Here is a 228,566-nt window from a genome sequence, read left to right as displayed (position 1 = left end):
CCCAACTCCGGGAAACGATAGGCGCTGTTTAAGCGCGTCTTGTCGGTAGTCGCCTGGCATGGAACCGCGTGACGACGGAGCGACCGAGCCGCCAACACACGCCCACCGGGTCGCACGCAGGTGGCCAGTCGTCGCCGTGACGCTGGCGTTAGTCCTCAGCGTCGCGGCCCCGATGGCGATAGGGGGAGCGGGGGCCGCGACGACGGAGAGCGGGGCGGACGCACCGCCGGCGAACGTCGAGCACGGCCCCCTCCAGCAGACCGACGCGCCGGCGGCGGACGAGCAGTGGACCACGCCACCGGCGCAGGTCGGCCAGACGGGTGCGAACGAGACCGACAACGACTCGGTCGACGGGGAGACGCGCGAGGCCGCCGAGGCCGGTGTCGACGAGGCCATCGCGGCGCTCCAGCGACAGGGCGTCTCGGTGAACCAGTCCCAGCGCGCCGCCGCGGTGAACGGAACCGTCGACGCGGTGGCCCAGTACCAGAACGCCTCCGTCGAGCAGGTCCAGAACGCCTCCTACGGCGCGGTCACCGGGACCTTCCTCCAGAGCCAGAACGTCAGTGTCGAGCAAGTCCAGAACGCGACGGCCGGCGGGGCGGGCGGCGCGCTCTCCCAGTCCCAGAACGCGAGCGCGACCCAGCTCCAGCACGCCGCGTTCGGGGCGACCCACGGCGCCGTCGCCCAGCAGCAGAACGCGACGGTCGAACAGGTCCAGATAGTCGCCCAGGGCGCGGCGGCGGGCGCGGCCCACGAAGCGGGCAAGCGCGACGAGAACGAGTCGCGGGAGAAAGCTCACCCCGGCGCCATCCGTGAAGCGGCCCAGGGCGCCGCGTTCGGCGCGCTGACCCAGACGCAGAACGTCTCCGTCGAGCAGCGCCAGTCCGCGGCGGTCGGCGCCGCGGAGGGAGCGCTCAGCCAGAACCAGTCCGTCGCGGTCGAGCAGCGTCAGACCGCGTCGGTCAAGCAGATACAGGTCGCCGCGATGGGGGCCGCCGAGGGTGCGCTGTCAGTCACCCAGGAACAGAATGTCAGCGTCGAGCAGGTGCAGGCCGCCGCACGAGGGGCCTGCAAGGGCGCGCTCGAACAGAGCCAGTCGGTGTCGGTCACCCAGATCCAGTCGGCCGCCTACGGCGCGGCGAAGGGAGCGATCAGCCAGTCCCAGACGGCGAGCGTCACCCAGATCCAGGCGGCTGCGACCGGCGCGGCGAAGGGCGTGCTCGTCCAGTCCCAGTCAGTCAGCATCACCCAGATACAGTACGCCGCAACCGGCGCGGCGAAGGGCGCCGCCGGCTCGGCCGCCCAGCGCCAGGTCGTGAACGTCGAACAGATCCAGGCCGCGGCGGCGGGCGCCGGCCAGGGCACAGTCATCCAGATACAGGAGATCAACGTCGTCCAGATCCAGATCATCAGCGAGAGCGCCGCCGGCGGAGCACTGTCACAACACCAGACGGCGAACGTCGTCCAGATCCAGTCGGCCGCACGCGGGGCCTCCGAGGGGTCGCTCGCGCTGACCCAGCGCCAGGAAGTCACCGTCGAGCAGACGCAGATCATCACCCGCGACGCCGCCGCCGACACCGCGGCGACCGCCGCGCAGCTGAACGTCGACGTGGACGTGACGATATACAACTACGCGAAAGGGTCGGCCCAGGACCCCGACGACGGTGACGGGGCCGACGGCGACGAGCAACTCCGGAGCCTCTTCGCCTCGGCGGAGGGCGAGACCATCTTCCTCGCGAACCCCAACGACGTCGCCGTGACGGTGACGATAACGAGCCAGGACGGCGACCTGGAGACGGTGACGCTGGCACCCGGCGAGTCGACGAACCTCCAGCGCGACCGGGGAACCTACACCCTCACCGCCGAGACCGCCGACGGCCAGGACGTGGAACTCGCGGGCCGGGCGGAACTGACCGTCTCGGTCGGGGACGCGCTGCAGTCCCTGACCGCGAGCGTCGAGAACGGGAGCCTTTCGGTCGCGAACCCGAACGACGAGCGCGTCACCGTCAAGGTCACCGGCGACGAGGAGACGTCGTTCCAGGTGCCCGCCGACTGGGACCTGACCCGAGCGTTCGGACCCGGGAATTACACGGCGACGGCCGAGATCACCGATGGCACGGCCGTCCAGATAAACGGACAGGACGCCTTCGAGTTCAGTATCGAGTCCGCGGAGCCCCCCGGCACCCCAGACACGCCCGATACGCCAGAACCGGACGAGCCCATCGATCTGACCGTCTCGGTGAGCGGGCAGAACGTCACTGTCGAGAATCCGAGCGAGACCAACGTCACGGTCACCGCGACGAACGAGTCGGAGGGCGAGCGAACCCTGAACGTCAGCGCCGGTGCGAACGTCACCGAGCAGTTCCAGCCCGGAAACTACACGCTGACGGGTGAGAGCGACGACGAGCGCGAAGTGCTCCTCGAGAACGAGTCGGCCCTGGACATTCAGGTCGCGGAACCCGACGAGGGCGTCGACAGCCTGAACGTCACCGTCGAAGGTGAGAACGTCACCGTCGACAACCCGAACGACGTGGCCGTGACGGTCACCGCGAACGCGACGGACGCGAACGCGAGCGACGCGGCGAACCAGACCGTCGACGTCGGTCCCGAGTCGAACGTCACGGCGGCGTTCGAGCCCGGAAACTACACGCTGACCGCGGTGGCCGACGACGGCACGACCGTCCCGGTGAACAGCGAGACGGAACACGTGATCACCGTCGAGGGTGCGGAACCACCCGAGGACGGCGAGCGAACCATCGACTCCTGCACCGTCGTCGACGAGGCCGGCCAGTACGAACTGGCGGGGGACGTCGAGGGCGACACCGACGGCGTCTGTCTCAGGATCGAAGCCAGCGACGTGGTGATAGATGGGAACGACAGCGCCCTCGTCGGCGCCGGCGGGGAGAACAGTACCGGAATCCAGACCTACGATCCCGACGGAAACGACGTCGAGAACGTCACGGTCCGGAACCTCGAGGTCCGGAACTGGAACGACGGCGTCGCAATCGGTAACTTCAGCGACGACGTGCCGGCACAGGCCCGGCTGGAGAACGTCACGATAACCGAGAACGACGGCAACGGTGCGTTCCTCGTCAGCGCCAGCGGATCCGCGTTCGAGAACCTCTCGGCCACCCGAAACGGCGCTGGTATCCGCCTCTGGGAGACGGAGAACGTGACGGCCGAGCGAATCAACGTCTCCGCGAACGACGGGTACGGGCTCCACCTCTGGGACCTGGTCCAGGATAGCGAGTTCAGCCAGGTGAACGCGAGCGGGAACGGACAGGAGGGCGTCTTCGTCGGCGTCGGCGCGTCGGGCAACACGCTCTCCGGACTCGTCGTCGCCGACAACGGCCAGAACGGGATCCACTTCTCGGACAGCGCCGAGAACGTCGTGCGCGACTCGCTGGTCGCGGACAACGACGGGGCCGGGATCAGCTCGAACTTCATCAGTACCCAGACGCTCGACAACGTCACCGTCCGGAATCACACCGACGCCGAACTCAACCCGCGTGACACCGGCTTCGCGCCCGGACCGTTCACGGCCACCGACCTGCGACTGGACCCCGTCGGCTCGCTGGCCTTCGACGAGGAGGCCGTGACGCTCGACGTCGTCGACGGCGACGAACTCCCGGCGCTCCCCGAGAACGCGACGGCGCTCCAGGACGGCCTGAACGTCACCGAACTCGAGAACAGCACCGACGCGACGCTCGCGTACCAGCGTGCAGACCCCGACGCCGAGGTCGAACTGTGGCGCCACGACGGGAGTGAGTGGACCCAGGTGGAGACGTTCGACGCCGGCGACGCCAACGGAAGCGTCGAGACCACCCTGACAGAGGACGGTGTGTACGTCCTGGCACAGTCCGAGGAGGCACCGGCCTCGTTCACTGTCTCTGACCTGGCCCCCGCCGAAGCGAACGTCAGCCAGGGCGAGTCGATCACCGTCTCCGCGACGGTCGCGAACGACGGCGGCGAGTCCGCCGTACAGACCGTGGAACTCCGAATCGACGGGACGACAGTGGCCGACCAGGAACTCGAACTCGACGCCGGTAACTCGTCGAACGTCACCTTCGCGGACGTCGATACGAGCGGCCTCGCACCCGGCGAGTACGAACACGGCGTGTTCACGCCAGCGGACAACGCGACGGGGACGCTCACGGTCGAAGCCGAGGCCGAACCGGGCGTGGAGTATCTCAACTGCACCACTGCACAGGTCGCCGGGAGCTACGACCGACTCGGCGTCACGCTCGGCTACTACGCCGAGGACGGGAACGCGACGAACGAGTACAGCTGGACGCCCATCGACGTCCCGACCGATCGACCGGTCGACGGCCAGACGCTCGTCACTATCGGCGAGCAGAACGAGACGGCGGTGACCGACGACGGAACGCTGGTGATCCAGGTCGCGGATCCCGGCGCGTTCGGTGAGCCAAACCGGAGTTTCGTCGCGAACGTGAACAGCGCTGCGAGTCCGACCGGCCAGGAGGACCTCTCGGCCGCACAGCCCAACGCCGAACAGTGCCGCGAGGACGTCAGGCCCGAACTGCCGACGCTCGCCAGCGAACCGGTCGAGGTCGTCGACAACGAGACGGCGGTGGTCAACTTCAGCTACGACAACCCCAACGACGCGCCGATGGAACCGGCCGAGAGCCAGTTCACCAGCGGTGACGTCGCCGGCGAACCGCCCGCGGTGCTCGAAACCGGCGAGAACTTCGTCGTCGTCGAGTGGACGCCCGAGTCCACCGACGAGTCGGTCACCTGGACGCTGAACCTCTCGAACTTCGACCTCTTGAACGTCTCGTCGGCCGGCCCGACCGCCGCCGACGTGCCGGGCCTGCTCGAACCGCGCGCGGAAACCGAGACGCCGACGGAGACCGAATCGCCGACGCCGACGGAGACACCCTCACCGACGGCGACGGACACACCTTCACCGACGCCGACGGACACGCCCACCCCGGAAGACACGCCGACGCCGGAAGCGACCGAGACGCCCACGGAGACCGACACGCCGACCGAGGAACCGGCGACCCCGGCGGACTCGCCCACGCCCGAGAACGAGACGGCGTAGGCACTCCGTCACCAGCGGGGCATCCCGCTGCAGCAACGACCCGCGGTGACGCGACCGCGCGCGTTACATGAAATCGGAGAGCCCGGACTGGCTCTCGTCCTCTTCGGCGTCCTGCGAATCGATCGAATCGTCGCTGTCTTCGTCTTCTGCCGTCTCGGCGTCCTCCGCACCGTCGTCGAGGGCCGCCTGTTCGACGTCTTCGTCGTCGGCGTCGCTCTCGTCCGCGTCGTCTCCGGCACCGTCGACGTCTGTCTGGCCGGCCATCGCCCCCTCGAAGGCGCCGTCGGAGTGTTCGACCGCCTGCGCTTCTTTCAGTTCTTCGGCGTCCTCGACGATGGACTGGACCTTGTTGGTGTCCTTCCCGCTGCCGGTGACGAAGGAGACGTGGGAGGCGTCCATGTCGTACTGGGCCGCCATCGCGACGGTGAGTTCCCGGTTCTTGCAGTGGTGGGTCATTGTCGCGAGGAACGGCATCACGTCGCGGCGGGCGGTGCGCATCGAGACGCCGTTGACCGCGGCGATCTGCTGGGCGATGTGGTCGCGTGTGTTGCGGGTGCCCTTCGAGCGACCGAGCTTGGACCAGTAGCTCGGCGGGCCGTAGCGCGTCCAGCCGCTCTTCTTCCCGTCGCGCGAGGCCGCGACGCCCGCGGTCATGTTGTCGCCCGCGTACTTCCAGAACGTGTAGTTCTGCGTGGCGCGGACGCGGCCGAGCCAGCGGTCTGCGTTGGCGAGGAAACCGTAGGCCTTCGCGAGTTCGGCGCCCTCGTAATCTTTGGGCATGTTGTCCTCGATCCAGTTGATGAGGTCGTCCGGCGTCTCGTCGACGTCGTAGGAGGACTTCAGCGCCTCCTCCGCGCCGGCGGTCTTGATGACCTCGTCGAGGTAGTCGAAGATGCCCTCGCTCTTGTCGCGCTCGCTGGTGACGACGTCGTCGGCCGCGAGGTGGTCCTTCCCGTCGGCCAGCGCCTGGAGGTCCTTGACGGCGCCCCGGAGGTCGCCGTCGTTCATCTCGGCGATCTGTGTCAGCGCGTCGTCGTCGAAGGTGACGTCCTCCTGGCGGAGGATGTCGCGGAGCACGGGGACGATGGAGCGTTTCCCCACGTCGCGGAACTCGATGTCCTCACAGGCGTTGCGGAGCCCGTTGCCCATGTCGTAGAACTCGTTGGCGATGAGGATCATCGGCTGGCCGGCCTCTTTCACGAGCGAGGTGACCGCCCGCGACCCGCCGCGGTCGGCGTTGCCGTGGATGTTGTCCGCCTCGTCCATAATGACGAGACGGCGACCTGCGCCGCCCTCGGTGAGCGTGCCGCTCTTTGCGGCCTCGCCGGCGACCCGCTCGATGACGTCCTTCGTCCGCGAGTCGCTGGCGTTGAGTTCGATGGTCGGCCACCCCATGTCGTTGGCCAGCGCGTGGGCGGCAGAGGTCTTCCCGATGCCCGGCGCGCCGTGGACGATGACGGCTTTGCGGTGGTTCTCCCACGAGTCGGCCCACTCCTTCAGTTTGTCCCGGGCCTTGTCGTTGCCGCGAACCTCGGCGAGGGTGCTCGGACGATACTTCTCCGTCCAGTCGGTCATTACAGGGAGCAGGCGGCAGGCGCGTTTATTGGTTGCGGAGCGCTTCGGCCCCGCGACGGCCCGACGGGACGTCCGTGTCGTGTGGACCGCGGCCACGGGCTCCCGGACCGGAACGCCCCACGTGTTTTTCCCGGTTCGGGGGGAACACTCGGACATGTACGACCGGATCCTGTTCCCGACCGACGGTAGCGACGCCGCGAACGCGGTGCGCGACTACGTGCTGGACCTCGCAGCGGCAGAGGACGCCACGCTTGAAGTGCTCTACGTCGCGAACTCGAACGAGAACAGCGTCACCCGGGTCGGTGGCGAAGTGGTCGACGCGCTGGAGCAACACGGGGAAGAGGTCGTGGCCGACGTCGAGGACCGGGCGGCCGACCGCGGCGTGGACGTCCGCTCCACGGTCGAACAGGGGGACCCTTCCGGGACGATACTTGCGTACGCGGACCACCGCGACGTCGACCTGATCGTGATGGCGACCCACGGCCGGCGAGGGCTGGACCGGATGCTCCTCGGGAGCGTCACCGAACGCGTCGCCCGGAAAGCGGCACGGCCGGTGCTCACCGTCAGGCCCGACGACGACGTCTCCCGGCGGTATCCACCGGAGTCGGTGCTCGTGCCGACCGACGGCAGCGCCGTCTCGAAGCGGGCTGTCGACGAAGGGGCCGCGCTCGCGGCCGAGCAGGACGCCACGCTCCACCTGCTCACGGTGATCGATCCCTCGGTGTTCGGTGGTGACGACTACGCGGTGATGCCGACCGACGTCTTCGAAGAACGGGCGGAGTCGATCCTGGACCGAGCGGTCGCGCGAGCGGAAGACGCCGGCGCCACGGACGTCGTGCGCGCGAGGGAATTCGGGAACCCCCGGCGGACGATCGGTCGGTACGCTGGCGAGGAGGCGGTCGACCTCGTCGCCATGGGGACCCACGGACGAAGCGGCGTCGACCGGTTTCTCATGGGAAGCGTCACCGAGGGCACCGTGCGGACCGCGCCAGTGCCGGTGCTGACCGTCCGGGGCACGGACGACTGACGCGGCGGCGACGACAGATCAGGTCGAGTGAGTCCGGCGTCCCGGAACCGCCTCGTAGTGTCGGTTGTACCGATTTTCAGCAGGGACACGACAGCGAAGATGAACTGGGACTGAACGAACTGGTGACCGGGGAACGCTGGAGACGAATTCCGACCGACACAGTCGGTCTTTCTGTTCACGCGGCAGGTTCCCCAAAACATATACCGACACCACGCGCCGTTCGACCCGATATGCCCACAAGTGAATCGCGAACCGGACTGATCGGCGGTATCGGCGGTGGCGTCGCCGCGTTCGGACTCGGCTACCTCCTCACGTACGCGCTGACCATCTCCACGGTCCGCGACTCTTCCATCGCGCAACTCGCCGAGGCGTTCGGCGACGGCGGCGCGGCCTGGAAGATGGTCGGCTGGGTGTTCTTCAACGCCCACGGCGCCACGACGACGCTGAACGTCAACGTCCCCATCTTCGGCGGCACGTCGGCCGTGAACTTCATCGCCGAGTCCGAGGCCTTCTCGACCGTCCTGTACGGGATTCCGCCGGCGTTGCTCCTGATCGCCGGGCTGGCCGCCGCGCGGATGGCCGGCGCCACCGAACTCGGCGACGCACTCCGCATCGGGCCGGCCGTCGTCGCGGGCTACCTCCCGCTCGCGCTGATCGGTGCCGTCCTCTTTACCATCAGCGTCGAAGGGTCGACGGGCCAGCCCACGCTCGTGACCACGATCGGTCTGGCCGGGGTCGTCTACCCCGCCGTCTTCGGAACTATCGGCGCAGCGGTCGGAACGGTCCTCGCATCCGGAGAGAGTCGACGCGAAGCGGCGGCGTGACCGACGTTCGATACCCTTTTTGCCGCGTCGGATAACTACACCAGTAGTTCAATGACGCGCGGCCCTCGCGAGGAACTGGCAGAGAAGATAGCCGGCGAGGTGGCTCTCTCGAACGATCCCGGCGAGACCATCCGCAAGTGGCGCACCGACTTCGAGGTGTCCCAGACCGAACTGGCGAGCAACCTCGACGTCTCCCCCTCGGTCGTCTCCGACTACGAGAGTGGACGCCGGGACAACCCCGGCATCGGCGTGGTCCGCCGGGTCGTCGACGCGCTGCTCGACATCGACGAGGACCGCGGCGGCGAGTTCATCCACCAGCACGCCCGCGTCCTCTCCTCGGGGTTCGACTCCGAAGTCGTCCAGGACCTCCGGGAGTACTCCGCGAACATCCCGCTCGAACGCTACTACGACGCCATCGGTGCGACCGAACTGGTCGCCGGCGACAGGGACACCGTCGCCGGCCACACCGTCATCAACTCCATCGAAGTGATCACGCGACTCTCGTCGGACGAGTTCTACCAGCTCTACGGCCAGTCGACCAACCGCGCGCTCGTGTTCACCAACGTCACCCGCGGGGAATCGCCACTCGTCGCCCTCCGGGTCGTGACGCCGACGCCCAACGCCGTCGTCCTCCACGGCCTCGACGAGGAAGACCTGTGGGACCACGCCGTCGACCTCGCCCGCATCGAGGGGTTCTCGCTGGCCATCGCCGACGGCGACATCGACGACATGCTCGCCGGGATGCGGGAGTTGCCCTGACCGGCGGCCAGTCGCGAATTGTCTCTTTAGCTGTTCAGTCCGGGCGGGTCGGCCAGTTCGAGGTCCCGTTCTGCGACGAAGTCGGTGAGGAACGCCGCCCGGGAACCGATCTCGTCGGGGTAGTGCGAGTCCGTCCCGAGCGTCACGCCCACGTCGTACTCCCGGAACGCGTCGAGGAGCCCCTCGCTCGGATGGACAAGGTCCAGGTCGGTCAGCGCCCGCCCGGCGTTGATCTCCGGCACGGTCCGCGACTCGGCGAAGGCCTCGGCGACCCTGTCGTACTGGGCCTCGGTGGCTCGTCCGCGTAGCGGTCCGGTCCGCTCGATCAGGTCCGGGTGGGCAGCGACGTCGAACAGTTCCGACTCGGCGAGCGAGACCAGCCGGTCGAAGTACTCGTCCACGAGCGCGTCCAGCGCGTCGTCGGACCGGTCGGCGAAGTACGACGGCACCTGCACGTTGACGCCGTCGAGTTCGTGGACGCTCCCGACGGCGTAGTCGAAGCCGGCCTCGTCGAGGAACGACCCGATGGCGCCTTCGTCCCGCGGGTCGTAGTCCATCTCGACGGCGTCGTAGACGGCCAGGTCGAACTCCTCGCGGAGCCGCCCGATCCCCCGCCGCCGGCGTTCGTAGGTCATGTCCAGGTTGAACGCGTACTCGGCCCGCTCGCCCCGGCGGTCCTCGCGCTCGGTGACGGTGCAGTGGTCGGCGAAGCCCACGCCGTCCAGTCCCGCCTCCTCGGCGGCCCTGGCCATCTGGAAGAGGAACCGTCCGTCCGAGTAGTTCGAGTGGACGTGGTAGTCTCTCACGGTGTGACAGGAGGACGCGGTGGGTAAAGTGGATTTCGTCGACAGGACGGGCAGGTGCCTGCCGTGGTCACTCCTCGTTGCGCTCCTCCGCTTCGTCGTCCTCGCGCATCTCCGTCTGCTCGACGGCGTCTTTGTCCTGGTCGCCCCCGCCGTACTGGTTCTCGTCCTGTGTCTCCCCCTCGTCGTTCTGATCGCTGTCGTCGGTCATGCACCGCTCAATTGGGTCGCTGACTGGTTGAGTGATCGACTTGCGACTGCAGGGAATCAGCTGGTACGGGACTGGGTGCTCAGTATAGTGAGTGTAGTGAGCGATCAGGGGGGTTCGAATTATCGACGTGACTAAGGACAATAACACCTCGAAAGCCCTCGGCACGCTCTCTGGAGTCGGAATCAGCACCCCCAACAACACTCAGAAAGCCCTCGGCGCGCTCGCCTCGCGCGCCACAGTCTGCGCTCCTCGCTTCGCTCCGGTGCTTGACGTGTCGTGCTTCGTCGACCCCGCCTCGCCCTTTCAGTCCACCAGGTTCCGCATCGCTCACGCGATGAAACGCGCTCGCGATTGAGTCCGCCAATCCTCCCCGGATTCGGCGCGTCCGCGCCGAATCACGCGTCCTCACCGCTCCGCAACCGTCCGGCCGGGAGCGAGTAGCCGAGCGAATGCGAGGCTCTCGTGACCAGGGGAAGGGCAGGGCTGCGGTGCTGTGCTGGTCCTGGTGGACTGAAAGGACGAGGTGCGGTCCGGGAACCCGGGCGAAGTAAGCACCTACTGGAGCGCAGCGAGCCCCGGGATTCTCGTGAGCGGAGCGAACGAGAGCTCGAAAGACGAGCGAAGCGAGTCTTTCGGTGCCGGAGCCCGTCGAGGGCTTTCTGGTTGTTGGTAATCTCATTGCTTCCAGCGCAATTCCGACGAACCATCCGCTCAGTACACACGCACGATCCAACACTCAAAAACTCCCAGAGACGTCCTACCCGAGCGTTCCGTTATCGTACGTACCGGTACTTCCGTTCGCCCATGCGGCCCCAGCCGTCGAAGACGAACTGCCTCGACCTTTTTCATCGTCGGGTTTCCTCGCTCACTCCGTTCGCTGCGGGAACCACTCCTCGAAAAACGTCGGCGAAAAAAGGCCGACCGCTCACTCCGTTCGCGGTCGGTGCAATACCTTACCGAACGTACCGGTACTTGCGCTCGCCCATGCGGCCCCAGCCGTCGAAGACGAACTCTTCGCTGGGCGTGGTGAGTTCCTCGACGTCGGTCTCGGAGTCGTGGTTGTGGGCGTCGTGGATGCGCTCGTACTCCTCGAAGGAGATTTCGTAGCGGTCGGCGAGCTGTTCGTCCACGTTGAGCTCGGCGATCTCGTCCTCCCAGCCCGGGACGACGGTCTCGTGGTGGATCTCCGCCTGGGCGCCGGAGCCGTAGGAGGCGAGCAGGAGTTTGGCGTCGTCGAGGTCGCGGTCGTTCCGGCGGGCGTGGCGGAGGCCGGCGGCGCGGGCGACGTGGACCGAGCCGGTGTACCAGTTGCCGACCTCGCGGGCGATCTCCAGGGTCGGTTCGATGGTGTCGGCGTACCAGGCCTGGTAGCGCTCGGTCTCGGTGAGCGCGTCGGTGTACTCCGTGACGGCGTCGAAGTACTGCTCCTGGGTCTTGAACTCCTCGGGGCGGGGCTGGCGGCCGATCTCCTCGGCGACGGTCAACTCGACGTCGGTGTCGCGGATGATGTGCCGGTAGCCCAGCGCCGCGGCCTTGCGGACCATGCCGGGGAACGGCGTGTGGAACGGGACGAGTTCGAAGTCCTCGGGGTGGACGCCGCCGACCTGGCTCTCGTAGTCTTCGAGGGCCTCGCGCAGGCGGGCGAGGTACACCTTCATCGAGCGCTTGCCGTCGACGGAGGGGAACTGCTGGTTGGGCTTGAGGAAGTCCGTCTCGTCGGCGCTGCCGAAACCCTGTTCGGTCGAGAGTTCGACCAGGCTGGGGTCCTCGTCGACGAGCATCGCGACGGCGCCGGCGCCCTGGGTCGCCTCGCCGGGGTCGTCGCGGGCGTACAGCGCCGTGTCGGTGGCGATGACGATGGCCTTCTTGCCGCGGTGGCGGCCCGCGCGGATCCAGTTGTAGGCGTCGTCGAGGCTCTGCGTACCGGCGATGCAGGCGAACTTCCGCTCGCCCTTGTTCGCGTGGTGGAAGTCCTCGTCGTACACCGATTCGAGGCACCCGGCGACGTAGGTGGAGACCGGCTTGGAGTTGTCGAAGGCCGACTCCGTGGCGACGTCGATGCGGCCGATGTCGTCGGGCGTGAGCCCCTTGCGCTCCATGAGCCGGTGGGCGGCGTTGGCCCCCATCGTCACGATGTCCTCGTAGACGTCGGGGAACGACGACGCGTTGAGGCCCAGGCCCTTCGTGTACTTGCCCGGGTCCTCGTCCTGTGCCGGGGCGAACGTCTCCGCGAGGTCGAGTCGCAGGTTGCCCGTCCAGATTTCGATGGCGTCGATACCGACTGCTGTCATACGAAGGCACTCACTGCGCCGCTATAAGTTACTGTCGACTGTGAGTTCGACGGGTGTCGAACCCGAGAGCGTCGTCAGCACGAATCGTACGCCGACGGCGGCGGGTCAGTGCCATCGGCGGTGTCCGTGACGGTGCGGCAGGCGCGATTCCCGGCAGCGTCGGTCGCGACGACCGTCATCGTGTGGTCGCGTCCTGAGCCCTGATACGCGCGAACGTTTTCGTACGTTTCGTCACCGGATGCGCCATCGTAGGACTGCTGAACCGTCCCGGAGCGATTGACCCACACCGTCGTCTCGACCAGTCGGTCGTCGGTCACGGTCCACTGGACTCGGAACGATTCGACGTACTCCCAGTAGATCCAGTAGAAGCCCCCCTCACTCTGGTCCGAGACGGCGAACGTCTCGATGCTCGGTGCTGTGGCGTCGACGGTCAGCGGATCTGTCGTCGCCGAGTCCGCGTTCCCGGCGTCGTCCGTCGCGGTGACGGCGACGGCTTGGTCGCCCTCCGCCGGCGAGTCGCCGACCGTGAACGACCCCTCGTAGGTGCCATCGTCGTCACCGTCGCTCAGGGGCACCGTTCCCGCGTCGAAGGCGCCGGCATCGGCCGTCACCGAATCGACGCCCGGACCGGCCTCGGCGACGTCGGCCGTAACGGTCACCTCGTCGCCCGGTGCGACGAGTCCATCGCCCTCGCCACCGTCGGAGAGCGCGACGTCGCCGAGTTCGACCGCGGCACCGACGGCCACGGTCCTGGTCACGCTGTCGGTCGCTCCCTCGGCGTCGACGACGGTCAGCGTGACCGCGTAGTCGTCTCGCCCCGGGAACGCGTGAGTCACCCTGGGATCCGTCGTCGTCTCGTCGACGGTGCCGTCGGCGTCCCAGTCCCACCGGTACTCGACGATGCCCTCGTCGTCGACGGACGCGCTCGCGTCGAAGACGGCGGAGGCGTCGGATTCCGGCGCCCCTGGTGCGACCGAGAGGCTGGCGAACGGGGCCCGGTTCGTCGACCCCCGCGGGACGGTCGCGTGCTCGCGTACCAGGACCGCGTTCGCAGAGCTATCGACGACGAGTACGACGACCTCGGTCCGTTCGACGAGTCCGTGGCCCGTGCGCCACACCTCGGCGGGTTCGAACCGGTCGTCGCCGTCGCCGTCCACTGCGGCAGGGTCGATCGAGTGCCGGTTCGAGGACCCGTCAGCGCGGACGACGACCGTCAGGTCGGGCATCGCCAGGGGGTCGCCGCCGGCGTGCGTGACGACGACGGCCGACGGCGTGAGTTCCACGTCGGCGTCGACAAGCGGCGACGCCGTCTCTGAGATACCCGAACTACCGAGGTAGAGGACGCTCCCGGCCCCGACGGAGACGACGACGACTGCCGTCAAGAGGACGATGCCGACGGTGCTCGACTGGGCGCGGCTTCCCGACTGTGATTCCCTTCCCGGAGATGAGGAGAGAGAAGTCATCAGTATCCCGGTGGGACGAACGAGAAGGTCGTCGACGAGCCGTCCTGGAAGAACAGGGTGACAGTAAGTTCGTCATCTGCGGCGCTGACGGTATTACCACCGTTGTTCCGGAAGTTCAGCATCGTCACTTGCGCCTGCTCCCCGGGAGCTAGCGTCGCTGAGGCAGTCAGGGAGGTCGTCGTCCCGATCGAGTAGCTGTTCACCTCCAATCGTCCAGGCGTGGAGGCGGCTATGTACACCTCGTGCTGGCCAGCACCGGATCCGCCGTTGTACTCGGCGATGGTAACGTGGTTCGACCCGGTCGATTCGACGCGGATTCCCGTTATGGTCGCGCTCTCGCTTCCCGTATTCTGCACGTCGAAGTCGACGCGGCTCTCGTCACCGACTCTCGCAGTCCCACTGCCATCCACGTAGCCGACCTGTTCAGAGGAGGACGCCTCTTCCACGTTCTCCACCGTGACTTCGATAACGGCGCTTCCCTCGCTGGTCGAGGCCAGCACGTCGACGGTGCCGTCCGACTGGGCGGTGAGGGTCGTCGTCGCGGCGCCGTCACTGCCAGTCGTCCCGTTGCCGGGCGAGACGGTGCCGACAGACGAGTCGGAGACGGCGAAGTCGACGTCGACGCCCTCGTAGGTCGGGTCGATGACCGACTCCAGCGCCAGCGTGTCGCCGTCGCTGGCACCGACGTCCCAGGTGCAGGCGGACTGGGAACAGTCCGAGAGGGCGTCGCCGCCGTTGCCGTCCGTGTCCTGGGGGTCCGTCCACGAGATGTCGTAGGCCCCGGCGCCGCCGCCACCACCGCCACCGCCACCCTGGACCCTGACGTCGACAGTGACGTTCTTTGGCAGACTCCCGTCGAAGGGACGCGCGTCGAGCGCTGCGGTGGCGTTCGTGGTCGCGTTGATCTGGTGGGTGTCGGCGCTCGTACTCCCGGTGGTCTCGTAGGTGAACGTCGCGTGGCCGTCTCCGTCCGTGTAGACCATCTCCTGGGCGAGTGAGCCCGTGTTATCGCCATCGACGCTGGCGTTGACCGACACGCCGGAGACGGGGTTGTTGTAGGCGTCGCGGACCTCCAGGGTGACGTCCCGCGACTGTCCCTTCGTCACCGGTTCGACGGGGCCGCCCTCGCGAGTCAGGTACTCCGGTGGTTCTTCCGTCACGCGCGTTCCCACGCCGACCTTGGTGAGCTGGAGCCGGTAGGTTACGCCCGGGTCGAGCGTGATCCGGACGGTCCGGAACTCGCCGGGAGCGTCCGAGGGCGGTTCAGTGACATCGCGGACGTGCTCCTCCCCGTCGAGGAGGGTCTGCCAGCGCGAGGCCGACAGTCGCGAGGTGAGGTTCACCGTCACCGGGGAGTCGCCGTCGGGCGCCTCGACGAGAATCGTCTCCTCGGCGCTACTGACCGGCCGGACGTCGACGCTGGTCGCTCCGGTCGAGGTCCGTTCCAGCGACCCGTTGACGGCCACGAGCGAGATGGTCCGCCCGTCGACGACGGTCTGGCCCGCCGTGACGATGGTCCCCGAACGGAACTCGTTGTAGAGGACCGAGTGTTCGTAGACGGAGAGCGGCGCACCGTCGTACACGTTGTATCGCGGGTCGTAGCTGACGACACCGGTGTCGTAGCTGCGCAGCGACCCGTTCCACACGTCGCCCGTCTCGCCAGTCGCCGTCGCGTTGCGGACGGAGAAGGCGACCCGCTCGTCGCCGGTTCCCTGCGTCCGCAGCGACCCACTGGGCGGGCCCGGATTCTGTGCCAGCGCGCGACTCGGATACGTGGTGCCGAGCGTCACCGACGTCGCCGTCGTGCTCCCGCCGCCCGGCATCGAGACGATGGCGTTGCGCAAGTCCTGCAGTTCCCCCTGGACCTGCTGGTTGTGACTGAACTCGACGGCCTGGTTCTGCTGTGGGACGACGAACGCCTGGTACGACGAGAAGGCGACGATGAGCGTCGCGAACAGCAAGACGGCGCCTATCTGCACCGACTGGCCGCGCTCGTCGTCCCGGAATCGCATCGCTGGAAGGTTTTCCGAAGGCGGATAAAAGTCTCCCTCCCCGGCTACAGCTTTTGATAGTGGCTCGCAACTGCTGTCGAGCGATCAACCGATCTGTGGGCTCGTGCTGGTAGTTCCCGTGACCAGCCTGTGATTCGTCTCCAGTGGTTGGTACAGTGTGTAGGGGTATCGTTTGGGTGGTTTCGAACGGGTGACGCGACTGGAAACGACAACACCTCGAAAGCCCTCGGCGCGCTCTCTGGAGTCGACAACGATACCGCAAACACTTCGAAAGCCCTCGGCGCGCTCGACGCGCCCTGTGCGGGATATCCTCGCTCCTCCGTCGCTCGGATAGGGCCACCGATAGACTCGCTTCGCTCGTCTATCGAGCCATTCGCTCGCTGCGCTCGCGAAGACCGCGCAGGCCACGCGACCGCACCTCGCCCTTTCAGTCCTCCAGGCACAGCCTCGCTCGCGCGATAAAACGCGCTCGCGGATGACATCCACCAAACCTCCCCGAATTCGCGCCGTCCGGCGCGAATCACGCTTCCTGACCGCTCCGCAACCGCCCGGCCGGGAGCGAGTGGCCGAGCGAAAGCGAGGCCCTCGCGACCAGGGGAAGGGCAGGGCTGCGGTACTGTGCGGGCCTCGGAGGACTGAAAGGGCGAGGCGGGCTCCGGGAACCCGGGCGACGCAAGCACCTACTGGAGCGCAGCGAGCCCCGGGGCCGGAGCACGCCGAGGGCTTTCGAGGACTTGTCTTTCTTGGTTCCGGCTTCAGAGAGCCCGCCGAGGGCTTTCTGGGTGTTAGCGGTCTCCTTTCTTCCAGCGCTATCCCATCAAAACATCCGAGCACTTCACACATCAACCCAACAGCAGAATCCGCACGGAAGACACCGAACGACGCGCACAGGGAGCACACGTCCCGGACACGCACGGCTACCCGGACACGCACGGCTCCCCGGACACGCAGGTCACCCTCGAAAAACTGCGTCTCGGTTCAGTCTTCGGCGTCTTCTTCGTCTTCTTCGACGAGTTCCGGGTCGCTCATGGCGGTCTGGAGGCTGTCGAGGCCGTTCACCCACTCGGAGACCAGCCCGTACTCCAGTTCGCCGATCGACTCCATGTCGAGTTCGGCGCCGTCGATGACGAGCGTGCCGGCCTGGACGCAGTAGCCCAGCGCGGCGTCGAGGTCCTCCTCGGCCTCCGAATCGGCGGCGGCCTGGACGTACTCGACGACGGTGCCCTCGGCGGCGGGGCCCTCGACGACGAACTCCTCGGCGGCGTAGAAGACGCAGACGAGCGAGGTCTGGACGCCGTCGATGAGCATCACCTTCTCCTCGTCGTCGATGTCGACCTCGTCGAGGACGATCTCGCGCACGCCCTCGATCTCCTCGAGCGCGGTCTCCTCGTCGACGACGTCGTCCTCGAAGTCGGTGATGATCTTCGCGATCGCGATCGCGGCGTCGTCCTGTAAATTCAGCAATAGGCGCGCCGAGTCTTCGTTTTCCGGATCCACCTCCTCCTCCTCGATGCGGTCGATCCAGTTTTGCCACCGTTCCTCTGTGTAATACTCCCCCGGCGGAGTGCTCATATCTCCCCGTACACAGCGCCGGGGATAGTACTTTCGACCCCCGATATCTCGTTATCGATTGACACACTGGAGCGGCCGGATCCCACCAGAGAAGCGTGTCGCGCGTTCGGAGTGGTGGGTGTGGCGAGAATCTGGCGGGTGTGACGAGAACTCCATCCCGAAAACCACGTCCCGATTCGACGTGAACCCCGACGTAATCCGAATGAGAGGTGTTGGTCCAGTGTTCGAGAGTTACGTCGACTACAGGTCCAGTCTGAGTTTCATCGGCACGATTCTGACGCGGCTGGCCCTCGCCCCCGCCACCGTCCTCCTCGTGGCGCTCTACTACGGGGAGCCCATCCGCCCGTTCGTCGTCACCTCACTGGTCATGGTCGTCCTCGGCTTCGGCCTCGAACGGCTTCGCGAGGACCGCGAACTGGGTCGGCGTGAGGCGCTCCTGATGGTCAGCCTCACGTGGCTCGCCGTCCCGCTCGTCGGGACCATCCCGTACCTCGTCGCCGGCCAGGGCACCCTCGCCGACCCCGTCAACGCCCTCTTCGAGAGCATGAGCGGGTTCACGACGACGGGGTCGACGGTCATGGGAACGATATCTGTCGACTACCACTCCCACTCGATCCTGCTGTGGCGACAGCTGACACAGTGGATCGGCGGGATGGGGATCATCGTCCTGATGGTCGCGATCCTGTCGGAGCTATCGGTCGGTGGCGCGCAGGTGATGAACGAGGAGGCGCCCGGTTTCAGCATCGAAAAGCTCACGCCCCGGATCCAGGAGACCGCACGTGCGCTGTGGAGCATCTACGCCGGGTTCACCGTCACGGCGGCGGTGGTGTTCTACGTCCTGGGGGCTACCGGCTACGCGCCGAACATGGACCTGTACAACGCCGTCGCCCACGCGCTGACGACGATGCCGACCGGCGGCTTCTCCCCCGAGGCCCGGAGCGTCGAGGCGTTCTCTCCGGTGATCCAGTGGGCCGTCATGCCGTTCATGCTGATCGCGGGGACCAACTTCGCGCTGTTCTGGTACGCCCTCAACGGCGAGCCACGGCGACTCACGGGGAACAGGGAGTTCCGGGCGTACGTCCTCGCCGTCGCCGCCGTCGGTGGACTCCTGGCGGTGTTGCTGTACACCGGACTGGGGCTCGCGGACGTGCCGACCAACATCGCCGTCCTGCCGGGGAACCTGGAGAACTCGCTGCGACAGGCGCTGTTCCAGTCGCTGGCCATCGTGACGACGACGGGCTACGCGAGCATGGACTTCAACACGTGGGGCGAGTCGGCCCAGCTCGTCCTCCTGTTCGCGATGTTCCTCGGCGGTTCTGCCGGGTCCGCGGCCGGGTCGATCAAGATCGTCCGCTGGTACGTGGTCCAGAAGACGATGACTCGGGAGCTGTTCACGACCGTCCACCCCGACGCCGTCCGCCCGATCCGGATGGCCGAGGGGCCGGTCGACGAGGAGACGATCCAGGGAATCTTCGTCTTCGTGATGGTGTTCATCACGCTCTTCGGCGTCTCGTCGGTCCTGCTCTTCCTCGACGGCCTTCGCACCGGGATGGATCTGTCCGCGATGGAGGCGACGAGCGCGGCCATCGCGACGCTCGGCAACATCGGTCCGGGCTTCGGCGTCGTCGGCCCGATGAACAGCTTCGAGCCGTTCTCGGACGCGGCCAAACTCTACATGGTCTTCCTGATGTGGATCGGCCGCCTGGAGATACTCTCCGTGCTCGTCATCTTCACACCGAACTTCTGGCAGCGGTAGGCCGGCCGAGAACGGGGACGGCCGCGAACGAGGACGGCCGCGAACGCCCCGCCGAAGCCGTACGTTTTACCGCCCTCGACCTGTAGGAAAGACAGACAACTCCTCCGGGAACCAGCAATGCACGTCATCATCGTCGGTGCCGGCCAGGTCGGATCGAGTATCGCAGCCAGCCTCGCGGCCGATCACGACGTGGTCGTGGTCGACCGGGACCCGTCCGTCGTCGAGAGCCTCACGTATTCGGTCGACGTGCTCGCGATACGGGGCGACGGCGCCTCGCTGGCGGCGCTGCAGGACGCCGGCATCGACGAGGCGGACATGCTGATCGCCTGTACCGACGACGACGAGACGAACCTCGTCACCTGCTCGACGGCGAAGACCGTCGACGACCCCTTCACCATCGCTCGCGTGCGCAACGTCGACTTCCTCGACACGTGGAACCACTCGAACGACGCCTTCGGCGTCGACTTCATGGTCTGTACGGATCTTCTGACCGCGGAGGACGTCGTCCGCGTCATCGGGCTCCCGGCCGCCCTCGACGTCGACCCCTTCGCGGGTGGCGCGGTCCAGATGGCGGAGTTCAGCATCGGCGAGGGGAGTCCAGTGGCCGCGCAGACGGTCGCCGAAGCCGACGAGTGGGAAGCGCTGACGATCGCCGCGTTGATCCGTGGCGGCGAGGTGATCGTTCCAGACGGAGATACCGTCATCCAGGCCGACGACAGGGCGATCGTCATCGGTCGACCCGACAGCGTCCACTCGTTCGCGGAGAGCGTCGCGCCCGCGGAGACGCCCGACCCAGACGACGTCGTTATCATCGGCGGGAGCGCCATCGCCTACCAGACGGCGAAGATCCTCGAAGACCGGGGTATGCGCCCCCGGCTCATCGAGCGCGATACGGCGCGAGCGCGGGAGCTGGCCGAAGCCCTCCCGAAGACGACCGTCATCGAACACGACGCGACGGACGCGGAGTTCCTGACCGCCGAACACGTCGACCGGTCCGACGTGGCGGTCGCCGCCCTCGACAGCGACGAGAAGAACCTGCTGGTCTCGCTGCTGGCGAAGACACTCGGCGTCGACCGGACTGTCGCTATCGTCGAGAACGGCGAGTACACCGACCTGTTCGAGACGGTCGGCGTCGACGTCGCCATCAACCCGCGCGAGGCGACCGCGGAGGAGATAATCCGCCACACGCAGGCGGGCCAGATCGAGAACCTCTCGCTCATCGAGGGGCGACAGGCGGAGGTGCTCGAAATCGAGGTGGACGAAGAGAGCGTCCTCGCGAACCGGCGGATCCAGGAGTCGGCCGCCGACCTCCCGGAGGGCGTCGTCATCGGTGCGATAACCCGTGACGGTGCGTACGTCGTCCCCCGTGGCGGGACGCGTATCGAAGCCGGCGACCACGTGGTGCTGTTCGTCGACACCGACGTGCTCGACGACGTCGCAGCGGCCGTCTGAAGATCCGCGTCGACTGACGACAGGGACTCAGCCCCGTCGGGACGGTGCTGAAGTGGCTCTGGGTTCCGCTCGCGCTACCGCAGGGAATCGCTATCTACGACGACACGCCGTCCGCCCCGTCAGACTGAGCGGGAGCGTCGTCGACGAAGAGACCGTCAGCGACGTGTGTGCGTCCACGGTCGTGAGTCTCGTCTACTTCATCCTCGGCGCCATCTTCGTCGTGGTCAACGAGTCCCGGACCGGCGCGACCGTCGGCGAGTTCGAGGCGACGAGCGCGACCGGGGCGACGTTCTTCGAGGTCGGCCCCGCGTTCGGCATCGCCGGCCCCTTCGTGAGCGACGCCCCGTTCTCGACGCCGACGAAACGGCTGCCGACCGGGCCGGTGTGGGTCGGACGCATCGAAATCGTCCCGGTCCGGGTCCCGCTCACGACCTGGTACTGGACGCGGTGAGAAATCGGAGAGATCAGTTCGATGGAGACCAGTTTCTGGCCTCAGGCGGCTGTCGTCAGCACTCGCCCCAGCAGCCGCTGGTAGCCGATCATGTAGACCCCGGCGTACAGCGCCACGGCGCCGACGCCGACGAGCCAGAGAGAGACGGGTTCGAAGCCGGAGGCGAGCGCGGCGAAGCCGGCCCGCTCGGCGAGGAGACCGAGGGTGCTCAGGAGCACCATCGCGACCAGTTCGACCGCGACCGTGAACAGTTCGACGAGCGATTCGGGTGAGAGTTCGGGCATACCTCCCGTTGGCTACCGGACGGTAATGACAGTTCCGCCCCGTCACCGCCCGACGACGGCGGCGGTCGAACAAACTTATAACAGATCGGGAATCACGTCGAACTAATGGGACGATACGGTAACATCGACTATCCGACAGTCACCAAACGCGCGTTTCTGTTCGGCGTCTCGCTGTTCCTGATCGGCGTCATCGGCGAAGTCGTCGGCCAGACGTTCTTCGCGCCGCTGCCGGCCTGGGAACAGACGCTGCTTGTCGGCGCCGAGGGCGTCGGCGTCCTCGTCGCGCTCGTCGCACCGATCGTGTTCGGTGTTGTGTTGCCGCTGACGGAGTAAGACCGGCGCCGACCGGAGGGAGGGGCCGGTTTATAGCGAGCGGGAGCGAACGCAGTGAGCGACACGCGAGCAGGTCGGGCCTGAGCGGAGCGAAGGGCCGACGTTATCAGCGAGCGGGAGCCGAGCGGTCACGGAGTGACCGCGCTTGCTCGAACGGTGAGTGGAACGAACTGTGAGAGCGAACGGCAGGCATCACGACCGCTACCCTGCGCGAGCTTCGACCCACAGCCAGCCGTTTTCGGACGATTCCACGGCAGTGACGTCGAAGCCAGCGCGCTCGACGTGGTCCTCGAACGCGTCGGCCTCGTAATACTCGAAGTGGCGTTCGCCGTCGTAGTCGTCGGTGCGGTCGTCGTACGCCTCGCTCTTGACCGTCGCCCCGAACAGACCGTCGGTGCGGAGGACCCGGGACAGTTCGGAGAGCGCACCGGGTAGCTGGTCGCGGGGGAGGTGGACGAGCGAGGCACAGGCCCAGGCGCCGTCGACGGTGCCGGATCGGAACGGTATCGAACGCGCGTCCGCGAGGGCAAGGTCGGCGCCGTCAGCCCGGTCGGTCGCCGTCGCGAGCAACGACGGCGAGATGTCGAGTCCGACGACGTCGACGTCGGCCGCGGCCAGCCGGGCCGTTTCCCAGCCGGGGCCACAGCCGACGTCGAGAACGCGGCGGCCGTCCAGAGCGTGGTCGCCGTCCAGAGCGTGGTCGCCGTCCAGAGCGTGGTCGCCGTCCAGCGCGTCGAGAAACCGGTCGAGGAGGGCGTCGACGCCCGACCGGTCCGCGTTCGTCGCCGCGTATCGCTCGGCGTTGTCCTCGTAGGTCCTGAGCGTGCGCGCGAGGCGCTCGTCCATGCGAGCGAGTCCGCAGCGCGGCCCAAAGGAAGTTGGCGACGTGGCAATTTGAACAACCCTTTTACGAACCCACCTGAACCGTCAGCTATGGCATCGCCACGAATCCTCATTCTGGGCCCGCCGGGAGCCGGCAAAGGCACCCAGTCGAGCAACATCGCCGAGGAGTACGACGTCGAGCACGTGACGACGGGAGACGCGCTACGGTCGAACAAGGGGATGGACATCTCCGACATGGACACCGAGTACGACACGCCGGGCGAGTACATGGACGCCGGCGACCTGGTGCCCGACGAGGTCGTCAACGCCATCGTCGACGAGGCCCTGTCGCAGGCCGACGGCTTCGTCCTCGACGGCTACCCGCGGAACCTGGAGCAGGCCGAAGAGCTGGAGGGGATGACCGACCTCGACGTCGTCCTCTCGCTGGACGTCGACCGCGACGTGCTCGTGGACCGACTCACCGGCCGCCGGGTCGACCCCGAGACGGGCGAGAACTACCACGTCGAGTTCAACATGCCCGACGACGAGGACGTCCGCGACCGCCTCGTCCAGCGTGAGGACGACAACGAGGAGTCCGTCCGGAACCGACTGGACGTGTTCGAGGAGAACACGGCGCCGGTCATCGACCACTACGAGGACCACGACGGGTTCGTCGCCATCGACGGCGAACAGACGCCCGACGACGTCTGGGCGGACATCCAGGCCGCCATCGACGAGCGCGTCTGAAGCGGGAGTTGGCACTGAGGGTCCCGCGGCTCGCTGACGGCCGCGGACTAAAACGTTGATAAAGGACCGTCGCTGAATACTCTAACAACAATGGCACGCACCGCGCAGAAGGTGGACTCGCTCGCCGCCGAGGGCGACAGTATGACCGACGCCCTCGCGGCGGTCCTCGACGTCGCCGAGGAGAACGGGACGGTGACCTGGGGCGACGTCAGCGACGACCTCACGAGCGGCCAGTGGGGCCGACTCATCGAGAAAGGGCTCCTGGTCGACGCCGACGGCGAGGGATTCGTCCTCGAAGACCCGGACGGCGTCCGCGACGCCCTCGAAGAGAGCGACCCGTCGGCCATCGGCGACGACGGCGACGACGCCGAGGTCGAGTGGACCCAGTGGGACAAGATCGCCGCCGTCGGCGCCATCGCGATGTTCGCCGGCTACTCGGTCCAGAGCGTCCGCGGCATCGTCGGGTCGACCATCGACATCTTCCTGGGCCCGCTCGAAGCGGCGCTGCCCTTCTACGTCGTCGTCCTCATCCTCGCCGTCCTGACGGGGCTGTACTCGACCATCCTGCAGGACAAGCTGATGGACTCCGAAGTGATGGGCCAGTACCAGGAGCGGATGTCCGACCTCCAGGAGCGGCGCAAGGACGCCAAGGAGCGCGGCGACGACGCCGAGCTCGAACGCATCCAGGAGGAGCAGATGGAGGCGATGGGTGACCAGCTCGGCATGTTCAAGGCCCAGTTCCGCCCGATGGTGTGGATCATGCTGCTGACCATCCCCGCCTTCCTCTGGATGTACTGGATGATCCGCGACGGCCACCTCGAGACGGCGAGGGACACGGTCATGGTCCTGCCCCTCTACGGCGAAGTCACGGACTGGCAGGAGGGCGTCGTCGGCCCGCTCCAGGCGTGGATCCTCTGGTACTTCCTCTGCTCGCTGGGCTTCACCCAGCTCATGCGGAAGGCCCTCAACGTCCAGACCACGCCGACCGGATCCTGAAACGCTCGGCGGTCGCAGTTCTCGATTTTCGCGGTTCGTGGCTCGCACTCAGTTCCGACACTCTGCTCGTCGATGGTTCCTCCAGTCGTCCGCTCTTTGCTCGCCGGGGCCGAGCCTCGCGAGGCTCGGCTCCTACCGGCTCGTGGGTCACTCCGTTCCCCGATCGCTCGTTCGTCCGCCCTTCACTGCTCACGGCTCCTTTCAGTCACCGCTCGCACGTACGGTGGCCCCTCTCTTCGGTCGGCGCCGCCCGCCGTTCAGCGCCGGCCAGCTCACGGCTCGCTTCGCTCGCCGTTCGCTCGTTCGTCGGCCCCTCGATTGCTCACGGCTTCGCCGTTCGCCCGTTCGGGGGCCCTCACTTCGTTCGCGCCCCCAGCGCTCGGCGCCGACCGGCTCACGAGTCACTCCGTTCCCCGTTCGCTCCTTCGTCGGCCCCTCCCTGCGGTCGGCGCCGACCGGCTCACGGCTCGCTTCGCTCGCCGTTCGCTCCTTCGTCGGCCCCTCCCTGCGGTCGGCGCCGACCGGAACAGACAACCTCTTTAGCAGGGCACCCCCGAATCGGTATATGTTGATAACCGTCTCCGGACCGGCCGGCGTCGGCAAGAGCACCCTCGCGGAGGGGCTCGCCGACGCGCTCGGCTACGACCACGTCAGCGGGGGTGACATCTTCCGGGAACTCGCGGACGAACGGGGCGTCTCGGTCGTCGAGTTCAATCGCCTCGCGGAGGAGGACGAACAGATCGACCTGGACCTCGACCGGCGCCTCCGCCAGATCGCCGAGGAGCGCGAGGATCTGGTGGTCGAATCGCGTCTCGCCGGGTGGATGGCCGGCGACCACGCCGACCTGAAGCTGTGGCTCGACGCGCCGCTTTCCGTCCGCGCGGCCCGCATCGCCGACCGCGAGGACAAGTCCGTCGCAGAGGCGAAAGAGGAGACCCAGGCCCGCGCCGCGAGCGAGGCCCTGCGCTACGAGGAGTACTACGGCATCGACATCGAGGACCTGGCAATCTACGACCTCACCGTCAACACCGCCCGCTGGAGTATCGACGGCGTACTGGACCTGGTCCGGGGCGCCGTCGAGGCCTACGACCCCGAGTCCGACGAGGGGAAAGCGCCCGTCGAAGGCGTCGAGTACGAGTTCTGAACCGTCCAAATTCTACCGAGGAACCCTTTCAATGACCACGCGCGGCCCGCCCGAGGACCGGACGCCCGCCGACCTCCTGACGTTCGGCGTCGTCAACCTCGACAAGCCGCCGGGGCCGTCGGCCCACCAGGTCGCCGGCTGGGTGCGCGACATGCTCGACGACGCGCTGGCGGGAACGGACCACGCCGTCGGCCGCGTCGCCCACGGCGGCACCCTCGACCCGAAAGTGACGGGCTGTCTGCCCATCCTGCTGGGCGACGCCGCCCGCGCCGCGCAGGTGTTCGACGACGCCGTCAAGGAGTACGTCACCATCCTCGAACTCCACGACCGCGCCCCCGCCGACTTCGACGACGTCCTCGCGGAGTTCGAGGGGCCCGTCTACCAGAAACCACCGCGCAAGAGCGCGGTGTCGCGCCGACTGCGCGCACGCGAGATATACGACCTCGACGTACTGGAGAAACAGGGCGAACGACGAGCGCTCCTGCGCGTTCGCTGTGAGTCCGGGACCTACATCCGAAAGCTCTGCCACGACGTCGGCCTGGCGCTTGGCACCGGCGCGAACATGGGCGAGTTGCGCCGCACGGCGACTGGCCCCTTCGACGACACCTCGCTCGTGACCCTACAAGACCTCGCCGACGGCGTCGGGTTCTGGCAGGAGGACGACGACGTGGACGCGCTTCGAGAAGTGATCTCGCCGGCCGAGCGAGCCTTCGAGCCGTTCCCGAAAGTCACTATCGCGCCCTCCGCCGCTGCCGAAGTGGCCGAAGGCGCCCAGGTGTACGCCCCCGGCGTCATCGACGTTCCGGAGGGCGTCGAGCGCGGCGAGTTCGTGGTGTGTTACACGCCCGACGGGGCCGCGGTCTGTCTCGGGAATCTCGTCGGCGACTGGGAGGCCGACTCCGGCGTGGCAGTAGAGCTGGAGCGAGTGCTGGTCTGAGGATGGGAGATTACGGTCGATTCTACAGGCGGAAAGCGACACCCTTAATTCGTGGACTGCCATTCCTCCATACGCGGGACCGTGGGGTAGTGGTATCCTATGCGGATGGGGTCCGTATGACCTGAGTTCGACTCTCAGCGGTCCCACTCAATTTTAAACTGGACAGCGTTTGGTCCGAGCGAGGGAGACCGTACGCGGTGTTCCCTGTGTTCGGCGATCTAGCGACACCACGCGTCGGAGTCGTCACCCGTCGAACCAGGGTGCATCGGGTGTTGGGGCGTCGTCGTCCTCCGCGCGGGCTTCCAGCGTCAGTTCAACCGCCTCGTCGAGGTTCGCGAGGGCTTCCGCCCGCGTCTCGCCCTGGCTGGCAACCCCCACGGCTTCGTCGATTGCCGACCACCCGCCGTCGTCCTCCTCGATGAGGCGGATTTCCCTACCGGTACTCATAGGATATAATAGGCCGAATCACCGGAAAAACCTTCAGGGGTCAACTGATCTGGGATCGTGACCGGCTGGAGGTGGACAATGCAGCATGAGAGTCAGCGATCAGGGGCGGCCCGGTCTACAACCAGTGCAATCGGCTCATCACGAGGAGTTCTGTCGCGACTCACAGCTCGTTTCTCTCGTCGGAAGATTCCGGCTCGTCTATCCGCTCATCGATTCGGGATTCGTTGTATTCCCGTCCAAAGAACCCACGCAGAGCCATCGTCGTGCCGATGTAGGCCCCAACTGCGACGACGGCGACGTCGATCAAGCTTATCACGATTCCCACGGACATATGCTGAGACCCATTGCCAGTTGTTTATCTCTAGTTATTTCGTCTCAGTGAGGACAAGTCGAGGTGGTAGGACAAGTCGAGGTGGTTCCAGTGAGTGAAAGATGCGCGTTCACTCGCGCGTCCTATCTCTACGACGCCGAAGCCGGCGAGTGTGTCCCATGGGACTGGCGGAAGATGCAACCCATCGCGGAGTCCCAGCGGGAAGTCGAGCGCGCTGTCGCTGACGTTGAGGGTGCGTGATGCTGGCCGGTGGCTCTCGCGACTGCGAGCGGTTCCCCGAACTGCGCGAACACCTCGGCGAGGACCCGGCGCGGTGGCTCGACTGGCCGATCCTCGTTGAGCGCGACCGTGAGCGACTGGTCCGGACCCGCATCGAGAGTATCGATCGCATCGAAGTGATCCGGGCGTGGAAAGCCGTGGAGCGGGCGCTTGGTCGCGGCGACGACGGCGGCCACGGCCCGGTATCGTCCAGGCGCTCGACGAGCGACGGGTGTCGCACTCGCGAATCCAACCCGGGGGGTTGAATTCTGCATTAGGGGTATGGCTAAGGCCACATCATCAAAATACACCGCCCAGCTTCCGCCCGACCCGATCCGCCAAGGGAAGGAAAGAACTCGTGGTGCTCGATATTGGTAAGGGATTTCTGGCAGCTTCAAGGATTAACTGAAAAAGAGCCAATATATGCTGACAGTATAGAAAGAAATTGTTAGCAGACTTCTCAAATTCGTTTGAATAAAATTGGGGTAGGAAAGTGTTCCAAATATCAAGGCAGGGACCTCTATATTATGCTTCGCGACCTTGATTGTGAATATGATTATAAGTACATCTATGAATGGGATAGTGACTATTGAAATCATATAGGCAATTATGGAAAAAACGGGGATGACAACGACCGCAGCGGCCAAGAATAACCGAAGGGCGCTGGTGTCAGCTTGTCCAGATTCAATGACACCATCTACTTCATCAACGAAATCGCGAAGATCTTGGAGTTCTTCCGTCTCTCTGTCTGGAATACTATCTTTCAAACAGACATATGCAAGCTGAGTGGCGAAATTATAGATTACAAAGTTCACTAACGCCCTCACCGGGTCATCCTGATTTTTGAGATTCTGATTAGCCGAAGAGGCATGTGTATACAATGCGGTTCCCCAGTAGAGACGGTATGCTTTGTAGACAGCTTCAATAAATAGAATAAAAATGAGAGTCAGAATTATAATGAAGATTAGAAAAGTAAGTGGACCACCTATGGGAAGAGGAATATGCGATTGAAGGGCGGAAATTGAAACATCTACAAGATGGAATAGGAGGACAATACTCAGAAATTCCACAATCCGATAAGTCCGTTTCATATACGATTCCGCGTCTGTGAATCTTGATTTGTGTATACTTAGATGAAAGATGGCGATTATTGGTAGTATCATTGCAGCCCCTTGGATAATACTACCTTTGACCCCAGAAGGTGCTAAAGCGAATGCAGCAGCAGAGACAATGGTCGATGAAGCAATTTCAAACTCTATCTGATCTTGACGTGAAAAGTCAAAGAGAATTGTTGAAATTGACTCGTTAGACACGATTCAGTACACTTTGAGTGTGAGATATAATATATTCAGGGGGTCAACAAGCCAGATTTTGAGGCATTATCTCTTGCTCAAATTCCTCTTGAAAAGGGAACCCACATCTCCAGTAAGGCAACTACCAAACTCGTTTTCTAAGGATTGGTGGTGGTTGTCCCAGATCATCAACTGAATATCTCTTTAATATCGATCTTCGCTTGCTGCGCGTCTCGGTGGCTCCCCCCTCCGTGCCACTCCAGCCGTGGAAGTCGCGACGAGTGACGCATCTCCATTGCGATAACTTGAATCCCACGTCCTCGCGGCCTGTAGGGAACGAATACGTACCACCCGTTTGCTCGCCGTAACTTCTGGTGGTACTTGTCGTAGATTTTGAAGTTCCCCGTCTGGCCGTCGGCGTGTTCGTACATGGCAGCCTTGATTTCGATCGGCGACCCATCCTCGCGCTTTGCATCGTGCCAGCTGCACCGCTCCAGCGTGAGCCGGTACCGCTCGGCCGCCTTTCGTTCGGCCAGCGTTCCGTAGTGGTTCGCGCGGTGACTCCGATTTTTCGAGACCATTATTCTGACCTTCTCGAAGCGACGTTTCGCGCACGTCGCGCGTCATATATATCTACTCCTCCGGGTGCTGTCCGGCGATTGCCCATGGCTGGCGCACGCTCGCCATCCGCGAGCGAGCCGTGGGGCTGTACTATCCAGTACGCCGGGGTGGTGCAACGTAGACTGAACGCGTCAGTAGTAGGCCGGGGCAGCGGGAGGTCGTCCGTCACCGACTTGCGCGCCAGCAGAGCCGAAGCCCGAATACGAACACGAGAGCGCCGAACAGCCAGAAGAAGAGCATCGCCGTCGGCGGAATCACGGCCGAACACTCTCCGGCTGCACCACCGATCGTGAATCCACACGCCTCGCGAGCGAGCGCGAGCAACAGGGAGAGCAGGCCCGCGACCGTCGCGGCGACGCCGAGCAGGAACTGGTTCGCGTCGCGACGCCGCGCTTCCAGGGCCTTCCACTGATCGCGGACGGCTTCGCGTTCCCAGGTCGCACCGCGCTCCATGCCTGTCGAAATGTACGATAGTCATTCACAAACAAGTTTCGCACACACCAGGGGTCCGTGACGGGCAGCCGTCGCGCCGATACGGTTATTGAGACCCATCCACAAAGATAGACTCGCATATCGTGAACACTCGGCTCCTCCTTCGGCTCGGATTTGCGGTCCTCGTCCTCGCCGCGATCGCAACTGTCGGGAACGCGATGCTCACCGCCGACGCGACGGCCTCGGACCCGGCGGCGGCCTTCGAGGAGGGCGAGCGGGCCGTCGACCCGCCCGGAGAGACGACGGTGATCACCACCAGCCAGCACGGGAACAACTTCCTCGTCGCGTTCGCGCCGGACGGGACCGTCGCCTACTACGACGACGAGTACGCCTTCTACAACGAGGTCGAGCGGGTGCCTGGCACGAACTCCGTCGTCTACGTGGCGACCGAGCACCTGAACCGCGAGCAGTGCCACGCGACGGAGCCGTGCAACCGGAACGTGATCGAGCGGGTGAACCTCACGACCGGCGAGCGCGAGGTGCTCCACGAGCGGACGAACCCGCGGGACCGGAACCAGTGGCACGCCATCGCGTTGCTGGACGACGACGGCGAGCGCATCGCCGTCGGGGACATCGCCTTCGACCGGGTGTTCGTCGTCGACACGGAGACGGGCGTCATCGACTGGGAGTGGGAGGCCCAGACCGACTATAACCTCTCTAGCGGCGGCGTCTACCCGGGCGACTGGACGCACCTCAACGACGTCGAGGCCCTGCCCGACGGCCGGCTCATGGTCAGCCTGCGCAACCACGACCAGGTGGTCTTCCTCGACCGAGAGGACGGCCTCCAGGAAAACTGGACGCTCGGAGCCGACGGCGACCACGCGACCCTGCACGAGCAGCACAACCCCGACTACATCCCGGCGTCGGGCGGTGGCCCGGCCGTGCTCGTCGCGGACTCGGAGAACAACCGCCTCGTCGAGTACGAACGGACCGACGGGGGTGACTGGAAGGAGACCTGGGAGTGGTCGGACCTGGACCTCCGGTGGCCCCGCGACGCCGACCGGCTCCCGAACGGGCACACGATGGTCGTCGACTCCAACGGCGGTCGCGTCTTCGAACTCGACACCGAGGGCGAGATCGTCTGGCAGGTCGAGATGAAGGGCGCCTACGACGTCGAGCGCTTCGGCGTCCCCGCGGACCGCGACGGCATCGAGACGGCGAGGGAACTCGGCCTCCCTGGCGAGACGGCCCAGGACACCTCGGCTCGGGAGTCGGTCCCGGAGCCGCGCGACGTCCCGGCGGGGTCGATCGGCGCGCTGGAGGGAGTCGTCCCGAGCATCCTCCTCAACGGGCTACTGTACGTGTTGCCGCCCTGGTTCGGAATCCGTGAACTCGCGGCGACGGGTGTCCTCCTGGTCGCAGGCATGGTCTGGGCCGGCGCCGAACTGCGGTGGCGAGGCTTCCGCCTCCGGTCCCCCATCGAGCGACGACGGGAGTAGGGTCAAGCGACGACGGGAGTAGGGTCGAGCGACGACTGGAGCAGGGATCCGCGGAGAGAGAAACGCAGTCAGAACCCGTAGTCGTCGTCCGGTTCGTCCTGGCGGGCGGCGGGGTCCTGTTGCTCGTTGACGCGCTGGTCGAACAGGTTCTCGCCGGGTTCCTCGCCGGGTTCCTCGGCGGGCCCGTACGCCGAGATTCCCATCTTCAGAAGCTCTTCGTAGGCCTGCTCGCGGTTGAGGAACTCGCCCTGCTCGACGAGTCGCGAGATGTCGCTGTCGATGCGGTCCGGCAGGTCGACTTCGGTCTTGGGCATACGTTCGGGTCGGTGAGTCTCCTATGTCAACGTTGTGCTCTGCCCATCAGTCACCGATTCGCCCGGAACGACGCGCTCGGTCGACGTACGTCCTTCGCCAGGGGGCTGATCATGCTGCGCACGGTGAAAAACTGGACGCCGTCTTCCTCGGTATAGATCCCCATCACCTCCACGACGGGGCTCGTCCGCCCCCACGTCATCGTATCGACGCGACTGAGTTCGCTCTCGTCCTTCGAGGGGTGGCTGTGGACCGTCCCGATCAGCCGCGGGTTCTCGCCGGCGAGCGCCTGGTCCGCGGTCTCGCCCACGCAGGTGAACTCGATTCGGTCGGCGCTCTTGGAGAGGGGATCCGCGTGGACCACGTCGTCGATACGGACGTGGGTCTCGTTGACTGCGCCGTAGAGACACCAGCCCACCTCGTGGTCGGGGCTGTACTCGCGTGCGAACGCGGCCTCGTCGTCGCCGTCGATGACGACCGTCCGGTCGTCGGCGTCGTACCCTATCTCGCGAAGTGACAGGCCGACGCTTCCGAAGTACCAGACGAACACCAGCTGCGTAGCCAGGAGCGCAACGGTGAGGACGACGACGGCGCGCGTCAGCGACCGCTTGCTGTAGCGCGCCTCGATCCAGTCGTACCATCGATTCAGCGGCCTCACCTGCGGACCACCTCCCTGGTGACTGAAACGGGCCGACCGGCGGCCCGTGCGGAGATGTCAGCGTGTCGTCTCCACGTTCGAGGCATCTACACACCGTCTCTACCAGTTTTACAAAACTGTACCGTCCACGTCAAGCCATCACAGTGCATACTGGAGATCAGATACGTACCAGGTACTCACTTCTGGCGAACGTGGTGGGGAGGCGAGGGTTCGGGAGGTGCTACTGCCGCGCCTGAACACGAACCTCGAGAGGGAGCTTCTGCTCGATTTTCGACCCTCGCAGAGACTACGTCTCTGCTCACTTCCGACAAACTCGCTCCGCTCGTCTACCGGCGTTCGAGACGTCTTCGACATCTCTCACTCCCGAAAATCGAGTGAAACGAGATTTTCGACCTTCGAAAATCCTGACGGATTTTCTCACTTCCGATAGACTCACTGCGTTCGTCTACCGGCTTTCGTACCGCCTTGCGGCGGTACTCAATCCCACTTCGCGCCGGGATTCGTCACCGCACCGTTCGACGCCGAACCGAAGTCGCGGTGGTACTTCGCCAGCACGCCGCTCTCGTAGTTCGGTTCGGGGTCGTGGTCCTCGAGGCGGTCCTCGATTTCCTCGTCGGTGAGGTCCACCGAGAGTTCCAGTTCGTCGATGTCGATGGTGATCACGTCGCCGTCTTCCAGCGCGGCGATGGGGCCGCCGGCGAATGCCTCGGGCGCGACGTGGCCGATGGAGAACCCGCGGGTCGCGCCGGAGAAGCGGCCGTCCGTGACCAGCGCGACGTCTTCGGCGTGGCCCTGGCCCGCCGCGGCGGAGGTGACGCCGAGCATCTCGCGCATCCCCGGGCCGCCCTGGGGCCCCTCGTTGCGGATGACGATGACGTCGCCGGCCTCGACGCCCTCTTCCTGGACGTACTGCATGGCGTTCTCCTCGCGTTCGAACACACGGACGGGACCCTCGTGATAGAGGTGGTCGTGGCCGGTGATCTTGATGACCGCGCCGTCGGGCGCGAGGTTACCGGAGAGGATGCGGATGGCCCCCTGCTCGTTCTTGGGCTCGTCGATCGTGTAGAGGAAGTCCGCGTCGAGGTCCGCGATGGCCGGCGGATCGGCCGCTTCGAGTTCCTCGGCGATGGTGTTGCCCGTGACGGTGAGCGCGTCACCGTGGAGCAGGCCCGCGTCGTGGAGCTCTTTGAGGACGACCGGAACGCCGCCGACCTCGTGGAGGTCGTTCATGACGCGCGTGCCGCCGGGCTGGAGATCGGCGATCTTCGGCGTCCGCTTGCTGATCTCGTTGAACTCCTCGATGTCGAGGTCGATACCGGCCTCGGCAGCGAGTGCGAGCAGGTGGAGCACGGCGTTGGTCGACCCACCGATGGCGACCTGCAGCGCGATGGCGTTCTCGAAGGACTCCTTCGAGAGGAAGTCCGAGGGTCGGCGGCGCTCGTTCACGACCTCGACGGCGAGGCGGCCGGCGCGCTCGGCCTCTTCGTAGCGCTCCTCGTGCTCGGCCGGTGGCGAGGCCGCACCGAGCGGTGAGAAGCCCAGCGCCTCCGCGATGGAGGACATGGTGTTGGCGGTGAACATCCCGCCGCACGAACCGGCGCCGGGGCAGGCGTTGCGCTCCATCTCGTCGAGTTCGTCCTCGCTCATGTCGCCCGTGGCGACCGAGCCGACGCCCTCGAAGACGTTCTGGACGGTGATCTCGCGACCGTCGTGCTCGCCGGGCATGATCGATCCGCCGTAGAGGAAGACGCTCGGGAGGTCCGTCCGGATGGCGGCCATCATCATCCCGGGCATGTTCTTGTCGCAACCGCCGATGGTGACCAGGCCGTCCATGCGCTCGCCGAAGGAGACGAGTTCGACGGAGTCGGCGATGATCTCGCGGGAGATGAGTGAGGCCTTCATCCCTTCGGTCCCCATGGAGATGGCGTCGGAGATAGTGATCGTCCCGAACTCGATGGGCATCCCGCCCGCGTCGTCGATGCCGTCGTAGGCAGATGCCGCCAGGTCGTCGAGGTGGACGTTACACGGTGTGATGTCCGCCGCCGGGTTCGCGACGCCGACCATCGGCGAAGACAGGTCCTCGTCGTCGTACCCCATCGCGCGGAACATCGCCCGGTGGGGCGCCCGCTCGGTCCCTTCGGTGACCTCTGAACTCGGGAGGTCCTCGTCCTTCTCGGGACGCCGTTTGCGTTCCTGCTGACTCATGCCCGGAAGTGTGTGACGCCGGGCCTTAAGCACACGGACTACCGTGTTCGTCGTCCCCACGTCGGGCGCGCGACGACGGACGACGCCGGAAACGGCCCGGCAGTGGCTCATTCGCCACTGACCGTCAGCGCCACGGCGATACACAGCGCAGCGATCACGAGGAGCATCGGGACGGCCACCGACGCTCGACCGAGGGCCGTCCGGTACAGCGCCAGGCTCCCGACGGCAGTCACGGCCCCGACGAGCGCCGTCGATCCGACGTGGACCAGTTCCAGCCTGGTCGTCCCGGCCCCCCGCCCGAGCTGGTTCCCGAGGTCGATCGCCGTTCCGCCGGCGTCCCAGGCCACCACGGCGGCGACTGCCCCGCCGAGGACGAACAGCGGCGGCGTGTTCGCCACCGCGGCCGCGAGGACGCCGACGATCAGTCCCGCGCTGCCGGCCGTCACCGGGGCGTGCCGCCCGGTGAGGACGCCGCCGGCGACGAGGGCGACGCCGAGGCCGCTCGCCGCGAGCGCGACCCAGTCGTACGGTCCGCTCATGAGGAAGGCGAGAATCGCGGCGGCGACGGCGACGACGCTACTCGGCAGCGTCGGACGTCGGTCGACGCCCGTCATCGCGACCACCGCCGGGTCGAACGAGCCAGCGCCACCGCGAGCGGGTCCTCCCAGTCCCAGTCGACGACCGGAACGCCGCCCGAGCGGAGGTCGGCCGTCCGGAACCGCCGGACGACCGCGGCGAGTCGGTTCCCCGTGGTCCGCCGACTGGTCGGGTCCGGGCTCACGACCGTCACCGGGTAACCGTGCGCTTCGAGTCGCGTCGCCGCGAGGACGGCGGCGTCCGAACAGAGCGGCGAGAACAGGACGACCTGCGCGTCGCCCGGCAGCCGGCTCCGCAGTCGCGAGAACCAGGCGTAGAACGACGGTGACGGCGGCCGTCCCCCTGGCGTGAACGCGGGATCGGTGGCCAGCAGTTCGCGCACGCGGGTTCGGTGGACCTCGCCGGCCCCCGGCGGGATCCAGCAGTCGTCGTCGGCGAGTGCCGCGACGCCGACGCGATTCCCGTCGTCGAGCAGCGCGCTGAACGCCCGTCGGGCCCCGTCGACGGACCGGTCGATCGCGGTCGATCCCCGCGGCTCCGGACCCACGGCGGCGCCGTCCGACGCGTCGACGACGAGGACGACGGTCACGGACCGCTCCTCGCGGAGTTCGAGCGTCGCGAGGTCGCCGCTCTTCGCCCGCCGGTTCCAGTCGATCCGGTGCAGCGGGTCGCCCGGGCGATAGGGCCGCGTCGCGAAGAACTCCGTCCCCTCGCCGCCGACGTCGGTCTTCGCCCGGCCAGTGAGCCCCGTCGGTTGCCTGCGGACGGGGACTGCCGTCTCGACCGGTTCGAGCGGCGGGACGCACCGGATAGTCGTCGTCCCGCCCGGCGAGACCGTCCGCTCGCGTTCGGCGGTCCCCGCGAGGTTGCGAGCGACCACGTGGACCGGTTCGAACGCGTGGTTCCCCCGGCTGGCCTCGACGGCGTACTCGTACGACGCCGTCTCGCCGGCCCGCAGGGCCGTCCCCAGCCTCGGTGAGCCGTCGACCACCGACAGCGCCGGCGGGACGCCGTCGACGAGCCGGAGGTCCGGGAGCGCCCGGTCGCCGTCGTTGGTCACCGAGACGGTCACCGTGACCGACTCGCCGGGCGACGGGGTCTCGACCGAGAGCGTTCGCTCGACCGAGAGCGTCGGCGAGGGCGCCGTGGTCGAACGCGCGTAGGCCGCGTAGCTGATCCCGACGACGCCGACGAGGAGGGCCGTCGCCTGTTCCGCCAGGACGCCGACGGCGATGCCGGCGAGCGCGACGGCACTGACCCCGCGCCAGTGCCCGGTCGACCGACGCCTGGACTCGCCGACGTCGCCCCACGCCGACGGCGGGTCTCCCGTCTCGACGTCGCCCGTCTCGACGTCATCCGTCCCCACGTCACCCGTGAGACGACGCCGCAGGCCCGCCAGACGCGACCGCGACTCGGCGGCGCTGTCCGTCGTCGCCGCTGGCCCGGACGAAATCCCTGCCACGGCCGCGATAGCGTCGATCGTCCGCCGAATCCGCCGCTGATAGGCAGACTCGGCGGTGAGTCGAGACCGCAGGTGGGACCTGAGACGGGACCCGAGCTGGGACAGGCGGGGAACGTCGTCTCCGTCGTCGTCGGCGAGGAAGGCGGCGGCGACCGGGTCGTCGGTCCAGGTCCCGGTCGCGATCCGTTCGCGGGCCTCGGCTTCCGAACAGTCGTCTGACCGCGTCAGCGCCTCGACCGCCACCCGCCGCAGCTGCGACCGACGGCGGCCGCCCTGGGCGTACCGGTAGCCGTCTGCGTCGAACGCGTCGAGCACCGCACCCAGGTCCGCGCCCGGGGACTCGACGTCCGCCGATAATTCGGGGTCGGCGGTTCCCGCTCGCCGGTTCTGTCCCCGATAGCGGGCTCGGGCGACGCGCACGAGCTGGACGAGCGCGAGCACTCCGACCACGACGAGGACGGCGCCTTCGGCCCCGAGTGCGACCAGTCCGGGGACCGCCAGCGTCGCGAGGCCGAGGCCGAACGCGAGGACGCCCGCGACGGCCAGCAGCCCGGACCGGTTCACGGCTCGACCTCCGCGTACTGGTCCTCGATGCGACGGAGCAGCGCCACCGCCCGCTCCTCGTCCGCCGGTTCGGGGTCGCGGCCCCCGTACCGGACTCCCTCGAAGAGGTCGGTCAGTTCGCGGACGTCGCCGGGGTCCATTCCGGCGTCGACGGCCGCCGCCTCGAACTCGCCCGCCGTAGTCGTCTCCGGGCGGGAGACGTCGAGGGGCGACGTCATCTCGCGCCAGGCCCGGTACACCTCGTTGTCGAGGTCGTCGCCGGTCTCGATGCGCTCGGCCGCCCGGCCAGCGGCCCGGCCCACTGCGGCGGCCGCCGTCGACTGGTCGTCGTCGTCGGACGGAGCCGTCGCCGTTCCGGTAGACCGCTGCCTGACCGTGACCACCGCGGCGAGACAGACCAGCGTCAGGGCGGCCACGACAACGAGCGACAGGAGCGACGGGTCGGCCACCGACTCGCCGGCGGCGCCCCCAGCGGTGGCGTTGTCGACCAGCGGCGCCACGGACGGAGACGGGACGCGCTCCGGGTTCGCCCGGAAGAACTGGGCCAGCAGGCCCCCGACGGCACCGAGCGCGAGCAGCCCGACCGCGATTCGGAACGCCCGTCGCCGGTTGACGAAGAGGTACCAGAGCGCGACGAGAACGACGACGGTGACGAACAGCGTCGCGATCTCGGTCAGGAACGTGATCTCGACGGTCTCGGTCGAGCCGACGGAAAACGGTGACGACGGCTGCCCGGCCCCCTCGCCCGTGCCGACACTGCCCGACCCGCCCGAACCGGACCGCTCGGGCTGGAACGCCGTCGGCAACGTCGCCGCGGTGAGCGTCACCGCGAGCACGCCGCAGACCGCGAGCGCGACGTTCCTGACGGTTTCTCTGGCCACAGTCCACTAGCCGGGACAGAGCGGCTTAAAATGACGGTGCCGGACGAATCGGCACGGGCGGTGGTCGCCGCCGGCGAGTGCCCTACCTTCATTTCATCCCCGTCCGAACCCGGGTCATGGTCACGGTCACGACGGCGGCGCGGTTGCACTTCGGGTTCCAGAACCTCGCGCTCGCTAACGAGCGCCTCTACGGCGGGGTCGGGGTCGCACTGGACGGTCCCGAACTGGCGGTGAGCGCCCGGCCCGCCGACGAGGTCCGCTGTGACGACCCGGCCGCGGAGTCGTACGTCCGGCGCGTCGTCGCGACGCTGGACGTGGAGGGGGCCGAGGTCACGGTCCCACAGCGGTTCCCCCGCCACGTCGGCTTCGGCAGCGGAACGCAACTGGCGCTCGCGTCCCTCGTGGCCGTCGCGCGGGCGTACGACGTCGACGTCGACCCGCGCGAGCTGGCACCGGACCTGGGCCGTGGCGGGCGCAGCGGCGTCGGCGTCGCCACCTTCGAGTCCGGCGGTTTCGTCGTTGACGGCGGTCACCCGACCGAGCGATTTACCTCCCGGCCACCGGAGAACGGTGCCTGGACCGTCCCACCGGTCGTCGCCCGCCACGACGTCCCCGGCGACTGGCGGTTCGTCCTGGTCGTCCCGGACGCCGCGTCGGGCGCGAGCGGGGCCGACGAGGACCGCCGGATGCGCCAGTCCGTCGAACGCGCGGACCCGGGCATCGCAGACGACGTCGCGGCGGTACTCACGCGAGAACTCCTGCCCGCCGCCGCGGAGGGGGACCACCGTCGGTTCGGTCGGGCGGCGGCCCGCCTCGGTCGACTCAACGGCGCCTGGTACGCGGACGAACAGGGCGGCGTCTACCGACCGCCGGCGGGCCGGATCGTCGAACGGCTGACCCAGAGCCCCGCCGTCGCCGGCGCTGGTCAGTCCTCCTGGGGACCGGCGGTCTGGGGCCTGACGACCAGGGGCGACGTCGACGCCGCCGAGACCGCCGCGGAGATGGCGCTCTCGGACCTGGGCGTCGACGGTGACGTGCTCACTGCGACGCCACGCAACGACGGCGCGACGGTGCGGGACGGCCCCACGCTGGGGTAGTCGCTGTTATCACAGACGATTGCTGCGGGCGAATCGTTAAGCGGAGCGAGCGGTCATCGGAGACCATGGAACGGATCCCCTTCGGCGTCCGCCAGCTCGACACCATCGTCAACGGCGGGGCACCGACGGGGAGCGTCGTCTTGCTCGCCGGCGAGGCGGGCGCCGGGTCCCGGGAGTTCGTCCACACGAGCGCGCTGCTCAACGGACTCGGCACCGTCGGCGACGACCTGTACGACCTCTACTACGGCGAACCGGGCGCAGAGGCGACCCAGGCCGATGCGGTCCACTACATCTCCTTCACCGACAGCGAGGCCGAACTCGCCGAAGAGATGCGACTCGCGATGGACGACGACGTCGTCGACCGCGGCCTCGACCTCGTCGAGTTTCACGACATGTCCGAGCGGTACTTCCACGTCAGCCCCGTCCCGCGTGAGTGGTACGCCGAGAAGACTCGGACGATAACCGACCTCCGCCAGCGGAGCGACCGGGAGGACCTGCTCGGTGCGCTCGGGTCCACACTCAGCGACGTCGCGCCGGGCAACCTCGTCGTCATCGACTCGCTGTCGGACCTCATCGCCACCCGCACCGAGGAAGTCGACTGGGCGGACATCAACTTCCTCGTCAAGGGCCTCCAGAAGGCCGCCCACGAGTGGGACGGGCTCATCCTCCTCCACCTCAACCACGAGACGCTGACGCCCACGGAGTTCGGCCAGCTATCCGAGGCCGTCGACGGGACGATGCACTTCGAGTGGGAGTCCGGTGGGTCGACGCGGGCGCGGACTCTCGTCGTCAAGCAGTTCCGCGGGGTGCTCTCCCAGATCGAGGACGAGGACATCGTCAGGTTCGAGACCGACATCGGCGACGCCGGCTTCGACATCAGCGACGTCCGGAAGATCAGGTGACGGGGAAGTCGGTCAGGTGACGAGGAAGTCGGTCAGGTGACGAGGCGGAAGATCAGGTGACGGGAGAGCAGATCGGACGACGGGGATATCGTGAGTTGAAATCGGCCGCAAACCCTTAACTAGTAGCTACCGAATCGAGATGGTAATGGCGAGCGAGTCGCGAGAGGACCCAGTCGTCGGCATCGACGTCCCCGAGGAGCTCGACGACTGGCTCGACGAGCAGGCCGCGACGCTCGGGCTGGACCGCGACCAGCTCGTGGCCCAGATCCTTTCGTCCTACCACGCCGCCGCGACGCTCGACGGCGAGCTCGACGCGACGGAGCTGCTGGAGCTGGACGCAGACGACTTCGTCGACGTGGAGAGCGCCGTCGCCGAGGCCGTCGAGGAGCAGGTCGAGTCCCGGCTCGACGACGTGGTCGAATCCCGCGTCGAGGCCGCACTCGACGACCGACTCGACGACCGACTCGACGACCTGGACGCGGAGTTCCAGGCGAAGATCGACGACGTGCGCGAGCGCGTCGTCCAGGTCAAACAGGAGACCGACGCGAAGGCGCCGAAGGCCCACACCCACGACGAACTCGCGGCCGTCGACGCCCTCGACGCCCGGGTGAACGAACTCGCGACCGACCTCGCGAGGCTCCGCGACGACGTCGCCGGCCGCCTCGACGACGTCGAGGACGGACTGGACGAACAAGCGGACGTCGCCGCGGAGCTGACCGAACGCGTCGACGACGCGGCGGAGAAGCTCAACCGCGTCGCCTGGGTCGTCAGCGACCTGAAAGAGGAGACCGCCGGCCGCGACGCCCACGAGAAGGCCGTCGACCGCATCCGACGCGCTGCGGCACAGGAGGGCGTCTCGACGGCGACCTGCGAGCGCTGCGGCGAGGCCGTCCACGTCGCCCTGCTCAACGAGCCGGAGTGCCCCCACTGCCAGGCGACCGTCTCGGACGTCCGCCCGGCCGGTGGCATCCTGCGCAAGAAGGCCCGACTGGTCCCGGCCGCACAGCTCGAAGCCGGCGAGGGCCACGACGGATGACCGACGACCCGTCCGAGGGGGAGGATTCTGCCGATGCCGGTGACCCGTTCGACCGACTGGGGTACGCCGCCGACCGTGACGGCGACCCCTTCGAGCGACTCGACGACGACGTCCCCGCGGACGACGGAACTCCGGACGCTCCCGTCGACGAACCCTGGGTGCCACCGGGCGAAGACCGCCGCGGCGAAGCGACGGGCAAGGACGGTTCCACGGCGGGCGACGACTCGTTCGAGGACACGGTGGACGCCTTCGAGGACACGGTGGACACCTTCGATGAGTCCAGCGACCCCTTCGCGAACGTCGAGACCCCCTCTGAGAGCGCGTTCGAGGGTGCCGGCAACGTGTTCGAGCGCGTCGACGCGGGCGCCGTCGACCCGGACCAGGTCTGGGAGTCGATCACCGGCGAGGACGAGGACGAAGCCAGCGACGGCGACGACGCCGAGCCAGGGGTACCCGACGAGGGGCGCTACAGCGACGTCTCGAAACACCGCTTTTGCGAGGGCTGCGAGCACTTCTCCCCGCCGCCGAACGTCTCCTGTAACCACCACACCGCCGAGATTATCGAGTTCCTCGACATGGAGACCGTCCGCCTGCTGGACTGCCCGGTCGTCGCCGAGCGCGAGGAACTCGAACGGAGTGGATGATCGAACGGAGTGGCTGAGGTTCTCGATCTGGTCCGGGTTGGCGTCGATCAATTCAGGTGAAAGACTGAGCGATCGGTGGATTTTGGTGTTTCAGCAGTGAGCATGAATTCAAACACCTCGAAAGCCCTCGGCACGCTCGCCTCGTGCGACTCGCTGCGCTCCTCACTTCGTTGTCGTTCGAAAGAGCGCGTACGCGCTCTTTCGTGATGACGAGAGAGCTTCGCTCTCTCGAACCACGGTGCTTACGTCGTCGGACGTCGGCGACCGCCCCTCGCCCTTTCAGTCCTCCAGGAACCGCGTAGCTCGCGCACAGAGGCGCTCGCGATTGGACCGCCACCCCTCCCCGAACCCGCCGCGTCCGCGGCGGGTCACGCTTCCTTCCGCAACCGCCCGGCCGGGAGCGAGGCTCTCGCGACCAGGGGAAAGGCAGGGCTGCGGTGCCGTACCTGGTGGAATGAAAGGGCGAGGCGGGGTCCGGGAACCCCGGGCCGACAAGCACCGGAGCGGAGCGAGGAGCGCAGTCGGTCCGCGGGACCGGAGCGCGCCGAGGGCTTTCTAAGTGTTGTTGGCGGTGTCGTTTCTTTCAGTGACGATCAGATGGACTAACTGTTCAACCCATAGCCCCCAGACACCGGAAGAATCACCCAGAGCGTCTCGCAAAAGAAGCGAGCGGGACGAGAAGAGAGTATAAAAGCGGGGGCGCACAAAGGGGGATCAACAATGCAGTTCTGCGACGACTGCGGATCGATGATGCACGCCGACGGCGACGTGATGGTCTGCAAGTCCTGCGGCGCGGAGGTCGCCAAGGACCAGGAGAAGGCCGACGCGTTCGTCAGCACCGAGGCCCAGTCCGGCGACGAACTCATCGAGACGGAGGAGGGCGCCAACTTCGAGGGAAAGCCGACCGCCAAGGACGTCACCTGCGACGACTGCGGCCACGGCGAGGCGTGGTACGAGATCAAACAGACGGGTTCGGCCGACGAACCGCCGACGCGGTTCTTCAAGTGCAAGGAGTGCGGTCATCGGTGGCGCGGATACAACTGAGAGATTTTCAGCGACCTGAAGACATTTACCCAAACGCCGGACAGATGAGCGTATGCGACGACGCGCCCTCCTCGCGAGCGTCGGCGGTTCGCTCGCGGCGCTCGCCGGCTGCATCGATTCCCTGAACGAGACGGGCGACCTCCCGACGGAGCAGTCGCCCCGCGACGACACGCCGACCGACACCCCGACTGAGACGGAGACCAAAGCCTCGGTGACGGTGTCGTCGGTCGTCCACCAGTGGGGGTACGTCGTCCCCAGTTCGCCCGATTCCATCGGGGTGATGAAGACGGACACCCGGTACGTCGTGGCGGACATCGCCGTCGAGGGTGGAACCCTCGACCGGGACGATTTCGCGTGGACCGACGGGGACAGCGAGGTGCGGCCGACGGTCCTCGAGGAGTTCTACCGGACGGACTGGGGCGACGACCAGTGGTACGACGGAGGAGACGGCCGGGGCTTGCTCCTGTTCGAGTTGCCCGACGACCCGGCGGCCGACGCGCCGCGGCTCGAGTGGCCCGGCGGCGGGTGGGACGCCGACGAGTCCCTGGTGGGACAGCTCTCGGCGCCGCGACCGACGCTGAACGCGTCGCTGTCCCTGCGGGACGCGTCCGCCGGCGCGACGGAGAGGACGGTCGAGGTCACGGTGACGAACGAGAGCGACCACGAGGGGCGCTACCTCGGCGCGCTCAATCGGGTCGGGCCGATGGTCGCCTACACGCCGGTCGCGCGTGTCAGTGCGATGGTCGGGGCCGGCGAGACGGAGACGCTGACGGTCGCCGACGACTGGATGGCGTACACGGTGAGCGAGGACGGCGACGGGACGGCGAGTGTCACCTACCACCTCGACGACGGCGACGGGGGCGACACACTCGAGGTGGAACTCGACGGGTGAACGAGCGGACCGGGCAGGTAACAGGCGGTGTCGTCTCCCCGTCCGGCCGGGATCAGTACAGCAGGAGCCACGCCCCGACGACGACGAGAGCGCCCAGCGCGGTCGAACCCACGGCGTGGGTCCGCAACTCGTCGAGGAGGTCGTGGGAGTGCTCGTGGAGCGAGCAGACCTCGTCGATTTCGCTGCCGGCCTCGCAGTTGGGGAGGAAGTCCATCGCGACGTGGAGGAAGATGCCGGCGGCGAAGCCGAAGACGACGGCGTTGATGGCCGGTGCCCCGGGGATGGGGAGGACGGCCGTCGGAATCGCCGTGATGCCGACGCCGGCGGCAGGCAACAGCAGCGCCGTCGTCGACTTGCCACGCCGGGAGAGTCTGCGGGCGGCAGCGTAGCCCGCGGGGCCCTTGTGCGAGACGATAGCGAGGCCGAGCAACAGGCCGAGCGTCGGCATCGAGCCGTACACCAGCCCGATGATGAGCCCCGCCGAGAGGGCGTGGGCGGCGATTTCCGCCGTCGAAACGTCGAAGGAGACGTCGACGTGGGTGAGCCGGTGGCCGATAGTGTGCGAACTGTAGCCGACGACGACGCCGACGGCGATGCCGATCCCGCCGAGCTGGGGGGCGCCCGCGGTCGTCCCGATGCCGATGGCCTGGGGGACGAGAAACATCGCCGCGCTGGTTATCATCGCACCGCTCGCGAGTCCGTAACCCCAGACGAGCCGGTGCGGATTGGTCTCGTTCGCGCGGCCGCCGAGCCACGCGCCCAGCGCCATGGCAACGAAGGCGACCCAGCCGATGACGAGGACCTTCTCGGCCCCGGCGGTGACCGCGAACGCCGAGAGCGCGACGAGCAGGACGGTGCCGGCGACACCGAGCGCCGAGACGCCGGTCGACGACTCCGTCGCAACGAATCGCTCCATTCTACCCATTCCTTATTAAGTCACTTCGTGCTTTTAATAAGAGTGTCGGTCGCCCGGCCGGTGGCGTCACCGGCGAATACCGTACACGCCGTCAGGGACTTCACCCGGTACCGCCAACGGCCACCGATGACGGCACTCTTCTCGCCGCTGGAACTGCGCGAGACGACGATTCCGAACCGCGTGATGGTCTCCCCGATGTGCCAGTACTCCTGCGAGGACCGGGACGGGCTGGCCACGGACTGGCACCACACCCACCTCGGGTCGCGGGCGGTCGGTGGCGCCGGCCTCGTGATGAGCGAGGCGACGGCAGTCGAACCACGGGGGCGCATCACCCCGGAGGACCTGGGTATCTGGAGCGACGACCACGCCGACGCGCTGGCGAAGACGACGGCGTTCGTTCGCGAACAGGGGAGTGTCCCTGCCATCCAGCTCGCCCACGCCGGCCGCAAGGCGTCGAAGACCCGGCCGTGGGAGGACAGCGAACCGGTCGCCCCCGACGAGGGCGGCTGGGACGTCCTGTCGCCGAGCGGGAACGCCTGGCCCTACGAGGACGAATCGCCCACCACGCGAGCGATGGACCAGAACGATATCGAATCGGTCGTCGACTCGTTCCGCGCCGCCGCAGAGCGCTCGCTCGACGCCGGCTTCGAAGTAGCCGAAGTGCACGCCGCCCACGGCTACCTCCTCCACGAGTTCCTCTCGCCCGTGACCAACCACCGGGAGGACGACTACGGCGGCGACTTCGAGGGACGCGCCCGCCTGACTCGCGAGGTCACCGCTGCCGTCCGCGATGTGTGGCCCGACGAGAAGCCCGTCTTCGTGCGCATCTCCGCGACCGACTGGCTCGACGACCGCGACTCCTGGACCGTCGACCAGTCCGTCCGCCTCGCCGACCGACTGCACGAGGCCGGCGCGGACCTGATCGACGTGAGCAGCGGCGGCATCGTCCCCGACTCCTTCCCCGAATACGCCGGGCCGAACTACCAGCTTCGACTCGCCGAACGGGTCCGGGAGGAGACGGAGTCCGACATCGCAGTCGGCGCCGTCGGCGGCATCACGACGCCGGAACAGGCCGAGGGAATCGTCGCCAACGGCCGCGCCGACCTGGCCGTCGTCGGCCGCGAACACCTGCGCGATCCCTACTTCGCGCTACACGCCGCCGAGAAGCTGGGGGCGACCGAGGAGGTCGAGGGACCGGTCCAGTACCGCCGCGCGTTCGGGTTCTGACGCACGGTCGCCGCCGTGGGATCCCGTACGACCGCGGTTACCGGCGTGGATCCGGGCCGACTCGGTACCGATCTGACCACCGCATAGTGGCGGTTGTAAGCCATTTCCGATGTTCGTCGTGACGGGGTCGACGAACACCGGGAAAAAGTCACAACCATCACTATCAGGCCGGTCCGAGGGAGCCCCAGGACTGGAGGCGGTCGCCGTCGCCCTCGATCCAGCGCTCGCCGACGTCGTCCCGGTAGTAGAGGTTGGGGATGACGACGTCCTCGACGCGCCCGTAACACTGCTCCCTGGCCGCCCGCATGGTCTCACCCTTGCCCGTGACGACGAGGGGCATCCCGTTCTCGCCGGCGACCCGCCACTGGCCGTCGACCTTCTTGGCGTCCTCGATGTGAATGCCCTCTCGGCTCTCGGTCTCGAAGACCACGGCGGCGTTGCGGGAGTTCTCGTCGTAGGTCTCCGGGTCGTCGAAGGGGAACGGCGGAAGGACGACGCGGACGCAGACCTGGAACCCCTCGTGGACCGCCAGGTCGGGGTCGTTCCCGTTGGCCAGGTCGTCGAGGAATTCCCCGGTCGAGGACTCGAAGGACTCCTGCTGGAGCGTGATCGTCGGGTAGCCGAATCGCGGCGTGAACTCCAGCGGGTAGATGCCGGTGTCGTTGACGATGCAGTTCAGGTCGATGCTGCCGACGTACCCCTCCTCGGCGAGCCACCCCTCTAGCTTCCCGAGCGTCTCCGCGAACAGCCTGTTCCGGTCCCCCCAGAACATCGACGTCCCCATCTCGCCGGTCTGGGGCCCGATGTTCCCGGGAAACAGCTTCTTGTGCTCGAAGTTGAAGTTGACCCGATCGACGAACCGGTCCCCGTCGAAGAAGCCGCAGACGGCCACCTCGACGCCCTCGACCTTGCGCTGCAGCTGGAACCCCTTCATCCGGTGGCCCCAGGCCTTCTCGTAGGCCGTCAGCACGTCGACGACGTCGCCCCCGTCGTCGTCCCGGCCGACGTACAGCAGGCGCTTGACGTTCTGCACCTCGCCGAGCGGCTTGATCACGTAGGGAGCCGGGTTCTCGCGGACGAACCGGATCCCCGCACCGAAGTCGTGGAAGACGTGGTGCTCCACGGTGTTGACGCCGTGGTCCTCCAGCACCGACATGGCGTAGTCCCGGTCCGCCTCCAGCCGGTCGGTGTTCGGCGTTCCGCCGACCACGGCCGTCCCGTCCGCCCGCAACTCGCGCGCCAGTTCGCCGGTTCCGACGTCCGAACCGACCCAGATGTCGTCGAAGACCACGACGTCGGCCCACTCGATCTCCGCTCGCCAGTCGTCGGTCTTCGGGACGAACCCGTCGCCGATCTCTCGGTCCTGCTCCGACTCGACGTAGTACTTGACGTCGTGGCCCTCTCGGTGAACCTGCCACGCCAGGTCCGTGATCAGCGCGGCGTCCGCCGAGACGAACAGGAACCGTTTCGAATCCATGTCCGGGTATTAGCCAGGAGTGACTTGAGTGTACGTGGCAGCCAGCCGGGACCCAGGCGAGCGGTCCGGTCGTCTCCGGCGCCACCACGCCCTCGCGCTCGATACCCGAACTGTTTTGCTGGCGATGTCTGTACTGGCGACTATGACGCGCGACGAACTCGCGACCGCGAGTGACCTGCTCGCATCGGCCGCCGACAGCACCGACGACGAGGACGACGCCGAGCGACTCGACGGCCTCTCTGGCCAGCTCTCAGACCTCGCCGAAGCCGAGCGCGGCCCGGACCACGGCCGGCTCGCCCGCATCGAGAACGCGCTCAACGACCTGGAGGCCAGCGCTGGCGACGACGCCGCCGGGACGATCGCCGACGCCCACGAGCACGTCACGGAGTACCGCTCCGGCGTCGAGGGCGTCTGAGCGGGACGGCGGAAAAAACGACGGTCGAGGTCGGGGATCGGTCGCCGGCTATCGCAGCCGTTTGACGATCCGGAACGCGATGGACGCCGCGACGCCGATACCGGGAATCTTCGACGAGAGCGCCGCCGCGGCGAGCAGGACAGCGCCGCCGAGGCGGTTGCCCCGGGCGAACGCCACCGCCGCGTCGACGAGCGTCGAGACGATGCCGAGCTTCGTGAACGTCCCCGCGTTTGCAGTTGCCATGTTGCAACCCGGGTAGGAGCCGGGCCGGCATACTCCACCTGCTTGCACATTCCGGCTCATCGATCGATCCGACCGCTGATCGCCGCTGCGCTGTCCGGCAGCGCGCCCTGCGGGCGCGCCGCCCTACGCCTCCTCCAGCAGACTCTCCGCCAGGATCGGGACGAACGTCCCGATGTCGGTGACCATCCCGACGGCCTGCGCGGAGCCGCGGTCCAGCAATTGCGTCACGGTCGCGGGGTTGATGTCGACGCACACCACCCTGGTCGTCGAGGGGAGGCAGTTCCCGACGGCGACGGAGTGCAGTAGCGTCGAGAGCATGAGCACCATGTCGGCCTCGTGGGCCTGCTCGCGGATGGCGTCCTGGGCCTCGACGGCGTCGGTGATGGTGTCAGGGAGCGGGCCGTCGTCGCGGATGGATCCGGCCAGCACGAAGGGGACGTCGTTGGTGACGCACTCGTACATCACGCCTGACTCGATGAGGCCGTCGTCGACGGCGGGTTCGATGCCGCCCGCGCGGATGATCTCCGAGATGGTATAGATGTGGTGCTTGTGGCCCTTCCGGGGGTGGTCGAGGCTCTCGGTGTCCATCCCGAGCGAGGTGCCGTAGAGGTCGCGTTCGAGGTCGTGGACGGCGAAGCCGTTGCCCGCCGAGAGCATGTCGACGAAGCCCTCGTCGACGAGGCGGGCCAGGTCCTCTCGCGCGCCGGAGTGGATGAGCGCCGGGCCGCAGACGGCCAGGACCTTCCCACCCTCCTGTTTGGTCTCCTCGATGGCGTCGGCGATCTGGTGGATGGTCGAGACCGACGGGCGCTCCGAGGAGACGCCGCCCTGCATGAAGCCGAAGGCGCCCTCCTTGTCGCGGGGGCGCTCGGGCGGCTCGACCTTGATGCCGGTCTCGCCGGTGACGATCAGGTCGCCCTCCTCGACGGCGTTGAGGACCTTCGTGTACGCTCTGGGATCGTCTCCATCTTCCACGACGACGGCGCAGTCCATCTCCACGTCCTCGACTGCCACCCATTCGCCCTCGTAGCGGATGAACGTCGGGTGGTTGGTCGTCGAGTAGAAGCCGGTCGGGACGACCTGGTCGCCCGGCGCGGGCGTCAGTTTGGCGTCCTTGGGGTCGGCCGGGTTCGCGCCGTTCTGGTGGAGTTCGTGGACGATGGACTGGAGCTGTTCCTCGTCGTCGGCCTCCACGAGGAGTCGTGCGTAGGAGGACTCGGTCTTGTGGCGGCCGATGTCGAACTCCTCGACGGAGAAGGAGCCGCCCATGTCCATGACGATCCCGAAGGCGGCCTGCATCATCCCCGAGTCGATGATGTGGCCCTCCAGTTCGATTTCGCGAGAGACGGTCATGGTGGGGGAATGGGGGAGCGGCGTCAAGACCGTTTTGGAGCGGGAAGCGCCGCCGGGTCGAGACGCTTTGTCTGGCTCGTCCGACAGGACGTCGGCGTCGTGCCGTCACATCTATCCGCGCGAGCGCCGACCGATCGGTATACGGCCCCAAACAGTTGGGACCAACAGCTTTCACGAATGGTCCAGACTTCGGACGCAATGGCCGACGGCGGCGACGGCGAGGATCCGGTGTACTACGTCATCAGCGACCTGCACATCGGCGGCGACGAGCAACTCGAACACGTCGAGTTCCTGGAGGAGTTGCTCGAGTTCCTGGAGCGACTCGAGACGACCGACGAGAACGCCGAACTGATAATCAACGGCGACGCGTTCGGGCTCTGGGAGTTCACCGCCATCGACGGGCCGGCGAAGTTCGACGTCCTCGTCGACCGGTACCCCCAGTTGTTCGACCAGCTCCGTGCCACCGGCGAGTCGATCCCGATTACGCTGCTCCCCGGCAACCACGACCACGAACTGGCCGCCTACGACCAGTACGTCGAGCGCTTCGCCGCGTACAACGTCAACCTCGTGCAGGCCCAGTCGATGACCAGGCCCGTCGGTGACCAGGTTATCCACTTCGAACACGGCCACCAGCAGGACCCCAACAACGAGATCGAAGACTGGGGCAGTCCCCACGCGACGCCGCTGGGGTACTACTACAACACGCTGGTGACGAGCAGGGCCGGTCAGCTCTCCGACCGCGGCCGGTACAACTGGCTGAAGGACGTCCAGGCCGTCACGCCGACCGAGCGGATGCCGGCCTGGCTGCTCTCGAAGTACTTCTACCGCGAGATGAACCCGGTCCTCCGGTACGCGCTGGTGCCGTTCCTGCTCCTGTTCAACGTCAGCGCGTTGCTGGCGGTGCTGGCGGGACTCGACCTGGCGGGCGTCTGGTCGATGCCGGTCGACCAGGCCGAGGCGTTCCTCGGCCAGTTCGGGATGGCCGGCACCGCGCTCTGGTTCCTGCTCTCGGTCAACGTCGCCGTCGCGGGGCTGCTGGTGCTCGTCGGCATCCCCCTGTATCTCATCCGGCGGGACGCCCGCAAGACCATCCAGCGCTTCGGCGTCTTCGAGACGGCGCTGACCGTCGACGCCGAGGCGCCCTACGCGGAGCGGGTCCGCGACATCGTCGACGAGCGCTCGGAGACCGCCGTCTACTGTTACGGGCACACCCACCGACCGAACGTCCAGACCGTCGACGGACGCTTACTGGTCAACACCGGGACGTGGCTGAAGCGGCTCCACCGCCGCGACGGCGTCATCGGCGTCCTCCCGCCGGTGTTCTACCCGTCCTACCAGCTCTGTGCCGTCCGTATCGCGGCCGAACCGGAGGGCGTGGCCGTCGAGTACGAGGAGATCGAGAAGCCGAACCCCGGCGACGAAGAGCTCACCCTCACCGAACGGCTGCTCACCCTCGGTCGCGAGCCCGACCCGGCCCTCCCGGACCGGCGTGTCGTCGGCGAGACGGCGGGTGAGCGCCCGGTCTCGACGCCGACGCCCGCGGCGGCGGACGGATCTGGAGATGACCCGATCGACTAGCGCCCAGCCGATTCGATAGCGAACAGGCGACGGACTGCATCCTGTGGAGTGAAACGACACAGGGCTCAGAAGACGAACGAAGTGAGTCTTCCGGCGAACGCGAAGCGGGTCGTCGCACACCCGCGGACCGCTCCGCGGCGACTTCTCAGGGCATAGGCGCTGCTGGCCCCGTCTTTACTGATAAACGTGCGGCCGAAGTGAGCGCGGCAGGGCCACTCCTCACGCCAGGTCAGTCCGACAGCGGACGCGCCAGTCGCAGCCGCTGCTGTCGACCAGTCGGTCGTAGAAGCGGCGCAGGCCGGCCGACTCCGTCGACGGGAGCACGTGCAACCGGACGGAGCCGTCGCGGATAGAGACGCGGAACACGTCGGCGGTGTCGTCGTCGCGGACGAGCCACAGCGCCAGCGGCAACTCCAGGAAGTCGCCCGCCCGGTAGGGCCCGTCGGCGAGGACCGTCTCGACGAGCGACTCCAGGTCGGGCCCGGTGAGGTCACTCTCCGGCGTCAGGCGGAAGACGGTCTCGCCCTCGTATTCGAGAGCCCCCCGCCTGGGAAAGTGGCGTTCCGGGTGGGCGGGAATTGTGAACGACGGCTCCGACGACATTGGCTACGAACGGATTCGTCGCCATCGGATTTAAACTCGTGGTCGGTCAGGACCGCCGGGCGGCGACCGCGTAGGCGACGAGGGCGACGACAAGGAATCCCAGCCCGAAGAGGAGAATCCAGTCGACCACGTGGAGCAGTGGCGCGAGGACGGCCGGGCCGGTTCCGAGAGCGCCGCGAATCGAGAGGGGGATGGCGACCGTGGCTGCGACGAGGGTCACCCCGCCGACGGCGTAGCAGGCCCGAAACGCCCGAAACGAGACGGCGGTCTTCCGGCCGTCGTACGCCCACTCGAGTAACCAGTATATCGCGACGACCGGTGCCGCGACGAGGAAGAGGCTGATGGCGCCCATCACCGCAATTTGCATGCGGGTTCGATGCTGTCGGGCGGACAAAAGTACCGGGGTCGCCGGTCCGACTGGACAGTCGGGTGACCCGCACGTCAGACCGCTTCTCGACTGTCAGCGACGGCTCGGCGTAGCGAAACGAGAACGGGAGCGGGACTCGCCGAAGGGCCAGGGCGACGACGTCACCGCGGAGCGGCGCTCACTCCGAGGGGTTGTTACCGCGCTGGAAGAGGTGGAGCATCTGCCACATCGCTTCCTCCGTGTCCTGGCCGTCGGTCGCGTCTTCGATCTGTCGGTACAGGCTGTCGGACACCGATATCTGCGGCATCATCGACACCTTGTCGCCCGGACCACATAAATCTCTGCGGACTCGGAATCGAGTTAATCGCAGACAGCAGGCGTCTACGTCCGGTTTTCGGGCGATGAGCGATGGAAGATTTCGGCCGGATCAGGGCCTGTCGCGGGCTGGGTTAGTTCGTCGTCGTGATCTCGACCACGTCGCGGTGGTCGAGCACCGCGTCGGCGGCTACCTGTCGTCGCGACCGGACGTCGTGCGCGTGGAGGAACCCGTCGCCGATGTCGGTGTGGAGGAAGTACGCGAAGTCCTCGGCCGTCGACCCGCCCTCGAGGACGAAGCAGTCCTGGAGGAAGGTGCCGTCGTCTTTCGGTTTGCGCGCGCCGGGGAAGACGGCGATGGCGTCGAGTTCGTCGAACAGCGCCGTCTCGACGACCTGCTGGACGCCCGTGCCGTCGAACTCGTCGACGAACTCGCGGACCTGTTCGAGGCCGGCGGCCTTCTCCTCGGGGATATCGGCCGTCACCTCGAAGTCGTCGTCGCCCGGCCGGTAGTCGAGGACGCCCTGCTCGTCGCCGTTCTTGAGCGCCTTCTCCGCGTGGGCGCTCACCGGGACGATGGAGAGGTGGTCGTACTCCGGGTCGCTGGTGATCTCCTCGTAGTTCGCCTTCGCTTCCGGGGTGTCCATCTTGTTGGCCGCGACGACCATCGGCTTGGTGCGCTTGCGGATCTCCCGGGCGAGCGCTTCCTTGTCCTCGTCGTCCCACTCGTCGGGGTCGAGTGCCAGGTCGAGCGAGAGGATGACCTGCTTGATCTCGTCCTCGTTCGTCCGGAAGGCGCTCATCTGGGTGGCGAGATCCTCCTCAATGGCCTTCTCCTCGCCCTCGTAGCCCGAGCGGTACCGCTCGATCCCCTTCTCCAGGACGTCGAGGTACCACATGTCGAGTTCGTTCTCCAGGAAGTCGACGTCCTCGCGGGGGTCGTGGCCCTCGGTGGCCTCGCCCTCGATGTCCGTCGTGCCAGAGAAGTCGACGACGTGGACCAGCACGTCGGCCTCGTTCAGGTCGGTGAGGAACTGGTTGCCCAGGCCGCGGCCCTCGTGGGCGCCGGGGACCAGGCCGGCGACGTCGACCAGGCGGACCGGGACGAACCGGACGCCATCGTCGCAGTAGCCCGTGTTGGGCGTGCACTCGTGGTCGAACTCCGGGGCGGCACACTCGACGCGGACGTACGCCTCGCCGACGCTCGGGTCGATGGTCGTGAAGGGATAGGCCCCCTCCGGGACGTCGTTCATCGTGGCGGCGTTGAACAGCGTGGACTTGCCGACGGAGGGCTTGCCGACGAGTCCGATGTCGAAACTCATTGGCACCTCTCGGGGGATCGCGGGCTTAAACGCTGTCAAAGCGACCGGGAGCGCCTGAGAGTGACACACGCACGCCAGACGCCCCACGCCGGCGGCGGTCCCTCGTCCGGCCCGCTGTTCTCTCTGCTGATAGTCGGGCGTCAAGGCTAAGGCGTCCGGTACGTGAGTGGTAGCAAATCCGTATGCCGTCTGTGACTTTCACCGTCTCACTGACCGACAGATCGCCCGTCCGACAGCCCCGGCCCGGCGAGGTGTCGTCGTGAGCCTGGCGCGGAGACTCGCCGTCGTCCTCGTCGCGCTCCTGCTCACGACCACGCTGGTGACGGCCAACGTCGTCGCCGCGGCCCACCTCACCGTGCTCGACCCGGAGTTCGTCACCACCAGCATGGAGGAGGAGGGCGGCTACGCCTTCGTCGAGACCGCCATCGAGGACGCGGCCGTGAGCGCCGCGCCGGCCGGCGCGACCGGGCCCGTCAACACGAGCGAACTCCTCGCCGACGCCGTCTCTGAGGAGTACGTCGCCGCCCAGACCAACGCCAACGTCGACCGGGCCTACGCCTATCTCCATGGGGACAGCGAGACGCTGAACCTCTCCGTCGCGACCGGACCGATCCGGGAGAACCTCTCGGCGGGCGTCGAGCGAGAACTCCGGAACGCCTCGCTCGCGGACCTTCTCCGCCAGAGCGACGCCGACCTCGACGGCCCGGTCAACGCCTCGACGCTGGCGCGCCTGACCGCCAACGAGAGCAGCTACGAGGCCACGAAGGCCGAGTTCCGGGAAACGGTGCGTGAGCGCGTCCTCGACGAGGCGGTCGACCGTGGTTTCGAGCGGGCGAGCAACGACGAACTGCTCGGGCTGGTCATCGAGGACTACGACCCCCGCGACTACACCGAGGCAGAGAAAGAACGGATGGTCGCCGAGCGGGAACCCGAGATCCGGGTCGCACTCCGCGAGTACATCGAGCACGAGCGCGGTGACGAGATCGACGACGCCGTCGAGGACCAGATCGATATCGTCCGCCAGCAGGGGACGACCGATCCGGCCACCGCGGAGACAGAGCTGGAAGCCGCCACCGCGTCGGTCCAGAACACCGTCGTCCACGGCCTCACGACGAACGAGTCCTACCAGTCCTTCCAGTCGAACCTCTCGGAAGACCGGGCCGAACTGGCCACCGTCGCGGCCGCGGAAGCCGACGCCCGGCTGGCCGCCGAGATGCCCGACCGCGTCGACCTGACAGAGAACGCGACTGGTGCCGACCAGCAGGGCTTCGAACAGGCCCGCACCGGCGCCCAGTGGCTCGACCGACTCGCGTTCGTTCTCCCCGTCGTCGCTCTCGCGCTCGTCGGGCTGCTCTACGCCATCCGGCGCTCGGTCGCCGCCGTCGCCTCGGACACCGGCTTCAGCCTGCTGGCTGCTGGCGTGCCGACGGTCGTCGCCGTCGAACTCGCCCGGTCCCGCCTCCAGTCGATGGCCGCCGAGGTCCCCGCCGAACAGCGACAGGCGATGGACGTGCTGGTCGGCATCGCCGGACGCGTGATCGGGACGGTCGGTGACGTCGCTATCGCACTCTCGATCGCCGGCGTCGTTCTGGTCGCGGGTTCGCTGGCCGTTCGCTACGGCGCGGTCGACGCGCTCCGGGCGAAACTGGGCGACGAGAATCAGGACCGCGGGATGCTCTGAGCGGGACCGCACTTAGCGGACCGTCGATTACGACTCGATCTTCTCTCTCGCTGCAGCGACGACAAGCGGTAGCGTGATGGTCGCGTCGGCGTAGACGGATGCGTTGCGGGCCGCCTTCTCCAGTTTGCCCCACGAACGGGCCTCTTCCAGCGTCGCGCCCGACAGGCCGCCGGTCTGGGGCGTGTCCATCGTCAACTGGACCGCGTAGTCGTAGGCGTCCGGCGAGACGAGCATCGTCTGGAGGACGTAGTTCTTCGGGACGCCGCCGCCGACGACGAACGCGCCCGTCTGCTCGGCCTCGGCCGCGATGTCGGACAGCGGCGTCATGTCGGCCAGCGCGTCGAGCGTGAAGTCGGTGACCTGGGACTGCATCCACGCCTGGATGCCCAGTACCGAGTCCTGGACCGCCGGGCAGTGGATCGGGACGTCGTGTTCGTACGCCGTCGCCGCCACGCCCTGGTGTTCGTCGACGTCTTCGGCCTCGTTGACCGCCGAGTTGGCCCGACCCAGTTCCTCGGTGAGGCGCTGGATGGAGACCGCGCCCTCTTCCTGTGACTCGGCCTCCAGGGCCGGAAAGACCTCGCTCCGGAGGTGGTTCTCGAACAGCGCGAAGTGCTCCTGGGGGAGGTAGACGTTGTAGATGCGGTCGACGCCCTCGTCCCGCAGGCGCTCGTCGTGTTCTCGCTCGGTTTTCCCTTCCTCGTGGACCGCGCCGTGGTGGTGCTTGCCGCCGATGGCCTCGATGGCGTCGTGGGTCAGGTTCGCCCCCGTGGTCACGAGCACGTCGACGTGCCCGTCGGCGATGAGGTCCGCGACGATCTGGCGCATCCCGGTGGGGACCATCGCCCCAGCGAGGCCCAGAAAGGTCGTGACGTCGTCGTCGAACATCTCGGCCGTGATGTCGACGGCCTCGTGCAGGTCTGCGGCGCCGATGCCCGCCTTCCCATACTCGTCGGCGAGTTCGCCCACGGTCATGCCGCCGCCGACCTGCGCGTGCCCGATTGGGTCGTGGTCGAACGTCTCCCGGGGCGTCTCCTCCTCGTGGTCGTCGGTCATACCCGTACTCCCGTCGGCAGCGATTTCAACGACGTGGTTCGCCGACGTCGGACAACGCAACGAGACCGCACCGTCGGAACACGCCGCACCGAAATCGAAGCTATTTCCGCCCGAGGCGGCCATCCCTGAACACGCACGTGAGTGAGTCGACCGCCGAGACGACGTCGAGCGTTGCCGAGCCACGGGTGCCAGTGGCGAAACCGGGGGAGCCATCCGAATGGTGAGTCGGCGACTCGGCGGGGTCGGTCGGTTCGAACCGCTGGTCCTGGCCGCGCTCGTCTGGTTCCTCGGGAAGTTCCTGCGCTACGCCTTTCCGCCGCTGTTCGGCACGCTCGGGGAGACATTCGGCGTCTCGCGGACGGTGCTCGGGACGGCGTTCACCGGGTTCATGCTCGTCTACGCGGCGGCCCAGTTCCCCACGGGAGTGCTGGCCGACCGGCGGGGGTCGGTACGGGTCCTGGTCGGGGGGTCGCTGGTCACCGCCGCGGGCGCGCTGGTGTTGGTCGTCGACTCGCCCTTCGCAGTGCTGGCGGCCGCGATGCTCCTGATCGGGGCGGGGACGGGCGCCTACAAGACCGTCGGCGTGCGCCTCCTGTCGCGGACGTATCCGGCCCAGACCGGGCGCGTCCTCGGCGTGTTCGACACGTTCGGGACGTTCGGCGGCGTCGCGGCGCCAGCGGCGGTGGTGGTCGTCGCCGCACTCCCGCCGGTCCTCGGGGCGCCCTGGCGGACGCTGTTCCTCGCGGGCGGGCTCGCGAGCGCGGGGCTGGCAGTCGCCGTCGCCGTTCGGGTCCCACGCTATCTCACCGGGGACGCGACCGGGGACGAGCGATACGCGGCCGGTTCGGAGGCGACAGCGGGGCGAGCGGACGACGACGGCTCCGAAACGACGTCATTCCGGACCTACGTCTCGCTGTTCCGGAAACCGCGGTTCACCGCCTTCGTCGTCGTGACGCTGCTGTTCTCGTTCGCCTACAACGGTGCGGTCGCCTTCCTGCCGCTGTACCTGGCCAGCGAGACGGCCCTCTCGGTGGCGCTCTCGAACCTGCTGTTCAGCGCGCTGTTCGTCGTCAGCCTGATCCAGCTGGTGACCGGCGAGGCCAGCGACCGGGTCGGTGCCTTGCCAGTCATCGTCCTCACCATCAGCGTCGCGACGGCGGGCATGGTCGCGATTCTGGCGCTCTCGGCGACCGGTGGCCCACTGGTTCTCGGCGCGGCCGTCGTCGCCCTCGGTCTGGGCGCCCACGGCTATCGGCCGGTCAGGGGCGCCTACCTGATGGCGGTCATCCCCGACGCCATCAGCGGTGGGAGCTTCGGCGTCGTCCGGACACTGCTGATGGGCGCTGGCGCCGTCTCCCCGGCCGTCGTCGGCTACCTCTCGGAGACGGTCGGGTTCCGGGCGGCGTTTAGTCTGCTGGCGGCGTCGCTGGGGGCCGCCGCCGCGCTGTCGGCGGTACTCTGGATCGTGGATCGGTAGTCCGCACGTCCAGGCGACGCAGAACGCGTCGCGCACCGACATCCCGCCCTGTGGCATCTGGACCATAGCGGCGATGCAGGCATCGCCCGGCGAGTGAACCGACCGCCGCCTGTCGACATCGACGTGCGAGAGACGGAGGAGCGACGCCGCACGGAACCTCGACCAGTTCCGCGGTCGAACCGGCGGATTAGCGCTCGGTGAATCAGCGGCGATAGCGTCCGCTCCACAACGAGTGACTTCGAGAAGCGCGAGCCGGACTGCGGAGCCTCGTCGAATCAGAGACGCCGGGTCGGGGATTCGTTCAGTTCCCGGTCGGTTACCGTATCGCGCTGGGCTCGCCGCCTCGGACAGGCCTACTGGATCATGTCGCGCGCCTCGTCGTCGCTCAGATCCATATCGTGTTTCTCTTTCGCGTGCGCTTTCACGTGTTCGACGACCTCTTGCTCGTCCTCGGACTTGATCATGAAACCGTCCCCTTCGCTACAGTCTACCTGGTACGCCATAGGGAGACACAGACGCCGTCACTATTTTGTTATCAGCCAGTTTTCCCGCGGTAAGCCCGATACCGGATGGAGTAACCCCCGCATCTCACCAGGATAGTAGACTCCGCCAGAAGCCGCCAAATCCGGCCTGCGAGGTCCAGAGGACGTTTTCAGTGCGAGTCTCTCACGTCGCGTTCCCGGTTTCGCCTCACCAGCGATCCGGGGGACGGAGAATTCACGCCCTTCCAGCAGATCGATCGCGAACCAGTCGGCTAAAGCGACCGCTAGTATTCCGTCAGGTGCGGTTTCGCGGTCAGGTTTCGATACGGGCTGCGTTCGCGTCGTACTCCACCACACCGAAACGGGCCAGCTTCGGAAGGTGAATGTGGTGGAGTGTAGATGCGACCTGCGTGACGACCGCGTCGGCGACGTCGTCCGCGTCGTTTTCCCGAGTGGCGACCGCCACCGCCAGGCCCTCCAGATCGACCGGGGTCGTCCGTTCGGCGAGCACTTCGAGCGTCGTTCGCCGCCGGTCTGAGGAAAGTACCTGGTGGTACTCGCTGTCACTCAAATGATCGACTCTCTCGCAAGCGCTCGTCCCTCGGTGTGTAGACTGTCTCATAGTTGCGCCCTCTCCAGCCGGCTTCGGCCGGTATACCTCCCATTCGGATCCCCTCACCCGTAACGCCAGAGTATAAGTGATTAGGTAGGTGCCGAGATTACCCCCGGCTCGGCCGCGTGCCACTTCGGCTTCTTTCCGGATCATTCGATACGAAAGACCTGGCACGTTCGGCCACGGTTACTTGGCACACACCCTCCATCGACGGAGGGTTGATGGGGACGAGCCACGAGAGCATACGGTAATGGCCAGTAGTGCGTTGACCCAAGCGCTTCGGGAAACTCTCGCGCTCTTCGAGGAAGGCGGAGCCCCACGGACGACGACCGAGGTAGCAGAACGCCTCGACCTGGGCCGACGGAGCACCTACGAACGTCTCGAGCGTCTCGTCGACGAAGACCGACTCGATACCAAGAAAGTCGGCGGGAACGGACGCGTCTGGTGGCGACCGCGCGAGGACCGCGACTCGGCCACGCCCGACTGGGAGGAGGCAGCCGAGTCCCTGATCGACGACGTCCTCGACGACGCCGAAGTCGGTGTGTTCGTCCTCGACTCGGAGTTCGAGGTTGCGTGGATCAACGAGGCCACCGAACGGTACTTCGGCTTCGAACGCGAGCGGGTGCTCGGCCGGGACAAACGGAGACTCGTCGACGAGTCCATCGCATCGGTCGTCGAGGATTCGTCGACGTTCGCCGACACCGTCCTGGCGACGTACGACGACAACACCGACACCGAGCGATTCGAGTGTCACGTGACTCCCGGGGACGGACGCGACGAGCGATGGCTCGAACACCGGAGCGAGCCAATCGACTCGGGCGCGTACGCCGGCGGCCGGGTCGAACTCTACTACGACGTCACCGACCGAAAACGGGAGGAGAACGCCCACCGGACCGACCGCAACCAGTTCGAGTCACTGGTCGACACGGTCGAGGAGTACGCCATCTTCCTGCTCGACCCCGACGGCCGCGTTCAGACGTGGAATCCCGGCGCGGCACGCATCGAGGGGTACGACGCCGACGAAATCGTCGGCGAGCACGTGGCGACGTTCTACACCGACGAGGACCGCGCCGCGGGCGTTCCGGCCGACAACATGGCGAAAGTGGCCAGCGAGGGGAGTATCGAAGTCGAAGGGTGGCGCGTTCGCGCCGACGGATCGCGGTTCTGGGCGAACGTCACTCTCACGGCGATCCGAGACGACGACGGGGCTCTCGACGGATACGCGAAGGTCACCCGCGACATGACGGACCGCCGGGAGCAGGAGCGACAGCTGCGACGCGAACGAGACCTCACGGACCGGATCCTCGACACGAGTCCGGTGGGTATCGTGGTCCTCGACAGCGACGGCGATCACGTCCGAATCAACGAACGTGCGAAGGACGTCCTCGACATCCCAGACGACGAGGCCGAGTCGTATTCACCCAGCCAGCGGACGGTCTACGACGCAGACGGGAACCTCGTTGCGCCCGAGGAGCATCCTGCCGCCCGGGTGTTAGAGAGTGGCGAACCCGTCTTCGACTGGGAAGCGAAGGTCGAACTCCCGGACGGTGGGTACCGGTGGCTGTCCGTGAACGCGGCGCCGGTGTTCGATGCCGACGGAGCGATCGAACGTGTCGTCACCACCGGTGAGGACGTCACGCGGCTCAAATCACAGGCCCAGCGACTCGAACGCCAGCGCGACGACCTCGAGAGCGAACTCGAAACCGTCTTCGAGCGCGTCGACGACGGGTTCTTCGCGCTCGACGACGACCTCCGGTTCACGTACGTCAACGAGCGGGCGGGCGAGTTCCTGGAGCGGACGCCCGCCGAACTCCGGGGGACGTACATCTGGGACGCGTTCGAACAGGGTCCGAAAGCGGCGGCCGCCTTCGAGACGGCCCTCGAGACACAGCAGTCCGCCACGTTCGAGGAGTTGTACGAGCCCGTCGACACGTGGTTCGAAAACCACGTGTACCCCTCCGATGAGGGACTGTCGGTCTACTTCCGCGACGTGAGCGAGCGGAAGAAGCGCGAACGTGAACTCCAGCGCTACGAGGCGATCGTCGAGACGATGCGGGACGGACTCTACGTCGTGGACGAGGACGGCTGCTTCACGCAGGTCAACGACGCGTACCTGTCGATGACCGGGTACGACCGGGCGGAACTCGTCGGCGAACACGTTTCGACCGTCGTCGACGAGGAGACGCTCGAGCGAGCGGCGGATTTCGAGTCGGAACTGGCGGACGGTGACCGGACGACCGCGTCGCTGGAGGCGGAGCTCACCAGACCGAACGGGGAGACGTGGACCGGCGAGGCGACGTTCTCGGTGATGGACTCCGACGGCGACTCGGAGCGAATCGGCGTCGTTCGCGACGTGACCGAGCGCGTGGAACGCGAACGCACGCTCGAGGAGTACCGACGATGGAACCAGACGTTAGTCGAGAACTTCCCGGCCGGCGCGATCGCGCTCGTCGACGACGACCTCCGCTACGTCACGTTCGGGGGAACACCGGCGGGCGAAGCCGACGTGTCGAGAGACGAGCTCGAGGGGAGTCCAGTCCGAGAGGGACTCCCACCCCAGGTCGCGTCGGTCGTCGTCCCGCGCTACGAGGCCGCCTTCGAGGGCGAAGCCAGCAAGTTCGAGGAGACTATCGACGGTAGGATCTACGAGTTCCACTTCGTCCCGGTCCGCGACGACGACGGCGAGGTCTTCGCCGTCACTGCGATGTCCCGGGACGTCACCGACCGCAAAGAACGGGAACGATACCTGGAAGACGCCAAGTCGCAACTGGAAGCCGCGACCGAGGCCGGCGCCGTCGGCACGTTCGAGTGGCACGTCCAGGACGACGAGATGGTCGCGGGCCCGTCGCTCGCCGACACCTTCGGCGTCGACCGGGACGCCGCCCGTGACGGCGTCTCTCTCGATCGGTTCGTCGAGGCGATCCACGAGGACGACCTCGAGCGGGTCGAACGGTCCATCGAGGCCGCCCTCGAATCCTGCGGGGAGTACGAGGAGGAGTATCGGGTCAGGAACGCCGACGGCGAACTCCGCTGGGTCGTCGCCCGGGGACGCGTCGAGTGTGACGACGGCGACCCCGTCACCTTCCCCGGCGCCATCACCGATATCACCGAGCGGAAAGCGGCCGAGATCGAACTGGTACAGCAACGGGAACGCCTCGCCGCCCTCGACGAACTCAACGCGGTCGCTCGCGAGATAACGGGGGCAGTCATCGACCAGTCCAGCCGCGAAGAGATCGAAGCGATCGTCTGTGAACGCCTCGCGGACTCGGATTCGTACCTGTTCGCCTGGATCGGCGAGCGAGACGTTACCACGGAGACGGTGGACCTGCGGGCGGAAGCCGGCGTCGAGGGGTATCTCGACGACATCACGATCGCGGTGGACCCGGACGACGAGCGGAGCGAGGGGCCGACGGGCCGAGCGCTCCGGATGGGGACGACCCAGACGACCCAGGACATCCGTGCCGACAGCCGATACGACCCCTGGCGCGGGACGGCCCAGGAGTACGGCTTCCGGTCGTCGGCGGCCATCCCGATCGTTCACGAGAACACGACGTACGGAGTCCTGAACGTCTACGCCGAGCGCCCGAACGCGTTCGAAGGGAAAGAACGCGACGTCGTGGACCAGCTCGGGAAGATCGTCGGCCACGCGATCGCCGCCGTCGACCGAAAACGGGCGCTGTTGACCGACGAGGTCGTCGAACTGCAGTTCCAGATCGAGAACGTCTTCGAGTCACTGGACGTCGACGCTCCGGAGACGGAACCTATTCGCCTCGAACAGACGGTTCCCATCTCCGACGACGACTACATTTTCTTCGGGCGGACGACGCCGGACGGTGTCGAAACCGTGGCGGCGATGGTCGAGGTGATCCCGTTTTACGAGAGCGTCACCTTCCGCGACGACGGTGTCGAGACCGTGTTCGAACTCCGGGCCACCGAACCGCCGCTCCTGTCCGTCATCGCCTCGCTCGGCGGCTCCGTTCCCGAAGCCGTCATCGAGGACGGCGACTATCGCCTGACGGCCCACCTGCCACCGAGCGGTGACGTTCGGGCGGTAATCGACAACATGCGGGAGGTGTATCCCGATGCGAACCTCCTGAAGCGCCGCCAGCTATCGATTCGTGACCACGGCGAACTCGCGGTTCCCGAATTGCTGTCTGACCTCACGCCGCGACAGCGGTCCGCGCTAGAAACCGCCTTCCACGCCGGCTTCTTCGAGTGGCCCCGCGAGACTTCGGGCGAAGAAGTCGCGTCGTTACTCGACGTTTCGCCGCCGACGTTCCACCAGCATCGCCGGAAAGCCGAACGGAAGGTGTTCGAGTCGCTGCTCGCGTCCGGGACTTCCGCCTGAACGGCTCGGAAGGGAGCGAAGCGAAGCCTACGCGCTTTCTTTCCCGGGACGTTGCGGCCACTATCTGCAACTGACAGGAACCAGCGCAGTCAGTCGCCGGGCGACGTCCGACGGAGCGGCGCCTCACAGCAGTTCGACCGGTAGCGGTCGTACTCGCGGACGAGCTTGCACTCGCGATAGCGGTGGGCCGTCACCTCGTCGCAGGACTCGCAGTAGAACGTCCACTCGGGCTCGGCGAAGGTGCGACAGTGGACCGCCGTCTCCATCTCCGCCGCCCGCCGCTTGAACCGCTTGCCGTGGCCGGTCGTGCCGAAGCGCTGGTACTGCTCGACGTGGACGAGTTCGTGGCGCAGCGTGGACTGCCACTCCTCGCGCGAGAACTCGTCGAAGGCGTCCCAGGTGAGCGAGACGGTACAGGGTAGCGGTCGGCCGTCCGAGCCCTCGACGTCCTCCCAGTCGTAGGGGTCGCCGACCGACGCGTCGTCGAGGCGCGGGCGCTTGACCGCAGCGGCGCGTCGCCGGGCCCGCGTCGACACCTCCCACTCGACGAGGTCCAGGCGAACGTCGAGTACCCACTCCCGCCGGGCCTCGCGCGCGTAGGCCCGCGACCAGTCGACGAGGGCGTCGTGACTGGCGATTTCGTCGAACTCCGGCACGCCGTCGGCGTCCATCACGCACGTCTCGACGCTCGACCGTATTGAGCGCGGTGGTCGGCGGCGCTCCGGCGCTGTTCCGGCGCCACTCCGGGACTCTTCCGGCGAGGTCGCCCGAATGAGCGCAAAACGTAGCGGTATAGTCCGCCCGGCCGACGACAGGTCGGACCGGCTCCTACAGCCCGGTCGGGAGGTCGACGTACGTCGTCTCCAGGCCCCACTCCTCGACGAGGGACTGGAGCGACCGGACGCCGAACGTCTCCGTCGCGTAGTGGCCGGCGAGGACGACGTTGATGCCCGCTTCGCGGGCCTCGTGGAAGGCCTTCTGTTTGCCCTCGCCGGTGACGAGCGCGTCGACGCCCGCGTCGGCGGCCTCGCCCAGCCAGTCGACGCCGCTGCCCGTGACGATGGCGACGTCCCTGATCTCGTCGGGCCCGAAGTCCAGCGCCCGGACCTCGCCGTCGCCGGTGTCGAGTTCGTCGGCCAGCAGGTTCCGGAGTTCGTCGACGGCGTACGGTTCGCTCGCGGTGCCGCGCTGGCCGATGACCTCGGGCCCGAGCGAACCGAACGGTTCCCGGTTGCCGAGGTTGAGCACGTCGGCCACGCCCGCAGCGTTGCCGAGTTCCTGGTGGCCGTCGAGCGGGAGGTGGGAGACGTACAGCGGCAGGTCGTGTTCGACCAGCGGCGCGATTCGGCGGTAGTTCGATCCGGTGACTCGCTCCATATCGCCCCAGATCAGCCCGTGGTGAGTGACGAGCAGGTCCGCGCCGGCGTCGGCCGCACGCTCGACGGTCTCGACGGCGGCGTCGACGGCGACGGCGACGTGCTCGACCGTTCCCGACTCCGGACCGACCTGGAGCCCGTTGGGGCTGGCGTCGAGGTCGGCGTACGCCGCAGTGTCGAGTCGCTCGTCGAGGCGTCCCGTCAGTTCCGAGAGTTCCATGGCCAGTGCTTCTGGGGCCTCGGTCGTATGCCTTCGGGAAGCAGGCGGCAGGGGAGGCGGGGGAGCCGGTTCGAGAGCGGGCGTGGGAGTGGGAGCGGGAGTGAGAGCGGGAGCGGAAGTGGGAGCGGGAGTGGGAGCGGGAACGGGAGCGGGAGCGGGAGCGGACCCCGCAGTCAGGAGAGCTGTGCGGTGACGTCGGTCGAGGAGATCATCCCGACGTAGCCGTCGTCGACGACCGGCAGGTGCTGGATCTCGTACATCGTCATCATCGCCGCCACCTCCTCCATGTAGAGGTCTGGCGTCACCGTCTCGACGGACTCCGTCATCACGTCACGGACCTCCGCCTCCGTCGGATCCCGTCCCTGGGCGACGCTGTCGAGGATATCCGTGCTGGTGATGATCGACCGCGGCCCCGTCGTCACGACGAGTGCGCTGATGTCCTTCTCGCGCATGCGCTGGGCGGCCTCCTTCACGCTCGCGGACGGCGCGATGGTCTCCAGTGGCGTCGACATTACCTCCTTCACGCGCGTCTTCTGCTGGGTGTCCATACGTATCGAACACGTCCAGAGTTTATGTGTCTTGTCACCGAGTGACACACAGTCCTGCCTGAGCAACACGTATGGTCGACCCGGCGGTCCCCCCGACATGGAACTCGTCGAGGCGACGGCCGAGGACGTCGACGTGCTCGCGGCGTACTGGTTCTCCCTCGCCAGCGAGATGGAGCAATACTCGACCCTGAACGAACTGGCCGTCGAGGGGCCGGCGGACGTGGAATCCGGCTTCGAGGAGCTGCTCGACGGCGACGACACCACCCCGTTCCTGCTCGACGTCGACGGGACGACCGTCGGCTATCTCCTGCTCCGTCGCGACGAACACCCGACGCGGGAGCTATCGGAGTACGCCACCATCGTCGACCTGTTCGTCGAGGAGTCGCACAGGGACCAGGGACTCGGGAGCGAAGCCATCGACGCGGCGAAACGAGTCGCGGCCGAGCGCGGCGCCGACTACCTCACGGTGTCCTGCGAGTGGGGCAACGACGGCGCCAGACGGTTCTACGAGACGAACGGCTTCACGGCAAAGCAGGTGACCTACGCCCAGGAACTGGAGACGACGGCCAGGGGCGACGACGGCTAGTTCCCGTCGACGATCTGGCCGTTCTGCTCGCCGATGAGCCCGCGGTCGACGGCGGCGTCGACCACCGTGTCGAACTGCGACTCGCTCATGTCGTAGGCGTTGACCGCGACGGCCTTGATCTCCGCGCGGTCGACCGGGAACTCCCGGTTCTGGAGCAGGCGCATGACCTTGGTGTTCTCCAGCGCGGTCATCGACGGCCGGCCGTCGCCTGCTTCGCCACCGTTGCCGCCGGTGTCGCCCGACGCCTCTGTGCCCTCGCTCGCGTCTGTGGATCCTCCGCCGTTACCGTCGCTCGGCCCGCTGTCGTCCCGGATAGACTCCGCGTTGCCCGAGACGCTCCGCCGACCGCCCGCTGCGGTGCTCGTGGTGTAGGTGACGTCGTCGGACCCGTCGTCGTCGACCTCCTCGGTCGACGCGTCCCCGGTTGCGTGTCCATCGGCAGCGGCGGCCGCGCCACCGGTGTCGGCACTACCGCTGGACGACAGTTCGCCAGCGTCGACCCACCCCTCGTCGGCGAGCGGGTCCTCCCCCGCCGACGAATCGGCAGAGTCGGGTGTGCGGTCGTCAGCAGGGTCGGCCGATTCGGGGCTCTCGACGACCGACACGATGGTCTCGACGACAGTGCCGAGTTTCTGGCGACAGCCCTGGCAGAGCACGACGGTCTTCTGGTCGTCCGTCGTCGGGTGAAGGTCCTTGGGCACGACGGGGTACTCGTCCAGCGAGGCGTCGAGGGCGGCGCCGCAGAAGTAACACGAGGACAGTTGTTCCATGTTGCGAGTGTGTGCGTGGTCCTGGGGCTTAAATCTCCCACCTCTGATTCGCGGTCCTGGTTGTCGTCGGTGAGAGTCGTAGTGGTGGAGACGAAAGGGAGACCGACGACAACGTTACCGACGACAGCCTGAAAGCCCTCGGCCCGCTCGCTAGCAGTCAACGACAGAACAGCAAACACCTCGAAAGCCCTCGACGCGCTCGACTCGCGCGAACCACGCTTCCTGACCGCTCCGCAGCCGTCGTCCGACAGCGTATTAGAACGTATTCGCGTCCGCGTGGGAGAAGACGAACTCGCGGAGGAGTTTGGCGCCGAGGACGGCGGCCTGGCCGTCGTCGCGGTCGTTGACTTCGACGACGTCGACGCCGACGGCGTGGGGAGCGACCGACCTGACGACGTCGCGCATCTCGCGCGGTTCCAGGCCGAAGGGCTCCTTGGTGCCGGTGCCGGGCGCGTATCCTGGGTCGGCGGCGTCGACGTCGACGGAGAGGTACGCTCGCTCGCCGCTTCCCAGGTCCGGCGTCCAGTCGGCGACGTCCTCGGGCGGGACGACGGTCACGTCCGACTCGGCGGCGCGGTCCCATTCGCCCTCGCTGCCGGTCCGGGCTCCGAGAATCACGGCCCGGTCGGCGACGTCGAGGGCGTGGCGGGTGACCGTCGCGTGGCTCAGCGGGTTGCCGGCGTAGGCCTCGTACAGGTCCAGGTGTGCGTCGAGGCAGACGAAGACGTCGGGGTCGAGCGCGCGGACGGCGGCGACGGTGACGGTGTGCTCGCCGCCGACCAGCAGTGGGACTGTCTCCTCGTCGGCGTAGTCCCCGACGGTGCCTTCGAGGAAGTGGAGGTACTCCGCGACGTCGTCCGTCGGGCCGACGTCGCCGTGGTCGGCGACCGAGCAGTCGGTGAACTGTCGGCCCGTCCGCTGGTCGTAGTCGTCGAACGGCGTCGCAAAGTGACGGACGCGACGCGGACCGAAGCGGGCGCCGGGTTCGAACGTCGTCGAGGCGTCCAGCGGTGCGCCGACGACGACGTAGTCGGCCCCTGCCGGGTCCGCGTTCGCGCCAGGAAACATCCTGCGAACCTCGCTTCAGACGATCTTCCGCTGCTCCTCGTACTCGAGGTACTCGATCTCGTCGTCGGGGTTGAGCTCCTCGTCCTCGGGGATGCGCATCGTGAACGTGTCGTAGGTCTCGAGGTCCATGACCTGCGCGTCGTCGCCGGTGACCGAGACGACCTGGCCCTGCTTTCGCTCGATGATGGGCACCCAGACCTTCTGGTCGACCGGCTGGGAGAAGGATCGCTTCTTCGCGTCGAAGACGCCCTTGCCCTCGACGCGGGCCTTCGCGCTGCCGTGTTTGCCCGGCTTGGCCGTGCTGTAGGCCGTAATCTTGCAGGGAGTGTCCTCCATCATCACGTAACTCCCCTCGTCGAGTTCGCGAACCTCGGTCTGCTGTCGTGGCATGTCACCCGGTTATCTATCTGCCAGTATAAACGATTTGCATTCCCTTCGGCACCGTCGCGACGCCCGCTGGCCGGCCGGGAGGACGGCCCTCGATTTACAGCTCGTGGCCACACAGCGGACAGAAGGCGTACGTCCCGTCCGACGGGACGTCGGCTTCGCACGCCGGACAGGTCTCGACGGCCGCGCCGTCCGACGACGCCGCGTCCCCGGACCCGGGCTCGGGAGTGTAGATTCTGGTCTGGGAGTCGTCGCCCTCGGCGGCGCCCGAAGACGCCGCTTCGTCCGACTCCGAATCGGCGTCTCCTTCGTCGCCGGAGGATTCGCCGGACGGTGCCTCCCCCTCGCTGGTCGACGTGGACGGCGCTTCTGTCGCGCTCGCCGGATCGGCGTCGGATTCAGTGGCCTCACTGTCAGCGGTTTCGTCGTCGTCCGGATCAGCGTTCGCTTCCTCGGCACCGACGGCCGCCTGCGCTCTGTCCGCGGATCCGGGGGTATCGCTCCCGGACGAGGAGGTATCAGCCGTGGAACTGGTCGACGCCGTCGATGCTGTCGTTGCCGCGTCCGACGTCGACGGATCTGATTTCGGGGACGATGGCGACGATGACGATGGCGACGATGACGATTGCGACGATGCCGATGGCGAGGCGTCCGACGAGGGAGTGGCGGGGGGCCGGGGCCCCAGGTCGACGCTCTCCCGCGGTGACCCGCTGGGAGCGTCCCGTCCCGCGCCGTCCGAACGGCTTCCCCGACTCCCGACCGGCGTCGGAACCGGCGGTGCGTCGGGGGGAACGCCGGTGTCGGTCCGCCGTCGTCGGTCCGCCACGTAGTCGCCCAGACGATCCGTCGTCGCCAGCGCCACGTCGGTGAGCGTCGGGACCGAAACCCGCCGCTCGACGGCGCGAACCCAGTCGTCCGGGACCGACACACCGACCCGGGGGAGATCGGGGTCGGGCACGTCGACGCGGTCCGTCCGCCAGAGATACCGATAGACGCGGAACGCTACGGCGATGACCAGCGGAAACGCCACCAGAAAGCGCCCGTCGCGGGGTAACAGACCCCACCCGGGCGTCGCCAGGAGGAGGCGTCCGGCGTCGTCGAGCGGCCCGAACAGAACGCCCTCCGTGAGGACCGTGACGAGCGTGACGACCGTCGGGACCCCCGCCACGACGCCCGTGAGTTCCCCCAGGCGCGCGAATCTGGCGGTACCGGACCACGCGGCAATAGTTCGATAGGCGAGTGCGTGTGCGGAGACGACGGCGATGCCGAGCAGCGGCCACGGGGATTGCAGGGATGCCTTCGCGTAGACGACGTATCCGAGCGGGACAGCGACGCCGACCAGCGGACCGACTGCGAGGAGGAACGGTCCGTCGGGCCCCGGCGCGCGGTCGAGAAACCGCCGGTACTCGACGACGACGAACCTCGCGGCGGCGAGCAACACCAGTAGCGCTGTGACTGCGACGAGGTGAGTTCCGACGGTGCCGAACGCGGGACCGATCCCAGCCCGGCTCGCGCCGGCGTCGAGCGCGTGGACGGCCACCGCAGCCACCAGAAGCACGGCAGCCGTCCCGAGAATCGCGGATAGCCCCACGAGGAACTCGAGGAAGGCGAGGGTGGCCTGTGCCGTCAGCGTTCGTTTCGCGGAGCGCACGTGAATCATTCGCGAGAGTGCGCCCGTAAATATTTTCCAACGTTCAGTCTCGCCTACAGGTGCCAGTCCGCTCGGGCGGCGTCACCCCAGGTATCGCCGCGAACCAGCCCGATCAGCGGCGCGTGGGTGACCGCATCCGCAACGAAAACGAGACAGTTAATTTAACAGTGCACCATATCTTTTTTACACCCCTCCGTCAACTGGTCAAAGAAACATGTCCGATCAATCCGAACTGGCGTGTGTTTCGTGCGAGACGGCGTTCGACCCAGCACCGACCGGCGGGTTCTGTCCCGACTGCGACACGCCTCACCCGGACTTCGAGCACGGCGAGGCCGACGACGCGGACGACGCCGAGGAAACAGGAGACGACGAGGTCAAGGCCGAGGAGGCGGAAACCGGGGCGACCGAACCGACCGACGAGGAGGCGACGACCTCCTCCGACGACGGAGCGGCACCGTCGTACTGCCGTGAGTGCGGCGCGGCGATCGGTGCGGAGAGCGCGTCGTCGGACACGACGGAGTGCTCGGACTGTGGGCGGACCGTCGCCGCCGACGCGTCGTACTGTCCCGATTGCGGCACGGCGATCGAGGCCGACGAGACGGCAGACGGGCCCGAGGACGAACCGACCGTGGTGGCCGACGCCGACAGTGACGAGGCCGCAGGCGATGACGCGGCGACGGACGACGACGCAGCGGCCGCCGAGGCAGAGACGCAGGACGCTGGAACCGAAGACGCACAGACGGACGTCGAGTCGCCGGACTCCGGGGACGCAGAATCGGTGCCCGAAGAGATTACGCTCGTCGTCAACGGCGAGTCCTACACCTTCGGGGACGGCGACACCTTCGGCAGGGAGGACGAGGAGTGGCTCGAGGATCTCGTCGTCGCGGGCGGCGGCGCGGACGCACTCTCCTACATCTCCAGCGAGCACGTCGAGTTTGCCATCGAGGACGACGGCGTCTACGTGACCGACGTGAGCCGGAACGGGACGCTGCTGAACTCCACGAAGATGGAGGGCGGGACCGAACAGGTTTCGGACGGGGACTTCCTCACGCTCGCCGGACGAGCCGAGGTCGAGGTCCAGTTCTGATAGCCGACCCGGTCACCCCCGAGCGGACGTGGCACACTCGTCCGGATCGCCGGACGGAACGTAGACGTGCGTCGAATATCTAAACCAAGTATCAGTATCCGTTAAATTTATCTCCGAAAGCGTTGCCAGATAGGAGCATGCCGACCGAGATTTCCGCGACTGTAAATCGACCGTACGTTCCGGAGTCGGGTGGGGGGATCACCTGTGAGCTGGACATCACGCCGCAGGCACAGGGGCAGGCCGCGGAGCGCCACATCGCGCTGTGTATCGACAGCAGCGGCTCGATGGCCTACGACGACAAGCTGGACCACGCCCGCGACGCGACGGAGCTCGTCTTCGGCATCCTGAACGACGACGACTACCTGAGCATCGTCACCTTCGACGAGGACATCGAAGTGGTCATGGACGCGACCCGGTGGGGCGACATCGAGCGCGAGGAGGCCGAGGAACGCCTCCAGGAGATCACGACGACCGGCGGGACGGACATCTATTCGGCGCTGGAGGAGGCCGAGGACATCCTCTCGGGGCTGGAGCGCGGCGAGTCCATCTCCAAGCGCGTCCTGTTGCTCTCGGACGGCCGGGACACCCGGGCGACGGCCGCCGACTTCGAGCCGCTGGCCCAGGACCTGACCGACGCGGGCATCTCCATCTACTCGGCGGGCCTGGGGACGAACTACGGCCAGGACACCATCCGGACGCTCGGCGAGTTCTCCCAGGGGCGATGGGCCCACGTCGAGAACCCGGCCGACATCCGCTCCTTTTTCGGCGACGTCGTCCAGGAGGCCTCGACCGTCCTCTCGAACAATCCAGAACTCGTCCTGGAGACCGTCGACGGCTGCGAGATCGGCCAGGCGTTCCGGCGGCTCCCACAGGTCCAGAAGATCCCGCTCGAACACGAGGAAGGGAAGACGATCATCGGGCTCCCGGACCTCCAGGACCGGGAGGAACAGCAGGTCGTCCTGGAGATGGACGCGCCGCCGAACGACGTCGGGACCGAGGAGACGCTCGTCGACGTGACCCTGGAGGCAGGGTCGAACTCGGCCGAGACCGCAATCGCCGTCACCTACTCGGACGACGAGTCCGAGCTGTCGGTCCACGACGAGGACGTCACCGTCGCCTACTACGACACCGACCTCCGGACGCGGATCGCCCACGCCGACTCCCAGGACGAACTGGAGGCGGTCAAGGCCAAGATCGACGAGACCGAGGTCATCACCGGCGAGACGGAGATCGCCGACGCCCTCCACGAGAACGTCACTCGCATCGAGGAGGGCGACGAGAGCCAGGCCCGGCAGGTCAAGGAGAACACCACCGGCGTCTACGACCCCGATGAGTACTAGCCGACCGGGCCGCGAGGATGTCTGAGGTATCACGTCCCATGTCCGAACCAACGCCGGGCGACGAACTCGCCGGCCGGTACGTCCTGCGCGAGGAGATCGGTCGCGGCGGGTTCGGCGTCGTGTGGAGCGCCGACGACCGCGAGAGCGGCGGCATGGTCGCGCTGAAACACCCCAACTACGAGGGGTCGACGCCGGACGAGCTCGTCGAGAAGTACTTCGAGCGGGAGACGGACATCTTAGAGGAGATCCGCGAGGCCGGCGAACACGACAACATCATGAGCTACTACGGCCGGGAGGAGGGCTTCGGGATGCCGTTCCTGGTCGTCGAACTCATCGAGGGCGCCGAACTCGGCGAGGTCGTCCGGGAGGACGGGCCGATCACCGACCCCGACGAGGTCCGCGAGATCGGGATCGGGATCTGTGACGCCCTCTCCTTCCTCCACGACCACGACATCATCTACCGCGACCTGAAGCCCGACAACATCATGCTGAACGGGGACAGGGACCCGAAGCTGCTGGACTTCACGACGGCGAAGGGTACCGTCACGAGCGACGACATCCCCTCATTCACGGGCAACGTCACGTCCCAGCCCGTCCAGGGCTCGACCGGCGACTCGACGGTGCCGGGGGAGTTCAAGCCGCCTGAGCTGAACCGCGACGCCGAGCAGCGACAGGGGCCCTGGAGCGACGTCTACTCCATCGGGAAGCTGCTGTGCTTTCTCCAGGTTGGATGGGTGCCGGACGACGACAGCGTCGCGCCCAGCCAGTTCGGCGTCGACGGCGCCGACTACCTCGACGAGATCGTCAGGAACGCGACCCAGCACGACCACGCCGACCGGTACTCCAACGCCTCGATGCTCAAGACCGCCCTCGAGGACCGGGACTCGACGATGCCCTCGCAGGCGACCCTCGAGTGGCTCGGTCGCGCCGAGAAGTGGCGGATCAGCCCGGGCGACACCATCGGCCGGAAGACGGCGGACGGACCGCGGCCCTCGATCATGCTCGCCGACGGTCGTCACACGGCGCTGTCGGCGGTCCACTGCCGGTTCGTCACCGACGAGGACGGCGGCTGGCGGGTCGTCGACACGAGCCTCAACGGGACCTACATCAGCAAACACGACGAACAGGAGTGGACGCTCTTGCTCTCCGAGACGGGGCGGGAGCGCCAGCGCCAGGCGGGCGAATCGATCCCCAGCGACCCGGACGCCAGCGCCGCTCTGGAGCCCGGCGACGTCGTCGCGCTGGTCAGCCCGAGCTATCCCGAGCGATTCTACTTCCGATTCAGCCAGTGACCATGGAACACGCCAGCAGCGTCGACGTCGGCGCACGAAAGCGAGGGAGCGGCGGGATCAACGAGGACAGCGTCGCCACGACGGTCCTGGAAAATCACCACCGCGAGACCGGCCGATCGGTCGGTGTCTTCGTGCTCGCGGACGGCGTGGGCGGGGAGGCCAGCGGCGACGTCGCGTCGTTCCTTGTCACCTCCATCGTTCGCAAGCGCCTGACCGAGCGCCTCCAGGGGTCGGCGACGGACGTCCTGGAACGGTTCGGCATCGACGCCTACCCGGCGGACCCGCCCACGGTCGACGAGGATCCACGGGCGGTCCTCTCCGAAGGTCGGATCCGGAGCGCGATCAAGGACGGCGTCGACGCCGCCCACCGGAAGATCCAGGAGTACGCCTCGGCCATCGGCGGCCAGCCGGCGACGACGGTCGTCGTGGCGGTGTACGCCGACGGGAAGCTCCACTACGGCTGGGTCGGCGACAGCCGCCTCTACGTCGTCAACACGAAACGTGGGACGATCAGGCAGCTGACAGAGGACCACGCCGTCACCAACGTCCGGCTGAAACGGGGTGAGATCGAGGACGAGGCCTACGCCCGCGTCCACGAGGACGCCACCGCCATCACCAACGCCGTCGGCGGGTCCAGCGCCGGGAAGCCGAGCGTCGACGTCGAGTTCGGGACGACGGACGTCTTCCGCGAGGACGTGATCATGCTCACCAGCGACGGCCTCGTCGACGCATATCCAGACGTCAGACCACTCCGCAGGGAGTACGAGCGGGCCGAGGATACCGATCCGGTCTGCGAGAAGATCCGTGACACCCTGGTCACGGAAGACGAGATCATGGAACTCGTTCTCGGCGCCGAGGACCTGCACGGCGCCGTCACGGACCTGGTCGCGTTCGCCAACGAGCGCGGCGGGAAGGACAACATCTCGATCACGCTCGCCAGGGATCCGAACGCCCGGCCGACGCCGGAGTCGATGGTCTCCCGGGCCGAGACGGTCATCGAACCGGCCGACGACGGGAGCGAGGGCTACGATGGAAGCGATGACAGTGACGGGAACGACTCGACGCAGGCAGACGCGAGTAGCGACGGGCCGGAACCGGGCGGCTCGGCCGGCGACGACTCCCCCGACCCACCGGCGTCGGCGTCGACTGGACAGGAAACGAATGCCACCGGCGCGACCGACGCCGAGCCCGACGGGACCGGGTCCACGGGCGAATCCGACGACCCGGAGAGCGCCGCTGACCCGGACGCGTCCGGGAGTCAGGCCCACGACGTCGACGTCGTCTCGCTCGGGAGCGGGTCGCCGTCGGCGGCGCTCGCCGTCCCGAGCGAGGGGACGGTGTACGAAATCGCCGCCGACACCACCGTCGGACGGGGCGGCGAGTCGGACCAGGACCCCGACCTCGCGCTCGACGTCGCGACCGACGCGCACGTCGAACCGGTCCACGCGAGGATCACGTTCGACGAGAGCGGCCAGGAGTGGCAGATAACAGACCGGAGTTCCTCGGGGACCCACGTCGAGGTCGGCGACGGCGAGTGGCTACTCTTGCTCTCAGAGGAGGGGCTCGAACGACACCGCGAGTCCGGCTTCGACCCCGACGCGGCGACGGAGCGGTCCATCGAACAGTCGACCGCGCTCGAAGAGGGCGCCGCCTTCGTCGTCGAGGACCCCCGTGAGGACGACGCGATCACCTGCCGATTCTTCACGTCCGTCGAACTGGCCCGAGAGCGCCTGGCCGACGGGTCGGTCCGGGAGGCCGGTTTCGAGCGGTTCGTGCTGTAGTCGTCACCGTATGCTGTGGTCGTCGAAGAAGCCGGCGGACGGGCGGCCGGTCGGCGGTCAGTTCTCTCCGTCGTCTTCGCCGAACGTCAGCTGCTGGTCGGCCGCGCTGGATCCGGACCCGGCCCCGGACCCAGCCCCGGACCGTTCACGCATGCTCTGTCTGGTGAACTGCGGTTTCGCGCGGATGCCGCGGCGGCGACGGAACGAGTACAGCAGCGAGAAGCCGACGACGACGGTGAAGACGGCGGCGACGATCGTCGACGCGATGTTGTCCGCGACGGCGTAGAGGAACGCCGTCGAGAACACGCCGCTGGCCATGACCATCCCGAGCACGAGGCGGCGGGCGAGGTTGCCGAACAGGCCGCCGGGGTCCTCGAGTTCGACGTTGACTCTGAGTTCGTCGCGCTGGATGCGGTCGAGGGTCCCCTCCAGTTTCGGCGGGATGCGGACCGTCGACCGGGCCGCGTCCCTGAACTCGGTCGCGCGCTCCTCGGCGAACTCCCGGGCGCCTGCTGCCATGTGACCCTCCTCGCGGAGGTAGCCCGTCGCGACAGCGATGAAGTCGAAGTCCGGGTCGAGCGTGACGCAGACCCCCTCGACCACCGTCGCGACGCGGAGGACGAGCGCCAGGTCGGCCGGGAGGCGGAGCGGGAACTCGTACATGGTGTCTTCGACCTGGGAGACGATCTGCTGGACGCGATACTGCTCGATGTCCTCGCCGCGGGCGTCGGCGATGGCCAGTTCCATCACCTCGCCCATCACCTGGCGGTCGGCCTCCGGCGAGAGCGTCCCCATCTCGACGAGGGCGTCGAGGATGGCGTGGATGTCCTGGCTGGCGACGGCGGTGTAGAAGTCGACGATCTTCCCCTGGACGAACGAGTCGACCCGCCCGGACATCCCGAAGTCGTAGAAGACGAGGGTGCCGTCGTCCTGGACCGCGAGGTTGCCGGGGTGGGGGTCGGCGTGGAACACGCCGTCGTCGATGATCATCTGGAGGTAGGTCCGCTGGAGCGTCTCGGCGAGGGCCGTCCGGTCGACGGCCAGGTCGTCGAGCGCGTCGACGTCGTTGATCTTCGTCCCCGGGACGTACTCCATCGTGAGGACGCGCTCGGTCGAGTGCGATTCGAGGACCTCGGGGATGCGGACGTCCGGGTCGTCGGCGAAGTTCCCGCGGATCTCGGTGAGCATCCGGGCCTCGCGGTGGTAGTCCATCTCCTCGCGGATCGTCCGGTCGAACTCGTCGGCCAGCGTCTCCAGCGAGAACGAGCGGGACTCGTCGACGAAGTACAGCAGCACCGGGAGCGTCCACCGCACCACCCGGAGGTCGGCCTCGACGAGCGCCTCGATACCGGGCCGGCGGATCTTCACCGCCACCGGGTCGCCGTCGACCTCCGCGCGGTACACCTGGCCGAGGCTCGCGCCGCTGATGGCGTCGACGTCGAACTCGTCGAAGCGCTCGCCGACCGGGCCGAGTTCTGCCTCCAGTACCTCCTTCGCGTCGGCCCACGGCGCTGGCGGCACCCTGTCCTGGAGTTTGGTGAACTCGTCGATGTACTCCGGCGGGAGCACGTCGGGCCGCGTCGACAGCAGCTGGCCGAGCTTGATGAACGTCGGGCCGAGGGTCAGCAGCGAGTCCAGCAGCGTGGCCGCCCGGTCGCGGCGCTGTTCGGCCGTGACGCGCCGGGACGACCCGAAGAAGAGGAACCGGTTGCGGTCCCGGGCGTAGGCGGCCATCAGCGGGAGGAAGTGGCGCACGACGACGAAGAAGCGCCAGTAGGCGCGGAGGTTCACCAGCGGGCCACCCCTAGCGAGCGTCCTCGATGGGGATGGACGTCTGTCGGCCCGTCGTGGCCTTGGGCAAGCGGAGTTCGAGTACGCCGTCGGAGATATCGCCCTCGGCCCCCGACTCGGTCACGTCCGGCGGGAGCGGCAGTTCGGCGTCGAGGAACAGCGACCGGTCCTCGTTCACGTACTCGAACTCCTCGGGAACGGCCTTGGCCCGCTCGGCTTCGACCACGAGTTTGCCGCCCTCGATACTGACGGTCAACCCGTCGGCGGTGACCCCCGGCAGGTCCAGCACCAGCAGGTACGCGTCGTCGGATTCCAGCACGTCGGCGAACACCGCCTCGGGCAGGTCTCGTAACGCGTCACGGAGCGCTGACATGATACACGATTGGGGAGCCGCGACGAAAAAGGCCGTGGTCCGCTGTCAGGTCCCGAGTTCGCGACCGGGACCGCTACAACATCCCGACGCCGAACAGGGCGACGAACCCGAGGAACAGCGCCCCGAACCCGACGGTGACGAGCGCCCCCTTGACGATTCGCCAGGCCGTCGCCCGCTCGGGCGCGTCCGAAATGACGAACACCGGCGTCTGCTCACCGTGCCGGACAATGGCATTCACGACGCCGGACCCCCAGCCGCCGACGGGTTCGTCGAACGCCTCGCCGTAGACGTAGGCCGTCTCGCCGACGTCGAGGCGGCGCTCGACGAACTTCTGCTGGTTGCCCAGATGCAGTTCCAGCGGGCCGAAGTCGAGCGCCCCGTCCTGGGCCTCGACGTCTTCGGTGGCCTCGACGTACTGCCGGATCCGTTCGGGGGGTTCGTCGCCAGGATCGACCTTCGTGGTGTGGTCTCCGAAGTGGAGCGACGCGCCAGCGGGTTCGACACGGACGCGAGCGTCGCCGTCGTCGAGGAAGAAGGGCACCGCTTGCCCGCCCTCGACGAGAGTCTCCCAGTTGCTGTGTTTCCCCGATGAACGGAGTTCCTGGACCTCGTACTCGTAGGCGAGACACGACTGGCCGGAGAACGGCGCGGTAACGGTGCCGTCGTCTCCTTCGCGAGCGGTCCCTTCGATTTCGACCGGACCGGGGCGATTCGGCAGAGTGTAGACCTCGACCGGGTCGTTGCGCAGGATATGGTAGACGATGCGCAGGTCGCGGGCGCCGTACCAGACGATGGCGAGGCCCACGAAGAGGAACACCGCGAAGAGGACCGTCGTCACGGGATTCAGGGGCATGCGACCACACCCGTCGCAGAGTGGCTTAAAACCCGCGCGTCTTGTCGGGGAAGAAACCGGCGGTGCGGGGTCCAGTGGACCGGGATCAGTCAGTGGAGTTCGGTGAAGCTTGTGACCCGGTGGTCACCCATCACGCACTGGCCTCGCTCGTGGGGGTCGTGACGCTCGACGTGGACCGCGTCGAGGCCGGCGTTCCAGGCCGCGCCGACGTCGTCGGCGTCGTCACCGGCCATGACACCGGCAGGCCTCCGGCCTCCCGAGCTCCCGCTCGCTCCGCTCGCGGGAATCCCCGCGTGACCGTTGTACCCCACGCCCATGTCGGTCATCACCTGCTCGACCGGGCCGGGATCGGGCTTCCAGCCGATCTCCTCGGTACAGCAGACGACCGAGTCGAACCAGTCGCCGATGTCGAGTTCGTCGAGCACCGGGTCGGTGAGGTACTCCTGGCAGTGGGTGACGAGGCCGACGGGGCCGTCGATGGCGCCGACGAAGCGCTCGACGTCGTCGTAGAGGAACGTCGCGGACGCGCGGGCGAGGGGGTCCTCGACCTCGTGGAACGTCTCCCAGAACGTCACCGGGTCGACGCCGTGGCGGCGCAGGCACTGCTCGCGCGTGCCGCCCATACCGTACCAGAGGACGGTCACGTCCCGGTCCGTGAAGGTGACGCCGAGTCGGTCGCCGACCTCGGTCAGGACCTCGCGGGGGTAGGAGGGCTCGATGTCGACCAGGGTGCCGTCCAGGTCGAACACCCAGAAGTCGTAGTCGTCTCGGGGCATGCGGATCGTGTGACTACGCGAGTGACGAGTAAGTAGTTTCCGCCGAAGCCGGGACGAGCAGTGTCAGAGCCCATTCCAGCGGGACAGCGGAAGATGTCAATCGAGCCAACTCTTTTGCACCACCTGTTCGAAAATCTGAATATGGACGCGTTCCCCGACACCGACGGCCCTCTCGAACGGCGTCGGCTCGGTCTGTTCGTGACGTTCGCCTTCGGCATCGCCTGGGCGACGGCGGGCTACATCTACGCAAGCGGCGGCCTCACGGACAGTCCGACCGTCGTCGAGGCCGGGCCGCTCTCGCTCACGCTGGCTGGGATACTGCTCCCGACCGCCTACATGTTCGCGCCCGGTATCGCCAACGTTCTCACGCGCGTACTCACCCGCGAGGGGTGGGACGACCTCGGGCTATCCGTCGGCTTCTTCGACCACTGGCGGGCGTACGTCGCCGCCTGGTTCGCGCCGGGCGTCCTCACCGCACTCGGCGCGGCGCTGTACTTCGCCGTCTTCCCGCAGTACTTCGACCCAGCGGCGGAGTCCTTCGCGTCGGCCGCGGCCGGCGGCGCCGACGTCGGGATGTCGCCGCTCGCCCTCGTCGCCCTCACCGTCGGCGCAGCGGTCGTGATCAACCCGCTGGTCAATGCCGTCTTCGGCTTCGGCGAGGAGTTCGGCTGGCGGGCCTATCTCCTCCCGAAACTCGCGCCGCTTGGCCTCCAAGGCGCCGTCGTCGTCCAGGGACTGATCTGGGGCGCGTGGCACTGGCCACTCATCGCGATGGGGTACGAGTACGGCTTCGACTACGGCGGCTTCCCCTGGGTCGGATTCGTCGTCTTCCTGGCGTTCGCCCTCGCGGCGGGCACGTTCCTCGCGTGGCTCACCCTGCGGACCGGCAGCGTCTGGCCCGCCTCGCTGGGTCACGGCGCCATCAACGCTACCGCCGTCGTCGCCGTCGTCTTCGCCCGCGGGGACCCCGACTACCTGCTGGGGCCGCTCCCGATGGGAGTCGTCTCCGTCCTCCCGTGGCTCGCGCTGGCGGGCTACCTGCTGTCCAGGATGGAGGACGGTGCGCCGGCGGCGCGTTCGACGAGCGGCGTCCCGCCCGCAAGTTCGGCCGACGAGTAGCTTACTCGACGCGGATCGAACTACCGAGATACTTCAACAGCACCTTCGAGACGCCGTCGGCGTTGAACAGGTCGAGGTCGGCGGCGATCGCCTCCTTCAGGTCCTCGAGATACGCCTCGTCGGTCTGGAGTTCCCGGAAGGAGACCGCTGTCACAGGGACGTCCAGGGCCTCCTCGGTCAGTTCGCGGAAGTGGGCCTGGTCGCCCAGGTCGCCACGCCAGAGGTTGTCTCGGAAGAAGAGCCAGCCGTCAGAGCCGGGCCGGTCGGCCTCGCGGTAGAGCACCGTCTCGAAGCTGTCCGGCTCGACCGAAACCTCGGGCGGCCCCGGTTCGAGCCGAAACCGGACGCGGAAGACGTAGCTGGCTTGTGCGCCGTCACCATGCTTGTCTGAAGCTGTCATTTTGTATCTGTTGTGTTTTAGAGAGGTTAGTTCTTCATGTCATTGCTCCTTTCAGAGGCTCGTTCACCCGCTTTAAACGAAAACGCGTCTATACTTCACGCTTCAAGTTCTAATCAGGACGTGTAACCTATAATTCCAAATATACCATTAATTATTTATTGTCATTCGGTTAAATTGTATATGTCTGGTAATCCAGACTAAATATCATGAATCGCCGAAAGCTCCTTGGAAAGTTTACAAAAGGTGCCGTTGTAACGACTGGACTTGTTACGACCAGTAGCGCCGCGTCGGCAGACGATCACTACGATCCGGGCGCAGAGTACTGGATAAAAGACTATGGTAGAGAGTCAGAGTGTAAGTTCTCCCAGTACGAGGATGTCGAGGTCGATACTGGTTACTTCGATGACAATGAAGTGTATCTCAACACCTTCGAAGGGTGTTGTAACAGCGGGAATGCTAGTACAGGGATGGCTTGTGAGTTAGCACTGTACGAGCAAGTAACCCCAGACTGTTACGGAATATTCATCGACCAGTGTAGGAACGGTGCCGCGCTTATACACTGGTACGACGAAAACGATTCAACTATGGGTTTCGGCCACACGCCAAAGCGATGGCTCCGAGAGGCCTGAACGAAGAAACCGAAACGTGAGTGATCACACGTCTGGAAGAACGACAAGTAAGTAGAGGATAGGCGTGGTGATCAGGTGACAGTGATCTGACGGAGTGATGTACTATCCGGAAGCGACGAACGCCGTTGTTCATCTTATTCCGGACTGTCACCCATCACTCGTAGATCTCGTCGAACCGTTCGGCCAGGTCGATGTCGTTGCCGGTGATGCCGCCCTCGTCGTGGGTCGTCAGGCGCACCTCGACCTCGCGCCAGCCGATAGTCATCTCGGGGTGGTGGAACGCTTCCTGAGCGAGGCCGCCGGCCGCGGCCGCGAAGCCGACGCCGTCGAGGTACGCGTCGAACTCGTACGTTCGGGTGATCTCGTCGCCGTCGCGTTCCCACTCGTCGGGTAGCTGTGCCGCTATCTCGTCGTCGGAGAGCAGGTCTGCCATACCGGTTGATTCGCCCGGCCGAGTGAAAACGATTGGCCCCGTCGGTGGTCTGCGGCCGGGATCTCGCCACGGTACCCAGCGTGTCGGCCTATCGACACGCCTCGTGGCGTTCCCCCGCATGATTTGAAGGGGGAACGCAAACCCCGTATCGATGAGTACAGCGTCCGACGGGAACGACGACGCGGGGGACGACGACGAGTCATTCGTGGCGTTCGGGATCGACGACCGACCATCGCTGCCGAAGTCGATGGTCCTCGGGATGCAACACTACCTGACGATGGTCGGTGCGAACGTCGCAGTGCCGCTCATCCTGGCGGGGGCGATGGAGATGCCGACCGGCGTGACCGCGCGGTTCGTCGGCACCTTCTTCGTCGTCTCCGGGATCGCGACGCTGGCACAGACCACGTTCGGGAACCGCTACCCGCTCGTCCAGGGGGCGCCGTTCTCGATGCTGGCGCCGGCGCTCGCCATCGTCGCGACCGTCACCGTCCTGCCGGGCGAGGTCGGCTGGCAGGTCAAGTTGCAGGCGCTCCAGGGCGCCATCATCGTCGCCGCGCTGACGGAAGTCGCCATCGGCTACTTCGGCATCGTCGGCAAGCTACGCAGATTCCTCTCGCCGGTCGTCATCGCTCCGACGATCACCCTGATCGGGCTGGCGCTGTTCAACGTCGGCCAGGTCACCAGTGCAGGGAACAACTGGTGGCTCCTCGGGCTGACGCTCCTGCTGATCGTCGGCTTCTCGCAGTATCTCGACAGCTACTCCCAGCTGTTTCGCCTCTTCCCCGTCATCCTCGGCGTCGTCATCGCCTGGCTCGTCGCAGCCGTCCTCTCCGTGACCGGGTTCTACACGCCCGATACGACGGGCTACGTCGCGCTCGGAGCGATCACCGACGCTCGACTGCTCCTTCCCATCTACCCGTTCCAGTGGGGGATGCCGACGTTCAACGCCGCCTTCGTCATCGGCATGTTCGCCGGCGTACTTGCCTCCATCGTCGAGAGCATCGGCGACTACCACGCCGTCGCGCGGCTCACCGGCAACGGGATGCCCAGCGAGCGCCGGCTGAACCACGGCATCGGGATGGAGGGGCTGATGAACGTCTTCTCGGGCATCATGGGGACGGGCGGGTCGACCTCCTACTCCGAGAACATCGGCGCCATCGGCCTGACCGGCGTCGCCTCGCGCTACGTCGTCCAGATCGGTGCGGTCATCATGCTCGTGTTCGGCTTCGTCGGCTACTTCGGCCAGCTGGTCGCGACCATCCCCGACCCCATCGTCGGCGGCCTCTTCGTCGCGATGTTCGCCCAGATCGTCGCCGTCGGGCTCTCGAACCTCCGGTACGTCGATCTCGACTCCTCGCGGAACGTCTTCGTCGTCGGCTTCGCACTGTTCGTCGGCCTCGCCGTCCCGGAGTACATGGCCAACGTCGGCTCGATCGGTGCGTTCCGGGAGGGCCTGGCGGCGGTTCCGGTCGCCGGCGCGGTCGTCGGCCAGCAGGTGGTCGCCGACACCGTCTACGTCATCGGGACCACCGGCATGGCCGTCGGCGGCCTCGCGGCGCTCGTGCTCGACAACACGATTCCGGGCACGCGCGAAGAGCGCGGCCTCGCCGAGTGGGACGACATCGCCGAGGACGAGGGCGCCTTCCAGCCCGTCTGGTACCAGTGGTTCGGCTTCGGCGACGACTCGGTCGCGAGCGACGACGCCGAGAGCGGTCGCGGCGGTCGGTGACCGTCCCTCAACCGGGCGTCTCGCGGACCTGCAAGGTCAGGTCCACGGGGTCCAGCAGGTAGTAACACTGCCAGGCCGGGGCGAGGCCGACGACGCGCGTGCCGTGCACCGTCGTCTCGTGGTGGCTGTGGTGGTGGCCGACGAGGACGAGGTCCGGGTCGACCGCGGCGACGAGGTCGTCGACGTGGTCACAGCCCGGGTCGTACCCGTAGGAGAGGAGGCCGTTCGGTGCCTCGTGGGTGAGCAGGAGGTCGATATCGTCGAGTTCGGCGAGTCGCTCGACGTCCTCGTGGGTGAAGTGGCGCCGTCGCTCGCCGACGAGGTCGCTCCGTGCCCTGTCGTAGCGCGTCGGTGCGAAGTTACCGGAGAGGCCCGCGATTCGCAGTCCCTCGATCTCGGTGGCGGTACTGGCCAGGAGGTGTGCGTTGGTGACCCCTGGCGGCGTCTCACCCGCTCGCATCGCCTCGACGACGTCGAAGTCCTCGTTGTTACCCGCGATGAACCACGTCGGTACCGGCAGGTCGTACCACTCCAGATCGCCGAGCTGGATGGCCACGTCCGCGTCGGCGTCGTCGTAGGCGGCCAGCAGCGCCGCGCGGTTCTCCGGGTCGGCGGCGTGTGCGTCGCCGAGCACGAGCATTGCTCGAAGGTTCGTCCCCGGGCGTGTAAGTGTCCTGACTTCCGCCGCCGGGCCTCACAGTGGTGGTTGTAAGCACTCCCGGACGTTCGTCGTGGCCGGTACCGGTGAAAAGTTACACCCACCACTATCAGCCGTCGACCTCGGGCGCGTACTGTTCGCGGTAGACGTCGAGGGTGGCCCGGAGCGCGCCGATGATGATCGGACCCACGAACAGGCCCATGAACCCGATGGCGTAGAGGCCGCCGACGACGCCGAGGATGATGACGCTCGGGTTGAGGCGGGCGTACCGGTCGACGACGACCGGGCGGAGGTAGTCGTCCGAGATCCCGACGATGATGGTTCCGTAGGCGAACAGCAACGCGGCCGGCACGGGTCGCCCGACGAGGACGAGGTACACCGACGAAGGCCCCCAGACGAGGAAGGATCCGACGATCGGGAGGAGCGCCAGGACGATCATCACCGACGTCCAGAACAGGGCGTTCGGAATACCGACGGCGAAGAGGCCGAGTCCCGCGATGGCGCCCTGCACGATGGCGATGAAGACGTGGCCGGCGAGGACGGCCCAGGTGATGTCGTCGATCGCGTCGAACAGCTCGTCGAGGACGTCGGCCGGGAGCGGCAGGACCCACCGGAGCCAGGCGACGAAGTCGTCGCCGTCCTTCAGGAAGTAGTACAGCAGGAAGATGGTGAGTCCGAGCCCGATGACGGCGTGGGTCACCGCACCGAAGACGCCGAGGATACTGCCGAACGCCTCGGACCCGCCGTTGCTCACGACCGACTGGAGCAGCTCGCTGAAGGAGATATCGGCGCCGACCAGCGCTTCGATGGCCGCCTCGAGTTCCGCGACGCTCTCACCGCCCTGCTGGACGCCCTCGACCAGGGCCGCCGCGTCCGCGGCGACGGCGCGCGTCACGACGACCAGCGGGAGGATGACCGCGACGCTCGCGAGGGCGACGACGGCCCCCGCGGCGATGCGCGGACTCGCCCACTGCTCGGCACGTGCCTGTACGGGTGCGAGCACGTACGCGAGGACGACGGCGAGCAGGAAGTACTGGAGGAACGGAAGGACGAACAGCGCGGAGAGCGCGAGGAGGGCGGTGACGACGAGGAGGAGAAATCCCCGGCTCGAATCCATACGATCACTGACGGGCCCTGCGGGGAAAAGTGTCGCTGGATGTATACTATTTGCACGTCGACCCCCGAGCGAGGCGCGCGGGGGATCGGCCCAGTTTTCCTCGGGGGTCGTGAACCCCCGGACGACCAGCTATGGCAGGACCAGACGACGAGGAACCATCGTTCCCGGTAGTCTGTCCGGAGTGCGACACGGAGACGCGCGTGGCGCTCTCGGACCTCGAAGACGCGATCGACCGACACAACGACCAGTTGCACGACGGCGACGACGTCGCACAGATAGACCCGGACGTCGCCGACGCCGTCCTCGACCTCGCCGCCGAGGACATGGGACTGTACGACGAGTAGGGGTGACTCGACGGCCGGAGATTGCTCGCGGAGAGCAACCGACTTGAGGGTCCGCCCGCTACCACTACCCGGCCGATGACGAACGTCGCCGGTGACGGTGACCGGTTCCGAGCGGGGATGACCACCTCGCCGTGACGAACCCTATGAGTGCCGAGGCCGACCTCTTACCGACTCGCAGTTTCGCTCGCTACCGACTCGCAGTTTCGCTCGCTCGTCGTAGAACAACAGGTCGGGGACCCCGGGCACAGACAGGACTGGGGAGGTGGAACTATCACTGACGATCCCGGGATGATTCTGGGTGGTCGGTTCGTTCGTCGGCTTCCGGTATCTGGCGCGGCAAGAACGTCGATGCGACAAGCAGGAGCAACACCAGCAGGACTAGTAGGAGCAGCGCCGCTCGTTGCGCGTCGAACATCGCGGCCTCGAAGATACCCGCTAACAACTGTCGTCGTTCGGGACTGAGTTGGCGCAGGAACTGCTGCTGTGTGGCTTCGGTCGCCGTCTCTGCTGCGTCTTCGAGCGCTAGTATCAGCTCAGTTCGTTGCGCTCCGGAAACGGACTCGTGTTCCGCTCGGAGGACGCCATCGACGACACTCCCGTAGAACCGTCCGAGGAAAAACGAGCCGATGACTGCGGTTCCCAGGGAGAATCCTATCGAGCTGCTGATGTTCAGGACGCCGGATGCCTCGGGGGAGTCCGCGGTGGGGACGGACGACATCGTCATGTTACCGATCTGTGCCACGATGAGACCGACACCGGCCCCGTAAAGCGCTACTGGGGGAAGCATCCTGCGTATCGTCTGACCGGGGCCCGTCTGTTCGTACAACAGCACCAGTCCAACGCCCATACAGACGATGCCGACCTGGATAAGCGTCTTCGGCGAGACGTACGTACGCCAGCCAGTCGTGAGCGTCGCAAAGAGGATCGACGCGATGGAATACGGTAACAACGCGAGCCCGGTTTCGAAGGCGGTGTAGCCGAGTACCGCCTGAAGATAGACCGGGAAGACGAACATGAAGCCGGCCGAGACTATCGAGCGGATGTTGTACGTGACGACACCGGATAGAAAGGAGCGGTTCGTCAGGACGTGCAGCGGAACGAGCGGCGACTTCCCGGCACGTTCCAGTCGGCGTTCGTACTGAACGAACGCGGCGAACGCGAGAAGTCCGACCCCGAGGAACCAGATCGCCGGTGACGTGCCGAGCGGATTGAGCTGTACGTCGCCGACGAAAAACGGTCGCTTCGCGAGCAACCAACCGTACTTCCCGCTGAGAAGGAATCCGACAACGAGTGACGTCGCACCGACGATGGACAGAACTGTCCCACCCCTGTCGAGCGAACTGCTTGTTTCCGATAGCGGTTTCGAACTCACGTACTGAACGAAGAAGAGGATAATCCCCACACCGACGAGCTGGAGCGTAAACCCCCATCGCCAGCTCGCGAACGTGGTTAGTGCGCCACCGATTATCGGTCCGAGCGTCGAGCCAACCCCGTGCACGCCGGCCAACAGTCCGAACGCCTTCGCCCGGTCCTCGTCTTCGTAGCTGACTGTCAGCACAGTGAACGTCAGAGGAAATAACACGGCGGCCGCGGACCCCTCGATGAACGACCAGCCGATGTAGAGAACCGTCGTATTCCAGCTAATGGCAGCCACCAGCGTCCCACCGGCGTAGACGATAAGCGCGACTGCCATTACACGCCGACTGCTGTGCCGAGACGGCAGCGTACCGGCCGGGAGAATCAGTGCGGCTATCACCAGCGAGTAGAGTGCGACCGCCCCCTGAATCGCGGTGACCGTGGTATCGTACTCAGCCACCATCGTGGGGATGGCCACGTTCATCAGGGAGGCGTTGACGACGATGATGAACGTTGTCAGACTCGCCGCAATTGCTGGGGCCCAGTATTGTACGCTGGCCTTCGAGCCCGTAGAGCGCTGAGAACGTTCGTTGGGAGCAGACCCATCCGGGGACATACATCAGTCTAATGCGTTGACATAAAAATAGCATGGGCACCAGTGCGGGAAGCCAGTGATACTGCCCGGCCCTTCAGAGCGGAGACAGTGTCAGTTCCGTTCGTCGGTGATAATTACTGGTTCGAGTGCCGAGGCCGACTTTCTATCCACAGCGCCGAACGGCGGATTCGGTGGGCGTGCGACGAGAGGGGGCCACCGCTCTGCCGTCAGACGCCTCTCATTCGCTCGGTGTAGTCCCAGCTGTAGATCTCACGCGGATCGATCCGGATCCTGACCTCGTCGCGGTCGTCACTGAGCAGGTACCTGGCCAGTGACGACTCGGTCCCGCCGAGGTAGCGCTGGACGAGTTCGCGCAGGACGTCACGGCCGCCGTCGCGCGAGACGGTGGCGACGCCACTCCCACGGATCCCGCGGTACGGAACGTCGTTCGTCGAGACGTCGAATCCGACGCCCGGGTCGTTTCGGAGGATGGCCACCAGGTCGGCCCTCGCCTGCGTCGCACACTCGAAGTACCCGTCGCGGTACCGGTACCACACGGTGACGGGCCACAGCGACCCATCCGACCGCCGAGTGGCGATCCGGATGGGGATCGTCGTCTCGTGCAGGAAGGACTCGATCTCCTCCTCGGACCAGGCGCCACGGAACTCGGTCATGTGTGAGAAGTACGCACGGATGGCGGAAAAATCCGTTCGACGATCGTTCCGTCCGATGGTCCGGTGGTCCAGTGGTCGAGTGGTCCAGCGCCCGTCGTTGAAGGTGCTCCCGGTGTCGCCGGCCGAACCAACCGCTCTAGTCGCTGGTTTCCGTCTCGGTGACGTCCTCGTACCGGACCTCGGTCCCGCTCGCGACCGGCTGGAAGAGGTACTTCCCGGTCCGACCTCGTTTGACTGGCGTGAAGTCGGCGACGAACGTCGTCCGCTGGCCCTCGCGGACCTCGAAGGCCTCCTTGAACTGGAGCGGGGCGTTCCCGGGCGTGTCCACCTCGGCCTCGCCACCGTCGGCGAGCGTCCCCTCGACGTTCGAGACGTCGAGCTGGAGGAACGCGTAGCTTCCCGTCTCGATCTCGCGGTCGTCGACGAGCTGCGAGTTGCCGTCCTGGAGCTTCACGAGGTCCGCTTCCACCGGCTCGTCGAACTCGTGGTACTCGCGGCCGTCGCTCTCGTCGACGTCGTCGGCGTCCTGGGTCGTCACGCCGTCCGCGTCGGTTTCGGTTGCCGCCTCGTCGTCGCTGTCCTCGCCGCTCCCTTCGCCGTCGTCGCCGCCATCACTCTCGTCGCCCTCGCCGGGCTTGAGCCAGATGCCCTCGATCGTAACGACACAGGATTCGAAGTCCGAGATGTCGCCCGGTGCGTCCTTCACCGTCGTCGCGAGCGTGCCCGTGGCCGATCCGGTCAGGCCCGAGCAGCCGGCCAGGCCGACCGTGCTTGCGAGCCCGACTGTGCCTGCCGCCTGGAGATACGCTCGTCGGCTCGTCGTCGCGTCGTCGTCTGTTTTTCGCATGGTACCTTCGCTACCGACCACGTCCAGATAAGATGACTACGTCGTCCATCCCAGTTCACGCCGAGTTCTGGCCAGTTCAGTCGAGTTTTGCTGGCTGAACCGTCTGAACAGATCTGGACGGTCACGACGCGGCCAGCGCCTGAGCGATGAACGATTCGACGAGGGTCACGGGACGCCGCGTCCGGTCCCGCGCCACCGGTCGGTAGTCGCGCCCGGGTCAGCGCTTTAGTCGCGCCCGGTCCAATCGTCACGTATGACCGCCGAGTCCCGCGACCGCCCAGCGAAGGAGCCCGAAGAGATCGAGGCGGTGTACGAGGACGTGGCGCCGAAGTTCGCCCGGTTCGAAGCGCTCGACCGGCTGTTCACCGGCCGGTATCGAGAACGGCTGTTCTCCCGCGCAGACGGGCGCGTGCTCGACGTGGCCTGTGGGACCGGGATCAACTTCCGGTACCTCCCGGACGGCGTCGAACTCGCAGGCGTCGATCTGAGCGAGGCGATGCTCTCGGCGGCGCGCGACCAGGCGACCGATCTCGGTCTCGACGTGGACCTCCGGCGGGCCGACGCGGCCGACCTCCCCTATCCCGACGACAGCTTCGACACCGTGATCTCGTCGCTGTCGACGTGTACGTTCCCGGAGCCGATAGCGGTGCTTCGGGAGATGGACCGCGTCTGCCGACCCGACGGCCGGATCCTCCTGCTGGAACACGGCCGCAGCAGCCTTGGCCCGGTCGCGCGATTCCAGGACTGGTGGGCGCCGCGGCACTTCGAGAAGATGGGCTGCCGGTGGAACCAGGAGCCCGCCGACCTGGTCGCCGAGGCCGGCTTCGACTCCTTCGAGGTCCGCAAACGGTTCCTCGGCATCATCACGATGCTGAAGGTCCGGCCGACGACCGGCCGCGACGACGGGTAGCGATCAGACCCCGAGTTCGTCGGCCAGCTCGGTGAACGTCGAGACGGTCAGGTCGGGTTCCGTCTCGTAGGGCCCCCATCGCGTCTCCTGGCGATTCACCCACACGCCCTGCATCCCGGCGGTGACCGCGCCGGGGACGTCCCACCAGCCCGCCGCGGCGAAGGCGACGTTCTCGACGGGCGCCCCGATCTCCGCAGCCGCGTGGCGGTAGATCGCCGGTTCGGGCTTGAACCGCTCGACGTCGTCCGCGCTGAACGTCCGCTCGATCCGGTCCCCCAGATCCGCGAAGTCGATGAGCGAGTCGAGCATCTCGCGATTTCCGTTCGAGACGACGTAACAGTCGTACCCGCCCGCTCGCAGCCGGTCGAGCCCTTCGTGGACGTCGTCGAAGACGTCCAGGTCGTGGTACGTCTGCAAGAGGTCCGCCTTCTCCTCCGCCGAGAGGTCGACGCCGCGGGCCGCCAGGGCGTACTCGAGGGCGTGTTCGATCAGGTCGAAGAAGGCGTGGTACTCGTCGATGGCGTTGCCGACCATCGCGTAGGTGAGCGAGCGCTCCCGCCAGAGACTCGCCAGGGCCGCCGGGTCGTCGACGTAGTCGGCAAGTGGCTCCTCCACCGTTGTGACGTCGACGATCGTGCCGTAGGAATCGAACGCGACCACGTCGACGGCGTCTGGGTCGAAGGTCATCTCGCCCGAACGTTCGTGCCGTGCTGGCAAGTGTCTACTCCCAGGGGCCAGCCATCGAGTGCGGTCGCAGACCTGTCATATCCAAATGTATTCCAAACGAACTTCATCGTGCGGGCCCAACTGTGCACGTGAACCGATTACTCGATCCACGGCGAGAGAACGAACCGACGAATCCACTCGAGGACGTGACGACGAGTAGCGACGAACGGTCGTCCGGCGGCGGGCTCAGAAAGGTCCTGATCGGCCTGGGCGCCGTCGGCCTCGCCTACCTGGCCGCCCGCCGCGCCCGGCGAAGCGAGCGCACGCCGTCGATGGGCGAGGTCAGGGAGACGGTCGGCGACGTCCGATCCGGCGACGGATTCGAGATCCCCATCGGCGAGACCAGCGAGGACCAGTCGGAGGGCGACGAGGGGGCCCGGGGCACGGGCACGACGAAAGGCACCATCGGAACCGAACCCATGCCCGGCGAGGACCTCTCCAGCGGGTCCCCCGCGGGCGAACGCGCATCGGAGAGCGAGGACCAGGACCCTGACCGCTCCGGCCAGGGCGCCGTCGAGCGGGACGAGACAGACGAGGATGCCGTCGGAGAGGACGAATCAGATCGAGACGTCGCGGAAGGGAACGAGTCGGACACGGAACTCTCCGAGGAAGCAATCGAGGAACGCACCGAGGAAGACCCACACGAGGAGCCGAAAGAACCGGGCGAGATGGCCGTCGACGAGGAGGTGGCCGACGACGTCCTCGGCGAGGAGGGCGAAGAGAGCGAGGACGCCGACGAGACCGGGGCGGAGAGCGACGACGACGCGGAGAACGAGGACGCCGGAGCGGAGACGGACGAGCCGACCGGTGACGAATCCGACGAGACCGACGGATCGACGGACGCGGCCGCTGACAGCGACGAAGACGTGGATTCTGACGACACCGACGACACCGACGACGGAGGGGGCGCGTAGGACTGCTCGCCGGCGGGGGTGGGTTCCCTGGTCGGCTTCCGTGGCGTTCCCTAGTCCGCGACCGTGGCGTTGCCGCCCGTCTCCTCGACGACGTAGCGCTGGCCGACCATCGGGTCGAGCAGGCTGTCGACTGGCGCGTGGTCGTCGCGGAGCAGCGGGACGTCGCCGGTCTCGGGCGGGTCCCGGTAGTTCGCTATCTCCTCGCTGAGATCGATGCCGATGTCGCGGCGCTCGTTGCGCGCCTGTAGCTGTGCCTCCGTGAGTCGGGTGTCGTTCTTCGTCGCGATCACCTCGATGTTCTGGACCGCGACCGTGTCGGTCGTGGGGAAGCTGTACACCTGCGGGTACACCCGGTCAATCGTCCGGTACTCCGCACGGTAGAACTCGGAGGCCGGCCCCGTGGGCGCCGAGATGAGGTTGGCGAAGAGGATGCCGTCCTCGGCGAGGCGGTCGTTCGCGAGGCGCATGAACTCCACTGTCGTCAGCTGGAACGGGACCTTGTCCTTCCGGTAGGCGTCGACGACGATGAGGTCGTACTCGTGGTCGGTCTCCCGGAGGAACTGGCGCCCGCCGGTGGTGTGGACGTTCAGGTTCTCGGACTCCTCGAGCCGGAAGTACTGCTCCGCGGCGTCGACGACCTGCGGGTCGACCTCCGCCACGTCGACCGTGACGTCGTAGTCCGCGGCGAACCGCTTGGGTCCGGTGAACCCACCGCCGCCGATGAACAGCACGCGGTCGACGTCGTCGGTCAGCAGGAGCGGCAGGTGGAAGTAGCGCGTGTACTCGAAGACGTGGCGATTCGGCTCCGATTTGTCCATGGCGCTGTGAGGCTGGCCGTCCAGGTACAGCGTCCGCGTCTCGCCGCGGTCGACGACTTCGAGTTCCTGGTAGGCGGTCTGGGTCTGATAGACGACCTGGCCCTCCGGGGCGATGCCCACGGCGCCGCTGCTCGCGGCGGCGACCAGCAGGACGGCGACGCCGACGCTCGCCAGCGCCTGGTCCCCGTCGACCCAGGGGCGGACGAGCGCGACGGCGGTCCCGACCGAGAGCAGGCCGAACACGAGCCCGATGACGTCGACGTCGAGGGCCGGGATGAGGAGGAACGTCGTGGCGAAGGCGCCGACGATGCTCCCGATGGTCCCGACGGCGTACACGTGCCCCGACGCCTCACCGAGGCCCTCCTTCGCCGAGAGTTCGGCCGCGTACGGGCTGATGTACCCCAGGAGGTACGTCGGCGGGCCGAACATGAGGACGATGGCCGGAAGTGAGGCGTATCGACTGGGGAGCGGGAACGCCGTCGTCGACCGGAGCAGGAGGTCGCCAGCGAATATCAGCACGGCGACGTACAGCGCCGTCAGGAGGAACAGCTGCGCCATGTGCCCGTTGGAGGCCCTGCTCGCGGCGTACTTCCCGCCGCGGTAGTAGCCGTAGCTGAGCGCCGCCAGGAACACGCCAATGATGCTGCCCCAGGTGTAGATGCTAGAGCCGAACTGCGGGGCGACCATCCGGCCCGCGAGGATCTCGAGGCCCATACTTGTCACGCCCGAGACGAAGACGGCGATCTCCGGGCGGGACGGGCGGTAGTCCAGGGGCCGGGACGATGCCATACCGCTACGTGGGGCAGCGACGCCAATAAACGTTGGACGAACCGGAGAGCGCCGAACGACGACTGACAACCGACGAACGACGACCGATAACCGACGAACGACGACCGATAACCGACGAACTACGCCGTCGTGGCGCGAAACGTCCGGACGGTGTCACGCCGGGTCTCGCCGACGTCGACCTGCTCGAAGCCGCGTTCGGTGAACACCCGCTCCCAGTCGCGGTAGTACAGCGGCAACTCGTCGTGGACGTAGTTCACGTCGGCGTCCCCGTGGCCGTCGTCAGTCGCGGAGTCGGCGTCAGCGACGGAGTCGGGGTCAGTGGGGGAGTCGGCGACGGTGCCGGGATCGGTGTCGTCGGCGGGTTCCGCGTCCTCGGCAGGCTCCTCGATCTCGGCGGTGACGAACACCTCGTCGGTGATACGGGCCAGTTCGTCGAACACCCACTCGTCGTCGGGGTGGATGTGCTGGAGCGTCTGGGCGGAGTACACCGCGTCGAAGCGGTCGTCGTCGAACTCGGCGACGACGTTCTCGATGGAGTCGACGTGGAACGTCCCCGCCTCGGCCAGGTCGGGGTAGGCATCCGCCATCACGTCGAAGGCCTCGTCGTTGATGTCGACGCCGGCGAGCGAGTCGAAGCCGTCCTCGTGGAGGTGCGCGAGGTGGCGACCCGAACTGCAACCCAGTTCGAGGATGGACGCCTCGCGGTCGAGTTCTCGCGCGAGCGACGCCCGGATCAGCTCGCTCGTCTCGTCCGGGCCGTAGTAGGCGTAATACGCCGGGGAGTACTCGCCGGACCGGTCGGCCCACTGCTGACGGACGTTGTTGGCATCCACGACCCGAAAGTTCGGGTCCGACGCTTAAGTCAGGTCGGACTGGCCGACCGCGACCGGATCCGCGGAACTTTCGATCCGTCAGGACTGGGCGTTCGATCCGTCGCCGTGGGCAGTTATCTCGTCGTTCGCACCCTGTTCCAGACATTTGCCCACCCAGTTCGATTCTCTTCGGACGTTCGTCCACGAAACGCGTGTCGTAGTACCACGACTCACGGAACCCTTATCCCTGCGACCCTGCTGTGTCTATTTGCAATGGCAAACGGTAAGGTTGACTTCTTCAACGACACAGGCGGTTACGGTTTCATCGAGACTGAGGACGAGGACGACGACGTGTTCTTCCACATGGAAGACGTTGGCGGCGAGGACCTCACGGAAGGGACCGAGATCGAATTCGACATAGAACAAGCCCCCAAGGGCCCGCGCGCGACCAACGTCGAACGCGTCTAACTACGGCTTCTACCCGTCGCCGCCTGGCGACGACGAAGTACAAGTTTTCTCGAAACGAACGACTCGCCGAGCGGTAGCGACGTCGTCTCACGGAGTACAGTGACTGCGCAGTGAGCGGCGTCACCGCGCGAAAAAAGTAGAACGGTCGCTATCGGTAGCGTGCCGTCCGGCTACGGTGCGAGCAACAGCGTGTCGTTGCCCGTCTCGTTCGCCTCCGTCTCGTTCTCGCCACCGATGGTCAGGTTACCGTCATCCGTTTCGGTCTCGGTCTCGTCGAGGCCAGTGTCAGTCTCGGTCTCCGTCTCGGTCTCGTTCAATCCGACGTCCGTCTCCGTCTCGGTTTCCGTCTCGGTCTCGTTCAGTCCGGTCTCCGTCTCGTTCGCCGTCACGTTCGTCTCAGTCTCCGTCTCAGTCTCGTTGAGACCGGCGTCGGTCTCGTTCGCCGTCTCGTTCATCGCCGTCTCGTTGTCCTCACCAGGCAGGTTCACCGTCGTCGTCGCGTCCTCGGCGGCCGTCAGGTTGAGGCTCCGCTGGGAGTCGGCCGGCGGCTGGTCGTAGCCCAGCGCGATGGCGGAGTAGGCCGTGCCGCCCTCGACGGTGACGTCGAAGGTCTCCAGGATGTTGGAGCCCTCCTCGTCACCCTCCATGCGGACCTCGACGGTGTAGTCGCCCTCGGGGACCGTCACGTAGTCCGAGGCGTTCTGGTAGGAGAGGTTGTCGGCGAGGACCACGTCGCTGCCCTCGACCGTGACGTCGACGTTACCCGCGTCGGGGGAGAGGTGGACGACGCTCACGGCCGCCTCACCGTCCGCTGGCTCGTACGCGTTGTCGTTGAACGTCGCGGCCTCGAGTTCGGGCGTCTCCTCCTCGTCCGCTTCTTCCTCGTCCGCTTCGTCTTCGTCGGTCATCTCACCGCTCGTGGCGGCGAAGGTCGTCACCGTCCGCGGGTCCAGCGTGACGTTCTCCGAGTAGACGACCTCGTCGTCTTCGCTCGTCGTGACCGTCACGTTGTACTCGCCCGCCTGGAGCGTCAGGTAGTCGCTCACGGCGCCGTAGGGAACCTCCTCGAGGACGGTCTCGTTGTCGATCGAGACGTCGACCGCGTCGACGTCGGGCGCCCCGTGGACGACGCGGAGGTAGGTGGTCTGCTGGGTGTCCATCTCGTCGGTCGTCTCGTTCGCTGCCGCGGGCTCGTCGCCGCGCGCGTCCGTCACGTTCTCGGTCTCGTTCTCGTCGTCGTCAGCGATGATGCCGACGTCGGACTCGGCTTCGGGTTCTTCCTCGTCCTCGTCGTCCGTCTCGTTCACGCCGGCCTCGGTTTCGGTCTCCGTCTCGTTGAGACCAGCGTCCGTTTCGTTCTCGGTTTCGTTCAGGCCGTCTTCGGTCTCGGTCTCCGTCTCGTTGAGACCGTCATCGGCCTCGGTCTCGGTATCAGTCTCGTTTAGGCCGTCGTCGGCCTCCGTCTCGGTCTCGTTTAGGCCGTCGTCGGCCTCCGTCTCGGTCTCGTTGCCGGTTTCGTTCCCGTCTGTCTGTGCAGCGACGATCGCACCGCCCGCGAAGACACTCGCGAGGAGTGTCACTGCGAGGGCGACCGCCACTACTTTCGTTCGTCTGTTGTCGGACATTCCGGGCGACCCTTGGGAGAGCGGACGCTTTGTTATCCAGCGGCATGTACGTCGGCCGACTCGCTAAGGTGAAAATACGTGGCCCGCCGCGGAACGGAACCCGAACCGGGCGTCTGTCCCAGTCGCCGGAGGGACGGAGCTGCCAGCGTCCAAAAACGCAAGACGGCGGTCGGAAACCACGCCGTATCTCGACGGCTGGGACGTACCGAGTAAGTAAGCCGACGTTTCCCGCTAACCCGGTGACGGCGGCCGTGCCAGGGTCTCACAGGAAAGCGGCGGGAAAGGTGTCGTCACTCGCAGGTCGGAAAGACTGGACACGATGGCACGCTCGCGTTCGCGGCGCGTCTCGCAGTCAGAAAATCAGTCGATGTGGCCTTCTTCGCGCAACTGCTCTGCGTCCTGGCCGGTGTAGCGCCACTCGATGTTGGCCTTCTCGTCCTGCCAGTCCCAGGGTTCGACGAGGACGACGTCGCCCTCGTTGATCCAGGTTCGGTACTTCATGCGGCCGGGGATCCGGCCCATTCGGTTCTCGCCGTCTTCGCAGCGGACGCGTACGTGGTTGCCGCCGTTGTGTTCCGTCACCACGGCGAACAGCTCGTCGTTGTTGGGCATCCGGAGATTGCGACGCCCTTGTTCTTCACTCACACCTGTACTAGTCCCGACGCACAGTTAAATGGTTTGAGATTGGTGGTACCGTGTGACACGGCCAGCGGCACTCACTCCGCGTGGGTCGGACTGTCGACGGTGTACTCGTCGATCCACGGCGGTTCCGTCCGGTCTTTCGACCAGGCGAAGAGGTGGCGTTTCTCGTTGGCGTAGTAGAACCGGTAGGCGTCGACGTAGTGGTCGGCCGTCCACTCGCCGGTGACCTGCGGCGGGTCCCGGGCCGCGTCGGTGGGCCATTCGAGGTCGCGAATAGCGCTCTCGTCGAGCGATCGCACCACCGCCCAGGACGCGTGGTCCTCGTCGTCCGTGTGGTCCCAGCGGTAGCGCCACTCGTCGTGGGCGGCCGCCGTGTACGCGCGAAGGCGTTCCCAGTTCGCGTGACTCTCGGTCGCCCAGCGCGTGAGCGGGTGGTCAGCGTGACTGAAGTACAGGTCCTCGGACTCGGGATGGCCGTTGAGCTGGGCGGCGGTGGTGAGCACCATCGCGTTCTCGAAGACGCTGCTGGTCACGTGTCTGTCTACCAGCCAGCGGGCCGCCTGGGCGACGTCCTCGTCGAGCCAGAAGGCGTTGACCATCGGCCAGGGCTAGTCCCTCCCCGCGGTTATCACCTCCGCTCGGTCCCAATTCACTTCACCGTCGGGCGCCAATCGTTGTCATGGAACAGTACGAGCGGGAGTTCCTGGAGGCCGTCGCCGCCAACCTCGCGGCGAGCATCGCCAGCGGGATGCGCTCGACGACCGACGAGGACCTGTTCGAGGACGAAACGACCCTCACGGCCGCCGGTCGGATGTGGGCCAGGGGCTATCTCACCGGCCGTCTCTCGATCGTGCGGAGCGGCACGACGGGGAACCCGAACCTCTCGGCCGACGACCTCGAAGCGGTCGCGGCCCTCATCGACCAGAACGAGTCCGACATCGCGGCGCAACTCTACGGCTAACAGTCACTATTCCAATGCCCCTCCCGGTCAGCGTCCTTTCGTACAACGTTCGCTACGACAACCCCGAAGAGAACACCCATCCCTGGCGGACGCGCCGCGACCGCGTCGCCAGCGTGATCCGGTTCCACGACCCCGACGTCGTGGGGCTCCAGGAGGCACTCCACGGACAGCTCGAGGACCTGCGCGACCGACTTCCCGAGTACGAGTGGCTCGCCACCGGGCGCGAAGAGCCCGAATGCGCCGGCGAGTACGTCGCCATCGGGTACAAACGCGACCGTTTCAACCTCGAAGCGGAGGGGACGGTGTGGCTCTCCGAGACGCCCGAGGTGGAAGCCAGCGTCGGCTGGGACGCCCAGCTCCCCCGACTCGTGCACTACGTGCGCCTGCGCGAGGAGGCGACGGACGTCGAGTTCTACCTGTTCGACACCCACTTCGACCACTACGGCGAGACCGCCCGTCTCGAGAGCGCGAAGCTGTTGCTCGACCTGATCGACGAACTGGCGGCGAACGAGCCGGTCGTCGTGACGGGCGACTTCAACTGCCTGGCGGGGTCACCGCCGTACGAACACCTGACGAGCCGGGAGAAGCGAAGCGCCGGGCGGACGCTCCGGGACACCCACCAGATCGCCCGCCGCGGGCACCACGGGCCGACGACGACGGTCACGGACTTTCAGAACCTCGTCCCCGAGCGAAAAATCGACCACGTCTTCGTCACCAGCGACGTCGAACCAGTCCAGCACGGGGTGTGCGCCGACTGCTTCGACAGCGGGGTGTACCCCTCCGACCACCTCCCGATTCTGGTGGACCTGATGTTACCGGAGAACGCACCGAATCCGGCCGAACAGAACGCCGTCGAGGGCGCTGGCGCGCACGAGTCTCCCTCGGAGTGAGCCCGCCCCGACTCACCGGCACCCACCCACGTCAGACCGGCTCGACACCACCGCGATGCCCGAACTCGCCTTCGACCTGGCGGAGAGCACTAATGTGTGCCCGTGCCAGCGAGATACCTGCCAGTCCCACGCGCCCCGCAACCCAGTAGGCGGCCACCTGCCGATCGAGAGCGATTCCGGCGCCCGCCAGCGCCGCTACCGGACGGGCGCCTCCGGTAGCGGACGGCAGTATGGGCAGCGAAACGCGGCTGCCCGTCTCGCGGGTGGCAGTATCCTCCCGTTATCGGTCGTGAACTAACTGTCCCGGTAAGACCGGTACGATCCTATGGCTATTGATGGGACAGTATCGCAATCAACCTCGACGTATCGTTCGTGAGTCCGCATGAGTACACTCCGTGCTCCCGACAGAGCCGTCGAAGTCCTCTACAGCTGCGAACGCCCCTTCATGCGCAAGACGTTCCAGGCGATCGACCGCCACCTCGACGCCGAATCGGCGTACGTGCCGCTCCGCGAGGAGGCGGTCGGGTGCTGGGACGAGGTGCCGATGGTCGACGTACCGCCCGGTGACGTCGACACTATCGACGAGGCGGTTCGGGCGCTCGATCCGGACGTCGTGGTCGAGAACCACCGGTTCCGCCCCGAGGAACGCCAGTACGTCCGCGAGTTCCCGGTCGTTCACGTCCGTCACGGCTGCTCGCTGGGCCGGGGCGAGGAGTGGAACACGACCCGGGATCTCGGGGACCTGGTCGACGTCGCGCTCGCACCCGGGTCGTTCTGGGCCGACCACTACCGCGAGCAGTTCCCCGACGGGGTCGAGACGCCCGTCGTCGGCGTCCCGGAGGCCGACGAACTCGTCGACGCCGACGCCCCCGGGAAACGACGAGTGCTCTACGCCCCGACGAACCACAACTACGGCGGCGGGTCCTACGTCAACACCGCGGAGGACGTCCTCGACGTCTTCGCGGACACCGACTACGAACTCCGCTTCCGGCCCCACCCGATGGACCGCATCGAGGAGCCCGGCGAGTCGGTGACCGAGCGGTGTCGCCAGCGCATCGCCGACCTCCCGAACGTCACGTTCGACGACGAGGCCACGCCCCGCGAGAGCCTGCTGTGGGCCGACCTCCTCGTGTCGGACTACTCCGGCATCGTGACGGAGTGGCTCCACACCGGCCGGCCGCTGGTCCAGCTGACCGATATCGCCGCCGACAGGGAGGTCCCGGAAGTCGGCCACGCGACCGACCGGCTCACGCTGGCACTCGTCGACGAACTGTACGAGGACGGCTACGCGGCCGAGGTCGAGCGACGACGGGACGAGACGCTGTCCGAACTGGGCATTCCGATGGACGGACGCGCCGGCGAGCGCGCCGCAGCGGAGGTGGCGACGTGCGCGCAGTGATTCTCGCCGCCGGCGAGGGCAGCCGGATGGGGGTCCACACCGAGGACCGGCCGAAGGCGTTCATGGATCTGGGCGGTCGAACGCTGTACGCCCGTCAGCGGGCCGTCCTCGACGAGTACGTCGACGACGTGACCGTCGTCCTCGGCTACGCCGCCGACAACGTCCGTGACGAAGTCGGCGGGGCCGACGTCGTCGTGGTCGAGGACTGGGACGACTACGACAACGCCGAGTCGCTCCGCCGGGCGCTCCAGGTCGTCGACGACGACGTGCTCGTGCTCAACGGCGACGTCATCGTCACCGAGCAGGCGCTCGAAGAACTGCTCGGCGCGTTCGCCCGTGCCCCCGACGGACGGAACGTCGTCGGGTGCATCCGTGGGGACCAGGAGGAGTCGACGGCGATCCGGTGTGACGAGGAGGGCGTCGTCACGGACTACGGGATGATACGGGGCCCCCAGCACGCCGGCGTGGGCGTCGTCGACCGGTCGACCGTCGGCCCGGCGGCGTCGTACCTGGCCGGCCACCGCGAGGAGTGGTACCCCGTGGTCTACCCGGCGTTCGCCACCGATGCCGTCGCCATTCCGCGGGCCCACCACGTCGAGATAAACCGACCCCGGGACAAGGTGCGCGCGATGCGGAAACTGCCCATGGTCGCGACCAGCGAGGCAGACGTCGAAATCTGAGCGACGTGCGCGGAACGGACACTCGCCTCGACGATAAGGATGGGTTAGCGCCGTCCGAAAATCGCCCGACGGCGAGGCGACAGCGTTAATTGGATCCTTCCCTTCGCCTCCGGCAATGCAGGTGATCGGCCACCGAGGCTGTGCCGACGTGTATCCCGAGAACACCGTGCGCGCCGTGACGCGCGCGGCGAACTTCCTCGACGCCGTCGAGGTCGACGTCCGCCGCTGTGGCTCCGGCGAACTGGTCGTCTTCCACGACGAGACCGTCGACCGCCTGACCGACGCGAGCGGCCGCCTCGCCGACATGGCGTGGGCGGAGCTACGGGAGCTCGACGTCCTCGGGTCGGGGGAATCGATCCCGCGCCTGGAGACGGTGCTCGCCGCGGTCCCCGACGGCGTCGAGTTGCAGATCGAACTGAAGGAGACCGGCCTCGCCGCCGACGTCCGCGAGGCCGTCCGCGCGACAGACTGCGAGGTGAGCGTCTCGTCGTTCGACGAGGCCGCGATCCGTGAGGTCGCCGACCTCGGCTGGGACGTCTCCACAGGCCTGCTCTTCGAGTCCGACCCGCTGGAGAAGCTCCAGACCGCCATCGAACTGGGGTGTGACGCCGTCCACCCCTACTACGACACGTGCCTGGAGACGGACGTCGTCGAGGCGGCCCACGAGGCCGGCCTGGCCGTCGTCGCCTGGAAGGCCGCGCGCCGCCGGACCGAGATTCACGTCCTCCGGTCGCTCGGCGTCGACGGTGTCACCGCCGACCGCTGGGAGATAGCCAGCGGGCTCGCGTAGGCCGTCAGTTCCGGCGTCCGCTCCGTCTCTGGCTCGTTCTCGATTACCAGCCGGGTCGCCGCCGGAGCGCGACGGGTGACGCCAGTACGTAAGCAACCGGAGAATGGGTCGAACAGGGCTCGAAGCCCTGGTTATCGCTGCATGACGCGCTCGAGTGACTGGACGACACCGCCGCTGCTCCCGCCAGTCGCCTGGTCGACCATCTCGCTCATGCGCGTCTGTTCGAAGTAGCTCGCGAACGCCAGGAACGTCGGTGGCCACAGCCCGACGAACAGGCCGGTGAGTTTGTCGCCCTTGACGAAGTAGAAATACCAGGACAGCGCGACCGACGCCGCCGACGCCACGATGGCGGGGTCCATCCCGGTCTTTTGTGCCGCACGCATCGCCTCTTGCTGTTGACCTCTGTTTGCCATGCTCGTGGGCCTTGGAGCCAGGCATCCTTTGTTAGAACCTGAGTAGCGCCGACAACCCGACGTTAGCGCTGGATCGGCGAGCATTCCCGGCCCGGACCGGAAATCGCGCCGCCAGTGACACAGCGCCTCACAGGCGTCTCCAGTGGGTGAAACCCGACGTTTCCCCGGCCGGAACGAGCGAACGGTCGGCCTAGAGCGGTGGGGATCGCTCACGCTCCGTCGGCGAGCCACGGTCGACGGGCGTCACTCGTGGACGTCCTGGAGGTAGGTCGAGAGCGCCGCGACCCGGTCTTCGTCGTACGTCCAGAACCCGTAGTAGGTCCCGAGGGCACGCTCCTCGGCGAGGAGGGCACAGGCGTTCAGCGGGTCCCCGGCGGCGTCGTAGACGAGAAACCAGAAGTCGCCGATCTCCGTCCCTTCACTCCGGAACAGTTCGACTCCGTCGGGCACGGGGAACGCCTCGTCGCCGGCCTCGACGAAGACGTGAATAGACAGGTCGGTCTGCTCGACGAGGCGGCGATAGACGTCCATCTGGGCCGCCAGGGCGTCGGGCGACTGGAAGCCGACCCGGAGCGTGCCGGCACCGACGCGCCAGGCCCGGTTCTCTATCTCGCGCGCGGCCCCGAGCAACTGCCGGCGGCCGAAGGAGGCGAACAGCGTGTTGTCGAGAATCTCGTACAGCGAGCGCCAGGGTTCCGAGACCTCCGTCCGGTACGTCGGCCGGAACAGCGGCGGGTCCAGCAGTTCGGCGAACTTGTCGATGCCGAAGGCGCCGACGAAGCCGTCCTCGTCCCGCAACACGACGAAGCCGTCCGGCCCGCCCGGCGCGATCGACTTGCGCTCGACGGTGACGTTGCGCGACTCGAAGTGGTCCGCGACGTCGGGCGCGCCGTCGCTCGCGTACACGACCATCGTCTTTCGTCGCTTCGCCACGTCCGCGACGAAGTCCGCGAGCGTCATCTCCCCGATGGCGTCGGACTTGGACCGGGTCCCGGAAGTGGTCGGGTCATGGGGTGACGGGCTCGCCGGTCCAGTGTTCCGAGAGGTAGGCCGCCTCGACGATCTCGCGCTCCTCGGCCGACAGCGACGACCGGTCGACGACCAGTTCCGTCGCGTCGAAGTCGACGAGTCCCGCGCTCGCCAGCTGCGGGAGGTGATTGTGGTACAGGGCGATACGGAGCGACGACCGGTCGGCGCCGGTGGTGACCCGGGACTCCGTGGTCGCCAGCCAGCCGGCGAGGACGTCGGCGAGCTCGGACAGCGTGACGCGGTCGTGGTCGAGGAGGTAATAGAGCGTGTAGCGCTGCTCACGCGTCCCCAGCGCGCGGAGGAGGTCCTCGTCGACGTCCGCGTCGAGGACACGGCCGAGAAGGTCCGGCGGGTCGTCACTCATTAGCGTGTATATAGTGGCCCTCCCCATTTGTGTCTTCTGCTAACAATACACACGGTTGTGTGACACAGTGTGCACGTATCCGCCGTCGAGGGGAGGAGTGATAGCACGATGTACGGAACGCATTTACGTCCTTGCCACCTCGATTCGATATGAACTACGACTCAGCGCTCGACCGCGCGTTCGACGAACTCCCGGACCAGCCCCGGGAGGCCGGTGAACGCCTCTCCGTCCCCGACCCCGTCGGCCAGACCGACGGCGCCTTCACCCGCCTGACGAACCTGGACGACATCGCCGACGCGCTCGCTCGCGACTCCAAGCACGTCCACCGAACCATCCAGCGCGAACTCGGGACCAACGGCCAGTTCGACGGGAGCCAGGCCCGCTACAACGGCTCCTTCGACGCCGACGACTTCTCGGCCGCCATCGACGCCTACGTCGCCGAGTACGTCACCTGCTCGGAGTGTGGCCTCCCGGACACCAAACTCACCAAGGAGGACGGCGTCGACATGCTCCGCTGTGAGGCCTGTGGTGCCTTCCGCCCCGTCGCCAAGCGCAGCAACTCCTCGAGCCAGCAGAACACCGCGACCCTCGAGGAGGGCAAGACCTACGAAGTGAAGATCACCGGCACCGGCCGCGAAGGTGACGGCGTCGCCGAGAAGGGCAAGTACACCATCTTCGTCCCCGGCGCCAGCGAGGGCCAGGTCGTCACCGCCTACATCGAGAACATCTCGGGCACGCTCGCCTTCGCCAAGCTCGCCTGATCCGAGAGCGCCTCCTCGTCCGATTCTCCCGTTTCGAGCCCGTTGACGGCGACCCAGAGCAACAGTAGCCCTTCCAGTCGCATCGCCGGCACGACCCACCGGCGGACGGTGAACGCCTCGGGCCCCTCGAAGGCCAGCCGCGTGTACATCCTGACGACCTTCTCGGGCGCGACGAGCTGGATCAGCCCGACAACTGCGATGAGGAATCGAAGCATGGCGTGGTGTTGGCGCCCCGCAGAGAAAAGTGCGGTGGGGGCCGAGGGCAACCGCCGCCGGACCCGCAATCCTTAGGAGGGATCCGCACCATCCACTGGTAGATGCCAGCCAAGACGGGCGATCACATGGATCGGGCGTTCTGCCGGCTGTACGAACAACTGCGGGCCAGGGCCGAGGCGGAGGGACTCGACCTGGACGACGCGGACGAGGGCGAACCCAGGCGGTCGCGATCCCTGTTCGAGTAGGCGCGGACCGGAACGGGCGACGCAGGCCGTGACGGGCGACGCAGACCACAACGGACTTCTTTCGAGCCACACACTGCACAGCCGTGCGATTCGGCGTCGACGAGGCCGGCAAGGGACCCGTGCTGGGTTCGATGTTCGCCGCGGCGGTCCACTGTGAGCCGTCGGCCCTGCCCGACGGCGTCGGGGACTCGAAGGGGATCAAGCCCGCTCGCCGCGAGGAACTGGCCGCCGAGATCCGCGAGCTGGCGACCGTCGGCGTCGCCGAGATACCCGTCGAACGCATCGATGACCCCGAGACGGACATGAACACGCTGACGGTGGCCGCGCACGCCGAGGCGCTCGGCGAGGTTGCCGCCGACGGCCAGGTCGGGACGGTCGACGCCGGCGATGCCAACGCCGGCCGCTTCGGCGAGCGCGTGGCGAGCCGGGTGGACGCCGACGTGCGTATCACCGCTGAACACCAGGCCGACGAGTCCGACACCGTCGTGGGCGCGGCGAGTATCGTCGCGAAGGTGGAGCGGGACGCTCACGTCGAGCGGCTGGCTGCGGAGCACGGCGAGGTGGGGAGTGGGTATCCGAGCGACCCGACGACGCGGACCTTCCTGCGCGAGTACGTGGCGGACTACGGTGAGTTGCCGACGTGTGCGCGAACGTCCTGGTCGACCTGTGACGACGTGCTGGCGGCGGCCGAACAGTCGGGACTGGACGACTTTTGAGGACCTATCGTCGACTCCGTCCGCGTCGATCGGCCAGTCGAAGCCCGACTATACCGACTATCAGTGGGGCGCTCACGCCGTTCCGTGAGATGTTTCGATTTGACTTTCTCTGATAGAGAATTGTACACTGTGTGTTTCTGCATAGCCCGACTTCCACTCGAACCCGGTTTCGAGACCACCGTCTGTCCTGATCTGTATCTCACACACTGCCTCTTCCGGGATCGGATCGTCGTAAACGTGTCTCTCGTCCGCCGAGATCGAGGTCGAATCGGAGAAAAACGCCGATTTTGAACCATTCTCGATGATATCAATTTCTACCGTTCTGGTGGATGCTGTCTGATTAAATATGTAGATATCCGACTCGTGATTACTGCCAATACAACCACTTAACCCAAGAAACACTACTGCCGTCGCTTTCAGAGATCTACGACGGGACAAGTGGGGCATCTTAGCGAGCAATCGTTGCCATTCGCATATATGCCTTCTTTGGTCGACCGGCAGACGGGAATAGTGATCGACAAGCCAGTCCCACGCTGAGGAACCAATCGAACTGAAAAGCGAGTGGAAACCGAGAAATCCCTTACCGCTCGTCTTCGCTCAGCACGAGGTGGCGAAGGATGTCACCGTAGGCCGGGCGCGTCACCAGCACACCGATGAGGACGCCGACGATGGTGACGATGGCGAAGCCGGTCAGGTCGCCTAGCGAGAGCACCATCAGCGGGCTCATCGCGATGATGGTGGTCGCGGCGGCGGCGCCGATGACCCAGAACGCCTTGCGGAAGCGGTTCTGGAAGACCCGGCCCGTCGCCACCCCCTTCTCCTGGAGGATCTCGTCGGCGATGATGATCAGGTCGTCCACCCCCGTGCCGATGACGGCGATGAAGCCGGCGATGTGGGAGAGATCGATGGGGAACTGGACCAGCGAGACGAACCCGAGCAGGATCACCACCTCCGAGAGCGCGGTGACGACCATCGGCGCGGCGACGCGGGGGTCGCGGTAGCGGGTGTACACCGCGCCGCTCACGGCAATGACGGCGATGAGGCCGGTGATGACCGAGTTGGTCTTGTACTCGTCACCGAGCGAGGGCTGGAGCGACGTGGTCTGGGCATCCGCGAAGTCCAGCGGCGCGGGCAGCGGCGCGCCGACCTTCAGGCTGAGTTCGAGGTTGCGGGCGCGGTCCCGGTCCGGCGCGGTCATGGACATCGACGGGTCGTTGACGAACGTGTCGTCACGGAACGACGAGGCGAGGTTCGGCTGGACGCCCGCGGCGAAGACGGGCTCGCCGTTGAGCGTCGTCAGCAGACAGCGGTCGCCCGCCGAGAGCTGTTCTTCCGGCGGCGTCGAACTCTGTGTGTCGACTCCACAGCGGGTGCCCTGGGTGTAGCCGTGGGTCTGCATCGCCTGCATGAACGGCCCCGCGGCGGAATCGGAGAGGGTCACGCTGACGCTGTACCGGCCGGCCTGGTCCTGGCGGACGCTGCCGATGTCGTCGAAGTCCTCCTGGGTGAGGACCTCCTCGCGGACGACCGATCCGTTCTGCGCCTGGTAGAGCACGTACTGGCGGACGATGCCCCGGTCGTCGAGGATTTCGCGCAACTCGCCGATGTCGCGGCCCGTTGCCTCGATGACGATGTAGTTCTCGCCCGTGGGCGTGCGGGCCTCGCGGACGTCGGCGCCGGTCAGCGCGGAGACCTGGAGCTTCTCGTCGATCACGCTAACCATCTCGTCGCGGGTCGACTGGGTGACGCCGTTCCGGACGTCGGACTCGGAGACGTCGTACCCCTCGTCCTGGAGCGCGGTCAGTAGCTCCGACTGCGAGACGTTCCGGCTGTACACCTCGACGGTACCGCTGTCGGGTTCGTTCCGCTCGTTGGGAGTCACTTCGACGTCCAGGCGGTCGATCTCGAAGCGCTGGGCCAGCGTGGTCTCCAGCGAGTCGCTCTCGTTGAAGCTCGTGATGTTCACGTTCTCCGTGGTGTTGCCGACGATGGGCGCGCGGATGCGGGAGCCGCCGTCGAGCTGGATGCCGTACTGGAGGTTCGTCCACCCGCTGTCGCGTTCGTCCGCGGAGACGTTGGTCCCGGTCGGCGCTTCCGTCTCGTTCGCACCGCCGCCGGCCGTCGCGCCCGGGACGAACAGCACGACCGCGCTCGCCACGAGCAGGAAGACGAGCAGGACGATGCGCCAGTTGTCGCGGATGGCGGTCATCGCGCCACCCCCTCGTACTTGTACCACCGGAGCAAGGAGAGGTTCAACAGGTAGGTGTTCATGAGATCAGCCGAGAGGCCGATGACGAGGACGATGCCGATGTCCGCCATCAGGTCGATGTTGAATATCGTCGCGACGATGGCCATCACCGTCATCGCGGCGATGGACGTGAGCGTCATCGTGATACCGGTCTCCATCGCGCGGTAGACGCTCTCGTAGAAGCCGCCGGAGCGCCGGAGGACGTGGTTGTTGAGCAGGATGTCAGAGTCGACGCTGTAACCGATGAGCATCAGGAGGGCGGCGACGGTCCCCAGCGAGAGCTTGATCCCGATGAAGTTCATCACCGCGAGCGGGATGATGATGTCGGAGAACGCCGACACCACGACCGCGAGGCTCGGGACGAAGGTACGGAACAGCCCGAACACGAGGAGGCTCATCCCGGTGAAGGCGACGACCAGCCCGATGACCGCCGTCTGCTGGGCCCCGGCCCCGAAGGACGGGGCGGTCGAGGCGCTCGAGAGGACGTTCATGTCGGCCGACTGGGCCTGCTGGCGAATGGACTGGACGTCCGAGGACTGGAGGCGGACGACGTAGGTGTCACCGGACCCGACGACGCCCTGAACCGAGATGACGGTCTCGTCGAAGGACGCCTCGACTTCCTGCTGGGTCATGTCCGATTCGACGCGCAACTCGGTTCCCCCGGTGAAGTCGATGCCGGGCGTGACTGGTGCACCGGGGTCGGTCGGCGCCCCGGTGACGAAGAGCGACCAGCCGACGAGAATCAGTATCGCGAGGGCGAGCACCGCCAGCGGCACGGCCGCCAGCTGACGGTTCGAATACTCCGTGTAATCGACCTCGCGCACGTCGAACTCCATCATGGGGTTTGGTGCGAAAGGGCTCCGAATAAGCCTTCTTATCTCGGGGTCGAGGAGTGCGAGAGTCGCCGGACGGGTGAGCGGAGCGGTCCACGTGCGCTGGTGGACCGCGCCCCGCCGCCGTGGACCCAAACTGCTTTGATCGTGGTCCGCGGACAGTCGACGAACGATGGACGAATCCAGACGGCAGTTCCTCCGGACGGCGGGAGCGGCCGCGGCCGGTGTCGCGGCGACGGGCGGCCTCGCCGGCTGTACGGGACCGCTCCGGACGCTCGGTGGCGGCCCGACGAGTCCGGCCGCCGCGACCGCCGACGCGCAGTTCCGCGGTGGCCCGACCCGCCGGGGGATCGCGCCGGACGCGACGGTCCCCGAATCGGTCCGGGTCGACTGGCAGGTCCCCGACGTCAACACCGGGGACCACACCGCCGCGAAAGCGAGTCCGGTGCTCGCCCCGAACGGCGACGTCGTCGTCCCGGGCGACACCGGCGACGTGCTGGCCGTCACGCCCGACGGCGAGGTCCGCTGGCGGACGAACGCCACCGACACCACGCGAGGCTTCCACGGCACGCCCACTATCGCCAACGACACGGTCTACGTCGGCGCCTACGACGGGAACCTGTACGCGTTCGACCTCGAATCCGGCGAGCAGTACTGGCGCGTCCAGCTCGGGGACGCCATCGGGTCGAGCCCGGGGTACCTGGACGGCGTCGTCTACGTCGCCGTCGAGTACTACGACCCCAGCGGCGGGATGTTCGGCGTCGACGCCGTCACCGGTGAGGTCGTCTGGGAGGACCAGCGACCCACCGACCACCCCCACTCCACGCCCGCCGTCGACGCCGAGCACGACCGGGTCGTCGTCGGGTCGAACGACGGCGACCTCTACGCCTGGTCCTACCCCGACCACGAGTTCGAGTGGACGTTCTCGACGGGCGAACCCATCAAGGGCCCCGTCGCCACCTTCGACGGCAGCGCCTTCTTCGGTTCCTGGGACGGCCACGTCTACCGCGTCGCCCTCGACGACGGCACCGAGGAGTGGGCCTTCGAGACCGGCAGCCTGGTGATGTCCGGCCCCTCCGTCGAGCCGTCGACCGGGACGGTGTACGTCGGCAGCCACGACTCCAACCTCTACGCGCTCGACGCCGCCACAGGCGAGGAGCAGTGGGCCTTCGACACCGGCGGCAGAGTGATCGGCTGTCCCGTCGTCACGAGCGACCACGTCCTGGCCGGGTCCTACGACCGACGCCTCTACGCCGTCGAGAAGGAGTCGGGCGACGAATCGTGGCGCGTCGAGACGAGCGGCTGGGTCACGAGCACGCCGCTCGTCACCGACGACGCCGTCTACGTCACCTCGCGGGCATCCGAGGCGTCCCTCGGGGAGGACGGTGGCGAGGACGGCAGTGACAGCGGTGATGGCGGCGACGGTGGAGGCGGTGACGGGCCGACGGGGGCGCTCTACCGCATCGTCGCCGACGTGTAGCGGGACTGTCTCGCCAACCGCGCGAAGGACCTACCAGTGCGAGGCCCCTACACTGATCGATGACACGAGCCACGCGAGTCGTGCTCTCCTGCCCGTCCGACCTGAGCGACTGGGGCCGCGAGGAAGTCGAAGGGAGCCCCTTCCGTGCCTATCTCCGGAAGGCCCACGACACCGCGAGCGAGGGCGACGTCTGGGAAGAGTTCGTCAGCGTCGGCTGTTGCGGCGACACACTAGACGTCGACCTCCGCGTCGAGAACGTCGAGGGCGGCGACGCAGTCGACGAAGAGACGACGTTCGCGTTCACCGAACGCGACGGCGGGGAAGTCCGCGGCGGCTGGCGCGTCCAGAGCGCCGGCGGGCCGACGCAGTAGCCTCCAGAAAGAGTCGTTGCCTACTCCCGCCACCCGTTGACCGCTATCGGTACAATCAGGCCGACGCCGATGAGGACACCCCACTGCACGAGTTCGTTGTCCGTGACGGTTGAGGCGGCGATCCAGAGGATAACGGCGAGTACGACGAACGCAGCCGTGGTTTTGGTATCTCGGGAGACCATCAATCTGGCAGGTAGCGGACGCTGACGACGCCGTCCGCGGCGCGTACTTCGACCCGCTCGACGCCGAGGCGGGCCGCCCGCGCGACCGTCTCCTGGTCGTCGACGACGTCCGTCGCGGCCTGGTCGGTGCGTTCCTCGGGGACGGTCAGGACGTGGATTTCGCCGTCGCCGGCGCGCTCCCGGATCTCGATGTCCCCTTCCGACTGCTCGGCGGCCATCTCTTTCTCCATCGACGTGGGTGCCATCTCGCTGCGCTCGACCGGGATCGTCCGGCGCGATTCGACATCGGTGAGCTGGTAAGCCACTTCGAGGGGTGGTTCGGCCTCGACCGTCCCCTCGATAATCTCCCCGGCTTCGACTCCGGGGTTGTCCGCGAGCGTGATCACCTGCTGGTCGTGGACGTCGCGTAGCGTGGCGGCCTCGTCTTCCGCAGTCGTCACGAGAAACGTCCCTTCCTTCATGGGCGAGGCTTCACGAGGGGCGACCTTCCCTGTTTCGCCCCCGTGATCGGTTTCATCTGGTGGAGCGATGACGGCTGACAACAGCAATAACAACTCGAAAGCCCCGAGCGTCTCGGCTCGCGCGACTCGCTACGCTCCTCGCTAGCGCTCCGGTGCTTGCGTCGTCGGGCTTCGGCCGAGACGCTCGCCCCTTTCATTCCCACCTCGGCGGATGGTCAGCCAGCCGTTTCGGTCGGAAAGTCCGTTATCGCGACACGCCAACTCGACCGTCGTCGACGGAGAGTTCGAATCCCGCCTCGCGGAGCCAGTCGGCGGCCTCGCCCTCGCCGTGGAGGAGGACCTCCGCGAGATCCGACGGGTCGTCGACGTCCGTGGCGAGTCGGAACGAGTCCACCTCGACGACGTCGTCCGTGAGTTCGGCGGCGATACGGCGGTGATCGCGGATCGAGGCGTCGTGGTAGTCCACCCGAAAGTCGGGGTGGCGGGCGACGAAGGCGTTGGTGCCACCGCCGCGGCCCGGCGCGAGCACGACGTCCGCGTCGGGGGAGAAGAGTTGGTCGAGCGCGTCGGGCGTCGCGAGCGCGAGGTCGGCCATGACGACGGCGACCGCTTCGTCAGTGGTTTCGAGAACCTCGTTGATTGCGGGGTCGAGGGGCCGGTCGTCGACGGTGACCGGCGCGTCGACGTCGACGCGCTCTGTCGCGAGGACCTCGGGTTCCCTGTCGAGAGCGCGGAGCGCGGCGAGCACGTCGTCGAGCATCGCTCGCGCGAACTCGCGGCGCTCGTCGGGTGAAAGAACGGACGAAAGTCGCGTTTTCGGCTCCGAGACGGCGAACGGGACGACGGTCCGCATCTACAGCCGGCTGACCGTCTCCTGCTGGGACTTCCAGTAGTAGATCCCGCCGCCGATGAGGGCGAGCACGAGCAGGACGCCGCCGCCCATCAGCGCCATGGTGAGCGTCTGCTGGGACTGCTTGGCGTTCTCGGCCTGCTGCTCGGCCTTGTTCGCCAGGTCGACCGCGTTGCCGAAGTTCTCGGCCTCGTAGGCCGACACCGCGCTGTCGCGCAGATCCTCGGCATCGGAGTGGCCGCCGGCCTCGTCGATGGCCGCCTCGGCGTCCTCGATGGCGTTCCGGGCTTCCTGGCTGTCCCCGGTGTAGTGGTGCGCCGAGTCGTTGGCCAGTTTCTCGACGTTCCCGCCGGTCCGCTGGTCGAGGGAGGTGACGCGGTAGCTCTCCTCGGGGCTGTACGTGTAGTTCTCGATGGCCGGCGTCGTGCCGTCGAGGTTGACGACGACCTCGTCGCCGTTGTCGTCGACGTCGAGCGAGTGGTTGAACGACTGCTCCGTGTAGGTCTCCTGGGAGACCTGCGTACCCGCCCGGAGGACCGTCACGGTCCAGCGCACGTCTTCGAGTTCCGTCTCACCCTGGAGCGTCCACTCGTTGGGGGCGTCGGTGAACGGGTCGTCGATGTTGTAGGTCACCTGGACCTCCTCGCCGACCTGGGACGACTCCGGAACGCCCTCGCTAGAGAGACTGAGCGCACTCGCTGGTCCGACGGCAGCGACCAGAACCGCCACGAACAGGAGTGCGATCGTCGCCCTAGAACAGGGGATCGAGCTCATCCTCGTCATCTTCGACCAGCTGCTCGAGGTTGTCCTCGCTCTGCTGGCGGATGTCGTCGATGTTGTCCTGTGCCTCGATGGCGATCTGCTGGAGCTCCTTTATCCGCGGGACGTTGTGGATGCCCGACAGCAACACCGCCGCGGCGACGCGGGGCTCGTTGGTCGGGTAGTCCCCACCGCGGACCTCCATCGACCCGGTCTGCTCCTCGAGCCACTTCCGCCCGCGCTCTATGCCTTTCCGGTTGAGGTGCTGGGACGGCCCAGCCATCACGAGCAGCGCGCGCTCGGCGCCCTCGATCTCGCAGGGAAGTGTCAGCCGACCGAGCGCGGCCTTGCGGACCAGCGACGTGATCCGGTTGGTCGTGTTGGCCGTGTCCATGTCGCTGCCGCCCTCGTCGCCCTTGAACCGGGAGAGGAGGCCGCCGCTGGACCCGGAGAGTTCGACGTCCTCGGAGGCGTAGCCCACCGTGGAGACGCCGCCGCCGGCCAGCGTGTTGATGATCTCCGAGGAGTCGACGACGGACTCGGCGACGTTGTCGCCGGCACCGACCTCGCCGGCACCGAACAGCACGCCGAAGCGCCGGACGATCTCCTCGTTGATGTGGTCATAGCCGCCCTGGACGGATTCGCCCGTCTTCCGCCAGGAATCGTTGTCGAACACGAGGAGGTTGTCCACCTCGCGGACGAACGTCTGGAACGAGCGCGCGGCGTTGAGGGTGTAGATGCCACCCTCGTCGCCGCCCGGCAGGACGCCGAGCCCGTACACCGGTTCGGTGTAGATGCGCTTGAGATGTTTCGAGATCACCGGGGACCCGCCCGACCCCGTCCCGCCGCCGAGTCCGGAGACGACGAGGAACGCGTCGATCTCGTGGACCGGGATGTTGTCGATAGCTCCCTGGATCTCGTCGATGTCCTCCTCGGCGATCTCCGCTCCGAGTTCGTTGTCGGCACCGACGCCGTGACCCTTGACCCTGGCCTGTCCGATAAGGACCCTGTGCTCCTCTGGTATCTGTTCGAGTCCGAGCAAGTCAGCTTTCGCCGTGTTCACTGCGACGGCCGAGCGAACGATACCGGAGTTCGTTCGCTGGTCGTACTCGAGGAACTTGTCGACGATTTTGCCACCGGCCTGCCCGAAGCCGATCATCGCGAGTTTCATTGGTTCGAGACTCCGCTTAAAGAGGGCAAGTGCGAAAGCGGGTATAAGCCTTTTGCCAGAATATCGAATACGATAGGGGATCTCCTGTGTGATAATCTACAGCTTCGAGGGCTACAGCCGGTGATTAGCTGGGAGTCACTCCTCGACACCCAGGTACGTAGCCAGTGTGGTAAGGTCCGCTACGTCGACACCGAATGCGTCGACGTCGTTGTCCGCGACGCTGTTGTCGAAGCGCAGCGAGCGGTACTGGTCGGCGCCCATCGGAAATCCCGGGATGGCCCCGGCCACTGACAGCCCGAGGCCGGCGAGCACCATCGGGACGGGAAGCACGGTCAGTGACTTCCCCCGGGCGCGATAGGCCAGTTTCGCCACTTCGGCGAGGGTCACCACTTCTGGTCCGCCGATCTCGTACGTCTCACCGACGTGGGTCTCGTCCTCGAGGGCCGCCGCCACCATCGGGACGAACTCCTCGACGAAGATCGGCTGGAAGCGCGTCCGACCGCCGCCAGGAAGCCCCGTGACGTACGGCGTCGTCAGTTTCGTCGTGAACGAGACGAACTCGCCGCCCTCGCCGAAGACGATAGACGGGCGGAAGATGACCCAGTCCAGGTCGCTCGCGCGCACGACGTCTTCGGCCTTCCCCTTCGCCCGGATGTAGTGGGTTGTCCCCTCCGGGTCAGCGCCGAGGGCGCTCTGCTGGACGAAGCGGTCGACGCCGTGTTCTTCCGCGGCCCGGACGCAGTTGCGCGTCCCGCCGAGGTGGACCGTCTCGTGCATCTCGTTGCCGCCGCTGGGCTGGAACAGCGGCGAGAGTGCGACCAGGTTCACCACCGCGTCGCGCCCCTCGAATGCGGGTTCGATGGAGTCGTAGTCGGTGACGTCGCCGGCCACCGTCGAGACGCCGTCCGGGAGCACGCCCTGGTCGGGCGAGCGCGACAGCGACGTCACCTCGTGGCCGCGCTCGACGAGTTCGGTACACAGGTACTGTCCGATGAAGCCGTCGCCGCCGACCACGAGCACGTTCATGCTCGAAACTGGACCGGGAGCGACCGTAAAACTTGGCGCTCGCTAGCGAGGCGCGCTGACGACGGCAATCGGCGTATCGTTCACGGTCCGACGCCAGCCAGGGCTTACCGCCCGGTTTGGTCGGGATACCGGCCGCGCGCAGCGTCCGAGAGCGACGGAGACTGCTGAATCGGACCGCAGTCGGCCAGTTTCTCGAAAGTCGTCCACGTTCGCCCCGACGACCCGGGTGGACGTTAATCCGGGATTTGATCGGGTTTCGGTGTGACTAAGCCGTCAATTACAATCCCCGCTGTCGACGGGTACAGAGACAGATGTCCAGTCAATCGCAAGAGACGGGCGAAGAGGCCCAGTCGACGGCCGACGGGTACTCGATCCGCTGGTTCCGCAGTGGCGACGCGGACGGCGTTCGCGCCCTGTTCGAGGACGCGCTGGGTCGGACCCGGTCGCGAGCGTACGTCGACTGGAAGTACGTCGACGACCCGTACCTCTCCCACGTCCCGATCAACGTCGCCGAGCGCGACGGCAACCTGGTCGGCGTGCAGGCGTATCTCCCCTGTCGGCTCCGGCGTGCCGACCGGACGGTGCTGGCGCTCCAGCCCGCCGACGCGGTCATCCATCCGGACCACCGCCGGAACGGGCTCTACACCCGGATGACGCGCCAGGCCATCGACCGCTACGAGGCCGGAGAGCCGTCGCTGTTCTTCAACTACCCGACCGAGGGCGCGCTGGGCGCCCAGCGGAAGCTCGGCTGGGAGTCGCTCGGCGCACTCGACGTCTTCTACCGCATCCAGCGCCCCTCGGCGTTCCTCGCCGACGCACTCGAGGACGCTCTCGGCGGCGCGGGCGGTCGGACACTCGAACGCGTCGCAGACGTTCTCGCACGCGGTGCGTTATCGGCCCTCGACAGGGCCGGGACGCCGTCGGGGAGCTTCCGGGTCGAATCCCACGAGGAGGCGCCCGCGGCACTCCTCGCCTCGCTGTACGAACGTTCGGTCCCGGAACGGCTCCACGTCGAGCGCGAGGCGCAGTTCTACGAGTGGTGGCTCGCCGACCCGACCCACGACTACCGGACCTACGTCGCCCGGTCGCGCGGGGACCCCGTCGCGGCCCTCGTGACTCGCCTGACCGACAGCGGCGTGTTGCAGTTCCGCGACGCGGTGCCGCTCCCGCCGAACCAGCCCGCGGACCCGCTCAGACGGCTAGTCGCTACGGCGCTCGCCGACCACACCGACGCCGACGTCGTCAAGTCCGTCGGCGAGACGCTTCCGGCCGACCTCCTGGGTCGGTTCGGCTTCGTCCGCGACTCCGCCCCGGTGCTCGACGGGCAGACGAAACCCCTGCGGATGGCCGCCAGGCCGCTCACGACAGGCGACGCCGACGGGACGGGTGAGGGCACCGACGGACGGGACGACGACCCCGGCGGACGGGGCGACGTCACCGACCGGGCGAACTGGCTTCCGACCTTCCTGGAACCGAACAAGGATTGATCCGGATGGGACGAGACCGCAGCCGTCCGACAGTGATGGTGCTCGACGGCGACAACGACAACGCCATCCAGGTCGCCACCGAGCTCTCCGAGGACCTGGACGCCGAGGTCGTCGGCGTCGGCACCAGCAACTGGAGTCGCCTGCTCCGGTCCCGGTACTGTGACGTCGGCGTGACGACGGGTCCCGCGAGCGAGCCGGGGTACGCCGACCAGCTCCTCGACGCCGTCGAGGCGCACCGTCCCGACCTCCTGGTCCCGGTGGGGTACCACTCCGTGGCCGCCGTCGACCGGATTCGGGACGACCTCCCCGACGCGGTGGAGTGCTGGCTCCCGCCCTCGGACTCACTCGACGTCGCCGTCGACAAGGTCGCGACCGCGGAACTGGCGGCCGAACTCGACGTCGGCACGCCCACGTCGTTCACCGACCGCGTCGCGGCCCTCGACGAGCGAGGTCGACCGGGCGAGGTCGCCGACCTGCCGTTTCCCCTCTTCCTCAAAGCCCGTCACGAGTGCGGAAAGAACGTCACGGCGGCGGTCGAACGTCCCGGGGCGTTCTGGGCGACCTACGACGACCTCGTCGCCGAGCGCGGCGTCCGGGAGGTGATCGTCCAGGAGTGCATCCCGGGCGAACGGACCTACGCCTGCGGGCTCCTCTACGACGACGGCGCGCCGCAACTGCTGTTCGCCCACGAAGAACTCCGCTCCGTCCCGCGCGAAGGCGGCAGCGGGACCCGGGTGCGCCTGTTCCGCGACCCACGGATCGAGACCGCCGCCATCCGCCTGCTCGACAGCCTCGACTGGCACGGACCCGCGCTGGTCGAGTTCAAGCGCTGCGCCGACGGCAGTTACGCCCTCATGGAGATCAATCCGAAGCTCTGGGCCTCTTACGCCCTCGCGAGCCAGGCGGGCTACCGCTTCGTCTCGACGTGTGCGCGGCGCGCGCTCGGACTCGACGGCGCCCAGACGGGCCATCCGCCCGACGCGACGGCGGAGATGGTGTTCCCCCTCCGGGAACTCTACTACGCCGCCCGGACCGACGACGAGTCGCTCCTCCGGTCGGCCGCCGCCATCTGCTGGCCGCCAGCCCGCCTGGACCTGAACCTCCGCGATCTCGGGGCGTGGCTCACCCCACCGGCCGCCGTCGTCGACACCGTCGACACAGCCACCGCCGGTCCATCCAGCGTCGAGACGTCGGCCCAGAACGCGGCGAACGGCGACGGTCGTGCCGACGAAACCGACCGCCGCCCCGCCAGTTCCGAGGGTACGAACGTCGACCCGCCACCTGGTGACGCCGACGAGAGCATCGCAGACGAAGCAGACCTCCCGGGCGATTGATAGTGGTGGTTGTACGTCCGTGCCGGGGTTCGACGTGGCCGGTGCCGCCGAACGCCGGTAAACAGTTACAACCACCACCATGAAGCACCGGGCCAGGACCGGGGGTCGACACGATACCCCCGCCGCGTAGCGGGGCGTTTACGTGAGGCGCCCGTGACCTGCCGGTATGCTCATCACGCTGGAGGGCCTCGACGGGAGCGGCAAGACGTCCGCCTGGGAGTCGCTCCGGAGCGGCGACGGCACGCGCGACGACGCCGTGCCGGACGACGCCGTCTTCACCCGCGAACCGACGGAGACGTGGTACGGGGAGGCCGTCGAACGCTCCATCGGGGACGACGACGCCGACCCGCTGGCCGAACTGTTCCTCTACACCGCCGACCACGCCGCCCACCTCGCCGACACCGTCCGTCCCGCGCTCGCCGACGGCCGCGTCGTCGTCTCGGACCGCTACTCCGACTCGCGGTACGCCTACCAGGGCGCGACCCTCTCGGACGCCCTCGACGACCCGCTGGCGTACGTCCAGGACGTCCACGCACCCTGGACGCGCCCACCGGACGCCACCGTCTACCTCGACGTCGACCCCGAGACAGCCGCCGAACGCAGCGGCGCCACCAACAAGTTCGAGACGGCCGACTACCTCGCCGACGTGCGCGAGAACTACGAACGGCTCATCGACGAGGAGCCCCAGCGGTTTGTCCGCGTCGACGCCTCTCAGTCGCAGGATGACGTGCTGGAGGAGGTTCACGAAGCCGTCGGATCGCTGCTCGGCTAGGCTCTCCGCGCGCTATCGAGACCTGGTTCGGTCGGGGACGTCCACTTCGTCCGGCGCGGGCATCCAGAAGTAGTCGAAGGTGATGCCGACGGCCAGGGGCACGGCGATCGTGATGGCGATGACCGTCGCGCGGCTCCCCAGGTCGACCCCGAGGCCGAACACGCCCGAGAGGACGAACAGCACCACCACCATCGTGAGCGGGATGAGGAAGAGGGCGTAGAGGATACTCCCCCAGGCCGTTTCGAGGCGAACCCGGAAGAAGCGAGTCATGAGGGCAGCGAGCGCGCTGTTGACCAGCACGATGACGAGGAGACCAGTGATACCGACGACGCCGACCATGGTGGCGCTAGTGACTCAGCCCTCTTTGCCGTATCGAAGCGCTACCGTCGGGATCACTCCAGACAGATGTAGGTGCGCGTGTCGGCGACGCCGTCCAGGTCGCGGATGCGCGTCGCGACCGAGTGCATCACGTCGTACACCTCGTCGCCGGCGGCCTCGGCGATGATGTCGTACTGGCCGGCGACGATGTGGGCGTCGGTGACCCCCTCGTGGTCGCGGATGGCCGCCAGGAGCCCTTCAGACTTCCCCGCGGCGGTCTTTATCATGATGAAGGCGGTGACCATACGTAGTATGTGACACGATACCACGAAAAGGTTTGCCCGCCACCGCCCCACGGCGATTCGCCGCTCGGGGTACATTTATCCACCCCCAGGTTGTAACAGTTACCATGCGATTCGTTATCGTGGGTTCCGGTCGCGTCGGGCTCCGGACGGCCCGCGTCCTCGACGAGAGCGGGCACGAGGTCGTCGTCATCGACAGCGACGACGCGAAGGTAGCGCGGGCTCGCGAAGAGGGGTACGATGCCATCGAGGGCGACGGGGCGATGGAGGCGACCCTCGACGAGGCCGACCTGGACAGCGCGGACGCGCTCGGTGCGCTCACCGGCGACCTCAACGACAACTTCGTCGCCTGTATGATCGCCAAGGAACACGGCTGTCGCACGGTCATGCGCATCGACGAGGACTACCGCGAGGAGATCTACCGCACCTACGCCGAGGACGTCGACGAGGTGATCTACCCCGAGCGGCTGGGCGCCATCGCCGCCAAGAACGCCCTGCTGGGCGGCAGCATCCGCGCCGTCGCCGACGTCGCCCACAACCTCCAGCTCGTCGAACTCACCGTCACCGAGCAGTCACCCGTCCGGGGCTACTCGCTGAGCGAACTCGAACTCCCCGCCCACTCGACGATGATGGCCTTCGGCAAGGACGGCGAACCAGCCCGGCTTGCCACCGACGACGACACGCTCGAACTCGGTGACCACCTGATCGTCCTCGCCGACTTCGACGCACTCTCGGACGTCCGCAGCATCGTCGTCGGCGAGACCGGCCGCAAGGCGGCCGCGGGGGGTGTGTAACATGGTCGTCGCCTACGTCATGGTCAAGGCCCACACCGGGGAGGCCGACCGACTGAAACGCGACATCGAGGCCATCGAGGGCGTCGTCGAGGCCTCCATCGTCGCCGGGGACGTCGACCTCATCGCCAAAGTCGACGTCGAGACACCCGGCGAGGTCAAGGACGTCGCCGCCACCCAGATCCAGGACATCGACGGCATCGAGGACACGCAGACGTACATCGCGATGGACTGAAGACTAAACTTTACTTTCGTTCGAAAATCGCTCCGCGATTTTCGTGATGACGAGAGAGCTTCGCTCTCTCGAACCACCTCGGGTGTCCTCGCAGGCCTCCGGCCTGCTGCGGGCACCGCTCGTCGCAAACGGTAGTCTCCAAACTTCCCGGAAGTCGCGCTCTTCGAGCGCGCTTCCGGTGAAACGCGGCGCTTCGCGCCGCGTATGCTAGAAATTACCGCGACCGCTACAGCGGCGTGCCGCCGACTTCGCCCTCACCGCCGCCGCTGGAGGCGTCGCTGACCAAGTCGGCGACCTTGCCTTCGTAGCTGTAGCCGGGGACGATTCCTTCGACGTAGGTGCCCTCGACGTACTCGACGAAGGCCTTGGCCACGTCGGCGGCCCTGTCGGCGCTCCCGAGCGTGAACTCGTAGGTCGTCACGACGTCCTCGCCGTCCCGTTCGACCGAGAACGCGTCGAGTTCGACGTCCGCTCGCGTGGCCTTCGGTGCGTCTTCCAGGCGGAGTTCCAGCGTCTCGAACCAGCCGTCGGCGACGGCGTCACCGACGTCGTCCTCGGTGGCTGCGTGCAGCGTCGGCGCGCGCACGGTGACGGTATAACTGGTTCGCCACTCTTCGGCATCTTCGGCGGTGACGCGGCCGTCGAACACCGTCGTCGTCAGGCGATACGATCCGTCCTCGGTCCGCTCGTAGGCGTCGTGGTGGTCGAACGCCTGCGCGACTGCGTCCGGTAGCTCGTCGGTCATTGGCGCTCGATAGGTGAGTGTGCGTCAAAAGGCCGTCGTCAGCGCGATCGATAGCGGCTCCGTCTGTCCGTCGGCTCACTGGCACGTGAGCGAGAGAGTGCGAGGGACGCGATTTGAACGCGCGGACTCCTGAGAGAGCGGGTCTTAAGCCCACCGCCTTTGGCCAGGCTCGGCTACCCTCGCGCGATACCAACTGTGCAGTCGTCCGGAATGTCGCTTTCGGTCCGCAGTTCACGGTCGATCGGTCCGGCCGAATCTCGGCCGGAAAGAGGCCATCGATGATCACTTCCGATCGTTACCGATCAAAGGCCAATACACATCATTCGGAAAGTAGATACGCAATGTGAAATGGCGACTGTAACATCCAACACGCTTATTCCGTACGAATTTGAAAGACGTGATAGGCGAGACTGGCGGGTCAACAATTGACGATATGTTGTGAGCCAACAAAAACCATGTTAGATAAAGACAATCTATCCCGACGAGATTTCCTGAAGGGCACCGGCGGCGTCGCAGGGGCCTCAGTACTGGCCGGCTGTGACGGCGGCGGCAGCGGCGATTCGACCCCGGCCGATAGTACCGACACGACCACCGGCGGAGACGGTGGTGACGGCGGTGACGGCGGTGACGCCGGTACCACGCTGAACATGATCAACACCGGGACGATGACGTCGCTGGACCCGGTAGCCATCTCCGACACTGCGAGCGGTATCGTCGCGAACCAGTGTTACGAGGGGCTGATGACCTATCCGAACGCGAACCCGGAGGTCGAGCAGAACCTCGCGACGGGGTACGAGACCAGCGACGACTTCCTGGAGTACACGTTCACGCTCCAGGAAGGGGTCCAGTACCACAACGACATGGGCGAACTGACGGCGTCGGACGTCGTCTACTCCTGGGAGCGGCTGGCGGCTTCGCCCGCATCGGAGCGAGCGTACTTCATCCTCGACTCCATGGGGGTCGAGGCGCAAAACCAGAACGGCGAGGCGTACTCTACGGGAGACGAGTACCAGCCGGGGTCGATGCAGGTCGAGGCGACGAGCGACTACGAGGTGTCCTTTACCCTGCGGCGGCCGTTCCACGCGACGATGCAGATGCTCGCGTACGGGAACTTCGCCATCCACCCCGAGGGCATCGTCGGCGACATCGAGGGCTACGACGGCGAGGTCGACCAGGAGACGATCGCCACCAGCGACTCCTACGGGACCGGCCCGTTCGTCCTCGACTTCTGGGAACAGGGCGACTCCGCCCAGGTGACCGCGTTCGAGGACTTCCGTCGCGACGACCAGCCCAAACTCGACGCGATCAACTGGGCCATCATCGAGAAACCGGAGCCCCAGTATCGCTATGCGACGAACGGGAACGCCGACCTCCTGAAGATACCGACCCAGTACTACGACCCGTCCAAGGTGTCGGTCGAAGAGACGACCGAGGCCGGCCAGGAGATGGGGACGTACGGGCCCATCTCCTCGGGCAGCCTGAACGGGGAGACGGTCAACTACCTCCGCACGCCGGAGATCGGGACCTACTACATCGCCTTCGACGTCTCGAACACGGAGCCGGCCGTCCGGAAGGCGGTCGCGTACATGGTCAATCGCGAGGAGATCGCCAACTCGACGTTCAAGAAACGCCAGCCGGTGGCGTACCACCTCACGCCGCCCGCCATCTACCCCGGCGGAGCCGAGGCCTACGACCAGCACGTCGAGGAGAACTACCCCTACGGCATCGCCGAGAGCCAGATCGAGAACGCGAAGCAGGTCATGGAGGAGGCCGGGTACGGCCCGGACAACCAGTACGAGCTGACGATCAACTCCTACCAGGGCATCTTCACCGAGATGGTCCGCGGTCTGCGCGACAAGCTCTCGGCCGCCCACATCAACGCCAGCGTGGAACCGACCGACTTCGCGACCATCATCGAGAAGGGGAAACAGGGGAACCTGCAGTGTTACACCCTCGGGTGGATCGCCGACTGGCCGGCCCCGGACAACTTCGTGCAGCTGATGGCCCCGGAGTACACCGACGTCGCGGAACTGGGGCAGTCCGCGCTGACGTACACGAACTGGAGCGAGATCGACACCGACGCCAAGACGCAGGCCCAGGAGGCCTGGGACACGATCTCGAACAACCTCGACCCGAGCGACGAGGCCGCCCAGACCCGCGCCGAGGCGTACGTCGACCTCGAAGAGGCGAACTGGGAGGACGTGGTCCTGATCAACATCGTCCACGGCGCCACCGAGCGGTTCTACGGGGACAACGTCTCCGTCGAACCGTTCGGCGGGATGGGGATCTCGCGACAGACCCACTACACCACCACGAAGGAGTGACGCCGGTCCAGCGGGACCGGACGCGTCGCCGTTCACCCGCGCGGTCGGTCACCCGTGCGCGCTGTCGGCCGTCCACCGGTCAGTGACGTCCGGCCGCGCCGACGACGCTCCGACGTTCGCCGGATCGCAGTGAATATACGATAGCGACGAGAATTCATACGTGATACCACACCACACCCCGGCTCTTGTAAACTATCCTAACACATGAGTAGATGGAAGTATTTTCTGCAACGACTCGTTCTGACCGTCCCCATCCTGCTGCTGGCGATGTCGATCGTGTTCCTGATCGTCCGCGCCGGCCCGCTGGATCCGGCGCGTGCCATCGTCGGGATGGGAAACCCCGCCGGCTACCACGACGTCGCCGTCGACCTCGGAATCGAACGCGCGGTCAGGGTCGACGGCGAGGTCAGGTACGTGGACGTCCCACTGTGGCAACAGTACGTCGACTTCATGGCCGGCCTGCTGACGCTGGATCTCGGCCAGTCGTGGGTCATCTACCCTGAGACGAGCGTCTACGAGGTGATCGCCCTGCGCGCGCCGCGGACCCTCTGGCTCGGCTTCTGGTCGGTGCTGATCGCCCTGTTCGTGGGGATCCCGCTGGGCTTTTACGCGGGACTCAACCCGAACACGTGGGGCGACTACACCGCATCCTTCGGCGGGATCGTCTGGCGGGCGATGCCGAACTTCTGGCTCGCGGTGATCCTCGTCGCGGTGCTGTCGAACTCACAGCAGCTGTTCGGCTTCAGCTGGCAGCAGCTGGTCGTCCCGACGAACGTCGTCACCGCGCCCAACCTGGGTTTCCTGACGGACCCCGGCATGTTCCTGTCCGACCCCGGACGCGCGTTCGACCAGTTGCTCGGCGCGACAAAACAGATCTTGCCGGCGGCCATCGTGCTCGGGTCGTCCTCGATGGGGAACGAGATGCGAATCGGCCGGACCGCCGTCCTCGAGACGATCAACTCGAACTACGTCGAGACGGCGCGGGCCAAGGGCGTCTCCGCACGCTCGATCGTCTGGAAGCACGTCTTCCGGAACGCGCTCATCCCGCTGATCCCGATCATCACCGCCGAGGCGTTCCTGCTCATCGGCGGGTCGGTGATCGTCGAGTACATCTTCGCTATCAACGGGCTCGGCCAGCTGTTTTTCACCGCCGCCACCAAGGGTGACCTGCCGCTGGTCGGCTCACTCGCCTTCATATTCATCCTGCTGACGCTCTCGCTGAACGTCCTGCAGGACTTCCTGTACACGATAATCGACCCCAGAGTCGGCTACGAGGAGAACTGATGACTGGTACCGAACACGCCGTTCACCGATCGCTGCGGACACGGATTCGGGAGAACCAGCGGCCTGCAGCGGTGTGGGTCGCGGTGCTCCTCGCACTGGTCGCGCTCGAAGCCGGCGCGCTCGTCGAACTGGCAGTCGTGCTGGTACAGGGGATGGTGAAAGCCTGGCCCTTCGGCAACCCCGGAATGGCCCAGATCGAGAGCGCGAAGGCCGCGGCCGAGGCCATTCCGACGCTGCTCTCACGGGAGACCATCCCGAACCAGGGGTGGCGCACGGGCGCGAACGGCCCCTGGACGAACACGTTCCTCGGGCTCGAACCGATGGTCGCCTGGCTGATCCGATTTACGCTCGTCTACGCCTACGTGGGCGTGCTGATCGGCTGGGTCCTCTACGGCTACCGGCTCTACCGCGAGCACTACCGGCAGGCCGACTGGACCCCGACCGACGACGTCGTCCGCCGGTTCCGCTCGCACTCGTGGGGGCGGTTCGGACTCGTCGTCGTGCTGGCGTTCGTCATCATGGCCGTGTTCGCGCCGACGCTCTCCCCGGCGCTGGCCGAGGAGAACATCGAGAACCCCTACAGCTACGATATGCAGTACTTCGACGAGGAGACCGGCAGCGTCGAGACGGTGTTCGTCGGCGAGGCTAACAGCCAGTCGGCCTCGCAGGGGGCCGGAGACGACAACATCGGCCTCTGGCAGTACGACGACTTCGACCGGTTTCACCCGTTCGGGACCATGCCGAACGGGAAGGATCTGTTCACCTTCATGATGTACGGCGCCCGCGTCTCGCTGTTCATCGGCCTGCTGTCGATGGGGATCATGGGTGCGTTCGCGACGGTGTTCGCCATGACGACGGCCTACTACAAGGGACTCGTCGACCTCGCGGTGGTCATCGTCGGCGACTCGGTGATGTCGATCCCGCAGCTGTTACTGCTGATACTGGCGATGGCCGTGTTCAACGGCCACTGGCTGGAGGGGATCTACAACGGTGGGCTCCTCATCGCGCTCATCTTCGGGTTGACCGGGTGGCCGGCGCTGTGGCGGGCCGTCCGCGGCCCCGCGTTCCAGGTGTCGACCGAGGAGTGGGTCGACGCCGCGCGCTCGTTCGGTCAGCGCCCGAGCGCGACGATGCGCAAACACATGCTCCCCTACGTCGTGGGCTACCTGCTCGTCTACGCGTCGATGACGCTCGGCGGCGTCATCATCGGGACGGCGGCGCTGTCCTTCCTCGGCATCGGTATCGACGCGCCGACGCCCGAGTGGGGTCGCGCGGTGAGTCTCGGCCAGCCGTTCATCGCGACCCAGTCCTGGCACATCGCCATGATCCCGGGCCTGCTGGTCGTCGCCGTGGTGACGGCGTTCAACGCCCTGGGCGACGGCATCCGCGACGCCATCGACCCGCAGCAATCTGCGGGCGGTGAGGCCGAGGCCAGTGCCACCGACGCCGGCGTCGCAGCCGGAGGTGGTGGCGGATGAGCCAGCAGCCGCGCCGGCAACGGGCCGCGAGCGAGCCGGTCCTGTCAGTCGAGCACCTCCGGACCGAGTTCCACACGGACAAAGAGGTCATCCGGGCCATCGACGACGTCTCCTTCGACGTCCACCCCGGCGAAACGGTGGGCATCGTCGGCGAGAGCGGCTCCGGGAAGTCGGTGACGGCCCGGTCGATAATGGGCCTCGTCGACGACCCCGGGCGGCTCCTCGACGGGTCGTCGATCCGGTTCCGCGGCGAGGAACTCGTCGGCAAGACCGAAGACGAGTACCGCGACGTGCGCGGGGACGGCATCGCGATGGTGTTCCAGGACCCGCTGTCCTCGCTGAACCCCGTCTACACCGTCGGGAACCAGATCAAGGAGGCGCTGAAACTTCACCAGGGCCTCACCGGTCAGGCCGCGACCGACCGGGCCGCGGAGCTACTGAAGGCGGTCTCCATCCCGGACGCCCGCCGCCGGCTCACGGAGTACCCCCACCAGTTCTCCGGCGGGATGCGCCAGCGAGCCGTCATCGCGATGGCGCTGGCCTGTGACCCGGATCTGCTGATCTGCGACGAGCCGACGACCGCCCTCGACGTCACCATCCAGGCCCAGATCCTGGAGCTACTCAACGACATCCAGGCGGCCGAGGACCTGGCCATCGTCTTCATCACCCACGACATGGGCGTCATCGCCCAGGTCGCCGACCGGGTGAACGTGATGTACGCCGGCGAGTTCGTCGAGAAGGCGCCGGTCGAGGAACTGTTCGCCAACCCGAGACACCCCTACACGCAGAGCCTGCTCGAATCGATCCCGGGCCGGGGCGACGCCGACGAGCGGCTCCAGTCCATCGAGGGCGACGTCCCGACGCCCCACGGCCCCGCGACGTACTGCCGGTTCGCCCCGCGCTGTCCGAAGGCCTTCGACGAGTGCGACGCCATCCACCCGGCCCACGTCGACGTCGGCGAGGAGGACGTCGAACACACCGCCGCCTGCCTGCTCTACCCCGACGACGTCCCCCAGGAGGAAGCGCGGGCTATCCACGAGGAGCGCCAGACCGAGGCGGAGCGGACCGGCGACGGCGACGACCAGCTGGTCGACGAGAACACCCCACCGGAGGAAGAACAATGACACAAGTCGTCGAATCGGACGAGTCGGCTCGCGAGGAAGACGTCCTCGTCGAGGTGAACGGACTGAAGAAGTACTACGACGCCGGCTCGCTCACCGGGACGCCCGTCAAGGCCGTCGACGGCGTCGACTTCGACATCCGACGGGGCGAGACGCTCGGTCTCGTCGGCGAGTCCGGCTGTGGCAAGACGACCCTCGGGCGGACGCTCGTCCACCTCGAGGCCGCCACCGAGGGAGAGGTGCTGTTCGACGGGCGCGACGTCACCTCGCTCAGCGGGAGCGAACTCAAGCGCTGGCGGCGGAACGCCCAGATCGTCTTCCAGGACCCCGAGTCGTCACTGAACGACCGGATGACCGTCGGCGAGATCGTCCGGGAACCGCTCGACGTCCACGACTGGCCGACGCTCACCGTCCGCGTCGCGGGCGCCTCGGACGCGACCGTCACCGGCGACGCGGAGGCAGCCGATCCGACGGAGAGCGGGCGCGACGTCGACGTCACCGTCACGGTCAGCGACGACGACGCCGACGTGGCGGTCCGCGACTCGCTTCCGATCGGTCCCGAGGACCTGGCCGTCGACGTGGACAGCGGGTCGACGACGACCGTCGACGTCGAACTGATCCCCTCGAAGTCACAGGTCCGGCGGGCCCACGTCAGGGAGCTGCTGGAGCGAGTCGGGATGCAGCGCGAACACTACTTTCGGTATCCACACCAGTTCTCGGGCGGTCAGCGCCAGCGCGTCGGCATCGCGCGGGCGCTCGCGCTCGAACCGGAGTTCGTCGTCCTGGACGAACCGGTGAGCGCGCTGGACGTCTCCGTCCAGGCGAAGATTCTGAACCTGCTCGAGGACCTGCAGGACGAGTTCGGGCTGACGTACCTCTTCATCGCCCACGACCTCGCGGTGGTCCGCCACATCTGCGACCGGGTCGCGGTGATGTACCTCGGCAACGTGATGGAACTGGGTGCGGCCGACGCCCTCTTCGACGAGCCCGCGAACCCCTACACGCACTCGCTGCTGTCGGCCATTCCGGAACCGGACCCGACCATCGAGTCGGACCCGATCACGCTGCGCGGAACGCCGCCGTCGCCACGGGACCCGCCCACGGGCTGTCCGTTCTCGACGCGATGCCCGGCCAAGATCCGCCCCGACGAGTTCGACCATCTCGACGACGAGACCTGGGCAGCCATCGACGACCTCCACCGGATCGTCCGCGAGCGCGGCCGGGCCGAACGGTCGCTACGCGAGCGAGCGAGGGAGGTGCTGGGGATGGAGACGCGCTTCTCCGACGTCGAGGACATCGTCGTGGAGGCGTTCGGCCGCCTCGACCGGACGCCCGATGCGACAGCAGAGCGGTCGTTCGAGGCGGTGATGGACGCGTTGCCGCGTGACGTCCGTGGCCCCCTCGTCGACGTGACCGACCACCTCCGGGAGAACCGTGAGGAGGACGCCCTCGAACGGTTGCTCGACGCCTTCGGGAGCGAGTGTGACGCGACCAGCCCGGCGTACTACGACGTCGACGAGGGCGGGCGCGTCTCGATGTGCCACCGTCACGACCCGGCCTACGACGAGGTGGGTCCCGTCCTCGAAGAGCGCTACGGGGACTACGCCGGCCGATGAGGAGCGGGCGTCGGCTCTGGATCAAGGCGGTCGACGGGGTCCAGTACGCCGTCGTCCTGACGGCGCTCGTCGTCGCGGTTTGCACGCCGGTCGGGCTGCTGGCGACCGGGTCGCTGGTCGGACTCAAGTGGCTCCTCTTTCTCGTCGGCCTGTTGCTCATCGGCGTCGGGACCGTGAAGCTCCGACCGCCACCGGCCGGCCGGGAGAACCCGCGATTCGGGGTCGGGAACTCGCGGGCCGACGACGGACTCGGCGGACTGGTCGGTCGCCTCCCGCCCGTCGCCTGGTTCGACCCCGCGCCGTCAGACCACCTCTCAGACGGTGGGCGGTTCCTGCTCGCGGGCACGCTGTCATGGGCCGTCTCCTTCGGCCTGGAAGCTGTCCTCGGCGTGGGCGTCCCGACGGTCGGCTAAGCGACAGCCTTTACGGCGAGAAGCCTCACTCACTATCTATGACTGACGCCCCCGATATCGACGGGGAGAGCGTGGACGAAGCCGAGCGACTCGCCGCGAGTAGCGAGGTGCACGCGAACGCCTGGCAGCGGACGCTGGACGACATGTGGGCCCTCGAGGAGGAGTTCCAGGACGAGGGGTGGGAGACGCTCGTCACGGCCGCTGGCCACACCGCAGCAGTGACGCCATCCCACGGGAAGGGGTACTGGGGATTGACCCACATCGTGCCCGACAGCGACGCCGAAGCCATCGGTGACGCCGTCGAGTCCGCCGACTTCCCGCGATACGACGTCTACCGGACGCTCGTCGACGGTCGCGTCTTCTCCGTCACCGCCCTGCTCGACCCCGAGGCGGAGACGGCCGTCCTCGTCTCGAACCAGTTCGAACTCCGCAGGGCCCGCCCGCTCGTCGAACACGCCCACGAGGCCGGCCACGTGAACACCGTGGTCCGGTTCCTCGACGGAACCGTCGTCGCGCAAGCACGTCACGACGACCCCGGGAAGTTCTTCCCCCGCTACGAGACGTTCGGCGACGACGAGGCGTGAACGCACCGCACCCGCCGCTTTCTCACCAGTCGACCGAGAGCGTCCCGTCGCCGTCGGGGTCGGGCGCTATCTCCTCGTTCGTCCGCCGGTCCACGACGTGGATCACCCCACGGTCCTTCTTCGCCGGGCACACCTCTGCTGCACTGATCTCGTCGTCGAGGTCCGCCTCGCCGACGAAGTAGGTCTTCGGCGCGGCGATGCCCGTGTCGAGACTCAGCTCCCAGTTGTCGGAGACCTCGGCGCACTTGCCGGCGCCGATGCACTTGTTGGCCTCGAAGATGATCTTGTAGGGCTTGTCCTCGACCGGCGGCGCGTCCGCGGACCCGAATTCGCTCGGGTCGACGGGACCGTCCTCGTCTGCCATACGCGACTCTCGGGACCCCTGGCAGTTAAGTGCGCTTCTTCGGCCGAGAGTTGCCGGACGACAGTACAGTCTGAAAAAAGCCGCCGGCGGCTCAGTCGTGGATCTCGACCGATTCGATGGTGATCGGCGACGTCGGGTGGTCGTTCATGTCGGTGCTCGTGGCGCCGATCTCCTCGACGACGTCCATGCCGTCCGTGACCTCGCCGAAGACGGCGTGCTTGCCGTCGAGGTGGGGCGTCGAGTCGAGCGTGATGAAGAACTGCGAGCCGTTGGTGTCCGGGCCCCGGTTCGCCATCGACAGCTTGCCCGCCGAGTCGTGGGTCAGGTCGTCGTGGAACTCGTCCTCGAAGGTGTAGCCCGGGCCGCCGCGGCCGGTCCCCTCGGGGTCGCCGGTCTGGATCATGAAGTCCTCGATGACGCGGTGGAACTCCACGCCGTCGTACAGCGGGTCGGTCCGCTTCTCGCCGCTCTCCGGGTCCTCCCAGGCGCCTTCGCCGGGGCCGATCGAGGCTTCGTCGTAGTCCGCCGCTTCGGTGGCGTGGTCGACGAACGCCTCGACCGTGCGCGGTGCCTTCTCGTCGAACAGTTCGACCTCGATGTCGCCTTCGGACGTGTGGATCGTCGCAGTCAGGTCACTCATGGACGGGGAGACGCGAGCGCCGGGCAAAACCCTGGCGGTGGACGTCCGGGGGTTGAAGTGGGGTGACGGGACCACAGCCGTCCGTGACCTGACTCGCGCAGTCGGCCGGGTCGCGATAGCACGGTGCGTCGGCCGACGAAGGCGGAGTACCGTCTGCTCGCCCCTACAGGAACCCGACTAACTCCTGGTTGACCCGTTCCGGCGCGTCGACCGGGAGCCAGTGGCTCGCATCCGGGTAGCGTTCGACCCGCAGGTCGGGCACCCACCGCTCCAGTCCCTCGGTGAGCGATGGAGAGAGGGCCTGGTCCCGCAATCCCCACAGCAACAGCGTCGGCACCGCGACGCGCTGGTCCCCGACGCCGCCCTGGACGAGCGTCAGCCACGCGTTCCGACGGAACAGCGCCCGGTAGTAGTTGATCGCGGCCGTCAGCACGCCCGGGCGGGCGAACGCGCGTTTGTAGCGCTCGACGTCTTCGTCGGTGAACGCGTCCCGGCGCACCGGTTGCTTCCGAAACAGGTCCTCCAGCGCGGCGAAGTCGTCCCGGCGGAGCGACCACTCCGGAAGCCACGGGATCTGGAAGAAGAAGGCGTACGAGGAGCGACGAATCTGTGAGAGCGACGACCGCAGTTCCCGCTCGTACGCCGTGGGATGGGGCGCGTTCAACACACCGAGTCGGTCGACCACGTCCGGTCGGTCGCTGGCGACCTGCCAGGCGACGACGCCGCCCCAGTCGTGGCCGACGACGCGGGCCGACTCGTGGCCGAACGCGTGGATCAGCCCCACCACGTCCGCCACGAGCTTATCGAGGGCGTATGCCGAGACGCCCTCGGGCTTCGCGGAGCGATTGTAGCCCCGCAGGTCCGGCGCCACGACGCGGTACCCCGCCTCGGCGAGGGCCGGAATCTGCTCGCGCCAGGAGTACCAGAACTCGGGGAAGCCGTGGAGGAGGAGGACCAGATCGCCGTCCACCGGACCCGCGGTGACGTAGTGGAGGGCGACGTCGCTGGCGCGGACCGTCCCGTGGTTCCAGGACCCCTCGTCTGCCCACCGGCCGCTGGCGGTGGCGCCACTCATGTGTTCGAATTCACACGAGCGAAAGAAGGGTCTTTCCCCGCGTCAGGGTCCTCGTCCTCAGAAGTCTTTGAGGTCGGCGAGCACGTCGGCCGCGCTCCCGTCGGCGACGACGGCGCGGGCCTGTTCCATCCCCTCGTCGAGCGACGGGACGTCCTCTCGGGCGTACATGCGCAGCGCCGCGTTCAGCGCGACGGCGTCCTCGAACGCGTCGTCGTCGTCGAACCAGTCCGTCGTCTCCCCGGCGACGACGGCCTCGGTGATCTCGGCCGAGTCCGCCGCGACGTCGTCGACTTCCAGGTCCGCGCTCTCGAGGTCGACACCGTACTCGGAGGTGCGGATCTCGAAGTCGAAGATGTTCTCGTCGTCGGCCTCGGGGTCCTCGGAGGGCCACTCGGCCACGACGGTCGACCCCGGTCGGATGTCGTCGTACCCCTCCATCCCCTGGAAGAACAGCGCGCGCTCGACGGTCTGGCTCTCGCAGGCCTGGAACGTCCGGATCATCCGCTTGGCGAAGGCCAGGTGGTAGAAGCTGCCGAGGTGGACGGCGGCGTCGGCGGGGTTGGCCAGCGTCTCCATCGTGTTGACGAAGGTGCGGACGCCCATCGCGTCGCGGCGTTCGAACAGGTCGGTGACGCCGGGGTTGAACGCCGGCTGGTAGTAGAAGCCGAAGCCGACTTCGTCGACCATCTCCGCGCTCTCGCGGGGCGACGGGTCGGTCATCACGCCCAGCTCGTCGAGGACGTGCTTGTAGGCGTCCTGTTTCTGGGTCGGGACGCGGTCGCCGGAGTGGACGACGACGGGGGTGCCGGCGGCCGCGGCGACGACACCGGCCGCGACGCCGAGAATCGCCGACCGGCCCTTGCCGTCGTAGTTTGCACCGCAGTCGACCGGGTCGGCTTCGGGTGCCGCCACCTCGACGCTCTCCTCGCGCATCACGTCGACGAAGGCGGCCAGTTCCTCGGGGGTGTTGCGCTTCCAGCGGTTGGCGAGCCAGAACGCACCGAGCGTCGTGTGGTCGGGTTCGCCGTCGAGGATGCGCTGGAACGCGTCGCGGGCCTGCTCCCTGTTCATGTCGTCGGCGGACTTGTGTCCCGAGCCGACGACCTCCGTCATGAGCCGCTTGAGCGGCCAGTCGCCGTACTCGCGAGTCGCTCGTGCCATGGCCGGGGATTCGACTGCGCGCGTCTAAAGGCTCCCGTTTCGCGCGAAGCGGCTCGACCCAGGGGCGCTACTCGCTCCAGAGGGAAGGGAGGGATAGCGAATAGATACTGAACGGTTCGATCGCGGTAAGAACGTCGTACTCGACTTATCGTGGCTGAGCTACACGGCTATCAACTCGGTGAATCGCGCAATGGTGTTTCCGTCACCCACTCCAGAACCTCGTTCGCGTGTTCGTCTGGTGGAAAAACTGGGTAGAAGACGTGTTCGATATGCCCACCAGTGACTACCAAGGTCAGCCGCTTCAGATAATTCTCTCCCCCGATAGCGAACGTCGGCAAGTCGAGTGCATTCGTCAACTCCCACTCTGCATCGCTGAGCATTTCGAAGGGGAGGTGCAAGCGGTCACGAGCTTCGCGCTGGTACTCACTCGTCTGCGTAGACAGTCCGAACACCGCTCCGACTCCGTTGTTCCGGAGGTCGTCGTACTGATTACGAAAACTGCAGGACTCGGGAGTACAGCCACGGGCACCCGGCACAGCTTCCCACCCTTCTGGTATCACGTCCTTGTCTGGGCGCCCCGTCATCGGGTAGATGTAGATAATCGTTCGAGGAGAGAGTTCCTGAAGGTCAACTATCGTGCCGTCGGTCGTCGGGAGTGAGACCTCGGGCATCTCTATTCCTTGAAGATGGTCGGCTTCCCGATCGTCTTCGGGTTCAGGCAGGTCATTCGGGAGCGGAAAATCGTCGGACATAAAATGAAGAACCACTCCCGGTGACAAGAGGATTTGTCATTGGCTACGTGTCTGTTCGGCTGTATACTCGAGAGACATACCGTGTGTTCAGCACGGCATTTCTACCAGCCACGGGTAGGTCGATAGCGAGTGCGATACATCCACGCTCTGTCCCCGGTAGTCGAGTCGCAGAATGCAGTGAGAAATGAACGCTGATAGTAGCGTTTCCGATGCCCAGGTCCCGTTTCGCGCAAAGCGAAAACCGTACATCCGTCCCTGCCGAAATCCGGTCGAATGAGTCTCCGGTCGGACGACTGGCGCGAGGGAATCGGCGACGTCGACGCCGCGCTCGTCGACGGCTACCAGAGCGGCCTCCCCGTCGAAGAGCGACCGTTCGACGCCGTCGGTGCCGAACTTGGAATCGACGCGGCGGACGTGGTAGACCGGATAGCGAGCCTGATCGACGCCGGCATCGTCCGCCGGTTCGGGCCGGTCCTCAACCCGCCCGTCATCGGGTCGTCGACGCTCGCGGCCGTCCAGGCGCCCGCCGACCGATTCGACGAGATAGCCGAAACGATCAACGCCCACCCGCAGGTCAACCACAACTACGCCCGCGACCACGAGTGGAACATGTGGTTCGTCGTGACCGCGGCCGACCGGGCCACGCGCGACCGGATCCTCGACGAAATAGCGGCCGAGACGGGCTGTGAGGTCCTGAACCTCCCGATGCTGACAGACTACTACATCGACCTGGAGTTCCCCGTCGTCAACGGGGACCGGTTCGCACGCGAATCGCTCCAGGCGACAGACGTCGAGGCGACCCGGATCAGCGAGGCGTCGGTCGCCGACCTCTCCGCGCTCGACCGCAAGGTTCTGCTCGCCGTCCAGGAGGGGTTCCCGCTCTCGACCACGCCGTACGCAGACATCGCCGAGCGCGTCGGTGCACCGGTCGACGGGGTCCTCGAATCGATCCGGAAACTGCTCGACGGCGGCTGTATCAAGCGCATCGGCTGCGTGGTCAACCACGTCGCGACCGGGTTCGACAGCAACTGCATGGTCGTCTGGGACGTCCCGGACGACGAACTCGACGAGCGCGGCGAGGCCGTCGGCCGCCTGCCGTTCGTGACGCTGTGCTATCACCGGCCGCGCCGGCCCGACCAGGAGTGGTCGTACAACCTGTTCACGATGATCCACGGCCGGGAAGCGGCCGCCGTCGACGAGAAGATAGACGAACTCGCGGGCGAACACCTGCCGTTCGACCACGAGCGCCTGTATTCGACCGCGACGCTGAAACAGACCGGCGCCCGGTACGACGATCTCGTCGGAGCGTGAGCGGCGGTGACAGTCTGTCGGGCGGCAGACGACAGCCGTGACAGTCGGTCGGGCGGCGGACGACAGCCAGGCCGAGTGTCGGTATGTGTTACCAATCCCCGCAATGCTTTTAAAACTCTTTTCGCATAGGTAGTCCAATGACGGGCACGAACCGCGCGCAGGTCCTCGTCGTGGACGACGAGCGGGAGGTGGCCGACGCCTACGCCGCGCAGCTCTCCGACCGGTACGAGGTGTCGACGGCCTACAGCGGCCACGAAGCCCTCGACGCGCTGACGCCGGACGTCGACGTGGTGCTCCTCGACCGGCGGATGCCAGAACTCGCCGGTGGGGACGTGTTGCGCGAGATCCGCGAGCGCGGGCTGGACGCCCGGGTCGCGATGGTGACCGCCATCGACCCGGACTTCGACATCATCGACATGCCGTTCGACGACTACCTGGTGAAGCCGGCGACCGGCGAGGACCTGTTCGACACCGTCGAACGGTTGCTCACCTGCGCCGCCTACGAGTCCCACGTCCGAACGTTCTACGCACTGTCCTCGAAACACGCCGCCTTACAGGCGACCAAGACGGACGCCGAACTGGAAGAGAGCGAGGAGTTCCGGGAGCTCCGGGCCGAACTCGAGGCCCACCGGGCGGAACTCGACCGCATCGTCGCGGGGTTCGACGAGGACGACTACGAGGTGTTGCTGCGTGACTTCGACACGCAGGACCCGTCGCCGTCGGGCGGCGAGTGATCGCGTCGACGCCCGCTCGGTCCCCGTCGCAGGTGCTTTCGAAAGCACTAACCACCGATCCGCTCTAGGGCTATCCAATGAGTCAGCAACTGCCGGACGTCCAGGCCTCGAGTCCCGACGTGACCGTGGGCCTCAACCGCGTCGGCGTCACCGGCGTCGAGAAGCTGGTCAAGATCGGTCGCGAGGACCAGCGTCCCATCGTCCTGATGGCCGAGTTCTCCGTCTTCGTCGACCTGCCGTCCTGGCGGAAGGGCGCCGACATGAGCCGCAACATGGAGGTCATCGACGAGACGCTGGAGGCCGCCGTCCAGGAGGAGGTCTCCGGCGTCGAGGACGTCTGCGGCGAGGCCGCCGAGCGCCTCCTCGAGAAACACGACTACACCACCCGCGCGGAGGTGAGCATGGAGGCGGAGTACGTCACCCGCGAGCAGACCCCCGAATCCGGCATGCAGACACAGTCGACCGCCGACATCATCGCCTCGGCGACGGCCGACGACGACGGCACCAGCGAGGAGATCGGTGCCCGCGTCACCGGGATGACGGTCTGCCCCTGCTCGCAGGGGATGTCAGCCGCCCGCGCCCGCGAGACGCTCCAGGGCCTCGACGTCGACGACGAGACCATCGACTCGTTCCTCGAAGAGGTCCCCCAGCCGGGCCACTCCCAGCGCGGCCACGCCACGCTGACCATAGAGAGCGAGGGGTCGCCACCGGTAGACCTCGACGACGTCATCGAGGTGGCCCGGGACTCCATGAGCGCGCGCATCTACAACCTGGCCAAGCGCCCCGACGAGGACCACATGACCTACGAGTCCCACAAGAACGCCAAGTTCGTCGAAGACTGCGTGCGTGCGATGGCCGAGGGCGTCGTCGACCGGTTCCCCCAGCTCCCCGAGGACGCCATCGTCAGGATGGAACAGTCGAACGACGAATCGATCCACCAGCACAACGCCCACGCCGAACGCGTCGCCAAGGTCGAGATGCTGGAAGCAGAGGTCAACGGCGACGACTGAGGTCCGGTCACGCATCGCTACGGCGAGCAAGCGACTATCGTTCCCGAATTGCGTGAGCCGTAACCGCGGAATTCGTTTTCTGGCGGCCGTCGGCGCCTCGTCGAGCGCCCTGGTCGCGCGACACGACCGCAGCCACAGTCACTCGGTTCGAACTTCGAAGCGCGCGCCACCGTCGTGCCCGGTCACGGTCCTGATCGACCAGCCGTGGGCCTCGACGATGCGGCTGACGATGGCGAGTCCCAGCCCGGTGCTGGCGCCGCCGGAGTAGCCCGAGTCGAACACCTGGTCGCGCTGGTCGGAGTCGATGCCCGGCCCGTCGTCCATCACGTAGAACCCGTCGGCGGTGGCGCCGATCCAGATGGTAACGTCGTCGCCGCCGTGGTCCATGGCGTTGCGAAAGAGGTTCTCCAGGGCCTGCTGGAGCAGGCGCGGGTCGGCCGGTACGCGGCCGTCGGATTCGATCCGGAGCGTCGCTTCGTCGGCCTGGACCGACTCCCAGGCCTCGGTCGCCACCGCGGACAGCTGGACCGACTCCCGGTCGATCGACTCGTTGGCGATCCGGGAGAACTGTAACACGTCGTCGACGATGGTGTCCATCCGGGTTATCGAGCGTTCGAGCCGGTCCAGTGCCGCCTCGTCGCCGTCCTCCCGGACCGCCAGCAGGCTCCCGTGAGCGACCTGGAGCGGGCTCCGCAAGTCGTGGCTGGCGACCGCGGCGAACTCGTCGAGGCGCTCGTTTTGCCGCTCGAGTTCCGCCTTGCGCTCCTCGACCCGTTCGATCCATCGGCCCACCGCGTAGAGGAAGCTGACGCCCGCAAGGCCCAGGGTGACGCCCTGGAAGACGAATCTGAAGGCGAAGGGCTGGGCGACGAGGTCGAACAGCATCGCCGTCGTCATCGAGACGCCGAACAGCGTACAGCCGGCGAGCAGCGCGCGGTAGAGTCGCCGGTCGGACCGGACGAAGTCGAAGACGAACGGCCCGGCGACGGCCGCGAGGACGCCGACCAGTTCGAACGCCGGTCCGACCAGGAAGAGCGTCTCGCGCGCTGGAAACACGACCCACTGGACGATGCCGAACGCGGCCAGGACCGCCGCGAGGGCGCCGCTCGTCACTGTGGCGCTGGTCGTGTCCGCAGCGTCGACAGCCATCCGAACCTGCGATCGGACTGCTCCCATTCGTCGGATCCACGACGGAGGGCCTGCTAAGCGTTGCCCCTCAGTCTCAAACGTGATAGGGACGCGATCCGCACCCGGCGTCCGATCGCACCGACCCGGTCGTTCGAGCGTGCCCGCGGGGGACGAACGCGTCTCGGTCCAGCCCCGCGTACCAGTTCAGCCGAGGTGTTCCGGGTCCCGCTTCAGGTACTCCCGTAGCACGACGGTCGCGTAGCTCCCCTTCGGCAGCGCGAACGAGAAGCGAACCGCGTCGGTCCTCTCGCGCTCGACGGCCAGGTCGGTCCGGACCTGGATCGCCCTGCGCGTCCCCGTCGACTCGAACTCGCCGGGGAGCGCGAAGTCGCCGGGCTCGACGCCGGTTTCCTCGAGCACCGCGCGCTCGATCTCGCCCGGTTCGCCGTCGGCGAGTTCCGTCTCGGTGCCGACGAGCGGTGCCGTGACGAACGCCCGCCCGCGCTCGCAGTGGCGCTCGACGGTCCGGATCCGGTTCTCGTCGACGCGCTGGAGGCGGTCGGTGTCTGGGAGGGCCAGGCCCTCGGGAGCATCGGCGTCAGAGAAACACACCACGTCGCCCGCGACCGGCCGGTCGAAGGGGAGCCCCCGTTCCAGGCGCTCCGAGAGGACCCGGTTGAAGACGTACGACTGGGCGGCGTTGACGAACATTGTCTGGAGGTTCGTCGGGACGGCCTCGAGGGCCTCCCGGAAGTCCTCGGGCGTCTCGCCGCCGTTCTCGACGAGGCGATGGCACATCGACCGTTCGTACCCGAGCGCGCGCGGGAAGCGGTCGATGGCGCCCTGCCAGTCCCTCGTCTCCTCGACGTAGGCTCGGGCTTCCTGCGTCGCCTCGGGTTCGCGTTCGTGGGGTCGGCCCACGTAGGCCAGCACGGCGCCCTCCCAGTCCTCGCGGACGATGGCGAGACCGACCTCGTGGGTGACCGGCCGCCGGCTACCGAAGCGCTGCTGGCCGAAGTAGTTCGGGACGGCGACGGTCACCTCGTCGGCCGCTGCTCCACCCGCATCGCCGTCGTCGCCGTTCCCCGTCGCGAGGCCGGCGAACTCGCGGAGGTCCTCAGTGATGGCGTCCACTGAGTCGGGGCGCTCGACGTCGCGCACGGTGATCTCGAACGCGTTGCCCGCCAGGTCGCCGAAGAGCACGGGACGGCCGGCGCGGCCGACCACCTCGACGTCGGCGTCGCTGATTTCCGGCAGGTCGTCGGGGTCGACGCCGTCGACGGAGAACAGCTGCGTCGTCACAGCGCGCTTGTCCTTCGTCCCGGCCCAGGAGACGCGCTCCCGGGAGATGCCGAGGCCGTCCGAGAGCCGGCCGGCGAAGTCGTTGGTGTCCCAGCCGCGCAGGGTCGCGCGGAGGACGAGGTGCTGGTAGCCGCCCGGGTCCGCGTCGACCGGCTGGACGTCGAAGGCCTCCAGTTCGGTGACGCGGAAGTCCTCGGGCGAGGCGCGTAGACGGCCACCCGTCCCCTTGGCGTCGCTGACGTAGTAGTCCATCCCGACCGCCTGCTCGATGGGGTGTGCCTCGCGCATCCTGTCGTCCGTTGGTCGCCCCGGAACGCGTAAAGACGTAGCGATGCCAGCGACGCGCCAGCACCGGAGACCGACTCCGTCCGGGACCACGAAACCGGTGACCGACCAGGCAGTGGCGAAACAGGTAGCGGATTTTACACCAGAGGGAAGCGAGGTAGGAGGCCCGCTGTCGGCATAAAGTGGCGCTCGAACGATCAGTTTTCAGCCATATGTCTCGAAAATTATTTGTGCGTCTGTGTGCCACAGGGTGCTATGGCGATACGAGAGACGTGGGCGACACGCATCGGCTTCATCCTGGCCGCGGTGGGGAGCGCGGTCGGGCTCGGCAACATCTGGCGATTCCCGTTCCTGACGGCGGAGTCGGGTGGCGCGGCGTTCCTCGTCGCGTACCTCTTCCTGGTCGCGGTGATCGGGCTCCCCGTCATGCTGGTCGAGTTCGTTATCGGACGGGAGTCGAAACAGAACGTCGTGGACGCGTTCCCGGAGATCGGCGCGCCCACCTGGAAGTTCATCGGGGCGATCGGGGCCCTCGCCGGGTTCGTGATCCTGTCCTACTACAGCGTCGTTGGCGGGTGGGTCATCCAGTACATGGTCGGCAGCCTCACGGGCGGCTACGCCGGTAACGCCGAGGCGTTCTTCGGCTCCGCTGCGGAGGGGACCAACGCCCTCGCCTACGACCTGCTGTTCATGGCCATCGTCGCGGCTATCGTCTCCTTCGGCGTGCGCGACGGCCTCGAACGCGCGGCGAAGGTGATGATCCCGAGCGTCGTCGGCCTCCTGGTCCTCCTCGCGGCCTACGGCGCGACGCTCTCGGGCGCGAGCGAGGGGTACGCTTACTACCTCTCGCCCGACCTGAGCACGCTCGTCGGTGACGCCATCGCCCTGCTGCCCGACGCCGCCGGTCAGGCCTTCTTCACGCTCTCGCTCGGGATGGGCGTGATGATCACCTACGCCTCCTACCTGGGCGAGGACCGCAACATGCTCCGCGACAGCCTGCTGATCGTCGTGGTCGACACCTCGATCGCGATCCTGGCCGGCCTGGCGGTGTTCCCGTTCCTCTTCGCCCAGGGCGTCGACCCGGGCACCGGCGGCGTCGGGACCACGTTCGTCGGCCTGGCGAGCGCGTTCGGCAGCCTCCCCGCCGGACAGGTCGTCGGCTTCGTCTTCTTCGCGATGCTGTTCCTCGCGGCGCTGACCAGCGCCTTCAGCATCCTCGAAGTGATCGTCTCCTTCACCATCGACACCTTCGACGTCGACCGGAAACCGGCGACGGTCGCCATCGCGGCGGTCATCTTCCTCGTCGGCGTCCCGACGGCGATGAGCCTCGACTACCTCACGCTGTACGACGCCATCGCGAACCGGATCCTCCTGATCGGCGGCGGCCTCCTGCTGGCCATCTTCGGCGGCTGGTTCTACGCCAGCGGCGCCCGCGAAGAGCTCCAGAAGGGCATGCCCGGCGGCGAGACCCTGACGACGGCGTGGATCTGGATACTGCGGATCCCCGTCGTCCTCGTCCTGGCGTACGTCCTCTACACCGGGATCATCGAGGTCGCCGGTATCGTCGCGGGGATGTGAGCTGACGCGAGTGCCAGACGGCACTCGACAGATACCAGTCGCTGTACACTGTTCTTCAGCGGTCGTACGAGCGGAAAACGGACGTCGAGAATACGAGACGGAAGCGGTGCCTACAGGACGTCGTCGAAGTCGTCGTAGCCGGTGATGTCGACGCCGTCGTCGGTGACGAGCGCGAGGTAGACGCCGTTGCCGGAGCCGGTGTCGCGCTCGGTGGCCGCGTAGACGGCCTGGGCCGCGAGCGTCTCCGCCTCGTCCATCGAGAGCCCCTCCTCGTAGGAGCCCTCGAGCACGCCGTAGGCGAGTTGCATCCCGGACCCGGTGACGGTGTAGTCGTCCTTCATGACGCCGCCGGCGGGGTCGATGCTGTAGACGTGGCTGCCCTCGTCGTCGACGCCGCCGAGGATGGGATTGATGGCGAAGAAGGGGCCACCGCGGGCGAAGTTGCCCGCGAGCGTGGCCAGTGCGTCGATGCTGATGTCCTCGCCGCGCCGGGCCTCGTAGAGGTCGACCTCCGACCGGAGCGTCCGGATGAACGACTGGGCGCCGCCGACGCTGCCCACGAGGGTCAGCGCGCCGGTCGGGTGGATCTGTTCGACCTTCTGGACGTTCTTGTTCGAGACGAACCGGCCGCCCAGCGAGGCGCGCATGTCCGTCGCGATGACGACGCCGTCCTCGACGGCGATGCCGACGGTGGTCGTCCCCGTCTTGTTGACGGTGTCCTCGTCGTTGCCGGCCTGCGGGTTCTGGGGGAGGTCCTCGAACGAGCCGAGCTCGGGCGCGTACGGGTCCTCAGTGAACTCACTCATCGTCCTCACCCTCGAGGTCGAACTCGTCGACGCGTTCGGCGACGTCGTCCTCGGTGAGCGACGTGAACTGCTCGGACTCGACGTCAACGGTCGCGATGTCGACGCCGGACGCGTCGAGTCCGTCCTCGCTGACCGAGCCGAGGGCCTCGAGCGCGAGCTCGATGCCGGATTCCAGATCCATCTCCTCGGTGTACTCCTCCTCGAGGAACGACTGGATCTCCTCGCGGTCGCCGCCGATGGCGACAGCCTGCCACTCGTAGGGCGTCCCGGAGGGGTCGGTCTCGAAGAGGCGCGGTTCGCCGTCCTCGATACCGCCGAGCAGCAGCGCCACGCCGAAGGGGCGCGCGCCACCGGTCTGGGTGTACTCCTGGATGAAGTCGGTGACCTCCTTGGTCAGCGACTCGACGCCGATCTGCTGGCCGTACCGGAGCTGTTCGACCTGGGCCTGGCGCCGCGCCAGGTCGATGAGTTTGCGGGCGTCGGCGACGTGACCGGCGCTGGCGATGCCGACGTGGTCGTCGGCCTTGTGGATCTTCTCGATACTGTCGCGTTCGAGCAGCGGCGAGCGGGCGTGACGGTCCGCGGCCAACACGACGCCGTCCGCGGTGCGGACGCCGACGCTGGCGGTCCCGCGCTTGACGGCTTCTCGCGCGTACTCGACCTGGTAGAGACGTCCGTCCGGCGAGAAGATAGTGATCCCGCGGTCATACGCCTGCTGTTGGTTCTGTCCTTGCATAGATTCGTTGGTGTTCACCCTGGGTTAGGGATGGGTGTTTATATCCCTTGTGTGCTCGTCGCACGCGAGACGGCGGGTCGCGCGATCCGCTATCAGTACAGCGAGAGGTCGCCGGTCACGGCGTCGACCAGGTCGTCCGCCGCCGGCCCGACGGCCAGCGCGCTGACGGTGCCCGGCTCGAGCTGGGTGTGGCCGGCGTCCCTGACGATAGCGTGTGGCAGGCCTTCCGACTCCGCCTTGTCCGCGAGCCGGAACAGTTCGCTCTCCCCGCTGGCCTTGAGAACCACCTTCTTCTGGCCCTGCCCTTTCCAGTCGGATCGGGCCTGCCTGTCGGCGTCCTCGAAGGCCATCAGCGAGGCGTGAGCCACCTGTGCCGCCAGTTTACCCGCCCCCATTCCGAGGTCGGACCTGGCGACGATGGCCTGCTTCATACCTCCGGCTGGGAGTCCCACGGATAAAGGGCTGGCCTCTCCCCCGCTTTTCGCCGGGTTCTCCCGGACCGGAGTCGGGGCACGGGGAGCGCCACAGAGAGCCCGGAGAGTGGTCTGAAAGCCCCGAACGGACACCTCGCCGACGAGCAGGTCGTCGGCCGGCCCGCTGCATCCCTCGTGGAGCAGGGAGCGTCGCACTCGGGGACGTCGCCGGCACCCCTGTCGACGGACTCGCGGTTCGCGGCCTCGAGCGAGCGACGGCGGATCTAAGTGGTTTCACCGCCTGCTTAAGTGAGTGAGACCACTAGGGGGAGACACGACGAGTTCAGTTACACTGTGCGCCGTCACAGCGTCGCAGGGCCTGCCGGTGGAACGGTCGGGCGCATCACATTCTCTACACTCGTTCCGCCACCATGTCGACACAGATCAGCAACCGCACGACCGACGGACCGATCGACGTGCTACTCGTCGAGGACAACCTCGGTGACGTCCGTCTCACCCGAGAGGCGTTCAGCGAGACGCCGGGCGAGACGGCCATCGCCGTCGTTCAGCACGGTGACGACGCGCTCGAACGACTGACGCGCGCCGCGCGGACGGACGACCACGACCTCCCGGACATCGTCCTCCTGGACCTGAACCTGCCGGGGAGGGACGGCCACGAGATCCTCGAAGCGATCAGGGCCGACGCACGCCTGCGACGGCTCCCGGTCGTCGTGCTCACGAGTTCCGAGGCGCCCGAAGACGTCGAGCGGAGTTACGACGCCGACGCCAACGCCTACCTGACGAAGCCGACCGACCCGGCCAACTTCGTCGAACTCGCCGAGGCGGTCGAGGAGTTCTGGTTCGACCACGCACACCTCCCACCGTTTCCCAGGTGAACGCCGTGCCGTGCTGCGAGTGAATCGGCGAGCGACGACTCCGAGGTCCCGACGACTCCGACGCCCCGGCCCGACGACTCCGACGCCCCGGCCCGACGACTCCGACGCCCCGGCCCGACGACCCCTCGCGTCGCGCCGACGACGCCGCCCGAGCCCGGAGAACGGAAACCTTTCACTGCCCCCCGTCCGTGATTGGCGTATGATACTCTCGGACGCGGACATCCTCCGGCGGCTCGAGGACGGCGACCTCGTCGTCGAGCCGCTCTCGGACCCCGACATCCAGGTCCAGCCCGCGAGCGTCGACCTCAGGCTGGGGCGGGAGTTCCTGGAGTTCCAGCACGCCAACATCCCCTGTATCCACCCCAACTCCGAACAGGAGACCGGGGAGTACACCGAGAAGACCGTCGTCGACGAGGACGGCGAGTACATCCTCCATCCCGGCGACTTCGTGCTCGGGACGACCCACGAGCGCGTCGAGATTCCCGACGACCTCATCGCTCACGTCGAGGGCCGCTCGTCGCTGGGTCGCCTGGCAATCGTCGTGCACGCGACTGCCGGTCTGTGCGACCCCGGTTACAAGGGCCAGATCACCCTCGAACTCTCGAACCTGGGCACGGCACCCGTTGCGCTCACGCCCGGCATGCGCATCTCGCAGCTCACGTTCACGGAACTCAAGACCCCCGCCGACCGCCCCTACGGGAGCGAGCGCGGGTCGAAGTACCAGGACCAGCGGGGGCCGCAGGCGTCGAAGATACAGGGCGACAGGGAGTTCGGAGGCGACCAATGACGGAGCGCGAACACTGTGAGCGCTCGGGCATCACGTCGCCGAGAAACGATGTAGAATTTGGCGGGGATCAGTAGCCACCCATGCACTTCATCGAAGAAGTCGTCGTGGACGAGTTCCTCCCGACGTTCCGGTCGATGCTCGCCGAGGAGTTGCGAGAACGCAGTCTCACCCAGTCCGAGGTCGCCGACCTGCTGGGGATCAGCCAGAGCGCCGTCTCGAAGTACGTCCACGGCGACGTCGAGCGGAACCAGCGACTGCTCGAGGACAAGCCCCTCCAGGACCTGGTCGAGCGCCTCGCCGAGGGGCTGGCCAGCGGCGACGTGACGCCCGTCCAGGCGCTGGTCGAGACGGAGGTGTTCGTCCGGGAACTCGAACACGGCGGCCTGCTCGCCCAGTTGCACGAGGAAGCGGTGCCCGAACTCGCCGACTACGAGGGCGAGTTCGCCGTCCACGACGCGGACAGCCGCATGCGCCAGGCCGAGCGAACGCTCTCCGACGTCCGGCAGGGCCTCCGCGTCGTCGAGAACACCAGCGGCTTCACCGGGCTCATCCCCGCCGTCGGCTCGAACCTGGTCCAGGCGCTGCCCGACGCCGACGGCGTCGACGACGTGGCGGGCGTGCCGGGCCGCATCGTCGACGTGAAGGGGCGGGCGACGATTCCGGCCGAACCCGAGTTCGGCGTCAGCGCCCACGTCGCGAGCGTGCTGCTGGCCGCCCGGGCGGCCGGCAACGACGCGCTGGCGACGGTGAACGTCCACTACGACGAAGAACTGGTCGAAGACCTCGAATCGACGGGCCACACCGCCGTCGAGTTCGACGGCGAGACTACCGACCTGCAGACCGCTGTCGGCGACGCGCTGGCCGACGACCCCGACGCCGACGTCCTCTACCAGACCGGCGGCTTCGGCGTCGAGCCCATCGTCTACGTCCTCGGCGCCGACGCCCGGGCCGTCGCCGAGACGGTCCGCGACCTCGTGTAGATGAGCGACGCGACCCGGGCGTTCTACGGCCGCTGGGCCCGCCTCTACGACGTCCTGGCGACCCTCCCGGGCGTGAGTTCGTGGCGAGAGAGCGCCGCCGGCGAACTCGGACTTGCTCGTGGCGACCTGGCAGTGGAGATGGGGTGTGGCACCGGCGCGAACCTCCCGCACCTCCGCGAACGCGTCGGCCCCGATGGCCGCGTCGTCGGTCTGGACGTGACCCGTGAGATGCTCGAACGCGCACGCGGGCGCGGCGACGCCGACCTGCTGCAGGCCGACGCCGCGCGACCGCCGCTCTCGGAACCTGTCGACGGCCTGCTCGGCACCTTCGTCGTCGCGATGTTCACCGATCCCGGCGCGGTCGTCGACCGGTGGTGCGACCTGGTCCGCCCCAGCGGCCGCGTCGCGCTGTTGCACTTCACCCGCAGCGAGCGAGCGTGGGCCCGGCCCGTCAACGCCGGCTACCGCGCGTTCGTCTGGCTTTCGTCGACGGACAAGTCTCGCGTGCGCGACGTCGCGAGCAGCCACGACCGCCGGGTCGACGCCGGCCTGGAGGCGCTGGCGGCGCGGACGACCGACTACCGCGAACGGACGCTGGCCGGCGGCTACCTGCGGCTGGCGAGCGGACAGGTGACGTAGGCGACCGCTACTGGGCTGCCCCGGCGTCGACGACCCGTCCCACGAACAGCACCGTCCCCGTCGGTCGGTCACGGATCACGAAGAGGAAGGGGCGGTCGGCTTCGAGCACCGTCGGTGGGGCCGAGACGTAGTTTATCACGACGGCGGTGGCCGCGGCTGCCTCGGTCCCCATCTCGTCGACTGCAATATTCGTGTCGTGGTACACCTCGTCGACGTGCAGGCCGTTGTCCTTCGTCCCCTCCGTCATCCCCGAGAAGTCCGCGGCTCCCCGGTCGAACGCGTCGGGCATCCCCATCGCCGAGAGCGCCGGTTTGAGTTGGAAGGACGAGTCGAAGGCGAACCGGGGGAGCCTGACAATCCCACGTCGCTCTTCGAGGGCGTCCACGATGCGATTCAGTTCGTCGGCGTCGAATTCCGACTCGTAAGACTCGAACTCGCCCTCCGGCGGGAGGATCACGAGCATCGAGACGTCTCCGCCGACGTACGGAAGGTCGACGGCGCGGGCGCCGTCCACCTCGGCGACGGGGAACGCCTGGTCCTGGGACATCATCGGCACCTCGTCCGTCGAACCGTCCAGCGCGGTGAACGCCGCCGGCTCGGTGTAATTTTCCTCGAACGGGTACTGCCAGTTTGCCATGAAGTAGATGGCGTTGGTGAGGACGAGCCGCGTCTGTGCGCGAAGCGATCCGGCCGGCAGTAGCTCGTCGATGCGGTCCTCGGTCTGGTCCCCGACCCAGTCGTTGATCCCCTGCCTGACGCCGTCGGGGTCCTCGGAGAAGTCGACCTCGTTGAACCCGCCGCCATAGTGGTCGGCGAGTGTCGACAGGTACGCCTCGCTGAACGGAACCCTCTCCTGGCCCCAGACGGCGTTCGTCAGGTCGAGCTGGAACGGAACCGGGTCGTCGTCCTCGTCGTACTCCCGGTCGAGGTCCGCTTCGTCCACGTCCTCGCCCCGTCCGTCGAGCGTCCGCTGGAGGGCGTTGAACCCCTCGTGGAGCGTCTCGTCGTCCAGCGTGTACCGGAGCGTCTCGCGCATCTGGGAACGAGTATCGCCTTCGGCCCCGGCGTAGGTCATCGCCAGCGCCGTCGTGACGCTCGTCGGCGAGACGAGCAGGTTCCCGTCCTCGCCCTGGGCCTGGAGTCCGTCGAACAGGTCGAACGCGAGCGCGTTCGCACCGGCGACCAGTTCGCTCAATTGTTCGTCGTCGACGTCCGGGTCGACGCCTGGCGTCGATTGCGCCTCCGCGTCGACGGGAGGCGCGGGGTTCGCCTCCGAGAGAAAGCCGGCGAGAGAGCCGGCCAGGAGGGTGCTGGTGAGCGTCAGATAGCGGCGGCGGTCCATGGAGCGACCTCACCCGGCGACCGAGAAATACTACCGGACGGTCAAACCGGGATTTGACCGTCGAACTGCCGGTCGGTCGCGAACGACGGGACGCCGAATCAGTCCCCGTACCGCCCGGCGTGGTCGTCGCAGAACTCCGGCTCGTCCAGCTGGGCCTCGACGACGCCGGGCTGTCGGTGCGGGTTGGCCAGCCGACAGCCGTCGTTCTCGCAGAAGTCCTCGCCCGTCGCCAGGAAGTGGTACGCCTGCAGGACGTACCCCTTCAGCGCGTCGGTCGTTCGCGGGTCGGCCTCGAGGAGGAACTCGCCTTCCACCTCGTTTTCGAGGACTTCGCGCGGCGGCGAATCGCCGGAGAGCAGCGCGTGCTTCTGCTTTTCCTCGTAGTACTGTTCGGGCTTGGCAGGCGCCTCGTACAGCCCCGGCACCGAGACGATGGCGGGCTGTCCGAGGACGTTCACTCGTTTGTGCCAGCGGCCGTCGTGGTCGCCCCAGGTGCCGACGACGCGGTCCAGCAGTGGGACGTGCAGGTGGTCCAGCCCGCACTCGTCGTCCGGAACCCGGCGACGGAGGGCATCCTGGACTTGCCGGCCGTCGTAGATGACCCCGCCAGCGCGCTCGGGACGTTCGAGCGCCCGTTCCTCGTACCGGACGATGCCGAGCATGGTGTTCCCGGTGTCGCGCTCGTGGGGCGAGAGCACCCGAGCCTCGGCGAAATCCTCTGCCAGGCCGTCGTCTGCGTACAGCGAGAGAAAGCGGTCGCGAACCTCGACGGCGGCCTCGACGCGGTCGCCGAGCCAGTCGGCGATGGCGTCGGCGTCGGTCTCGGTCGTCGGCGCGCGATACAGCGTGACCGTCTCGACCATATTGGGACGCCGACCGGACGGTCCTAAACTGCTTTCGTTGAGACGGGGTACCACAGTTTATTGTTACCCCGTCGCGTTCGGAACGATGGAGCGGAGATCATGGATCTGAGCGACCACGGCCTCCCCGAAATCCGCGACCTGGCGGACGAGTACGCCCGGAATCACGGGTGGGAAGAGATCGAGACACTGGCGGCGAACGACCGGGACCACAAGGCGTTCAAGGCTGAGGCCTGGGCCCGGAAGGCCGTCGCCGAGGACGACCTGCCGGCGCGACTCGACTACCTCCGGGAGCTCGCGCGCGACGAGAACTGGCGGGTCCGGGAGGCCGCCGCGATGGCGCTGAAGTACGTCAACGAACACGCGTTCGAGCAGGTCGAGCCAGCCTGGGAGGAGTGGGTGACCCACGAGGACAACTACGTTCGGCGGGCCTGCGAGGTCGGCCTGATGCGGACGCCGCCCGAGCACGTCGATTCGGCGCTCGACCTGTTCGACCACCTCGTCGCCGACTCCGACGACTACGTCAAGAAGAGCTGTGGCGCCTTCGCGCTGAGCAACGTCGCGGCCACGGACCCGGCCGTCGGTCGGGCGTACCTGGACCGGTGGAGCCGGTCCGACGACCTCCGGACGCGGTGGAACGTCGCCAAGGCCATCGGCGGTGGGTATGGAAGAGCGACCGACCACGCGGTCGACCTGGCCTACCGGCTCTCGGGCGACGACGAGTACCGCGTCCGCCGGGCGACCGCGTCGTCGCTGAAGAAACGGTTCGACGAGGATCCCGATCTGCGTGACCGCGTCGAGGGATGGGACGACAGGGAGGAGTTCCGCTCGATGCTGTAAGTTCCCCGACCCGCTTCCCGGCGGCCCGCCACTGGATTGGATATATTTATACATCGGTGTACAGAAGTGTCGTTCATGGCGGACGCGTCAGAGAGCGAGGCCTTCGAGGTGGACGAGGAGTTCGCGTTCCTCGGGCGGACCTTCGCCGAGTACAGACGGATGTTCGATCTCGACGTGGACTCGCTGCAGGGGAGAGACGTCCTCGACTGTCCCGGCGGGCCGGGTTCGTTCACGGCCGTCGCCGCGGAGATAGCCAACTCGGTGACGGCCGTCGACCCGGAGTACGGCCCGCCAGCGAGCAACCTCGAACCGCTGTGTCGCCGGTCGGTCAGGGAGAACGTCGACCAGCTCCGCGAGAAGCGGGACCTGTTCGTCTGGCACCACTACGGCGACGTGGAAACGCGGGGGCGATACCAGCGGGCGGCCGCCGAGCGGTTCCTCGCCGACTACGCGAACCACCCGGAGCGCTACCGCACCTCGGCGCTGCCGGACCTGCCCTTCGCCGACGACGCCTTCGACCTGACGCTGTCGGCGAACCTCCTCTTCCTCTACGACGACCGGCTGGACGAGGGGTTCCACCACGACGCGATGGCAGAGCTGACGCGGGTGACAGACGGTGAAGTCCGGGTCTTCACGCTCGCGTCGCTCGACCGCACGCGCTCCGAACTCGTCGACCCTGTCGTCAAGCGCCTGCGCGCGGACGGCTACGGCGTCGAGTTCCGCGAGGTTCCCTACGAGTTCCAGCCCGGCGCGACGGAGATGCTGGTCGTCCACGCCGGGTAACGGGACGTTAACAGCGGTAACCTGGTCGGTTCAGGCCGCCGGTCGGGCGTCCCTGAGGAGTCGCTGAACGTCGACCGTCCGGCCGCCGTCGCTCGCCTGATAGGCGGCCTCCGTGACGGCGATGACGTCGAGCCCCGTCTCGGGCGGAACCGGGTTGGCGCGCTCGCCGTCGACCGTCTCGACGAAGGCGCCGAGTTTCCGCCGTTCGAGTTCGGGAGAGTCGTACTCGGGGACGTCCTCCCACGACGTTCCGCCACCTTTCTGACGGACGACGACGCCGTCGGGCCCGTACTCGACGCTTCCATCCGTCCCCCAGACGTACAGTCCCTCGCGCGTGTCCGGGCCGGTCGGTCCGTCGCCGGTGACGAAGACGCTCGCGGGGACGGTGCGGCCGCCGCGTTCGAGCGAGAGCGAGAGCGAACTGTGGACGTCCACGTCGGCGTCGTTGGCCTCGACGACGGCGCCGACCGACCGCGGCCGCGTGTCCGTCGTCCACAGCAGCGCGTCGAGCAGGTGCGACCCCGAGTCGTACAGCTGGCCGCCGCCCGAGAGCGACGGGTCAGTCCGCCAGGTGCCCGACACCGGCTGGATCCAGTCCTGTTCGAGGAAGCAGTTGGCGCCGACCACCTCGCCGATGGCGCCCGACAGTATCGTCTCCCGCACCGCGCGAAAGCGCGGGTCGAAGTGACGCTGGTACCCCACCTGGACGGACGCCTCGGTGTCGGCCGCCGCGTCGGTGAGCCGGAGCGCGTCGTCGAGGCCGGTCACCATCGGCTTCTCCAGGTGGACCGACAGGCCCGCGTCCAGCGCCGCCATCGCCTGTTCGAAGTGGAGGCTGTGGGGCGTGACGACGTTCACGGCGTCGAGTTCGGCCGCGTGTTCGGCGAGCAGGCCCTCGTACGACCGGTGGCCCGCCGCGCCGTAGTCGCGAGCGAAGGACTCGCGTGCGTCGTCGAACGGGTCCGCACCGGCCAGCACTTCGACGCCCGGGAGGTCGGTGAACGCGTCCAGGTGCGTGCGACCGAGACCGCCCAGGCCGAACTGTGCAATGGTGGTCATATACCTACCAGGGGGTGCACGTACTAAGTTACAGAGTGGTTTCTCGCTGGTAGCGTCCGAAAGTCGAGTCGGCGAGCCGTCGTCGGCCGGTCCGCCCGGTCGTCGGTCAGTCGTCCGCGATGACGTGTTCGGAGTCGTCGGCGATGAGCCGGTCGATGGCGTCGACCATCGCGTGGACCGACGCGCGGGTGATGTCCGAGTCGCTGGCGGTGACGGCGACCGTCCTGTCGCCCCGGGACATCTCCACCTCGACGGTGACGACGGCGTCGGTGCCGCCGGTGATGGCGTCGACGTGGTAGGATTCGAGGTGGGTATCGGCGGCGTGGCCCAGCGCCGACTGGATGGCGTTGAGCGCGGCGTCGACCGGACCCGAGCCCACTTCCGCCTCCTTGCGCTCCTCGCCGTCGACGGAGAGGCGAACGCTCGCCGTGGGCGTGCCGCCGCCGGCGACGGTCGTCAGGTCCAGCAGTTCGACGCGGCGGTCGTGTTCGGCACCCTGGACCTCCTCGGCGATGGTGATGAGGTCCGCGTCGGTGACGCGCCGACCGCGGTCGCCGATCTCCTTGACGCGCTGGACGATCTCGCCGAGTTCCTCGTCGGTGACGTCGAAGTTCCGTTCTTCGAGCGCGGCCTCGACGCCGGCGCGACCGGCGTGCTTGCCCAGCGCGAGACGGCGCTCCCGGCCCACCTTCTCGGGCGGGTAGGGCTCGTACATCGCGTCGTCCTTGAGCGTCCCGTCCGTGTGGATGCCCGACTCGTGGGTGAAGGCGTTGGCGCCCACCACGGCCTTGTTCGGCGGGAGCGGCATCCCGGTGGCGTTGGCCACCAGTTCGCCCAGTTCGTAGGCCTTCGTCAGGTCCATCGTCTCGACGCCGTAGCCGTGGTCCAGCGCGATGGCGACTTCCTCCAGCGCGACGTTGCCGGCCCGCTCGCCGATGCCGTTGATGGTCCCGTGGACCATGTCCGCGCCCGCGGCGACGGAGACCAGCGCGTTCATCACAGCTAGCCCCAGGTCGTCGTGGGTGTGCGTGCTCACCGGCCCGAGTTCGGAGAGCCGCGAGACGGCCTCGACGGCGCCGTCGGGCGTCGCGTGGCCGACGGTGTCGGCCCAGCAGATGCGGTCCGCGCCCGCGTCCATGGCTGCACCCAGCAACTCTTCGAGGTAGTCCAGGTCGGCCCGGGAGCCGTCCTCGCCGATGACCTCGACCCAGAGGCCGTGCTCTTTGGCGTACTCGACGAGTTCGACGGTGTCCTGGACGTTCTCCTCGCGCGAGGTACCGACCTTGTCCACGACGTGGCGGTCGCTGGCAGGCACGACGATGTCCACGCCGTCGACGCCACAGTCCAGCGCCAGGTCGACGTCGTTCTTGATGCCGCGGCAGAAACTCGTCACCGTGGCGTCGAGGTCCAGGTCGGCGACCCGGGAGATGGTCTTGCGCTCGCCGGGGCCGGTACAGGCGCTGCCGGCTTCGATGACGTCGACGTTCGCGTCGTCGAGCAGCCCCGCGATGTGGGCCTTCTCGTCCGGCGAGAGCGACACACCTGGGGCCTGCTCGCCGTCACGGAGCGTCGTGTCGAAGAACTGTACGTCGCCGACGTCGGAGAGGGGTTCCGTCAGCGGGTGGCGCCCGAACAGCGCGGACCCGCTCACAGTCCCGTCCTCTGAATCACGCTTGCCGGAGAATTTCACGGCCAGCCGCCGTGAGGCGACTTCCTCTATCCCCGTTGTCGTTGTCCGACATAGTTGAATGAGTCGTTGGGGTGGCCGGCCATTAATCTGTTGGGTTCGCGCTGGGAGCGTCCGCCGCCGGGACCGCGGACGGAGCCGAGTCCCACACCGCGTCCGGATCACAACCTTCTCGTGACGGTACCAGCGAGGGAGCCTGTGTACCGGTACGCGCGGCTCGCGGGCTTTCTCGCCCTGGTGGTAGCCCCCGGCGCACTCCTCGCGGCGACGATGGTCCATCCGTCGACGGTCAGGTCGGGGACCCTCGGACTCGGCGTCGGCGTCGCCCTGACGGGCGGTGCAGCCGCCGTCCAGGAACGCGAAGCGCTACTGGTCCGCGCGGAAGCCGCCGGCTTCGACAGCGGTGACGCGGTCGACGCGGTCGCAGTCGTCGTCGCAGCGGTCGTCACCTACCTCCTGAGCACCGCGGCCGGACTCGGGCCGGTGGTCGCCGCCGCCTTCGTGGGACTCGTCGCCGGCGTGGGGGCACCCAGAGTGGCGGTCCCGGCGTACTGCGGGACGTTCGTCGGCATGGCCTCCCCCTCGCTGTTCCCCACCACCGGTTACGTCGTCGTGGCCGGCCTCCTCGCGGCGGCGGCGTTCGTGACGACCACGGAACTCTTCGGCGGCTTCGGCGGGAAGCTCGGCACCATCGCCTTCTTCGGCTGTGCGACGACGCTCGCGCTCCCCGGCGTCGAGTACGCAACCGGGAGCGGACTCGCGTGGACCAGTGCGACCGTCGTCGTCCCCGTCGCCATCGCCGGCGCCGTGGCGACCGTCGCCCTCAGCATCCGGCTGGACCTCGGCGCCGTCGTCGGCTCTGCCATCGTCGGGCTCGTCACGGGGCTGGCGCTGCCCCGGCTGGTCCCGGACCTCGGACCGACGCTGGCCGCCGTCGCCTTCTGCGCGTCGTTCGTCGGCATGTCGACGACGGAGCGGCTCGGCCACGAGGGCCACGTCGCCCTCGCCGGCGCGCTCTCGGGCTTGGTGTTCGTCGCCGTCTCGCCCGCGTTCGCCGGCGCCGGGGGCAAGCTCGGCACCATCGCGTTTCTCTCCTGCGTCGCCGCCTTCGGCGCCGCGGAGCTACTGGAGTCGGTGATGCCCAAGTGAATACTTAGACGAGTGGCGAGAACCGCGCGACAGAGCGCTTTCAGTCCTCGACGACGACGGCATCCCCGGCCTCCATCCCGTCGGCGGCGCCGGCGGGGAGTTCCAGAATCGTATCGGCCTTCGCCATTCCCACGCCGCGCCACGGCTGGAGCGTCTTCACCTGCCTGACTTCGCCGTCGAGCAGCCAGACGACGTCGAGCGGGAACCGGACGAACAGCATGTGGATCGACCGCCAGTTCGCGAGGGCAGCGGGCGTCCAGAACGGCGGGTCCTCGAACCGGAAGACCATGGCGTAGTCGTCGGGAATCGACGACCGGCCCATGAGGCCCTTCAGCTGTTCACCGGAGGTGTCCGCCGTCTCGACGTTGGTGGCGAGAATCGTGGCTTCCCCCTCCGGCTCGTGGACGACGCGCATTGACTCTGAGATACGTATCTCCCGTGAAAAGCGTTCCGTCGACTAGGATCGAAAACTGAGCTGATACTTGTATGTCGAGACGTGACTGACGATAGAACCGGCAACGACCAGAAAGCCCTCGACCCGTTCCGGTCCCGCGACTCGCTGCGGTCCTCGTTCGCTCCGCTCACTCGGGTCCTTGCGTCGTCGGGGTTCCCGGAACGAGTCTCGCCCTTTCAGTCCACCAGGAGAGCAAGCTCTCCTGAGCAGTGCGCTCACTGCGTTCGCGCACGACACCAGAGACAGTGTTGCTCGCGCGGCCTCACTCCGTTCGCCACGCGCTCGCGGTTGACTCCACCGTCAGAGCTTGCTCTGACGAGCCTTGGCTCACTCCGCTCGCCGAGACACCACCCTTCCCCGAATTCGCGGCGTCCGCCGCGAATCACGCTTCCTTCCGCAACCACCCGGCCGGAAGCGCGTTTCATCGCGCGACCCACCGAAAGACTCGGCACACCTCGTCTTTCGAGCCCACACTCGCTTCGCTCGCGTGGAAGGGGAAGGGCAGGGCTGCGGTGCTGTGCCGTCCTGGAGGACTGAAAGGGCGAGGCGGGCTCGGCGAAGCCGGGGCCCCCAAGCACCGGAGCGCAGCGAGGAGCGCAGGGTGGTCCCCGCGACCCGAGCGCGCCGAGGGCTTTCGAGGTTTTGGTCTCAGATCCCGTACACCTTGCTTCATATCAGACCAATCCTGCTCCTAGCGAACGATTCAAAAGGGAAGATAGCCGTGGACCAGTATGGAGAAGGCACCGGGCGGGTCGCCCGTCGGCGTCGACGACCCGTACGAGCACGTGGGCCGGTGTGACCACCTCACCGACGAGGGCAAGTGCCGGTGGGCGGTGGATCACGGCCACCACGACCCGGAGTTCGCCAACGAGCGCAGCGCCGAGGAGTTCCAGTGTCCCGTCGCGGGCGACACCGACGAGGAGGGACTAACTGGTCCCTGGGAGTGGAAGGATTGCCCGCACTTCCGGTGTCAGAACCGCGAGCGCGAGTGCGAACGGTGCGGTCTCGAAGCCAGGCGGATGGCCCACACCGACGAGCGGCCCCTCCTCGAAGAACACCACCTGTCCTACAGCGAGGGCAGCGACGAAGGCGACGGCGACCCGACCCACGAAATCACGGTCTTCCTCTGCCGGTGGTGTCACGCGAAGGTCCACAACTCGTGGGCCAGAGTCACCGACGACGTCAATCCCGACCCGGAGGCCGTCGCCGAGCAGGAGGGCCGGAAGTCCCGGGAACTCGACGAGCTGGGGTTCCAGTCGGCCGCCGAGCGGTTCGACGGCGACGGGGAGTGAGGGCGACGCGGAGTGACGACGACGCAGCGTCACCCGACCGTTTTTCACGGGATATATACGCCCCCGCGGTCTTCTGGCCACTAATGACTCGCATCGCCGTCGTCGACAACCACGGCCAGTTCACCCACCTGGAGCAGCGCGCGCTCCGGGACATGGGCGTGGACGTCGAGACCATCGACAACGAGACGCCGCCAGAGGAGGTCGACGCCGACGGCCTCGTCTTCTCCGGCGGCCCCGACATGGACCGCATCGGCAACTGCCCCGACTACCTCGAACTCGACGTGCCGATACTGGGGATCTGCCTGGGGATGCAGCTCATGGCGACGGAACTCGGCGGCACCGTCGGCTCCGGAGACTACGGCGGCTACGCCGACGTGACGGTCGACATCCTCGACGACGACGACCCGCTCGTCGGTTCGCTGGCGCCCGAAACGCGCGTCTGGGCGAGTCACGCCGACGAGGTCAAGGAGGTGCCCGAAGGGTACGCCGTCACCGCCGACTCCGACGTCTGCGGCGTCGAGGCGATGAGCAACGGCGCGGACCGCTTCGGCGTCCAGTGGCACCCCGAGGTCGCCCACACGGAGGAAGGGGAGGAAGTGTTCGAGAACTTCCTCGCGGTTTGCGATTCGAGCTGACGAGTAGATTTAACCGGATCCGGGGGATGGCATAGACAAATGACGGCGACCCAGGGGAACCTCGCGGGCCTCTCGCGATTTATCTTCAAAGCCCCGAGCTGGCACGCGAGCGTCGCCTTCTCCCTCCTGCTCGCCGCGGTGATGGGCGTCGCCGCCTTCGAGTCCCAGTTCGTCTACGAGGACGCCTGGCAAGGTATCTTCTACGTCGGCATCCCGACCGTCGTCGCCAGCGCCCTCACGCCGACCGTCGACCGGGCACTGGGTGGCCACCTGACGCCGAACCGGGCCTCCCTGCTCGCGCTGTTCTGCGAACTCGTGGTCATCGTCATCCTCACGTTCGCGGGCCTGGTCACGTTCCTGACCGGCTTCGGCCAGCGGTTCGTCATCGACGCCCTGCTGATGTCGCTGGCCTCTATCTTCGCCTTCCGCCTCCTGATCGTCATGGCCGTCTCCCGGCACTCGCTGCCCGTCGCGGCTATTCCCGCCAGCATCCAGACCGGCGCCGCGGCCGTCCTCCTCTCCATCTACAGCGGGACGACGGGACTCCTGCTGGACAACCCAGTGCTCCGCGACCTGCTCTCCCGACCGGAGGAGGCCCCGCCCGAACTGCTCTCCGTCGGCGCCACGGAGCTGGGCCTCCTCGGCATCATGTGCGTCATCTACGCCGGTGCCGTCTGGCTCTTCCTGGTCGTCCTCGACCGACCGTGGCGCTCCAGCCTCGGCGTCTCCGTCCTCGATTTCCTCCAGGGGTTCATCGGCCACGTCGCCGAGGGCTCGCGGGAACTCGAGGACTTCTTCGAGGAACTCGGCGAGGACGCCATCGTCCCCGTGACGGTGCTCTCCGTTCGCCGGCCTGGCGGCGAGGAGAAGGCCCGCTTCGTCCTGCCGATGATCCACCCCGGCCCGATGGGGGAGATCGGCGGCGGCAACCTCCCCCAGCGCGTCGCCTGGGAGGCCGACGGCCTCGCGTTCCCGCCCCACGCCACCGCCGGCCACGACTTCAACCTCGTCACCGAGCGCGAGGTCGACCCCATCCTCTCGGCGGCCGAGACGGCCTACCAGCGCCTGGACTACACCGACCAGGCGACCCAGAGCATCCGCGTCCAGGAGGGCGAGGCCACCCTCACCGGCCAGGCCTTCGGCGACGGCGCCTTCCTCGCGGCCACGTACTCGCCCGGGTTCGCCGACGACGTCGACTACGCCGTCGGCCTCTCGGCGGCCGCGGAGGCCCGCTCGGACGACGTCGACGAGATTCTGCTGGCCGACGCCCACAACTGCAACGACGGCCTGGAGGGCGAGGACCTGGGCCACGTCGTCCCCGGGAGCCAGCGCTCCTTCGACATGATCTACGGCGCCGGCCGCCTCGGCGACCGCCTCGCCAGCGCCCACCAGGACGACCTCCGCTGCGGCGTCGCCTGGGACCAGACGCCCTGGGACCCCGAGGACGGCATCGGTCCGCTCGGCATCCGCGTCGCCGTCTTCGAGACGGGCGGCCAGACCACCGCCTACGTGCTCGTCGACGGCAACAACATGGAGCCCGGGCTCCGCGAGACCATCGTCGGCGCCATCGACTCGGTGGACGTCGTCGAGGTGATGACCACCGACACCCACATCGTCAACACCATCGAGGCGGTGAACCAGGTCGGCGGCGCCATCCCCGACGACGAACTCCTCGCGCTCATCGACGAACTGGTCGACGCCGCCATCGACGACCTCGAACCCGTCGAGGCCGGCATGGCCAGCGAGAAGGCCGAGGTGACGGTGTTCGGCAACGACCGCACCGAGATGCTCGCCTCGACGGCCAACGCCGTCGTCTCCCTGGGCGGCGCGCTCGCCGCCGCGTTCATCCTCGGCGTGCTCGCCGTGAGCGTGCTGATCTTCTTCCTCGCCGGTGCGTAGACGGGGAGCACGCAGGTGCCACGCGAGGAGCAGCGACGCTCCGACCCGCTGGTGGCGGCGTCTCGGCCGGGAGTAGCTTCATCAATCCCCCGGCCGGAAGGATCGGTATGGCCCCGCACGGCCCCATCTCCGACTCGCAGAACCGGCCCGACGGTGCCGAGTCACCGTACGAGAATGGCCGGTCCGCCCTCCTGATCGTGCTCACGGTCGTCGTCGTGCTGGCCCTGGTACTTGCGTACTTCCTGTAGCGGGTCGCGTCCGGCGAGTTCTGTCTCGGACCGGCGAGAGCACGGCCGGGAGAAAGCTTTTGCGTCGGCCAGATTACAACATCGTATGGATCAAGACGCGATTACCGACTCGATGGCCGCCGACTCGACGGTGCAATCCGACAGCACGATCGCCTGGCCCAGGTGGGGCCCGGCCTCCCTGCTGGTGGCGATGGCTGTGGCGATTCTGCTGTTGTTCGTGGTGAAGTACTTCCTGTAACGCGGAGATTCGCCCGATTCTTCCGTACCGACAGTGAAGCGCACGAGCTGGAAGGTCGAATCCCGGACAGAGAAGCGATACTGCGGCCGGGATAACATTTATACATCAAACAACTGACATCTGAGTATGGTCCCTGGATTAGACCCCGGTGAACCGATGCCCGATTCGCTCGCGCAGGGCAACGACGGGTCGTCGGACGGGAACGACTGGTTCACCGTCCTGTTCGTCCTGCTGGCAGTGGTCCTGCTGGCGCTCGCGTTCGGGTACGTCATGTACGGATAGGAACCGAGAGTGCAACGAGCGGCGGGTGTCCGAACGCAACGGCAGGTGGACGACCAGCAGAAGGCTCATGTGTCGAACTTCAAACATCACGATATGGGCGACGAATCTCGCGGTCGGCGTTCCAACACCCATGTTTCCGACGCGATGGCGCAGTCCGGCGGCACCGAGCCGGGCTCCGACTTCGGCTGGTCAGATCTCCTGGCCGTGCTGTTGGTGGGGGCGCTGCTACAGCTCGTGATCTGGTACCTCCTGTACGGAATGGGCCCTTTGCCGAGTAGCCCACCTGCATAGCGCTGCGTCTCGTCGTGTTCGCCGCCTGCGCAGGTTCCAGCGCTTCCTCGACACCAGTACCCGTGTCTACCGCATCGTTCGTGGCGTCTCCCCCGTCGCGAACCGGCGACGCCACGTACTCCCATTACCACCCGCCGAGCTGTGCGCCGGGAAGGAGGACGAACGTTGCCATAGTTACACGCCGGGAGAAGATAGCGTAATAGTTCATTTTGAGCGATGTTTTCGGGATCCGACCGATGTCTCGTATCTGTTCCTTCGGTGACACCGAGGAGGCGATATCGACTGATCGCTAGGAGATAGCAACCTTGTCCGTAAACTCAGCCTCGAACCCATCATGGTAGGGAGCGAAATTCCCGTTCGGCGTCACTGTTCCGGACTTCAGGGCGCATCGACTGGCGCCCGTCCGCCGAGACGACTGAAGGCCGCGACGGACGTAGCGGAGTCCGACGTTCTTCGCCGCGTTGTAGTCTGCGTTCGCCTCCGTGCCACATTTCTCGCATTGAAAATGATTTCTGGTAGGCCGATTCGCAGACGCGGAATATCCGCAATCTGCGCATTTTAGAGAGGTATTCGCAGGATCAACTGTTACGACACTGATGTCATGACTCTCGGCTTTATATTGGACAAATTTCTGAAGTTGCCGAAACGCCCACTGATGGAAGAAGCTCGCCTCAGGTATCCGGTCACGAATACCCTCCAGCGACTCAAAAGCGATCACTTGGCACTGATATCGAAGTGCTTCCTCCACGATGCCATTTGCGACACTGTGCAAGACGTCACGAGCGTACCGTTCCTCCCGTCCACTCAATCGAGACAGTGTTCGGTACGCGCTTCGAGTCCGAGTTTGTCGTATGCGTCTGCGAATGCGGCTAAACTCTCTTCGACGATGTCTGAGTTCACTACCAGAGAAGAACCGCGCTGTACTCGTAACTGCGATATTTTCCAGCCCGAGATCGACTCCGAGAACCGCTCCGTCCTCGGCAGTCGACTCACTGGCGGAAATTGCCCGACGGAATCCGAGATGGAGATAGAACGTACCACCTCGAATTGTGAGAGTACTCTGTTTTAGCGACCACGCATCGTCATCTAAAAACGTAAACTGGTATCCGTTAGACTCCTCAGGGAGTGCAAGTGAACACCGCACTCGGGATCCGAGTGTAGTCAGAGAGACGGTCCCATCTTCGAACAACGTCATCGTCCGAGGATCGTACTTGATCGTCGGCGAGGAAAAGGTGGGACTCGTGCCTGACCTGTAACCGAGCTGTTCGACACAGCTTCGCATCGCTTCCGCAGCGTGGTGCGTTGCGAGAACGGCGTGTTGACTTTTCAGTTCAGTCCGCTCTCGGATACGATCGTAGGCGATCGATTGGACTCGACGAGAAGAAAGATCATCAATCCCCCAGGCTGCATCCACAGCAATATTGCAGCCACGTCGCCACTCCGAGATAGTCTGCTCTAGCAGCTGTCGACTACTTTGAGAGAGTTCCAATCGGGTAACTGCCGTCCGATACTCCTCGTCGGGCACAGCTACGCTTGGAACCGTGTTAATATATAAAGACTAGCCCGGGGAGATTCGAACTACGCGGAGACGTTCCGGGATGCTCTGCTCACTCCGTTCGCCTGCGATTCCGGGGCTGTGACTCCTCTCATTCGAATCTCCACGTGTGGCGTTCCGGCAGCACGGACGACTCGCGATGCTCGTCGGATAGTGTCGACAGAACGCCGAGGAGGAGATTCGAACTCCTGTGTCCGTGAGGACAGTTGCTTTCGAGGCAACCGCCTTGGCCGGGCTAGGCTACCTCGGCTCACTCGACTGTACTGCTATCTGGTCTTTATGGGTTTCGGATTCGATCGGTAGCCCCGACATACATATTAAACGCGAGAGACATAGCCGGGTATGGACGTCGCCGAAGCAAGCGAAGTGTGTGACACGGTGCTCGACGAGGTCAGCGACGCGGTCATCGCCGACAGAGCGTTCTTCGAGACGGTGTTGATGGGCGTCGTCGGCCGCGGCCACGTACTGCTGGAGGACGTGCCCGGGACGGGGAAGACCCTGACCGCGCGGACCGTCGCCGAGGCGCTCGGCCTCTCCTTTTCCCGCATCCAGTTCACGCCGGACCTGCTGCCGGCGGACATCACCGGGACGCACGTGTTCAACGAGCGCGAGCGGACCTTCGAGTTCAACGAGGGACCCATCTTCGCCAACGTCGTCCTGGCCGACGAGATCAACCGGGCGCCGCCGAAGACCCAGTCGGCGCTGCTGGAAGCGATGGAGGAGGGCCAGGTCACCGTCGACGGCGACACGTACGAACTCCCCCAGCCGTTCTTCGTCATCGCGACGCAGAACCCCGTCGAGATGGAGGGGACGTTCGAACTCCCCGAGGCACAGGTCGACCGCTTCCTCGCGAAGACCTCCATCGGCTATCCGGAGGAGGAGGGCGAGTTCGAACTGCTCCAGCGCCGCCGCGGTCGCACCGAGCAGAGCCCCTCCGTCCAGACCGTCCTCACCCCTGAGGAGGTCGACGACGTGCGTGACCTCCCGGAGACAGTCACCGTCGAGGACGACGTGCTGCGCTACATCGGGAAGGTGGCGCGGGCGACGCGGACCCACCGCAACGTCGACGTGGGCGTCTCCCCGCGCGGGACCCAGCGCCTCTTCGAGGCCGTCCGTGCGCGGGCGATCATCCAGGGTCGCGAGTTCGTCACGCCCGACGACGTGAAGGCCGTCACGCAGGCGGTGCTGGCCCACCGCATCGTGCTGACGCCGGAGGCCCGCGTCGAGAACGTGGACGAGGCCGACATCGTCGACGAGGTGCTCGACAGCGTCCCCGTGCCGACCGTCGCCGCCTAGTCGTCGAGCAGCCAGATGAACAGCAACGCCGCGACCAGGAGCAGGGCGACGGCGGTCGTGGGCTGGCCGGCCCGGCTCAGGTCGTAGACGACGAGCGCGAGGACACCGACGACGCTCGCCACCGCCCCCGTCGCCGCGACGTGGACGACGGTGGCCCGCCGCGTCGGTGCGTGCGCGCCCAGCTGTCGACCGAGACTGATCGCGTTTTCACCCGCGTCCCACGCGAGGACGGCGCCGCCGAAGGCGACGAGCGACGCGGCCGGCGAGGCTCCCGCCGCACCGGCGAGCAGGACGCCGGCGAACAGCCCCGCCGTCCCGAGCTTGTGGGCCTGGTTCGAGCCGCGGTGCACGCCCACCGCGAGGACGAGGAGGCCGGCGAGCGCGAGCAGCGCGGCCGGGGGCGAGACGGTCGTCGCGGCGACTGCGACCAGTCCCGCGACGATGGTGGTGGCGACGCCAAGCGTCGAGGGCGACTGGTCGAAGGACCAGTCGTCCTCCGACGTCGGGGCGTCGGTCGCCGTCGGGTCGGCAGTCTCGTGGTCGCCGGCCGCCGGGTCGTCAGCCGGCCGGTCCGACGTCGACTCCAGAACGGCGTCGCTCACACCGACCGCCCCCCGCGGATGCGCGCCATGGCGTGGGCGAGCGACTCGTCGACGGCCCAGTCGGCGACGGGAAGCCCCCGGCGGCGCAGGCGCGTGATCCGCATCCGCCGTTCGACGCTGGCGAGCCGGTGGCCCGACGTGTCCGCCGTGGTCGGGTCGGGGGAGACCACCGTGGTCCGGTGGCCGTGGGCGTCCAGTCGGACCGTCGTCCGGAAGACGAAGTCGTCGACCAGCGGGGAGAACAGGATCACCTGGGCGTCCGAGGGGAGGCGCTGGCGGAGTCGCTGGGCGACGGAGAAGACGCTCACGTCGGCGTCCTCGTCTCCGGGAGAAAAGGCCGGGTGCGTCGCGAGCGTCTCACGGAGTTCGATGCGGTGATTGTCGCTCGACGCGGGCGCCAGCCAGCAGTCGTGTTCGGAGAAGGCCGCAAGTCCCACCGAGTGGCCCTCGGCCAGCAGCGACGCGGCGACTTCGCGGGCCGCCTCGAGGTTGCGTTCGAGCGTCGACCCGGCCACACTGCCCGCGCTGGCGCCGTCACCCGGACTGACGTCGGCGCTGGGCCGCGCGTCGACCAGGAGGGCGACCGTGACCGACCGCTCGACGCGGTGTTCGATGGTCCGCATGTCGCCGGTCTTGGCCGTCTGGTTCCAGTCGATGCGGCTCATCGGGTCGCCCATCCGGTACTCCCGCGTCGCGTAGAACTCGACGCCGTCGCCGCCGGCGTCGGCGGGCGTTCGCCCCGTGTACTGGGTGGTCTGGGGTCGGAGCGGGACGTCGAGCGTGGGACTGGGCAAGTCCGGCTCGCAGGCGAAGGCGTCGCCCTGTTCCACCGAGGCGATTCGTTCGGTCGCGCCGCTGACGTCGCGGACGATGGCCGTGAGCGGTTCGAACTCGTGGACGCCGCGCGTCGCGGCGATGGTGTACTCGATAGTGGTCGATTCCCCCGACCGCAGCGCCGTCGCGATTCGGGGTGACCCGCCAGTGACGGCCGCCCGGTCGGGGACGCCGTCGACGAGCCGCAGGTCCGGCAGCGGCCGGTCACCGTCGTTGGTGACGGTGAGCGAGACAGTCACCTCGTCGCCGGGGTTCGGGTGGGCGTCACTGATGGTCCGTTCGATGGCGAGGGAGACCGGCGGTGGCGAGGTGAGCCGGCCGTACCCAGAAAAGGCCATGCCGAGTGCGCTCGCGAGCAGGAGACCACCCTGGGCGGTGAACACGCCGACGGCCAGCGCGAGGAGCGCGAACGCCGACACGCCGAACCACCGCTTCGTCTGGTGGTCGGCGGCGTCGCCCGGCCCGACGACCAGCTCCGTCGGCGTCTCGTCGAACTCGGGGAACTCCGCGCCCATCTCGTGGAACGCCATCGGCTCCCCACTCATTCACGCTCACCCCCCGACAGTTCGTACAGTTCGCGCGTGACGTGGCGGACCCGGCGGTGGAAGGGCTGACGGCGGCCGAGCGTCATCCCGATGGTCTCCGTGAAACCCGATCCGAAGCCGGCGCTGGTGGCCAGGAACCGTGCAGCGAGTTCGTCGTCGGTCCACTCCCCCCGGTCCACGAGGCCCTCCGCCTCTGCCTCGGAGCAGCCGTGGTACATGACGAGAAATTCCACGACGACGTCGCGCAGGTCCTGCTTGGCCTTCAGCGCGGTGGGGTTCCCGGCGACCGAGGCCCCCGAGACGCGGGCGAGCAGGTCGTCGAACTCGTCACCCGGCGCGTCGAGTCGCGGCCCGGGCTCCCGGACCGGCGGCCGGTAGTCGGCGGCGTCGTGGCCCAGGAACGCCCGGAGTCGCCGGAGTCCCACGAGCCCCGCGGCGATGGCCAGCAGCGTCGGCGTGTTGTCCGGAACCGAGAGGCCGGCGTTCAGCGACGGGACGAACGCGATGGCCAGCCCGAAGCCGGCGCCGGCCAGGCCGACGGCGACCGCCAGCAGTCGCCAGTTCACGTCTCCTCGCCCTCCGTTATCGCGGCGAGGGCCGACCGGGCCCGCCGCTCGGACTCCTCGTCGACGCCGGGCCCGTAGCGCGCCCGGTCGAACACCTCCGTCAGGGTCCGGACGGCGTCCCGGTCCATCCCGGCGTCGACGGCGCGGCGCGCCACCTCGCCGGGCGTGTGCGTCCGGAGGCTTGCGCCGTCGGCCGTCTCGGCCATCTCACGCCACGCCCGGTACACCGGGTTGGACGCCTCGACGTCGGCGAAGCCCGACTCGGCCGTTCGTCCGCCCTCGGGCCCTTCTCGAGGTGAGTCCAGGTCGATACCCGGGTCGTCGGCGACGGGCTCGGTATCGGGTGACCCGAGCGACGGACCCGACGTGGAGCGCAGGGCGAACAGGACCACGGCGACCACCACGACGAGGCCACCGAGCGCGACGACGACCAGTGGGACGTTCCCCGACGGAACCGAGAGCGCCGGACCGAACGACGACCCGCTCCCCCCACCCTCCAGCACGCCAGACACGCGTTTTGCGGCCCCCTCACCGTCGAATAACGTCAGGAGATAGATGACCACGCCGAGGTAGAGGACCGAGGCGAGCACGCCCGTCGTCGTCTGTAGCACTGACCTGACGAACTCGACGACGGTCTCGAAGCCGTACAGAACCAGCGATAGCAGGAGCGGAACGACGAGGGCGAGAATGGCGATGGCGGCCAGTAGTTTCGGAACGAGTTCGAGCTGCGGCGTCTCGGTGTCGCCGGCGTTACCGATCGACGGCCGCGGTCCGCTTCCCATCCCCTCCTCACCTCCCTCGCCGACGCCCTCGGAGGCGGTCGTGCCCGTCCCTACCGAACGAGTGTCGCGCGAATCGCCGATGCTCGCAGCCGACGCGGAGAGCCCCACCACACCCAGCACCACCACGACGACGAGTATCGCTCGCTCGTCCATTGTGAGCTAGCATCAGCCGTCGCCGTATTTAATCGTTCGTGGAACGGGACGTATCCCCGTCGTCCGACGTCCCGTAGCCGCCACCGCCCGGCGTCTCGACGCGGACGGTCGTCCCCGCGTCGAGTTGCAGCGTCGTCTTCGCCGGGACGGCCTCGCCGTCGACGAGGTTCAGGCCCGTCGTGCCGTCCTCACTACCGGCCCGTCCCGGCGGCGCGACGCGACGACGCTCGGTGAGTAGTGACACGGTGGCGTCCGCTTCGAGCCGGAGTTCCCGGACCAGTCCGTCGCCGCCGCGGTAGCGGCCTGCTCCGCCGCTGCCGTCGCGGAGGGCGTACGTCGTCACCCGGAGCGGGTACTCGGCTTCGAGGGCCTCGACGGGCGTGTTCTCCGTGTTCGTCATCCCGACCTGGACGCCGGAGAGGCCGTCGCTGGCCGGGTTCGCACCCGCGCCGCCGCCGATAGTCTCGTAGTAGGTGAAGCCCGGCCCGCCGACGATCAGGTTGTTCATCGTCCCCTGTCCAGCGGCGGGGACGCGGTCGGGCGCCGCCTCGGCGAGTGCGTCGAAGACGACGTCGGTGACCCGCTGGCTCGTCTCGACGTTGCCGCCGACGACTGCCGCAGGTGGCTCGGGATTCAACAGCGAGCCTTTCGGCGCGTTGACGGAGATTGGCTCGTAACAGCCCGCGTTCGGCGGCACGTCCGGATTGGTGACGCAGCGGACGACGTAGTACACTGCGCTCTCGGCGACCGCCAGCGGCGCGTTGACGTTGCCCGCGACCTGTGAGGCCGTCCCCGCGAAGTCGGCGTCGAGGGCAGCGCCGTCGACGGTGACCGTCACCTCGACGGGGACGTCGTCCTCGGTCACCCCGTCGCCCTCCAGCACGTCGCTGGCCTGGTAGGTGCCGTCCGGCAGATCCCTGATTTCGGTCTCGACGCGCTCGCGCGAGTAGTCGATCACCGCGTCGAAGGCGGTGCGGAGGCGGTCGCCGTGGGTCGAGAGGAGGTCGTCGATTCGCTCGGCCCCGCGTTCGTTGGCCGCTAGCTGCGCGCGCACGTCCGGTCGGCGCTGCTCGGGATTGCGGACGTTCGCCAGGAAGAGGTCCAGCACGTCATCGACTACCTCGCCGTCCCGGACGAGTCGAATCGGTGGGACGCGGACGCCCTCCTGTTGAATCTCTCGTGCGCCCGCGGGCATGCTCCCCGGCGCCATCCCCCCGACGTCGGCGTGGTGGGCCCGCGAGACGGCGTAGGCGACGATTTCGTCCTCGGGACTGATCGGAGAGACCAGCGTCACGTCCGGGAGGTGCGTTCCCCCGGCGAAGGGGTCGTTGAGGACGAAGACGTCGCCCGGCTGGGGGTCCTTCTCGAGGACGGCGTCGACTGCACGCGGCATCGCCCCGAGGTGAACCGGGACGTGTTCGGCCTGCGCGACGAGGCGCCCGTCGGCGTCGAACACCGCCGTCGAGCAGTCCCGCCGCTCGGTGATGTTGGGCGAGTAGGCGCCCCGGATGAGGACCTGGCCCATCTCCTCAGCGACGCTCTCGAGTTGATTCCGGAGGATCTCGAGTTCGACGGCGTCCAGTTTTTGATTCCTGTTCATGCGGGACACCTCGTTCCCGAACCGCCAACGCTGCTCCCACAAGCATTACCGCCAACAGACAAGGAAAGCCCCCGGTCGCTCGCGGGCTGCGAACCTCGCTGCGCGCGGCCTTCGACCGTGCTTGCGGGTTCTCGCTCCGCGAGCGACCGGCCCCTTTCAGTCCCACCCTTTCGGTTGATCCATCGGCTGTGTTCAGTGGTCGCCATCACTCGCTCGCCTCCAGGTGGATGGTCCCCCGGTCGTCCACCCTGGCGGTCCAGTCGGGCGGGCAGACGACGGTGCTCTCGCCGCCCTCGAAAACGACGGGACCGTCGATGTCGGTGCCGGCGGGGAGTCGTCGGCGGTCGTAAACCGGCGCCTCGGTCCGGGATTCGGCGAAGACGACCTCGCGCCGGCCGGTCAGGGCGTCACCTGCGCAGTCGCCGTCGGCGTCGTGCGTGAGCGCCGGCGTCTCGCCGGGGACTCTCGCCGTCGCGCGGAGGCTCACCAGTTCGACGGGTTCGTCGTCGAGGCGGTAGCCGCGGGCCGACTCGTGAGCCGCGTGGAACCGGTCGCGGACGGCGGCCGGGTCGAAGGCATCGGGCACGTCGACGGTCAGTTCGTGGCTCTGGCCGGCGTAGCGGAGGTCGGCCTGCCGGCAGACGGTCGCCCGGTCCGGGTCGGCGGTGTCGGACAGGACCGATTCGGCGAGATCCCCGAACAGGCCGTCGACGGTGACCGGATCCGCGTCGGCGAGCGGGACCCGGTGGGTCCGGACGGCGTCGTGGCTCTCGTCGGCCGCGAGCAGGCCGAACGCGGAGAGGACGCCGCTGGCCCGGGGGACGACCACGTGGCCGATGCCCAGGCGGTCGGCCAGCGACGCGGCGAACATCGGTCCCGCGCCGCCGAAGGCCGCGAGGGCGAAGTTGCGCGGGTCGTAGCCCTGCTCGACCGTCACCCGGCGGACCGCGCGGGCCATCGTGGCGCTGGCGACGCGGACGACGCCGCGGGCGGCCGCGACGGGGCCGTCCAGATCGGCGTCCGTCGCGAGGTCGGCGAGGACGGACTCCGCGGCCTCGGCGTCGAGTTCCAGCCCCTCGCCCAGGGTTGTGTCGGCGCCGAGGTACCCCAGCGCGAGCGCCGCGTCGGTGACCGTCGGCGCTGTGCCCCCTTTCCCGTAGCAGGCCGGGCCCGGGTCGGCGCCGGTCGACCGCGGTCCGACACGGAGCGCGCCGCCGGCGTCGACCCAGGCGACGGAGCCACCGCCCGCGCCGACTGTCTCGACGGCGACCATCGGAATCCGAATGGGGTGGCCGCCCACCGACCCCTCGGTCGTCCGTTCGACGTCGCCGTCGCGAACCAGCGAGACGTCACAGGAGGTCCCGCCCATGTCGAACGTGACCAGGCCGTCGGCGTCGGGGGGTTCGAAGGCCGACGCGCCGACGACCCCCGCCGCCGGGCCGGAGAGCACCGTCGTCACGGCGTCCTGGCGGACCGTCCCGGCGTCGGCGATGCCGCCGTTGGCCTGCATGACCCGTGGACTCGGCAGCCCCCGCTCGGTCGCCCGCTCGTCGAGCCTCGCGAGGTAGTCGTCGACCACGGGAGTCACCGTCGCGTCGGCGACGGTCGTCGCGGTCCGCTCGTACTCGCGGAACTCCGCGAGCACCTCGTGGCTCCCCGAGACGGCGGCGTCGAGTTCTTCGCGGAGGATTTCGGCAGCGCGACGCTCGTTTGCCGGGTGAGCGTAGGCGTGGAGGAACGCGACGGCGACCGCCTCGACGTCGTCGCCGCTGTCGCCACCGCCGCCCCTGCCCTTGCGAATCTCGTCGGCGATGTCGCGGATCTCACCCTCGTCGACGGGACGTTCGATCCCGTCGACCGTCGCGCGCTCGTCGACCTCGAAACGGCGCTCGCGAGGGACGAGGGGGTCGGGTTTGCGCGCCGCGAGGTCGTACAGTTCGGGGCGGTCCTGGCGACCGATTTCGAGGACGTCGCCGAAGCCAGCTGTCGTGACCAGGTAGGTCGTCGCTCCCTGGCCTTCCAGCAGCGCGTTGACGGCGGCAGTCGTGGCGTGACGGAAGCGACCGACGCCAGTGGGGTCGACGCCGGCCGATTCGCACGCCGCCGCCACGCCGCGGAGGACGCCGACGTGCTGGTCGCCCGTGGTCGGCACTTTCGCCGTCGTCAGGTCCCCGTCGGCGAGCAGTGCGACGTCGGTGAAGGTGCCGCCGACGTCGACGCCCAGCGCCGCACCGTCGTTCATGGACGTGAGTGGCGGCCCGCGCCGCTAATCGGTTGCGGTGGTGGCAGCAATAGCGACCCGTTCAATCGCGATTGAACCTACCGGGGAGGCTTTAGTACAGGGCGGAAAACGTCGACCAGATGCGACGCAGCGGCCCTCCACGCACACTCCTGGTTACGGCTCTCCTCGTCGGCGCGCTCGGACTAGCGGGCGCCGCGACGGCGCAGTCGGCTGTAGTGGTACACGACGGCGAGGAACTGGTGCTCGACGCGGCGCCCGGCCAGCCGATAGAAGGCCACGCCACCCTGGAGCCCGGATCGACCGTCGAAGTGACGGTGCAATCGGAGAGTCCAAAGTCGCCGTTTCTGACGCGGTCGGAGGCAACGGTCACCGAGGACGGCCGGTTCGAGGTCACCGTCGACCTGGAGAACCTCGGTCAGGGCATTCCCATGTCCGTCACCGTCCGTCACGACGGCGAGGTACTGACACGGGAAGAGGCGAGGATAGCCGGCTGTGGGAGCGATTGCGAGACGGCGACGTTCGATCGGCAGGGCGACCGGCTGACGCTCCAGGCCGGACCCGGACAGGCGATTACCGGGAACACCTCCCTCGAAGAAGGGGCCCCCGTAACGATTCGCCTGGAGTCGACGAATCCCGAACAGCCGTTTCTGGTCGCGAAAGAGACGACAGTTACGGACGAAGGGGCCTTCGCCACGTTTCTCGACGTGAGCGACGTGGAGCCCGGGTCGTCGTTCAGGGCCGTCGTCCTCCACGACGGCGACCAGTTGAAGGAGACCACCGGCCGGGTAGTCGCCTGTGACGGCAAGTGCGGCCCGGTCACGACACAGACGCCGACGCCCACGCCGACGCTCGACCCGGACGAGTTCGGCTTCAAATCGATCGTCGAAGTCACCGACGAGGAGACCGCGTACGTCCCGGTGACGCTCGGCGACGCCGACGCCGCCACGCTCGTCGTCGGCAGCAAGGACGTCAACTACGTCGTCAACGCCACGGTCCGCGACGGGAACGGCGACGACCGCGTGGGGGTGTTGTTCGACGCGGCCGCGGCGGGGACCGACGGCCGGACGCTCACCGTCGCAAACGAGAGCGACGAACTCACCGTCACCGATCCGGAACCCGACCTCGGCGACAGTATCGACCCGGCGGACTATGACACGCGACTGTACGAGGGCGATACGGCGACCGGAAAGCCGGACGACGTCGGCGTCCTCGTCGTCCGCGAGTCCGGCCCGGGCGACGGTGACCAGCCGGCCCTGGAGAAGTCCGTACTGCGTACCTCACCTGGAGACGTCGCGTCGCTACCGATTCACCTCGGAAGCGAGTACGCGGCGGTCGTGACGATCGGGAGCGACGCGGACAACTACGGGATCGCCGCACGGGTCACCGACGGCGACGGTGACGATCGAGTCGTCCTCAGGTTCCGGACCGACAACGCCGGGACGGACCGGCCGACGCTCGACGTCGAGGGGACGGACGACGATCTGACGATCACCGACCCCGAGCCGTCGCTCGACGGACCGCTCCCGCCGACCGAATACGACATCGCCCTGTATCCCGGACAGAAGGCCGCCAACGATCCGGTCAGCATCGGCACGCTCTCGGTCGGCAGCGGATCCGACGGACCGAGGACCGCAGTGCTCGACGATTCGCAGGCCGGGGACCGGGGCATCGACCTCGGTGGGGTCGGCGCGCTGGCAGCGGGCGCGGTGTTCGCCGTCGTCGGCGTCGGCCTGTTGCTGGGCCTGTTCCGGTCGTGATCGCGGGCCGTCAGCGGGCCCGGAGCACTGCGACCGCGCCGACGACGGCGAGACAGCCGAGGAAGAAGAGGACGCCCGGTTCGACGACTTCGAAGACGACCCAGGCGACGGTGCCCCGCGGCGGCGTGACGGTCGCGTCCGGCGACGCGGGGCCGACGACGTCGGGCGCGCGGCTGGCCCGTTGCATCAATCGCTCGGCGCCGAACTGGACGAACAGGCTGGCCAGGCCGAGCACACCCAGACCGCCGACGACGTCGGTCAGGGACTGCTGGACCGCTGGCGTCCGCCGTTCGTCGCCGACGAAGACCAGCGGGTCGCTGGCCGGGCCGTAGACGGTCATCTCGTTGCCCTTCTCGGAGTAGATCGTGTCTATCGGTTCGACGAGGTCCGCCTCCTGCAGGTTCGTCAGGTGGTAGTGGACGTTCTGGACCGACGTGTCGACCGCGTCGGCGATCTCGGAGGGGGTTCCGGGTTCGTCGAACAGCGTCCTGAACGTGGCCCGCGCGGTGTCCGAGGAGAGCGCGTTCAGCACCTCGTCGGCGTCCGTGTCGGCCATCTCCAGGACGCGCGCGTGTTCGTTCGACGTCGCCGTCCGCTCCTGTATCCGGTCGATGAGTCCCGACATGCGTGCCAGCGTCTGTCCGCACCTCGAAGGCCGACGTACTAAGCGCTGTGTTTGGGTTAAATCTCGTTTTAAGCGGTCTCGTTCCGGGCCCGTTCGACGGTGCTCGCGGCGTCGACGCGGCCGTGGCCAGCCACTGGGTCGGGGCCCGGCTCGCCGACGTCGATAGCGCTCCCTTCGATGAGGCGCTCGACCTCCGCGCGGTCGAGGTGAGGGTTCGCGTCGAGGACGAGCGCCGCCACGCCCGCGACGTAGGGTGCCGCGGCCGACGAACCAACGAAGCCGTCGGGCCGACTCGCGGCGCGGAACCCGTCCGGGGCGACGACGTCGACGCCGCGGCGGCCGTCCGCGGTGGGGCCACGGGAGCTGAACGGCTCCGGCGACCCCGTCGCGTACTCCGACGCGCCGACGGTGAGGACGGACTCGGCAGTCGCCGGAGCGACGATGCTGCCCCGCTCGGTCCGGTACTGGAGCGCGTGGGTCGGCGAGGAGAGGCGGAGGCCAGTGCCCGTCGCGTTCTCGGGGCCGCGGACGACGAGGAAGTACGTCCCGCCGGCGAGCCGGGCCGAGATGCGCTCGTTGGGGACGTGGTCGGCCTCGTAGGGCCGGGACCGGGCGACGAGATTCGCCGTCGACCCGTTCGTCCGGTACAGTTCGGCGGTGTAGTCCTCGTCGGCGCGTTCCCGGTCCCAGGAGAGCCAGACGGTGAGGTCCCGCGAGTCGTTGCCCCGGAGGTAGTTGCGCGTGCCGCCCTCGAAGCGGAGTTTGCCGTCGGCGACGTCGTCGTACCGGCCGGTCCAGTGTCCCTGTGCGAGGTTCCCGGCGGGGGCGACGACCACGGTGTCGTCCCCGGCCGCTCTGGCCGTCACTTGCGCGACGCGGGCGGACCCGTCGCCCGGCGTGCCGTAGAAGGAGACCGGCACGACGACGACGTCGACGTCGGCCGACCGGAGCCAGTCGATGGCGGACTCGTACTGGGCGGCGGTGTCGAAGGAGGCCAGATAGAGGTCCGCGTCGGGGGCGACCGTCGTCACGAGCGACGCCGCGGCGGTCCCGTGACCGTGCCGGCCGCCGTTGCGGACCGTCTCCTGGGGCGCGAACGCGCGCGTGGCGGCGACCTGGCTCCGGAGCGCCGGGTGGTCAGGGTCGAACCCGGTCACGTCGACGACGCCGACCGTGACGTTCTCGCCGGTCACCCCCGCGTCGTGGATCGCCTCGACGCCGGCCACCGGATCCGCTGCCTGTCCCGCCGGCCGGGCGACCACGTCGGTCTCGGCCGTCGGCGCGGTGACCGCGAGGCCACCGATACAGGCAGTGAGTGCCAGGACGGCGACGGCGACGCCCGCCAGCGACCGGTCGATTCCCGGGGACATCGTTCGCCGCATCGACCACGTGGACAAAAACGCTGCCGGACGGGACGCCACGTAAATCGCGATTTAAGCTATCGCCGGGGATACTAGTCCAGACCCCGACCCGTCGACTGGCATGACAGCCATCCCTCCAGCCGGGGCCGCCCCGGCCGACCGCCCTGCTAGCTCGCATCGCCTGACGAGTACACCCCGCCCGGAGGTGGACAGATGAAACGCCTGGCGGTGGTGGCCGGCGCCGTCCTGGTCGCGGCCGCGCTCGCGGTGACGGCCGTGACCCTCGCGTCCGACGGTGGGACCACCATCGACCACGACGGCGAGAACGTGACGCTGGCCGCCGCTCCCGGACAGGCGGTGAGCGGCCAGACCGACCTCGACGCGGGAACCACCCTCGACGTTCGCCTCACCTCTACCGACGCGAGCAACCCCTTCCTGCAGACCAAGGAGGCGACGGTCGCCGAGAACGGGTCGTTCTCGACGACGCTGAACCTCGGCGGTGTCGCCGCTGGTGCGACCGGTAACCTCACGGTCCGCCACAACGACAGCGTCCTGGCCAGCGAGACCGTCGCCGTCGTCCCCTGTGACGACGACTGCGAAGCTGCCACCGAGACCGACGAGCCACAGTCGGGGACGACCGTCGACCACGACGGGGAGCGGCTGACCCTCGTCTCGGGGACAGCGTCGAAGATTTCCGGCCAGAGCGACCTGGAGCCGGGGACGGAACTGGAACTCACGCTGGAGTCCACGGACGCGACGAGCCCGTTCCTGCTGCGGGAGCGCACGAACGTCACGGAGAATGGCTCCTTCGCCGTGACGATGGACACGTCTTTCGTCTCCGAAACGGCGAACGCCACGCTGACCGTCTCGCACGACGACGAGGAACTGACAGAGGCCGAGGCCCGGATAGAGCCGTGCGAGGAGAACTGTGAATCGTCGAGCGCCGGTGAGGGGACCCCGCCCTCGGAGTTCGGTCTCGAAGAAGACGTGCCCGTCGCCCAGGAGAACGGGACGGCCGAGATCGCGGTCGCCGTCGGCGACGCCGACGCCGCGACGCTCAGCGTCGGCGACGAGGACGACGTCAACTACCAGATCAACGCGACCGCGCGCGACGAGAACGGCGACGGCCGCGTCGTCTTCGTGCTCGACCCCACGGCCGCAGGGAACGAGTCGGCCCCGACGATGATGGTCCGCGACGACGGTGACTCGGTCACCATCACCAGCGAAACCGACGTCGACGGGCCGCTCTCGCCCGCCACGTACGACCTCGCCGTGTACCGCGGATCGTCTGCAGACGGTGGTCCCGACGACATCGGGGCGCTCTCCATCCAGCGTTCCTGACCGCGAGCGTCCGAACCGAACGGTTTCGCGTGGGCCGGTCACGGCCCACGAACTTTCAGCTGCCGCAATTCGGACGCCGACGCTCGACGTCGCTCCGGTTCGGTTTTCAGTGCTTTCGAAAAATGAGCGGGACCGGGCCGATGGATCTGACAGCCTGCGGTGACTCAGTGGTAGTGACGGCGATGGTTCACCTCTCGGGGACGAGCGAGTGAGGAGAGGGACCCACAGGTGGAGTCGCTTGCTATGAGGGATCCGGAGTGCTATTGATCCCATCCGAACGGTTCGTATCGCGTGTCCCGGAGTGGTCTTCGAGTGTGAGATTCGACTGTTGGGTGTCTCTGTTTATGGAACGGGTGGTTCTCGGTTGTGTTGGTGAAATGAACACCGACAGCAAGAACCAGAAAGCCCTCGGCGCGCTCGGGTCGCGGGGCTCGCTGCGGTCCTCGCCTTCGGCTGCGGTCCTTGCATCGCCCGGCTTCCCCGAGCCCGCCTCGCCCTTTCAGTCCTCCAGGGACCGCAGCCCTGCCCTCCCCCTGGTCGCGCGATGAAACGCGCTCCCGGCCGACCGCCGCGCGGTTGCGGAAGGGACGCGTGTCGCGCCGCGGACGCGGCGCGACCGGGGAGGAGTGGTGGCCCTAATCGCGAGCGCGTTTTATCGCGCGAGCGAGGCTGATCCTGGCGGAATGAAAGGGCGAGGCGGGCTCGACGACGTCCGAACCCGCAAGCACGCGAGGAACGAGCGCGCGCAGTGGGTTCGCACGAGTCGAGCGCGCCGAGGGCTTTCGAGGTAGTGTCGTCTCCAGCCACGTCACCAGTTCGAGACCGACCAAACGAGACCTCTACACACTGTATCGATCAGAGAAGTGACATCCCCCGTGCCGTGAACGGCGAAATTCTCTCGCTATCTGAAGGTAGCGGAGAAAGGAGTTTGGGTCCCCCAGAAACGGGAAACAGCGGAACGTACCGACAGGCCCAGACTCAGTTCACCAGATCACCGATAATCTCGTCCACGGCCGCCAGTTCGTCCTCGTTGACGGTGTGGCCCATGCCCTCGTAGATGCGCTCGTCGACGTCCCCGCCGAGGTCGTCCAGCACCTCCGCAGTCTCGTGGACGCGCTCCAGCGGGATGTGCGGGTCTTGGTCGCTACAGCCGATGAACACCGGGGTCTCGTCGAGCGAGCCCTCGTAGTCGCGGGGGGTCCCCTCGGGGCCAATGAGGCCGCCGGAGAGGACGGTTAGACCACCGTAGCGGCGGGCGTTGCGCGCGACCGTCTCCGAGGCCAGGCACGCACCCTGGGAGAACCCGAGCAGGACGATTCGGTCGGCGGGGACACCCGCCTCTTCGACGTCCGCGACGGCCTGGTCGGCGCGGTCCAGCGCGGCGGAGAGCCACGGTTCGTTCTGCTCCATCGGGGCCATGAACGACTGGGGGTACCAGGTGTTGCGGGCGGCCTGGGGCGCGACGTAGGCGACGCCGTCGTGGTCGAACTCCCCGCCGAACGAGAGGACGCTCTGGGCCGTCGCACCGCGGCCGTGGAACATGACGACGGCGGCGTCGGCCTCGTCCAGCGGGGCGCCGGCGGTCCGGGTCGGCTGGTCGGCGTGGATGGCGTCGCTCATCTCACTCCACCCCCGCGCCCGTCGCGGCGTCGCCGAGGTCGACCGCCTCGCTGTCCAGGCCGAGTTCGGAAAGCGCGGCTTCGAGGTGCTCGGCCTTCGCGTACTCGGCGCCGTCGTCAACGCGCTTCGCGTGGGCGAGCGCGAGCACCTCGCCGCGGCGGTCGTCCGGGATCTCGTACTTGTCGGTGGCGAACTCGAGGGTGAGCCCGTTGTGGTCGCGGGTGTACAGCGAGTGGAAGATGCCCCGATCGAACTCGTTGAACTGGTAGCCGTTCTCGGAGAGGCCCGATTTCACCTCGTCGAAGCGCTCGGGGTCGACCGTGAAGGCGACGTGGTGGACGCCGCCGACGGGGGTCCGGAGCGGCTGGCGGCTCGAGTCCCGGTCGTCCTCGACGAAGAACGTGAGGATGCGGCCGTCACCGGTGTCGAAGAAGAGGTGGGTGACCTCCGGCTGGTCCAGGTTCGGCTGCCTGAGCACCAACGGCATGCCGAGGACGTCGCGGTAGAACTCGATGGTCTCCGCCTCGTTGCTGCCGACGAGCGTGACGTGGTCGAGTCCGGTCGTCCGGAACGCCGACTCGGGGGGCGTCGCGGTGACCGGTGCCTCGTCCGTCGATGGGTCTGTGGTCATTGGTCGGTCTCGTCTACGCTCCCGAGACGGAAAAACGGGCCAGTGACGTGGAAGTCACCTGTCCGCGGCGGGCGGTCGACCTGACAGTGGGAGCAACGAGCGACCGGACGGCCAGACCCGTGCCCGACCTGTCGCCGTGCCGAGGTTCAGCCCTGCTTGCCGTGGAGTAACACGTGCTTTGCCCGTCGCGACCGGCCCGTTGGAGCGTGTTCTCGGGCGGTCGTCGGCTCTCCCGGGCGGACGCTCGCTCGTGACAGCGTCGGGTGGACGGGCGGACGGACAATCGCGTAACGGCGACGTAACAAAGGTCGACCGGACCCGAGTACGGGTATGTCTCGACGCACGCCGTTCGACGACATCGAGCGACTGATCGACCGGATGGGCGAGCAGTTCGAGGACGCCTCTCGGCAGTGGGGCGGGCTGAATCCCCAGCAACTGTCCGGCGCCTCCTCCATCGACGTGGTCGACCGCGGCGACGCGTTCGACGTACGGGCGGACCTCCCCGGGTTCGAACCCGACGACGTCGACTTCCGCGTCGTGGACCAGACCCTCCACCTCGACGCGGCCCGGAGCGACGAGGTATCGACTGAGGACGGGGAGTTCGTCCACCAGGAGCGGACCAGTAAGTCGATCTCCCGTCGCGTCCGCCTGCCCGAACCCGTCGACGCCGACGACGTCACGGCCACGCTCGAACAGGGCGTCCTCTCGGTGACCATCCCGAAGGCCGCTCCCGACTCGACGGGTCACTCCATCGACATCGAGTGACGGCCGCGTTGCCCGGCCAGGTTCGAGAATTGTAAGATTCGAGTATATCATCTGCTTCTGTCACCTAGTGGCATCGTGACCGCTGGACTCGCCGGTGGCATCGGTTCGTGTCGGCTTCGGTGGCATCGGTTCGTGTCGGCTTCGGTGGCGCCGGTGCGCGTAGGGCGTCGTATCTAAGACCGGGTCGTCCGTCGCCGATCCGGGAAACGATACGAGACAGGGAGCCCCGGTTAGCGCGAACGGCATCGTCGATCACCAGTTCGAAATGCAGACAACTGTCGTATAGGACGCAGGAGCAAACGGGTACCTGACATGATTATCGGCAGTCCGTTCTCGGTCGCGAGCGGGGAGGCCCACCGGTCGATAACAGACGTATGCATGTTATCCAATCTGCGGGAAGGCGCGGCGTCGGTGCGGTACGAGCGGGGCATCATAAAGTTAAGGTACGACGGTCCGGTACTCGAAGGCAAGTAAATGGCATCGGGTAACGGAAGCACCGGCGGGGCCACGCAGACGAAGGTGGGCCGACTGATCGAGGGCTACGACCTGGGACCGGAGTACGGCGGGGAACTGGAGGCGGCCTGGACCGACGACGGCACGGAGCGAAAGAGCCTCCGTGACCTCGCAGAAGAGTTCAACCGGCGGCTGCTGGCGGCGGCGATGAGCGACGCCGGCATGTCCACGCTCGACGGGGAAGTCGACAACATCTTCCGGCTGTTGACCGCCGAAGACGTCACGTCGGGGACCCGGACGGAGGCCCGCAGCCGGCTCGAACGCAACGGCATCGACGTCGAACAGCTCGAACGCGACTTCGTCACCTACCAGGCCATCCGGTCGTACCTCCAGAACGAGCGCGGGGCCGAGTACGAAGGGGCCAGCGACGAGGACCGACTGGAGCGCACCGCCGACAGCATCGAGCGACTGAGTTCGCGACTCTCCTCGGTCTGCGAGACGAACCTGAACCAGCTCCGGGAGACAGACCGGATCACCCTCGACGAGTTCCGACTGTTCGTCACCGTCGACGTGCTCTGTGAGAAGTGTGGTTCGCAGTACACCGTCGCCGAGTTGCTCGAACGCGGCGGCTGTGACTGCGACGACGACGTCGAGACGGCGCAGGTCGACGACTGAGTACTTTCGACGGGGGACAGATCCGTGGGCCACGGCTTCGAACCGGGGCCGACAGATACGTCCCAGACGGACAGAAAGATGAATACTTATTAGAGATAGACGTTCCTACCCGACTATCAATGACGACGACACAGCACGCTGACCAGCTCGCCCGGTTCCAGGTCGAGAAGATCGGGGGGATCGACGAGACCTCTGTCGACGTTCCACCCGGCGTGACGGTGCTCGCGGGGAAGAACGCCACGAACAGGACGTCGTTTCTCCAGGCGATACAGGCGGCGCTCGGCAGCACGAACGCGTCGCTCAAGGGCGACGCCGACACCGGAGACGTGCAACTCGAGCTCGGCGAAGAGACGTACGAACGCAGCCTGCAGCGGACGAACGGCCACGTCTCCTTCTCCGGGAACGGCTACCTCGACGACGCCACCGTCGCGGATCTGTTCGCCTTCCTCCTCGAGGCGAACGAGGCGCGCCGGGCCGTCGCCAGGGCCGAGGACCTCCGGGAGATCATCATGCGGCCGGTCGACATCGACGCCATCCGCGAGGAGATCAGTCGCCTCGAGGACGAGAAGGAGTCGATAAACGACGACCTCGCCGACATCGGCTCGCTCAAACAGGAGTTGCCCACCCTCGAACAGCGCCGCACCGCGTTGCGAGACGACATCGCCGAGAAGCGCGACGAACTGGAGGCCAAGGAAGAAGAGATCGAAGCCTCCAGCGCCAGCATCGAGGAGACCCGCAACGAGAAGGCCCAGTTCGAGGAGAAACTCGACGAGCTACGTGACACCCGGAGCAACCTCGAACAGGTTCGCTACGAGATCGAGTCCACCGACGACAGCATCACGTCGCTGAAACAGGAGCGCAACGACCTGGCGGAGGAACTGGCCGACCTCCCCGAGGCGCCGATGGGCGACCACGCGGACCTGGACGCGGAGATCGACCGCCTCCGGAAACAGAAGCAGACCGTCGAACGGGAGATACAGGACCTCCAGAGCGCGATCCAGTTCAACGAGGAGATGCTCGACGACGAGGGCGAGGGCGTCCTCGACGAACTGGTCGAGGACGGGGACTCGGACGTCACCGCCAGACTGGTCGAGGACGACGAGGTCGTCTGCTGGACCTGCGGCTCCGAGGTGACGGCCGACCAGATCGACTCGACGCTCGAATCGCTACGGTCGCTGCGCGAGACCAAACTCGGCGAGACGAGCGACATCGAGGACCGCCTCGAGGAACTGCAGTCAGAACAGCGCGAGGCCGAACGACAGCAGGAGCAGCGGACGAAGCTCGAACGCCGGCTCGACGACGTCGACTCGGAGATCGAGAGCCGCCGCGAGCGCCTCGACGAACTCCGAACGGAGAAGTCGGCGCTGACAGACGACGTCGAGTCGCTCGAAACCGAGGTCGAGAAGCTCGAATCCGACGACTTCAGCGAGGTGCTCGACCTCCACAAGGAGGCCAACCAGCTCGAGTTCGAACTCGACCGCCTGGAGTCCGACCTCGAGGACGTCTCCGGGGAGATCGAGTCCATCGAGGAGGCCATCGCCCGCGAGGACGAGTTGCGCGAGGAACGGGAAGCGCTGCTCGACGAACTCGAGGAGTGTCGCACCCGGATCGACCAGATCGAGGCCGACGCCGTCGAGCAGTTCAACACCCACATGGAGGCGATCCTCGACGTGCTCGGCTACGACAACCTCGAGCGCATCTGGATCGAACGGCTCGAACAGACCGTCCGCCAGGGACGGGAGAAGGTGACGACGACGGTGTTCGAGCTCCACGTCGTCCGGAGCACCGAGAGCGGGGCGGCCTACGAGGACACCGTCGCGCACCTCTCGGAGTCCGAACGGGAGGTGACCGGCCTCGTCTTCGCGCTGGCGGGCTACCTGGTCCACGACGTCCACGAGGAGGTCCCCTTCATGCTGCTGGACTCGCTGGAGGCCATCGACTCCGACCGCATCGCCGCGCTGGTCGACTACCTCTCGGAGTACGCCTCCTATCTCGTCGTCGCGCTCCTCCCCGAGGACGCCCAGGCGCTCGACGACGACTACACCCGCATCACGGACATCTGAGAGAGTCGGTCGTCCCCTGTATTCCTCGTCGAACGTAATCGACACTCCCTTACTCGATCGATCCCCCACACCACGTATGCAACGCTACGACACGCGCATCGACGACGGGACCCTCTACATCGAGGCCGGCGAGGGCGACCTGGAGATCGGGTCGATGGACGACGTCTGCGAGATTCTGGGGGAGAGCTACACGCTGGAGTACGACGAGGAGGCCCAGGCCGCGGGCTGGCTCCAGACCGACGAGGACGGGACGATCACGTTCGACGTCCGCGAGACCATCGACGACCTGGACTACAACGAGACGTTCGTCGAGAAGATGGCCGAGGAACCCCTCGACCGGGAGAACCCAGACGGCTACCCCGTCCGGACCGCGGCGTTCGCCGACCTCATGGGCGAGATCTGGGACTCGAAGGGGAGCTACGAACTGGAGTAACGGGCGGGTCGCGGGCCGCCCCCGTCTGGCGGGCGCGCCGTCGCCGCCCGCCTTCTGGTCCCGCCACGCCGCCGTCGCCGTAAGTTGCCGCTACGGGAACCCGTTTTGAGGACAGCGCCCACCCTCACGCATGGCACCGACAGTCACCGTCTGGAACGAGTTCGTCCACGAGCGGGAAGACGACGCCGTCGCCGACCTCTATCCCGACGGTATCCACGGAACGATCGCCGACGCGCTCGCCGACCGCGGGTTCGAGACGGCGACGGCGACCCTCCAGGAGCCCGAACACGGCCTGACCGAGGCCGTCCTCGCGGAGACCGACGTCCTCGTCTGGTGGAGTCACATCGCCCAGGACGAGGTCGAGGACGCAGTTGCCGAACGAGTCGCTGACGCAGTCAGGAGCGGGATGGGGCTGATCGTCCTCCACTCGGCCGTCCTCTCGAAGGTGTTCCGCTCGCTGCTGGGGACGACGGGCACGCTGAAGTGGCGGGAGGCGGACGAGCGCGAGCGCCTGTGGGTGACCGAGCCGACTCACCCCATCGCCGACGGCATCGACGAGTGCATCGAACTGGAGCCGACGGAGATGTACGGCGAACCGTTCGACGTGCCGACGCCGGATTCGGTCGTCTTCACCTCCTGGTTCGAGGGCGGCGAGGTGTTCCGCTCTGGCTGTTGCTGGCAGCGCGGCAGGGGGAAGATATTCTTCTTCCGGCCGGGTCACGAGACCCACCCGATTTACCACGACGACGAGATTCAGCAGGTGCTCGCGAATGCGGCCGAATGGGCGACGACGCCCGGCGAGCGCGAACTGCCGACGCTGGAGAACGTGGAACCGCGGGAGAAGATCGGCGACGACGACTGACGGGCGGGCTGCCGGCCGACCCAGTCGTTCAGTCCTGCTGGCCGTCCCCGGCGGCCGCTTCGGCGTCGGCGAGCATCGCCTGGACGTCGACGGCCTCACCCGTCTCGTCGCTCTCGATGGCGGCGAAGACGGTGGCCATCGCCTGGAGGTTGTCGCGGGCGTTGGTCTCCATCGGCTCGCCACCCTCGCACCACTCGGCGAACCGTTCGACCAGCCAGGTGTTGCCCCACTTCTCGCCCTCCGCCAGCGCGAGTAACTCGCCGTCCTCGATGCGGGTGTTGCCGAGGAAGTCCTCCTCGGCCGCGTCGTAGGGGAACGACCGTAGCTCGTGGCCGTCTAGCAGCAGCGTCGCCTCGGCGCAATCGACGCGGACGTGCTCGTCGCCCCAGCCGTTGAACGTCACCGCACTCGTGTTCGACGCCTCGTAGCTCACGCTCGTCCCGTTCTCCATGACCAGGTGGACGTGGGCGTTCGGGTCGCCGACGAACTCGGAGTACGGCGGGTTCCAGGCGTTGCAGAACACCCGGTCGACGCGGTCGCCGGCCAGGTCGGCCAGCAGGTCCAGGTGGTGGATGGCGCCCTCGACGAGCATGGGGTGGTTCGCCACGTCGTAGAGGCGTTCGGGCTTCCAGGTGCCGTAGGAGCGGGCGTTGACGGCGTAGCGGCTGTAGATGGCGTCGACGTCGCCGTACTCGCCCGAGCGGACCTGCCGGCGCAGCGACGTCACGTCGTCGCGGTAGCGCTGGGTCATCGTGACGCCCAGCTTCAGCCCGGCGTCCTCGACGCGCCGAACGATGCGGGCCGCCGTCTCCAGCGAGTCGGCCAGGGGCTTCTCGCAGAGCACGTCCAGGTCGTGTTCGACGGCCAACTCGACCAGCGATTCGCGGACGTGGGGCGGCACGACCAGCGCCAGTGCGTCGGCCTCGTGAGCCGCCACGGCGGCCTGAGCGTCCGTGTAACACCGGTCGGGCGAGAGGCCGAGCAACGCTCTGCCCCGCTCGAGGGCGTCCGCGTCCGCATCGACCGCCGCGACGACTTCGACGGTGTCGTCGGCCTCGTTCGGGGGCAAAAAGTCCCGACACCACGCCTCGCCCTGGTTCCCCGTGCCGACGAGAACGATCCGTACAGTCACGACCGTAGGTGGGTGAGAACCGGGGTGAGGCTACCGGAACCGGCAAAGGCGGCGCGGCCAGTCCCGGGTCGTTTGCCACCCCGGTGACCGACGCGACGACCTGCAGGAACGCGGCCCAGGCGTGGCCGGTAACTCGGATCCGTTCGACCACTAGCGAGTCTGATTGGTTTCAGGTCAGTATTCGTTGACGTCTACGGAGAGGGAAGCGGTTGCCACCGTTCACGACCAGGAATTGGCTGGAACACGGCAACGATCCGGTCGTCAGCCGCGGCGTTCCGCCGGGGCCAGCTGTCAGGACTCAGTTGTGTTCCACCCATCCGGATTGACGTGTTCACGAGACACCAGGCGGCAACCCGTGCGATCGAGGGGGGACTTCGAACGGCCCTCGTGGCCCCGGCCGCATCGCCAGAAAACGGGAGTCGAAACCGCTGATTTTGTTACGAACCCGTCGGAAGTACTCGCCGGAAACGGCCACGGCAGCCGTCGAATCGGTTCCGTCTGCTTTCAGACGAGTCACCATTGTTTCCCCACGTCGAAGCAGACCACACACCGCTCAACCTGTGAAGGCAGTGATTTGTTACCGTTAACAGAGTTTAAATAAGGCTGCCCTGTCCCATACTCGGACATGGTCAGCAGGAACCGGGACGGGCGGGAATCGGTCCTGGCCGTCTTTCGGTCCACCGGTGCACGTGACGAGCCCCTGACGACGGCCGAGGTCGCAGACGCCCTCGACTGCTCGCAGCAGGCCGCCAGCGAGCGGCTGGAGGGACTCGTCGAGGAGGGGGTGCTGGCGCGAAAGCGCGTCGGCGGGACCGAACGCGTCTGGTGGGAACCGGACGGCGACGGGGCAACGGACGCGGAAGACGGGGCAACGGACGCGGAAGACGGGGCAACGGACGCGGAAGACGGGGTGACGGACGCGGGGGACGACGTGGTGGAGAGCGAGAACGGCCGCTTCCGGTCCCTCGTCGAGGCCATCGAGGAGGACGCTATCGTCACCCTCGACCCGGACGGTCACGTCGTCAGCTGGAACGCCGGCGCCGAACGGATCACGGGGTACGAGGAGTCCGAGATCGTCGGTGAGCACGTCTCGACGTTCTACACGGACGAGGAGGTGGCTGCAGGCGTGCCGGCGGAGACCCTCTCGCGCGCCCTCGAAGAGGGGTCGGCCGAGGACGAGGGATGGTGCGTTCGGGCCGACGGGTCCCGGTTCTGGGCGTCGATCACGATCACCCCGATCCGGGACGACGATGGCGGAGTCCGTGGGTTCGCGACGGTCACCCGCGACACGACCGACCGGCGCGAGTACGAGCGACAACTGGAGGAGAAAAACGAGCGGCTAGCGACCCGGCGCGACGAACTCGAGAGCGAACTGAACGACGTCTTCGAGCGAGTGTCGGACGGGTTCGTCGGCCTGGACGACGAGTGGCGCATCACCGCCGTCACCGACCTCGCGGCGGACGTGCTCGGCCGGCCCGAATCCGAACTGCCGGGCGTGCGCATCTGGGACGCGTTCGACGGGACGGCCGGGTCGGCGTTCGAGGCGGCGTTCCGCGAGGCCGCGGAAACCCAGGAACAGATCCACTTCGAGGAGTACTACCCGCCACTGGGGACGTGGTTCGAGGTCGACGCCTACCCGTCCGAGTCCGGCCTCTCGGTGTACTTCACCGACGTCACCGAGCGCAAGGAGCGCGAGCACGAACTCGAACGGTACGAACGGATCGTCGAGAACGTGCCCGTCGGCGTCTACCGGAACACGCCCGGCCCGGACGGGGAGTTCGTCGCGGGGAACGCGGAACTGGCGGCGATATTCGACGCCGACTCCGTCGACGAACTCGTCGGGTCCCGGGTCAGCGACCTCTATACGGACCCGGAGCAACGCGCCGAGTTCAGCCGGCGCCTGATGGCGGAGGGCGTCGTCGAGGACTACGAACTGAAACAGGAGACCCTGGCGGGGCGGACGATCTGGATCTCGGTGACCGCGATGCGGACCGAGGAGGACGGCGACGTGTACTTCGACGGCGTCGTCCAGGACGTCACCGAGCGCAAGGAGCGCGAACGGGAACTCGAACGCTACGAGACGCTGTTCGAGGAGTCACAGGACGTCAACGCGATCATCGACCCCGACGGTACCCTCGGGTACGTCACCCCGTCGGCGAAGCACGTCCTCGGCTACGACCCCGCGGATCTGGCGGGCGAGAACGTCTTCGAGTACATCCATCCCGAGGACCGGGAGGCCATCCAGAGCGAGTACGCGGGACTGGTCGAGGACCCTGACCACAACCCGCTGGTCGAGTTCCGGTTCGAACACGCGGACGGCTCCTGGGTCGTCCTCGAAGCCAAGGGTCGGAACCTGCTCGAGGACCCCACCGTCGACGGAATCGTCACCTACACGCGGGACGCGACCGAGCGAAAACTGTTCGAGGACACGCTCCAGGCGCTCCACGAGTCCTCACGCGAGCTCATCCGCTCGCAGGACGAGAGCGACGTCAGCCGGACCGTGGTCGACGCCGCCACCTCCGTGATCGACCTCCCCGGCGTCGTCGTCTATCGCTACGACGGCGAGGCGGGCGTGCTGACACTGGACGAGCGGTCCGTCGACACAGACTTCATGCGGGAGGCGCTCCCGGAGTTCCCGGTCGACCACTCGAGCGTCGTCGGCCACACCTACTGCGACGGCGAGGCGAACTACTACGCGGACGTGCGCGAGTCGGACCACCTCATGGCCAGTCCCGACGAGGTCGACATGACCGCCGGGCTGTTCGTCCCACTGGGTGACCACGGGGTACTGGCCGTGGGCTGGCAGGACGAAGACGCGTGTGACGAGCGAACCCGCCGACTCATCGAAATCCTCGCGTCCAACGCGGAGGCGGCCTACACGCGCGTCGAACGCGAACGCGAACTCGAGGCCAGGGCCCGCCAGCAAGAAGTAGTGGCGGACCTGGGCCAGCGAGCGCTCGGCTCCGAGGACCTCGACGGGCTGTTCGACGAGGCCGTCGACCTGGTGACGGAGACGCTCGACAGCGACTACTGCAAGGTGTTCGACCTCGACCGGGAGGCCGAGGACCTGGTGATGCGCGCAAGCGCCACGATGGCGCCCGAGCGCGTCGGGTCGGCCGCTGTCGACGTCGGCCGCCAGTCCCAGGCGGGATACACGCTGCTGGCCGACGAACCGATCGTCGTCGAAGACATGGCCGCTGAGGACCGGTTCGACCGGCCCGACAGTGTCGTGGAGACGACCGTCGGGAGTGGGATCAGCGCCGTCGTCGGCTCCCGCGCGAGTCCCTGGGGCGTCCTCGCGACCCACGACACCGACCGCCGGGAGTTCTCCGAGGACGACGCGCTGTTCGTCCAGTCGGTCGCCAACATCCTCGCGGCGGCCGTCGACCGGCGCGACAACGAGCGCGAACTGGAGGAGCAACGCGAACACCTCTCCGCGCTCGACAACCTCAACGGCGTCGTCCGCGACATCAACGAGGCGCTCGTCGCCCAGTCCACGCGCGAAGAGATAGAGCAGACGGTGTGTGACCGGCTCGCCGACTCAGACACCTACCGGTTCGCGTGGACGGCCGAGGTCGACCCCAGGACCGACTCGCTGGCGCCGCGCGTCGAAGCGGGCGTCGAGGGATACGTCGCGGACGCCGAGATCAGCGTCGACGGTGACCGCCCCGAGGGGCAGGGCCCGGCCGGCCGCGCGGCGCGCTCGAAGGAGGTCCAGGTCGTCCACGACGCGCTCGCTGACCCGACGTTCGAGCCCTGGCGCGACGTCGCCGAGGCGTACGGCTACCGGAGCTGTGCAGCCATCCCCATCGTCCACCAGGACACGCTGTACGGCGTCCTCGGCGTCTACACCGACCGGGCCGGCGCGTTCGCCGACGAAGAGGAGGAGGTGATCGCCCAGCTCGGTGAGATCATCGGCCACGCCATCGCCAGCATCGAGCGCAAGCAGGCGCTGATGAGCGACGACGTCGTCGAGATCGACGTCCAGATCGACGACGTCCTCGCGGAGGCGGACCGCTCCGTGTCGGGGACGATCACCGTCACCCAGACGATCTCTGTGGGCGACGACACCTTCCTCCAGTACGGGACCGCGGAGGGTGAGGCCCTGGACTCGATGGCGTCGCTCGTCGACGAACTCTCCCACTGGGAGGCGCTCACCGTCCTCGGCGACGACCCGGACGGTGGCGAGGAGCGCCGGTTCGAACTCAAGCTGTCGGAGCCGCCGGTGGTCTCCGCGGTCGCGGACAGTGGCGGGTACGTCGACGAGGCGCGGATCGAGGGCGACACCATGCACGTCCGGGTCCACCTGCCGCCGACCATCGACGTCCGGCGGATGGTCGACGACGTCCGTGACACCTACGCGGACGCGACGCTGGTGACCCGTCAGCAGGTGAGTCGCACCGACTCCCGCCAGCGGATCGAACGGACCCTGATCGAGGAACTCACCGACCGCCAGCGAGCGTCGCTGGAGGCGAGTTTCCACGCCGGCTTCTTCGACTGGCCCCGCGAGAGCTCCGGTGAAGAGGTGGCCGAGTCCCTCGACGTGACCGCCCCGACGTTCCACCAGCACCTCCGGAAGGCCCAGCAGAAGCTCCTCGACTCGATCCTCACCTGACAGTGGTGGTCGCAGGCCCCCGGATCCGATATGGATAGGTCCCGACGTTCCCGGGCCCTATCGATATCGCGAGCACGCATATGCCACGGGCGGGCATTGGTCACGACGATGAGTTTCAGTTCGGACGCGATTGTTCACGAGACGTCAGTGCACGAAGCGGTCATCTACGCCGTCGCGGACGCCGACGACGTCGACCCGGTCGACCTGGACCCGCTGTACGAGACCATCGACCCGGAGGCGCTGGACGCGCTGTTCGACGGCGGCTGTGCGGGGCAGGTGGCGTTCACCTACGAGCGTCACGAGGTGGTGGTCACCGGTGAGCGGGGCACCGTCGACGGCGTCGAAGTCGACGTCCGGCCGCACCGGGCCGCCGGAGTCGGGGAGGACTCCCGGGCCAGCGCGGCCGGGCAGTGACCCCGTGACGACCGGGCCACGACCCGGTGCGAACGCGCCGTTCACTGGCCGTCTCTAGCAGAGTTGTCGGTTTCGCAGTTCTCGGTTTCGTCCCCCGAACACCGCCGGCGCCGGTCCGAAACTGGTAACGAACCGGCTCGCCGTCGGTGTCAATCTGCAGATCTGATTGTCGAGGCACAATTCTTATGCCCCAGTGAATCATCCGGCCAAGTGGTTACGAACCCGGGGACGTCGGGAAGTTCCACGCGGGATCCGGTGGGCCCGGGCGAACTGAGTGAGACAATCATGTCTGAACTGCAACCATCCTCTCGATCGTCACAGATCGACACGGGCGCCGCGTCGATAGCACTCGAACTCGCCACGGACTCCCGCACTGGACGGCGAGTATCGACGGTCCGGGTGGTCGCATGAGCCTGATCGAACGGGTATCGCGCGAGGAGGACGACGTCCTCACCCTCGAGCGGGGCCTCGACGCGCTCCGGTCGAGCCCGTCGTTCCGCGGCCCCGTCGAGTCGCTCGACGGGCACGAGGCGAACGAACACATGGCCCTGATCTACGAGAACCGGGCCGAACAGGTCGCGGCGACCGTGCCGTACCTGGAACAGGGCCTCCGCCGGGGCGAACGGTGCATGTGCCTCCTGGAAACGGAGAGCAAGGACGCCGTCCTCGCGGGCCTCCGACGCACCGACGTCGACGTGGACGCGGCGCTCGACACCGGTGCGCTCACCTTCCACACGGTCGAGGAGACCTACCTGCGAGACGGGCAGTTCGACCCGGACGAGATGCTCGAGTTCTACGCGGACGTCATCGACGAGGCGACCCGCGAATACGAGGCGCTCCGGCTCGCGGCGTCCGTCGGCTGGCTGCTCGAGGAGGCCACCTCGACGGCCGACTTCATGGCCTACGAGTCGAAGGTGAACGACCTGTTCCACGGCGAGGACTGCATCGCGCTGTGCCAGTACGACCGGTCGCGGTTCCCACCGGAGGTGCTCGGCACCGTCATCCAGACCCACCCGCATCTCGTCTACGACAGTACCGTCTGCCACAACGTCTACTACACCCCGCCCGAGGAGTTCTTCGGGCCGGACCAGCCCGACCGCGAGATCGACCGCATGTTGCGGACGCTCACCGAGCGGGCCGAGGCGAAGGTCGCGCTCCAGGAGCGCGAACGCTACCTCCGCGAACAGAACGAGGTCGTCGCCGACCCCGACAGGCCCTTCGAACGGAAAGTGCAGCGACTGCTGGAACTGGGCCAGGAGCGCCTCGGCCTGGACTGTGCCGCGCTGACCCGGTGGGACGGCGACGAACTGGCGACCGTCGCGGCCGTCGGCGGTCACGAGCGGTTCGACGACGGGGACCCGACGCCGGTCGAGGAGACGTACTGCCGGAAGGTCCTCTCCCGCGAAGCGCCCCTGACCGTCGAACACGCGGCCAGGCAGGGATGGGACGACGACCCGGCCTACGACGTCTGGGGCCACGAGAGCTACGTCGGGACCACGGTCACGCTCGGGAGCGAACTGTACGGGACCGTCTGTTTCGCCTCCGGGTCGCCGCGAACGGAACCGTTCACGGACCACGAACGGACCGTCGTGGAGCTGACGAGCCAGTGGATCGGCTACGAACTCGAACGCGAACACCGGGAGGCCCAGCTCGCGGCGCTCAACGAGATGGCCCGGGACCTGCTCCGCATGGAGGGCCACGAGGACGTCGCCGAGGCCGCCGTCGACCACGCCGAGTCCACGCTGAAACTGCCCGTCTCGACCGTCCTCGGGTACGACCACGACGAAGGCGGCCTGCGCGCCATCGCAGAGACGGACGACGCCGCCGACGGCATGCCGACCGAATCGCTGTGTGACCCCGAGACGGGCCCGTTCTGGGAGACGTTCGTCGCGAACGAGGTGCGGACGGTCGACGACGTGGGTGAACTGCCCGGCGCGAACGACGACCTCACCGAGGCCGTCGCTATCCCCCTCGGCGCCCACGGGCTGTTCGTGACGGCGACGATAGACCGCGACGGGTTCGGGTCCGCCGAGCGCGACTTCGTCGAGGCCACGGCAGCCACCCTCGAGACGGTGACTGCCCGCGTCGAACGGGAACGACAGCTCCAGGAGCGCGAACAGACCCTGGAGACGCAAAACGAGACGCTCGAACGGCTGGACCGGGTCAACGACATCATCCGGAGCATCGACCAGGCGCTCGTCCAGGCGTCGACGCGGACGGAGATCGAGTCCGTCGTCTGCGAGCGCCTGGCGACCGGCGGCCCCTACGAACTCGCGTGGGTCGGCGACGTCGACCGGGTCACCGGGGCGGTACGGCCACGGGAGTCCGCGGGCGCCGAGAAGGGCTCCCTCGACGGCCTCACAGTCGACGCCGACGAGGGCGAGGAGAGCGACCACCCCGCCGCTCGTGCCGTCGACCGCCGGGAGCCCCAGTTCGCCAACGACGTGCTCTCCGACGAGCGCTGTGCGTCCTGGCGCCAGGCGGCCCTGAACCGTGGCTACCACGCCGCCATCTCGCTCCCGCTTGTGTACCAGGACACCTGTTACGGCGTCCTCACGCTCTACGGGGACAGCCCGGGCGTGTTCGACGAACTCGAACGGTCCGTGCTCGGCGAACTGAGCGAGACCATCGCCCACGCGATCAACGCCGTCGAGAGCAAGAAGGCGCTCGTGAGCGAGGAGGCCGCGGTCCTCGAGTTCGCCGTCGACGACGACGCGCTCCCACTCGTGACGATCGCCGACGAGGCCGACTGTTCGGCGTCTCTCGACACCGTCGTTCCGCGATCTGACGGCCGCCTGCGCGGGTACTTCACCACGACGGGTTCCCCGGCCGACGACGTCCTCGCGCTCGAACCGCGCCTCCCCGTGACGGACCTGGACCTGGTTTCGGCCCAGACCGACGACGGCGAGCAACGCTGTCACTTCGAGGCGACGCTCGAGGCGGAGAGCCTGGCCGGGACGGTGCTCGAACACGGCGGCCGCCTCCGCGAGGGGACCGCCGCGGACGGGGAGGCGACGGTGGTCGTCGAACTCGCCGCCGACGCCGCCGTCCGCGAGTTCGTCGAGATGTTCCGGACCAGGTACCCCGGGTCGGAGCTGCTGGCCCGTTACAGCGACGAACGCGGCTGCCGAACGACGGCGGAGTTCCACGGGACGATGACCGACGAACTGACGCCGCGGCAGCTGGAGGCGATACAGACGGCCTACTTCAGCGGCTTCTTCGAACGACCTCGTCCCCGGACCGGAAAGGAGATCGCCGAGACGATGGACATCAGTCAGCCGACGTTCAACGGCCACCTCCGGAGCGCCCAGCGGAAACTCTGCCGGCGCCTCTTCGACGCCGACGCTGTCTGATAGTCTTCGACGCCGACGCTGTCTGATCGTGTCGGTTGTACCGTTTCCCCGGCGTTCGACGGCACAGGTCACGCCGGACGACGGTACGGGCTTTCAACCGACACGATGAGGCCAGTTACTCCTGGCGCGGCAGGTTCCGCTGTTCCCGCTCGTCTGGCCCGCCGGCCTGGCGCTGCTGGCCGCTGTGCTGGCCCCGTTGCTGAGCTCGCTGTCCCTGCGGACGCTGCTGGCTCTCCTGGCCGTAGCCGCCCTGCTGACCACCGCCATACTGCTGGTCAGCCTGCCCGTATCCGCCCTGCTGACCACCGGCTCGCTGCTGGTCAGCCTGACCGCCTCGCTGCTGGCCAGCCTGACCGCCTCGCTGCTGGCCACGGGACTGAGTGCTCTGATGCTGCCGCTCCCGGCGCTGTTGTCCCTGCTGGGCCTGGGAGCGGCGCTGCTGTGGACCGCCCTGAGCCCCGCCGACCTGTGGGTAGGACCCCTGGGAGTAGTGCTGGTCCTGTGGCGAGGACTGTGGCTCGTTCAGTCGACCGCCCTGTTCGGCCCGGCTGGGCTCGCCGAAACGCTGCTGTGCGCCGACGTGGTGGGGCGACTGGTCGTGACGGGCCTCGCCGCCGTACTGCAGGCCCGCGTTCGTCTCACCCTGCCAGCCGCCCTGCTGTCCGACGCCTCGCTGGCCCGGCTGCTGCTGGCCGGGTTGCTGGCGGCTTCCCTGCTGGCCCGGTCGCTGCTGGTTGCGCTGTGGGCTGGACTGGGGGGTGAAGCCCCGGCCACCAGCCCGCTGCTGACCGCCCCGGTGACCCGCTTGCTCCCGGCGCCCCTGGCCTGTGGGCTGGCGCTGCTGCCCACCACCTGTCTGCTGGGTGTGCTGCTGTGACTGCTGGGTGTGCTGCTGTGACTGCTGGGCAGGCTGTGACCGGTGGCCGCGCTGTTGTGACTGCTGGTGTCGCTGTGCGCCCATCCGACCAGGCCCCTGCTGGCTCTCCGCGTGTTCGCCCCGCTGGTCGCCCTGGCCGCCGCGGTGCTGGGTCGGCTGTCTGGTGCGATGCTGGCGTCGCTGCTGTCGGGAATCGTCGTGGTTGTGGTGAGTCATTGGGTTCGTCGCAGTCGCGGTCGTGGCTGTTCTGCGGGCGATACAGTCGTCGACGAAGCGCGCCAGCGGTCGATTGGGGCCGCTTCCATCAGAAAGTTGGGCCGGCAACTGCAAGACGGCGGTTGCGACGAACCCGAGACGTACGTCCCAGTCACTCCCGCCTGGATGCCATTCAGTATAGGCGACAGCTTGCTGCCGTCGCGGAGTCGGCCCGGGCGACAGTTTCCGAGACCGGCGCTGAAGTGACAGCGAGGCGGCGACGAGATCCCGACCGCCCTCTGGGATCGAGCGATCGGCCGGTGTTTCAGTGACGGATCGCAGTCGACGCGGCGGCAGGTCAGATAACAGACGTACCGGTGTTAGGCGCCGACGACGGAGAAATTCGACCGGATAGGCCCGCCGGCTTGCGAATATGCGGTCGGTCAGGCCACGTATTCAGCGATCGTGAACAGTACGGTCGGCCGTCAGGAGTAGGTGACGTTCAGTTCGATGACGTTCTGGACTTCGAGGAGTTTCTGGGGGAGTTCCTCCCTGTACCGGGTGTCCCGGAGCCGGTTGGTCGGGCCGGAGACGCTGATCGCCCCGACGACGTCGTCGTTGGCCAGGATGGGCGCCGCGACGCAGCGGAGCCCGCGCAGCCGTTCTTCGTCGTCGAAGGCGAAGCCCCGGTCGCGTATCCGTTTGAGTTCGTCGAACAGTTCGTCGCGGTCGGTGATGGTCTCGGGGGTGGAGGCGGGCATGCCGTGGTGGTCGACGATGGCCTCGACGCGCTCCTCGGGGAGGTGCGCGAGGATGGCCTTGCCGAGACCGGTGCTGTGGAGGGGCGCGCGCGTGCCGACGTGGCCCTTGACCTGGACGGCCATCTCGCCGCGCGTCCGGTAGAGGTAGGATCCCTTCCCGTGCTCTTCGACGAGGAGGTTGGCGAGTTCGCCCGTCTCGCTGGCCAGGTGTTCGAGCTCGGGTTTGGCCACTTCGAACATCTCGACCTGGTCGCGGGCGTACGCGCCCAGGTCGAGAAAGCGCAGGCCGACGCGGTAGGTCGTCCCCTCCTTGACGACGTACTCCTCCTGTTCGAGCGTGGCGAGGTAGTTGTGGATGGTGCTCTTGGGGAGTTCGAGGTGGTCGGCGAGCTCGGTGACGCCCGCACCGTCGAGCTCCTTGAGAGCTTCGACGATAGTGAACATCGCCTCGATCGATTTCACCGGGTTCGTTGCTGACGGGCCCATAGTTCCCCTGGCGGTGCCACCTATAAAAATCTGTTCAGTATTTACGAACGTGAGTTCGCCTGCGGGCGACCGTCAGAGCTCCAGCAGTGGGGACGAGCGGCCGATCTACGGCGTCCGAGGGCACAGGTGGAGAGGGCCGGCGACCACTCCGGGACTCGCCGCTCTGTCTCCCGGAAGGGAAATAGTAAGTAACCGGGCGTCGATCCTTTCAGTGTATGCCAGAGCCAAAGCAGAACTACGTCAACGGGGAGTGGGTCGCCGCCGAGTCCGGCGACACGGTCGACGTGACCAACCCCGCCGACACGACGGAAGTCGTCAACACGTACCACTACGGTGGCGAGTCCGACGCGAACGCGGCAGTCGAAGCCGCGTCGGCCGCGCAGGGCGAGTGGGCAGACATGCCCGCACCGGACCGCGGCGCGATCCTCCGGGAGACCGGCGCCATCCTGGAAGAGCGCAAGGAGGAACTGACCGAGCTGCTCACGCGTGAAGAGGGCAAGCCGCTGTCCTCGGCCAGCGGGGAAGTCCAGCGCGCCATCGACATCTTCTACTACTACGCGGAGAAGGCCTACGACTTCGGTGGGACCGTCAAGGGTGCCAGCGGCGGCCGCACCTCCGTCTCGACGCGGAAGGAGCCCGTCGGCGTCGCCGGTCTGATCACGCCGTGGAACTACCCCATCGCCATCCCGGCCTGGAAGATGGCGCCGGCGCTCGCGACGGGGAACGCCGTCGTCCTCAAGCCCGCCACGCAGGCGCCCGGCCCGGCCCTCGAACTCGCCAAGGCGCTCGACGAGGCCGGTGCCCCTGACGGCATCGTCAACGTCGTCGTCGGGTCCGGTAGCAGCGTCGGCACCACGCTGACCGACAGCGACGACGTCGACGCCGTCTCCTTCACCGGGAGCACGCAGGTCGGTCTCCAGGTCTACGACGCGGCGACCGACGACACCAAGCGCGCCCAGGCCGAGATGGGCGGCAAGAACCCGACCATCGTCACCGACAGCGCTGACGTCGACGAGGCCGTCGACATCGTCGGCGTCGGCGCCTTCGGCGTCACCGGCCAGGCCTGTACCGCGACCTCGCGCGCCATCGTCCACACCGACGTCTACGACGAGTTCGTCGCGGGCATCACCGAGTACGCCGAGAGCCTGGACATCGGTCCCGGCCTCGACGACCCGGGCATGGGCCCGCACGTCAACGAAGGCGAGTTCGAGTCCACCCTCGACTACGTCGACATCGCCAAGACCGAGGGCGCGACCCACGAGTTCGGCGGCGACCGCGTCGACGAGGGCGACCTCTCGGACGGCTACTTCGTCACGCCGGCCGTCTTCTCCGACGTCACCCCCGACATGCGCATCTTCCAGGAGGAGGTCTTCGGTCCGGTGCTCGCCGTGACCGAGGTCGAGGACTTCGACGAGGCCATCGAAGTGGCCAACAACACTGAGTACGGGCTCTCGGCCAGCGTGGTCACCGACGACCTCGCCGAGGCCCACGAGTTCGTCGACCGCTCCGAGTCCGGCGTCGTCAAGGTCAACGAGAAGACCACCGGTCTCGAACTGCACGTCCCCTTCGGGGGTTACAAGCAGTCCTCGACGAACACGTTCCGCGAGCAGGGCGACGCGGCCATCGACTTCTTCACCCAGACCAAGACGGTCTACATGAACCACTAGTCGGTTTCGCGACGCAGCCAATTTTTCGTCAGTTCGACGTCGATAGCGGTTGCGATGTCGATAGCGGCAGTACAGCGGCGCCTCTTCGCGAGCGGTGGGTCTGCTCTCGGTCACCCGTCGAACTCTCTCGCCCCGAGCGACGGGTGCGCGCGCCCACGGAGCGGAATCGGACGACTACGTGTCGGCGATTTACTCGTTGTTACAACAATCTTTCTAGGTAATTTTTAACTATATACAGCTCAATGACCAATTCGTTGGTAAAACAACGCAACTGACGAGACGGTAGACGACGTATTACGCGGGCCGGTACGGCCGGTTCGACGGGTACGAGATCGGGCGAGCAGCGGGGGAGTGTCCATCGCGGTGCGCCGGGCAGACCACGTTCCCGCCGAGAGCGGGGACGGCGAAGACCAGGTTCACGGACGAAGAGCGGTAGCGACGCGACTGACGCCCCACGGTAACGGTTTCGCCCCGTCGAAACGGCTGGCGAGACGGTGCCAGCCCACCGGTAGTCGACGAACCCCGGTCCGAACAGCGATGCGGCTATCCAACGAACACGACAATGACGAACGACGATACAGGCGACACGGGAGTATCGACGGACGAACTGAGCGACATCGAAGCGACCGGGGACGCCGACGACGGCGCGCTCGACTCGATGGGACGGCGCGACTACATGAAGTCGGCCGTCGCCACTGCAGCGGTCGGCCTCGGCGCCGGCGCCGTAGCGAGCCCGGCTGCGGCTATCACCTCGAACCAGACGGGGAACCACGGCGGCTACTACTACTCGTTCTGGACGGACTCCGAAGGAACGGTAACGATGAACCTCGAGTCCGGCGGCAGTTACAGCGTCGACTGGAGCGACACCGGGAACTTCGTCTGTGGCAAGGGCTGGTCCACTGGATCACGGCGGAACATCGACTACAACGCCCAGTACAACCCCTCGGGTAACTCCTACCTCTGTGTGTACGGGTGGACGACGAACCCGCTCGTCGAGTACTACATCATCGAGGACTACGGCAGCTACAAACCAGGTGATAGCTACCAAGGGACCCACACCACCGACGGGTCGACCTACGAGATCTACACCTCCGAGCGAGTGAACAAGCCCTCTATCGAGGGCAATGCGACGTTCACCCAGTACTGGTCCATCCGGCAGAACTCACGAACGAGCGGGACCGTCACCACGGGCAACCACTTCGACGCCTGGGAGAACCACGGTCTGAACATGGGCAGCCACGACTACCAGATCATGGCCACCGAGGGCTACCAGAGCAGTGGCAGCGCCAGCGTCACCGTCGGTAGCTCCGGCGGTGGTGGCGGTGGTGGCGGCGGCGATGACGGTGGCAGCGACGACGGCTCCGACGGGTCCACCGGATCGCTGTCGAGTGGGACCTACAGCATCCAGAACGTCAACAGCGGCAAGGGCCTCGACGTCGCCAACTCGTCCACCGAGGACGGCGCCAACGTCCAGCAGTACTCCTACTGGGGCGGCTCCAACCAGCAGTGGAACGTCGAGGACACCGGGAACGGCTACCGCATCCAGAACGTCAACAGCGGCAAAGTGCTCGACGTCGCCAACTCGTCCACGTCCGACGGCGCCAACGTCCAGCAGTACTCGGACTACGGGAGCGACAACCAGCGCTTCCACATCCACGACCAGGGGAGCGGCCAGTACCACATCCAACCCGTCCACAGCGAGAAGGCCGTCGAAGTCGAGAGTGGCTCGACGTCCGACGGCGCCAACGTCCAGCAGTACGACTGGAACGGCAACGGCAACCAGCTCTGGACGTTCGAGTCGCCGTAGTCGGCGCAGATCCCTTCCGACCGCACCCGATTTTTTGCCGGTCAACGCTGGCGCGACGTTCGACCTCCGCCCACGACGTGCGGCCGTGACGGGCGCTGACGTCGGTGGCCGCGTCGCCACGGCGCAGACCGGTGCCCGATTATTCCTAATTTTCAGTATAATTCATTAAATGATCTGTATGTTTTATTAACTATGAGTGCTATTGCAACGACGGTGTGAACAGACACCATGATAGACGACGACACGCGATCGAAGCGGGACGGATCGAACTGCAGTGACGACGGCCGCGGGGGCGTCGAAGACGTAGCTGCCGAGAACGACGGGAACGGCCTCGGTGGGATGGGCCGTCGAGACTACGTGAAAGCAGTGGGCACCGCCGCGGCGACGGCAGTGGGAGTCGGCGCCGCGACGAACCCCGCCGCCGCCATCACCTCGAACCAGACGGGGAACCACGGCGGCTACTACTACTCGTTCTGGACGAACTCCGAGGGGACCGTGACGATGAACCTGGAGTCCGGCGGGAGTTATAGCGTCAACTGGAGCGACACCGGGAACTTCGTCTGCGGGAAAGGATGGAGCACCGGGTCGCGCCGGAACATCGACTACAACGCCCAGTACAACCCCTCGGGTAACTCGTACCTCTGTGTGTACGGGTGGACGACGAATCCGCTCGTCGAGTACTACATCATCGAGGACTACGGCAGCTACAAACCAGGTGATAGCTACCACGGCACCCACACCACTGACGGGTCGACCTACGAGATCTACACCTCCGAGCGAGTGAACAAGCCCTCCATCGAGGGCAACGCGACCTTCACCCAGTACTGGTCCATCCGCCAGAACTCACGGACGAGTGGGACCGTGACCACTGGTAACCACTTCGACGCCTGGCAGAACCACGGTCTGAACATGGGCAGCCACGACTACCAGATCATGGCCACCGAAGGCTACCAGTCCAGCGGCAGCGCCAGCGTCACCGTCGGCAGCTCCGGCGGTGGTGGCGGCGGTGGTGGTGGCGGCAGCGACGGCGGCGACAGCGGTGGCTCGACCGGTTCCATTTCGAGTGGGACCTACAGCATCCAGAACGTCAACAGCGGCAAGGGCCTCGACGTCGCCAACCAGTCGACGTCCGACGGCGCCAACGTCCAGCAGTACGCCTACTGGGGCGGCTCCAACCAGCAGTGGAACGTCGAGGACACCGGGAACGGCTACCGCATCCAGAACGTCAACAGCGGCAAAGTGCTCGACGTCGCCAACGCGTCGACCGGGAACGGCGCCAACGTCCAGCAGTACACGGACTACGGGAACGACAACCAGCGCTTCCACATCCACGACCAGGGCAGCGGCCAGTACCACATCCAGCCCGTCCACAGCGACAAGGCCGTCGAGGTCGAGAGTTCCTCGGGGTCCGACGGCGCCAACGTCCAGCAGTACGACTGGCACGGCGGTGCGAACCAGCTCTGGACGTTCCAGTCACCGTAATCGGCACGGCTCCCTTCCGACAGCACCCGATTTTTCGACGGTCGCCCGCCGCACTGAGGAACCGATTCGCTCGGCGGAATCGACCCGGTATCGGTCCCCAGTGCGCGCCGCTCTGGGCACGGAGAGCACGCCCGCCCAGCAGTTAATCTCATTTAGTGTATCGATAATTCATCGTCTGATGATCCGGTTTTATTACGCGCCCAGCCATCAGTGTTGCTGGTGAACTGTTAGCATGGAAGACGACGACAGGCGACCAGTGAGAGACGAATCGAACGGGAGCGAAGACGAGCCACGGGACGTCGAGGTCGTACCCGAAGACGAAACGAAATCCAGACGAAACGACTTCGCGGCGATGGACCGGCGCGACTACATGAAGGCGGTGGGCGCCGCCGCGGCCGCCACGGGGCTGGGCGCCGCAGCGTCGTCCCCGGCGGCGGGCGCGACGGCGGACACGTCCAAGACGCCCGAAGAGCGCATCCAGGAACATCGCACCGGCGACCTCGAAGTGGTCGTCGAGAATTCCGACGGGTCCACGGTCTCGGGGGCGGAAGTGAGCGTCACCCAGCAGTCCCACGACTTCCGGTGGGGGACCGCGGTCCACGCCGACACGCTGATCAACCAGAACAGCGCCGGCGACAACTACCGGGAGTACATCCCGGAGCTGTTCAACACGGCGGTGATGGAGAACCAGCACAAGTGGGCCCTCTGGGAGCAGAACACCCAGCTCGCCGACGACGCGACCAACTGGATCCTCGACCAGGGCATGGACATGCGCGGGCACGTCTGCGTCTACGGCGTCGACTACGCGGTTCCGAGCGACGTCCAGACCGCCATCGACAACGGCGACACGGAGACGGTCCGCGAACTGTCGATGCAACACATCGACGAGATCATGAACCACTACGGGAGCGACATCCACGAGTGGGAGGTCCTCAACGAGGTCCAGCACTCGACGACGATCATCGACCCGTTCACGTCGAACCCCGAGACCGCACAGATCGTCGCCGACTGGTACCAGCGGGCCGAGGAGGTCCGTCCCAGCGGCACGACGCTGGCGGTCAACGACTACAACGCCATCGCCGGCGACTACGGCAGCGACCAGCAGGGCTACCAGACCCACATCCAGCACCTGCTCGACAACGGTATCGACCTGGAGACGACGGGGCTGCAGTGTCACTTCGCACAGAACGAGACGCTGAGCGACAGCCAGATCATCAGCATCCTCAACGAGTACGGACAGCTCACGGACACCCTCAAGATCACCGAGTACGACCAGTCGGGCAGCAACTGGGACGAGTCGGCCAAGGCCGACTGGTTCGAGCGCTTCCTCCGGCTGACGTTCAGTCATCCCGGCGTCGGGTCCTTCCTGGTGTGGGGCTTCTGGGACGGCCGCCACTGGGAGGACGACGCGCCGTTCTTCTACGAGGACTGGTCCGAAAAGCCAAGTCTCGACGTCTGGCGGAACCTCGTCTACGGCGAGTGGTGGAACGACGAGACCGGGACGACCGACTCCGGCGGCACCTACTCGACGAACGCCTTCCTCGGCGAGCACGAGATCACCGTCTCGACGGACAGCGACTCGACGACGCAGACGGTGTCGGTCACGAGCACCGGCGGGACGTCCGTCACCGTCACAGTCGACGGGAGCGGTACCGGCGACGGTGACGACGGCGACGACGGTGACGACGGCAGCGACGGTGACGACGGTAGCGGCGAGCAGCAGCCCTACAACGGCTCTCCCCACGCCGTCCCGGGGACCATCCAGGCCGAGGAGTACGACCAGGGCGGCTCCGGGGTCGCTTACAGCGACAACACGTCCGAGAACGAGGGCGGCGCGATGCGCACCGACGAGGCCGTCGACATCTCCTCGAACTCCGCCGGCTCCGGCTACTCCATCGGTTACATCGAGTCCGGCGAGTGGGTCGAGTACACAGTCGACGTCGAGCAAGCCGGCGAGTACACCCTCGAAGCCCTCGTCGCCTCCGACTCCGGTGGTGGATCCTTCCACCTCGAAGTCGACGGCCAGGACGTCTCGGGCACCGTCAGCTTCGGCGCCACGGGCGGCTGGGACTCCTGGGAGACCGTCTCCACTTCCGGCGTCTCTCTCGACGCTGGCCAGCAGGTCGTCCGCGTCGCCATGGACGAGAGCTGGTGGGACCTCAACAACGTCTCCCTCTCTCTCGACGGCTCGACTGGCGGGGACGACGATGGTTCGGGAGACACCGGCGGTGACGACGATGACGGTGGTACTGGCGGCGACGGCGACACCGGTGGCGACCTGATCGCGGAGATCTCGCCCAGCACCACCGCCGCCAGCGTCGGCGACCTGGTCCAGTTCAACATCAACGACACCTCGGGGTCCGGAAACTGGATCACGTCCCTCGAGTGGGACCTGGGCAACGGCACCACGGCGACCGGCTGGTACACCGACGAACGCTACCAGTCCGCCGGCAGCTACACCGTCACCCTCACCGCGACGGACAACGAGGGAACCTCCACCACCGACGAGGTGACCGTCGACATCTCCTGATCGAGTGTCGGGTGGTCGCGGACCGCCGGCGACGGTCCCGACGGCCACCACCACGGTACCGGTAGCCTGACGAACAGCCCGGACGGTCGGACCACCGTCCCAACCGCGATTCCTTCGGAGTGTCGACGGCCGCCGAGCGGACAGTCAGGAGCGCACGCTGGAGCCAAATTCTTCGATAACTTGTCTGCAGTAATTAATTAATGTATATATAAATAATTAAATTGTCGTCGGGATTTATCAATGCCCCAACCAACGGAATACGTGCCGGTGAATTGACACCATGACAGACGACGGCACTAGCGACACGGGAGTATCGACGGACGAACTGAGCGACATCGAAGCGACCGGGGACGCCGACGGCGGCGTGCTCGACTCGATGGGACGGCGCGCCTACATGAAATCCGCGGCCGCAACCGCGGCCGTCGGCCTCGGCGTCGGGGCCGCCACCGCCCAGCAACAGACGATCACCTCGAACCAGACGGGCACCCACGACGGGTACTTCTACTCGTTCTGGACCAACGACGAGGGCTCGGTCACCATGACGCTGGAGTCCGGCGGCAGCTACAGTTGCGAGTGGAACAACACGGGCAACTTCGTCCTCGGCAAAGGCTGGAGTACCGGTTCGGACAGGACCATCGATTACTCGGCCGACTACAACCCACAGGGTAACTCGTACCTCTGTCTCTACGGGTGGACGACCGACCCACTCGTCGAGTACTACATCATCGAGGACTACGGCAGCTACAAACCCGGGGATCAGTCACAGGGCACCCACACCACCGACGGCTCCACCTACGAACTCTACACGTCCGAGCGGGTCCAGCAGCCCTCCATCGAGGGGACGGCGACGTTCCCGCAGTACTGGTCCATCCGAACGAATTCGCGGACGAGTGGGACCATCACGACGAGCAACCACTTCGACGCCTGGCAGAGCGCCGGCCTCGACATGGGCAGCCACGACTACCAGATCCTGGCCACCGAAGGCTACCAGTCCAGCGGCAGCTCCAGCGTCACCGTCGGCAGTACTGGCGGGACCAGCGGTGGCTCGTCCGGCGGAACGACCGGCGGTTCCACTGGCGGATCCACCGGTGGCAGCACCGGCGGCAGTACTGGTGGGTCGAGCGGGGGCAGCACCGGTGGCACCGGCGGCGACCTGGTCGCGGAGATCGACCCGAGCACGACCTCGGCGAGCACGGGCGACCTCGTCCAGTTCCACATCGACGACACCTCGGGGTCCGGAAACTGGATCACGTCCCTCGAGTGGGACCTGGGTAACGGCTCGACCGGCACCGGCTGGTACACCGACGAACGCTACCAGTCCGCCGGCAGCTACACCGTCACCCTCACCGCGACGAACAACGAGGGCGCCTCGTCCACCGACGAGGTGACGGTTCAGATCTCGTAATCGGCTCTCGGCGACTGCACAGACGACCAGTAGCGGTCGAACGACGTGACGCCGCGCCACCGGAAGCCGGTGGTAGCGGCGCCACCGCGTTTCGTCGACGCGTCGTCTTTCCTCCCCAGACGTCTGCACCACGGGGACCGCTCGTCCGGGGAACGAGCCCACGATAGTGCTCCGGCAGGCCGAGTGCGGCGTTTCTGATGTCGAAGAGACGTCGAGACACACCGTCGTTCCGTCCCTTCCGCGTAATAATTAACTACTGTAAGCGATAATAATTAAAGTATCTCAGGGTTTTATCAAGTTGCCAACCTACACGATCGTTGCTGGTGTTTGACACCATGACAGACGACACGGAGCGAGCGACACGAGACGTACCGGAGAACGCGAACGAAAGCAACGGGCCTCGCGAGACGGGCGCCGACGGGGGCGACGGCGTGCTCGACTCGATGGACCGGCGCGCCTACATGAAGTCGGCCGTCGCAACCGCGGCGGTCGGCGTCGGCGCCGGCGCCGCCGCTGGCCAGCAACAGACGATCACCTCGAACCAGACGGGCACCCACAACGGGTACTTCTACTCGTTCTGGACCAACGACGAGGGCTCGGTCTCCATGACGCTGGGATCCGGCGGCAACTACAGCTGCGAGTGGAGCAACACGGGTAACTTCGTCCTCGGCAAGGGCTGGTCCACCGGATCACGCCGGAACATCGACTACAACGCCCAGTACAACCCACAGGGCAACTCCTACCTCTGTCTCTACGGGTGGACGACGAATCCGCTCGTCGAGTACTACATCATCGAGGACTACGGCAGCTACAAGCCCGGCGACCAGTCCCACGGGACTCACACGACCGACGGCTCGACCTACGAACTCTACACGTCCGAGCGGGTTCAGCAGCCCTCCATCGAGGGGACGGCGACGTTCACTCAGTACTGGAGCATTCGACAGAACTCCCGGACCAGTGGCACCATCACCACGGGCAACCACTTCGACGCCTGGCAGAGCGCCGGCCTGAACATGGGCAGCCACGACTACCAGATCCTTGCCACCGAAGGCTACCAGTCCAGCGGCAGCTCCAGCGTCACCGTCGGCAGTTCCGGCGGTACTGGCGGCACTGGCGGCACTGGCGGCACCACCGGTGGTGACAGCGGCGGTTCGGGCGGGGACACCGGCGGCGGGTCCGGCGGCGGCGGCAGCCAGCAGCCCTACAACGGGACGCCCCACGCGGTACCCGGCCAGATCCCGGCCGAGGAGTACGACGAGGGCGGCTCCGGCGTGGCCTACAGCGACAACACGTCCGAGAACGAGGGCGGCGCGATGCGCACGGGCGAGGGCGTCGACATCTCCTCGAACTCCGGGGGGACCGGCTACTCCGTCGGTTACATCGAGTCCGGCGAGTGGGTCGAGTACACCGTCGACGTCCAGCAAGCCGGCGAGTACACCCTCGAAGCGCTGGTGGCGTCCGATTCGGGCGGCGGTGCGTTCCACCTCGAGGTGAACGGTCAGAACGTCAGCGGGAACGTCAGCTTCGGCGCCACGGGCGGCTGGGACTCCTGGGAGACCGTCTCCACTTCCGGCGTCTCTCTCGACGCCGGCCAGCAGGTCGTCCGCGTCGCCATGGACGAGAGCTGGTGGGACCTGAACTACATCGACCTCTCGCTCGACGGCGGTTCCGGCTCCGGCGGCACCACCGGCGGCGACTCCGGTGGCACTACTGGCGGCGACTCCGGTGGGACCGGCGGCACCACCGGCGGAACGGGCGGTGGAACCGGCGACCTCGTCGCGGAGATTGACCCGAGCACCACCTCGGCCAGCGTCGGCGATCTGGTCCAGTTCCACGTCACCGACACGACCGACTCCGGCACCTACATCTCCTCGCTGGAGTGGGACCTGGGCAACGGCACCACGGCGACCGGCTGGTACACCGACGAACGCTACCAGTCCGCCGGCAGCTACACCGTCACCCTCACCGCGACGAACAACGAGGGCGCCTCGTCCACCGACGAGGTGACCGTCGACATCTCCTGATCCCGCAGGCGGGCACCCGACCGGGGGCAGTACACGCTCTTTTTTCGAGTCGCGATGGCCGTGCCGGGCAGCGCCGTCTCAGCACCGGCTGGCGAGAGACGTCATCGTCGGCACCGGAGAGGGTTCGAGGGCACGACCTGTCTGTCGCCGTGGCTCGAAGGAACTGGCACCGGCCGTCGTTCCGACGAACTGGCGGCACAGCAAAGAAGAGCGGCGGTTCCGCGATAGCGCGGCGGTCGGTTCAGCCGGCCGAAACCGGCGGAGAACCGGTCTCCGTCAGGAGACGGTGATCTCCACTTCGTTCGTGGTCGAGTAACCGAGGTTGTCGGTTGCCGTCAGTTCGACCGTGTAGGTGCCCGACGACTCGTACTCGGTCGCGGCGAACCAGCCAGACTCGGTCGACCCGTCGCCCAGGTCCCACTCGAGCGTGTCGATCCACCGGCCCTGGCCGGACGTGTCCTCGACGCGGAACTCGACGCGCTCGCCGACGTCCGCGTCGGTGGTGCTCGGCCGGGCGACCGCCAGTTCGCTCTGGAGATCAGCGACCCAGACGACGACCTGGTCGGTCGTGGTCGTTCCCTCGTTGTCGGTGACGTGCAGCGACACCGTGTAGGCGCCGGGCGAGTCGAAGCGGTGTTCGTTCCACCAGCCGGTCGCCTCCGTCCCGTCGCCGAACTCCCACTCGATGGTGTCGATCCAGTGACCGCTGCCGGTCGTGTCCCGGACGTCGAAGGTGAACCGGTCACCGACAACGCCCTCCGTCGCGCTCGGCACGAGCCGGGCGTTCAGGTCGTCTTCCTCGCCGACCTCCTCGTCGACGACCTCGAAGTCGAGTTCGAGGTCGGTCGTGACGCCACCCTCGCTAGTCGCGTTCGCCGAGAGCAGGTTCCGGCCGCGGGCGGTGAGCTGGCCGTCCGAGAATGCCTCGCCGTTGAGCGTGACCGTCTCGTCGGTCACGTCGCTCTCGTCGTCGGCGATGGCAACGCTGGCGGGGTGGGGCGCCTCGTAGGTGTCGCCGTCCTGGACGCCGTCGACCAGGACCGTCGGGCCGGTCGCGTCCACGCCGTCGAGGTCTGCGGTGTCGCCCCAGATCTCGACGGAGCCGACGTTGACGGCCCAGTTGTTCTGGGCCTCGGAGATGGTCACCCGGAGGGAGGACGCGTCCCCGGGGAGCCCCGATGTGACGAGGTAGCGCCGGTGGTCGAAGTAGTCGTTCGACTCGGCGGAGGCCTCCACCGTCGTCGGTTCGACGTCGACCGTCTCGAAGCTCTCGCCGTCGGCCGACACCTCGAACGTGAGTCCGTCGTAGACGTCGCCGTCGCCGTCGAACTCGCCGTAGTTCACGTAGACGTCGGTGCGGAACGCGGAGAGGCCGCCGTCGACCTCGTAGGTGATCGACCCGCTCTGGGAGGGGTCGACCAGCCGGAAGCGAGCGTCGTCGCCGTGACGGACCTCGTAGTTCGTCACCTCGACGCCGTCGACCGAGGCGGTCTTCGAGAGGTCCGTCGCCTGGTCGTCGACCGTCGGCTCGCCGTAGGCGGCGAAGCGCGCGCTCGCCGCGGCGGTGTCGCCGTAGGCCGAGACCGTCGCGGTCACCGTCGCGGCGCCGGTGCCGACGACGGAGACGGTGCCGGACTCGTCGACCATCACGGCGTCGGGGTTGTCGGTCTCGTAGGTGACGTTGTCGGCCGGCAGCGGAAGCTCCGCGCCGCCCTCGTTCCGGACGGTGACGTCGAGCGTCGCCGTCTCGTCGCCCCACAGCGTGTTGGCGTCGACCGAGACGTCGACTTCGGCGATGGAAGCCGGCGTGATCTGGACGGTGACGGTACCGCTCTCGTCGACCGTCGCCGTCGCGCTCCCGGTCCGGGTCCCGTCGGAGGCGACGACCTCGTACTCGCCCTTGAACCCGCGCGTCGTGTAGACGCCGTCGTCGCCGGTCTCGCCGCGTTCCTCGGTCCACCACTCGTCGAAGACTAGGTCCACGAACTGCTGGCCGTGGGGCCGGATGGTCCAGTCCGAGTCGTAGTAAGCGCCGGTCGGCCGCCAGTGGTCCTCCGCCCAGAAGCCCCAGGACATGACGCCCTCGACGGCCTCGTGGCTGAAGGATGCGTACAGGAAGTCCCTGAGGAAGTCGGCCTGCCACGCGACCTGGTCCTCGTTGTCGCGGCTGGCGATCTGGATGTCGAACTCCGCGATGAGGATCGGGAGTCCGAGTTCGGCGAATTGGTCGTAGGTCTCGACCAGTTCCTTCGGCGGCGTCACGTTGCCGTTGGGGAACTGGACGTGGCCCATGAAGCCGACGCCGTCGACGGGCGCGCCGTCTTCCAGCAGGCGTTCGACGAGGTCGTAGTGCTGCTGTCGGAAGAAGTCGCCCGCGACGTTGCCCATCTCGTTGGTGTACAGTTCCGCGTCGGTGGCCTCGTTACCGGCCTCCCACCACTCGAGGACCGCGTCCCAGCCCAGGCGGTCCCTGATGTTGGGCTGCCAGATTGGGTGGTTGTGCATGTCCCACTCGGTCACCTCGTCACCGATGTCGGTGGCGTGGTCCGTGATCCGGTCGAGCATCTGCTGCTGGACTTCCGCGTCGGTGAGCGAGTCGGGGTCCTCGATCCCCATCCCGCCGCCGCCCTCGGTGCTGTACTCCTCCCAGACGAGGTAGTGGCCACGCGTGGGGACGTTGCGCTGGTTGAGCCAGTCGAGGGCCTGCTTCGCGCCCTCCTTGCTGTCGCCCCACTCGCCCAGGAACGCGGGGTACTTCAGGCCGTTCTCGATGACGGCCTTGTTGAAGTTCTCCAGGAACGTCTCCCGGTAGATCTCGTCGTCTTCGCTGTCGCCGTTGATGTGTTCCGCCGAGACGGCGCTCCCGAAGTCGAAGGCGTGTTCCTGCATCGCGAGGTCGACGGTCGCCCCGGGGACCGCGTTCCCGTCGCCGTCGACGACTTCGACGTCCAGATCCGTCTTCCGGATCTCCTCGATGCGGTCCCGGGCGTCCTGGCGCCACTGGGCGTCCTCGGCGCGGCCCTCGTAGTCGAGCAGCGGATTCGGTCCCCCGTCGCTCGCGCCCGAGGGCAGGTCGCCGACCGAGACGTCGGTACCGCTGTAGTCGATCAGGGAGATACCGCCGAACTCCAGTGTCTGCTGGGCGTATCCGGCCCAGAACTCCAGATAGGGCTCGTAGTCGGAACCGTCGGGTTTCTCGCCGATTTCGACCGGGAAGTAGTACCGGCTCCACTCCCCGTCCGGCTGGATCGACGCGCCGTCCTGGACGAACGTGCTACTGTAGGACGTGCTTCCCTCGGAGTCCTGGTACCGATACTTGAAGCCCGCCTGGGTCTCGGCGCCGTCCGTGTCGCTCCGGACGTACGCGACGCCCAGGAGAACGTCACCGGCGCTGAACGACCGGTCGGTGACGTATCCCTGGTAGGAGTAGTCCCAGTTGTTGCTCGGTTCCTCGTTGACCTCGACGCGGACGCCCTGTGTGATCGGGACGTCCGAATCGCTGACCTCGAACGTCGACATCGACCCGCTCCCCGCACCGGAGAACGAGAAGGCGTCGACGACGTCCTGCTCTGTCAGTCCGTAGACGAACTCACCCTGCGGGAGTTCGTGGTTCTCTTGTAAATCGCTCAGGAGCGTGTTGTGGTATTCGTCCGCGCCCTCGACCTGCGCGACGGCGGTCCCCACCGTCCCGGTGCCGCCGAGTACGCCGAGCGCGGCGAGTGATTGCAAAAATGTCCGTCGATGACTTCCCACATCGTCAAATTCTCTTTCCATCTTAAGCACCCAGTAAGGTTGTTAATTGCTGATTATAAAGTAGTTGCCCTCCGGTAAATGACCATCTAATACATACTGGAACGAGAGTTAAAATTGTCTCCGTCTGTCGGACACAGTGGAAATCAGGCCCCCGGCCGAATCGAACGATCGCCGCCCGTGCCGACGGGCGGGCCCGCTCGTCTCACGCGAATCAGTTCGCCAGCGGGACGCGACCGCGTTCGTCCGCGACTCCCGAGTAGTCGTGGAAGTACTCGACGAGCGTGTCGCGCCAGCGCTCGGCCTGTTCCACCTGCTCGTCGAAGCGTTCGGCGACGTGTCGATAGCGCTGCTCGTCGATGCTCCCCTCCAGCGAACGCCACTGCTCGCGGAGTCGTTTCACCTCCTCGACGCCGGCAAAGCAGTTGTCGTACAGCGTCTGGACGACGGTCCGCCCGTCGTCGAGTTCGTGGTCCCAGGGGAGGTGGTGGAAGAAGAGGAGGAGTTTGTCGGGGCACGTCTCGGGGTCGTCGTAGCGCTCGGCGACGGGGTCGGCGAACTGGTCGACGTAGTCGCTCCCGCTGGAACTCCGGTCGTAGCCGATGCCGTCCTCGGTCGCGCCGGTGTAGCCGGGCCACTCCGCCGGGGCCGGGTCGTAGTGGTTCTCCAGGCGCGCCTCGCCGTTGTACATCATGTGGATGAGGCCGAGGCCGCCCGTCTCGTAGTCGACCGTCGCCTCCCAGGAGTCCTGGAGGATGTCGGTCACCGTCTCGACCACCTCGGGGTCGTCGCCGAACGTCAGGCGAACCCACTCCTCGGTGACCGACTCGCCGTCGAGCGTGGGGTCCCAGGCCAGCCGACCGAAGCCGTAGAGGTTGACCCCCGAGAGGTAGTTGCCGAACCAGTTGCCGTCCTCACCGACGTTGCCGACGCCGGCGATGCCCTCGCCCTCGGTACCGGCGAAGGCCTCGGTAACCGGGGTTCCCTCGCCGTCGGCGTGGGTGTCGAACGCGAAGAACTCCTCCCAGAGCGGCACGTGCGAGCAGACGTGGACGCCCTGGCCGGTGTACTCCTGGGTGATCTGGAGTTCGCAGGCGAGGTGCGTCTCGGGCATGTCGCCGAACAGCGTCGAGACGGGTTCCCTGGGCTGGAAGTCGATGGGACCGTTCTTCACCTGGACGGTGACCTTCTCGTGGAAGTCGCCGTCCTGCGGTTCGAAGATGGCGTGGGCCTGGACCGCCCGGTCGTCGTGGTCCGAGTAGACGAACGCCCGCCAGAAGACGCGTCCGTCGTACGGTTCGAACGCCCGGCCGAGGACGTTGGCCCCCTCGGCGTGGCTCCGGTCGTAGTCGTAGGGACCGGGCTGGCCCTCGGAGTCGGCCTTGACGAGGAACCCGCCGAAGTCGGGGATCAGGTCGTACACCTCGGCGACCTTGTCTTTCCACCAGGCCGCGACCGCGTCGTCGAGCGGGTCGGCGGTGTCGAGGTCCCCCACGAGCATGGGCGAGGCGTAGTTCACCGAGAGGTACGTCCGGATACCGTACCGCCGGAACACCGCGGCCAGCGCGGCCACCTTCGGGAGGTGTTGCTCGTCGAGCAGGTCGACGCCCTCGAACTCGCCGGTGCCCGCCAGGTCGCCGGGCCGCTCGGGCCGCGTCGTGTTGACGTCGTTCAGGACGACGCCGTTGATCCCGACGGAGGCGAGCAGGCGCGCGTAGTCGAAGTACCGCTCGCGCAGGTCCGGCAGGTGTTCCCACTTGAAAATGGACTCGCCGCCATACCCGCGCTCGACCGTCCCGCGGAATGGTTCGTCCCACTGGTTGATCAGCCGCTCGGCGTTGCGAGGCTCCTCGACGACGTCCAGGTCGTCGATCGGTTCGCCAGTGGCCATGAGACGGAGGAGGTGGAAGGTCCCGTAGACGAGTCCCCGGTCGGTCGGCGCCGTGACCACCGTGACCTCGGCGCCCTCCCACGTCGTCGAGCGCAGGTGGTAGCCGTCGTCGTCGAGCGAGCGGACCATCCCCGCGTCGACGGAGTCGGCGACGACCTCCATCAGGTCGGGCTGGCCGACGACGAGGAAGCCGTCGGCCGACCGCGGCGGGTGCTGCCAGAGGTGGGGCTCGCGGCCGAGTATCCCCTCGAGTCCCTCCCGCAGTTCGTCGCGGATCGCGCCGTGCTGGGGGGAAGTCTCCCCGGCGTAGACGTGCAGACAGCGTCTGGCGTAGGACTCGCGGCGGTCGGCGTCGTCGACCCGCGGATACCGGAGCCAGCACTCGTCGTAATCAGCGTCGAGCATGACGTTGAGATGCCCGTGGGCCGACGTAAAGCTATGGACACGGCCGCGTCCTGCCGGCGCCGGCCGGCGCCCGTATCCACACGTATATGCCGCTCGAAACCGATCCCACACCCAATGAGTAACGACACGTCCGTCCCGGTCGGGGACGTCGATCCGGAGTCAGGCGAGCTAACTGAGCGAGACGTCGCCCAGATCCGCGAGGCACTCCAGGCCGAGGAACCGACCACCCGCCAGGATGGAGCGCGGACCTGTAAACTGGTCGTCCAGGAGGATCCAGGCGCCCTCCAGCCACTCCTGGACGACCTGGTCGCCCTGCTCGAAGACGACAGCGTCTCGGTCGCCCAGCAGGCCGGAACGGTGCTGCTCAGCTTCGCCACGGCGCACCCGGGCGAGCTCACCGACGACGTCTCCGAGATCGTCACGCTGGCCACCCACGAGGTCAACGCAGTCACGCTGATCGGCGCCCAGCTCCTGTCCAAGGTCGTCGTCGAACAGCCGGCCGCGGCCGCCTCGGAGGTCGACCGGCTCCTCCCCCTCCTCCGCGACCACCCGGGCTCCTTCGAACCGAGCGACGGTGTCGACATGGTCGACAACCCGGACACCCGCCAGACCGTCGTCGCTCACGAGCAACAGGAACACGGCATGCAACTCCAGGCACAGGGAACCGTCGCAAACGTCCTCGTCGCCGTCGCCGACGTCGAGCCCGCTGCGTTCACGGACCACGTGGACGAACTGGTCGCCCTCGTCGACCACGACGACCCGGCGATCGCCGGGCTGGCCGTCGAGATGCTGACCGAGGTCGGCGAGGCCCACCCCGACGCAATCGCCCCCGCCTACGACCAGTTCGTCGACGCGCTCGACCACGACGACCAGCGAGTGTACGTTCGCGCAGTCCGCGCGCTCGGCGTGCTCGGTGACGACCGCGCCGTCGAACCGCTCCGCGACCTGGCCGATTCGACGGACGACGAGGACGTCAGCGAGCTGGTCGAAGACACGGCGACGTTCCTCGAGAACCAGTAGCCGCGACGACGCTCACAGAGTTTTCACGGCAGACATCCTCACGCGGTGATTCGAGCCCTACTCCTCCATCCCGCGCTTGATACAGTACCAGTAGGTTCCACCGAAGAACAGCAACGAGAAGCCGATCAGCGCGAAGTCGAGGACGAGTATCGGAAAGGCCTCGTCTCCCGGCGAGACGAACAGCGCCGACAGCAAGAGCAACAGCGCCATCGTGATGATGACGGTCATCGCGAGCGGAATCTGCTCTCGCTGTTGACAGACGAGCTCGACGAGCTTCGATCCGTTCGGCACGTTCGGAGGTTTCGGCCGTCACTATTGAACTTCCCGGTTCGCCCCGTCCCCCCTGGTACTGACCTGGGGTCCCCCTCGCAGAGACGCGACGCTCACGGTCCTGTGGTCACTCGCGAATCGAGAGAAGAGAGAAAAGAGAGAAAAGAGAGAAAAGATGTCCGTAGTCGCGTTCCCGGCGCTCAGAGTGTGCCGCCGGTGATCGAGTCGTCTTCGCCCTCCTCGGTCGTCTCGGACTCGCCGGCGAGGCGGGTCCGGACGCGGGGGTTGAACACCTTGTCCATCCCCTGCCCGAGCAGGATGAGGCCCAGCGCGAGCCCGACGATGGCGATCATCGGCGCGATGAGCCAGTGGGCCGCGTCGGGGACGAACAGCGCGCCGTTAGCCTGCGCCCGTGCGAGCGTGACACCCCACGTCTGCGTCGAGTAGGGCAACACGCCGAGGAAGTACAGCCCGACCGAGGCGAAGATGGTGTACCGGGCCGCGAACACGAAGTTCACGGTCACGTACGGCATCAGGTTCGGGATGATGTCCTTCACCATGATCTGCCAGGTGCTGACGCCCATCGTCCGGGAGGCCTCGACGTAGCTGTCCTCGCGGATCGTCAGGACCTGCGAGCGCAGCGAGCGGCCGAGTCCGGCCCAGTAGTTGATCGTCAGGATAACCCCGACGAAGATGGGGTTCTCCGGGCTGAACGTGATCGCGAGGATGATCACGAGCGGGAGGCCCGGGATGGCCATGAAGAAGTCGGAGACCGACATCAGGATGTTGTCGATCATGCCGCCCTTGTAGCCCGCGAACACCCCGACCAGGAGCGCGACGCCGGTCGCCCAGACGCCGCCCGCCAGGACCATCAGCAGGATGTCCGACGTCGAGTGGATGATGGCCGCGGTCAGGTCGACGCCCGCGGAGGTCGTCCCCAGCGGGTACGCCATGTTCTCGAACATACCGAGCAGACGCGGCGCCTGGCTCGTCGACGGTGCCCGCCAGAGCCCGAGTTCGCCGATCAGCGCGAGCAGCAAGTAGAACGCGATGACCACCAGCCCGATGCGCGTCCGGAGGTCGGACCACGCGATGAGGGCGGGCTGGTAGATCCGGTGCTCGTAGAACTCCCAGAACTGCTCACCGCGAGTCAGTTCGACGTCGGAGCTCTCTGCGTGCCAGTCGAATCCGTCCGCCGGTGCGTCTGTTTCAGTATGCTTCACGGGAATCACCTGCGCTGATACGCGGGTCGATTTTGCTGTAGGTCAGGTCTGCGATGTAGACGCCGACGACGAGTGCGACGGTGATGACCAGGAACGTACCCATCATCAGCGGGTAGTCGTTGCCGTTGAGACCCTCGAGCATGTAGTAGCCGAGCCCGGGGTAGTTGAAGATGTACTCCAGGATGATGGTCCCGCCCAGCCGGAAGCCGAGCAGGAGCAGGAAGCCGGTGTACATCGGCAGGATGGCGTTCCGGGCGACGTAGCGAGTCGAGATGCGGGTGTCTGAGAGACCCCTGAGTCGCGCCACCTCGACGAAGTCCTGCCCGAGCACCTGGATGCTGTTCCCGCGCATCGCCAGCGCCTGGGAACCGATCCCGGTGATCGTGTACGCGAAGACCGGTAAGGCCGCGTGTTCGAGGACGCTCAGGAAGAACGCCAGGGTCCAGTAGTTGTCGATGCTCGAATCGGCGGTCCCCGACGGCGGGAACCAGCCGAGCCGGTAGGAGAAGACCAGCAGGGCCAGGATCGCGATGACGTAGAACGGGATAGACATCCCGGCCATGGAGAACGTCGAGACGATCCCGTCGAACTTCGAGCCCTCCTTGTACGCCTGGAGCGCCCCGAGAACGATCCCGAAGGCGAACATCAGGACGGTGGAGACGACGACGATGAAGATCGTCCAGGGCGCGGCCTGGGCGAGGATCTCGATGACCGGATCCCCCTTGCTGATGGACTGTCCGAGGTTCAGCTGGAGGACCGATATCATATAGTTGATGTACTGTTCCCACAGCGGTGCGTCAGGGCGGATGTTCTGCAGGTTCTCGATCTGCTGGTTGACCTGTTCCGCAGGAACCCCCGATCGGAGCAACTGCGCGCGCAGCTGCGAGTACGGGCCTCCCGGCAGGAGACGGATCAACCCGAACGTCACCGTCATGACGGCGAAGACGGTGGCGAACACCCGGGCAGTTCGTCGAACGTAGTAGTTGACCATGCGTCTGGTATTGATTTTTAACGTGCTCTCTCTAAGGTGTGACGGATTGTATCGAAAGATGTGGAGCGATCGAATACGGGTCCGGTTACCCGATTACTCCTGGGCCGTCAGCTTGCCCTTCCGGGGCAGCCAGAACGGCGGCCACTTGACGGCACGGTCCGGGTCGCCCTCCTCGACGATGTCCCACTCGTCGTTGGTCAGCCAGGACTGCTCGAACTTGGAGACCAGCGAGAGGAACGGCAGGTCGACGTTGTTGTGCCAGGCCGCTTCCTGGACGATCGGCATCGCCTCCTCGTTGGTCGGGACCGTCGCGATCTCCTCGACCTTCTGGAGGGGGTTGATCGTCGTCTCGCCGGAGCCGTCCATCGCGGGGATGGTCTGCTCTTCCTCGGCCGGGTAGTTGTGTCCGCCGTCCATCGCGTCGAACGCCAGCTGGTGGCGCAGCGGGAAGTACGGGAACGTCGAACGCGCCTGGCCGGGCAGCCAGTAGAACGCGGCGATGTCGAAGTTGGAGTCGATGATCCGACCCTGCCAGTCGCTCGTCGGTGCAGTCGCGACGGTCAGGTCGATGCCGAAGTCGCTGAGCCGGTCGACGATGGTGTTGGTCATCGTCGTGAAGTCCGACCAGCCAGCCGGCGTGAGGTACTCGGCGCTGAGTGCCTCGCCGTCGGGAGACTGCCAGGTGCCGCCGGACTTCGAGTAGCCCGCGTCCTCGAGGACCTGCGTCGCCGACTCGGTGTCGCTCTCGCCGACGCCGTAGTCGTTGAAGTTGCTCTTCTGGTCACCGAGCCACTGGTCGATGTTCTTCGGCGCGATCCCACAGGGGACGCTGGCCGGGAACTTCGTGCGCGGGCCCGCGTTCTCGACGAGCTCCTCGCGGTTGATGACGTAGGCGATTGCCTGTCGGACCGCGCGGTCGCCGAAGATATCGCTGTCGTGGTTGAAGACGGTCCCGTAGCCCCACTTGGCCAGGATGGACCGGATCTCGACGACGTGGTCCTGATACCCTTCGACCGTCTCCGGCGGGGCGAAGGCGCTCCAGGAACTGTCGAAGCGGCCGCCGCCCGCAGTGAAGTCCTGCTGGGGGACGCTCGCTTCCTGGTAGGCGTCGAACTGCCAGTCGCTGAAGTTGATGTTGTCCGCGTCGCGGAACTCGGGGTTGCGCTCGAAGTTCCACTCCTGCTGGCTCCGGTCGACGTACTTGAACGGACCGCTCACGAGGACGTCCTCGTCGCTGTCCTCCCAGACCCACGTCTGGACCTCGGAGGCGTCCTGGTCGAGGAACTGCTCGAACACGGAGGCCGGCGTGGAGACCCACATGTTCGACAGCTGGAACTTGACCATCTGCGGGTTCGTCTCGCCCGAGAGGTTCAGCTGGTAGGTCAGGTCGTCGACGACCTCGGTGCTCTCGACGTAGCCCCAGATGGCGCTCCCGGTCTTCTTCTGAAGCTGGAACTGGGTGTCGATGTCCTCGGTGGTTACCTGGCTCCCGTCGGACCAGGTGAGGTCGTCGCGGAACGTCAGGGTGACCGTCGTCCCGTCGAACTCCCAGTCGTCGAGGGCTTCGAGCTGGAACTCGCCGCTTTCGAAGGAGTACGCGGCGTACCGGTCGAACGCCAGTCGCGAGGCGGGCTCGGAGGCGTTCTGCGTGTGGTGTCGGTTGATCGTGTCTTCGGTGGGGTTCGTCTGCAGTGCGCTGACGTGGGTCTTGTCGATGACGCCACTCGCACCGCCGTCCTCGCCGTCGCCGCTCGACTCGTTGCCGTCCTCACCGTCGCCACCGTCGCCACCACTGTCACAGCCCGCGAGGGCCGCGGCGCCTGAAACGCCAACTAGCTCCACAAACCGTCTGCGGTCTACTAAGGAACGATATTTTGTGTTATCAGCTGCCATGATCCACTGTAATGGCCTACAGGAGTCATAATAAAACTACTGAAAGCGAAAATGGCCATCGTACCTTACGGCAGGGCTTTATCAGCAGAGATAGCCCACCGTTAGACACCAGTTACTCGGCGAACGACGCCCCCCTCAGTTTGACGACTCCCTGGTGCCCCGTTCGGAGACCGTGTTACTCTCTCCGTTGATTTCCCCACACAGGTGCCGAAATATTGTGCCGATCTTCCCTGATCGAGTAGTATAGATCCGGCCCCCGGTTCGCGCGACATGCTGTTCCTCGACCGATAGCTTCGGCCGACACGTCTGTGAATACGCGGCGAGTGAGCGCCACGCCAGCGGCCTCGCGGTCTGGTCGGACGTCCAGCGTCGATCGGGACGAGAACTCACGGTCGTTCTGTCCGAGACCGGACTGCCAGAGATATAGTGCTTCGTTCTCCGTTCGCTGTATAGCTGGTCGCTCGCAGAGCGACCAGCCTACGCCTCGTCGAACAGCGCAAATCAAAGATTTGCTGGCTCGACGAGTCGTTTCACTCCTCGTCGAACAGCCCAAATCAGAAATTTTCGTGCTTGTCGAAGCGTACGCGTCGTCGATTCGATCCGGCTTACGGAGCCGGATCGAACAGCGTCTCGCCCTCGACCATGTGCTCCTCGACGGCGTCGAGGTTCAGCGTCAGGCCGAGACCGGGCTCTTCGGGGATCTCCATGCGACCGTTCTCGATGAGGTTGTCCTCCTCGACCAGGTCCTCCCACCAGCCGAGCTGGTAGGAGTGGTACTCGAGCGCGAGCGAGTTCGGGATGGCCGTGGCGACCTGTGCCGAGGCCATGGTCCCGATGGGGGAAGAGACGTTGTGCATCGCGACGGGGATGTAGTACATCTCCGCGAGGTCGGCGATCTTTCGGGTCTCGCGCATGCCACCGACGCGGGGCAGGTCGGGCGCGATGATGTCGACGGCCTGCGGTTCGAGCAGGGTGCGCTGGCCGTACTTGCGGTAGACGTTCTCCCCGACGGCGATGGGCGTCGTCGTGGACTTCGTGACGTTCTCCTGGACGTCGTGGTTCTCCGGCGGGACGGGGTCCTCGAGCCACCAGACGTCGTACGGTTCGAGGGCCTCGGCCAGGCGCTTGGCCGAGCCGCCAGTGAACGACCAGTGGCAGTCGAAGGCGACGTCGGCGCGGTCGCCGACGCGCTCGGTGACTTCCTCGACGATCTCGACCTTGTGGTCGATCTCGGGGTTCCGGAGGTGGCGGTTGGCCCGGTCCTTCTCGTGGCCGGAGGGAACGTCGAGGTCGAACTTGATGGCGTCGTAGCCCAGGTCCTCGACGACGCGCTCACCTTCGTCGGCACAGGCCACCGGGTTGGCCTCGTCTTCGGTGTGGAGGTCACAGTAGACGCGGACCTCGTCGCGGTACTTGCCGCCGACGAGCTGGTAGGCCGGCACGTCGAGGAGCTTGCCAGCGACGTCGTGGAGTGCGATCTCGATGCCGGAGATGGCGGAGATCGTCTTGCCGGAGATGGAGCCCTCACCGGACATCTTCTGGACGAGGTGCTCGTAGAGCCGGTCGATGTCCAGCGGGTTCTCGCCGACGATGAACGGCTTCATCCGCTCGATGATGGCCGTGTCGCCGCCGCCCCAGTAGGACTCACCGGTGCCCACGACGCCGGCGTCGGTGTAGACGCGGACGAGGATCCACGGGTAGTTCCCGTCGACCATCGTCGTCTGGACGTCGGTGATCTCGACGTCACGCGCGTCGCCGCGGCTGTTCGTGAGTCCCATCGTCTCCGAGGAGAGGTCGCGCATCGTGTACTCCGCGTTCGGATCACGGAGCTTGGCGTGGTCTACCATCCTACTCCGACGATGCCGAGCGAGTATAGTAAAGGTTCTGAAGTAGCGGCCGGATTCCGCGTCTCCGGCGATGGTTACGCCACCTGAACGGCGGTACGAGGCGGAGCGAACGAGGAGAGTCGGGGCCGGCGGTCGCTACTCGACCGTCACGCGTTCGCCGGTCTCTGCGGCGTCGTAGATGGCCTTCAGCGCGTACATGTCGTCGAGTCCGTGCTGGCCGTCGGGGCCGATGGGTTCCTCGCGGAGGACCCGGTCGGCGAAGTAGTCGAACTCCTCGGTCATCTCGCTGCCCATCATGTCCCGGCGCCCGGAGTCGATCTCCACCGTTCGGTCCCCCCGCCGGAGCGTCAGCGTCTGGGGCGTCTGGCCGAGGAAGATGGGGTCGATGGTCAGTTCGCCCTCGGTGCCGATGACGCTGAAGCGACCCGAGAGCTGTGCGTTCTGGCTCGCGGTGTACGCCGCAGTCGTCCCGTCGGCGTACTCGACGGTGAAGCTGGCGTGCTCGTCGGGGACCTTCGAGAACGCCTGATGTTCGCTGCGCATCATCGCCGTGGCCGCGACGGGTTCGGCGTCGAGGACGAACCGCGCGGTGTTGAGCGGGTAGATGCCGAGATCCATCACCGTCGCGCCGTAGCCGGCCTTGTCGGGGTCCACGCGCCACTGGTCCACGTCGTCCGAGACGACGTCCAGCATCGTCTGAGTCATGTGTCCCTCGACGGCGACGGGCTCGCCGATGGCGCCCTCGTGGATCAGTTCGCGCATGCGGCGCACGTCCGGGTCCGTCTGCATCCGGTAGGCGGTCATCAGCGGGATGTCCTCGGCGGCGGCGACGAGATCCTCGGCGCGCTCGACAGTCGCCTCCAGGGGCTTCTCGCAGAGGACGGCCTTGTCGTGTTCGGCGGCGGCCTCGACGTACTCCTTGTGGTAGGCGTTGGGCGTGCAGACGTAGAGGGCGTCGTAGGCGTCGACGGCCTCGCCGTCGATCAGCTCGTCGTAGGTCAGCGCGACCTCGACCGTCTCGTTCTCGTCGCGCACGCGAGCGGCCTTGTCCTCGCTCCCGCTGACGACGGCCGTCGTCTCGCAGAACTCGGAGTCCTCCACCGCCGGCATCGCCTCCTCCATCGTCCACCATCCCAGTCCGATCATCGCGACGCGGAGCGTCCCCGAGTCCAGTTCCTGCCAGTCCCGTTCGGTGAACTCCGCGAGGTAGTCCTCGATTGCCATACTCGGGAGTCCCTGTCGACCGCAAAAAGTGTAGCCATCTGCCCGCGACGGGCGGTGGAGAGCGCCAGGACGGGCTTACACCACCAGTATCAGAACCCGTACAGCTCCCGGGGTCGGTCGTAGGCGACGTGCCTGACCAGTCGCTCGGCGTTACCCTCCGGAATCTGGCCCCGCTCGACCATCCGGCCGACGACGTTGGCGAGGGTCCGCCGGAACATCTCGAAGCGCGAGCCGTAGGAGACGAGTTTCCGCGAGTCGCTCACCATCCCGGCGTGGTTGGCCAGCAAGTCGACGGAGGCGGCGTACTCCAGCTGGTCCTCCATCCCGTAGGGGCTGTCGTTGAACCACCAGGCCGGCCCGATGCTCACGTTCGGGTACGCGCGAGCGACCGTGCCGACGGAGTAGTAGTGACTCGGGTCGAGGACGTACAGCACCACCTCGAACTCCCCGTCGAAGCGGTCGAGGAAGTAGTCCAGCCCCTCGACGACGTCGACGTCCTGCGTCGAGACGTCGCCGCCGGCGTTCGGCCCGAGTTCCTCGAACAGCGACTGGCGGTAGCTCCGCACGGCGCCGACGTGCAACTGGGTGACCCAGCCGCGCTCGGCGTTCAGTTCGCCGACGAACTCCAGCACGTAGGCCTTCCAGTCGCGGACCTCTCGCTCAGAGAGGTTCTCCCCCCGACGTGCGCGTTCGTATATATCGGCCGCCCGGTCGTCGCTGACGGGCCGCGAGATGGGGTCCGTCCCGGTGCCGACGTCACACGCGACGCAGCCGTGGTCGGCGAAGTACTGGTGGGTCTCCCGGAGCGCGGCGCGGAACCCGACGAGGTCCGAGACGTCGCCCCCGGTGACGTCGTCGAGTTCGTCGACGAACGCGTCCCACGCGTCGGTCTCGATCTTCAGCGCCCGGTCGGGCCGCCAGGTGGGCCGAACGTCCACGCCGTCGACCTCGTCTTCGGCCCGTTCGTGATATTCGAGCCGATCGGTCGGGTCGTCGCTGCTGCACAGCACCTCCACGTCCATGTCCCGGAGGACCTGCTGGGGTCGCATCGCGTCGGACTGGAGCTGATCTTTCGTCTCCGCCCAGATCTCGTCCGCGGTGTCGCTGTTGATCGGCTCGTGGATGTCGAACCGGCGCTTCAGGTCGAGGTGGACCCACTCGTATGTCGGGTTGCCCGCCATGTCGGGAAAGACCTCGGCGAGTGCCGTCCACTTCTCCCGGTTACGCGCGTCGCCGGTGATCTTTGCTTCGGGCACGCCGCGCTTGCGCATCAGCTGCCAGACGTAGTGGTCCGTGGCGCCCTCGACCTCCCAGATGTCGGCCCAGTGCTCGTTCTCGACGACCTCCGCCAGGTCGACGTGGTTGTGCGGGTCGACAACGGGGAGGTCGGCGATGGACTGGTAGAGGTCCCGTGCCGCGTCGGATTCGAGGAGATAGTCGTCGTCGAGGAAGCTCATATCAGTGGAATTGGCTGATCTGGGCATCAAAGTTTCCCTCGGAGTCGTTCGGGGTATCGGGAGGTACGGTAGAACGAGAGCAACATGGACCGACAACAGCCCGAAAGCCCCCTCGCGCTCGTCGGCTGCGAACCGCGCTGCGCTCCTCGGCTTCGCCTGCGGTGCTTGCGGGCTCTCGCTCGACGAGCGCTCGGCCCCTTTCAGTCCCACCCCATCGGATAATCAACAGGGCGGGACTGAAAGGGGCGACCTGTTCGCCTCCCGTGGGTCGCTGCGCTCCTCACTCGCTCCGCTCGTTGCGGTGCTTACTTCCCCAGGGTTCGGCGAACCGATCGGGGCTTTCTGGTTGTTTGCGGTTACTGTATTGCCGTCGGATTCGTCTCCCGTCACCCCTCCAACCCAGTCATCACGACGTATGCCGAAGGTATATTGCCGAGCTAGACCCAACCCCGCCCCATGGACACGACGGTCATGCTGCCGCCGCGGCCGGACAGGCGCTGGACGCTGGCCCAGCAACTGGGCATCGACACCGCGGTGGTCCGGTTCTGGGGCGAGGAGGAGTGGTGGGAGTACGATACCCTCGTGCGCACGAAGAATCGCTTCAAGGACCACGGCTTCTCGCTGGACGTCGTCGAGGACCGGCCGCCGATGGAGAAGACGGTGCTGGGCAAGGAAGGTCGCGACGAGGAGATAGCCACGGTCAAGCAGCTCCTCCGGAACATGGGCGAACTCGGCATCGAGGTGTACTGCTGGGTGTGGACCGAACTGCCTGTCGGCGTCCCCAGAACGTCGGACTCCATCCCCCTGCGCGGTGGCTCCCTGACGACGGGGTACGACCACCGGGACATGGAGGGTGCAGGCCCCCATCCGGAGGCGGGCATCACCGAGGAGGAACTGTGGGACAACCTCCAGTACTTCCTCGACGAGATCGTCCCCGTCGCCGAGGAGGCCGGGGTCAAACTCGCCCTCCACCCCGACGACCCGCCGATCTCACCGGTCCGCGGCGTTCCCAGACTGGTCACGTCACTCGAGAGTTTCGAGCGCATCCTCGAGATGCACCCCAGTCCGAACCACGGCGTCACGTTCTGCCAGGGCAACTTCGCGGCGATGGGCGAGGACGTCCCCGAAGCCATCGACCGACTCGCCGACGACATCCACTTCGTCCACTTCCGGGACGTGGAGGGGACCCCCGACTCGTTCGTCGAGACGTGGCAGGACGAGGGGCCGACGGATATGCTGGCGACGATGCGGGCCTACGAGGCCGCGGGCTTCGACGGGCCCATCCGGCCCGACCACGTCCCGAAGATGGCCGGCGAGGACGACCGCGAGGAAGCCCACGCCGGCTACACCGACATGGGCCGGTTGTTCGCCGTGGGGTACATGAAAGGGCTCATGGAACAGGCGGCCGACGAACCGTCATTGGACGACCGTCGAAACTGACGGCCTCGCCGTCCCTGAGATGCGATAACACTATTTACACGGAGGGGATTTTCCAAGGTGCATGAAATACTATCGCGTCGCGGCCGACGGCTCCCCGCGTCTCGCGGTCCGGACGGCCGACACCGCCTACGATCTGACCAGTGCGAAGGCCGAACTCACTTCCTTTCTCGACCTCGTTCGCGCCGCGAGTATCACCGACCGGACGATAGACGAGGTGACCGACCAGCTCGTCGGGAACGCCGACGAGATCGACGTCGACACTCTGGAGAGCGATATCGCCGCACCTGTCGCGCCGAGTGAGGTCTGGGCCGCGGGCGTCACCTACCAGATCAGCGAGGAGGCCCGTGAGGCCGAGAGCGCGATGCCCGACATGTACCGCGAGGTGTACAACAGCGAGCGCCCGGAGATCTTCTTCAAGGCGACGCCGAACCGCACCGTCGGGCCGAACGACCGCGTGGGGATCCGCGAAGACTCCGAGTGGGACGTGCCGGAGCCGGAACTCGCCGTCGTCCTCTACCGCGGCGACGTCGTCGGGTACACCATTGGCAACGACATGTCCAGTCGCTCCATCGAGGGCGAGAACCCGCTCTACCTCCCGCAGGCGAAGATCTACGACCGCTGTTGTTCCATCGGTCCCTGCGTCACATCCGCGGCGGGCGTCGGCGACCCCCACGACCTGGAGATGTCGATGACCATCGAGCGCGACGGCGAGCAGGTGTTCGAGGGTTCGACCACCACGGCGAACATGGCCCAGACCTGCGAGGACCTGGTCTCCTACTACAACCGCCACAACGCCGTCCCCGAACTGGCCGTCCTGCTGACCGGCACCGCCATCGTCCCCGACGAGTCCTTTACCCTGCAGGAGGACGACCACGTCAGCATCGACCTCGAGAAGATCGGCACCCTCGAGAACGACGTCACCGTCGTCTGAGGCAGCGACCGGGACGACACTCCCGCTACTTCTCTGCAACCACAGACTCGGCCAGGACGGCCGAGTTCGCCGGATTTCAGCCGAAGTGGGGCTCTGCGCCGACGGCAGCGAGTCGGCCGACGCCGCAGGCTGTCCACGAGGCACCGACGGCGGTGGTCGGAAGGTCGTCCCCGTCGAGTGCCTCGGCCCGAACCGCTCCTCGTCGGTGCAGGTCCGACGAGTCGGGAACGAAGCTACCTCATTCATCTAACATCCACGGGTTCGTTCTCCCGGACTGTCTGGTCCAGTTATCACGGCAGATACGAACGATCGAGGGACAGACCGCCGAAATCACCCGGTTTCGTCGGATACGCCGCCCGCCCGATCACTATATTGATTCGATTCTGAGTTAATAAATTCGCCAAAATCGATCGTCTCAGATTTCGTAACACTATACGATTCGTGACAGGACGACCGCACCTCGCGTTCGTCGCGAGGGAGTTACGACTCCATCGGCCCGTACTCGAAGTCGGTGAATCGGGCGGCCGATTCACAGTCGCTGCCGTCGCCCGTCGCGTAGAGGCCGACGTAGACGCCCGTAAAGCCAGTCGCCACCTCCGTCGAGAGGTAGCGGGCGTCTACCGTCGCGAGCGTCGTGGTACTCCCGGGTGCGCCGTCTGTCGGTTCGGCGAACAGGTCGTAGGACCGTGGGGACGCCTCGATGGAGAGAGTCACGGGACCGTCCGGAAGCGACAGTTCGGCCACTTCCTCGGTCGACGGGCCGATGCGGAGACGGGCGAGGGCGCGGCGTTCGCCTCCGCGTTCGACGACGGCGACGTCGTAGTGGTGGTCCTCGTTCATCAGCGCCGTCAGGCCGGCCTCCTCGCCCGTGTCCGGGTCGAAAGAGAGCCGGCACGTGGCGCGGCAGTCGTGGTGTTGCTGGCGTCGGCCGAGGAACGTCGCGTGAGGGTCGTCGAGTGTGTCGGGGCCGCCGGAAAGCACGAGGGCGTCCCCCTCGATGCGGTAGCGCTCGCGGTCGGGATTGCGCCGGTAGTTCCACTCCGGGCCGAGATCGGCGGTGTCCGTCGCGTCCGCGAACGGGTCGACCGTCCTGGTCCACGCCCGGTCACCCGTCGCTTCGAGGTCGGTGTCGTCGACGGACATCGCCAGTTCGACGACGTCGTCGCCGTTGACGACCGGCCAGCCGTCCGCCCAGGTCACCGGCGCCAGGAACGTCTCGCGGCCGAGCTGGTGGTAGGGGACGTGCTCGCCCTGCTGGCGGATGCCCAGGAAGGTCATCCACCAGGACCCGTCGTGGGCCTGGACGAGGTCGCCGTGGCCCGTCGCGGCGATGGGTTGCATCACGCGCGAGCGATGGGAGAAAATCGGGTTGTCGGGGTGGTCCTCGAACGGCCCGGTCGGGTCGTCGCTTCGTGCTACGGAGACCACGTGCTGACCGTGCGTCCCGCCCTCCGCGGCGAGGAGGTAGTAGGTCCCCTCGACCTCGTAGAGGTGCGGGGCTTCGGTGAACGCGTCGTCCAGGCCCGCCCAGATCGTCGCCGACTCGCCCGTCTCGCCGGTCTCCCCGGTTTCGAGGTCGACCGGCGTCTGCCGAATGGCGTCGTCGTTCGCGTACGTGACGTAGACCTGGTCGTCGTCCCAGAACAGGTCCGGGTCGTAGCCGGGCGCGTCGATCCAGACCGGATCTGACCACTCGCCGCGGGGGTCCTCGGCCGTCACGACGAAGTGACCGCCCGCGGCGACGTTCGTCGTCACCAGGTAGAAGGTGCCCTCGTGGTGGCGCAGCGTCGGGGCGAAGATGCCCTCCGAGGCGTCGACGTCGTCGAGCGGGAGCTGTTCGTCCCGCGTGAGTGCGTGGCCGATCGGCTCCCAGTCGGCGAGGTTCTCGCTGTGGTACAGCGGGACGCCGGGGAAGTACTCGAACGTGCTCGTCGCGAGGAAGTAGTCCTCGCCGGCGCGACAGACGGTCGGGTCCGGGTGGCAGCCCGGAAGCACGGGATTCGCGTAGTCCATGCCACGTGACGGCGTGGCACTGTCTTCAGCCTGTTGCCTTCGTGGGGCCGAAAGTTCGACAGTCGTCGTAGACAGGTTTTAGTATCGTCGACGTGAGGTCCCGAATAGATGGAGACCAGCTGTCCACGCTGCCAGGAGTCGATGCAGCGAACACACGGAAGCGTCACGTGTCCCCACTGCGAGTACGTGCCCCCGCACGGGTCGGACTGATAGTGTCGGTGAAACGTCCCGACCGACGCCACGAGCAGTCGGCCGGAGCCGACGTCGACGCTCCGGCGAGCACCGCCTGTCGGATTCGCGCTCGTCGATAGCTGTAGTGACCTTTAACAGGCAGTTCCACGTACACCGAACATGGGACTCGACGACGAATCACGGGAGTATCACCGCGCCGACCCGCCGGGGAAGATAGCCATCGAGACGACCAAGCCCACGAACACCCAGCGAGACCTCTCGCTGGCGTACTCGCCGGGCGTCGCCGCTCCCTGCCGCGACATCGACGAGGACCCCGAACAGGCCTTCAGCTACACGGCCAAGGGGAACCTCGTCGGGGTCGTCTCCGACGGATCCGCCGTCCTCGGGCTGGGCGACATCGGTGCCCAGGCCTCCAAACCCGTCATGGAGGGGAAGGGCGTCCTGTTCAAGCGCTTCGCAGACATCGACGTATTCGACGTGGAACTGGACACCGACGACACGGACGGGATGATCGAGGCGATCCGGATGATGGAGCCCACCTTCGGCGGGATCAACCTCGAAGACATCGCCGCCCCGGAGTGTTTCGAGATCGAACGGCGCCTGAGCGAGGAGATGGACATCCCCGTCTTCCACGACGACCAGCACGGCACCGCCATCATCTCCGGGGCCGCGCTGGTCAACGCCGCCCGCATCGCCGACAAGGACCTCGGAGACCTCGACGTCGTCTTCTCCGGCGCGGGCGCCAGCGCCATCGCTTCTGCCCGGTTCTACGAGAGCCTCGGCGTCGACGAGGACAACATCGTCATGTGTGACTCCGGCGGGATCATCACCACCGACCGCGTGGAACACGAGGGACTCAACAAGTTCAAGGCCGAGTTCGCTCGCGACATCCCCGAGGGCGACCTGGCCGACGCCATGGAGGGCGCCGACGTGTTCGTCGGCCTCTCGATCGGCGGCATCGTCGACCAGGAGATGGTCCGGTCGATGGCCGACGACCCCGCCATCTTCGCGATGGCCAACCCGGACCCCGAAATCTCCTACGAGGACGCCAAAGACGCCCGCGACGACACCGTCATCATGGCGACCGGGCGCTCGGACTACCCGAACCAGGTCAACAACGTCCTCGGGTTCCCGTTCATCTTCCGCGGTGCGCTGGACGTCCGCGCGACCGAGATCAACGAAGAGATGAAGGTGGCCGCCGCCGAGGCGCTGGCCGAACTCGCCCGCGAGGACGTCCCCGACGCCGTCGTCAAAGCGTACGGCGACCAGCCCCTGCAGTTTGGCCCCGACTACATCATCCCGAAACCGCTAGACCCGCGCGTCCTGTTCGAGGTGACCCCCGCGGTCGCCGAGGCCGCCATCGACTCCGGCGTCGCCCGCACCGACACGGATCTGGACATGGACGCCTACGTCGAGGAACTGGAGGCTCGCCTCGGGAAGTCCCGCGAGATGATGCGTGTCGTCCTCAACAAGGCCAAGAACGACCCCAAGCGCGTGGTGCTGGCCGAGGGCGACGACGAGAAGATGATCCGCGCCGCCGCCCAGCTCGTCGACCAGGGCATCGCCGAACCCGTCCTCATCGGCGACGGCGACGACATCGCCAGGACCGTCGACCGCCTCGGCCTGGAGTTCGAACCGACCGTCGTCGACCCGAGCGAGGGCGAACTCGCCGCCTACGCCGACCGGCTCTACGACCTGCGCAAGCGCAACGGCGTCACGCGACGCGAGGCCGGCGAACTGATCCGCGACGGCAACTACCTCGGCAGCGTGATGGTCGAGATGGGCGACGCCGACGCGATGCTGACCGGGCTGACCCACCACTACCCCTCCGCGCTGCGCCCGCCCCTGAAGGTCATCGGGACGGCGCCGGACGCCAACTACGCCGCCGGCGTCTACATGCTGACGTTCAAGAACCGCGTCGTCTTCTGTGCCGACGCGACGGTGAACTTCGACCCCGACGCGGACGCCCTCGAAGAGATCACCCGCCACACCGCCGAACTCGCCCGGAGCTTCAACGTCGAACCGCGCGCCGCGCTGCTGTCGTACTCCAACTTCGGCAGCGTCGACACCGACGCGACGCGGGCGCCGCGCGAGGCTGCGAGCCGCCTCCGCGACGACCCGACCGTCGAGTTCCCCGTGGACGGCGAGATGCAGGCCGACACGGCCGTCGTCGAGGACATCCTCGAGGGCACCTACGAGTTCTCGGACCTGGACGACCCGGCGAACGTCCTCGTCTTCCCGAACCTGGAGGCCGGTAACATCGCTTACAAACTGCTCCACCGCCTCGGTAACGCCGAGGCCATCGGCCCGATGCTCGTCGGGATGGACAAGCCGGTCCACGTCCTCCAGCGCGGCGACGAAGTGAAAGACATCGTCAACCTCGCGGGCGTCGCCGTCGTCGACGCACAGAACGAGTAACCGGCGCGAGCGAAGCGAGTGTGGGCTCGCGGGAGCGTCACTCCTGCGGTGTTTTTGGTCCAGATTTTGGACGAGCAGGGAACGCAGGGCCGAATACGGCCAGCATTCGTCCCGAACCGTCGCCTTCGACGCGGACGGGTACTTTGCGCACAACTGTTCACCTTTGCTGAACAAAATGGCGCCCGGCCCGGGCTCCGTCGACGGGCTGGACAGGGTTTCCAGGGAGGGCCGCTCCCGCGTCGATTCAACCGTTTGGACCGACCTGAACCGTCAATACACGCTATCATCGGCGGCAACCGAGGACAGTCGAAACGGCGCCGGCGCGATACGTCGCGTGGCGACCAGAACGTGGGCCAGGAAGACTGATCATCCACACAGTATCCCAGATGCTGCGTCTATCCCACCACACTTGTGGCAACATACTCAGCAATACTATCAATTGATTCTGCCACAGGTCCATATTCGTCAGATTTGTCCTGTTCGCACTCTCGTTCCCTCTTCCTGAACGGATCGGCATCCAGCGTCCCAGAATCGCCCTCCCTGTGCGCGACTCTGGCCGGTGCTCGCGAAGCGGGGACCGCACAGAGTACAGTCGGTCACCGGTGAGCGTTCCAGCAGATGGACCAGAACCGTCACACGGCGACTACTGGATCGCTCACCGGCACCCCGATAGCGATCGGTACCCGCGACCAGTCGTGCCCTGCCGAACCTCTCGATGCCGAGATTGTTCAGAATTGGGGAACCCGACTGGCGGAGACGACTGGCAAGTCCCGGCCCAGAAATATAACAAAATTAAACCCGTTATCTCTATCGTCCGATAGCCTCGCACAGGTGGTCAATGGCAGACGAGTGACGACGTGGGAACGGGCGAGCGTCACGACAGACAGTCCGTCGGGACACTTTTTGTCCGGCCGTCCGAGGATCGAAGCGATACATGAAGGCAATCGGCATCGTCGGCGTCGGATACATCGGCTCGCTGTTCCTCGACGAACTGCTCGACGCGGGATACGACGTGTCGGTCGTCGACGTCGACGACGAACAGGTTCGGGCGGCGACGGAGCGCGGTGCGTCCCACGCGGACACGCCGGCCGAGCTCGCGCGATCGACGGACG

General features: G+C 67.1%; 210 protein-coding genes, 3 tRNA genes and 1 pseudogene (1 of these 214 cut by a window edge). 103 read left to right on the top strand and 111 right to left on the bottom strand.

What is annotated here, in order from left to right; all coding sequences use genetic code 11:
• The first annotated feature begins 58 nt into the window (after positions 1–58).
• Positions 59–5,065 (top strand): right-handed parallel beta-helix repeat-containing protein, encoded by a 5,007-nt coding sequence (locus BM337_RS05470; RefSeq protein WP_089814676.1) that lies wholly within the window; start codon positions 59–61, stop codon positions 5,063–5,065.
• Positions 5,066–5,128: 63 nt separating this feature from the next.
• Here BM337_RS05470 and BM337_RS05465 read toward each other — a convergent pair whose 3' ends face one another.
• Complete coding sequence (locus tag BM337_RS05465; RefSeq protein WP_089814674.1) at positions 5,129–6,640, bottom strand: replication factor C large subunit; 1,512 nt, start codon at positions 6,638–6,640, stop codon at positions 5,129–5,131.
• A 154-nt stretch (positions 6,641–6,794) separates the two neighbouring features.
• On the opposite strand from BM337_RS05465, the gene BM337_RS05460 reads away from it, so the two are divergent.
• From BM337_RS05460 to BM337_RS05450, 3 genes are all read left to right on the top strand, one after another.
• Positions 6,795–7,667 carry a universal stress protein gene (locus tag BM337_RS05460; protein WP_089814672.1) on the top strand — a complete coding sequence of 291 codons (873 nt, stop codon included), beginning with the start codon at positions 6,795–6,797 and terminating at the stop codon, positions 7,665–7,667.
• A gap of 230 nt (positions 7,668–7,897) precedes the next feature.
• The gene (locus BM337_RS05455; protein ID WP_089814670.1) at positions 7,898–8,491 is read left to right on the top strand and encodes a DUF7978 family protein; all 594 of its coding nucleotides are present in this window, start codon (positions 7,898–7,900) and stop codon (positions 8,489–8,491) included.
• Positions 8,492–8,542: 51 nt separating this feature from the next.
• Entirely contained in the window at positions 8,543–9,250 is a 708-nt protein-coding gene (locus BM337_RS05450) for a helix-turn-helix domain-containing protein (RefSeq protein WP_089814668.1), read from the top strand.
• Between the two features lie 26 nt (positions 9,251–9,276).
• On the opposite strand, the gene BM337_RS05445 is transcribed toward BM337_RS05450, so the two are convergent.
• The 6 genes from BM337_RS05445 to BM337_RS05425 form a co-directional block, all read right to left on the bottom strand.
• Positions 9,277–10,056: a PHP domain-containing protein gene (locus BM337_RS05445; RefSeq protein WP_089814666.1), complete on the bottom strand. Its 780-nt coding sequence runs from the start codon at positions 10,054–10,056 to the stop codon at positions 9,277–9,279.
• Between the two features lie 67 nt (positions 10,057–10,123).
• Complete coding sequence (locus tag BM337_RS20980; protein WP_177227186.1) at positions 10,124–10,264, bottom strand: hypothetical protein; 141 nt, start codon at positions 10,262–10,264, stop codon at positions 10,124–10,126.
• A gap of 953 nt (positions 10,265–11,217) precedes the next feature.
• Positions 11,218–12,555 carry a hydroxymethylglutaryl-CoA synthase gene (gene hmgB, locus BM337_RS05440; protein ID WP_089814665.1) on the bottom strand — a complete coding sequence of 446 codons (1,338 nt, stop codon included), beginning with the start codon at positions 12,553–12,555 and terminating at the stop codon, positions 11,218–11,220.
• A gap of 74 nt (positions 12,556–12,629) precedes the next feature.
• Entirely contained in the window at positions 12,630–14,018 is a 1,389-nt protein-coding gene (locus BM337_RS05435) for a PKD domain-containing protein (protein ID WP_089814663.1), read from the bottom strand.
• On the bottom strand, positions 14,018–16,030 hold the full coding sequence (locus BM337_RS05430; protein WP_089814661.1) for an Ig-like domain-containing protein: 2,013 nt from the start codon (positions 16,028–16,030) through the stop codon (positions 14,018–14,020). Before BM337_RS05430 ends, BM337_RS05435 begins: the two co-directional genes overlap by 1 nt.
• 978 nt (positions 16,031–17,008) lie before the next feature.
• Positions 17,009–17,602, bottom strand: coding sequence for a DUF2150 family protein (locus tag BM337_RS05425; protein WP_089814659.1), 594 nt, complete (start codon positions 17,600–17,602; stop codon positions 17,009–17,011).
• Between the two features lie 220 nt (positions 17,603–17,822).
• Here BM337_RS05425 and BM337_RS05420 point away from each other — a divergent pair, with 220 nt between their 5' ends.
• The 3 genes from BM337_RS05420 to BM337_RS05410 all read left to right on the top strand — a co-directional run bounded on the left by BM337_RS05420 (position 17,823) and on the right by BM337_RS05410 (position 21,261).
• A complete protein-coding gene (locus BM337_RS05420) occupies positions 17,823–19,358 on the top strand; it encodes a TrkH family potassium uptake protein (RefSeq protein ID WP_394327760.1) in 1,536 nt (511 codons plus the stop codon).
• 117 nt (positions 19,359–19,475) lie between these two features.
• Positions 19,476–20,810 (top strand): Trk system potassium transporter TrkA, encoded by a 1,335-nt coding sequence (gene trkA, locus BM337_RS05415; protein WP_089814655.1) that lies wholly within the window; start codon positions 19,476–19,478, stop codon positions 20,808–20,810.
• Between the two features lie 52 nt (positions 20,811–20,862).
• On the top strand, positions 20,863–21,261 hold the full coding sequence (locus tag BM337_RS05410; RefSeq protein ID WP_089814653.1) for a hypothetical protein: 399 nt from the start codon (positions 20,863–20,865) through the stop codon (positions 21,259–21,261).
• A gap of 41 nt (positions 21,262–21,302) precedes the next feature.
• On the opposite strand, the gene BM337_RS05405 is transcribed toward BM337_RS05410, so the two are convergent.
• Complete coding sequence (locus BM337_RS05405; RefSeq protein WP_089814651.1) at positions 21,303–21,545, bottom strand: DUF8151 family protein; 243 nt, start codon at positions 21,543–21,545, stop codon at positions 21,303–21,305.
• A gap of 105 nt (positions 21,546–21,650) precedes the next feature.
• On the opposite strand from BM337_RS05405, the gene BM337_RS05400 reads away from it, so the two are divergent.
• Entirely contained in the window at positions 21,651–21,878 is a 228-nt protein-coding gene (locus tag BM337_RS05400; RefSeq protein ID WP_089814650.1) for a DUF7860 family protein, read from the top strand.
• A 201-nt stretch (positions 21,879–22,079) separates the two neighbouring features.
• On the opposite strand, the gene BM337_RS05395 is transcribed toward BM337_RS05400, so the two are convergent.
• Complete coding sequence (locus tag BM337_RS05395) at positions 22,080–22,724, bottom strand: class I SAM-dependent methyltransferase (protein WP_089814648.1); 645 nt, start codon at positions 22,722–22,724, stop codon at positions 22,080–22,082.
• Between the two features lie 87 nt (positions 22,725–22,811).
• Between BM337_RS05395 and BM337_RS05390 the strand changes: the two genes are divergently transcribed.
• The 5 genes from BM337_RS05390 (at position 22,812) to BM337_RS05370 (ending at position 26,670) form a co-directional block, all read left to right on the top strand.
• Positions 22,812–23,447, top strand: coding sequence for an adenylate kinase (locus BM337_RS05390; RefSeq protein WP_089814646.1), 636 nt, complete (start codon positions 22,812–22,814; stop codon positions 23,445–23,447).
• A gap of 90 nt (positions 23,448–23,537) precedes the next feature.
• A complete protein-coding gene (locus BM337_RS05385) occupies positions 23,538–24,443 on the top strand; it encodes a DUF106 domain-containing protein (protein WP_089814643.1) in 906 nt (301 codons plus the stop codon).
• A 565-nt stretch (positions 24,444–25,008) separates the two neighbouring features.
• Positions 25,009–25,587, top strand: coding sequence for a (d)CMP kinase (gene cmk / locus BM337_RS05380; RefSeq protein WP_089814641.1), 579 nt, complete (start codon positions 25,009–25,011; stop codon positions 25,585–25,587).
• A 31-nt stretch (positions 25,588–25,618) separates the two neighbouring features.
• Complete coding sequence (locus BM337_RS05375; RefSeq protein WP_089814639.1) at positions 25,619–26,524, top strand: RNA-guided pseudouridylation complex pseudouridine synthase subunit Cbf5; 906 nt, start codon at positions 25,619–25,621, stop codon at positions 26,522–26,524.
• 75 nt (positions 26,525–26,599) lie between these two features.
• Positions 26,600–26,670 (top strand) — tRNA-Pro (locus tag BM337_RS05370).
• Between the two features lie 97 nt (positions 26,671–26,767).
• On the opposite strand, the gene BM337_RS05365 is transcribed toward BM337_RS05370, so the two are convergent.
• Together BM337_RS05365 and BM337_RS20975 are read right to left on the bottom strand one after the other, a co-directional pair.
• A complete protein-coding gene (locus BM337_RS05365) occupies positions 26,768–26,971 on the bottom strand; it encodes a type II toxin-antitoxin system HicB family antitoxin (protein ID WP_089814637.1) in 204 nt (67 codons plus the stop codon).
• A gap of 160 nt (positions 26,972–27,131) precedes the next feature.
• Positions 27,132–27,302 carry a hypothetical protein gene (locus tag BM337_RS20975; RefSeq protein ID WP_177227184.1) on the bottom strand — a complete coding sequence of 57 codons (171 nt, stop codon included), beginning with the start codon at positions 27,300–27,302 and terminating at the stop codon, positions 27,132–27,134.
• 90 nt (positions 27,303–27,392) lie between these two features.
• On the opposite strand from BM337_RS20975, the gene BM337_RS20970 reads away from it, so the two are divergent.
• Entirely contained in the window at positions 27,393–27,542 is a 150-nt protein-coding gene (locus BM337_RS20970) for a hypothetical protein (RefSeq protein WP_177227182.1), read from the top strand.
• Complete coding sequence (locus BM337_RS05360; RefSeq protein ID WP_089814635.1) at positions 27,542–27,826, top strand: hypothetical protein; 285 nt, start codon at positions 27,542–27,544, stop codon at positions 27,824–27,826. The genes BM337_RS20970 and BM337_RS05360 overlap by 1 nt, the downstream gene beginning before the upstream one ends.
• Before the next feature lie 135 nt (positions 27,827–27,961).
• Here BM337_RS05360 and BM337_RS20460 read toward each other — a convergent pair whose 3' ends face one another.
• From BM337_RS20460 to BM337_RS05350, 3 genes are all read right to left on the bottom strand, one after another.
• Entirely contained in the window at positions 27,962–28,873 is a 912-nt protein-coding gene (locus tag BM337_RS20460) for a hypothetical protein (protein WP_143117643.1), read from the bottom strand.
• 167 nt (positions 28,874–29,040) lie between these two features.
• The gene (locus tag BM337_RS05355; RefSeq protein ID WP_089814633.1) at positions 29,041–29,433 is read right to left on the bottom strand and encodes a PD-(D/E)XK family putative nuclease; all 393 of its coding nucleotides are present in this window, start codon (positions 29,431–29,433) and stop codon (positions 29,041–29,043) included.
• A 205-nt stretch (positions 29,434–29,638) separates the two neighbouring features.
• Positions 29,639–29,926, bottom strand: coding sequence for a hypothetical protein (locus BM337_RS05350; RefSeq protein ID WP_089814631.1), 288 nt, complete (start codon positions 29,924–29,926; stop codon positions 29,639–29,641).
• Between the two features lie 122 nt (positions 29,927–30,048).
• Between BM337_RS05350 and BM337_RS05345 the strand changes: the two genes are divergently transcribed.
• Positions 30,049–31,404 carry an arylsulfotransferase family protein gene (locus tag BM337_RS05345; RefSeq protein ID WP_089814629.1) on the top strand — a complete coding sequence of 452 codons (1,356 nt, stop codon included), beginning with the start codon at positions 30,049–30,051 and terminating at the stop codon, positions 31,402–31,404.
• Positions 31,405–31,472: 68 nt separating this feature from the next.
• Here the strand turns inward: BM337_RS05345 and BM337_RS05340 are convergent, their stop codons facing one another.
• The 6 genes from BM337_RS05340 to BM337_RS05315 form a co-directional block, all read right to left on the bottom strand.
• Positions 31,473–31,718, bottom strand: a complete 246-nt coding sequence (locus BM337_RS05340) for a DUF7120 family protein (RefSeq protein ID WP_089814627.1) — start codon at positions 31,716–31,718, stop codon at positions 31,473–31,475.
• A 50-nt stretch (positions 31,719–31,768) separates the two neighbouring features.
• On the bottom strand, positions 31,769–32,374 hold the full coding sequence (locus BM337_RS05335) for a hypothetical protein (RefSeq protein ID WP_089814625.1): 606 nt from the start codon (positions 32,372–32,374) through the stop codon (positions 31,769–31,771).
• A 477-nt stretch (positions 32,375–32,851) separates the two neighbouring features.
• Positions 32,852–34,579 carry a dihydroxy-acid dehydratase gene (gene ilvD, locus BM337_RS05330; RefSeq protein WP_089814624.1) on the bottom strand — a complete coding sequence of 576 codons (1,728 nt, stop codon included), beginning with the start codon at positions 34,577–34,579 and terminating at the stop codon, positions 32,852–32,854.
• 107 nt (positions 34,580–34,686) lie between these two features.
• A complete protein-coding gene (locus BM337_RS05325; protein WP_089815585.1) occupies positions 34,687–35,193 on the bottom strand; it encodes a DUF7519 family protein in 507 nt (168 codons plus the stop codon).
• Entirely contained in the window at positions 35,190–37,202 is a 2,013-nt protein-coding gene (locus tag BM337_RS05320; protein WP_089814622.1) for a DUF58 domain-containing protein, read from the bottom strand. Before BM337_RS05320 ends, BM337_RS05325 begins: the two co-directional genes overlap by 4 nt.
• On the bottom strand, positions 37,199–38,083 hold the full coding sequence (locus tag BM337_RS05315) for a DUF4129 domain-containing protein (protein ID WP_089814620.1): 885 nt from the start codon (positions 38,081–38,083) through the stop codon (positions 37,199–37,201). Before BM337_RS05315 ends, BM337_RS05320 begins: the two co-directional genes overlap by 4 nt.
• A 116-nt stretch (positions 38,084–38,199) precedes the next feature.
• Here BM337_RS05315 and BM337_RS05310 point away from each other — a divergent pair, with 116 nt between their 5' ends.
• From BM337_RS05310 to BM337_RS05285, 6 genes are all read left to right on the top strand, one after another.
• Positions 38,200–39,180: a beta-ribofuranosylaminobenzene 5'-phosphate synthase family protein gene (locus BM337_RS05310; protein WP_089814618.1), complete on the top strand. Its 981-nt coding sequence runs from the start codon at positions 38,200–38,202 to the stop codon at positions 39,178–39,180.
• Positions 39,181–39,245: 65 nt separating this feature from the next.
• Positions 39,246–40,082 carry an RAD55 family ATPase gene (locus BM337_RS05305; protein ID WP_089814616.1) on the top strand — a complete coding sequence of 279 codons (837 nt, stop codon included), beginning with the start codon at positions 39,246–39,248 and terminating at the stop codon, positions 40,080–40,082.
• 145 nt (positions 40,083–40,227) lie between these two features.
• On the top strand, positions 40,228–41,118 hold the full coding sequence (locus BM337_RS05300; RefSeq protein ID WP_089814613.1) for a hypothetical protein: 891 nt from the start codon (positions 40,228–40,230) through the stop codon (positions 41,116–41,118).
• Positions 41,115–41,762 (top strand): DUF8135 domain-containing protein, encoded by a 648-nt coding sequence (locus tag BM337_RS05295; protein ID WP_089814611.1) that lies wholly within the window; start codon positions 41,115–41,117, stop codon positions 41,760–41,762. The genes BM337_RS05300 and BM337_RS05295 overlap by 4 nt, the downstream gene beginning before the upstream one ends.
• A 720-nt stretch (positions 41,763–42,482) precedes the next feature.
• Entirely contained in the window at positions 42,483–42,806 is a 324-nt protein-coding gene (locus BM337_RS05290; RefSeq protein ID WP_089814610.1) for a transcription factor S, read from the top strand.
• 52 nt (positions 42,807–42,858) lie between these two features.
• Positions 42,859–43,698: a hypothetical protein gene (locus BM337_RS05285; RefSeq protein ID WP_089814608.1), complete on the top strand. Its 840-nt coding sequence runs from the start codon at positions 42,859–42,861 to the stop codon at positions 43,696–43,698.
• A gap of 52 nt (positions 43,699–43,750) precedes the next feature.
• Here BM337_RS05285 and BM337_RS05280 read toward each other — a convergent pair whose 3' ends face one another.
• Positions 43,751–44,614, bottom strand: coding sequence for a ZIP family metal transporter (locus tag BM337_RS05280; protein WP_089814606.1), 864 nt, complete (start codon positions 44,612–44,614; stop codon positions 43,751–43,753).
• Between the two features lie 126 nt (positions 44,615–44,740).
• Here BM337_RS05280 and BM337_RS05275 point away from each other — a divergent pair, with 126 nt between their 5' ends.
• Positions 44,741–45,841 (top strand): NADH:flavin oxidoreductase/NADH oxidase, encoded by a 1,101-nt coding sequence (locus BM337_RS05275; RefSeq protein ID WP_089814604.1) that lies wholly within the window; start codon positions 44,741–44,743, stop codon positions 45,839–45,841.
• 163 nt (positions 45,842–46,004) lie between these two features.
• On the opposite strand, the gene BM337_RS05270 is transcribed toward BM337_RS05275, so the two are convergent.
• Positions 46,005–47,318 carry a phosphoribosylamine--glycine ligase gene (locus tag BM337_RS05270; RefSeq protein WP_089814602.1) on the bottom strand — a complete coding sequence of 438 codons (1,314 nt, stop codon included), beginning with the start codon at positions 47,316–47,318 and terminating at the stop codon, positions 46,005–46,007.
• Between the two features lie 142 nt (positions 47,319–47,460).
• Here BM337_RS05270 and BM337_RS05265 point away from each other — a divergent pair, with 142 nt between their 5' ends.
• Positions 47,461–47,733, top strand: a complete 273-nt coding sequence (locus BM337_RS05265) for a DUF7553 family protein (RefSeq protein WP_089814600.1) — start codon at positions 47,461–47,463, stop codon at positions 47,731–47,733.
• A gap of 48 nt (positions 47,734–47,781) precedes the next feature.
• On the opposite strand, the gene BM337_RS05260 is transcribed toward BM337_RS05265, so the two are convergent.
• Together BM337_RS05260 and BM337_RS05255 are read right to left on the bottom strand one after the other, a co-directional pair.
• On the bottom strand, positions 47,782–47,976 hold the full coding sequence (locus tag BM337_RS05260) for a hypothetical protein (protein ID WP_089814598.1): 195 nt from the start codon (positions 47,974–47,976) through the stop codon (positions 47,782–47,784).
• A 123-nt stretch (positions 47,977–48,099) separates the two neighbouring features.
• Positions 48,100–49,329 (bottom strand): ornithine cyclodeaminase, nickel-pincer nucleotide-dependent, encoded by a 1,230-nt coding sequence (locus BM337_RS05255; RefSeq protein WP_089814596.1) that lies wholly within the window; start codon positions 49,327–49,329, stop codon positions 48,100–48,102.
• Positions 49,330–49,527: 198 nt separating this feature from the next.
• On the opposite strand from BM337_RS05255, the gene BM337_RS05250 reads away from it, so the two are divergent.
• A complete protein-coding gene (locus BM337_RS05250; protein WP_089814594.1) occupies positions 49,528–50,907 on the top strand; it encodes a metallophosphoesterase in 1,380 nt (459 codons plus the stop codon).
• Positions 50,908–51,126: 219 nt separating this feature from the next.
• Here the strand turns inward: BM337_RS05250 and BM337_RS05245 are convergent, their stop codons facing one another.
• From BM337_RS05245 to BM337_RS05230, 4 genes are all read right to left on the bottom strand, one after another.
• Complete coding sequence (locus tag BM337_RS05245) at positions 51,127–51,510, bottom strand: hypothetical protein (protein ID WP_089814592.1); 384 nt, start codon at positions 51,508–51,510, stop codon at positions 51,127–51,129.
• 46 nt (positions 51,511–51,556) lie between these two features.
• Positions 51,557–51,877 (bottom strand): hypothetical protein, encoded by a 321-nt coding sequence (locus tag BM337_RS05240; RefSeq protein WP_089814590.1) that lies wholly within the window; start codon positions 51,875–51,877, stop codon positions 51,557–51,559.
• Positions 51,878–52,055: 178 nt separating this feature from the next.
• Complete coding sequence (locus BM337_RS05235) at positions 52,056–52,187, bottom strand: phosphohydrolase (RefSeq protein WP_245778612.1); 132 nt, start codon at positions 52,185–52,187, stop codon at positions 52,056–52,058.
• A 139-nt stretch (positions 52,188–52,326) separates the two neighbouring features.
• Complete coding sequence (locus tag BM337_RS05230) at positions 52,327–53,514, bottom strand: redox-regulated ATPase YchF (RefSeq protein WP_089814586.1); 1,188 nt, start codon at positions 53,512–53,514, stop codon at positions 52,327–52,329.
• Between the two features lie 259 nt (positions 53,515–53,773).
• Between BM337_RS05230 and BM337_RS05225 the strand changes: the two genes are divergently transcribed.
• Positions 53,774–55,195: a hypothetical protein gene (locus BM337_RS05225; protein ID WP_089814583.1), complete on the top strand. Its 1,422-nt coding sequence runs from the start codon at positions 53,774–53,776 to the stop codon at positions 55,193–55,195.
• A gap of 27 nt (positions 55,196–55,222) precedes the next feature.
• Here BM337_RS05225 and BM337_RS05220 read toward each other — a convergent pair whose 3' ends face one another.
• The gene (locus tag BM337_RS05220) at positions 55,223–56,251 is read right to left on the bottom strand and encodes a deoxyhypusine synthase (RefSeq protein WP_089814581.1); all 1,029 of its coding nucleotides are present in this window, start codon (positions 56,249–56,251) and stop codon (positions 55,223–55,225) included.
• A 217-nt stretch (positions 56,252–56,468) separates the two neighbouring features.
• On the opposite strand from BM337_RS05220, the gene BM337_RS05215 reads away from it, so the two are divergent.
• Positions 56,469–57,728, top strand: coding sequence for an MFS transporter (locus tag BM337_RS05215; RefSeq protein ID WP_089814579.1), 1,260 nt, complete (start codon positions 56,469–56,471; stop codon positions 57,726–57,728).
• Between the two features lie 353 nt (positions 57,729–58,081).
• Here the strand turns inward: BM337_RS05215 and BM337_RS05210 are convergent, their stop codons facing one another.
• Positions 58,082–58,231, bottom strand: coding sequence for a DUF1059 domain-containing protein (locus BM337_RS05210; RefSeq protein WP_089814578.1), 150 nt, complete (start codon positions 58,229–58,231; stop codon positions 58,082–58,084).
• A 292-nt stretch (positions 58,232–58,523) separates the two neighbouring features.
• The gene (locus BM337_RS20965) at positions 58,524–58,781 is read right to left on the bottom strand and encodes a DUF7344 domain-containing protein (RefSeq protein ID WP_177227180.1); all 258 of its coding nucleotides are present in this window, start codon (positions 58,779–58,781) and stop codon (positions 58,524–58,526) included.
• Between the two features lie 292 nt (positions 58,782–59,073).
• Here BM337_RS20965 and BM337_RS05200 point away from each other — a divergent pair, with 292 nt between their 5' ends.
• On the top strand, positions 59,074–63,171 hold the full coding sequence (locus BM337_RS05200) for a PAS domain S-box protein (RefSeq protein ID WP_089814573.1): 4,098 nt from the start codon (positions 59,074–59,076) through the stop codon (positions 63,169–63,171).
• Positions 63,172–63,260: 89 nt separating this feature from the next.
• On the opposite strand, the gene BM337_RS05195 is transcribed toward BM337_RS05200, so the two are convergent.
• From BM337_RS05195 to BM337_RS05180, 3 genes are all read right to left on the bottom strand, one after another.
• A complete protein-coding gene (locus BM337_RS05195; protein ID WP_089814571.1) occupies positions 63,261–63,842 on the bottom strand; it encodes a SprT-like domain-containing protein in 582 nt (193 codons plus the stop codon).
• A 157-nt stretch (positions 63,843–63,999) separates the two neighbouring features.
• Positions 64,000–64,767 (bottom strand): Nif3-like dinuclear metal center hexameric protein, encoded by a 768-nt coding sequence (locus tag BM337_RS05190; RefSeq protein ID WP_089814569.1) that lies wholly within the window; start codon positions 64,765–64,767, stop codon positions 64,000–64,002.
• Between the two features lie 173 nt (positions 64,768–64,940).
• Positions 64,941–65,315, bottom strand: coding sequence for a CBS domain-containing protein (locus BM337_RS05180; protein WP_089814567.1), 375 nt, complete (start codon positions 65,313–65,315; stop codon positions 64,941–64,943).
• Positions 65,316–65,412: 97 nt separating this feature from the next.
• Between BM337_RS05180 and BM337_RS05175 the strand changes: the two genes are divergently transcribed.
• The gene (locus BM337_RS05175; RefSeq protein WP_089814565.1) at positions 65,413–65,901 is read left to right on the top strand and encodes a GNAT family N-acetyltransferase; all 489 of its coding nucleotides are present in this window, start codon (positions 65,413–65,415) and stop codon (positions 65,899–65,901) included.
• Here the strand turns inward: BM337_RS05175 and BM337_RS05170 are convergent.
• From BM337_RS05170 to BM337_RS05155, 4 genes are all read right to left on the bottom strand, one after another.
• Positions 65,898–66,671, bottom strand: a complete 774-nt coding sequence (locus BM337_RS05170; protein WP_089814563.1) for a hypothetical protein — start codon at positions 66,669–66,671, stop codon at positions 65,898–65,900. The two genes, BM337_RS05175 and BM337_RS05170, sit on opposite strands and share 4 nt — an antisense overlap.
• A gap of 255 nt (positions 66,672–66,926) precedes the next feature.
• Positions 66,927–67,739 (bottom strand): arginase family protein, encoded by an 813-nt coding sequence (locus tag BM337_RS05165; protein ID WP_089814562.1) that lies wholly within the window; start codon positions 67,737–67,739, stop codon positions 66,927–66,929.
• Positions 67,740–67,754: 15 nt separating this feature from the next.
• Entirely contained in the window at positions 67,755–68,129 is a 375-nt protein-coding gene (locus tag BM337_RS05160) for a translation initiation factor IF-5A (RefSeq protein ID WP_089814560.1), read from the bottom strand.
• A gap of 94 nt (positions 68,130–68,223) precedes the next feature.
• Entirely contained in the window at positions 68,224–69,777 is a 1,554-nt protein-coding gene (locus BM337_RS05155) for a hypothetical protein (protein WP_143117641.1), read from the bottom strand.
• A 214-nt stretch (positions 69,778–69,991) separates the two neighbouring features.
• On the opposite strand from BM337_RS05155, the gene BM337_RS05150 reads away from it, so the two are divergent.
• From BM337_RS05150 to BM337_RS05135, 4 genes are all read left to right on the top strand, one after another.
• Positions 69,992–70,864, top strand: coding sequence for an FHA domain-containing protein (locus tag BM337_RS05150; RefSeq protein WP_089814554.1), 873 nt, complete (start codon positions 69,992–69,994; stop codon positions 70,862–70,864).
• Between the two features lie 137 nt (positions 70,865–71,001).
• Entirely contained in the window at positions 71,002–72,204 is a 1,203-nt protein-coding gene (locus BM337_RS05145) for a vWA domain-containing protein (protein ID WP_089814552.1), read from the top strand.
• A gap of 38 nt (positions 72,205–72,242) precedes the next feature.
• Entirely contained in the window at positions 72,243–73,496 is a 1,254-nt protein-coding gene (locus BM337_RS05140) for a serine/threonine protein kinase (RefSeq protein ID WP_089814550.1), read from the top strand.
• A 2-nt stretch (positions 73,497–73,498) separates the two neighbouring features.
• Positions 73,499–75,277, top strand: coding sequence for a protein phosphatase 2C domain-containing protein (locus tag BM337_RS05135; RefSeq protein ID WP_089814548.1), 1,779 nt, complete (start codon positions 73,499–73,501; stop codon positions 75,275–75,277).
• Between the two features lie 57 nt (positions 75,278–75,334).
• Here BM337_RS05135 and BM337_RS05130 read toward each other — a convergent pair whose 3' ends face one another.
• The 4 genes from BM337_RS05130 to BM337_RS05115 all read right to left on the bottom strand — a co-directional run bounded on the left by BM337_RS05130 (position 75,335) and on the right by BM337_RS05115 (position 79,070).
• On the bottom strand, positions 75,335–77,068 hold the full coding sequence (locus BM337_RS05130; protein WP_089814546.1) for an ABC1 kinase family protein: 1,734 nt from the start codon (positions 77,066–77,068) through the stop codon (positions 75,335–75,337).
• Between the two features lie 13 nt (positions 77,069–77,081).
• Positions 77,082–77,441, bottom strand: coding sequence for an Hsp20/alpha crystallin family protein (locus tag BM337_RS05125; RefSeq protein ID WP_089814543.1), 360 nt, complete (start codon positions 77,439–77,441; stop codon positions 77,082–77,084).
• 73 nt (positions 77,442–77,514) lie between these two features.
• Positions 77,515–78,294: a GIDE domain-containing protein gene (locus BM337_RS05120; RefSeq protein WP_089814541.1), complete on the bottom strand. Its 780-nt coding sequence runs from the start codon at positions 78,292–78,294 to the stop codon at positions 77,515–77,517.
• 89 nt (positions 78,295–78,383) lie between these two features.
• Positions 78,384–79,070 carry an HAD family hydrolase gene (locus tag BM337_RS05115; protein ID WP_089814540.1) on the bottom strand — a complete coding sequence of 229 codons (687 nt, stop codon included), beginning with the start codon at positions 79,068–79,070 and terminating at the stop codon, positions 78,384–78,386.
• Positions 79,071–79,211: 141 nt separating this feature from the next.
• Between BM337_RS05115 and BM337_RS05110 the strand changes: the two genes are divergently transcribed.
• Positions 79,212–80,189: a CPBP family intramembrane glutamic endopeptidase gene (locus BM337_RS05110; RefSeq protein WP_089814538.1), complete on the top strand. Its 978-nt coding sequence runs from the start codon at positions 79,212–79,214 to the stop codon at positions 80,187–80,189.
• Between the two features lies 1 nt (position 80,190).
• On the opposite strand, the gene lwrS is transcribed toward BM337_RS05110, so the two are convergent.
• The gene (gene lwrS / locus BM337_RS05105; RefSeq protein WP_089814536.1) at positions 80,191–80,589 is read right to left on the bottom strand and encodes an LWR-salt protein; all 399 of its coding nucleotides are present in this window, start codon (positions 80,587–80,589) and stop codon (positions 80,191–80,193) included.
• A 206-nt stretch (positions 80,590–80,795) separates the two neighbouring features.
• Between lwrS and BM337_RS20450 the strand changes: the two genes are divergently transcribed.
• On the top strand, positions 80,796–81,218 hold the full coding sequence (locus tag BM337_RS20450; RefSeq protein ID WP_143117640.1) for a hypothetical protein: 423 nt from the start codon (positions 80,796–80,798) through the stop codon (positions 81,216–81,218).
• Between the two features lie 154 nt (positions 81,219–81,372).
• Here BM337_RS20450 and BM337_RS05100 read toward each other — a convergent pair whose 3' ends face one another.
• On the bottom strand, positions 81,373–81,651 hold the full coding sequence (locus BM337_RS05100; protein WP_089814534.1) for a 4a-hydroxytetrahydrobiopterin dehydratase: 279 nt from the start codon (positions 81,649–81,651) through the stop codon (positions 81,373–81,375).
• A gap of 151 nt (positions 81,652–81,802) precedes the next feature.
• Here BM337_RS05100 and BM337_RS05095 point away from each other — a divergent pair, with 151 nt between their 5' ends.
• The gene (locus BM337_RS05095) at positions 81,803–83,380 is read left to right on the top strand and encodes a uracil-xanthine permease family protein (protein ID WP_089814532.1); all 1,578 of its coding nucleotides are present in this window, start codon (positions 81,803–81,805) and stop codon (positions 83,378–83,380) included.
• A gap of 7 nt (positions 83,381–83,387) precedes the next feature.
• On the opposite strand, the gene BM337_RS05090 is transcribed toward BM337_RS05095, so the two are convergent.
• Both BM337_RS05090 and BM337_RS05085 read right to left on the bottom strand, forming a co-directional pair.
• The gene (locus tag BM337_RS05090) at positions 83,388–84,020 is read right to left on the bottom strand and encodes a metallophosphoesterase family protein (RefSeq protein ID WP_089814530.1); all 633 of its coding nucleotides are present in this window, start codon (positions 84,018–84,020) and stop codon (positions 83,388–83,390) included.
• Positions 84,021–84,147: 127 nt separating this feature from the next.
• Positions 84,148–85,155 carry an AI-2E family transporter gene (locus tag BM337_RS05085; protein WP_089814528.1) on the bottom strand — a complete coding sequence of 336 codons (1,008 nt, stop codon included), beginning with the start codon at positions 85,153–85,155 and terminating at the stop codon, positions 84,148–84,150.
• 131 nt (positions 85,156–85,286) lie between these two features.
• Between BM337_RS05085 and BM337_RS05080 the strand changes: the two genes are divergently transcribed.
• Positions 85,287–85,499 carry a DUF8149 family protein gene (locus BM337_RS05080; protein WP_089814526.1) on the top strand — a complete coding sequence of 71 codons (213 nt, stop codon included), beginning with the start codon at positions 85,287–85,289 and terminating at the stop codon, positions 85,497–85,499.
• A 271-nt stretch (positions 85,500–85,770) separates the two neighbouring features.
• On the opposite strand, the gene BM337_RS05075 is transcribed toward BM337_RS05080, so the two are convergent.
• The 3 genes from BM337_RS05075 to BM337_RS05065 all read right to left on the bottom strand — a co-directional run bounded on the left by BM337_RS05075 (position 85,771) and on the right by BM337_RS05065 (position 88,971).
• A complete protein-coding gene (locus BM337_RS05075; protein ID WP_245778611.1) occupies positions 85,771–87,339 on the bottom strand; it encodes an MFS transporter in 1,569 nt (522 codons plus the stop codon).
• A gap of 338 nt (positions 87,340–87,677) precedes the next feature.
• The gene (locus tag BM337_RS05070; protein WP_089814521.1) at positions 87,678–88,124 is read right to left on the bottom strand and encodes a pyridoxamine 5'-phosphate oxidase family protein; all 447 of its coding nucleotides are present in this window, start codon (positions 88,122–88,124) and stop codon (positions 87,678–87,680) included.
• A 136-nt stretch (positions 88,125–88,260) separates the two neighbouring features.
• Positions 88,261–88,971: a DUF4382 domain-containing protein gene (locus tag BM337_RS05065; protein WP_089814519.1), complete on the bottom strand. Its 711-nt coding sequence runs from the start codon at positions 88,969–88,971 to the stop codon at positions 88,261–88,263.
• A gap of 253 nt (positions 88,972–89,224) precedes the next feature.
• Here BM337_RS05065 and BM337_RS05060 point away from each other — a divergent pair, with 253 nt between their 5' ends.
• A complete protein-coding gene (locus BM337_RS05060; protein ID WP_089814517.1) occupies positions 89,225–89,881 on the top strand; it encodes a class I SAM-dependent methyltransferase in 657 nt (218 codons plus the stop codon).
• 3 nt (positions 89,882–89,884) lie between these two features.
• On the opposite strand, the gene BM337_RS05055 is transcribed toward BM337_RS05060, so the two are convergent.
• Positions 89,885–90,568: a haloacid dehalogenase type II gene (locus BM337_RS05055; protein WP_089814515.1), complete on the bottom strand. Its 684-nt coding sequence runs from the start codon at positions 90,566–90,568 to the stop codon at positions 89,885–89,887.
• 128 nt (positions 90,569–90,696) lie between these two features.
• Between BM337_RS05055 and BM337_RS05050 the strand changes: the two genes are divergently transcribed.
• Positions 90,697–91,521, top strand: a complete 825-nt coding sequence (locus BM337_RS05050) for a hypothetical protein (protein ID WP_143117639.1) — start codon at positions 90,697–90,699, stop codon at positions 91,519–91,521.
• A gap of 50 nt (positions 91,522–91,571) precedes the next feature.
• Here BM337_RS05050 and BM337_RS05045 read toward each other — a convergent pair whose 3' ends face one another.
• Entirely contained in the window at positions 91,572–93,128 is a 1,557-nt protein-coding gene (locus BM337_RS05045; protein ID WP_089814511.1) for a spermidine synthase, read from the bottom strand.
• A gap of 119 nt (positions 93,129–93,247) precedes the next feature.
• Positions 93,248–93,961, bottom strand: a complete 714-nt coding sequence (locus tag BM337_RS05040) for a class I SAM-dependent methyltransferase (protein WP_089814509.1) — start codon at positions 93,959–93,961, stop codon at positions 93,248–93,250.
• Between the two features lie 252 nt (positions 93,962–94,213).
• On the opposite strand from BM337_RS05040, the gene BM337_RS05035 reads away from it, so the two are divergent.
• The gene (locus BM337_RS05035) at positions 94,214–94,408 is read left to right on the top strand and encodes a cold-shock protein (protein WP_089814507.1); all 195 of its coding nucleotides are present in this window, start codon (positions 94,214–94,216) and stop codon (positions 94,406–94,408) included.
• Between the two features lie 170 nt (positions 94,409–94,578).
• On the opposite strand, the gene BM337_RS05030 is transcribed toward BM337_RS05035, so the two are convergent.
• The 3 genes from BM337_RS05030 to BM337_RS05020 form a co-directional block, all read right to left on the bottom strand.
• On the bottom strand, positions 94,579–96,033 hold the full coding sequence (locus BM337_RS05030) for a DUF4397 domain-containing protein (protein ID WP_089814505.1): 1,455 nt from the start codon (positions 96,031–96,033) through the stop codon (positions 94,579–94,581).
• A 360-nt stretch (positions 96,034–96,393) separates the two neighbouring features.
• The gene (gene eif1A, locus BM337_RS05025; protein WP_089814502.1) at positions 96,394–96,678 is read right to left on the bottom strand and encodes a translation initiation factor eIF-1A; all 285 of its coding nucleotides are present in this window, start codon (positions 96,676–96,678) and stop codon (positions 96,394–96,396) included.
• Between the two features lie 71 nt (positions 96,679–96,749).
• Entirely contained in the window at positions 96,750–97,274 is a 525-nt protein-coding gene (locus BM337_RS05020) for a hypothetical protein (protein ID WP_089814500.1), read from the bottom strand.
• 80 nt (positions 97,275–97,354) lie between these two features.
• Between BM337_RS05020 and BM337_RS05015 the strand changes: the two genes are divergently transcribed.
• From BM337_RS05015 to BM337_RS04995, 5 genes are all read left to right on the top strand, one after another.
• Positions 97,355–97,636 carry a hypothetical protein gene (locus BM337_RS05015; protein WP_089814498.1) on the top strand — a complete coding sequence of 94 codons (282 nt, stop codon included), beginning with the start codon at positions 97,355–97,357 and terminating at the stop codon, positions 97,634–97,636.
• A gap of 14 nt (positions 97,637–97,650) precedes the next feature.
• Positions 97,651–98,526 (top strand): endonuclease/exonuclease/phosphatase family protein, encoded by an 876-nt coding sequence (locus BM337_RS05010; protein WP_089814496.1) that lies wholly within the window; start codon positions 97,651–97,653, stop codon positions 98,524–98,526.
• A 382-nt stretch (positions 98,527–98,908) separates the two neighbouring features.
• Positions 98,909–99,925 carry a CDP-glycerol glycerophosphotransferase family protein gene (locus tag BM337_RS05005; protein WP_089814494.1) on the top strand — a complete coding sequence of 339 codons (1,017 nt, stop codon included), beginning with the start codon at positions 98,909–98,911 and terminating at the stop codon, positions 99,923–99,925.
• Complete coding sequence (locus BM337_RS05000) at positions 99,913–100,605, top strand: NTP transferase domain-containing protein (RefSeq protein WP_089814492.1); 693 nt, start codon at positions 99,913–99,915, stop codon at positions 100,603–100,605. Before BM337_RS05005 ends, BM337_RS05000 begins: the two co-directional genes overlap by 13 nt.
• 115 nt (positions 100,606–100,720) lie before the next feature.
• Positions 100,721–101,395 (top strand): glycerophosphodiester phosphodiesterase, encoded by a 675-nt coding sequence (locus tag BM337_RS04995; protein ID WP_089814489.1) that lies wholly within the window; start codon positions 100,721–100,723, stop codon positions 101,393–101,395.
• Between the two features lie 131 nt (positions 101,396–101,526).
• Here BM337_RS04995 and BM337_RS04990 read toward each other — a convergent pair whose 3' ends face one another.
• From BM337_RS04990 to BM337_RS04980, 3 genes are all read right to left on the bottom strand, one after another.
• A complete protein-coding gene (locus BM337_RS04990; protein WP_177227176.1) occupies positions 101,527–101,808 on the bottom strand; it encodes a hypothetical protein in 282 nt (93 codons plus the stop codon).
• A gap of 243 nt (positions 101,809–102,051) precedes the next feature.
• A complete protein-coding gene (locus tag BM337_RS04985) occupies positions 102,052–102,768 on the bottom strand; it encodes a DICT sensory domain-containing protein (RefSeq protein ID WP_089814487.1) in 717 nt (238 codons plus the stop codon).
• Between the two features lie 46 nt (positions 102,769–102,814).
• Entirely contained in the window at positions 102,815–103,201 is a 387-nt protein-coding gene (locus tag BM337_RS04980; RefSeq protein ID WP_089814485.1) for a DUF7344 domain-containing protein, read from the bottom strand.
• Between the two features lie 149 nt (positions 103,202–103,350).
• Here BM337_RS04980 and BM337_RS04975 point away from each other — a divergent pair, with 149 nt between their 5' ends.
• Positions 103,351–103,962 carry a translation initiation factor IF-2 subunit beta gene (locus tag BM337_RS04975; RefSeq protein ID WP_089814484.1) on the top strand — a complete coding sequence of 204 codons (612 nt, stop codon included), beginning with the start codon at positions 103,351–103,353 and terminating at the stop codon, positions 103,960–103,962.
• On the opposite strand, the gene BM337_RS04970 is transcribed toward BM337_RS04975, so the two are convergent.
• On the bottom strand, positions 103,914–104,177 hold the full coding sequence (locus BM337_RS04970; RefSeq protein ID WP_089814482.1) for a hypothetical protein: 264 nt from the start codon (positions 104,175–104,177) through the stop codon (positions 103,914–103,916). The genes BM337_RS04975 and BM337_RS04970 overlap by 49 nt on opposite strands.
• A 102-nt stretch (positions 104,178–104,279) precedes the next feature.
• On the opposite strand from BM337_RS04970, the gene BM337_RS20960 reads away from it, so the two are divergent.
• Positions 104,280–104,423, top strand: coding sequence for a hypothetical protein (locus tag BM337_RS20960; RefSeq protein ID WP_177227174.1), 144 nt, complete (start codon positions 104,280–104,282; stop codon positions 104,421–104,423).
• Between the two features lie 83 nt (positions 104,424–104,506).
• Entirely contained in the window at positions 104,507–105,139 is a 633-nt protein-coding gene (rnhB, locus tag BM337_RS04965) for a ribonuclease HII (protein ID WP_089814480.1), read from the top strand.
• Between the two features lie 72 nt (positions 105,140–105,211).
• On the opposite strand, the gene BM337_RS20445 is transcribed toward rnhB, so the two are convergent.
• The 3 genes from BM337_RS20445 to secF all read right to left on the bottom strand — a co-directional run bounded on the left by BM337_RS20445 (position 105,212) and on the right by secF (position 108,226).
• Positions 105,212–105,586: a hypothetical protein gene (locus BM337_RS20445; RefSeq protein ID WP_143117638.1), complete on the bottom strand. Its 375-nt coding sequence runs from the start codon at positions 105,584–105,586 to the stop codon at positions 105,212–105,214.
• A gap of 133 nt (positions 105,587–105,719) precedes the next feature.
• Positions 105,720–107,348, bottom strand: coding sequence for a preprotein translocase subunit SecD (locus BM337_RS04960; protein WP_089814477.1), 1,629 nt, complete (start codon positions 107,346–107,348; stop codon positions 105,720–105,722).
• Positions 107,345–108,226: a protein translocase subunit SecF gene (gene secF / locus BM337_RS04955; protein ID WP_089814476.1), complete on the bottom strand. Its 882-nt coding sequence runs from the start codon at positions 108,224–108,226 to the stop codon at positions 107,345–107,347. The genes BM337_RS04960 and secF overlap by 4 nt, the downstream gene beginning before the upstream one ends.
• Positions 108,227–108,392: 166 nt before the next feature.
• Between secF and BM337_RS04950 the strand changes: the two genes are divergently transcribed.
• Together BM337_RS04950 and BM337_RS04945 are read left to right on the top strand one after the other, a co-directional pair.
• The gene (locus BM337_RS04950; protein WP_089814474.1) at positions 108,393–109,700 is read left to right on the top strand and encodes an outer membrane protein assembly factor BamB family protein; all 1,308 of its coding nucleotides are present in this window, start codon (positions 108,393–108,395) and stop codon (positions 109,698–109,700) included.
• A 59-nt stretch (positions 109,701–109,759) separates the two neighbouring features.
• Positions 109,760–110,071, top strand: coding sequence for a DUF7968 family protein (locus tag BM337_RS04945; protein ID WP_089814472.1), 312 nt, complete (start codon positions 109,760–109,762; stop codon positions 110,069–110,071).
• Between the two features lie 20 nt (positions 110,072–110,091).
• On the opposite strand, the gene BM337_RS20955 is transcribed toward BM337_RS04945, so the two are convergent.
• The 6 genes from BM337_RS20955 to BM337_RS04920 all read right to left on the bottom strand — a co-directional run bounded on the left by BM337_RS20955 (position 110,092) and on the right by BM337_RS04920 (position 114,520).
• Positions 110,092–110,253, bottom strand: coding sequence for a DUF7987 family protein (locus BM337_RS20955; protein ID WP_177227172.1), 162 nt, complete (start codon positions 110,251–110,253; stop codon positions 110,092–110,094).
• Positions 110,253–110,714 (bottom strand): DUF5812 family protein, encoded by a 462-nt coding sequence (locus BM337_RS04940; RefSeq protein ID WP_089814470.1) that lies wholly within the window; start codon positions 110,712–110,714, stop codon positions 110,253–110,255. Before BM337_RS04940 ends, BM337_RS20955 begins: the two co-directional genes overlap by 1 nt.
• A gap of 244 nt (positions 110,715–110,958) precedes the next feature.
• Entirely contained in the window at positions 110,959–111,567 is a 609-nt protein-coding gene (gene cofC, locus BM337_RS04935; RefSeq protein ID WP_089814468.1) for a 2-phospho-L-lactate guanylyltransferase, read from the bottom strand.
• On the bottom strand, positions 111,568–112,338 hold the full coding sequence (locus BM337_RS04930; RefSeq protein WP_089814466.1) for a hypothetical protein: 771 nt from the start codon (positions 112,336–112,338) through the stop codon (positions 111,568–111,570).
• Positions 112,316–113,494, bottom strand: coding sequence for a tubulin/FtsZ family protein (locus BM337_RS04925; protein WP_089814464.1), 1,179 nt, complete (start codon positions 113,492–113,494; stop codon positions 112,316–112,318). The genes BM337_RS04930 and BM337_RS04925 overlap by 23 nt, the downstream gene beginning before the upstream one ends.
• Positions 113,495–113,629: 135 nt before the next feature.
• A complete protein-coding gene (locus BM337_RS04920) occupies positions 113,630–114,520 on the bottom strand; it encodes a complex I NDUFA9 subunit family protein (protein ID WP_089814462.1) in 891 nt (296 codons plus the stop codon).
• 311 nt (positions 114,521–114,831) lie between these two features.
• Between BM337_RS04920 and BM337_RS04915 the strand changes: the two genes are divergently transcribed.
• From BM337_RS04915 to tmk, 3 genes are all read left to right on the top strand, one after another.
• Positions 114,832–116,007, top strand: coding sequence for a GNAT family N-acetyltransferase (locus BM337_RS04915; RefSeq protein WP_089814461.1), 1,176 nt, complete (start codon positions 114,832–114,834; stop codon positions 116,005–116,007).
• A 5-nt stretch (positions 116,008–116,012) separates the two neighbouring features.
• Positions 116,013–117,341, top strand: coding sequence for a carboxylate--amine ligase (locus BM337_RS04910; protein WP_177227170.1), 1,329 nt, complete (start codon positions 116,013–116,015; stop codon positions 117,339–117,341).
• Between the two features lie 166 nt (positions 117,342–117,507).
• A complete protein-coding gene (gene tmk / locus BM337_RS04905) occupies positions 117,508–118,113 on the top strand; it encodes a dTMP kinase (RefSeq protein WP_089814459.1) in 606 nt (201 codons plus the stop codon).
• Positions 118,114–118,125: 12 nt separating this feature from the next.
• Here tmk and BM337_RS04900 read toward each other — a convergent pair whose 3' ends face one another.
• Both BM337_RS04900 and BM337_RS04895 read right to left on the bottom strand, forming a co-directional pair.
• On the bottom strand, positions 118,126–118,452 hold the full coding sequence (locus BM337_RS04900) for a DUF7991 family protein (RefSeq protein WP_089814457.1): 327 nt from the start codon (positions 118,450–118,452) through the stop codon (positions 118,126–118,128).
• A gap of 53 nt (positions 118,453–118,505) precedes the next feature.
• Complete coding sequence (locus BM337_RS04895; protein WP_089814455.1) at positions 118,506–118,736, bottom strand: Lrp/AsnC family transcriptional regulator; 231 nt, start codon at positions 118,734–118,736, stop codon at positions 118,506–118,508.
• 104 nt (positions 118,737–118,840) lie between these two features.
• Between BM337_RS04895 and BM337_RS04890 the strand changes: the two genes are divergently transcribed.
• Positions 118,841–119,527, top strand: a complete 687-nt coding sequence (locus BM337_RS04890) for a potassium channel family protein (RefSeq protein WP_089814453.1) — start codon at positions 118,841–118,843, stop codon at positions 119,525–119,527.
• A gap of 1 nt (position 119,528) precedes the next feature.
• Entirely contained in the window at positions 119,529–119,759 is a 231-nt protein-coding gene (locus tag BM337_RS04885) for an Lrp/AsnC family transcriptional regulator (protein ID WP_089814451.1), read from the top strand.
• A 226-nt stretch (positions 119,760–119,985) separates the two neighbouring features.
• Here BM337_RS04885 and BM337_RS04880 read toward each other — a convergent pair whose 3' ends face one another.
• Both BM337_RS04880 and BM337_RS04875 read right to left on the bottom strand, forming a co-directional pair.
• The gene (locus BM337_RS04880) at positions 119,986–120,504 is read right to left on the bottom strand and encodes a DUF5813 family protein (protein ID WP_089814449.1); all 519 of its coding nucleotides are present in this window, start codon (positions 120,502–120,504) and stop codon (positions 119,986–119,988) included.
• 98 nt (positions 120,505–120,602) lie between these two features.
• Positions 120,603–120,687, bottom strand: a tRNA-Leu gene (locus tag BM337_RS04875).
• Between the two features lie 272 nt (positions 120,688–120,959).
• Here BM337_RS04875 and BM337_RS04870 point away from each other — a divergent pair.
• The 7 genes from BM337_RS04870 (at position 120,960) to BM337_RS04840 (ending at position 129,324) form a co-directional block, all read left to right on the top strand.
• Positions 120,960–122,828: an ABC transporter substrate-binding protein gene (locus BM337_RS04870; RefSeq protein ID WP_089814447.1), complete on the top strand. Its 1,869-nt coding sequence runs from the start codon at positions 120,960–120,962 to the stop codon at positions 122,826–122,828.
• A gap of 204 nt (positions 122,829–123,032) precedes the next feature.
• Positions 123,033–124,112 (top strand): ABC transporter permease, encoded by a 1,080-nt coding sequence (locus BM337_RS04865; protein WP_089814445.1) that lies wholly within the window; start codon positions 123,033–123,035, stop codon positions 124,110–124,112.
• Entirely contained in the window at positions 124,112–125,590 is a 1,479-nt protein-coding gene (locus tag BM337_RS04860; protein ID WP_089814443.1) for an ABC transporter permease, read from the top strand. The genes BM337_RS04865 and BM337_RS04860 overlap by 1 nt, the downstream gene beginning before the upstream one ends.
• Positions 125,587–126,714, top strand: coding sequence for an ABC transporter ATP-binding protein (locus BM337_RS04855; RefSeq protein ID WP_089814441.1), 1,128 nt, complete (start codon positions 125,587–125,589; stop codon positions 126,712–126,714). The genes BM337_RS04860 and BM337_RS04855 overlap by 4 nt, the downstream gene beginning before the upstream one ends.
• On the top strand, positions 126,711–128,327 hold the full coding sequence (locus BM337_RS04850) for an ABC transporter ATP-binding protein (RefSeq protein WP_089814440.1): 1,617 nt from the start codon (positions 126,711–126,713) through the stop codon (positions 128,325–128,327). Before BM337_RS04855 ends, BM337_RS04850 begins: the two co-directional genes overlap by 4 nt.
• Positions 128,324–128,740 carry a DUF7555 family protein gene (locus tag BM337_RS04845; protein ID WP_089814437.1) on the top strand — a complete coding sequence of 139 codons (417 nt, stop codon included), beginning with the start codon at positions 128,324–128,326 and terminating at the stop codon, positions 128,738–128,740. Before BM337_RS04850 ends, BM337_RS04845 begins: the two co-directional genes overlap by 4 nt.
• A gap of 38 nt (positions 128,741–128,778) precedes the next feature.
• Positions 128,779–129,324, top strand: a complete 546-nt coding sequence (locus BM337_RS04840) for a DUF7529 family protein (protein ID WP_089814435.1) — start codon at positions 128,779–128,781, stop codon at positions 129,322–129,324.
• Positions 129,325–129,346: 22 nt separating this feature from the next.
• Here the strand turns inward: BM337_RS04840 and BM337_RS04835 are convergent, their stop codons facing one another.
• From BM337_RS04835 to BM337_RS04815, 5 genes are all read right to left on the bottom strand, one after another.
• Positions 129,347–129,688, bottom strand: a complete 342-nt coding sequence (locus BM337_RS04835; RefSeq protein WP_089814432.1) for a ferredoxin — start codon at positions 129,686–129,688, stop codon at positions 129,347–129,349.
• A 91-nt stretch (positions 129,689–129,779) separates the two neighbouring features.
• Positions 129,780–130,328 carry a peptidylprolyl isomerase gene (locus BM337_RS04830; RefSeq protein WP_089814430.1) on the bottom strand — a complete coding sequence of 183 codons (549 nt, stop codon included), beginning with the start codon at positions 130,326–130,328 and terminating at the stop codon, positions 129,780–129,782.
• Positions 130,329–130,491: 163 nt separating this feature from the next.
• Positions 130,492–131,403 carry an alpha/beta fold hydrolase gene (locus BM337_RS04825; RefSeq protein WP_089814428.1) on the bottom strand — a complete coding sequence of 304 codons (912 nt, stop codon included), beginning with the start codon at positions 131,401–131,403 and terminating at the stop codon, positions 130,492–130,494.
• 57 nt (positions 131,404–131,460) lie between these two features.
• Positions 131,461–132,564: an anthranilate phosphoribosyltransferase gene (locus tag BM337_RS04820; protein WP_089814426.1), complete on the bottom strand. Its 1,104-nt coding sequence runs from the start codon at positions 132,562–132,564 to the stop codon at positions 131,461–131,463.
• Positions 132,565–132,734: 170 nt separating this feature from the next.
• Positions 132,735–133,316: a peroxiredoxin gene (locus BM337_RS04815; protein ID WP_089814424.1), complete on the bottom strand. Its 582-nt coding sequence runs from the start codon at positions 133,314–133,316 to the stop codon at positions 132,735–132,737.
• Positions 133,317–133,589: 273 nt separating this feature from the next.
• Between BM337_RS04815 and ahbB the strand changes: the two genes are divergently transcribed.
• The 3 genes from ahbB (at position 133,590) to mptA (ending at position 136,371) form a co-directional block, all read left to right on the top strand.
• Positions 133,590–134,627 (top strand): siroheme decarboxylase subunit beta, encoded by a 1,038-nt coding sequence (gene ahbB / locus BM337_RS04810; protein WP_089814423.1) that lies wholly within the window; start codon positions 133,590–133,592, stop codon positions 134,625–134,627.
• Between the two features lie 137 nt (positions 134,628–134,764).
• Positions 134,765–135,361, top strand: a complete 597-nt coding sequence (locus BM337_RS04805) for a HalX domain-containing protein (RefSeq protein WP_089814421.1) — start codon at positions 134,765–134,767, stop codon at positions 135,359–135,361.
• Positions 135,362–135,438: 77 nt separating this feature from the next.
• Positions 135,439–136,371: a GTP cyclohydrolase MptA gene (gene mptA / locus BM337_RS04800; protein ID WP_089814419.1), complete on the top strand. Its 933-nt coding sequence runs from the start codon at positions 135,439–135,441 to the stop codon at positions 136,369–136,371.
• A 138-nt stretch (positions 136,372–136,509) separates the two neighbouring features.
• Here mptA and BM337_RS04795 read toward each other — a convergent pair whose 3' ends face one another.
• The gene (locus tag BM337_RS04795) at positions 136,510–137,547 is read right to left on the bottom strand and encodes a sensor histidine kinase (RefSeq protein WP_089814417.1); all 1,038 of its coding nucleotides are present in this window, start codon (positions 137,545–137,547) and stop codon (positions 136,510–136,512) included.
• Positions 137,548–137,703: 156 nt separating this feature from the next.
• Entirely contained in the window at positions 137,704–139,089 is a 1,386-nt protein-coding gene (gene truD / locus BM337_RS04790; RefSeq protein WP_089814415.1) for a tRNA pseudouridine(13) synthase TruD, read from the bottom strand.
• A 252-nt stretch (positions 139,090–139,341) separates the two neighbouring features.
• Here truD and BM337_RS04785 point away from each other — a divergent pair, with 252 nt between their 5' ends.
• Positions 139,342–140,664: a sodium-dependent transporter gene (locus BM337_RS04785; RefSeq protein ID WP_089814413.1), complete on the top strand. Its 1,323-nt coding sequence runs from the start codon at positions 139,342–139,344 to the stop codon at positions 140,662–140,664.
• A 110-nt stretch (positions 140,665–140,774) separates the two neighbouring features.
• Here BM337_RS04785 and psmB read toward each other — a convergent pair whose 3' ends face one another.
• The 3 genes from psmB to pth2 all read right to left on the bottom strand — a co-directional run bounded on the left by psmB (position 140,775) and on the right by pth2 (position 142,637).
• On the bottom strand, positions 140,775–141,470 hold the full coding sequence (gene psmB / locus BM337_RS04780; protein WP_089814411.1) for an archaeal proteasome endopeptidase complex subunit beta: 696 nt from the start codon (positions 141,468–141,470) through the stop codon (positions 140,775–140,777).
• Complete coding sequence (psmA, locus tag BM337_RS04775) at positions 141,463–142,206, bottom strand: archaeal proteasome endopeptidase complex subunit alpha (protein ID WP_089814409.1); 744 nt, start codon at positions 142,204–142,206, stop codon at positions 141,463–141,465. Before psmA ends, psmB begins: the two co-directional genes overlap by 8 nt.
• Before the next feature lie 92 nt (positions 142,207–142,298).
• Positions 142,299–142,637 (bottom strand): peptidyl-tRNA hydrolase Pth2, encoded by a 339-nt coding sequence (gene pth2 / locus BM337_RS04770; RefSeq protein ID WP_089814407.1) that lies wholly within the window; start codon positions 142,635–142,637, stop codon positions 142,299–142,301.
• 413 nt (positions 142,638–143,050) lie between these two features.
• On the opposite strand from pth2, the gene BM337_RS04765 reads away from it, so the two are divergent.
• The 4 genes from BM337_RS04765 (at position 143,051) to BM337_RS04750 (ending at position 145,921) form a co-directional block, all read left to right on the top strand.
• Positions 143,051–143,515, top strand: a complete 465-nt coding sequence (locus tag BM337_RS04765; RefSeq protein ID WP_089814406.1) for a response regulator — start codon at positions 143,051–143,053, stop codon at positions 143,513–143,515.
• A 199-nt stretch (positions 143,516–143,714) separates the two neighbouring features.
• Positions 143,715–144,302 carry a dCTP deaminase gene (gene dcd / locus BM337_RS04760; protein WP_089814403.1) on the top strand — a complete coding sequence of 196 codons (588 nt, stop codon included), beginning with the start codon at positions 143,715–143,717 and terminating at the stop codon, positions 144,300–144,302.
• 80 nt (positions 144,303–144,382) lie between these two features.
• Complete coding sequence (locus BM337_RS04755) at positions 144,383–145,282, top strand: thiamine-phosphate synthase family protein (protein ID WP_089814401.1); 900 nt, start codon at positions 144,383–144,385, stop codon at positions 145,280–145,282.
• Entirely contained in the window at positions 145,283–145,921 is a 639-nt protein-coding gene (locus tag BM337_RS04750) for a class I SAM-dependent methyltransferase (protein WP_089814399.1), read from the top strand.
• Positions 145,922–145,928: 7 nt separating this feature from the next.
• Here the strand turns inward: BM337_RS04750 and BM337_RS04745 are convergent, their stop codons facing one another.
• Positions 145,929–147,263 carry a serpin family protein gene (locus BM337_RS04745; RefSeq protein WP_089814397.1) on the bottom strand — a complete coding sequence of 445 codons (1,335 nt, stop codon included), beginning with the start codon at positions 147,261–147,263 and terminating at the stop codon, positions 145,929–145,931.
• A 98-nt stretch (positions 147,264–147,361) separates the two neighbouring features.
• Positions 147,362–148,126, bottom strand: a complete 765-nt coding sequence (locus BM337_RS04740) for a DUF7001 family protein (protein ID WP_089814395.1) — start codon at positions 148,124–148,126, stop codon at positions 147,362–147,364.
• Positions 148,127–148,225: 99 nt separating this feature from the next.
• Here BM337_RS04740 and BM337_RS04735 point away from each other — a divergent pair, with 99 nt between their 5' ends.
• Positions 148,226–148,963: a HEAT repeat domain-containing protein gene (locus BM337_RS04735; RefSeq protein ID WP_089814393.1), complete on the top strand. Its 738-nt coding sequence runs from the start codon at positions 148,226–148,228 to the stop codon at positions 148,961–148,963.
• A gap of 75 nt (positions 148,964–149,038) precedes the next feature.
• On the top strand, positions 149,039–149,746 hold the full coding sequence (locus BM337_RS04730) for a class I SAM-dependent methyltransferase (RefSeq protein ID WP_089814391.1): 708 nt from the start codon (positions 149,039–149,041) through the stop codon (positions 149,744–149,746).
• Between the two features lie 30 nt (positions 149,747–149,776).
• On the opposite strand, the gene BM337_RS04725 is transcribed toward BM337_RS04730, so the two are convergent.
• Complete coding sequence (locus BM337_RS04725; protein ID WP_089814389.1) at positions 149,777–150,805, bottom strand: Gfo/Idh/MocA family protein; 1,029 nt, start codon at positions 150,803–150,805, stop codon at positions 149,777–149,779.
• 106 nt (positions 150,806–150,911) lie between these two features.
• The gene (locus BM337_RS04720) at positions 150,912–152,456 is read right to left on the bottom strand and encodes a (R)-citramalate synthase (protein WP_245778610.1); all 1,545 of its coding nucleotides are present in this window, start codon (positions 152,454–152,456) and stop codon (positions 150,912–150,914) included.
• A gap of 234 nt (positions 152,457–152,690) precedes the next feature.
• Between BM337_RS04720 and BM337_RS04715 the strand changes: the two genes are divergently transcribed.
• On the top strand, positions 152,691–153,641 hold the full coding sequence (locus BM337_RS04715; protein WP_089814386.1) for a hypothetical protein: 951 nt from the start codon (positions 152,691–152,693) through the stop codon (positions 153,639–153,641).
• 40 nt (positions 153,642–153,681) lie between these two features.
• Here BM337_RS04715 and BM337_RS04710 read toward each other — a convergent pair whose 3' ends face one another.
• Entirely contained in the window at positions 153,682–154,056 is a 375-nt protein-coding gene (locus tag BM337_RS04710; protein ID WP_089814383.1) for a DUF192 domain-containing protein, read from the bottom strand.
• Between the two features lie 770 nt (positions 154,057–154,826).
• Between BM337_RS04710 and BM337_RS04705 the strand changes: the two genes are divergently transcribed.
• From BM337_RS04705 to BM337_RS20440, 7 genes are all read left to right on the top strand, one after another.
• Positions 154,827–155,387 carry a DUF7097 family protein gene (locus tag BM337_RS04705; protein ID WP_089814381.1) on the top strand — a complete coding sequence of 187 codons (561 nt, stop codon included), beginning with the start codon at positions 154,827–154,829 and terminating at the stop codon, positions 155,385–155,387.
• An 83-nt stretch (positions 155,388–155,470) separates the two neighbouring features.
• Positions 155,471–156,022 (top strand): GMP synthase subunit A, encoded by a 552-nt coding sequence (locus tag BM337_RS04700; RefSeq protein WP_089814378.1) that lies wholly within the window; start codon positions 155,471–155,473, stop codon positions 156,020–156,022.
• A 39-nt stretch (positions 156,023–156,061) separates the two neighbouring features.
• On the top strand, positions 156,062–157,921 hold the full coding sequence (locus tag BM337_RS04695; RefSeq protein WP_089814376.1) for a DUF2070 family protein: 1,860 nt from the start codon (positions 156,062–156,064) through the stop codon (positions 157,919–157,921).
• Between the two features lie 107 nt (positions 157,922–158,028).
• Positions 158,029–158,169, top strand: coding sequence for a hypothetical protein (locus BM337_RS20950; RefSeq protein WP_177227167.1), 141 nt, complete (start codon positions 158,029–158,031; stop codon positions 158,167–158,169).
• Between the two features lie 85 nt (positions 158,170–158,254).
• Positions 158,255–158,407 (top strand): hypothetical protein, encoded by a 153-nt coding sequence (locus BM337_RS20945; RefSeq protein WP_177227164.1) that lies wholly within the window; start codon positions 158,255–158,257, stop codon positions 158,405–158,407.
• 126 nt (positions 158,408–158,533) lie between these two features.
• Positions 158,534–158,689, top strand: a complete 156-nt coding sequence (locus tag BM337_RS20940; protein WP_177227162.1) for a hypothetical protein — start codon at positions 158,534–158,536, stop codon at positions 158,687–158,689.
• 45 nt (positions 158,690–158,734) lie between these two features.
• Positions 158,735–158,980: a hypothetical protein gene (locus BM337_RS20440; RefSeq protein ID WP_143117637.1), complete on the top strand. Its 246-nt coding sequence runs from the start codon at positions 158,735–158,737 to the stop codon at positions 158,978–158,980.
• A 289-nt stretch (positions 158,981–159,269) separates the two neighbouring features.
• Here BM337_RS20440 and BM337_RS04690 read toward each other — a convergent pair whose 3' ends face one another.
• Together BM337_RS04690 and BM337_RS04685 are read right to left on the bottom strand one after the other, a co-directional pair.
• The gene (locus tag BM337_RS04690) at positions 159,270–160,505 is read right to left on the bottom strand and encodes an RNA-guided endonuclease InsQ/TnpB family protein (protein ID WP_089814374.1); all 1,236 of its coding nucleotides are present in this window, start codon (positions 160,503–160,505) and stop codon (positions 159,270–159,272) included.
• A gap of 195 nt (positions 160,506–160,700) precedes the next feature.
• Positions 160,701–160,785 (bottom strand) — tRNA-Ser (locus tag BM337_RS04685).
• Between the two features lie 92 nt (positions 160,786–160,877).
• Between BM337_RS04685 and BM337_RS04680 the strand changes: the two genes are divergently transcribed.
• On the top strand, positions 160,878–161,831 hold the full coding sequence (locus BM337_RS04680; protein WP_089814372.1) for an AAA family ATPase: 954 nt from the start codon (positions 160,878–160,880) through the stop codon (positions 161,829–161,831).
• On the opposite strand, the gene BM337_RS04675 is transcribed toward BM337_RS04680, so the two are convergent.
• From BM337_RS04675 to BM337_RS04650, 6 genes are all read right to left on the bottom strand, one after another.
• A complete protein-coding gene (locus BM337_RS04675) occupies positions 161,828–162,433 on the bottom strand; it encodes a DUF7519 family protein (protein WP_089814370.1) in 606 nt (201 codons plus the stop codon). The two genes, BM337_RS04680 and BM337_RS04675, sit on opposite strands and share 4 nt — an antisense overlap.
• Positions 162,430–163,812 carry a DUF58 domain-containing protein gene (locus BM337_RS04670; RefSeq protein ID WP_245778609.1) on the bottom strand — a complete coding sequence of 461 codons (1,383 nt, stop codon included), beginning with the start codon at positions 163,810–163,812 and terminating at the stop codon, positions 162,430–162,432. The genes BM337_RS04675 and BM337_RS04670 overlap by 4 nt, the downstream gene beginning before the upstream one ends.
• On the bottom strand, positions 163,809–164,378 hold the full coding sequence (locus BM337_RS04665) for a DUF7269 family protein (protein WP_089814368.1): 570 nt from the start codon (positions 164,376–164,378) through the stop codon (positions 163,809–163,811). The genes BM337_RS04670 and BM337_RS04665 overlap by 4 nt, the downstream gene beginning before the upstream one ends.
• A complete protein-coding gene (locus tag BM337_RS04660) occupies positions 164,375–165,313 on the bottom strand; it encodes a DUF4129 domain-containing protein (protein WP_089814366.1) in 939 nt (312 codons plus the stop codon). The genes BM337_RS04665 and BM337_RS04660 overlap by 4 nt, the downstream gene beginning before the upstream one ends.
• Positions 165,314–165,341: 28 nt before the next feature.
• Positions 165,342–166,913 carry a hydantoinase B/oxoprolinase family protein gene (locus BM337_RS04655; RefSeq protein ID WP_089814364.1) on the bottom strand — a complete coding sequence of 524 codons (1,572 nt, stop codon included), beginning with the start codon at positions 166,911–166,913 and terminating at the stop codon, positions 165,342–165,344.
• A 205-nt stretch (positions 166,914–167,118) separates the two neighbouring features.
• The gene (locus tag BM337_RS04650; RefSeq protein WP_089814363.1) at positions 167,119–169,155 is read right to left on the bottom strand and encodes a hydantoinase/oxoprolinase family protein; all 2,037 of its coding nucleotides are present in this window, start codon (positions 169,153–169,155) and stop codon (positions 167,119–167,121) included.
• Positions 169,156–169,370: 215 nt separating this feature from the next.
• Here BM337_RS04650 and BM337_RS04645 point away from each other — a divergent pair, with 215 nt between their 5' ends.
• Positions 169,371–170,912 carry a BGTF surface domain-containing protein gene (locus tag BM337_RS04645; protein ID WP_089814360.1) on the top strand — a complete coding sequence of 514 codons (1,542 nt, stop codon included), beginning with the start codon at positions 169,371–169,373 and terminating at the stop codon, positions 170,910–170,912.
• Positions 170,913–170,922: 10 nt separating this feature from the next.
• Here the strand turns inward: BM337_RS04645 and BM337_RS04640 are convergent, their stop codons facing one another.
• Both BM337_RS04640 and BM337_RS04635 read right to left on the bottom strand, forming a co-directional pair.
• Positions 170,923–171,537, bottom strand: a complete 615-nt coding sequence (locus BM337_RS04640; RefSeq protein ID WP_089814358.1) for an ArsR/SmtB family transcription factor — start codon at positions 171,535–171,537, stop codon at positions 170,923–170,925.
• 68 nt (positions 171,538–171,605) lie between these two features.
• Positions 171,606–172,907, bottom strand: coding sequence for a S8 family serine peptidase (locus tag BM337_RS04635; protein WP_089814356.1), 1,302 nt, complete (start codon positions 172,905–172,907; stop codon positions 171,606–171,608).
• Between the two features lie 204 nt (positions 172,908–173,111).
• Between BM337_RS04635 and BM337_RS04630 the strand changes: the two genes are divergently transcribed.
• Entirely contained in the window at positions 173,112–174,239 is a 1,128-nt protein-coding gene (locus BM337_RS04630) for a BGTF surface domain-containing protein (protein ID WP_089814354.1), read from the top strand.
• Positions 174,240–175,217: 978 nt separating this feature from the next.
• Here the strand turns inward: BM337_RS04630 and BM337_RS04625 are convergent.
• Both BM337_RS04625 and BM337_RS04620 read right to left on the bottom strand, forming a co-directional pair.
• The gene (locus tag BM337_RS04625; protein WP_089814352.1) at positions 175,218–175,859 is read right to left on the bottom strand and encodes an alpha/beta hydrolase; all 642 of its coding nucleotides are present in this window, start codon (positions 175,857–175,859) and stop codon (positions 175,218–175,220) included.
• A gap of 1 nt (position 175,860) precedes the next feature.
• Complete coding sequence (locus BM337_RS04620; RefSeq protein ID WP_089814350.1) at positions 175,861–176,490, bottom strand: VOC family protein; 630 nt, start codon at positions 176,488–176,490, stop codon at positions 175,861–175,863.
• Between the two features lie 330 nt (positions 176,491–176,820).
• On the opposite strand from BM337_RS04620, the gene BM337_RS04615 reads away from it, so the two are divergent.
• From BM337_RS04615 to BM337_RS04595, 5 genes are all read left to right on the top strand, one after another.
• Entirely contained in the window at positions 176,821–177,255 is a 435-nt protein-coding gene (locus tag BM337_RS04615) for an Hsp20/alpha crystallin family protein (RefSeq protein ID WP_089814348.1), read from the top strand.
• 474 nt (positions 177,256–177,729) lie between these two features.
• Positions 177,730–178,383, top strand: coding sequence for a rod-determining factor RdfA (rdfA, locus tag BM337_RS04610; protein WP_089814346.1), 654 nt, complete (start codon positions 177,730–177,732; stop codon positions 178,381–178,383).
• A gap of 119 nt (positions 178,384–178,502) precedes the next feature.
• Positions 178,503–180,446 (top strand): archaea-specific SMC-related protein, encoded by a 1,944-nt coding sequence (locus tag BM337_RS04605; protein WP_089814344.1) that lies wholly within the window; start codon positions 178,503–178,505, stop codon positions 180,444–180,446.
• A 76-nt stretch (positions 180,447–180,522) separates the two neighbouring features.
• Positions 180,523–180,879, top strand: a complete 357-nt coding sequence (locus BM337_RS04600; protein WP_089814342.1) for a hypothetical protein — start codon at positions 180,523–180,525, stop codon at positions 180,877–180,879.
• Between the two features lie 130 nt (positions 180,880–181,009).
• On the top strand, positions 181,010–181,741 hold the full coding sequence (locus tag BM337_RS04595) for a ThuA domain-containing protein (RefSeq protein WP_089814340.1): 732 nt from the start codon (positions 181,010–181,012) through the stop codon (positions 181,739–181,741).
• 28 nt (positions 181,742–181,769) lie between these two features.
• Here BM337_RS04595 and BM337_RS04590 read toward each other — a convergent pair whose 3' ends face one another.
• Positions 181,770–182,873 (bottom strand): Gfo/Idh/MocA family protein, encoded by a 1,104-nt coding sequence (locus BM337_RS04590; protein WP_089814338.1) that lies wholly within the window; start codon positions 182,871–182,873, stop codon positions 181,770–181,772.
• A gap of 625 nt (positions 182,874–183,498) precedes the next feature.
• Between BM337_RS04590 and BM337_RS04585 the strand changes: the two genes are divergently transcribed.
• The 4 genes from BM337_RS04585 (at position 183,499) to BM337_RS04570 (ending at position 192,132) form a co-directional block, all read left to right on the top strand.
• A complete protein-coding gene (locus BM337_RS04585; RefSeq protein WP_089814336.1) occupies positions 183,499–187,488 on the top strand; it encodes a PAS domain S-box protein in 3,990 nt (1,329 codons plus the stop codon).
• A gap of 108 nt (positions 187,489–187,596) precedes the next feature.
• Complete coding sequence (locus BM337_RS04580) at positions 187,597–187,902, top strand: HalOD1 output domain-containing protein (protein WP_089814334.1); 306 nt, start codon at positions 187,597–187,599, stop codon at positions 187,900–187,902.
• Positions 187,903–188,309: 407 nt separating this feature from the next.
• A complete protein-coding gene (locus BM337_RS04575) occupies positions 188,310–191,255 on the top strand; it encodes an MEDS domain-containing protein (RefSeq protein WP_089814332.1) in 2,946 nt (981 codons plus the stop codon).
• Between the two features lie 184 nt (positions 191,256–191,439).
• Positions 191,440–192,132 carry a hypothetical protein gene (locus BM337_RS04570; RefSeq protein WP_089814329.1) on the top strand — a complete coding sequence of 231 codons (693 nt, stop codon included), beginning with the start codon at positions 191,440–191,442 and terminating at the stop codon, positions 192,130–192,132.
• 680 nt (positions 192,133–192,812) lie between these two features.
• Here the strand turns inward: BM337_RS04570 and BM337_RS04565 are convergent.
• Entirely contained in the window at positions 192,813–193,574 is a 762-nt protein-coding gene (locus BM337_RS04565; RefSeq protein ID WP_089814328.1) for an IclR family transcriptional regulator, read from the bottom strand.
• A gap of 215 nt (positions 193,575–193,789) precedes the next feature.
• On the opposite strand from BM337_RS04565, the gene xacF reads away from it, so the two are divergent.
• The 6 genes from xacF (at position 193,790) to BM337_RS04535 (ending at position 204,489) form a co-directional block, all read left to right on the top strand.
• Positions 193,790–195,241 carry a 2,5-dioxovalerate dehydrogenase gene (gene xacF, locus BM337_RS04560; RefSeq protein WP_089814326.1) on the top strand — a complete coding sequence of 484 codons (1,452 nt, stop codon included), beginning with the start codon at positions 193,790–193,792 and terminating at the stop codon, positions 195,239–195,241.
• A gap of 562 nt (positions 195,242–195,803) precedes the next feature.
• On the top strand, positions 195,804–197,048 hold the full coding sequence (locus tag BM337_RS21710; RefSeq protein WP_089814324.1) for a glycoside hydrolase family 11 protein: 1,245 nt from the start codon (positions 195,804–195,806) through the stop codon (positions 197,046–197,048).
• Positions 197,049–197,276: 228 nt separating this feature from the next.
• Positions 197,277–198,530 carry a glycoside hydrolase family 11 protein gene (locus BM337_RS04550; protein WP_245778608.1) on the top strand — a complete coding sequence of 418 codons (1,254 nt, stop codon included), beginning with the start codon at positions 197,277–197,279 and terminating at the stop codon, positions 198,528–198,530.
• 232 nt (positions 198,531–198,762) lie between these two features.
• Positions 198,763–201,060, top strand: coding sequence for an endo-1,4-beta-xylanase (locus tag BM337_RS04545; protein ID WP_089814322.1), 2,298 nt, complete (start codon positions 198,763–198,765; stop codon positions 201,058–201,060).
• A 280-nt stretch (positions 201,061–201,340) separates the two neighbouring features.
• Complete coding sequence (locus tag BM337_RS04540; RefSeq protein ID WP_342713946.1) at positions 201,341–202,465, top strand: glycoside hydrolase family 11 protein; 1,125 nt, start codon at positions 201,341–201,343, stop codon at positions 202,463–202,465.
• Between the two features lie 335 nt (positions 202,466–202,800).
• Positions 202,801–204,489, top strand: coding sequence for a glycoside hydrolase family 11 protein (locus BM337_RS04535; protein ID WP_245778606.1), 1,689 nt, complete (start codon positions 202,801–202,803; stop codon positions 204,487–204,489).
• Positions 204,490–204,765: 276 nt separating this feature from the next.
• Here the strand turns inward: BM337_RS04535 and BM337_RS20935 are convergent, their stop codons facing one another.
• Positions 204,766–208,218, bottom strand: a complete 3,453-nt coding sequence (locus tag BM337_RS20935; protein ID WP_177227158.1) for an endo-1,4-beta-xylanase — start codon at positions 208,216–208,218, stop codon at positions 204,766–204,768.
• Positions 208,219–208,453: 235 nt separating this feature from the next.
• A complete protein-coding gene (locus tag BM337_RS04525) occupies positions 208,454–210,535 on the bottom strand; it encodes an alpha-glucuronidase family glycosyl hydrolase (protein WP_089814318.1) in 2,082 nt (693 codons plus the stop codon).
• Between the two features lie 114 nt (positions 210,536–210,649).
• Here BM337_RS04525 and BM337_RS04520 point away from each other — a divergent pair, with 114 nt between their 5' ends.
• Positions 210,650–211,555 carry a HEAT repeat domain-containing protein gene (locus BM337_RS04520; RefSeq protein WP_089814316.1) on the top strand — a complete coding sequence of 302 codons (906 nt, stop codon included), beginning with the start codon at positions 210,650–210,652 and terminating at the stop codon, positions 211,553–211,555.
• Between the two features lie 57 nt (positions 211,556–211,612).
• On the opposite strand, the gene BM337_RS04515 is transcribed toward BM337_RS04520, so the two are convergent.
• From BM337_RS04515 to uxaC, 7 genes are all read right to left on the bottom strand, one after another.
• The gene (locus tag BM337_RS04515) at positions 211,613–211,846 is read right to left on the bottom strand and encodes a hypothetical protein (protein ID WP_177227156.1); all 234 of its coding nucleotides are present in this window, start codon (positions 211,844–211,846) and stop codon (positions 211,613–211,615) included.
• 179 nt (positions 211,847–212,025) lie between these two features.
• A complete protein-coding gene (locus BM337_RS04510; RefSeq protein ID WP_089814314.1) occupies positions 212,026–213,057 on the bottom strand; it encodes an ABC transporter permease in 1,032 nt (343 codons plus the stop codon).
• The gene (locus BM337_RS04505) at positions 213,035–214,039 is read right to left on the bottom strand and encodes an ABC transporter permease (RefSeq protein WP_089814312.1); all 1,005 of its coding nucleotides are present in this window, start codon (positions 214,037–214,039) and stop codon (positions 213,035–213,037) included. The genes BM337_RS04510 and BM337_RS04505 overlap by 23 nt, the downstream gene beginning before the upstream one ends.
• A gap of 93 nt (positions 214,040–214,132) precedes the next feature.
• Positions 214,133–215,881, bottom strand: coding sequence for an ABC transporter substrate-binding protein (locus BM337_RS04500; protein ID WP_245778604.1), 1,749 nt, complete (start codon positions 215,879–215,881; stop codon positions 214,133–214,135).
• 656 nt (positions 215,882–216,537) lie between these two features.
• Positions 216,538–217,779, bottom strand: coding sequence for a mandelate racemase/muconate lactonizing enzyme family protein (locus BM337_RS04495; protein ID WP_089814307.1), 1,242 nt, complete (start codon positions 217,777–217,779; stop codon positions 216,538–216,540).
• Positions 217,780–217,914: 135 nt separating this feature from the next.
• A complete protein-coding gene (gfo6, locus tag BM337_RS04490; protein ID WP_089814305.1) occupies positions 217,915–219,003 on the bottom strand; it encodes a D-xylose 1-dehydrogenase Gfo6 in 1,089 nt (362 codons plus the stop codon).
• Positions 219,004–219,092: 89 nt separating this feature from the next.
• A complete protein-coding gene (gene uxaC, locus BM337_RS04485; protein WP_089814303.1) occupies positions 219,093–220,460 on the bottom strand; it encodes a glucuronate isomerase in 1,368 nt (455 codons plus the stop codon).
• 456 nt (positions 220,461–220,916) lie between these two features.
• Here uxaC and BM337_RS04480 point away from each other — a divergent pair, with 456 nt between their 5' ends.
• Positions 220,917–221,900, top strand: coding sequence for a mannonate dehydratase (locus BM337_RS04480; protein WP_218155511.1), 984 nt, complete (start codon positions 220,917–220,919; stop codon positions 221,898–221,900).
• Positions 221,901–221,961: 61 nt separating this feature from the next.
• Positions 221,962–222,831 (top strand): fumarylacetoacetate hydrolase family protein, encoded by an 870-nt coding sequence (locus tag BM337_RS04475; protein WP_089814301.1) that lies wholly within the window; start codon positions 221,962–221,964, stop codon positions 222,829–222,831.
• 480 nt (positions 222,832–223,311) lie between these two features.
• Here BM337_RS04475 and BM337_RS04470 read toward each other — a convergent pair whose 3' ends face one another.
• Positions 223,312–224,844, bottom strand: coding sequence for a glycoside hydrolase family 43 protein (locus BM337_RS04470; protein ID WP_089814299.1), 1,533 nt, complete (start codon positions 224,842–224,844; stop codon positions 223,312–223,314).
• Between the two features lie 351 nt (positions 224,845–225,195).
• Here BM337_RS04470 and BM337_RS04465 point away from each other — a divergent pair, with 351 nt between their 5' ends.
• Both BM337_RS04465 and BM337_RS21705 read left to right on the top strand, forming a co-directional pair.
• Positions 225,196–227,454 carry an NADP-dependent malic enzyme gene (locus BM337_RS04465; RefSeq protein WP_089814297.1) on the top strand — a complete coding sequence of 753 codons (2,259 nt, stop codon included), beginning with the start codon at positions 225,196–225,198 and terminating at the stop codon, positions 227,452–227,454.
• A gap of 889 nt (positions 227,455–228,343) precedes the next feature.
• Positions 228,344–228,566 (top strand): annotated as a pseudogene (locus BM337_RS21705) (NAD(P)-binding domain-containing protein); its annotated part runs 269 nt beyond the window's last position; the annotation flags it as partial.

Source organism: Halomicrobium zhouii (assembly GCF_900114435.1).
Classification (GTDB): Archaea; Halobacteriota; Halobacteria; order Halobacteriales; family Haloarculaceae; genus Halomicrobium; species Halomicrobium zhouii.
Note: the sequence above shows the minus strand (reverse complement) of the source record. Positions and strands in the feature narration are given on the sequence as shown.

Excerpts from the sequence above, each read along its gene's own strand:
- BM337_RS05470 (WP_089814676.1), top strand. The coding sequence starts at position 59 with ATGGAACCGCGTGACGACGGAGCGACCGAGCCGCCAACACACGCCCAC.
- BM337_RS05465 (WP_089814674.1), bottom strand. The coding sequence starts at position 6,640 with ATGACCGACTGGACGGAGAAGTATCGTCCGAGCACCCTCGCCGAGGTT.
- BM337_RS05460 (WP_089814672.1), top strand. The coding sequence starts at position 6,795 with ATGTACGACCGGATCCTGTTCCCGACCGACGGTAGCGACGCCGCGAAC.
- BM337_RS05455 (WP_089814670.1), top strand. The coding sequence starts at position 7,898 with ATGCCCACAAGTGAATCGCGAACCGGACTGATCGGCGGTATCGGCGGT.
- BM337_RS05450 (WP_089814668.1), top strand. The coding sequence starts at position 8,543 with ATGACGCGCGGCCCTCGCGAGGAACTGGCAGAGAAGATAGCCGGCGAG.
- BM337_RS20980 (WP_177227186.1), bottom strand. The coding sequence starts at position 10,264 with ATGACCGACGACAGCGATCAGAACGACGAGGGGGAGACACAGGACGAG.
- hmgB (WP_089814665.1), bottom strand. The coding sequence starts at position 12,555 with ATGACAGCAGTCGGTATCGACGCCATCGAAATCTGGACGGGCAACCTG.
- BM337_RS05435 (WP_089814663.1), bottom strand. The coding sequence starts at position 14,018 with ATGACTTCTCTCTCCTCATCTCCGGGAAGGGAATCACAGTCGGGAAGC.
- BM337_RS05430 (WP_089814661.1), bottom strand. The coding sequence starts at position 16,030 with ATGCGATTCCGGGACGACGAGCGCGGCCAGTCGGTGCAGATAGGCGCC.
- BM337_RS05425 (WP_089814659.1), bottom strand. The coding sequence starts at position 17,602 with ATGAGCACTCCGCCGGGGGAGTATTACACAGAGGAACGGTGGCAAAAC.
- trkA (WP_089814655.1), top strand. The coding sequence starts at position 19,476 with ATGCACGTCATCATCGTCGGTGCCGGCCAGGTCGGATCGAGTATCGCA.
- BM337_RS05405 (WP_089814651.1), bottom strand. The coding sequence starts at position 21,545 with ATGCCCGAACTCTCACCCGAATCGCTCGTCGAACTGTTCACGGTCGCG.
- BM337_RS05400 (WP_089814650.1), top strand. The coding sequence starts at position 21,651 with ATGGGACGATACGGTAACATCGACTATCCGACAGTCACCAAACGCGCG.
- BM337_RS05395 (WP_089814648.1), bottom strand. The coding sequence starts at position 22,724 with ATGGACGAGCGCCTCGCGCGCACGCTCAGGACCTACGAGGACAACGCC.
- BM337_RS05390 (WP_089814646.1), top strand. The coding sequence starts at position 22,812 with ATGGCATCGCCACGAATCCTCATTCTGGGCCCGCCGGGAGCCGGCAAA.
- BM337_RS05385 (WP_089814643.1), top strand. The coding sequence starts at position 23,538 with ATGGCACGCACCGCGCAGAAGGTGGACTCGCTCGCCGCCGAGGGCGAC.
- cmk (WP_089814641.1), top strand. The coding sequence starts at position 25,009 with ATGTTGATAACCGTCTCCGGACCGGCCGGCGTCGGCAAGAGCACCCTC.
- BM337_RS05375 (WP_089814639.1), top strand. The coding sequence starts at position 25,619 with ATGACCACGCGCGGCCCGCCCGAGGACCGGACGCCCGCCGACCTCCTG.
- BM337_RS05365 (WP_089814637.1), bottom strand. The coding sequence starts at position 26,971 with ATGAGTACCGGTAGGGAAATCCGCCTCATCGAGGAGGACGACGGCGGG.
- BM337_RS20975 (WP_177227184.1), bottom strand. The coding sequence starts at position 27,302 with ATGTCCGTGGGAATCGTGATAAGCTTGATCGACGTCGCCGTCGTCGCA.
- BM337_RS05360 (WP_089814635.1), top strand. The coding sequence starts at position 27,542 with ATGCTGGCCGGTGGCTCTCGCGACTGCGAGCGGTTCCCCGAACTGCGC.
- BM337_RS05355 (WP_089814633.1), bottom strand. The coding sequence starts at position 29,433 with ATGGTCTCGAAAAATCGGAGTCACCGCGCGAACCACTACGGAACGCTG.
- BM337_RS05350 (WP_089814631.1), bottom strand. The coding sequence starts at position 29,926 with ATGGAGCGCGGTGCGACCTGGGAACGCGAAGCCGTCCGCGATCAGTGG.
- BM337_RS05340 (WP_089814627.1), bottom strand. The coding sequence starts at position 31,718 with ATGCCCAAGACCGAAGTCGACCTGCCGGACCGCATCGACAGCGACATC.
- ilvD (WP_089814624.1), bottom strand. The coding sequence starts at position 34,579 with ATGAGTCAGCAGGAACGCAAACGGCGTCCCGAGAAGGACGAGGACCTC.
- BM337_RS05325 (WP_089815585.1), bottom strand. The coding sequence starts at position 35,193 with ATGACGGGCGTCGACCGACGTCCGACGCTGCCGAGTAGCGTCGTCGCC.
- BM337_RS05310 (WP_089814618.1), top strand. The coding sequence starts at position 38,200 with ATGGTCACGGTCACGACGGCGGCGCGGTTGCACTTCGGGTTCCAGAAC.
- BM337_RS05305 (WP_089814616.1), top strand. The coding sequence starts at position 39,246 with ATGGAACGGATCCCCTTCGGCGTCCGCCAGCTCGACACCATCGTCAAC.
- BM337_RS05300 (WP_089814613.1), top strand. The coding sequence starts at position 40,228 with ATGGCGAGCGAGTCGCGAGAGGACCCAGTCGTCGGCATCGACGTCCCC.
- BM337_RS05295 (WP_089814611.1), top strand. The coding sequence starts at position 41,115 with ATGACCGACGACCCGTCCGAGGGGGAGGATTCTGCCGATGCCGGTGAC.
- BM337_RS05290 (WP_089814610.1), top strand. The coding sequence starts at position 42,483 with ATGCAGTTCTGCGACGACTGCGGATCGATGATGCACGCCGACGGCGAC.
- BM337_RS05285 (WP_089814608.1), top strand. The coding sequence starts at position 42,859 with ATGCGACGACGCGCCCTCCTCGCGAGCGTCGGCGGTTCGCTCGCGGCG.
- BM337_RS05280 (WP_089814606.1), bottom strand. The coding sequence starts at position 44,614 with ATGGAGCGATTCGTTGCGACGGAGTCGTCGACCGGCGTCTCGGCGCTC.
- BM337_RS05275 (WP_089814604.1), top strand. The coding sequence starts at position 44,741 with ATGACGGCACTCTTCTCGCCGCTGGAACTGCGCGAGACGACGATTCCG.
- BM337_RS05270 (WP_089814602.1), bottom strand. The coding sequence starts at position 47,318 with ATGGATTCGAAACGGTTCCTGTTCGTCTCGGCGGACGCCGCGCTGATC.
- BM337_RS05265 (WP_089814600.1), top strand. The coding sequence starts at position 47,461 with ATGACGCGCGACGAACTCGCGACCGCGAGTGACCTGCTCGCATCGGCC.
- BM337_RS05260 (WP_089814598.1), bottom strand. The coding sequence starts at position 47,976 with ATGGCAACTGCAAACGCGGGGACGTTCACGAAGCTCGGCATCGTCTCG.
- BM337_RS05255 (WP_089814596.1), bottom strand. The coding sequence starts at position 49,329 with ATGACCGTCTCTCGCGAAATCGAACTGGAGGGCCACATCATCGACTCG.
- BM337_RS05250 (WP_089814594.1), top strand. The coding sequence starts at position 49,528 with ATGGCCGACGGCGGCGACGGCGAGGATCCGGTGTACTACGTCATCAGC.
- BM337_RS05245 (WP_089814592.1), bottom strand. The coding sequence starts at position 51,510 with ATGTCGTCGGAGCCGTCGTTCACAATTCCCGCCCACCCGGAACGCCAC.
- BM337_RS05240 (WP_089814590.1), bottom strand. The coding sequence starts at position 51,877 with ATGCAAATTGCGGTGATGGGCGCCATCAGCCTCTTCCTCGTCGCGGCA.
- BM337_RS05235 (WP_245778612.1), bottom strand. The coding sequence starts at position 52,187 with ATGATGCCGCAGATATCGGTGTCCGACAGCCTGTACCGACAGATCGAA.
- BM337_RS05230 (WP_089814586.1), bottom strand. The coding sequence starts at position 53,514 with ATGAGTTTCGACATCGGACTCGTCGGCAAGCCCTCCGTCGGCAAGTCC.
- BM337_RS05220 (WP_089814581.1), bottom strand. The coding sequence starts at position 56,251 with ATGACCGACGACCACGAGGAGGAGACGCCCCGGGAGACGTTCGACCAC.
- BM337_RS05215 (WP_089814579.1), top strand. The coding sequence starts at position 56,469 with ATGGTGAGTCGGCGACTCGGCGGGGTCGGTCGGTTCGAACCGCTGGTC.
- BM337_RS05210 (WP_089814578.1), bottom strand. The coding sequence starts at position 58,231 with ATGGCGTACCAGGTAGACTGTAGCGAAGGGGACGGTTTCATGATCAAG.
- BM337_RS05200 (WP_089814573.1), top strand. The coding sequence starts at position 59,074 with ATGGCCAGTAGTGCGTTGACCCAAGCGCTTCGGGAAACTCTCGCGCTC.
- BM337_RS05195 (WP_089814571.1), bottom strand. The coding sequence starts at position 63,842 with ATGGACGCCGACGGCGTGCCGGAGTTCGACGAAATCGCCAGTCACGAC.
- BM337_RS05190 (WP_089814569.1), bottom strand. The coding sequence starts at position 64,767 with ATGGAACTCTCGGAACTGACGGGACGCCTCGACGAGCGACTCGACACT.
- BM337_RS05180 (WP_089814567.1), bottom strand. The coding sequence starts at position 65,315 with ATGGACACCCAGCAGAAGACGCGCGTGAAGGAGGTAATGTCGACGCCA.
- BM337_RS05175 (WP_089814565.1), top strand. The coding sequence starts at position 65,413 with ATGGAACTCGTCGAGGCGACGGCCGAGGACGTCGACGTGCTCGCGGCG.
- BM337_RS05170 (WP_089814563.1), bottom strand. The coding sequence starts at position 66,671 with ATGGAACAACTGTCCTCGTGTTACTTCTGCGGCGCCGCCCTCGACGCC.
- BM337_RS05165 (WP_089814562.1), bottom strand. The coding sequence starts at position 67,739 with ATGTTTCCTGGCGCGAACGCGGACCCGGCAGGGGCCGACTACGTCGTC.
- BM337_RS05160 (WP_089814560.1), bottom strand. The coding sequence starts at position 68,129 with ATGCCACGACAGCAGACCGAGGTTCGCGAACTCGACGAGGGGAGTTAC.
- BM337_RS05150 (WP_089814554.1), top strand. The coding sequence starts at position 69,992 with ATGTCCGATCAATCCGAACTGGCGTGTGTTTCGTGCGAGACGGCGTTC.
- BM337_RS05145 (WP_089814552.1), top strand. The coding sequence starts at position 71,002 with ATGCCGACCGAGATTTCCGCGACTGTAAATCGACCGTACGTTCCGGAG.
- BM337_RS05140 (WP_089814550.1), top strand. The coding sequence starts at position 72,243 with ATGTCCGAACCAACGCCGGGCGACGAACTCGCCGGCCGGTACGTCCTG.
- BM337_RS05135 (WP_089814548.1), top strand. The coding sequence starts at position 73,499 with ATGGAACACGCCAGCAGCGTCGACGTCGGCGCACGAAAGCGAGGGAGC.
- BM337_RS05125 (WP_089814543.1), bottom strand. The coding sequence starts at position 77,441 with ATGTCAGCGCTCCGTGACGCGTTACGAGACCTGCCCGAGGCGGTGTTC.
- BM337_RS05120 (WP_089814541.1), bottom strand. The coding sequence starts at position 78,294 with ATGCCCCTGAATCCCGTGACGACGGTCCTCTTCGCGGTGTTCCTCTTC.
- BM337_RS05115 (WP_089814540.1), bottom strand. The coding sequence starts at position 79,070 with ATGCCCCGAGACGACTACGACTTCTGGGTGTTCGACCTGGACGGCACC.
- BM337_RS05110 (WP_089814538.1), top strand. The coding sequence starts at position 79,212 with ATGGACGCGTTCCCCGACACCGACGGCCCTCTCGAACGGCGTCGGCTC.
- lwrS (WP_089814536.1), bottom strand. The coding sequence starts at position 80,589 with ATGACAGCTTCAGACAAGCATGGTGACGGCGCACAAGCCAGCTACGTC.
- BM337_RS20450 (WP_143117640.1), top strand. The coding sequence starts at position 80,796 with ATGAATCGCCGAAAGCTCCTTGGAAAGTTTACAAAAGGTGCCGTTGTA.
- BM337_RS05100 (WP_089814534.1), bottom strand. The coding sequence starts at position 81,651 with ATGGCAGACCTGCTCTCCGACGACGAGATAGCGGCACAGCTACCCGAC.
- BM337_RS05095 (WP_089814532.1), top strand. The coding sequence starts at position 81,803 with ATGAGTACAGCGTCCGACGGGAACGACGACGCGGGGGACGACGACGAG.
- BM337_RS05090 (WP_089814530.1), bottom strand. The coding sequence starts at position 84,020 with ATGCTCGTGCTCGGCGACGCACACGCCGCCGACCCGGAGAACCGCGCG.
- BM337_RS05085 (WP_089814528.1), bottom strand. The coding sequence starts at position 85,155 with ATGGATTCGAGCCGGGGATTTCTCCTCCTCGTCGTCACCGCCCTCCTC.
- BM337_RS05080 (WP_089814526.1), top strand. The coding sequence starts at position 85,287 with ATGGCAGGACCAGACGACGAGGAACCATCGTTCCCGGTAGTCTGTCCG.
- BM337_RS05075 (WP_245778611.1), bottom strand. The coding sequence starts at position 87,339 with ATGAACGTGGCCATCCCCACGATGGTGGCTGAGTACGATACCACGGTC.
- BM337_RS05070 (WP_089814521.1), bottom strand. The coding sequence starts at position 88,124 with ATGACCGAGTTCCGTGGCGCCTGGTCCGAGGAGGAGATCGAGTCCTTC.
- BM337_RS05065 (WP_089814519.1), bottom strand. The coding sequence starts at position 88,971 with ATGCGAAAAACAGACGACGACGCGACGACGAGCCGACGAGCGTATCTC.
- BM337_RS05060 (WP_089814517.1), top strand. The coding sequence starts at position 89,225 with ATGACCGCCGAGTCCCGCGACCGCCCAGCGAAGGAGCCCGAAGAGATC.
- BM337_RS05055 (WP_089814515.1), bottom strand. The coding sequence starts at position 90,568 with ATGACCTTCGACCCAGACGCCGTCGACGTGGTCGCGTTCGATTCCTAC.
- BM337_RS05045 (WP_089814511.1), bottom strand. The coding sequence starts at position 93,128 with ATGGCATCGTCCCGGCCCCTGGACTACCGCCCGTCCCGCCCGGAGATC.
- BM337_RS05035 (WP_089814507.1), top strand. The coding sequence starts at position 94,214 with ATGGCAAACGGTAAGGTTGACTTCTTCAACGACACAGGCGGTTACGGT.
- BM337_RS05030 (WP_089814505.1), bottom strand. The coding sequence starts at position 96,033 with ATGTCCGACAACAGACGAACGAAAGTAGTGGCGGTCGCCCTCGCAGTG.
- BM337_RS05020 (WP_089814500.1), bottom strand. The coding sequence starts at position 97,274 with ATGGTCAACGCCTTCTGGCTCGACGAGGACGTCGCCCAGGCGGCCCGC.
- BM337_RS05015 (WP_089814498.1), top strand. The coding sequence starts at position 97,355 with ATGGAACAGTACGAGCGGGAGTTCCTGGAGGCCGTCGCCGCCAACCTC.
- BM337_RS05010 (WP_089814496.1), top strand. The coding sequence starts at position 97,651 with ATGCCCCTCCCGGTCAGCGTCCTTTCGTACAACGTTCGCTACGACAAC.
- BM337_RS05005 (WP_089814494.1), top strand. The coding sequence starts at position 98,909 with ATGAGTACACTCCGTGCTCCCGACAGAGCCGTCGAAGTCCTCTACAGC.
- BM337_RS04995 (WP_089814489.1), top strand. The coding sequence starts at position 100,721 with ATGCAGGTGATCGGCCACCGAGGCTGTGCCGACGTGTATCCCGAGAAC.
- BM337_RS04990 (WP_177227176.1), bottom strand. The coding sequence starts at position 101,808 with ATGGCAAACAGAGGTCAACAGCAAGAGGCGATGCGTGCGGCACAAAAG.
- BM337_RS04985 (WP_089814487.1), bottom strand. The coding sequence starts at position 102,768 with ATGACGCTCGCGGACTTCGTCGCGGACGTGGCGAAGCGACGAAAGACG.
- BM337_RS04980 (WP_089814485.1), bottom strand. The coding sequence starts at position 103,201 with ATGAGTGACGACCCGCCGGACCTTCTCGGCCGTGTCCTCGACGCGGAC.
- BM337_RS04975 (WP_089814484.1), top strand. The coding sequence starts at position 103,351 with ATGAACTACGACTCAGCGCTCGACCGCGCGTTCGACGAACTCCCGGAC.
- BM337_RS04970 (WP_089814482.1), bottom strand. The coding sequence starts at position 104,177 with ATGCTTCGATTCCTCATCGCAGTTGTCGGGCTGATCCAGCTCGTCGCG.
- BM337_RS20960 (WP_177227174.1), top strand. The coding sequence starts at position 104,280 with ATGCCAGCCAAGACGGGCGATCACATGGATCGGGCGTTCTGCCGGCTG.
- BM337_RS20445 (WP_143117638.1), bottom strand. The coding sequence starts at position 105,586 with ATGCCCCACTTGTCCCGTCGTAGATCTCTGAAAGCGACGGCAGTAGTG.
- BM337_RS04960 (WP_089814477.1), bottom strand. The coding sequence starts at position 107,348 with ATGACCGCCATCCGCGACAACTGGCGCATCGTCCTGCTCGTCTTCCTG.
- secF (WP_089814476.1), bottom strand. The coding sequence starts at position 108,226 with ATGATGGAGTTCGACGTGCGCGAGGTCGATTACACGGAGTATTCGAAC.
- BM337_RS04950 (WP_089814474.1), top strand. The coding sequence starts at position 108,393 with ATGGACGAATCCAGACGGCAGTTCCTCCGGACGGCGGGAGCGGCCGCG.
- BM337_RS04945 (WP_089814472.1), top strand. The coding sequence starts at position 109,760 with ATGACACGAGCCACGCGAGTCGTGCTCTCCTGCCCGTCCGACCTGAGC.
- BM337_RS20955 (WP_177227172.1), bottom strand. The coding sequence starts at position 110,253 with ATGGTCTCCCGAGATACCAAAACCACGGCTGCGTTCGTCGTACTCGCC.
- BM337_RS04940 (WP_089814470.1), bottom strand. The coding sequence starts at position 110,714 with ATGAAGGAAGGGACGTTTCTCGTGACGACTGCGGAAGACGAGGCCGCC.
- cofC (WP_089814468.1), bottom strand. The coding sequence starts at position 111,567 with ATGCGGACCGTCGTCCCGTTCGCCGTCTCGGAGCCGAAAACGCGACTT.
- BM337_RS04930 (WP_089814466.1), bottom strand. The coding sequence starts at position 112,338 with ATGAGCTCGATCCCCTGTTCTAGGGCGACGATCGCACTCCTGTTCGTG.
- BM337_RS04925 (WP_089814464.1), bottom strand. The coding sequence starts at position 113,494 with ATGAAACTCGCGATGATCGGCTTCGGGCAGGCCGGTGGCAAAATCGTC.
- BM337_RS04920 (WP_089814462.1), bottom strand. The coding sequence starts at position 114,520 with ATGAACGTGCTCGTGGTCGGCGGCGACGGCTTCATCGGACAGTACCTG.
- BM337_RS04915 (WP_089814461.1), top strand. The coding sequence starts at position 114,832 with ATGTCCAGTCAATCGCAAGAGACGGGCGAAGAGGCCCAGTCGACGGCC.
- BM337_RS04910 (WP_177227170.1), top strand. The coding sequence starts at position 116,013 with ATGGGACGAGACCGCAGCCGTCCGACAGTGATGGTGCTCGACGGCGAC.
- tmk (WP_089814459.1), top strand. The coding sequence starts at position 117,508 with ATGCTCATCACGCTGGAGGGCCTCGACGGGAGCGGCAAGACGTCCGCC.
- BM337_RS04900 (WP_089814457.1), bottom strand. The coding sequence starts at position 118,452 with ATGGTCGGCGTCGTCGGTATCACTGGTCTCCTCGTCATCGTGCTGGTC.
- BM337_RS04895 (WP_089814455.1), bottom strand. The coding sequence starts at position 118,736 with ATGGTCACCGCCTTCATCATGATAAAGACCGCCGCGGGGAAGTCTGAA.
- BM337_RS04890 (WP_089814453.1), top strand. The coding sequence starts at position 118,841 with ATGCGATTCGTTATCGTGGGTTCCGGTCGCGTCGGGCTCCGGACGGCC.
- BM337_RS04885 (WP_089814451.1), top strand. The coding sequence starts at position 119,529 with ATGGTCGTCGCCTACGTCATGGTCAAGGCCCACACCGGGGAGGCCGAC.
- BM337_RS04880 (WP_089814449.1), bottom strand. The coding sequence starts at position 120,504 with ATGACCGACGAGCTACCGGACGCAGTCGCGCAGGCGTTCGACCACCAC.
- BM337_RS04870 (WP_089814447.1), top strand. The coding sequence starts at position 120,960 with ATGTTAGATAAAGACAATCTATCCCGACGAGATTTCCTGAAGGGCACC.
- BM337_RS04865 (WP_089814445.1), top strand. The coding sequence starts at position 123,033 with ATGAGTAGATGGAAGTATTTTCTGCAACGACTCGTTCTGACCGTCCCC.
- BM337_RS04860 (WP_089814443.1), top strand. The coding sequence starts at position 124,112 with ATGACTGGTACCGAACACGCCGTTCACCGATCGCTGCGGACACGGATT.
- BM337_RS04855 (WP_089814441.1), top strand. The coding sequence starts at position 125,587 with ATGAGCCAGCAGCCGCGCCGGCAACGGGCCGCGAGCGAGCCGGTCCTG.
- BM337_RS04850 (WP_089814440.1), top strand. The coding sequence starts at position 126,711 with ATGACACAAGTCGTCGAATCGGACGAGTCGGCTCGCGAGGAAGACGTC.
- BM337_RS04845 (WP_089814437.1), top strand. The coding sequence starts at position 128,324 with ATGAGGAGCGGGCGTCGGCTCTGGATCAAGGCGGTCGACGGGGTCCAG.
- BM337_RS04840 (WP_089814435.1), top strand. The coding sequence starts at position 128,779 with ATGACTGACGCCCCCGATATCGACGGGGAGAGCGTGGACGAAGCCGAG.
- BM337_RS04835 (WP_089814432.1), bottom strand. The coding sequence starts at position 129,688 with ATGGCAGACGAGGACGGTCCCGTCGACCCGAGCGAATTCGGGTCCGCG.
- BM337_RS04830 (WP_089814430.1), bottom strand. The coding sequence starts at position 130,328 with ATGAGTGACCTGACTGCGACGATCCACACGTCCGAAGGCGACATCGAG.
- BM337_RS04825 (WP_089814428.1), bottom strand. The coding sequence starts at position 131,403 with ATGAGTGGCGCCACCGCCAGCGGCCGGTGGGCAGACGAGGGGTCCTGG.
- BM337_RS04820 (WP_089814426.1), bottom strand. The coding sequence starts at position 132,564 with ATGGCACGAGCGACTCGCGAGTACGGCGACTGGCCGCTCAAGCGGCTC.
- BM337_RS04815 (WP_089814424.1), bottom strand. The coding sequence starts at position 133,316 with ATGTCCGACGATTTTCCGCTCCCGAATGACCTGCCTGAACCCGAAGAC.
- ahbB (WP_089814423.1), top strand. The coding sequence starts at position 133,590 with ATGAGTCTCCGGTCGGACGACTGGCGCGAGGGAATCGGCGACGTCGAC.
- BM337_RS04805 (WP_089814421.1), top strand. The coding sequence starts at position 134,765 with ATGACGGGCACGAACCGCGCGCAGGTCCTCGTCGTGGACGACGAGCGG.
- mptA (WP_089814419.1), top strand. The coding sequence starts at position 135,439 with ATGAGTCAGCAACTGCCGGACGTCCAGGCCTCGAGTCCCGACGTGACC.
- BM337_RS04795 (WP_089814417.1), bottom strand. The coding sequence starts at position 137,547 with ATGGGAGCAGTCCGATCGCAGGTTCGGATGGCTGTCGACGCTGCGGAC.
- truD (WP_089814415.1), bottom strand. The coding sequence starts at position 139,089 with ATGCGCGAGGCACACCCCATCGAGCAGGCGGTCGGGATGGACTACTAC.
- BM337_RS04785 (WP_089814413.1), top strand. The coding sequence starts at position 139,342 with ATGGCGATACGAGAGACGTGGGCGACACGCATCGGCTTCATCCTGGCC.
- psmB (WP_089814411.1), bottom strand. The coding sequence starts at position 141,470 with ATGAGTGAGTTCACTGAGGACCCGTACGCGCCCGAGCTCGGCTCGTTC.
- psmA (WP_089814409.1), bottom strand. The coding sequence starts at position 142,206 with ATGCAAGGACAGAACCAACAGCAGGCGTATGACCGCGGGATCACTATC.
- pth2 (WP_089814407.1), bottom strand. The coding sequence starts at position 142,637 with ATGAAGCAGGCCATCGTCGCCAGGTCCGACCTCGGAATGGGGGCGGGT.
- BM337_RS04765 (WP_089814406.1), top strand. The coding sequence starts at position 143,051 with ATGTCGACACAGATCAGCAACCGCACGACCGACGGACCGATCGACGTG.
- dcd (WP_089814403.1), top strand. The coding sequence starts at position 143,715 with ATGATACTCTCGGACGCGGACATCCTCCGGCGGCTCGAGGACGGCGAC.
- BM337_RS04755 (WP_089814401.1), top strand. The coding sequence starts at position 144,383 with ATGCACTTCATCGAAGAAGTCGTCGTGGACGAGTTCCTCCCGACGTTC.
- BM337_RS04750 (WP_089814399.1), top strand. The coding sequence starts at position 145,283 with ATGAGCGACGCGACCCGGGCGTTCTACGGCCGCTGGGCCCGCCTCTAC.
- BM337_RS04745 (WP_089814397.1), bottom strand. The coding sequence starts at position 147,263 with ATGGACCGCCGCCGCTATCTGACGCTCACCAGCACCCTCCTGGCCGGC.
- BM337_RS04740 (WP_089814395.1), bottom strand. The coding sequence starts at position 148,126 with ATGGTCGAGACGGTCACGCTGTATCGCGCGCCGACGACCGAGACCGAC.
- BM337_RS04735 (WP_089814393.1), top strand. The coding sequence starts at position 148,226 with ATGGATCTGAGCGACCACGGCCTCCCCGAAATCCGCGACCTGGCGGAC.
- BM337_RS04730 (WP_089814391.1), top strand. The coding sequence starts at position 149,039 with ATGGCGGACGCGTCAGAGAGCGAGGCCTTCGAGGTGGACGAGGAGTTC.
- BM337_RS04725 (WP_089814389.1), bottom strand. The coding sequence starts at position 150,805 with ATGACCACCATTGCACAGTTCGGCCTGGGCGGTCTCGGTCGCACGCAC.
- BM337_RS04710 (WP_089814383.1), bottom strand. The coding sequence starts at position 154,056 with ATGCGCGTCGTCCACGAGCCGGAGGGGGAAGCCACGATTCTCGCCACC.
- BM337_RS04705 (WP_089814381.1), top strand. The coding sequence starts at position 154,827 with ATGGAGAAGGCACCGGGCGGGTCGCCCGTCGGCGTCGACGACCCGTAC.
- BM337_RS04700 (WP_089814378.1), top strand. The coding sequence starts at position 155,471 with ATGACTCGCATCGCCGTCGTCGACAACCACGGCCAGTTCACCCACCTG.
- BM337_RS04695 (WP_089814376.1), top strand. The coding sequence starts at position 156,062 with ATGACGGCGACCCAGGGGAACCTCGCGGGCCTCTCGCGATTTATCTTC.
- BM337_RS20950 (WP_177227167.1), top strand. The coding sequence starts at position 158,029 with ATGGCCCCGCACGGCCCCATCTCCGACTCGCAGAACCGGCCCGACGGT.
- BM337_RS20945 (WP_177227164.1), top strand. The coding sequence starts at position 158,255 with ATGGATCAAGACGCGATTACCGACTCGATGGCCGCCGACTCGACGGTG.
- BM337_RS20940 (WP_177227162.1), top strand. The coding sequence starts at position 158,534 with ATGGTCCCTGGATTAGACCCCGGTGAACCGATGCCCGATTCGCTCGCG.
- BM337_RS04680 (WP_089814372.1), top strand. The coding sequence starts at position 160,878 with ATGGACGTCGCCGAAGCAAGCGAAGTGTGTGACACGGTGCTCGACGAG.
- BM337_RS04670 (WP_245778609.1), bottom strand. The coding sequence starts at position 163,812 with ATGAGTGGGGAGCCGATGGCGTTCCACGAGATGGGCGCGGAGTTCCCC.
- BM337_RS04660 (WP_089814366.1), bottom strand. The coding sequence starts at position 165,313 with ATGGACGAGCGAGCGATACTCGTCGTCGTGGTGGTGCTGGGTGTGGTG.
- BM337_RS04655 (WP_089814364.1), bottom strand. The coding sequence starts at position 166,913 with ATGAACAGGAATCAAAAACTGGACGCCGTCGAACTCGAGATCCTCCGG.
- BM337_RS04650 (WP_089814363.1), bottom strand. The coding sequence starts at position 169,155 with ATGAACGACGGTGCGGCGCTGGGCGTCGACGTCGGCGGCACCTTCACC.
- BM337_RS04640 (WP_089814358.1), bottom strand. The coding sequence starts at position 171,537 with ATGTCGGGACTCATCGACCGGATACAGGAGCGGACGGCGACGTCGAAC.
- BM337_RS04635 (WP_089814356.1), bottom strand. The coding sequence starts at position 172,907 with ATGTCCCCGGGAATCGACCGGTCGCTGGCGGGCGTCGCCGTCGCCGTC.
- BM337_RS04630 (WP_089814354.1), top strand. The coding sequence starts at position 173,112 with ATGAAACGCCTGGCGGTGGTGGCCGGCGCCGTCCTGGTCGCGGCCGCG.
- BM337_RS04625 (WP_089814352.1), bottom strand. The coding sequence starts at position 175,859 with ATGAGCGACGCCATCCACGCCGACCAGCCGACCCGGACCGCCGGCGCC.
- BM337_RS04620 (WP_089814350.1), bottom strand. The coding sequence starts at position 176,490 with ATGACCACAGACCCATCGACGGACGAGGCACCGGTCACCGCGACGCCC.
- BM337_RS04615 (WP_089814348.1), top strand. The coding sequence starts at position 176,821 with ATGTCTCGACGCACGCCGTTCGACGACATCGAGCGACTGATCGACCGG.
- rdfA (WP_089814346.1), top strand. The coding sequence starts at position 177,730 with ATGGCATCGGGTAACGGAAGCACCGGCGGGGCCACGCAGACGAAGGTG.
- BM337_RS04605 (WP_089814344.1), top strand. The coding sequence starts at position 178,503 with ATGACGACGACACAGCACGCTGACCAGCTCGCCCGGTTCCAGGTCGAG.
- BM337_RS04600 (WP_089814342.1), top strand. The coding sequence starts at position 180,523 with ATGCAACGCTACGACACGCGCATCGACGACGGGACCCTCTACATCGAG.
- BM337_RS04595 (WP_089814340.1), top strand. The coding sequence starts at position 181,010 with ATGGCACCGACAGTCACCGTCTGGAACGAGTTCGTCCACGAGCGGGAA.
- BM337_RS04585 (WP_089814336.1), top strand. The coding sequence starts at position 183,499 with ATGGTCAGCAGGAACCGGGACGGGCGGGAATCGGTCCTGGCCGTCTTT.
- BM337_RS04580 (WP_089814334.1), top strand. The coding sequence starts at position 187,597 with ATGAGTTTCAGTTCGGACGCGATTGTTCACGAGACGTCAGTGCACGAA.
- BM337_RS04575 (WP_089814332.1), top strand. The coding sequence starts at position 188,310 with ATGAGCCTGATCGAACGGGTATCGCGCGAGGAGGACGACGTCCTCACC.
- BM337_RS04565 (WP_089814328.1), bottom strand. The coding sequence starts at position 193,574 with ATGGGCCCGTCAGCAACGAACCCGGTGAAATCGATCGAGGCGATGTTC.
- xacF (WP_089814326.1), top strand. The coding sequence starts at position 193,790 with ATGCCAGAGCCAAAGCAGAACTACGTCAACGGGGAGTGGGTCGCCGCC.
- BM337_RS21710 (WP_089814324.1), top strand. The coding sequence starts at position 195,804 with ATGACGAACGACGATACAGGCGACACGGGAGTATCGACGGACGAACTG.
- BM337_RS04550 (WP_245778608.1), top strand. The coding sequence starts at position 197,277 with ATGATAGACGACGACACGCGATCGAAGCGGGACGGATCGAACTGCAGT.
- BM337_RS04545 (WP_089814322.1), top strand. The coding sequence starts at position 198,763 with ATGGAAGACGACGACAGGCGACCAGTGAGAGACGAATCGAACGGGAGC.
- BM337_RS04540 (WP_342713946.1), top strand. The coding sequence starts at position 201,341 with ATGACAGACGACGGCACTAGCGACACGGGAGTATCGACGGACGAACTG.
- BM337_RS04535 (WP_245778606.1), top strand. The coding sequence starts at position 202,801 with ATGACAGACGACACGGAGCGAGCGACACGAGACGTACCGGAGAACGCG.
- BM337_RS04525 (WP_089814318.1), bottom strand. The coding sequence starts at position 210,535 with ATGCTCGACGCTGATTACGACGAGTGCTGGCTCCGGTATCCGCGGGTC.
- BM337_RS04520 (WP_089814316.1), top strand. The coding sequence starts at position 210,650 with ATGAGTAACGACACGTCCGTCCCGGTCGGGGACGTCGATCCGGAGTCA.
- BM337_RS04505 (WP_089814312.1), bottom strand. The coding sequence starts at position 214,039 with ATGGTCAACTACTACGTTCGACGAACTGCCCGGGTGTTCGCCACCGTC.
- BM337_RS04495 (WP_089814307.1), bottom strand. The coding sequence starts at position 217,779 with ATGGTAGACCACGCCAAGCTCCGTGATCCGAACGCGGAGTACACGATG.
- gfo6 (WP_089814305.1), bottom strand. The coding sequence starts at position 219,003 with ATGGCAATCGAGGACTACCTCGCGGAGTTCACCGAACGGGACTGGCAG.
- uxaC (WP_089814303.1), bottom strand. The coding sequence starts at position 220,460 with ATGAGCTTCCTCGACGACGACTATCTCCTCGAATCCGACGCGGCACGG.
- BM337_RS04480 (WP_218155511.1), top strand. The coding sequence starts at position 220,917 with ATGGACACGACGGTCATGCTGCCGCCGCGGCCGGACAGGCGCTGGACG.
- BM337_RS04475 (WP_089814301.1), top strand. The coding sequence starts at position 221,962 with ATGAAATACTATCGCGTCGCGGCCGACGGCTCCCCGCGTCTCGCGGTC.
- BM337_RS04470 (WP_089814299.1), bottom strand. The coding sequence starts at position 224,844 with ATGGACTACGCGAATCCCGTGCTTCCGGGCTGCCACCCGGACCCGACC.
- BM337_RS04465 (WP_089814297.1), top strand. The coding sequence starts at position 225,196 with ATGGGACTCGACGACGAATCACGGGAGTATCACCGCGCCGACCCGCCG.